The following is a 230,686-nucleotide window of genomic DNA, read 5'->3' on the forward strand; positions in this document are numbered from 1 at the left end:
TGCCTGTTTAACTTCTTCAATCAGGCTGTAGATAACGCTGTAGTAGCGTAGGTCTAGGTTCTCAGCTTCAATCACTTTACGTGCAGATGCATCAGCACGTACGTTAAAGCCCACAACGATTGCATTAGACGCTGCTGCAAGTGTTGCATCAGTTTCAGTGATACCACCTACGCCTGAACCAACAATCTTCACTTTCACTTCATCAGTAGAAAGTTTAGTTAATGAATCAGAAATTGCTTCGATTGAACCTTGTACGTCAGCTTTAAGTACCACGTTTACTTCAGATACATCGCCTTCAGTCATGTTAGCAAACATGTTTTCAAGCTTCGCTTTCTGTTGACGCGCTAGTTTCACTTCACGGAATTTACCTTGACGGTAAAGTGCAACTTCACGTGCTTTACGCTCGTCACGAACAACGGTAGCTTCATCACCCGCCGCTGGGATACCAGAAAGACCTAGAATCTCAACTGGGATTGATGGACCCGCAGACTTGATGTCTTGACCGTTCTCATCTTTCATCGCACGAACGCGGCCGTATTCTAGACCACACAGTACGATATCGCCTTGGTTAAGCGTACCTGATTGAACAAGGATAGAGGCAACTGGACCACGGCCTTTATCTAGGCGCGATTCAATAACAACACCGGCTGCCATACCTTCAGTCGGAGCAGTAAGCTCAAGGATTTCAGCCTGCATTAGTACTGCTTCAAGAAGGTCATCAATACCCAAACCTGTTTTCGCAGAGATGTGTACGAATTGCGTGTCACCACCCCATTCTTCAGGAATAACGTCTAACTGAGCTAGCTCGTTCTTAACACGATCTGGGTCGATACCCTCTTTATCCATCTTGTTGACAGCGATGATTAAAGGTACGCCTGCAGCACGCGCGTGCTGAACCGCTTCTTTAGTTTGTGGCATTACACCATCATCCGCAGCAACAACTAGGATTACGATATCCGTTGCTTTCGCACCACGAGCACGCATTGAAGTAAACGCTGCGTGTCCAGGAGTATCAAGGAAAGTAATCATGTGACCGTTTGTTTCAACGTGGTATGCACCGATATGCTGCGTAATACCACCAGCCTCACCAGAGGCAACCTTCGCTGAACGAATGTAGTCAAGTGTTGATGTTTTACCGTGGTCTACGTGACCCATAACAGTAACAACTGGCGCACGAGGAACGGCTGTCCCTTCTTCGTTACGGTCGCTTAGTACTTTCTCTTCTAGTTCGTTTTCACGAACAACAACCACTTTGTGACCCATTTCTTCAGCAACGAGTTGTGCTGTTTCTTGGTCAATTACTTGGTTGATGGTAACCATGTCGCCCATTTTCATCATGGTCTTAACGACTTCGGCACCTTTAACAGCCATACGAGAAGCGAGTTCAGCAACGGTGATAGTCTCACCGATACGTACTTCTGCTTTCTTATCCGCTACTGGTTTTTGGAACCCGTGCTGTAAAGAGGTAGGCGCTTTTAGCTTACCTTTTTTGCCTTTACCCATTTTCATAGGTGCTTCAGCTTCTTTGCCTTTGGGCTTTTTCTTTTTACGACGCGCGCTTTTCTCTTCACGTGCATCTGACTCGTCTTCTGCTTCACGAGCATAAGTAGAAGTAGTTAGGTGGTGATCAGCCGTTTCTTCACGGCGTTTACGCTCCTCTTCTTCTTGCTTCCAGCGTGCTTCGTTTTCTTCCGCTAGGCGACGAGCTTCTTCTGCTTGACGTTGTGCTTCTTCTTCAGCTTTTTTCAATGCTGCCTCTTCTGCTTCTTTCTGTAAGCGCTCAGCTTCTTCACGTTCTTTCTGAGTTTGCGCCTCATCCTTTGCAGAATCTTTACTTTCTTTGCGCTGTGCTTCGGCTTTACGCTTCGCTTCTTCTTTGGCTTTACGATCAGCTTCTTCTTTAGCTTTACGATCTGCCTCTTCTTTTGCCTTACGTTCAGCGTCTTCTTTCGCTTTACGCTCAGCTTCTAACTTTTGAGCTTCAAGACGCGCTTGCTCTTCAGCTTCTAAACGCGCTTGCTCTTGCTGCTCCTCTAAGGCACTTTTCTTCACGTAGGTGCGCTTTTTGCGCACTTCTACTTGAACGGCCTTAGCTTTGCCTGTTGAGCCTGTCACGCTTAGCGTACTTTTCTTTTTACGCTGCAGTGTCATACGCTCTGGACCTGATGCGCCAGAGCCGCCATGTTGCTTTGACAAATGGTCAAGCAACTGTGCTTTTTCTGACTCGTTTACCTGGTCATCAGCTTGCTTTGAAATACCAGCACTGTCCAATTGCTGGAGCAATTTATCAACAGTTGTACCAATGTCCTCGGCTAGTTTTGCTACACTTACTTCTGCCATGTTGTTTGTTACCTCCGTTAATAAATTACTCTTCACCGAACCAGCAGATGTTACGTGCAGCCATAATTAGGTCGCCCGCTTCCTGCTCAGAAAGCTCTGTAATTTCTACTAGTTCGTCAATACCTTGCTCAGCTAGATCTTCAAGAGTGATAACACCTTTACTTGCCATTACGTAAGCTAGGTGGCAATCTAAACCTTCAAGGCTTAATAGGTCTTCAGCCGGCTCTGCGCCTTCAAGACTTTCTTCGTCTTTCAACGCCTTTGTTGTTAGAGCGTCTTTAGCGCGGTTACGAAGCTCTTCGACGGTGTCTTCATCAAGACCGTCGATTTCTAGGAATTCGCTTGTTGGTACGTATGCCACTTCTTCTAGTGTTGAGAAGCCTTCACCAATTAATAGCTCAGCGAAGTCATCGTCGATGTCCAAGCCTTCTGTGAACAGTGAGATCAGTTTGTCTGATTCAGCTTGGTTCTTCGATTGCATGTCTTCAACCGTCATTACGTTTAGCTCCCAGCCAGTTAATTGGCTAGCTAGACGTACGTTTTGACCGTTACGGCCAATCGCTTGTGCTAGGTTGTCTGCTTCAACAGCGATATCCATTGAACGTGAATCTTCGTCCATTACGATAGAAGCTACTTCCGCTGGTGCCATCGCATTGATAACGAATTGCGCTGGGTTGTCATCATAAAGCACGATATCAACACGCTCACCACCTAGCTCTGAAGAAACAGCCTGTACACGTGCACCACGCATACCTACGCACGCACCCACAGGGTCGATACGCTTGTCGTTTGACTTAACGGCGATTTTCGCACGTGAACCTGGATCGCGTGCCGCTGAACGAAGTTCAATCATCTCTTCGCCAATTTCAGGCACTTCAATGCGGAATAATTCCATCAACATTTCAGGCTTAGAGCGTGTTACGAACAATTGCGCACCACGCGCTTCTGGGCGCACGGCGTACAATAAACCACGTACACGGTCACCCGGACGGAAGTTTTCACGCGGAAGCATGTCATCACGGTAGATTACCGCTTCGGCATTGTTACCTAAATCAAGGATGATGGCTTCACGGCTTGCTTTTTTAACAACGCCCGTTACCAACTCACCTTCTTGATCTTTATAAGCTTCAACCACAAGTGCACGCTCAGCTTCACGTACTTTTTGTACGATAACTTGCTTAGCCATCTGCGTAGTAATACGGTCAAACTTGATTGACTCGATTTGCTCTTCCACGAAGTCACCCAATTGCTTCTCTGGTTCTTCAACCTGAGCTGCTTCAAGGGTAATTTCGCGATATGGATTTTCTAAGCTGCCATCTTCTTGCGCTTCAACGATTTGCCAACGACGGAACGTGTCGTAATCACCAGTTTTACGGTCGATTGATACACGTACATCAATGTCACCATCGTGTTTTTTCTTTGTTGCGGTCGCTAGTGCGAACTCTAATGCTTCAAAAATTTTCTCTTTGGGGACCGCTTTTTCATTGGAAACGGCTTCCGCCACCAATAGGATTTCTTTTGCCATAGGTATTGCCTCGCTTGCCCTATTCCTTCGCACTGAAATTAAAGTTTGGCGATGATATTTGCACGCTCAATGTTGCTGATCATGAGCATAAACTCTTCATTATCAACATTGATTGTGATCATATCAGCGTTAACTGCTACTAGGTCGCCTTTAAAATTACGGCGACCATCTTGTGGAAGCTTGGTTCTCAACCTGACTTCTTCACCCACTGCATTTTGGTAATGTTCTGGTTTGAACAGTGGACGATCTACGCCAGGTGATGACACTTCCAAATCGTATTCATTAGTAATTGGATCTTCTACATCGAGGATCGCACCAACTTGTCGAGAGACATCAGCACAGTTATCCACCGTGATACCATCTGGATGGTCGATATACACACGCAGTGTGGAATGGCGACCCGCTTGAATGAACTCAAGCCCCAGAAGCTCAAAGCCAATTGCTTCGACCGCCGGTGTTAACATTTCAGTTAATGTTTGTTCGAGCTTTGTCACGAAACTTCTCCATAGAAACAAAAAAAGGGCTAAAGCCCCATTTTCAATACAGATACAATAACGCCCCGAACCAAGCGGGGCGTCACACTGGAAATATCTTCTCGAAAGTAGATACTTCCTGATTTTCTGTGCGGCCTAGGGCCAAGCTTGGCTGCGGGCTATATCTGTACGATAAACCGCTGCGACGACTTAGCAAAATCTCTTCTGCTAAACGCAAAACGCGCATTTCAGAGAATGCGCGAACTTCAATCAACAACTAAAGAACTTGTCTTTCGCTGTTTAAAAATCTGCTGCATGAAGCGAAAGAAAGTACTGCGCTTCATTCATGGCACCTATTATAGTGCCGTGGTTATCAATAAGCAACCATCGATAACGCTTAAAGCCTGATTTAACAAGGCCTTTACATAAAAAAACCAAGCTATTCGCTTGGTCTCTTTATATGGTGCCGTGAGCGGGACTTGAACCCGCACGAGCTATGCTCACCACCCCCTCAAGATGGCGTGTCTACCAATTCCACCACCACGGCTTAATCTTTCTTAGTTAGGAACGTCAGTGTTTGTGCTCTTAGGTTCCTCAACTGGGATATCACTCGCTGCATCGTTTACAGTTTCAACTGCAGGTGCTGCTTCTAGATTTTCCCATTGGTCTGTTTTCTTGATTTGGCCTGCTGTTAGGTTACCTAACACAATGCTCAACACAAAGAATACAGTTGCTAACACTGTTGTTGTCTTTGTCATAAAGTTACCAGCGCCCGACGAACCGAATACGGTTGCAGAAGCACCAGCACCGAATGACGAACCCATGTCAGCGCCTTTACCTTGCTGAATTAGCACAAAACCAATAAGTGCAATTGCAACAATCAAATAAACTACTAAAAGAATCTCGTACATTTAATTCTATCCTTTTGCACTTTTACAGATACTAATGAAGGCATCGGTCTTAAGACTTGCTCCGCCAATTAGGCCACCATCAATATCTTGTTGTGCAAATAATTCACTGCTGTTTTTTTCGTTTACGCTGCCACCATAAAGGATAAGCAAACGCTGTGCTATTTCACTGTCTAACGACGCGATCTTCGCACGAATAAATTGGTGTACTTGTTGAGCTTGTTCCGGCGAAGCAGTTTTACCTGTGCCGATAGCCCAAACCGGCTCGTATGCTATCACAGATTGTTCCAGCCCAGCCACACCTAATTTTTTAACCACTGCGTCTATTTGCGCACTGATTACAGATTCGGTTTCATTTTGCTCTCGTTGTTGCTCAGTTTCGCCAACACACAACACTGGAATTAAGCCGTGTTGTTGCGCTTTTACGAATTTGTCAGCAACCACCTCATCACTTTCACCAAAAATATGACGACGCTCTGAGTGACCCACAAGTGCGTATTGCGCACCAAGGTCTTTCGCTAAACCTGCTTGGGTTTCACCTGTGTATGCACCAGAGTCGAACTCTGACACTGTTTGCACACCCGTATTGACACCTAACTTGGCACATTCGCCAACAAGTAAAGCAGGAACAAAAAGAGCTACATCAACGTCTTGCCCTGAAACAGCCTTAATTTCATTTGCCATTTCATTGAGTAGTTCAAGTGAACCGTTTAATTTCCAGTTACCTGCCACAAAAGGCTTACGTGACGCCATGTCTTACTCCATGTTCGAAAGCGGGCGAGATACTATCGTGACTCGCCCGAAGTTACAAGATAATATTTTTGCAAAAGCGTTTAACTGCTCACACTTTCAACAACTTGGGCGATTTTCTGACTAAAATCGAGCACTTGTTTCTCTTGCTCAGCTTCGACCATGACGCGCACAACCGGTTCAGTACCTGATTTGCGCAACAGCACACGCCCCTTTCCAGCAAGTAATTGCTCAACCTCAGCAACCGCTGCCTTTAACTTCTGGTGCAATGGTTGGGTCTGTGCCTGCTTGATAGCGTACATTGATCATATTCATTGGGTATTTGACAAAACCTTGACCTAAATCGCGCAATGTTTTGTTTGTTGTTACCATAGCTGCCAACACTTGTAGGCTTGAGATAATGCCATCACCAGTACTGATCAAATCTAGGTTAAGTACGTGACCGGAACTTTCACCACCGATTTTCCAACCCTTTTCTTTTAGCAACGCCATGACATAACGGTCGCCCACTTTTGAGCGAGCAAACTCTATTCCTTTTGCTTTAAGTGCATTTTCAAGACCCATGTTAGACATCACAGTGCCCACGACACCACCACCCAATTCTCCCTGTTCATGGAGTAAGCTTGCGATGATATAAACAATGTCATCACCATCGAAGACATGCCCTTTGTGATCAACCATCATTACACGGTCGCCATCGCCATCGTAGGCAATACCAACATCAGCCCCTTCTTCAAGCACTTTACGCTTGAGCGCAGCGACATCGGTCGCACCGCATTTTGCATTAATATTTAACCCATTTGGTTCACAGGCAAAGGTAATAACTTCTGCACCCAACTCCTGCATTACCGCTGGGGCAATGTGATATGTTGCACCGTTTGCGCAGTCAAGAACAATTTTGAGTCCTTCGAGTGACTTACCTTGTGGGAACTGGCTTTTACAGAACTCGATGTAACGACCATCCGCACTCACTAGACGACGAGCTTTACCCAATTTTTCAGACGGTACGCATTCCATCTTTTGGTCCATCATGGCTTCTATTTCAAGTTCTACCTCATCTGGTAGCTTTAAGCCTTCACTCGAAAAGAACTTAATTCCATTGTCGTGATAAGGGTTGTGCGATGCACTAATAACAATCCCGGCTTCCGCACGGAATGTTTGCGTTAAATAAGCAACGGCTGGTGTTGGCATCGGACCAAGTAAAACGACGTCGATGCCTGCAGCAATCAGGCCTGATTCCAAAGACGTTTCCAGTAAATAGCCTGAGATCCGCGTATCTTTGCCGATAATAACTTTACGAGTACCTATTTTTGACAGCACCTTACCTGCTGCCCAGCCAAGCTTGAGGGCAAATTCTGGCGTAATAGGATACTCACCCACTAGGCCTCGTACGCCGTCGGTACCAAAATATTTTCTGTTGCTCATTAGTTCATTCCTACGCGTTATACTGCTGGTTGCGCTTGCAGAGGGTTCATTGTTGCGTTGTGCACACGAACCACATCCACTGTTTCTTTTACATCATGCACTCGGACAATTGCTGCGCCTTTTTGCATACAAATTAAAGCACCTGCTAGGCTAGCGCTCAATCGCTCATCCGCGCCTCTATTTAGTAATTGTCCAAACATGGATTTTCTTGAGAGACCCGTCAGTATGGGGTAGCCCAAGCTTTTAAGTTGTTCTAGTTCTTTGAGTAACTGATAGTTATGCTGCAGAGATTTACCAAAACCGAATCCAGGGTCAATGATTATGTTTTTGGCATTGATACCTGCATCCAAGCAGCACTGTGCCCTTTTTGCAAGATAGTCTGCGACTTCGAGTGTGACATTTTCGTAATCTGGTGCGGTTTGCATGGAACGCGGCTGCCCTTTCATGTGCATAATGCACACTGGTACATTGACCTTCGCGGCAACGGCTAGCGCTCCTGGCTCTTCAAGGGCACGCACATCATTGATGATATCAGCACCAGAGTGAACCGCTGCTTGCATAACTGCTGCTTTGCTTGTGTCTATTGATATCACGCAATCACTGCGTTCACGAATCGCTTGAATAACCGGAACCACACGATCTAATTCTTCTTGTTCGAGTACATCGGCTGCACCTGGGCGCGTTGATTCACCACCAATATCAATAATGGTGGCGCCTTGGGCAAGCATTTCCATCGCACGATTGACAGCGCTGTCGATGTTATTGTGCTGACCGCCGTCAGAAAAAGAATCTGGAGTTACGTTGAGGATCCCCATTACCTGTGGGGTTGTGAGGTCGAGTTCACGGCCTCGAGGTAGAAGTAACATTGTTATTATTTTCTCTATACAGAGCCTTCTTAAACTATCCCTTTAAGCTGCTTGCTCGAGATGAGTGGAAAAGTTTAAGAAGGAAAAGCCCCAATGAGTATGGGGCTTTGGGTTTACTTGTCGTCTTGTGTGCTAGGCTTATCGTCAGCGCTTGGTGCAGGTTCTTCTTCCTTTACCGCTTCTGATTTAGCCTTGGATTTTTCTTGATGCTTAAGGTCGTGTGCATCACTCGGTGGACGAACGTCACGACGGGCCATTAGATCATCAATCTGTTTCGCATCAATGGTTTCGTACTTCATTAGTGCATCTTTCATGGTATGCAAGATATCCATGTTATCACGCAGAATTTGCTCAGCACGCTGGTAGTTACGATCAGAAAGTTCGCGTACTTCCACGTCGATTGCTTTTGCAGTCTCATCCGACATACTCATGCTACGCGAAGAGCCGCGGCCCATAAACACTTCACCCTCTTCTTCCGCGTAAAGAAGTGGTCCCATTTTGGCGCTCAAACCCCACTGTGTCACCATCTTACGAGCGATTTGTGTCGCACGTTCGATGTCATTACTTGCACCCGTAGTGACTTTGTCATCACCGTAAATCAAGGCTTCAGCAATACGGCCACCGTACAAGCTTGAGATCATCGACTCGAGGTGTTCTTTTGAATGACTTACACGGTCTTGCTCCGGCAAGTACATAGTCACACCTAGCGCGCGACCACGCGGAATAATTGATACTTTGTATACAGGGTCATGCTCAGGGACCATGCGTCCAACAATTGCGTGACCTGCTTCATGGTATGCCGTCATTTCTTTTTCTTGCTCAGACATCACCATTGATTTGCGCTCAGCGCCCATCATGATTTTGTCTTTCGCAGCATCGAATTCTGCCATGCTAACAACGCGCTTGTTACCGCGAGCAGCGAATAATGCCGCTTCGTTCACAAGGTTGGCGAGATCAGCACCAGAGAAACCTGGTGTACCACGCGCGATAACTGATGCTTCTACATCGTCAGCTAAAGGCACTTTGCGCATGTGTACTTTAAGAATCTGCTCACGACCACGAATATCAGGTAGACCAACCACTACTTGTCGGTCAAAGCGACCTGGACGAAGTAAGGCTGGGTCTAGTACGTCTGGACGGTTGGTCGCAGCAATAACGATAATACCTTCGTTACCTTCAAAACCATCCATTTCAACAAGCATTTGGTTGAGTGTTTGCTCACGCTCATCATGACCGCCACCCATACCGGCACCACGTTGGCGACCAACGGCATCAATTTCGTCGATAAAGATGATACAAGGAGCCGCTTTCTTCGCTTGTTCGAACATATCACGAACACGTGATGCACCCACGCCCACGAACATTTCCACGAAGTCAGAACCTGAGATAGTGAAAAATGGTACTTTCGCTTCTCCAGCTACGGCTTTTGCCAGTAGCGTCTTACCTGTACCTGGAGGACCGACCATCAGCACACCTTTAGGAATACTGCCGCCTAGTTTTTGAAACTTAGATGGGTCTCGAAGGAAATCTACAAGTTCAGTGACATCTTCTTTAGCTTCGTCACAACCAGCAACATCAGCAAATGTCGTTTTAACTTGATCTTCACTCATCAGGCGCGCTTTACTCTTACCGAAAGACATCGCGCCCTTGCCGCCACCGCCTTGCATTTGACGCATGAAGAAAATCCATACACCAATAAGCAGCAACATTGGGAACCAAGAAACGAAGATGGTCGCTAAGAAAGACTGCTCTTCTGGAAGAACACCTTTGACGTTGACATCATTTTTCAATAGATCATTGATAAGGTCTTCATCGTACATTGGCATGACTGTTTGGAAACGATCGCCATTGGTTTTAACCCCGGTGATCATGCCTGTGCCGCGGTCCATTACTACTTCACGTAATTGTTGATTACGTACGTCCTTCACAAATTGTGTATAACTGGTTTGTCTATCAAGATTATCTGAGCCATTAAAGCCCTGAAAAACCGACATTAAAACCACGGCAATAACTAGCCAGAGTATTAAATTCTTTGCCATATCACTCAAGGTGTTAACCTCTTGTATCTAAATTAATTAAATTCAACTTTTCCCGACAACTGTACTACAGTTTGTAGCCCGTCGCTACTACATATACCTCGCGAGAACGCGGTCTCGACGCATCGGGCTTACGGATTTTTACTGTTTTGAAACAGTCTCGAACGTCTTTCACAAACTGGTCGAAGCCCTCTCCTTGGAAAACTTTAACCGCAAAAGCACCATTCTTTTTCAACACTTGGTGACACATATCCAGAGCTAACTCAACCAGATACATACTACCTGCTTGGTCTGTGCTCATGTTGCCACTCATGTTTGGTGCCATGTCTGAGAACACAACATCTACGTTCTTACCATTGATACGTTCGAGCAACGCGTTAAGCACAGCTTCTTCCCGAAAATCACCTTGAAGGAAGTCTACACCAGCCAACGAATCCATCGGCAGAATATCACACGCTACAACTTGCCCGTTGTCGCCGACTTGCTGAGCAAGATACTGTGACCAACTTCCAGGAGCGGCACCCAAGTCGACAACGGTCATACCGTCGCGCAGTAACTTGTCTTTTTGCTGTATTTCTTCAAGCTTAAATACAGCTCGTGAACGCCACCCTTGTTTTTGTGCTTCATGCACATAGTGGTCATCAAAATGCTCCTTGAGCCAACGCTTCGAGCTCGCAGAGTGTTTTTTATTCGTCATAAATTACACGTAACTTAATAGTATTATCTGCTAGATGGCGTTAGAATACCGATAATTCAAGCTCGAATCAGCAAAATTTAGAAAATCTATGAAACTATCGAATAAACAAAAGCAGTATCTAAAAGGCCTTGCGCACCCTCTCAAGCCAGTTGTTTTGCTTGGTGCAAACGGCTTAACCGAAGGTGTTATTGCGGAAATAGACAGTGCTTTGAATATTCACGAGTTGATTAAAGTGCGCGTTCCAACTAACGACCGCGAGACCAAAGCACTCATTTTTGAAGCGATTGTCCGTGAGACAGGTGCACATAAAGTGCAAGCCATCGGTCACATCATCGCACTCTATCGACAAAGTGAAGACCGCAAGATTCAATTGCCTCGCAATTAATAATCTGCACATAAAAAAGGTCAGCATCGCTGACCTTTTTTGTATCCTAATTCCACAGCTGTAGTTACGCTTTTCTCTCCATCGCCAACAGTTGATCTATAAACTGCGTTGTTAGCTCATTGATCAACCCTGTTTCGGCATTAAGCAGCAAGCTAAAGCCAACATTGAGTCTCGGAATGACGACGATATCGGTTCGATACCCTTGCACCCATCCACTGTGATAGTAAATTGTTTCATTGTCATACTGATAAATACGCCAACCCAAACCGTAATGGGCTTGCTTTACATGTTTTTTCCATATACGACGACGCTTTTCTTTAGTCGTAAGCGTATAAGGTTGCACTTGAGTTTGCAGTGCGTCTAACGATAACACGCTTGGGTACATACCCAACTGAGCTTTGAGCCACTGCACCATATCCGCTGCACTGGCATTAACTCCAGCAGCTGGAAGTACTTTGTAGTAGTTCTTTTTCAAGCGTGCAGTGTGCCAGCTCTTTCTGCCTCTGACATGTGGGTATGCATAATTATCGTCTGCGACCATCCCTTCATAACCGACGCTGGCATGACGCATTCGCAGGGGCCTGAAAATAAATTCATGCATCCAGGTTTCATAATCCATGCCGCTGGCGCGCTCTATCACATCACCCACGAGTGAAAACATCACATTTTGATAACCATAGCATTGTCCAGGCTGACAGATTGGTTCTACTTGAAGCAAGCGTTCAACGATGTCTGGGTAGGACATGCGAGATTCGATAAGGTTATCGTAAGCATTGGGAACCAAACCACTTGCATGACTTAACAGGTGAGAAACTTTTAGCGTATTTTGATATTGCGTTTGTTTAAGTTCGGGAATGTACTTGTCGACGGGAGATTCTAGGTCAATCACTCCTTGGGCGTCCAGTTTAGCAGCCAAAGAGCCCGCGAACGTTTTTGATACAGAGGCAAGGCGAAAGCGAGTATTGACGTCAACCTGTCGACCTTTTTTTAATTTTGTTTTACCAAATCCCAAGGCGACCGAAGGGTGGTTACCATGAACAATCGAAAGCGCTGCCCCGGGTATCTTTTTTTGTTCAAGCTGACGCTCAAGATCGGAAACATAGGAGTCAACAAAGTCATGCCATTGATTGGCATCGGCCGCAGGTTTACTTGCTTGAGAAGACATAGGAGCCAAAAACATCAAGGCAAATAAACAAAGTAAGGAAGTTAATCGCTTCTTTCTCATTATTTTTATTTTTGTTCAGTAAGACGTTTATTGACGTAAATAATACCATGAAGTTTAGGTTAAACTCACGTACAATACAGCGTTTGTATGTGTGGGCTGACATTTTTAATGATGAAAAGCCACCTCAGAATCTACAAAAGTAACCATACGTCTTGGATTTTGTACTTGTTAAACAAAGTGTGAAATATAACTAACTTCGAGCCCCTATATGCAACTGAGTGTTTTTAAAACCATGACTAACAATATAGTAAAAAGCGGTTTAGTTTTTACGACCCTTGTGCTTGCGGGCTGCAGCAGCTTTAACATGCCAATGCCTATCATGGAATCACAAACTGAACGCGTTGTTATGCCGACCAAACCGACTCTGAGTGAACGCACTTATGTGCTCGAATATCAAATAGACCATCAAATTCCCCGTTTAAAATCCGTGCAATTACCAGCTCACCCAGTTAATCGCGGTCAGACAGTCGTTATTGATAGTCAGCAAGTAGCGCTGACAGATCGATTACGCAATAGACTGATTGCAATCTTTAATGAAAAAGAGTTGATAGTCATTACAGATCCTAAGCAAGCGGATTATATGTTGAGCATCAATCAGCTTGATATCAGTGAAACAGATGATGCTGAGTATACCCTCAGCAATGGCCATATTCTCAGTAAAGAAGACCTACAAGAGCAATTGGCGACTTACAGCTGTAGTAATATCTCTGGCTCAGTGAGTATGAAGTTAACCCACTTGGCTTCCAAAGATGTAGTGTGGTTTGCTAAGTCATCATTGGACACAGCGAGTTTTCAACGCAACCCATTGCGATTCCAATTAACATTAACTGATAGCATTGAAAACCAAAAACAAGTTCAGCAATTTGTACAAACACACAACGCACCTGATGCACTCGCTGAGCGCGGTGACAAACCCGCACCTATTGCTCCGAGTTATCAAGTCGTCACTAAGTCTTCAGAGCTAGATAAAATTGCGGGGGCCTGTACAACCACAGAAGTGAGCGCGTTAGTCCCTGACCTTCACTATTATCTGAGCGGTATTTTACTCGAGAAAATAAGCATTAACTGACGCGAACTCCGTGGTAGCTCGCTTCCTACAATTTCTTACAGTTTGTAGCAGTAACTGTCATTACAATAAAAATAAAAAGTGTGACACCATGCCAATGCGTTCATTATTTATATGTTTTTTAGTTCTGCTTTCGAATGTCAGTTTCGCAAGCAACCGATACTATTCTGATAATCAACTTGAGCCTCAGAAGGGATTCAATTGGGATTGGAGTGTGGGTGCTGGCTATTACATTGAAGATTCCTACCTCGTTGGTTTAGATTCATATGACGATGGCATAGAGCCAGATTTAAACCTCGTTATTACCTACGATAAATTTTATTTAGACGTTGATCACAGCCAACTCAGTGGAGGCCTAGTTATCGGCTATTCATTGATTGATAAGTATGAGTGGGGACTGGACATCGTTGGCACCAACGTTCAATCAGGATTTGATGAAACTGGGTTAAAAATCTACGATCGCGATGTTGTTGACGAGCTCAAAGGCATAGATAGACGGCATTACGATTTTGACGTTGGCCTGCGAATGTCACGCAGATTTGAAGATAGTCAAATCTCGTTTGAAATGCTGCATGATGTGACAGGCACCCACAATGGCTGGGTATTCACCGGCTTCTTGACCAGTATCGAACAGTATCGCAACTGGGAATTCCGCGCGGGTGTAGGCATCAACTACTATTCAAGCGATTTTACAGATTATTATTTTGGTATCGCTCCTCATGAGGCCACACCGGAGCGCCCAATTTACAATGCTTCGTCTTCACAATCGTATGTTCTAGAGCTGCACGCAGAATACCCAATAACACAGAACTGGGTATTCTTAGCCGGCTGGCTCTCAACTTGGTTCTCAGAGGGAATTGCTGACAGCCCAATTATATCTCAGTCGTATCAGCATAAAGCCAAGGTAGGCGTGCGCTATGTCTTTTAAACACTCACTTATCACCCTTGTTTTAGGTGCCCAACCCCTAGTTCATGCACATGCTGCTGACGATCTCAGTGATAACAACTTATTGTCGACTCCCAATACGTGTGTCGCATTGCGACAAGGCCGCACTTGCTACTCTGACATCACGTTTAATTGGCATGTTGGTAGTTCTGATAGGTACTGCATTCGACAAGTTGGTGATAGTCAACCGCTGCACTGTTGGGAGCGTTCACTGAGCGGTGAAGTCAACATCGACTTTGCCAGCGCAACGGCGCAAACCTATGAATTATTTCATGTCACCACGCAGCAAGTGCTTGCTCGCAGCGAAGTAAAAGTACAATGGGTATATACCAGTAAACAAAAGAAACGCAGGTGGAGGTTGTTCTAATGAGTCATGTACCGCATATTTTAGTCGTTGAAGATGACGAGTCACTCAGTGAATGGATGGCTGACTTTTTGACTCAAAATGGATACCAAGTCGGGGTGTGTGACAATGGACTTCAGGTCGAAGAGTATGTCCGCTCACACCAGCCAGACTTAATTTTACTAGACATCATGTTGCCGGGCTTAGATGGGATAAGCGTGTGTACCCGCCTACGCCAGTTTTATCATCACCCCATCATTATGCTGACTGCAAGAGATGACGAGTTGGATGAAGTCATTGGTCTTGAAGTGGGAGCGAGTGATTATATCGCTAAACCGGCACGTCCGAGAGTGTTACTGGCACGCATTAAGGCAAATTTACGAGATGCCAGTGAAGAACAACCTAGTGCTCATGTGCAGACACATATAAACGTCGGCAACTTGCATATCGATATGCAGTCACACAGGGTATCCTTTGCAAAAGAAAACATAGAGTTATCTCATGCGGAATTCTCTTTGCTTGCTTACCTTGCACAACACGCAGGTGAAGTCGTTGACCGCGATTCGGTGTTCAAAGCCGTGAAAGGCAGAGAATACGACGGTTTGGATCGCAGTGTGGATGTGGTTATTTCAGCATTGCGTAAACGATTCAACGACAGTGGCAACCAACCTCAACGTATTAAAACGATATGGGGTAAAGGCTACTTACTGGTTAAAGATGCGTGGTAATAGCTAGTTTCAAGGAAGGCACATGAAAAAGCTCTACGTTTCTTTGCTGTGTACCGCGCTACTTTCTGTGGTGCTGCTGAGCTGGCTCATTGATAGCTTTGCCACTGACAGCTACGAACAGGATGACTTCAGCCAACAAAGAGAAGTCCTCTCAGGCATGGTTTCCTATTTAGAAAGTGTTGAAGCTGATAAGCGACCAAAGACCCTGTCCGAACTCAATAAACACTTTAATCTCGATATGGAGTTTGCTGCTAACGACACATTGGCACTGCCCTCACCTTTGCGACAGCAACTATCTCAACCTAGCGGTTTGGTGCTGGCGGACGATGAAGGGCTTTACTTGGTGCGCTCTACAGCTGGGCTCAGTGGCTATCATTTAGCCATGCGACTACCAAAACCAGAGCAACAAAAGCAAGATTTGTTACTGACCGTGTTATTTTATACTGGCTTCAGCCTCTGTATGTGGCTGCCTTTGATACCACTAACACAACGAATTTCAGTGCTCGCAAATGCAGCAGCCAAATTTGCCAATGGCAAACTTGGCACACGTATCAGTACCAATCGTTTTAGTTACACTAAACAATTAGAACAAAGTTTTAACGCCATGGCAGAGCAAATTAACGCCTTGCTCGAAGAAAATAAGCTCATGGCATCGAGTCTTTCTCACGATATACGCACACCTATCGCATGTCTGCGATTTGGCTTGGACGCAGCTCTGGACACAGAAGACCCCAACGCCCAACATCGTTACCTCAGTCGCATGGAAAAAGATTTGGACACGATGGAGTCTATGCTGAGTAGTTACTTAAATTATGCGGCGTTGCAACAGCAAAGTGCCGAGTTAAATTTTAGCACTGTGCAACTCAACAATTATTTAGAGGAAATAGTCGAGCAACTTAGTTCTCAGTTTAATTCAGTAAATGTGACTGTTTATTGCCCTTCTGGGCTACATATCAACGCAGATTTACATTGGTTAGCACGAGCGATCCAGAACATAATCGGTAACGCCCTTCGCTACGCAAAGTCTCGTATTGATATCCATGTATCAGTTCAGAATCAGTACCTCGATATTTGCATTTCCGATGACGGCCCCGGCATTGCTCAGCAAGAATACGACGCCGTGCTAAAGCCGTTTTATCAAAGTGCCAAACATCGAAACCAGCAAGGGTATGGATTGGGGTTGGCCATCTGCAATAAGGTGCTGATGTGGCATAAAGGTACATTGTTGGTTGGGAATTGCCCTAAACTCGGCGGCGCAAAATTTACCTTACGCTTGCCACTGTAACATGGAATTTACAACCATTACTTGGTGTCACACATAGATACAAAACACCGTATTGTGGGTGTTGCAGCCGTTCCACTCAAAAAACCAGTGGGCGGTCGTAATGCGCACTTTACCTTCGCTTAGCATCACTAATTACCGTATTGCGCTTTTTATTTCATGCAAATTACAGTAGATTTAGGGCGCAATTGAGCAATAGAGAAATTATAATAATATGAGTGCGTCGCGTGGGGAGTTTAGCTCCCGTTTTGGTTTTATTATGGCTGCTGCTGGCTCTGCAGTAGGCCTTGGAAATATTTGGGGATTTCCTACCCAAACGGCTACCAATGGTGGAGCCGCTTTCGTTTTAGCTTATCTGGTTCTTGCTTTTTGTTTGGCGTATCCCGCTTTAATGGCCGAGCTTGTTGTTGGCCGCTATGGCCAAGCCAACGCGGTAAGTTCACTAAAAAAAGTATCTAATCACAAATGGCAACACCCTTTGGCTTTTTTAGTCGGCTTTGGCGGTATTATTTGCGCTGGGTTAATTCTGAGTTTCTACGCCATCGTTGCCGGTTGGATGATCAGTTATACAGCGGAGCCTGTCGCTGAGCTTGTCGGAGCACAAGAAGCAGCAACGTGGATGACGAGCCAATCGTTAACCCGAAACCTGCTATTCGCAGGTGGCTTTATGCTGCTTACCGTCATGATTATCAGCAAAGGGGTTGAAAACGGTATTGAGAAGTGGTCAAAACGACTCATGCCAGCACTGTTGGGTATCCTTTTCGCACTTATCGCTTATGTTATGAGCCAAGATGGCGCGTCTGAAGGCCTGCGTAATTATTTGTTACCCGATTTCACTGCTATTTTTGAGCCAACCCTGCTTGTGAGTGCGCTGGGCCAAGCGTTCTTCTCTTTGTCACTGGGTACCAGTGTGATGATCATTTACGGCTCTTACGTTTCAAAAAATGAAAATCTCGTAACGTTAGGCGCGTCAGTCACACTGATTGATGTATTTATCGCTTTTGTAGCAGGCCTATTAATCATTCCTGCCATGTACGTAGCGCAAGCTCAGGGCGTGCAAATCTTCGATGAGGCTGGCAAGTTGTTGTCAGAAGATACGCTTGTTTTCCAAGTGTTGCCGGCATTATTTGACTCTATGGGTAGCGCTGGCTTATTTGTAGGTTTCGCCTTTTTCGCCCTAATGAGTATTGCAGCGCTGACGTCTTCAATCTCGATGTTGGAAGCGCCTGTGTCTTACACCGTAGAGAAGTTTGGTTTAGACAGAAAACCTGCGACGTGGACGATAGGCGCAATTATCGCTGGTATAAGCACCTTAATTTTATTGAACTTCGAACAGTTGTTTGGTTTTGTTATCGCGCTTACAACCCGCTTCGGTCAACCATTACTTGGACTGATGTGTTGTGTGTTCGTCGGTTGGATTTGGCACCGAGCATCACTTCTGAAGGAGATCCAGTCTGGAAATCCTGACGCAGCATCAGGCTGGTTCTGGAAAATCTGGCCTTGGTACATCAAGTTCGTATGCCCGATTTGTATTTCATTGGTATTTATCAATTCCCTGCGATAACGACAGAGCAAGGCACAAAAAAGGAAGCGCAAGCTTCCTTTTTTGTCTAAACACCGAGTTCCTATGCCTCGGACAACACCATATCTTGATGTTCAATGCCATCTTCAAGGTATTTTTCACCTTGAATCTCGAAACCAAATTGCTGATAAAAATCGAGTAAATACGTTTGTGCACTCAGCATAATTTCCCGCTCCGCAAAAGCTCTGTTACAGACGTTCAGCGCCTCTTTCATAAGTGCGTTGGCCAATCCCTTGCCACGTTGAGTTTCAACAACAAGTACCCGCCCAATAGCAACCTTTTCCCCCTTATGTATGCAACGTGCATAAACAGCCAGCGTGTTATCAACATAGCCAAGAATATGCTTTGTATGTTCATCAATGTCCGCATCATCGAGTTCAGGGTATGGGCAGTTTTGCTCAACGACAAACACATCTACGCGAGCACGCATCAGTGAAAACAATTCGGTGGTATTTAATTGTGAAAAGGATTTACAAGACCACTGTATCTGCATGTACAACCTCAATAATGAAAAAGCCCAGAAAACTGGGCTATTAAGTTTATTTTCTGGATAAGCGTATTAGTGAATAAGACGCTCGAGTTGATCGCAAAGCTGCGACAAATTCACATGGTCATGTTCGATTGTAAGGTCAATATAACCGTCCGAGCGAAATGCTCTGTCCAATTCAATGAGAACATGTGTTTGGTGCGTTTCAGGTACGAACGATAGTTCCACTTCTTGAATACCAAACATACCACCGCGATTTGGACGATACTCCAACTCCTGATAGCAACCTGAAGTTGACTGGAAACTCGGTGCACGCAAATATCCTTGCTCAACATCCGCTTTCATCAGTCCAAAACCCAACTTTTCCATTGCAAGCATACACGTTTTAACTGCTTCATTTGGATAAATGTGTAGAATATCACGGTCACTCGCATCAATCGCTAGGTCAATGTTTAAACCGGTTTGGATCCATACTTGAGTCTGATTATACCCAGCATGAAGCTCTGTGATAGGGGTCTCCGAGTGCAAGCGCGCTTCGAATGGAATTCTGCGCTCTTCACCTGGCTGAAGTGTTAACTGTTCACTAATGCGCCACTTTTGAATCACGTGATTACTAAAATATTCACCGTCGTCGGACTCAACTTTAACGCGGGTCATCAACGCTAATTCAAGACCTGAGATATCCTGTTCGACATCACCGCCATAAATGACGATTTCTGCATGAAATTTCTGTCCTGGATGCAAATGCTCAGTTTGCAACACTGTATCTACTTTCGCCGCCCCAATACCCACTGAGGCCAGGATTTTTTTAAACATCACTACTCCTGTTTGAAATATCCTTTTGAGCATCTTAACCACATTTTTATAGCCTTGTCAGTGAAAAGTTTGCTTTGACGCTAAAATGGAAACATTTAACGTATCGACCCCTTTTGGTCGTTGAAGATTCGCGATGTGTATTTTCAATATGAAAGGCATTCGTTACACTGTAACCACCAAGCATATAAAAAGAATTTTATGGAACTCATCTTTTTCGCCGTCGCATTCGTTTGTGGCTTTATCGCCTTTCAAGTCAAATTACCTCCTATGGTTGGCTTTTTACTTGCTGGATTTGTGCTGCATTGGGCTGGATACAAGACCACAGATTTGCTCAATAACATCGCGGATTTAGGGATCACATTGCTGCTGTTTAGCATAGGGCTAAAACTTAAAGTATCTAGCCTAATGAAAGTACAGGTTTGGGCACCTGCCAGTGCGCATATCGTTTTAAGTACTGCGTTGTTTGGTGGCTTGTTGCTTCTGTTGGGTTCGTTAACCTTGCCATTGTTTGAAGAGCTTAACTGGCAGACAGCACTTTTACTTGGATTTGCATTTAGTTTCTCCAGCACTGTGTTCGCAGTAAAAGTACTTGAAGAGCGAGGTGAGATGGCCAGCTTACATGGCAAAATCTCTATTGGTATTTTGGTTATGCAAGATATCTTTGCCGTTCTATTTTTAGTTGCCAGCACTGGTAAGCTCCCTAATTATTGGGCGCTGGCCTTACTCGTTTTACTTCCTCTTATGCGCCCCGTGATGTTCTGGATTCTGAATCGCTCTAAACACGGTGAATTGCTGCCTTTGTTTGGTTTCTTTTTTGCCCTTGTAGCTGGTTACCAAGCGTTCGAGTTTGCTGGTATCAAAGGTGATTTAGGTGCACTGATTTTGGGAATGCTATTTGCCAGCCACAAAAAGGCTGGTGAGCTTGCCAAGTCACTACTGAACTTTAAAGACATCTTACTTGTCGGCTTTTTCCTAACTATCGGTTTAAATGCAGATTTAACCTTTAACGCCGTCGTAGCGGCACTGCTCATCGTTGCAGTACTGGGTATAAAAGTAGCCTTATATTACGTGCTAACCAATGCCGCTAAATTACGTGCACGGACATCCTTATTGAGCGCGTTTACATTGGCTAACTACAGTGAATTCGGTTTGATTGTTTGTGCCGTAGCAGCAAGTTCTGGTTGGGTTTCACCGCAATGGCTGGCGGTTGTTGCGGCTGCTGTTGCTATTACCTTCGTCATTGCGTCCCCTCTCAATGCTCGCTCGAACGAATTGTATGTAAAAATGGAAAACTGGTTACTGCGCTTCGAAAGTGATACCCGATTGGCTGAAGAATTACCTGTCAATCTTCACAGCACACGCATCGTCATTTTTGGTATGGGCCGTATTGGCACGGGTGCTTACGAAACTATCGCTGCAAGCTTTCCTGATGCCGTTGCAGGTATCGATATCAAACCTGAAGTGGTAGAAAAGCATGTGAAAAGAGGACGCCGAGCGTTAACAGCAGACGCCACCGACCCAGATTTTTGGCAACGCTTGAATCATTCAGATGTAGAAATGGTCATGCTAGCAATGCCCAAACACAACCAGAATATTTTTGCGTTGCAGCAGTTAAAGGCCTCGGGTTATACGGGGCAAGTAACCGCTATCGCAAATTACCCTGACCAACAAAAAGAACTGAAAGATCTTGGTGTTAGTTCTACTTATAACTTCTATCTAGAAGCCGGTAGTGGTTTTGCCGAACACGTCAAAGAAAAGATTTCTCCCGTTCAACCCTAGCCTTTCCTCCTTCGTGATAGCGTCAATGGCGGCGCTATCTCTTACTTTCTAAATTCGCATCAATGCGCACAGCTGTACCCAATTTTGTATCACCTTATTTACAAAGCTTTACACGGTTGTTAGTAATAACCCAGAAAAAAGGAGTAAACTTATTTCGTAGTCTGATGTAAGTCTCTATTTTTAACACAAAATTTGTGGGTAAATCGTTCAGTTACATTAGTTAAATTTTGAGCAGTAAAGTAGGTAGGAGTAAGTATGTCGCTAACGAAGAAATCGCCGACAATGCAAGACCTAGATCCGCAGCAAATGCACGATGTTAAGCAGCAGCTAGAAAGCATCCAAGACGCGGGGGTGACTCCACAATATTTACGATATGTGCTCTTTCAGAAGATGCTAGACGTGTATCAAGTCCCAAAAGACCACATGATGCGCTCGAACGGCACACCTGAAAGATTAGACGACCCAAGTCTTATCAATAAATTACATAAGATGGGCTTTTCAAAGCAAAAGACCTATCACTAGAACCTTTTTTTGAGGGCCTACTCCCTCATTTAAATAGGCTGACACTGCCCGTCGTCAGCCTATTTTTCCTTCTTCATTTGCACCGATGTCCCTATTGCACTTCCTCTGCCTACAAGTGACTTAACCGAGTCAACAACAGGTTTAGTGTAAATATCCCAAATGGTATTGTGGCCTGCATCATATTGACCTACTCCTATGGATATTTTGCCCACCTCGTCGGCACGGATTAAGGTTCCGAACACCCTATCCCACACGGCTAATGCTGATCCTAAGTTGGTGTCAAAATGGCGAGGATTATCACTGTGATGAATTTGGTGTTGTGCTGGGCTAATAAACCATTTCTCAATATGTTTTCCCCAGCTCAGCCAAACATGAGAATGTCGCAAATTTGAGCCCATAGCATTAAACATAAACACAAACACATTGGCGCCAAGGATGTCATACATAGACAATTGCGTACCAAACCAATAGAAACATAACCCTACAATAAAGCCTTGCGATAAGGCCATACGACACGCGTACAAATAGCTTTCTACAGGATGCGAGCGATAGATAGTGAAAGGTGTCAGTACTTTCGCTGAATGGTGGACTTTGTGGTAGTGCCACAAAAATGGAATTTTATGCAGCGCGTAATGAAGAATGAACCGCGTAAAATCATCAGCAATAAACAAAAGGGTTGTGAAGATTGCAATCACTGACAACTCACTCACCTCATAGGGTGAATGCGCACCAAACAAAGCCTCAAGAGCCTCTGTCGTACCTAAGGCAATGGGGACCATTGTTAGTACAATGGGTGCGAACAGTATTGCTTTGAGCAAACGGTTGTATATCCACAACTGATAATCTTGGCGAGCGCTTGGCGCCCACCAGATTTTCTTTGCAAACACGTAACGCAAAAAGCCGCGTAGCGAACGTTTGGATTTGCGCGACGCGTAAACCACCAGAGCAAGGAATAAGGCCGTGACGATGTAGCCAACAAATATACGTTTGTTGGCATCTATAAGATAATTAGGCGTCTGTAATATACTCTGCCAAATCGTCTCTATCACAACCTCTACCTCAATTAGAATTGGTACTTATAGCCAATAGACAAGGTGCGTGGTTTACCAGGTCTTGCGCCATACGGTCGGCGGCTCACCATGTTGTCTTGGTCAAACATATTATCCACTTTGGCATAAACGCGACCATATTTGCCTAGCTCATAATGCGCGGCTAGATCCACGACGGTTGTTGCTGGCACTTCTTTTCCAGCCAATGGCATGTCAAAGTTTTCGTAGCCTACCCCCGCCGTTTCAGGCATTTCACTCACATACTTCACTAACATATCAACAGCCCAATCTTGGTGTGCAAGCCCGATGCTAAACGTAGCTTGATGGGTTGGTAAATATGGAAGTCTGTCCCCTGGGCGAATATGTCCCCATTGCACAAATTCCGAGTATAGTTCTTCTTGGAATTCACTTTGCGTATAGGTATAGGTCAGGCTCATGGGCACATCGAGGTGAATGTTTAGTGGGTAAGTTTGCGCGAATTGAGATTCAACACCCCACACATCCACTTCGCCACCACTGAATTCAGTGTCTAGCTGTACTTGTGTACCACAGTTTGATTGACCACAACTCTCGATGAGGTTTGAATAGTCATTGTAGAAGCCAACAACTTCAAATTGAGTAACACCATCGTTGAAGCGACCACCAAACTCATAGTTCACACTCTTTTCGAACTCATCATCACCACCGCGTGCTGGCGATGAAGGACTAGATGGCACAAACCCTTGGTGAACCCCGAATAATAAGCCACTGTTTTCATTAAGTTGATAAAAGCCGCTTACACCAGGAAGCCAAATACGCGTGGTTTTGTTCTGGTAGTCATCCGTTGAATCTGGTTTATCGTTTTGATACGCCATATCCATCAACTCACCACGCACACCTACGCCTAGTGTCAATTTATCGATTGTTACTTGGTCTTCTAAGTATACTGACCATGCATCCGTTGACTCTGTGTCTTCTGTAGTGAATGTTTTGGTGCCCTCAACGCGGGTGTTAATACCATCAATCATTGAATAGGTATCTTCAAAGTGATTACGTTCAATTTCGTCCTGATGGAAACGTACACCGAATGACACATTGTGCGTTAGTCCAAACACAGGAACTCGCCAATCGCCATCTAACTGAATGCCTTGCGAGAAGTATTCACGATCATTGGTGCCCATAATCAAAAAGTGTGTTGTTTCGCCAGCAACCACAGAGTTGCGAGCCCCACGGATCACGTCATATTGAGCATCATACAGCTCTGGACTAGCGAGAATATCTGACAAACTCGCACTCGAATTACCAACGCTGTTTAACTTTAACCATGCACGCTCGTAGTCATTACGATAAATACGGGTCGTTAAATCAACATGTTGGCTGGTAAGCTGATGGGTAAACATCACTTGCGTATGTTTGGTGTCCATCTGCGCAGGCTGCGACGCTGCATAGCGACGATAAGGGTTTTGGGCAAAATCACTGTCTGTTAAGCCCAGATACGTTTCGTCAGAAAGCTCATCGGCATATGACAATTTAACTTCAAAACGTTGGTCAAATTGCTGGCCATCAAGCTTATAGTCTGCCTTGATAAGGAAATCATCTTTTTTAAAGCCAGTGTCGCCACCGCCATCAAGTTCTTTAAAGCCATCACTTTCAAGATGCACACCTTCAACTAAAAAGCCGATGTTGTTCTGACGATTGCCATAATAACCGTGCGCTTTAGCGTAACCATCACTGCCTGTCGCTAAGTCTAAGCCACCCATTGCGTAATCTGGTACTTGACGCGTGACCAAGTTCAAGGTTCCAGCAACGGTTTGTGGGCCGTATTTAATGGCCGCAGGCCCTTTAAATACTTCCACTGCTGTCATGCGAGTGGTAACAGGGAAATAGTACGCAGCAGGCGCTGAATAAGGCGCAGGTCCAATCAGCACTCCATCTTCAAGGATGGTAATCTTTTTACTACGCTCAGGGGTCACACCGCGAAAGCCAATATTTGGACGCAAACCAAAACCATCTTCCTCACGAATATTTACGCCAGGAACTTGCGATAAAATACGATGAATGTCGTCAAATTCAAACTCTTCTAACTGCTCTTCACTAATAAGCGTGGCCGAGCCTGCCTCAGTGCGCAGTTTGTCGTGGTGGCTAATAATTTGAATGTGCTCAAGGTTCTTATCTTCGGCCAAAGCGTTAAAGCCAACAGCTGCCACACTTACGGCCAAGGCTAATTTACTGAATTTCATGGTTATCCTTAATCGTTGTCACCAGCAGATGTGGTCGGCAGTTCAAGTGCAAGGTCATTAATAAAATCGTTTTTAAGCTCATCCGTGATAGTTTTTACCTTGGTATGAACATCTCTCACCTGCTCTTCGTTTTCAATTAATGCGGTACCCAGATCCGACTCGATTGCAGCAATTGCCGCTTTTGTCTCTGCTATCGCTGCGAGCATCCGCTCTTTGGTTGCACTCGCTTGCTCTTCATCAAGGTAATCATCAAACCCTAACAGGGCTTCTTCACCGTCAGCGTTACCAATTAGCAAGGCCTCAAAAGCAGAAAGGTTTGCTTGAATGTTGGCCAACGAGCTTTTGGCATCAACACTTTCAACATCTTCAGGACACGCTGAAGTACCACACGTATTCGGCAGTATTCCAATTGGTTCGGCCAATTTCTTATCCTTCACCATTTCTGTCAGATAGAACATGGCGTCAGTAATATGATTTAAAGCCACATGAGCACTTTCAAATTGTGAACTTGGCTCGCCAGCTGTTTTTAGTTGCACAGCAAAACCAGTGTCACCTTGCCATTTATCAAGTAACTCTTGCGCCGACACAATAACGTCATCAGCTGCTGTCAGTGCATACTCACAACGCGCGACTTTTCTATCTAATACAGTGCGACTGTTCCAATCTGCCAGCGCTTCATTGGCGACGCTACAATGGTGATCATATTGCTCGTTGAATAACGCGTGTTGCAATGCAAATAGACCTCGACGAGTTGCAGTGCGTGCGCTGATATCATAAGGACGCGTATCGTCTTTGTTGATCACGCCATCTTGGTGATACACCACATCTTGGTCAACACCACAGCGGCTGATTGCTGGCCATGAATAAATACGGTTGCGAAGCTCGGCATTGTTGTCCAACAAAGGACCCATTTGCATGACTTCGATGTGCTGCCAAGCGCTCATTGCATCTAACCATGCATTTTGTGCATCCGTCATCGCCGCTAATGCTGCTTCTGAGCTCGACTCGATGCTCTGTTGTTCTAACACGCAGTAAGCTTCTATAGCAGAGCGCTGACTCACCGCTTGAGTGTAGAAAAGGTTGTATGCTGGGGTAATGACATTATCCACAAGACTGGCCACTAATTGCGCTTCATCGAACGTAGTAGGGTCAATCACTACCCCCTGATCGCCACCATTATTGAAACCATCACCTTGAGAGCTAGATGTACTCTCTCCACAACCTGTTAAGGCAAGTACCAGAGCTAGACTAACAGCTCCGACGCGAAAATTCGCAGTGTTCATACTCAATCCTATGTTTGCTCAAATTCTAAATTTGTAGTCGGATAAAACGACAAAAAGGTCAGCTCTGAATTGACTCAAAGCTAACCTTTTAATTAATTATGTTGGCGCAGTGCCTGCGTTCATTACTTACCAGTTTTCAACGTTCTGGGCATCGAATCCATATACTTCTTGAAGTAAGTCACGCGCTTCTAGAAGCTTCGCTTGGTAATCTGCGATTGCACTTGCATCAGTCACTACTGGCGCATCGGCGAGTAATGTGTGTAATGTTGCAAACTTACCTTCGTTTGCCGCAGTGTTGAAAGGTGAGAATGGGCTGAACTGGAAGTTCAAAGCAAAGCCTTTCATCTCAGAGAAGTGCTTAGCTAAGTCTGCAAAAGTATTTGCATCAAACTCACCTGTGCTAATAGCAGTTAAATCAGCGTGTGTGTCATTAATGTAGTGAACTACAGTTGCTGCAATGGCCATTTCCCAGTTGGCTACAGCGATGTCACGCTGCACTTTTAGGGCATCCATCTGCTCAGAAGTCAGTTCAGCACCCACATTGTCACTGATGATCTTACGTCCTGCGATAAACGCATTCATTGCTGCTGCTGAAAAATCTGTCGTTACCGTTGCACCACGGTCACGTTTTGCAGCGTTAGTTGAGTTGCCCCAGTTGTACTCAGACGCCAAGTCAATCATGCCGTCGCCTGAATAGTCATTGTAACTGCCAGAAAATGCTTCTCGGCCACCTGCAGCTGCTATTTCATCATCGCTATACTCAAGGTAGTTACGTGCAGCACCAAAGTAACCAAAACCTTCGTCGAAATGGTGTTCAAGCGTTGTGTATACATCACCGTTAACGTTATCCACTGGATCCGCGTTAGAGCCAATGCTTTCCTCTAAGTAATCATCCGTTCCTTGCGAGAACATCAACGCACCCAACGTATGCTTTTGAATAAGCTGGTTTAAGTCTAAACCTGTTTGAGTAAGATACAGCTTTGTGATTGGGTTGCCCGCTGGGTCCATCATCACTTCACCGTCGTTGTGCTTATCAATGTTTGCTGCGAGCAAGTCAAAGTAATGGAAAATCAAACCTTCTGGTGTGTGTGCCTGAGAACCAAAGTCTGTCCAACCAGAAAATACACCCGCTATTTCCCACGTTTTATGCATCTTAGATGGGTCATTACCTGCTACTTTTGCACTTAACTCTTTACCTGAGTTCGAGATTTCAGCAAACGAATTTTGCTTAGTTGTCATGTCACCAATGAAACTGAGGCTACCATCTTTTACAGTTTCATAATCGCCCCATAGAGCCATTAACTGCGCTTTAACAGCATCGCCTGTAAGGCTGTTAGTCGTTACGTAATCACCAGTAAGCTTACCAATGTAGCTTTTAATTTCAGCTGATAAAGCATGACGTGCAATTTGGCCTGTGTAAGAAACAGATGAACCGGCGCCCAGTTTTGATGCAAATTCATAAACGTTTACACCGTCTTGAGCTTCAATATCAGATACTGAGACTGTTAGTTCTTTTTCGAAGCTAAGACCACCAGCATCCGTCACTTTCACAGTCACAGTCGCTTGAGTTTGCTGTTCAAAGTTAAGCGCGATGCCTTCTTTTAATTTCAGTGTGGTGCCATCAATGATTTCGAATAACGCGTCGTCTTCAGCCAGAGTGAAACTCAAACCAGATGTACTATCATCACTTGCGCTTAGCGTACCCACTACTGAACCTACTGCGTCGTCATTTACAGATGTAGCTGAAAGTGAAATGTCAGTTGGTGCTGTGTTAGCCGGTGGAGGTGTTACTGTGCCACCGTTGTTATCAGAGCCAGAACCACCGCCACATGCAGTAAGACCTAAAGTAGCTGCTAGTACAGCAGTAGTAATAAGAGATTTGCGCAAGTTCATTGTGTTATCCCAAGTTAGATAATAATCATTCTTGTTTGTAATTGCGGCTCATTATAGCGACATGTAAATAACAATCAATATCATTTATTAGATTATTTAAATTTTGTTGTAAGTTTTATTAAACACTTAGTAGAAATGACTTACAAAGAAGAGGTTGCCTTAGTAAAAGGAAGCGACATGATGAACTTGGCTCCACCAAGAACACTGTCTTCAACGGTGATTTTACCATGATGCCACTGCACAATTTTTGCGGTGATAGCTAACCCAAGTCCGTAACCACCTGTGCTTTTATCGCGACTTTGGTCAAGGCGAATAAAGGGCTTAAAGATATCGGCGCGCTTGTGCGGCGCTATACCATCACCATCATCTTCGATTGTGATACGGCACACATCTTCATCTGCAACTAACGTGACTTGAATATGATGTTGGGCATGTTTGAGGGCATTGCCTAGCAAGTTTTGAATTGCTCTGGCGAGAAAGTGTGGGTCGCAACGCAGTAAATTTGGCTGCTCATGAATAATATCGATCGTCACTTCGCTGTCAAAATGAAGCTTTTCAACCAAGTTATCCACCAGTTCATTGAGGTCAACGAGTTCCATCGCCAAGGTAGGACTTTGTGCATCTAAACGGGCATAGTGCAGCATTTCACTGACTAAGTTTTCCAACTCAGTGACGTCTGAGGTCATCGAGCGTAAGTATTTCTTCTGTCGCTCATCGCCGCCCTCTTCCATCATGGCCAGGGCAAACTTCAAGCGCGCAAGCGGTGTTCTAAATTCGTGAGACACGGAAGATGTTAATTCACGTTGGGCACTAAGCAGACTATTGATGCGCCTTTGCATGACTTGCAGAGCGTCTGTGATAGGTAATAGAAAAGAACGTCCCATATTACTCATGTTAATGTCCATACGCCCATCAACCTGTGCACATGTTTCACTTAGCTTGTTGAAGTCACGCCAGAGCATCAAACTCCATAAACCTACGGGCGCACCTACAACCAAGAGCAATAATAGATAGGGGCCAACGAAACTTTCTTTTTGTTGTTTAGGGAGCTCAACTGGGCCCACTTGCAATAAATTTCCGTCTTCGGTGGGCACATACCAAATGAGTCGGTCACGTGCATCGTAGACATGCACAGATTCATTTTGTTCAAGACGTTGTTGGAGGCTCGCAGGCAGTACAATAGCATCCTTATCTATGTACTGCGTGATATATTGGCTTTGAATATACATGCGCCCAAGCTTACTTTGAGCAAGGGCTTTAAAGTTGTTACCTAACTCTAAAGCAAGAGGTGTGGATTGTTCAGCTGCGGGCCAGATCCTTTCTATTGCACCGGTTACAATCACCAAAGAAACAATAATGTATAAATACAGGCTTACAAACAGCTTTCCCAACTTAGTTAATCACTCCACGCATCACTAACGAATAAGTAACCTTGGCCCCAGACAGTTTTGATTTTGTATGGTTTATCGCTGTTATCTCCAAGCTTTTTACGCAATCGAGAAATACGCACATCCACTGTTCTGTCGAGACCATCGTATTGGCGACCAATCATTTGCTCGTGAACATATTCACGGCTCAAAACGTCGCCTGCACTACTTGCTAGCAGCCATAATAACTCAAATTCGTGGGAAGTGAGGGTAATTTCCTCATTTTTTAATGTCACGATACGGCTATTTTTATCAATTTTTAACTCACCAAAAGCCACACTTTGGACATTTTTTTCTTGTTCTTGTGAGCGACGCAATAAGGCAGTAATGCGTGCAAGCAGCACACGAGGCTCCGCAGGCTTAATAACATAATCGTCGGCACCGAGCTCTAAACCAATGACTTGGTCGAAGTCTTCACCTTTGGCAGTCAACATCAAAATTGGTAACGAGTATTTATCTCGCACTTCACGGCACACACTGAAACCATCTTTCCCTGGTAACATGACATCTAGGATCATCAAATCAATTTGATGTTTATTTAGATATTCCATCACCTCATCACCACGAGATAATACGGCAACTGACAAGTTGTTCTGTTCTAAATAATCTCGGGTTAACTCTTGAAGCGCTAAATCGTCTTCAACTAAGAGTATATTTGCCATTTGCCAACTCCTGAATTAAAAAAAGCTCCAAACTGAACGTAACCGTCTGCGTGAACTGCGAGACGTTTGAAGTTCAAGTTGAGTATCTACCACTAATTCGCCTGTATGCGCGTGAGTTATGGAGTATATGGTTGGTAACTGAACCTTTGCTTTATACCGCCAAGTCCCTGTTTTACTCGCATCCCAGCAAGACAGTAATCGTTGATTTTCCTTCAAGCATACCGGCGTTTCATCGGGCAATACCCAAGATACTGTGATTTGTGTATCACACGGATTTTCCTTTTGCTCAACGACACAATATTGCGGTGTGAGTTTTATTTGTGCTTTTTCAACAGATGGAAGTGCCACTTGCAAAGCGTGGGAACTCGCCATTAACATCGCCGCCACACTTATCATAATCAGAATATGTATTTCACACCGACAAACGCCGTGACAGAGTAGGATTCATCAAACAGCGGACTATCTGAAGACAACGTACTGAAATCTATGTAGTTAATATGCATCCGCAACGCACTGCGCTCAGTTAAAATGTAGGACGCGTCGATTCTAGCATAGGGATGAACACTGCTTCCAAGGGATACGGCGCTGAAATTCCCTACTTCGTCGTCACTTAGTCCATAAAAGTAGGTATTAAGTTCATTGTTACTGTATTGCACACCTACACTGGGTTCGAATACCCAATTTTCAAACCTATAGCCCTGCGACCAAGCCACCTCGCCTCTAAATCCTCGATATACATCAGTAATATCAGCAACGAACTTCATTGAAAATTTACCGATAGGGCTAAAGTAGTGATACTCCATGCCACTGTCGAGTGCCCATCGGCGCTCTTTAATTTCATCAATGTAAATTGCCTTGGGTCCTTCGGTTTCTGCTGGCAAAACCATACTCGATTGCAGTGCGAATAAATTAGCGGGGTGCCAATCGACAAAAAAACGCGTGTGAGGATTAAATTCTGCAATCGCACTTACAACATGTTCAGACTCGTTAATGAAGGTATAACCGACTTGCGTGTTGTCCAAATACCAAGTGTCTGTGTAATAGGCAATATCTGGAACCACATAGAGATTAAGATCATCACCACCGTTAAGTGGGTTACTCATCACGCCATAACCCAGGTTGACTCCGATCAGCCATTGACCTGTAGGAATTTCATCTGTACGTGACTCAGAAGCAATAGTAGCATTGCTCAGCAAAACGGTAAGAGTTAACCAAAGCCTCAACACACTGGCTTTCCTTATAAATTACATCGACGCTATCCTAGCAACAGTTGTTGCTCAATACAGCATTGAATAACAACTGTTAACAAAATGCATCCTTTTAATCACTCTTGGCTTGTCTAGATTTGCGCAGCTACATTCCATACAGCATCGAGTACAGGTTCTGATAAGCGTCGTTGTAATGCGACTAAACCAATCTCAAACGGAGGCGGTGCGTCATCCACTTGCAGGATTTGCACCTTGTCATTGAACGGGCTGTTTTCTAACACCACTTGCGGTATAAGTGCCACTCCCAAACCTAAACTGACCATAGATACCAAGGCTTCGTGACCACTCACTTGCGCATAAATAGGCGGCTGTATGTGCCTTGCTCGCCACCAGCTAGTCAGACGGGTTCTATTTTCTCCTTGCTCCGGCACAATAAAGGGTAATTGCTGCCAAGGGATCTGAGCTGACGAAACCAAGCTGTTCACCTCACAGGCAATCGTTGGCGCGATAAAAACTAACTCAGACCAGCCCAAGCGGCGAAACGCCAGTTGTTGTGGCAGCTTTGCAGGTTTAGCAGCAATAGCGACATCCTCATGATGATCTAACACCCGCTCCAACGCATAGGCAGGATCCCCCGTGTGTAACTTCATTTCTATTTGTGCATAGCGCGCGCGCAATGAACTAAGCAAAGGGTTGAGAAAACTATAAGCAGCACTGACAGAGCAATAGATACTCAGCTCCCCCTGCACTTCCTGCGCATCATTTAGACTGGCTTTGAACTGGTGCCAATGTAACAAGGTGGATTTCGCATAGCTGCAAAATGCTTCGCCTGCACCGGTGAGTTGAACCTGCCGGTTGTCACGGATAAAAAGCTCACACCCTACTTGCTCTTCGAGCTGTTTTATATTGCGGCTTAGCGTCGGTGCGCTAATAAAACAGCGACTGCTAGCGCGACCGAAATGCAGTGTTTCAGCTAAAGCCAAAAAATATTCGAGTTGTTTGTGTTGCATGGCTTACCCACATTTCAAAATATGAAACATAAAGATTTAAATATATCATTTTACGAAACATTAAAGTTTACCTAGAGTCATTGCAATACCTTTTTGCAGTAAACATTTTTAAGGAACAGCAATGGCAAACTATTTCAACTCGCTTTCTCTTCGCGAACAATTGGCACAACTAGGCCAGTGTGATTTTATGGACCGCAGTGAATTCAGCGACGGTGTAAATGTACTTCTGGGCAAGAAACTTGTCATTGTTGGTTGTGGTGCTCAAGGTCTAAACCAAGGTCTTAACTTACGTGACTCAGGTTTAAATGTAAGCTACGCACTGCGTGAGTCAGCGATTGCTGAACAACGTCAATCTTTCCTAAACGCATCTGAAAACGGCTTTATTGTTGGTACATATGATGAACTTATCCCCGATGCCGATTTGGTACTTAACCTAACCCCAGATAAACAGCACAGCGCTGTAGTGGATGCGGTTATGCCATTGATGAAACAAGGTGCAACATTGGCTTATTCGCATGGCTTCAACATTGTTGAAGAAGGTAAAAAGATTCGCGATGACATTACTGTCATCATGGTGGCACCTAAATGCCCTGGCTCTGAAGTACGCGAGGAATACAAGCGTGGCTTTGGTGTACCCACACTCATTGCCGTACACCCAGAAAACGACCCACAAGGTAAAGGCCTAGCGCAAGCTAAGGCGTATGCAGCAGGTACCGGTGGTGACCGCGCAGGCGTGCTCTTGTCGTCTTTCGTGGCAGAGGTAAAGTCAGACTTAATGGGTGAGCAAACAATTCTTTGCGGCATGCTGCAAACTGGCTCATTGCTGTGCTTCGATAAGATGGTAGAAAAAGGTATCGACGCAGGTTATGCGTCAAAACTGATTCAATATGGTTGGGAAGTGATCACCGAAGCGCTTAAACACGGTGGTGTTACCAATATGCTTGACCGTTTGAGCAACCCTGCAAAGTTAAAAGCATTCACGCTAAGCGAAGAGCTTAAGACCATCATGCGTCCTTTGTACAACAAACATATGGACGACATCATCAGTGGTGATTTTTCATCAGGTATGATGGCTGACTGGGCCGAAGATGATGCTAAATTATTGGGTTGGCGCGCACAAACAGCTGAAACAGCGTTTGAGCAACAACAAAACAGTGACGTAAATATTAGTGAACAAGAATTCTTCGACAATGGCATCTTGATGGTGGCGATGGTGAAAGCGGGTGTTGAACTGGCATTCGAAACCATGACTGCGGCGGGTATTAAAGAAGAATCAGCGTACTATGAGTCTCTGCACGAAACGCCACTAATTGCCAACACCATTGCGCGTAAAAAGCTATACGAAATGAACCGCACAATTTCAGACACAGCTGAATATGGGTGTTATCTCTACAACCACGCTTGTTTACCCCTGTTACAGCCGTTTATGGAAAATATCGAGACCGATGTAATTGGCCGTGGCCTTGAACAAGCAGACAACGGCGTGGATAACCAAGCGTTAATCCAAGTAAATGACGCATTACGCAACCACCCAGTTGAAAAAATTGGTACAACGCTGCGTAGCTACATGTCTGCAATGAAGAAGATAGTTTAAAGAAGTACCCTTTCGCTTGTTAGAACCCAAGCCTAGTCGCTTTGCGCTGGGCTTTTTTCATTATAATTCATTGACGATACACGCTTTGTAACAATTCACTTAATCCTCTAGCGCTGACCTTTGGCTATACTCAAACTAGATTGCGTTCATTATGCATACATATTTCGTGCAAAATTGTGCCTGAGTTGTGGAGGTCAGCATGCGAGTTATAGCTACGTTAATTTGTTCACTTTTTTTGTTATCTGGTTGTCAGAGTACAGAAACACAGGTGTCTGCCCCCCAGTAAACCTAGTGAATGTGCAACAATTCGAAATCCAACCTGTCGAGACAATGGATGAGATTTTCGAACTTGATGAGCGAATGAAAACGCAGCTCGATAACGCCTTTGCCTCTCGTTTTGGTGATTTAAGCTCGACCAGACGCCTGATGATGTTTCTTCTCAACAATGGTGACAAAAGCGTACGCTATCAATCGGGTGCAACACTCACTGCATCGCAAACCTACAATCAACTCAATGCCAACTGTCTATCCTTGTCGATTTTGGCCTTTAGTATGGCTGAACACCTTGGCCTGAAAGGTCAATTTCAGCGCGTCCACATTCCTGAGTACTGGGCGCTGAATAGGGGTTATAACCTATTAACTGGACATATCAACTTGCGCCTCAATATGCCTCGCCAACAGCGAGGGGATTTTGTTGAGGTATACAATGATCGCAGACAAGTATTAGTCGATTTTGCTCCCGATATTTCGGGTAGCAAATTTAAAACGACCGACATAACAAAAGAACGAGTTGCCGCGATGTTTTATAACAACAAAGGAGCTGCTGCGTTGGTTGAAAATGATTTCGAACAGGCATACAGCTACTTCATCGCAGCTACCAATATTGACCCATATTACAGCGGTGGCTGGGGGAACTTAGGGGTCTTATTCCGTACTGTAAACGACTTTGAGCGAGCAGAAATTGCCTATGAATATGCAATTGAAGTGGACCGCAAAAATAACACCGCACTTGGCAATCTGGCGATTCTATATCGACTTACCGAAAGAGACGATTTAGCACTTAATATCGAGAATCGCCTTGCCGAAATCCGCAAAGAAAATCCTTACTATCAAATCGCTTTGGGGAATGAACGCCTACTACAACAAGAGTTCGGCCAAGCGCTCAAGCATTTTAGACAAGCCAAGGAATTAGATGAGCGTATACATGAAAGCTATTTTGGTATGGCTCACACCTATTACTTGATGGGAGACATCAAAGCTGCGAAGAAATTTATGAAGATGGCCCAACAAAGAGCGCAGTTCGATTATGACAAATTACGCTATCAAGGTAAGCTGGCAACATTAAACCTATTTGCACAGAACTAATGTCCCAGTTATTCACTGCTTTCATTCTGTTGCTGCTGAGCGGATTTTTATCCAGCATAGCGACAGCGAGACAAGTTAATACCGAGCCCGCATGGTATAGCGATATCGCAGCCCTAACCAGCAACAGCATGGCAGGCCGCCAAGCGGGTACTGCGTCGGCCAAAGAAGCGGCACATTACATTCAAGACCGCTTACGCCAGCTTGGTTACCGCACCCAATTACAAGAATTTGAATTTAAGAAAGGTTTTTTTTCAAAAGCGCTGGGATACAACGTTGTAAGCACCCACTGCCAGCAAAACTGCTTAGTGATCAGCGCACATTACGATCACCTTGGTACAAAAGGCAATAAAATCTATGCTGGTGCCAATGACAATGCCTCGGGTGTTGCGGCGATGTTGTATCTCGCACAGCAACTTGCACCTTTCAAAGATAAAATAACATTTGTTGCCTTTGATGCAGAAGAACCTGGACTTTATGGCGCACATCATTTTGTAAAACACGCAGCGCCAAGACAACTAGCCATGAACATTAATTTGGACATGTTAAAGTTACCCAAAGCCAATAGTCGTCTATATTTTTTAACCAAAGATGATATGTGTTCCAACGCGCTAGAGGAGTTAGACAACACAAGTGTAAAAACGCAGTTAGCTCGCTCTAATCAGGCCATTAATCGGCGAGTGAAAGACGACAGAATTGATTGGCTGCGAGCAAGCGACCATTGGGCGTTCGCTAAACAAAAAATTCCCTTCGTTTTTATAACGGGGGCTGAAGATCCTGAGTATCACAGTCCTACAGATACGCTGAGCAATTTTGATAATGAGCGTTATCAGCAAACGTTATATCTATTGCACGGCTTTACTCAACAACTGCTGTCAGCGAATTGCAGTGATTCTCTTGCTCTTGGATAAACTGTTCTTTTTTCTTACGGGTCAGCTTCTTTACCTGCGCTTCTAACTTGCAGGCATCGCTACGAGAACCGACAGGCGTCGCAAAAATTAATGTCAAAGGCCCCTTTCCTTTAAGGTTTTTTGCTCCTTTGCCTTGTTGGTGCGCGTCAAAGCGTTTAACCACGTCGTTACTGACTCCTGTATACCAATGCCCAAACCGAGTTTGTACAATATATAACCACCAAGAGTCGGAATTTTGTAAACTCATTAAACTAATTACCTCAGATACGGTCTGATTTACGATTTCGCGCTTTACCTTCAGTGTCGAATGGGTATCATGCTAACAACAATAAATAAGGACTGATAATCGAACATGCAGTGGTTTAAACAGTTTTCGCTGGTAGCAGCCATCGTTATTGTATGCAGTAGTTTAAGTGCATGCTCTAGTTGGGTCTACCGCATCAACATTCCTCAGGGTAACTTTTTAGAACAATCAGACGTCGACAAACTTCGTGTTGAGATGACAACAGAGCAGGTATTGTATGTTCTGGGCAAACCCGTAGCACAAGATTCTTTTGATAAAGATACATGGTACTACATGTATGTTTTCAATCTGGGCCGTGGAAGCGAACAAAAAAAGCAATTAAAGCTACAGTTCGAAAATGACAGACTGGTCACTATCATCTCCGAAGATTACGAGCGTCCAGAAGAATTCGATACGCCTTTGGAACAGTAAGATATTAAAAAACGCGGTTTCAGCCGCGTTTTTTTATTGCTCAGAATTCTGGTAACTTCTTATATTCGTATATTCACGCTTCATCACTGCCTGTTCATGGGCAAGCAAATGCGAATATTCACCCAAGGTCACAGGCACTTTCGCGCCATAATAAATTCGTTGAACATCATCAAACAACGCATCAAATATAACTGCGACACGAGCAAGGTGAAAACCCGAGGTGACGATGTGCAAAATATTCACGGTAGCGAGGTCTAACCGTTGACGCGCCAAGGTCGCATCTTCGAACGTAAAGCGACTAGGAATGCCCGCCAACAAGTCTCCTTTATCAACCCCAAGTGATAGCAGATGATTTTGTTGTAATTGCCAATGAGGGAATGTAGAACGATTGAAATGCTCCCCTTTACCACCGGTACATAATACCTTGCACGAATGCTTCGCTTTTAATTGCTGGTAAATACGCGCGGCGAACTTGCCGCGCTCGGTCGCTATAGGGCTTAGGGTACCGTCATCTTCGTTAGGCGCACCTAAAACGATAATGACAGCGAGGTCATTCATTCTCGTCGCTTTTAACTTTTGCGCCGGTAATTTTGTTTGCGCGCCCTTCTTCTTTGGCCTTATCCGCACGGCGGCGACGCGCCTCTTTAGGATCGGCAATTAAGGGGCGATAAATCTCAACGCGGTCACCTTCTTTGAGTTCAGTATCGAGTTTGCAAGTGCGATTCCACACCCCTAAGGTCAAGCTTTTCATATCAATCTCGGGGCACTTATCAACGATGCCCGATTTTAATACCGCTTCTTCAGCTGTGCTGCCTTTAGGCACTTCCACACGCATCACAGTGGCCTTATCAGGCAATGCAAATACCACTTCAACGTTAATCATCAGCGTTCTCCATAAACCACTTTTGCGCGTTGTGTGAACGCTTGCACCATGTTTTTGGCCACTTCGTTAAATACTTTACCAAAAGCCATCTCCACCAGTTTGCTGGCAAATTCAAATTCGAGTTTGAGGCTCACTTTACATGCATGTTCATCAAGAGCCATAAATTGCCAACGTCCATGAAGATGCTTAAAGGGACCATCGACTAGCTCAAGTGCGATGCTGTGATTGCTTTTATCGAGTTTATTATGGGTTGTGAACCACTTTTTTAGACCCGCTTTTGAAATCTCTAATCCAGCGCGCATCTCATCGACTTGCGAAGAAAATATTTTAGCATCACTACAATGCGGCAAAAATTCTGGATACGAATCAACATCATTAACTAGGTCGAACATCTCTTGACTGCTGTACATTACCAGCGCTGATTTTTCTATTTGTGGCATAACCTCTCCTCACAACCACGCAATTCTAGCAAGCTTTGAGGAATGCCCCAAGAGACATTAAACGGTCTCATTGGATTAACTGGCTAAGACGCTAAAAATCGTCAATACATGACAATAAAAAACTGGTGTAAATCCTTAGACAATCAGTATAATGGAGCCACTATGGCAAAGAAAAAATCAGCAAAATCGACCTCTAATACCATCGCGCTAAACAAAAAAGCGCGTCATGAGTATTTTTTACACGATAAATTCGAAGCTGGCCTTGAACTTCAAGGCTGGGAAGTAAAGAGTATTCGCGAAGGTAAGGTTAATATCTCAGAAACCTATATTCACTTAAAAAATGGCGAAGCCTTTTTATTGGGCAGTCAAATTCAGCCATTGAACAGTGCATCAACGCACGTTATTTGTGATCCACTTCGTTACCGTAAATTGCTATTGAACAAGCGCGAAATCGACCGCCTTGTCGGCGCAACAGAGCGTGACGGTTTCTCCCTTATCGCGACCGCGATGTATTGGAAGAAGTGTTGGGTAAAACTCGAGTTCCATTTAGCAAAAGGTAAGAAAATGCACGATAAACGTGCTGATACCAAAGAAAAAGATTGGGCTCGTGAAAAAGAACGCACAATGAAACATACCGTACGATAAAGCGAGCCAAGGCTCGCTTTTTTTATCCCTAAGAAACACGTAACAAGATGTGTTATCACTTTCAAATAATTTCCCCGCAAAGCCTTGAAAATACTCGCTTGCCATCCTTCTAAAGCTCCTGATACCTATAAACTTTTTTACAGAACCGTCCTAAAAGCGCATTGCCAGACATGTAGTAATAATGTTAATCCTATGTAGCTGTAAATGTCCGTCAAATTTTTTGACCGGATTTTACATTATGACAACACACCCCTTCGGGGACACGAGAACAAGGATTTCAGGATGACAAAGTTTACTCCGTGCACTTTGCGTGCAGCACTTGCCATAGCTTTGGGCTCTAGCGCATTAACCGTTTCTTCCGTTGCAGTGGCTGACGAAGAAGGCGCAGACAAAGTCGAACGAATTGAAGTAACGGGCTCGCGCATTAAGCGAACCGATATGGAAGGCCCTTCTCCCGTTCAAAGTATCGGTAAAGAAGACATCGCCAATATGGGTTATGACAACCTACAACAACTTCTAGAACGTATGCCAGTCGCTGGTAATGGTACCTTCTCCACCCGCGGTAATAACCAAGACTCAACAGCCAATGGTGGCGCGGCAGTCAGTTTACGTGGTTTAGGCCCGGATGCGACCTTAGTACTGATTAACGGTCGTCGCGTTGCTATCAGTGCATTCGCCGAAAGCATTACCAATTCATTTGTTGATATTAACTCTATTCCTGTTTCAGCTATTGAACGTATCGATATCCTCAAAGATGGCGCATCAGCTATCTATGGTTCTGACGCGGTAGCAGGCGTGGTAAACGTTATTCTTAAAAAAGACATCGATGGCATTGAAGTGAACTTAGGCTATGGCGCAACTACTGGCCCGAGTCACGAAGAAACAACTGCCAGCCTTGTTTGGGGTACCACAAGCAAAAAAGCAGCGCTTCACTGATCCTCGACTATTTCAAAAACACCGGCCTTGAGTCTGATGAAATGGGCCGCCTTGGTACTGCCAACCAAGAACCTTATGGTGGTATGGATTTCCGCTCATCTCGCGGCTTCCCAGGTTACTTCTATGTCGATGGTGTAAAAACGATTGACCCGAGTTGCCCGCCTGAGAATGCAACCGCCAGTGGCAGCTGTTTGTTTGACTACGGCCCCTATGGCTTTATCACACCACCTGCTGAACGTGTTGGTGCCATTGCCCAGTTCGATTATAAATTCAATAGCGATGTCAGTGCATTCCTAGAAATCGCCGCGCAGCACAACACCTCTGAAGCAGGCGGTGCGCCTACTCCGCTGGATGAAGATGCAGGCTTAACAGTGCCAGGTAATCACCCGTTCAACCCATTTGGTCAAGATATTGATATTGGTCGTTATCGTACCGTTGACGCTGGCCCCCGCCGTTGGGATATTGAATCTGATACCTTACGTCTGGTTGCTGGCCTACGAGGTGAGATTAACGATTGGGGATGGGAAGTTGCTGCGCAAAAAGGTCGCAGTAAGTCAGAACAAACAGGTGATCGCTCAATGGGTTGGGTGCGCGTTGACTTCTTGCAGCAAGAAATTGATGCAGGCAACTACAATCCATTTGGCGGCGTACAAAACTCGCCTGAAGTTATCGACCGTATTACCACGAGCTTAGTCCGTCGCGGCGAATCACACATGACCTCATTTGATGCCAGCATCACAGGTGATGTATTTGAATTTAACAACAATACAGTGATGATGGCTGCGGGCCTTGAGTACCGCGAAGAAGACGTGAGCGACGTGCCAGATGACCAGTTCCAGCGCGGTCTTATCTTTGGTACTGAGTCAGTGTCTGCAGCTGCAGAGCGCGACCAATGGGCGGCGTATGTGGAATTTTCAATCCCACTGAACGACGAGTTTGAGCTACAACTGGCTGGTCGCCACGATGATTACAGCGACTTGGTTCAACGACTAACCCAAAAGTTGCGTTCAAATGGGCACCAAACCGTGAATTCTCACTGCGTGGTTCATGGGCACAAGGTTTCCGTGCACCATCACTTGCGCAGATTGGGTTAGGTCCATCGGAAGAAAGCCAGTTCTTCATCGATACCTATCGTTGCCAAGCAACAGGCCAAGATTGTGACCTACTCGATTACAACATTGAGTTCGCAGGTAACCCAGATTTGGATGCAGAAGAGTCAGAATCATGGAACTTAGGTGCGATTTGGGCGCCAACAACACAATTTGGTATCTCGGTTGATGTGTGGAGCATCGAGCAAGACAACAAGATTGATGAGCAAGACTTCGGCTCGGTCTATAACACCCATTGTAATGACCAAAACAGCACAGTGTGTGTTCGCTTACCCGCTGTTAACGGCGACGCGCTGGGCGTAATCCAAACAGTGAACAGCACATTTGAAAATGTGAGCTCACAAGAAGCTTCAGGTGTCGACTTATCGACAAACTACAACCTGGACCTGAACGATATGGGTCTTCTTAAGTTCAATCTTGAGTGGTCGTATATGCATGAATTTACCCGTGATGACCGCGAATACATTGGTGAATACGAGTATCCTCGTCACCGTGGTTTATTCGCCACTAACTGGGAATTCGATAAATTTAATGTCAACATGAACATCAGTTACATTGGTTCGTTTGAAGATACGCCAGATGCTGACTTTGATGGCGCATTAGATTTCGACATGGTTAAAACTCGTGATGTTGACTCACAAACCTTGGTTGATATTCAAGGTGCATACAACATGAATGACGCTGTACGTATCTCAGTAGGTATGAACAACGTGTTTGATGAAGAGCCACCGTTTGCTATCGGTGATGGTGATTCAGATTTGTATGGTTATGCAGGCTCTGTACACAACCCGCGTGGACGTTACGTTTACACTAACCTAACGTGGCGCTTTAACTAAGTTAAACGCATCAAAAAGGCCGCTCTAGCGGCCTTTTTTGTAGTTTTACCCGTAAGTGTAAGACGCTTGAATACCCAGAGGGATGCCTAAGCCCCAATACGCTAGCAGGAATAAGCTCCAGCCAATCAAGAACGCAATTGAATAAGGCAACATCATCGCGATAAGTGTACCTATACCCGTGTTCTTCACATATTTCTGGCAATACACCACAACCAGTGGGAAGTAAGGCATCAAAGGAGTAATGATGTTTGAGCTTGAATCACCCACACGATATGCCGCTTGGGTTAAATCTGGAGAGATATTGAGCTGCATTAACATAGGCACAAAGATTGGCCCCAACAACGCCCATTTCGCTGAGCTTGAACCAACGAACAAGTTTACAAAGGCAGTTAAGAAGATAATGCCAACAATGGTAACGCCACTAGGTAATGACATTGCCTTGAGTACTGCTGCCCCTTCAATTGCCAATAAAGCACCTAAATTTGACTGCGCAAACGCCGAGATAAACAGTGCACAGAAGAACGCCATAACAATGTAGTATGCCATTCCTTCCATGGCTTTAGTCATCGCCATGATCATGTCTTTCGAACTAGTGAATGTGCCCGCTACAAAACCATACACCGCACCGGGAACCCAGAACAATAAGAAAATAAGCGGCACAATAGATTGCATAATAGGCGCGCTAAAATCCGCTAATTTGCCATTTTCTGCACGCAGCGGCGAATTTTCGATGCCAGCAACATAGGCGAGTAAGCCCAAACCGGCAATCATCACTAACGTCGCAATGGCGAATGCTTTCTTTTCTTTACTCGTTGCCTGCTCAAACGCTGGTAGTTCATCTGTATTGCCATCAACTTCTGAGTTTTTTAGGCGCGGTTCAATAATTTTATCGGTGATGTACCAACCTACAAGGATGATAAAGACACTTGAGATGGACGTGAAGTAGTAGTTGTTAAGCGGGTTCACTTCCATCGTTGGGTTGATTATCTGTGCCGCACTTTGAGTAAAGCTTTGCAGTAATGGGTCTATGCCTGAGGGGATAAAGTTGGCACTGAAACCACCACTGACCCCAGCAAATGCTGCGGCGATACCTGCTAGTGGATGACGGCCCATAGCATAGAAGATAACACCGGCAAGCGGAATGACCAGCACGTAGCCTGCATCTGTAGCAGTGTGTGAAACAATCCCCACTAAAATAACCATAGGGGTCAGTAACATCTGCGGCGTGCGCTTAAGCATTAATTTAATGCCCGTATTAATAAAGCCTGAGTGCTCCGCAACGCCTACACCCAACATAGCCACAAGTACAACACCCAGTGGTGCGAAGCCTGTGAATGTTTTCACCATGGAGGCTAAAAAGCCAGCGAGAGAATCGCCTGTCAGCAGATTATTTACGACGATAGGCGCATTGGTACGCGGGTCGATAACATCAAAGGTCACCCCGGAAAAGGCCCACGATAATGCCCAAATAAGCAGCATAGCGAATAAGAATATCATGGCCGGATCTGGCAACTTATTCCCTACGTGTTCAATAGTATTTAAAAAGCGCGCGATGGCGCCACTTGGTGCAGCTCCTTGCTGGTCACCGTTATTATTATTCATTGTGACTCCTTAGATAATTCATTTACATGTCTGCTGGACGAGAAGTGGCAGTGTTTAGCGCACATCATACCGTCAGGGATGTAATTTTTTCACAAGCAGCCTACTTGAAAATTAACACAAAGGCTACAAATGCAAGATGACAAGGCGTGTCGAGGTGTAAAGTCACAAGGAGGGAATGTAAAGGGCAAGCGCAAGATTGAGCTTACCCACAAAGGGTGAAGTTAGCTTGCGAGCGCTTTTACTTGCTCCCAAATTACCACCACATGATCGCGGTCTTCATCCGTCAACTCACCATTATGATAGGCTTTCACAAGGCTTTTTTCGATGTTGTCATTAAGCTCATCAGCACTGAGAGCCAAGTTTTCAACCTGTGCATAGCCCACAGCTAAATCAAAGTGACCGCGTAAGTAGCCACCTGCAAACAATTGATCGTCATCAGCATGATCAACTAAATCATCAAAAAACTGTTGTGCTGCGTCTACGTATTCTAAAAAAGCCATTACTGCTCCTCACTGTGACCAACGGCATACAGCACGTGGTCATTAAAACCTGTGGTCACTTGAATGTAACCCGATAATTCATCATCTAACTCACTGTTGCCCGTATCACTAATGAGTGGTCGACCATTCAGTGCTTGGAGTTTGCTCTTAGTTGCAACAACAATGATATTTTCTTTACCAATCATACGGATAAGCTCTGGGCTTAACTGCTGATTACCGCGACCGAATAGGTGGCCTTGACCACCAATCAAGGTGATCACCAACTTAGTTGCTTTGCCCTGACACGCCGCCAATAAATCTGCCGCCGTCATGTCTTGCCCTATCAGCACTTGGTCTTGCACTAAATCAACACCGAGCAAGGTATTTTCAAGACCCATTTCGTCCATCACCGCCGCAACGGTTGAACCTGAGCCCATAATGTACTGCCAGTCTTCATCCATTTCGCTAACAACGTACGCAGCAATGTCAGCAAGCACTAACTCATCAACTTCCTTGCCACCACCGTTTTTGACTGCCTGTACATAACGCAGCTCACTGGGCACGCGCATCTCACCATAGCGCTTTGCGCGCACGGTACCCGCGCGGAACGCCTCTTCATCAATATCCATGACATCACTTTCAGCGAGCGTAACCAGCTCACCTTTAACCAGCATTTCCACGACCCGGCCAGCCGCTTTAGGGGTAATAGCGTAAACACCCGAATGAATTTTACAGCCAGCAGGAATACCCAACACAGGCGCTTCGTCGCCAATGGCATGACACACATTTCGCGCGGTGCCATCACCGCCAGCAAACAGAATTAAATCAACCCCCTGCTCCACCAATGCCTGCGCTGCGCGCTCTGTGTCATCTGGGGTAGTCAGCTCATTGCTTTGGTACACCACCTCAACATTAAAGCCGAGCTCTTTGGCGATGTTCTCCCCCATTGCACCATTAACGGTAAAGACGGTTAACTCTGTTCTATAAGGTAACAACTGTTCAAGCGCAGCTTTGGCACGCAGGTGTGATTTTGGCTGGGCACCCAAAGCCACTGCTTTTGCTGCGGTGTCTTTACCATCACTGCCTTTTAGCGCAACGCTGCCACCGAGTCCCGCAACAGGGTTGATAATAAAGCCCAATTTAAACTGCATAATCAAATTCCTCTGGCGGCTGCCACGTTAGGTGATGCGCTTCAAGTGGATAAGGTTGTTGGTAATGCTCGGCCAAGGCCTGCATAAGCATTTGCGTGCGTTCATTAAAGCCAGTGGCTATCAAACTTTGTAGTTTGGCATACACTTTTTGTTGAAAGCTAAATCGGCATGTTTGCTCACCACCGAGATTATCCGCCGACACATTAAAGGCAAACCCAGCACTGATACACAATGCCCACTCAATCGCTTGGGGGTGCACTTCAACGCTCTCGAACTCTTTCTGCTGCTCTTTAGTGCGGCCATCTGGACAATACCAATAACCGTAATCTTCACGTAATCGACGCTGCTCGCCCGCGACTAACCAATGCGCTATTTCATGTAATGCACTGGCATAGAAACCATGAGCAAAAATGATGCGGTGGTACTCGCACTCATCATTCGCAGGCAAATAGATGGGCTCATCAGTGCCGAGCACTAATCGAGTGCGAAAGCGAGCAAAAAATGTGCGCTCAAAAAGAGCGATGAGTTCGTCAACTTGATGCATAACAACACGGGGATTTAAAACTAGGCGCGATTGTACGTACTTTAGCGCGGTTTGTAAAAATACGCCGATGAAAAAACGCACCCTTTGGTGCGCTTTTGCTTATGATCTTTGTCCTGGAATTGGACCGTGTGGTAATTGCACATTGGGGTTTTGACCCCGTTGACGCAACAGGTGGTCCATCAAGGTGATGGCCATCATCGCTTCCGCTATGGGGATTGCACGAATGCCCACGCACGGATCGTGGCGGCCTTTAGTTATCATCTCAACCGACTCATTGCTGGTATTGATACTCTGCCCTGGCACTGTGATGCTCGACGTGGGTTTGAGTGCAATACTGGCGATAATATCTTGGCCAGTAGAAATGCCCGCCAGAACGCCACCAGCGTGATTGGATGTGAAGCCTTGTGGCGTTAATTCATCGCGATGCTGTGAGCCCTTTTGCTCGACCACATCAAAACCATCGCCAATTTCAACGCCTTTAACTGCATTGATGCTCATTAAAGAGTGCGCAATTTCCGCGTCTAAACGATCGAAAACCGGCTCGCCAAGACCGACCGGTACATTCGAGGCAACAACTTTGACTTTAGCGCCGATGGAGTCACCTTCTTTTTTTAGATCACGCATGTACTGATCGAGCGCATCCAGTTTATTTACGTCGGGGAAGAAAAACGGATTTTGTTCGACTTCACTCCAGTCGTATTGCTCAGCTTTTATAGGGCCAAGTTGCGACAGACAGGCTTTAACTTCAACGCCATGGAATTGTTTTAGGTATTTTTTAGCAATCGCACCAGCAGCGACACGAATGGCCGTCTCGCGAGCGGATGAACGACCACCACCGCGGTAGTCACGAATCCCGTATTTATGCCAATAGGTGTAATCACCATGGCCTGGACGAAAAACATCTTTAATTTTACCGTAGTCTTTGGAGCGCTGATCGGTGTTCTCAATCAACAAGCCGATACTGGTGCCCGTTGTTTGGCCTTCAAACACGCCAGAAAGAATCTTCACTTGATCTTCTTCTCGACGCGCTGTGGTATATCTGCTTTGCCCAGGCTTACGACGGTCTAAGTCAATCTGTAAATCTGCTTCTTCGAGTTCAAGACCCGCTGGGCAACCATCTACTACACCGCCTAATGCGAGTCCGTGGCTCTCTCCAAATGTGGACACTTTAAACATCTGTCCAATACTATTACCTGCCATACTTCATCCTCATTCCAAATGGCGCGAAACTCAGCTAAGCGTAATGATTACTCACCAAAGTAGGCATCAAGCTCAGCTTTAGAAATCATAAATACCCCAAGACCACCGTGTTCAAACTCAAGCCACGTAAATGGTGCATCTGGGTATAGAGCATCCATATGTACCATAGAGTTACCTACTTCAACAAATAACAAACCGTTATCGGTTAGATGTGACGATGCTTTGGCAAGCAGCTCACGAGTAACATCTAAGCCATCTTCGCCTGAGGCCAGCCCCAGTTCAGGCTCATGGTGGAATTCTTCGGGTAAATCTGCCATATCTTCGGCATCTACATACGGTGGGTTGGCGACGATTAAATCGTATTTTTCATCACCCACACCCGAGAAGACGTCTGAAAGTATGGGCATCACTCTGTCTTCAAGGTTGTAGCTGTGAATATTAAAATCAGCGACGACCAATGCATCGGGTGAAATGTCCACTGCATCAACCAAGGCATTTTCAAAGGTTTGCGCGAGGGCAATCGCAATACAACCTGACCCTGTACACATATCCAGTACCCGAGTTACTTGCTCAGGGTCATTCACCCAAGGCGCAAACTGTTTGTTGATAAGCTCCCCAAATGGGGAACGCGGCACCAGTACGCGCTCATCTACGTAAAAAGGCATGCCGGCAAAAAATGCTTGGTTAGTCAGATAAGCAACCGGCGTACGTTGGTTGATACGGCGTTCGATTAATTCGCAAATATGCACTTTTTCACTGCTCGTAAGACGCGCGGCTAACAGCTCTTGAGGTGCGTCCATGGGCAAATGCAATGCAGGTAGAATAAGGGCTACTGCCTCATCCCATGCGTTGTCTGTACCATGTCCAAAGAAGATGCCATGGGCACTAAATTGGCTCGTAGCCCAACGTAACCAATCACTAATACTTTGCATTTCCTGCTGTGCTTCGAGGAGCTCAGCTTCGCTGATAAGAATTTCGTTCATATTTTTTGCAATATCTGCTCACTAATAATGCCCACATTGTAGCGTGTTTAGCGCTAGGTTTTTACGCTTTTTTTGGCTAAACTCTCGGCCATGAAAAAAGAACACTCTTCCCACATTGATGACAGCGATTTGTCCCAAGATGACATTGACTTGTTTCGTCAATCTATCGGTAGCACAAAGCGCGTTACCAGTGACACCGTGCGCCTAAATGCACAAAAGAAAAAACATATTGGCGAGCGACAACAAGTACAGCGCCAAAGTAAAACTGAATTCTACTTTTCCGACGAATACATTCCAGACATCGATACCAGTGGCACTATCAGCTACGTCAAAGAAGGTGAAGATAGGTACTTGGCAAAACAATTGCGCCGAGGTGATTATTCTCCAGAGCTCATTCTCGATTGCCATGGAATGAGCAAGGACACAGTAAAGTTAGAGCTAGCTGCGCTGATCAGCGCATGTAAGAAACAGCACGTGCAATGTGCCTGTGTGGTTCATGGAATTGGTGAGCGTATTTTGAAACACAAAGTGCCACAGTATCTTGTGCAGCATCCTGACATCATCGCTATGCATCAGGCACCGCTTGAATACGGTGGTCGTGGAGCTGTGGTGATATTAATTGACCTACCCGTGGATGTAAGCCCGCTGTTATAAGTAATACCTGTGCACTCGCACAGGTATTCTAATTGTTGCGTTAATGCACTACTTCCCTACCATAGCCAAACCAGCAAAGTATTCCGGAAGCTTCAAGACGTCCTCTTCAGTCAATGGCTTACTAAAATAGTAACCCTGAACGACGAAGCAATTGTTGGCTTTTAGAAATTCCATTTGCTCTTTCGTTTCCACACCTTCAGCGACGACATTCAAATTCAGCTTTTGCGCCATCGCGATAATCGCCGCGGTGATCTCCATGTCATTAGGATCATCTGGAATATCTTGCACAAACGAGCGGTCCACTTTGAGCACATCCACTGGGAAGCGCTTTAGGTAACTCAATGAAGAGTAGCCCGTGCCGAAATCATCAATTGAAATTGAGACTCCTAAGCGTTTAATTTCATGTAATTGACCTATTGCCGTATCCACATCACCCATCAACATACTTTCCGTTAATTCCAGATGCAGATTACGTGGTGCCACATTGGTTTCTTTTAAAATGCTGGCAAGTGTAGGAATCAATGTCGCATCTTGGAATTGACGCACAGATAAGTTCACAGAAATATTCGCTTCTAATCCCGCTTTAACACGTCGTGACGAGAAATAACATGCCTCACGCAACACCCATTCCCCTAACTCAACGATGAGTCCTGTTGCTTCAGCAATTGGAATGAATTTAACCGGTGAAATAACGCCACGAGTAGGATGAGTCCATCGGATCAGTGCTTCAAAGCCAAGCACTTTACCGGTACGACTATCAACCTGAGGTTGATAGTTCAGGTGGAATTGGCTGTCTCTTATTGCATGGCGTAGCTCGTTTTCAATGTACAAACGCTCATTTGCAGCAGCATTGAGCTCACGCGAATAGAAATGATGGGTGTTTTTACCTTTCGCTTTCGCTTCATACATCGCCAAATCAGCATGTTTAAGAAGCTGATCTTCTTCACTGCTGTCATCGGGTGCCATGGTAATACCGATACTGGCACTGACAATGATTTCATTGTTCCCAAGTTGAATGGGTTGATTCAAGGTGCGCTGAATGGTGTTAGCCACTTCTGCTGCCCGTTCCTGATTTTCAATGCCACTGAGCAGCACCGCAAATTCATCGCCACCTAAGCGCGCAATGGTATCTTCAGTCCGTAAGCGATTTTTCAGTCTATTAGCGACTTCAACTAGGAGTTGGTCACCAATGTCATGACCAAGCGTATCGTTAATCCGTTTAAATTCATCTAAATCAAAATAAAACAACGCAAACGCATAATGACCGCGCTCCGCTAATGCCATTGATTTGCGCAACTGCATTCTGAAGAAGGTGCGGTTCGCAAGGCCGGTTAAGGTATCGAAATACGCCAGCTGTTCCATTTTACGCTGACTTTCTTTAACGAAAGAAATATCCTGTGCGGACACCACATAGCTGTTGACCCCACCGTCTTCATCGCGAATTGGCGAGACGCTCAGCGACACCCACAAGGCATTGCCATCGGCACGCTCAAGCATAGTATCACCACGCCAATAGTTACGGGTGCGCAGGTCGTATTCAATATCGTCATTGAATATCGCCATTTCTTTGGCAATCACAGTGAGCAACTTTGCATCACTGAAATGTTCTTCTTCGAAGCCCGTCATTTCCAGCATTTTGGGGTTAACGTATTCAATATTCAGCTGGTAATTGGTGATCAACACTCCCGTACCAGAGTGGGCAACCGCTTTCGATAGACGATTAGCCGCCTGTTCAGCGATTTCCTTTTCTTTAATACGCTGATTTAGGCCAGAAATGGTGTTATTGAGTTCCACACTCATGTCTTTGAATGAGCCATTGAGTACGCCAATTTCATCGGTGCTCTCCGGTGGAAACTCTGTATCCATTTTACCCTTACCAAAGCTTGATACCGCATCAACCAAGAGATAAATACGACGTAAAACGAGCTGGTACAATGCTTGGTGTAATAACAGCGCAACTAATATTGCATAGAGAATAAACAGGCCTAGAAACTTCAGTTGCAACGTTTCCAACGCTTCCAATGCATTTGACTGCTTGCGATACATACCCACATACCAATCCAGCCCTTCTACTTTGCGAATAGTAGTTAAGTAGGTTTCACCCTCATAATCAAACTCATCAGTCACCGTTGGTAATCGTGTGCGCATAGCATCAGTCACTAGCTCCACTAAATTGGAGTTCACGAAGTCTGACATACGTAGGCGTTTACCCGCGCGACCGTATTGTTGATACGTAGCGTGGTCAATATTAGGGTGAGCCAACAGCTGGCCTTTGGAGTCCACCACAAACAGTTGTTGATGGGTGTCTTCGATTGGTAAGAAACTTAATAAACTCGACAGTTCGATGTCCGCACCAGTTAAGGCAACATGCTGATTTTCGCGGTAAATGGGGGTCACAATGCTTACAACCCACTTACCGAGTACTTGATCATAATAAACAGGTGTCCAGATAGCGGTGCGCTTGGGATTACTCATTGGGCCTACACGGTCGAACTTTACGGCATTGTGGGCGCGATAATCAGCTGGCACATCCAGTGCCCAATTCGGAGGCGAAACACGCACGAAATCATCTTGCGTGAGCAGGTAAAAGTTAAAGAATTCTTGGGTCAGTGTGGGTGAAATAACCTGCCATAAGGCCTCTGAACGCGCGAATAAATTTTCGTAGTAACCATTGAAATTGGCTTTTGGTAGGACTGCACCTGACAATCCATCTTGAGATACGCTTCGTAAAGTGAGTTCATCGGTAGCCAAAAATTGAGCTGGCGCAGCATTGAACTGCACATCGTCAGCAAACAACGCTCGACTCACTACTGCATTTGCTTGTTCGGCGATATTGGTCTTGGTGTCAATAAGCTGGTCAAACTGACCAATGAACCGGGCACTATACTGCTCTAATTGCTCATGTTCTTCGTACATAAGCTGCTTTTGCTCAGACTTGAGCATAAAAACGGCGGCAAAAATACCCGCAATCAAACAAATGGCAGAGATCAATGCCGAAAGCTTGATGCTTAACGAGTGGATGCCAAATCGTGATGGTGGACGCCTATAAACCACAGCCGATCCTTTTTTAAGTATCTGGTTTTTATTATTTTAGCCAGCTAGCAAATATAACAGCCACAGCGCACATGTATATACTTTTTGACGCAAATATACTTCTATTTTGTTACCGACTAATACAAAAGAACTAACTTAACTATCAATATAGCTGTATTAGGAACAAAAACGCAATAATTTCTTAGCCTTAGCTATTAAATTTTGTACCCCCAACAAAAACACTATTCTATTTTCCATTTACTCTCGCAATGGCTATTGACTTTTAGGCAGGCAAGCCAGTAGATTGGACGTATGAACATTATGTCTTACGTATTTTTTCGCTTTTTTATTTTCCACCCTTGCTAGGGAGGCGCAAGCGAGTACGTGAGATTCACACATATTCTAAAGCCTCCCAAACGGGAGGCTTTTTTCGTTATGGGAATGAGGAAACCTAACAATGACCAATGATACGCTGCATGCATTGCGCCGAGATATCAATGAAATAGACTCTGAGCTATTGATTTTACTCGCTAAACGCCGCCGAATTAGCCACTCAGTAGTGGAATATAAAATTGCCAATAATAAGCCAATACGCGATGAGGCGAGAGAACAAGAGCTGCTTGAAAAACTCATCAGCTATGGGAAGTCTTTAGGCTTAGATGCTTACTATATTAACAATGTATTTCAGCGCGTATTAGAAGACTCAGTTTTGCACCAACAAGCCATGTTGCAGCAAAACCTCAACCCGGAAGCGCTTGGCGAAACAAATCGTGTTGCTTATCTCGGTGGTCAAGGCTCCTACTCCCAGTTGGCCGTGCATAAATATTTCAGTCGCAGACCGGGTAAATTAGTGGAAATGGGATGCTCACAGTTTGATGAAATCACCGGCGCTGTTGAAAAAGGACAAGCCGATTTCGGCATACTGCCTATCGAAAACACCAGTTCTGGTAGTATCAATGAAGTGTTCGATTTATTGCAACACGCGCAAGTATCTATTGTTGGCGAAGTGACTCACAGTGTAGAGCATTGTGTGTTGGTGAAACCGGGTACAGAGCTTGCTGATATCACCAAGTTGTTCGGTCACCCTCAGCCATTTGCTCAATGCAGTCGCTTCATTCAGGGTTTAAACGATGTACAACTTGAAAACTGTGACTCAACCACAAGCGCTATGAGAGCTGCGCTAGAATGTGACAACAGCGCAGCTATTGGCTCAGCTGAAGCAGGCAAACATTTAGGTCTTGAAGTTCTCAAAACGGGCATTGCCAATCAAAGCGAAAACCACAGCCGCTTTATCGTTGTTGCACGTAAAGCCATGCAAGTGTCCACGCAAATCCCAACAAAAACCACATTAATCATGGCGACTGAGCAACACGTAGGCTCTCTGGCCGATGCATTGATGGTCTTCAAAGAGCACGGCATCAATATGGTGAAGTTGGAATCGCGTCCAGTTCCTGGAAACCCATGGGAAGAAGTGTTTTATGTTGACCTTATTGCGAACTTAGCCGAACCCAAGGTACAAGGGGCGCTCGAAGCACTGAAAGACCATACCCAATTCGTTCGTATTTTAGGTTGTTATCAAAGCGAATCGCTGCAAGCAGTGCAAGTGAAATAAGTAAAAAGAAAAGAGCCAGAAGAAGTAGGCTTCTGGCTCTGTTGTGTTGATGATTCAAACAACACAATGGGGGCAGGTTAATTCGCTAAGCCAATTAACTCGATTTCCGCAATTTGCACCAAGCCATCATTATTGGCGTTTTTACTGATACTCACACGGTAGCTGCTGTACGCAAAACCGTTATTGAAACTAAAGCTTCTGCGTTGCAAACGTTCATCCCAGCTTTCGCCAACCCAAGACGCCACTTCTGTCCACGTTGCCCCGCCATCATTCGAACCCAACAGGGTAAAGTTTTCAGGGTCACGTTCCGGCGCGTCATTGGCACTGGTAATCGCTACCTCACTGACAATTTGTGCATCACTGAAATCAGCTTGAATCCAAGATGGGTCTTCGTCAGTCGGCGCACCCTGCCAGTCATTATGGTCCAGCCATTTCGTGGCAATATCGTTATCGAAGGCTTTGTCTTGATTTTCACCATCACCGATGCTGTTACGCGCACTGAACACAGTACCAGCAAGCTCGGTTAAATCCTGCAATTGATATTGTGGCCCAATGAACCCGACCTCAGCTATTTGTACTAAACCATCATTGTTAGCATTTGCACTGATAGATAGGCGATAATGGGTATAGGCTAACCCATTGTTTAAAGTGAAATTGCGCTGTTGGAAACGTTCGCTGAACTCTTCACCCACCCAATTCGCAAGTGCCAACCAGTTTTGACCGTCATTAGACGCCAATAACTCAAAAGTAGCAGGGTCACGTTCTGGTGCATCATTCGCACTGGTGATCATCAGCTCGTTCACCGTTTGTGCTTCAGCTAATTGCACTTGAATCCATGCAGGATTTTCTTCACTCGGTGCACCTTGCCATTCGTTATGATCCAGCCATTTAGTCGCAACGTCTCGATCAAACGCCTGTGCGGCACCTTCTGAGTCACTGATACTAAAGCGGGCACTGTAACTTGCACCATTGCTCAACGAATGATCTGCGCCTGCTAAATCAGGGCCAATGAGTTCTACTTCAGCAAGTTGTAACAAACCATCGTTATTTTTGTTCTTAGTGATTTCTAAGCGATAGCTCGAGTAAGCAAGTTGATTTGCCACGCTAAAGCTACGTCGCTCGGCACGCTCATCAAATGACTCCCCTACCCAACTGGCCAAATTAACCCACGTTTCGCCACCGTCATTCGACGCCAATAAGTTGAAGTTTTCTGGGTCGCGTTCAGGCGCATCGTTAGCACTGGTAATAGCTAATTCATTCACAGCTTTCGCTGCGCTTAAATCTAGCTGGATCCATGATGGGTCTTCCTCAGTCGGCGCACCTTGCCAATCATTGTGGTCGAGCCATTTGGTTGTTGCATCGTTATCAAAGGCTTTGTCTTGGTTTTCAGCATCACCGATACTATTGCGGGCGCTAGCAATTACTTGCGTATCATCGCTGTGATCAACACTGGCAAAGACAGGACCGACGAATTCAATTTCACCGAGCTGCATCAAACCGTCATTGCCTTGATTTTTGGTAATGCTGACTCGGTAAGTGCTATAGCTTTGAGCGTTAGCGAAAGCAAATTCTTGGCGCTCAAAGCGCTCATCAAATGCTGCACCAACAACACTGCCCAGTAACAACCAGGTTTCACCGCCGTCGTTTGACGCGAATAAATCGAAGTTTTCAGGGTCACGGGCCGGTGCATCATTTGCGCTGGTAATAAATACGCTGCTGATTGCTTGTGGCTGCGCAAAATCAACTTGAATCCAAGATGGGTCTTCAACACTCGGAGCACCTAACCAATCATTGTGATCCAACCATTTGGTACTTGGGTCTTTATCGAAGGCTTTGTCGGCGCTTTCGGCATCGCTGATGGCGTTACGCGCGGTAATGGTCGCATCTGCTAGAATCTCTGCGGTGCTAATTTCTTGGCGAGGTCCTGAGTTTGACGTTTCGTCATAAAGTGACAAACCAAGATCAACAATCGTTGCTGCACTGAGCCCAAGTTCAGCTGTGAGTGGATGCGCATCGATAGCATCATATATCCCTTGGCGTAACCGCGCTAATGCATCAGCATCATCAGCCAACGCTGCGGCTAAGTCTGTTTGCGCAGCACTCATATTGGCAGCAAGTGTTTCACCACTGCTCATATATGCAAACGCCGCATTGATAAGCGATAACTTGATAGTCGCTTCATCAACAAGTGGCGTTTGGCATTGCTGCTCACCCGCGTCGTCAGTCTCACACTGTTGCTCACCCATGAAGTTCTCCATCATGTGCGCGCTGACTACAGGCATGCTAAAGACATTAGTATTATTGGTGCGCCAACCCAAGGCTCTTAATAACAGCGATGACATATCGGCTTGTGCCAACGCCATTAATTCTGAGCTTGAGACATTACGACCGTTAGCAATTTCTTGCTCCACTAAAAACGTAGCTAACGTCGTCAATGCATTCACTTGCATATTGGCATCTGCAACACCATCGGTGCTATTGGCAAACGGCACACTAACGTGAGCGAGTGTGTTTAACTGCGCCCCGACAATAGCATCGCCAGTTACATCTTGACCAAATTGCGCGTCACCACACATTAACGCATCACAGACCATGGCGGATTGTGCGTCGGTCGTTGCCGTTACTTTTACGGTAGTATTAATACCAAAACCAGGCGCGCCAGTAAGTGTAACAAACACACCTGCATCAACATCGCTGACAGCGTTAGCATTGAGGTTCAGCACGGTACCATTCATGCTTGCCACACTTATTTGTGCGCCACTTAAACTTCCTTTGACAACTGAGCCTGAAAGCTCAGCAGAGGTACTCGCTGGGGTCACTGGAATATCTTGCGGATCAGGATCATCGCTGCCGCCACCACACGCACTGAGTAAACTACACAGCACTAAAGATACCGGGGTAGCCTTCATAAAATTAGACTTTTTCATAGTGTTACCTTGTTCTTTTGGTCGCACACAAAGGTGATAACTGGTTATTGTTAATCGTGTTATTCCAGCTAGTGTGTTTCTGTGTGCGATTCACCTAAGATGTTGATTAAAAACGGTACGTTAAGCCGGCGTAATAACGCTGACCCGTGTAGCTACTGCTGCGCAGTCGCGCCGTAGAGTCCTGACCATAGAAAGTTCGTGGCTCTTCTTTAGTCAAGTTGATGACTGATGCGGTCAACGACAGGTTGTCCATCAAGCTATATGACGCATTTAAATCAACTTGCTGATACGGCTCTTGATACACAGTTAGGCCGTCCGCCAAACCCAGCGCGGTTTCGCCGCGGCGGTTGTAGGAGGCACGTACGCTGTAGGTGTCATTCTCAAAATACACAGAGAAGTTAAATTGATTGTCGGCACTGCCTACGAGGGCTGATTCCCCTACCTTTTCGCCGTCAACACTGACATCTGCTTGGTTAGTGTCGTTCAGCGTGTAGTTGGCATTGATACCAAAACCATTGTCGAACGCATGCTGGGCAAATAATTCGATACCTCGTGAGGTTGCGTTAGTTCCGTTGGCTGTGGTGGTAAATGGTGTCACCGTGATATCCCCCGCTGGAACAATCACTTCACCGGTATTTGGGTTGGTGAATCCTTCGAATGGGCGCACAGAAGTGATGATCAAAGGCACGATAAAGTTATCGACATCTTTGTTAAATAGGGCAATACCAACCGCTGAACCTTCGCCATAATAGTATTCCGCACTCAGATCGGTTTGCACCGACTCATATGGTTTGAGGTCCTTGTTACCTCCTGAACCTTGCCAACCTTGATCGACGGGGTTACCACGGAATTCTAGGCGGTCATCGGCCCACTCTTGGGAAATAAAAGTCAGTTGTTCAGGTGCCCCTAAATCATTGTATGGTGCACGTGACATGGTCTTCGCTGCAGCGGCACGAATAACCAGGTTGTCTGTTGCATCCCACACCAAGTTTAAGCTTGGCAAAAACTGATGATCCGTTGATGTACGGCCGTTGGTTGTCTCCACATCGATTAAACGACGGTCGCCTAGGATATCTTCTTCAGTGACGTCATCGATATCATCAAGGAAGTAGTTGATTTTATCCGACGACATAATGCTGGTTTGCGTCTTCACATAACGCACCCCCACATTGCCGCGCAGACTTTCATAGGAGAAATCAGCTTGCACATACGCAGCAGTGATTTTCTCTTCGATATCAAACACGAAATCAGGTTCTTTGCGCGTGAGTTTTACATATTCGCTGGTCACTACATCGCGGTATTTATCCCAATCAATTGTTGGCATTACATTAACGCTGAAACCACCTGGGATATTGCCTTCTGATTGCTGGTTAAGCACATCTTCGAGACGCGGCATACCACCAATCCACTGATAAGATACCTCGTCAATTGCACCTTGGCTAAACGGGTCTAGCTCACCACTTTCGACTTGTTGTGCGCCCTCTGGGGTAATAAAGAAGGTGTTATTGGTTTCACGGTGAAGCGTTGTTTTTCGATGCTTTACACCAAATCGCAGTGTGTCTACCCAACCAGAGCCTAGATGATAATTAAAATCTAATTGCCCGTAGTCTTCTTCAAGATCGCTGACAATGTAGCTCGATCCAGTCGAACCGGGATCGGGGTCGCCCGCGATGCCGGAAAGTAAATTAGTTAACAGTGCAGGGTCGGTGTAAAGCGATACACAATCTCCTAATCGCCAACCGGCATAGGCTGCAGCGTTTTCTACTAGACCTGAATCACTTCGACCTGCTGGCTGTCCACTTTTATACGCAGCGCGCCAAGATTCAGAAGGACCACCACTGGCTTCAGTACGGCCCAATTTACCCGATACTTCAAAAACGTCGCCGGCATATTCGAAGCCGAAATCATACGTATCTGATGTATCTTCTTCGAGGGTGTAGCTACCAATGATCCACGGGAACTCCATGTTACCCTCTGTACCACCAGCACCCGTGGTGAAATCCATCCCAGTTACAATCGTGCCGCTGTCATCAAGTTCAACGCCGACCAAGTGATTTGGGTTATATTTCCATTCTGGGATCCACATTTGCGATGTGGTTCTGTCTTGGCCTAGCTGGAAGTGAAAATAGTTTGCTGTCAGCTCAAGATTTTCCGAAGGAAGCCACTGCAAAGTAGCTTGAACACCTTGGCGTTCACGCTTTTCTTCGGTCACGCCGACACCGGCAACCTGAGGTGCCCACACACCGTCATACACATTGCCATAAGCGTCTTCGAGCGCGGCAAAACGACGTGTACTGTCGGTAATTTCATTGCCCTGAGTATCAACAGCTGGAAATTCAGAGCTGGTTGCCCAGCGCCAACCACCACCGCCACTCATATCGCCGCCTAACGAGCGATTTGTTCGGTCTTGGCGAGAATAACCAACAAGCATACCAAAGTCTTCGTCGTCGTTTTTCCACGAATACACGCCACTAAAGTTTGGTTCGTATTTCTCAGTCACATCAGCATAGGTGTATTCCAAGTTGAATGCACCTGAGTTCGCTTCCATATCAAGAGGTTTGCGACTGTTGATAATCACCGTACCACCTACACCACCCTCATCGAGGCGCGCTTCTGATGATTTAAATACCTCGACAGATTGCACCATGGTTGAGGGCAACAATGAATAGCTGAACGAACGCGACGGTGAACCCGGAGATGAAGCAATGAAGTTGCCATTTAGCTGCGTGAAAGTAAGGTCGGAAGACAAACCGCGGATACTGACATTTTCGCCTTCACCGCCACTGCGGGATATCACCACGCCGGGAACACGCTGAAGCGAGTCAGCCACGTTTTTATCAGGAAACTTACCGATGTCTTCAGCAGTAATTGCATCGACAATAGCGTTCGACAGGCGTTTAATCGCCATATTTTCCGCCATTGAAGCACGAATACCACGCACTTCAATCGTTTCTATTTCCTTCTCTTCTTGCTCTTGTGTTTCTTCAGCAAACACGTAACTAGCGTTGCAGGCTGCCACGAGTGCTAAAAATAATGCAGACTTTTTAAACCCTGAGGTGGGCAAAGCACCTCGTCGGCTTTTATTATTGTTGGCCATTTTAGTCTCCAGGTTCTCTCATGTGTGTAACTCGCCGCACATTAGCGTTATGTACATGCGAGGAATTTCGCTTACTTGCTATTCCTGAATCACTTCTCAAGGTTAATAGGTTGTAAAACTTAAAATCAGCATAGGGTCATGCAACACAATGGGGATAATATAAATTCGGTGAGCACTAGAACAAAATCGGCGTTTAGCTCAAAAAAAGATCCAATTACTTGGTACCTAGTTTATAGTTCCACGCATCGTATAAGCGCTTACATGCAGACAAAGATTAACAGCTATTGCATTGATATTATTGAATTAAATAATATTAAAAAGAGATGAAAACGATAAGTTAACTTTATCGATTAGCGACACACAGAAAAGAAGTGGCCATGGGCAATAGTAAAATTCTTGAAATTTGTATCAATGCAGACAACCTTGTTGCATTGCAACACAATGTATCGACTGCGTGTGAAAACGGCGCTAAACGAATCGAGTTGTGCGCCAATATGCATCTCGGTGGCACCACTGCTGATTGCCAACTTATTGCTAAAGTGATTGAACTCAAGTCCTGTAAAACAGAGCTTCTCGTTATGATACGTCCCCATGCCCGCTCTTTTGTCATGAGTGATACAGACATAGCGACTATGGCTAAACAAATTAAATCAGCCGCTGAGCTTGGCTCAACAGGGGTTGTTTTCGGGGCGCTCACAACAAATCACACTGTCGATACCCAGGCACTGTCTCATCTGATTGAAATCGCTCGCGCTCACAATCAAAAAGTGACCTTTCATCGTGCTTTTGATGCCACAAATGATCCGTTTAGTGCTCTCGATACCTTGATTGAATTTGGCGTAGATCGCGTTCTCACCAGTGGCACTCCATGGCAAAGTAAATTAGATGCATGTTGTGGTGCCGAGAATATCAAAACATGGATGAAACATGCACAAGGTAATATTGAATTTGTCATTGGCGGCGGGGTCACTCCGACCAATGCCTCGCAATTATGGCAAGGGTTAGTGCACAGTGCACTGCCGATGTCATTACACAGTTACAGCGGCGTGATGGATCAACACGGTCAAATACAAAAATCAGCAATAAGGGCCCTCTTAGATGCATAGTCACCAGCGCAGCTTGACCAATGAAGCCCTCTATCTCGGTATCGATGGTGGAGGCAGTAAATGCAAAGTGCGCCTCGAAGATAGCAGCGGTTTGGTACTTGCTGAAGCCACTTCGGGACCTGCAAATATTGCGACATCTGCTGAACAAGCGCAGCAGTCAATATACGACGCCGCAGTATGTGCATTGATGTACGCAGATATCCCTATCAGTAAATTGAGCTCCATCCATGCTTATGCTGGATTGGCTGGTGCCAATGTGCCCTCAGCGCTGAGTAAAATACGCCAGTGGCAACACCCGTTTGCGACACTTGAAATCACAACAGATATGCACATTGCTTGCGCGGGGGCTCATCAGGGCAAACAGGGTGCTGTAATCATCATCGGCACCGGATTTTGTGCTGGGGCAATCAAAGATGACAAGGTCTGTGAATTCGGTGGGCACGGCTTGTTACTGAGCGATGGCGCAAGTGGTGCTTGGCTAGGCCTCAACTTGGTCCGACACACCTTAGAGGTGCTCGATGGCCTAGCCGAGCCCTGCGCCCTAAGCGATGCCTTGTTGCATTACACACAATGTCAATCGAGTGCTGAGTTGACGGCCAAATGCCTAGACGCAAAACCAAGATACTTTGCACAATTTGCACCGTTACTCTTTAGCCATGCGCATTCTCCTACAGGCTCACGTTTGTTAGCCAGTGCTGCGCAATATGTCGCGAAGTATGTTTGTTACTTGCAGCAATTGGGTTACACCGATGTATGTTTAATGGGCGGTATAGCAAGTGCTTTAACACCTTGGCTAGATAACCATGCTCGCCAATGTTTAGTCGATGTTAAAGGTTCACCAGAAGAAGGTGCCATGTACCTTTTGCATCGACTCAGCGAGCGAGGTTAGTCGTCGATAGTCTCTCGTAACTTCGATGGAATATCACCAAAGAGTCGTTTGAATTGTTTACTAAAATAGCTCGGCTCAGAGAACCCGCATTGATAGGCGATTTGCGACACCGGCAACTGAGTTTCAACCAATAACTTACGGGCATTTTCTAGGCGCATTTCATTGATGTATTGGTTGGGTGTTTTGGCTAAATGTTTTTTAAAGCGCCGCTCCAATGCACTCACTGATAAATGCGCCAGTTCTGCCAACTCTTCAATGCCAATGTGCCTGTGATAATGACTACGTATGAATTCAACAGGTGCTTCAATTGCTTTAACGTGCAAAAGCGCCTTAGACGTCTTCTGTAAGTGCCGAGTGACTCCGTAGGTACCAATGATCTCGCCTTGCTCATCTTTGAGCACATGCTTAGAAGTTGAAAACCACCCGAGTTCACCGTTGTCGGTATAATTCAACTCCAATCGATCGGTCACACCAAAGCCCTGAAGGACGCGTTTATCATCATTCACGTACTGAAAAGCCAAGTGCTTTGGTGAAAAATCAAAGTCGGTTTTAAATAGAATTTGGTCCAGCGATTTAAATCCTTGATGTTCAATAAAGTGTTGATTGCCATGTAGGATTCTACTGTTGGTATCTTTCACCCAAAAGAGTATATCTGGAATTAAATCAAACGCCGTAATCAGTTGATTTACGCCAACTTTATGCAAAAACTCACACCGTTCCATAGGCTATTACACACGCTAACTAAAGGCTTAGTACTTATATTGTAAACGCCGATTTTGTTGCATTGTCAACCGAATTTTTATTATCGCCACACCCTCGCTCTTCCCTATTATCGATAACAATATGTTAACTAAACTCAGAACAACCACGTTTTATAACAATGTTCGAAGGAGTGTTGGATGAGTAATAATCGAGTTCGTATGGCGATGGTAGGCGGCGGTGAAGGCGCGTTCATTGGTGCAGTGCATCGTATCGCTGCGCGCTTAGATGGTCGCATTGACCTCGTTGCTGGAGCCTTTAGTTCAGACTCAGAGCGTAGCTTAGCAACTGGGGCGCAATTAGGTTTGGATCCACAACGCTGTTACCCAGATTATCAGACCCTATTGCAAAAAGAAGCGCAACTCCCTGCGGAAATCCGTGCTGACTTTATTGCCATTGTCACCCCTAATCACTTGCACTTTCCCATTGCAAAAATGGCAATCGAGCAAGGTTTTCATGTGCTATCAGACAAACCAGCAACATTGTCATTGAGTGAGGCCAAAGAACTCGAAGCAGTATTAAGCCAGCACTCGAGCCTCTACGGCTTAACCCACACTTACACCGGCTACCCCATGGTTAAGGAGGCGAAGCATCGCGTCGCCACAGGCCAGCTCGGTCACATACGCAAAGTCGTGGTTGAATATTCTCAAGGCTGGCTCTCGCAAACCTCCGACGAGAAAGGCAAGCAAGCCAAGTGGCGTTTAGATTCGAGTAAATCGGGAATTAGCTGCTGTATGGGTGACATCGGTGTTCACGCTGCCAACTTGGCGGAGTACGTCAGTGGGTTAGCCATTACTGAGCTTTGCGCAGATTTAAATCATGTGTTGCCGGGGCGCGCACTTGATGATGATGGCACTGTACTGTTGCGTTTCAACAATGCGGCCAAAGGGGTGTTAATGGCGAGCCAAATAGCGGTCGGTGAAGAGAATAATTTGCGCTTGCGAATCTATGGCGACAAAGCAAGCCTCGATTGGTCGCAAATGGAGCCAAACAGTTTATGGCTGCGCCCACATAATGCACCAGCGTCCTTACTGCGTGCTGGCGTAGGTGAACTTTGTGATGCAGCAATGAATGCCTTACGCACACCTGCAGGGCACCCAGAAGGATACCTAGAAGCATTCGCCAATATTTACTCCAACTTCGCAGCGCAAATTAGCGCATTTAAATCAGGTCAAGTCGCGACCAATGCAGCGTTTGACGTCCCCGGCATTGACGAAGCACTTCGCGGTATGGCGTTTATCACTAAAGCAGTCGCAGCGTCAGAACACGACACCAAGTGGCACCCTTTCAACATGGACCAATAACATATGAAACAAATTAAAGGACCTGCTATTTTTCTCGCGCAATTCGTCAGTGATGAAGCGCCATTTAATACTTTGCCGAACATCTGTGAATGGGCAGCGAGCTTAGGTTACAAAGGTATACAGCTGCCCAGCGGTGACAAACGCCTTTTCGATCTTGAACAAGCGGCAAATTCACAGGAATATTGCGATTCAATTCTAGCCGTTGTGCACGGTGCTGGACTGGCTATCACTGAATTATCAACGCATTTGCAAGGTCAACTCGTGGCTGTGCACCCGGCATACGATGAAATGTTTGACAATTTTGCGCCAGATGAAGTTAAAGGTCAGCCACAAGCAAGGCAACAATGGGCAACTGAACAATTAAAAATGGCGGCAAAAGCGAGTCAGCGTTTAGGTCTAAAAAGCCATGCGACTTTCTCGGGCGCCCTGCTTTGGCACACAATGTATCCATGGCCGCAACGACCTCAAGGGTTGGTTGAGCAAGGTTTTGAAGAATTAGCCAAACGTTGGATACCGATACTCGATGCTTTCGATGAAGCAGGGGTTGATGTGTGTTATGAGCTCCACCCGGGTGAAGATTTACACGATGGTGTCACCTTTGAGCGCTTTCTTGAAGCAACCAATCATCACCCGCGCGCGCACATCCTCTACGATCCCAGTCACTTCGTCTTACAACAGTTGGACTATCTGAAATTTATTGATATTTATCACCAACGCATAAAAGCCTTCCATGTGAAGGATGCTGAGTTCAACGCCAATGGCCGCTCGGGTGTTTATGGCGGTTACCAAGATTGGCTTTCTCGTCCAGGTCGTTTTCGCTCACTCGGCGATGGCCAAGTCGATTTTAAAGCCATTTTTAGCAAATTAACCCAATATGGCTTTGATGGTTGGGCAGTGCTGGAATGGGAATGCTGTTTAAAACACCCCGAATCGGGTGCTCAAGAAGGTGCCACGTTTATCGCTGAGCATCTAATCAGGCCGACAGATAAAGCGTTTGATGATTTTGCCGGTGCAAGCGCCGATAGCGAACGCAACAAGCGTATCTTGGGCCTCAACTAACGTAGGACACACACTATGGAAAATAATCATAACAACCGCCTTGTGTTCCGACTTTGCTGTATTGCACTGGTCGTGACCTCCATGACCTTTGCAATTCGTGCTGGCATTCTTGGCCAGCTGGGTGAACAGTTTGCATTGAGCGATACTGAACTTGGCTGGGTCAATGCCATGGCATTCTTGGGCTTTCCTATAGCCACTATGGTTGGCGGTGCTATTTACAACGCCATTGGCGCGAAAAAATTAGTGGCCCTCGCCTTCGTGTGTCACTTCGCAGGTTTGGTGATGACGATTTACGCCGATGGCTTTTGGGCGCTACTGCTATCAACCTTCTTAATTGGCTTTGCTAACGGTTCGGTTGAAGCGGGATGTAACCCGCTAATTGCAGAAATGTATCCGAAGAATAAAACCACCATGCTTAATCGTTTCCACGTGTGGTTCCCAGGGGGCATCGTCATAGGCGCGTTGGCGTCAAGTGCAATGACATCAAGCGGCTTTAACTGGCAGTGGCAAGTGGGTCTTATCATCATCCCTACCATCATTTATGGTTTGATGATGTTCAAAGCGCAATTCCCACAGTTCGACACCCGCACACACTCAACGTTGAGTAACTTGAAGAACTTGTTTTCACCGGTATACCTCTTTTTAGTGGTGTGTATGACACTCACAGCAACCACTGAGCTTGGCACACAACAATGGATCGAGCGCATTTTAGGTGCTTCTGGTGCGTCACCAATGATGATTCTGGCGTTGATCACAGGTCTGATGGCGATTGGCCGCTTTTTTGCCGGTCCTATTGTGCATAAATTTAACCCAACGGGTGTGCTACTGGGCTCTGCGGTATGTGCAACGGCCGGAATTTTCGTGATGAGCCAAGCCACCGCCAGTATGGTTTATGTGGCTGCAGTGTTATTCGCCATTGGCGTAACCTACTTTTGGCCAACCATGCTTGGATGTGTAGCAGAGTACACACCAAAAACTGGGGCATTGGGCATGTCGCTCATCGGCGGTGCCGGTATGTTTGCAGTGAGTATGTGGAATCCCGTTATCGGCAGCTGGATTGACTCTGCGCGCACTCAGGCGCAGGCCGCTAACTTAGACGCACAGCAGGCTGAATTACTGGCGGGTCAAGCTGTACTTGGCAACATACTGCTGTTCCCAGCCATTCTTATCTTCGCCTTCTTAGGCTTCTATTTTTATATCAAAAACAATAAGGGCGCACTTTCACACGCCCATGTAGCAACAAGTAAAGAGTAACAAGGGTTTCACACTATGAAAAATGCAATTAAAGCCCTACCGTTGGTGTTCGCTCTAAGTTCCACGGCCTGTGCGTGGGCGCAGGAAAACCAATTATCAGAGCAAGAGCAACAAGCCGGTTGGCAGCTGTTATTTGACGGCAAAGATATGTCGCAGTGGCGCAACTTCAAAGGCGAGGGCCTCAACAGTCAATGGCAAATTGAAGGCGATACGATGACGCTCACCGCTGGGGGCGGCGGTGATATTCTCACCAAGAAAAGTTACCAAAATTTCGAGCTGCAGCTGCAGTGGAAAATCGCCAAAAAAGGCAACAGTGGCATTTTCGTTCTTGTGGATGAAAAAGGCAGCGCCATTTATTCACATGCGCCTGAAATTCAGATTCTTGATAATAAAGAGCACCCAGATAACAAAATTGACTCGCACCTAGCAGGCTCAATTTATGACTTATTCGCCGCGCCAAGTTCAGCACACAAAGCAGCTGAGCAATGGAATGATGTGCGTATTCGCCTAAACAACAGTCACCTAGAAGTGTGGCAAAACGGTGTGAGCACCACCAGCATCGTTATTGGTAGTACAACATGGGATGCGCTGGTGGAAAACAGCAAGTTCGCAACGTGGCAAGGCTTCGCTGAGGGTCAACATGGCCACATCGGCTTGCAAGACCATGGCGATCGCGTGTGGTTCAAGAATATTAAAATCAAGGAGCTGTAGTAATGGCTAAATTTGATCACAAAGTACTGGTTGTAGGTTCAGGGGCGGGTGGCGCGATGGCGGCGTATACGCTTGCGAAACTTGGCCATAAGGTACTGATGCTTGAAGCGGGTCGTAACTACAACCCTAAAACTGAAACGCCGATGTTCAAGCGCAACAGTGAAGCGCCGTTAATGGGCGCAGGCAACAAAGATAAGAACTTTGGTTTTTATGATGCAACGGTCGACGGTGGCTGGCAAGTCCCTGATGAACCTTACACTGAAGCTGAAGGTACAGACTTCTATTGGTGGCGAGCGCGTATGCTTGGCGGTCGTACAAACCACTGGGGACGTTACTCATTACGTTTCTCAGAGCATGACTTTAAGGCAAAAAGCCGCGACGGTCATGGTGCTGATTGGCCATTCGAATACGAAGACATCGCGCCTTGGTACGATAAAACTGAGGCGATCGTGGGTGTGTGTGGCACCAATACTGGTTTAGATGATATGCCTCCTTCTTCTGAAGGCATTTTGCAGCCACCTCCGAAACCACGTGTACCAGAGCTGCTTGTCGCGGCCGCCGCCAAGAAATTAGGTATTCCTGCAGCGCCGATGCACCGTGCTGTGCTCACCCGCCCTATCGATGATCGCATGGCGTGTTTTTATGCGACGCCATGTGGTCACGGTTGCTCGATTGGCGCCGCGTTCCAAACGACAACATCCTTGATCCCGCTAGCGAAAGCGACAGGTAATTTGGAAGTGATCACCGACGCTATGGTGAAGTCAGTGAATGTAAATGACGAGGGCAAGGTAACAGGTGTTACCTATGTCGACAAAAACACCATCAGTGAACAAGCAATCAGTGCCGACGTTGTTATATTGGCTGCCAGTGCCTGTGAATCAGCGCGTATTATGTTGAACTCTAAATCGGCATCCCACCCTAACGGCGTTGCCAACTCAAGTGGCCAAATCGGTAAAAACTTGATGGACTCGACGGGTGCATGGCTCGGAGCACAAATACCGGCACTCAAAGGGCGCCCGCGTTATAACGAAGACGGTCATACCGCAAACCACTTGTTCATTCCTTGGTGGGGTCACAAGGCACAAGGCAAGGGTGAGCTAGACTTCCCTCGAGGTTATCACTTTGAAATCAGCAGTGGCTTTGGTCAACCTGGATCAGGTGTATCGGGTGACAAGCAAGGGTATGGGCCAGAACTTAAGCAACAAATCAGGGATGCATACGGCTCGTATGTTGGTTTTGCTTTGCGTGGAGAGATGCTACCAAACAAAGACACCTACATGGAAATCGACCCTGAAGTAAAAGACAAATGGGGTATTCCTGTATCGAAGTTTCATTTCAAATGGTCAGACAGAGAACTTAAGCAAATCGAGCATGGTCTTAAAACGGCAAAACAAATCCTTGAAACCATGGGTGCAAAAGTGGGTGAACTGCCACCTGCCGAAAAAGCGATTTCCAAAGGCGGTGAAATTATTCACGAAGTGGGCACGACTCGAATGGGGAGTTCGCCAACAGAGTCGGTGACGAACCAATGGGGCCAAACTTGGGACTGCGAAAACCTATTTGTTATGGATGCCGGTGTATTTGCATCAAACCCTCATAAGAACTGCACGCTGACTATCATGACGTTAGCGATGCGCAACTCTACTTGGCTCAGCGAACAAATCGGCAAAGGAGCGTTATAATGCATCATCAAGACAGAGACAACGCCTACCAATATCGTTCAGGTATGACTCGCCGCGAGTCACTCAAATGGCTTGGCTTATTAGCTGCAGGTTCTGCCGTGACTGTAACGGCTGGTTGCTCCAAAGCACTTGATGTGACTGAAGCGAGCAATGCAGGCCACTGGCCTGACTTAGATCTTAAGCCAATAACAGCTCCTGGTTATGGCACCGATCCAAACTTAGTGATCCCGCCACAATCACCTTGGCCGCTTACTTTAAGTGCTGCTCAGCTCACACTTGTTGCGACGTTAGCTGATTGGATAGTGCCACGTGAAGGTAACATTCCATCTGCTTCAGAATTAGAAGTCCCATCAGTCATAGATGAGTGGGTCAGCGCACCTTATGAAGGACAGCAACGCGACCGAGTAAAAATTTTGAATGCACTCGCTTGGATTGACGATGAAGCCAATTTGCGTTTTAAAGCACAATTTGTGGCACTGAACAAAGTACAACAGCAAGCTATTATTGATGACATAGCTTATTACTCAGACAAAACCCCTGAGCAATTTAAGCGTATTGGCAAAGCCTTTTTACGCTTTAAAGAGTTAGTCTTGGGTGCATTCTTTTGCTCACCAGAAGGGTGCAAAGACATTGGCTACCTCGGAAATGTGCCTATTGCTGGCGACTATCCAGGGCCAAACGATGAGGCCAAAGCGCACTTGGCTTTGGTGCTCGACGAACTTGGGCTCAGTGAATACGCCTACCAAGATTAACAACTCGTTTTGTGAGCCCCCTGCGGGCTCACTTTTTTTGGATACACCATGTTTAGACATCAAATTTACGCCCTATTTGTAATCTGCTCACTTGCTTACCCAAGTTGGATTAATGCACACACAAAAGACAATTTGCCATTCCCAGTGAGTGTGCAACTTTGGTCTGTGAAAGAAGCGCTTAAAAAGGACTTTCATGGCACTCTCAATGCTCTTGCTGATATGGGGTTTGATGGTGTCGAATTTGCGGGGGATTACGGCCCGTATGCAAACAATCCAAGTGAGTTAAAACAGGTGCTTGAACATTTAGGATTAGAAGCGAGTAGCGCTCACATTGGCTTTGACGCGCTTGACGACAATAATTTAGCTAACACTTTGTTATTCTTTAAGACTCTGGAAGTAAAAACTCTTTACATTCCTTGGGATGAGCGAGCGTGGGATGGCAAACAGATAAAGCAATTCACCGAGCAGCTCAACCATGCACACCAACAGGCACAACGCTTTGATATGGAGATCGGTTTTCATAACCATGAACGTGAGTTTGAGCCATATAAGGGTAAAACATTCTGGGATTACATTGCATTAAACACATCCGAATCTTTACCGCTACAACTCGATATTGGTTGGGTGCACTATGCCAAAAAAGATGCAATTTCACTGGTGAGCGCCTACCCACATCGCACTCGCTCAACACATATCAAAGTGGTTGCAAAAGACAATGGATTAAATGCAATACTCGGCCAGAATGACTTTGCCTGGGGTGATATTATCAACGCCTTAAGTCGCGACGGAAGGGTCGAGTGGCTGGTCGTAGAGCAAGAGCAATACCCACAAGGGATGACGCCATTGGAAAGTGTTGCTGCATCTAAAAAGGCGTTGGATGACATTATGAATAAGAGTAATTAGCAAAAAACCTGACACTAATCACAATAAAAGCAGCGATAAAGCTGCTTTTATTGTGTTTTATACTACGGACAACAACTTACTGGGTTGCCTCGCCAATCACTCTCAATTGAATTTCATCCCCAGGATTTATTGCTAAACCTAACTTCTTACAATCAATGACTGGTTCGCTTGTACTTTTTCTAACTCTTTGTTTTGTTGTATTGTTTCTGCATTCAACCACGTTAGGGGTTAAGCCAACTGCACTGGCTCCTACAGGCGGAACAACATTAAATTCGACCTTGCCCTTCAATGCAGCTGCAGCGCCTTCACAATGTTGCTCAAAGGAGATGTTGAGCCCTTTTACGCTACCGTCCGACTCATAAACAACTTCAAATACTTCAAAGCTTCCAGTCAGAGAATTGCAACCACGGCCTTGCCCAGTGAATGACAAGCCAGGTTTGTCAATGTCTTGAAATGGAAAGCGCTGCGCACCTAAATACTGACCTAAATCAATTTCGTCATTTCCAGGTGCCGCTATATCTAGGGTCCACCAAAACGATGTGTCACCCGGCAAACTAGATATTCTAACAGTGATTCCGTTATCGTAATTTCGAGAATAGGTAATCGAAGCATTCGTGTCATCATAGCTATACATTTGACCTTGGCCGATGTAATCGCCAGGGTCACTTACAATCTGTATCTTTGATTCAGCTGAAACTGTCGCAGAGAACATCATCAATGCGCACATAGATGGAATAACTATTTTCATCAAAATTTCCTTTTTGTTTAACGTAAAATCCTTTTGTACCTATCTAACAACAATTTTTTATTACATGCAATCTGCGAAACAAGTCACCTCCTAATCACTACACATTGAAGTAGTGAACGTTTGTGCATATGTGCTTATTTACTATTTGCAATTAAACAATAATAACACTCGCAATTTGTGCACAATTTAACCACTTAACTATAATCAACTAAGCTATTGGAGTAGTTACATGAAGCATAAACGTGCCTATTACCGCGTTCACGACAAAGTGATATATATGTCATTCAAGCGCACGTGGGCAGCTCCAAGTTCAATAGAAGAATCCACTATTCCTGTGCACAAAAACTCTGCAAAAATCATCCCACTCGCCCTTTTTCAAAAGCGACACCACCCTATAAGTACCTGATATTAAAACGCGAATTTACAACTAGTAACGTTCCACCCCCTTAATTATTGCAAATTACCGAACTATAATTTAACGACGCTCTCTTACACTTTGTCCTAAAAGTAAGCACATCGTGAGCGCTTAAGTTCGCTTACCCCTAGGGCGAAGGAGGTCAATATCATGAATAAGGTCACCTCTTCTGTGGTTGGGATTGTATGTTATCTCGTGGGGTTAGGCGGTTTAAGTGCGTTTATGTTGTTCATGGGTGGCTGGAGTTTCCTTGTGGTTCACATAAACTCTCGCCCGATAGCAGACAACACTACCACCGCAGTCACGATCAACTTAATCATTCTTTTGTTATTTGCTCTGCACCACAGCATCGCTGCGCGAAGCAGGTTTAAAGACAAACTCGCTGAATATATCTCACCAGCCCTTGAGCGCAGTCTATATGTATTGGTTTCGGGATTATTTATGTTCGCTTTTTGCTTATTCTGGCAACCACTATCTGGGGTTGTGTGGAGCACCAACAACGAAGTACTCGCGATTGCCTTGCGCGCATTGCATGTGTTTGGATGGCTCTTTTTAGTCGCGGCGACATTCGAAATCGACCACTTTCATCTGATGGGGCTGAAACAAAGTATTTCGATGAACCCTAATGAAGGGAACCAATTTAAAGAAGTGTTTTTATATAAAATTGTTCGCCACCCAATTCAAACTGGAATTCTACTCGGAATGTGGGCCACTCCCTACATGAGCATGACACAATTTATGCTATCACTTGGGTTCACGATTTACATTTTTATTGGCTTGTATTTCGAAGAGAAATCACTCATACACCGCTTTGGTGACGTATATATGGATTACAAAAGAAGAGTACCTGCGGTGATACCATTTTTAAAAGTGCCCTAACTTATTGGTGTGCGCTGTTTGAGCACACCTTTTGCTCAAATAGTGCGTACCGCCAATGGGTAGCGCGGCTTAAATAATAGTTCAGCGGTATGATAAAAATAATAAGCCATTGAACATGGGCATAACCCCAATCAATCACTGCAAATATCGTTAACGATAAATCGAACGCCTCGAGTTGTGGTATCAAGAATATACTCAGAACAATCACTGGTAATAGTATGATAACAACGAGAAGTTGTATTAGGGTTGAAAAGCCAAGCACAGCGGCATAAAACAAAAAAATGTTATCAACTTTCTTTACCTTGGCGTAAATAAAGGGGATGGCGAAGGCGAATAGTGGTGACACTAGCGCTATGAAATCCATCATTGCGGCTTTAGCTCCTTTAATATCCGGCAAATTAAGCGCACAGCCCAACAAGATAATGTAAATAGACCACCACCGATAAACGCCATTGTCGCAACTGCGGACAAAGGCATTGAAATACACAAGGCTAAGATGGCGTAAAACAGCGCACCATAGAAGAAAAATCGAAGATAAATCATTGGCATTATCCTTTCACTAATAATCAGATTAGTTAAGTGCTCGCGTCCAGCAATTTGATCACGCCTTGTTGAAGTAGATCACCTGAATCGAATCTCGATAAAACGCCCTTGATTATCGAATTCGAAAATTACATTGTTATGTTGCAGCCGATGGCTATCAAATTTGTGCAATAAACCAAACGCAGACAATGCTTCTTTTATGTCTTGGTAGCTGTATAACTGAGAGAAGGCTTCCACCAATTTCTTTTCACTGCGTATCGCGCTTCCGTTATGCAATAACGCGTAGTGTGCACCTTCTACCTGGATTGTCTTGTCACGTTGGTCGGTCCGTTTGCCCAATGAATATACGCCAAACCCTAGTTCGTTGAGCAGGACAATCGCCTTCTCGAGATGGCCACTGGCCATTTGATACACCAAAACATCGACCAAGGGATCAAAAATAACGATGTTGAATCATTTTGGAGTAATACGTTTTCTGATCATTGAGATCGTAGGATGTAAAATAACGGGTTCTAGAGAGCGCCTTTTTTTCTACCGCGGCATGCCCTAGTACTTCGCTAATGCCTATTTCACCACGGACAACTTGCTGCAAAGAACCAAGCGACACTTTGCCCTGCCCTTGATAGCCGAAGCTCAACAACAAGCAGCCAATAACAATCGAGAAAGTAGAATAGGTAGATTTCAATGTCGTAATTGTCGGTCCGATATTACTTATCCCTGTAGAAAAATCTAACGCGTTGATTTTTATTATTGAATAATTAGTAAACAAATTCAAAAAATGCAATTCGATGGGCCTTCAGGATAGAACTGTCAGCCGATATACCAGTTGGCTGACAGCGTAAAGTTTCAGACTTACTTCAAACCTTAATCCAACACCTTTGCATCATTGGCTTTATTCAACAGTGCCCTACTTTGACGTAAAAATTGGTCGCTCGCATCACTGAAGAAATGTTTAGCGTGGTTGAATGCGTCTATCAAAGCATCTTTATCACGATCTCTGAGCATACTAAGCGTTTGCTCATAGGTATTTTGATACGCTTCTAACAAAGGCTCTACTCGGTCAAATTGAGCGAGCATAATGTCGCTGTATAACTCAGGGCTTTGGGCGAATAAACGCCCTACCATCATCAATTCGAGCTGGTAAATAGGCGACGAGCAATCGCGGATTTCTTGTAAACTATGTTCTTGGCGGGCAAGGAATTGGCCGTACACAAAGGTGGTTAAGTGGCGCATGACCTGAATGATCTGCATCGCCTCATCGTGTTTGCGTGCACTCATTTCAACTAGCTGACAGCCCCACACCTTTAATTGTGCGATCAGTGTGTCTGCTGCAGCGCTCGGACGGCCGGGACACACCACTACGGTTTGTTTCACCCAGTGACTGATATCTGGCCCAAACATTGGGTGTAAGCCCAGCACAGGGCCTCTGTGCTTGCGTTTAAGCGCTGCAAGGGGCTTTTCTTTAACCGAGGTGATGTCGACCAATAAAGCATCGTCGTCGAGCTCAGGGAGTGCTGCAACAACTTCATTAACTGCATTGATAGGCACACTGACAATCACGCACTTGGCGCCTTGAATAAGTTGCTCAGCAAGACCTTGCTGTTGTTCCTCTTTATCAAGAATACGCACTTCAACGCCACTGCGTGTCAGTTGCTTTGCGAACAATTGCCCCATGGATCCTCGGCCACCGACGATTACAACCGGACTTAGCTCAGGGCAAACGCACGCTAATTCACTCTGTTGATTTTGGTAAGCCTCGCGCATCATGCGGCGCAATATATCTTCAACCAAATCAGGATTGACGCCCTGCTCTTTAGCTTGCTCGCGCCTTGCTGCGATTAATTTAGCTTCTCTATCTGGCGCGTGAAGTGGCTCACCATAACGCTGTTTTACTTTACCGACTTGTTCGGTAATTCGATTTCGTTGTGCTAAAAGACGCACTAATTCACTGTCGCAGGCATCTATTTCACTGCGTAATTGGGCTAACTGCTGCTCGGCTGACATTGTGTAAACTTAAAATTACATAGGGTAAATTATTAATTACACCGATACTAACATATTAAAGCCGGAATTGAAGGGGGAACTGGTTGGCTATGTTGATTAATCGAACGGTTATACGCGCACACCCACCGTAACATAGAGTGGATATCAACGCTGCTTAAAACCAAAACGGGCCAGCTATTGCTAGCTGACCCGTTTTCTCACGTTTTCGTAAAACGCGCGTATTAATTAAGTTTTTCTTTAATACGTGCAGATTTACCAGAACGCTCACGCAAGTAGTAAAGCTTAGCGCGACGAACCGCACCACGGCGTTTAACTGCAATGCTGCTAACAAGAGGGCTGTGCGTTTGGAATACACGCTCAACGCCTTCACCGCTCGAGATTTTACGAACTGTGAATGCTGAGTGTAGGCCACGGTTACGCTTAGCGATTACAACACCTTCAAAGGCCTGTAGACGCTCTTTTTCACCTTCTTTTACACGTACCTGTACAACTACTGTGTCACCAGCGCCGAACGCAGGTATGTCTTGCTTAAGCTGTTCAGCTTCAAGCTCTTTAATAATATTTTGGTTTACTTTTGCCATTTTATTTCTCACTTTCCTAGGTGTAACTGTCTTCTAGCCACAAGCTATTCGGTTTCTTGCTGATATTCAGCAAGTAAACTTGCTTGCTCCTCAGTCAGAGCTAGGTTTTGCAACAAGTCTGGACGCCTTTTCCAAGTCCTTCCGAGTGACTGCTTAAGCCGCCATTTCGCAATTTCTTGGTGGTTACCGCTCAGTAAAACTGGTGGAACCGATTTACCATCCAATATTTCTGGCCGAGTATAGTGTGGACAATCAAGCAAGCCATCCGAAAATGAGTCTTGCTCAGCCGATTGGTTATGACCTAACACCCCTGGCACTAATCGCGCTACTGCGTCAATTAATGTCATGGCCGGTAGTTCACCACCGCTGAGGATAAAATCCCCAATCGACCATTCTTCATCGATATAGGACTCGATGATCCGTTCATCTATACCTTCGTAACGACCAGCTACTAAAATCAGTTTGTCGCTAAGAGCAAGCTCTTGCGCGCCTTGCTGATTTAGCTTTCGCCCTTGAGGCGACATATAAATTACTTTGGCTCCCTCGCCCGCTGCGGCTTTAGCATCGAGTATGGCTTGCTTCAATGGTTCGACCATCATTAACATGCCTGGACCACCGCCATAAGGGCGATCATCCACTGTACGATGCTTATCCGTTGCGTAATCGCGTGGGTTCCAACAGTGAAAGTCGATTAAACCGCGCTTCACTGCTCGGCCTGTAACGCCTTGTTCAGTAATAGCTGAAAACATCTCGGGAAAAGAGTAATCACCCCAACCCATAAAGGTGCTTGCGCCATTAAAAACCTGGGTCCCAGTCCACAGTAATTTGGCGAGCTTCATGGTCCACAATCTGAATAACCGAATCGGTTAAGAATGGGATTAAACGCTCACCCTTGCCAAACGCATCTTTGCTATTTGCTTTCACAACTAGCACATCGTTTGAGCCTGTCTCCATCAAGTCATCGACCTGACCTAAGTCATAACCTTTATCGGTTACAACGGCCATGCCGATGAGATCTCGCCAATAGAACTCGCCATCAGGCAGTTCTGGAAGTTGCGCTGCATACACTGAGATTTCCACATTGGTGAAAGCCATTGCTTGGTCTCTGTCGTTTACTTGCGCGAACTTAGCGATAAAGCCTTTGTTGTGACGACGCCAGTCACTCACTTCAAAGGTTTGCCATTTACCTTGTTGCCCTATCAACCATGGGCTGAAATCGAAGATCCCTTCGGGATCATCAGTAAATGAATGTACCTTAAGCCAACCCTTAATCCCATACGGGGCTCCGAGTTTGCCAACGACGATTGTAGAGGCTTGCTCTTGTTGACTCATGGTTACACTTACGCCTATTAAGCCGCTTTACGAGCGTCTTTAACTAACTTAGCTACGCGATCTGTAAGAGATGCGCCTTGACCTACCCAGTGATCAACACGAGATAAATCTAAACGTACTTTTTCTTCCTGACCTGCAGCGATTGGGTTAAAGAAACCAACTTTCTCGATGAAGCGACCGTCACGCGAGAAACGGCTATCCGCAACCACAATTTGATAGAAAGGACGCTTCTTAGCGCCACCACGTTGCAAACGAATAGTTACCATACCGTCCTCTAAATAGATTGACTGTTTTCATTAATAAGTTTACTTCCCCATAGAGGGAAGCTGGGGAATTGTACGAATTTTTTGCCACAATGCAAGTAAGAACTGCATTTAATGCATGGTTTATGTCAGTTAAATACTGATTCTTCTGGGAGATTTTCCGTAGATAGTGTGATTATTCATCTGCTTGCCTGTTTAAAATTAATGCAAACAGATAGGCATCGAAAAATTGCTGATTTTTACAAATCGCGTCTGTTAAACGCCCTTCTTCCACGAATCCACTTTTTTGTAGCACATTAACGGAAGCCTGATTGCCTTCAAAAACCAAAGCGAACAAGCGTACCCATTGGCTACTTTTTTTGATTTCATCAATGAGTAACGTCAATGCTTTGTGGGCAAAACCTTGACCCCAATGCGCTTTGCCAAACCAATAGCCTACTTCTGCGCTATATTGGTATTCATGCACACCACCGAGCGCGCCAATGCAGCCAACCAACTCGCCATTGACTTCTACAGCGCGAGTAATTCCTGCACGTGAACCCTCCTCCACCCACCAAGTTGCATCTTCATGGGTATAAGGAAATGGTATCTTCGGTGACAAAAAGCGTTGCACATCACCGTCATTGAGCAGAATGACAAGCGATTCAATATCAGACTCAACAAAGGGACGAAGCGTCATGGTGAGTTCGTTATTTAGCATAACCACTACCAATTGCTGAAAAAGGCATTTCCAATTCTAGCTCAGGCACTTGTAATCCAATCCATGCAGGAAAAGTATTACTATTCGGGCCCGGAAATAATGTGTATTCATCAGCCCAGGGATAACGCTTTGCAGCCTCAGCTATTTTTGGAATAAGTTCCTGTGCTCGTGCTCCGGTAATAGACAAGAACTTTTCTGGTTTTGCTCCGTACCAAAATCTATCAGGTGTATCCGTCTTGTAAATTCGTAGCGCCTTGCGTCCTTTATCAACACCCCAACCCACTACTTCATACACTGTATACTGCTGAGCACCTTCTTCTTTAATCGCAAACCAAGTATGTACTGCGAACCAACCACGCCAACTAAATGCATCAGCGGCGTAAAACTCAATAGCAGCCTCTGTCTGAGTGAGAGGCATTGCAATACCTGCAGGTTCACGACTGGCTGTACGCCAATCACTTTTGGCACATCCTGATACAAACGACAATAAAAGCAATACGATGACAATACGGAGCATACAAGATTCAACTAGAGCAAATTCACCTACACTATTTCACGTGCTACAACACTTTGCAAACCGACAAAAAAAGCGCGATTGATACCGCGCTTTTTTAACTCACTCACACTTTAGAATTTCGGGCCGCCTGGTCCACCCATCATACCTGGTGGTAACATGCCTTTCATGCCGCGCATCATTTTCATCATGCCGCCTTTGCCTTTCATCTTCTTCATCATTTTCTGCATTTGCGTGAATTGCTTCAATAGCTTGTTGATTTCTTGTACTTGCGTACCCGAGCCAGCAGCGATACGTTTTTTGCGAGAGCCCTTGATGATTTCTGGACGAGCACGTTCCTTTGGTGTCATAGAATTGATAATGGCTTCCATTTGCACAAAGGTTTTATCGCTCATTTGGCCTTTCACTGCATCTGGCAAATTATTCATACCTGGCAGTTTATCCAGCATGGACATCATGCCGCCCATATTCTTCATTTGGCGCAACTGATCTGCAAAATCTTCTAAGGTAAAGCCGTCGCCTTTAAATACTTTGTCAGCAACCTTGGCGGCTTTTTCCTTATCAACCTTCATCTCCACTTCTTCGATAAGCGACAACACGTCACCCATACCAAGAATACGAGAAGCTACGCGATCGGGATGGAAAGGCTCTAACGCATCTGTGCGCTCACCCACACCGATAAATTTAATGGGCTTACCCGTGATGTGTCGAATCGATAATGCAGCACCACCGCGCGCATCACCGTCCGTTTTGGTCAGAATCACACCTGACAATGGCAATGCTTCATCAAATGCCTTAGCCGTGTTTGCGGCATCCTGACCCGTCATTGAGTCAACAACAAACAACGTCTCAATCGGATTGATAGCAGCATGGAGCTCTTTAATTTCATCCATCATGTCGCTATCGACATGCAAACGACCTGCTGTATCCACAAGTACGACGTCGATGAATTTTTTCTTCGCATGGCTAATTGCGCCAGTCGCAATGTCGACTGGTTTTTGACTGATGTCACTTGGGAAGAATTCTACATCTACTTCAGCAGCAAGTGTTTCTAGCTGTTTAATCGCAGCAGGACGGTAAACGTCAGCACTCACAACTAGCACAGATTTCTTTTTACGTTCTTTTAAGAATTTGGCAAGCTTACCAACACTGGTGGTTTTACCCGCACCTTGAAGACCCGCCATCATGACAACGGCTGGCGGCTGGGCATTAAGGTTCAGCTCTTCATTTGCCTCACCCATTGCTTTTTCAAGCTCTTCTCGGACGATTTTAATGAAAACCTGGCCAGGGCTTAAGCTTTTAGTGACTTCCGTGCCCACTGCACGCTCTTTTACCTGCTTTACGAATTCACGTACAACAGGCAGCGCTACATCGGCCTCAAGCAACGCCATACGTACTTCACGCAGCGTTTCTTTAATATTGTCTTCGGTAAGACGGCCGCGGCCACTGATATTTTTTAGGGTTTTTCCTAATCGTTCCTGAAGGTTTTCAAACATCGCTAAGGAGTCCGTTGCTACTTACATTTTTGCCGATTATAACTGAAAGCGAGGGGCAAATCCCAGAGGCAAGTGCAATGGATTCACATAATTAAGCACAGGTCCCGATATAAGCTTTAAAAAAACAATATCGACGTACTTGGGATTTTCGGTATCCAAAGTGAATCTTTCCCAAAATTGAGATAGGTAGACGCGTTAATCCCCGTATAAAAGGCATAATCAATGTATAACATGCTATTGAAGCATCATTAAGCACGCTGACAGATCCGACACTGAGGGTAATTAGATCTAGGCAAGCGTGTGCGCTTTACATACAATGTCCTTTTAAAGCATTCATTTAATCCCTGATAAAGGTCATCATGCTGATTACAGTTTTGACAATACTGAGTTGTATTTTTTACGGTGCGGCAACCGCACACGTTTTGTCTCGCTTATTTCATGCCCAAGGACCTTCCCAAAAGGTAACCGTCATTCTGAGCACTCTTGCTATTTTGACGCACATGGTATTGCTCGTGAATTCAGTATTCACCAGTGCAGGGCAAGATGTTAGTTTCGTAAATGTTTCCTTATTAACCTGTTGGGTTATCGTGCTTAGCGTTACCGCAGTATCTTTGAAATTCCCTGCAACCCTACTTTTACCTGTGGTATATGGCTTTGCTGCAATACTGTTATTCGCCAGTTTGTTTATGCCGCATCACATGATAGTGCAAAACATTCAGCTTGAAGTTGAATTAGTCGCGCACATCTCATTATCACTGTTAGCGTATTGCGTGTTGATAATAGCAACATTGTACGCAGTGCAATTTTATTTCATCGACAAACGTCTCAAGCGCAAAGACTTGGCTATCGTGTACAGCCACCTACCACCGTTAATGGTAGTAGAGCGCCAGCTTTATCAGCTCGTCACCGTCGGCACAGTTCTACTCACTATTGCTATTGCATCAGGGTTTATTTTTGTAGATTCGATGATCAGCAAAGAATACGCTCATAAGACAGTGCTTTCTATTATTGCCTGGGCAGTCTTTTTAGCCGTCGTAATCGGTCGACGAGCTCGCGGTTGGCGAGGAAAATCATCTGTGCTCACCATCATGGTAGGTGCGGCATTATTGACGCTTGCCTACTTCGGAAGTCGCTTTGTACAAGAAGTGATTTTGCATCGTTTTTAATCATTTAGTTGTAACGAGCAGCGACTAGACTTGACTCTGAACGTTGAGTACCGCTTAATATACCCTGGTTTTTAACAAAAGGATCCCTCTTTGGACGACATATCGACGAGTACGTTATTTATAACCCTAATAGTGTTAATAGTACTCTCCGCTTATTTCTCAAGCTCAGAAACGGGTATGCTTTCGATCAACAAATATCGATTGCGTCACTTAGAAAAACACAATCACTCTGGTGCAAAACGTGTAAGTTCATTACTTAAACGTCCAGATCGTTTGATTGGTCTTATTCTGATCGGTAACAACCTCGTTAATATTGCAGCTTCATCGATCGCAACCATTATTGGTATCCGCTTGTTTGGTGATGTCGTCGGCCTTGCCGTAGCGACTTTTGGCCTGACCTTTATCTTGCTTGTTTTTGCAGAGGTTACACCAAAAACGATTGCCGCTTTATACCCTGAGAAAATTGCCTTCCCAAGTTCGTTTGTCCTTAAGTATTTGCTTAAGTTAACACTTCCCTTTGTTGTGGCTTTAAATTGGATCACCAACGGCCTATTACGTTTGTTAGGTTTTAGCCCAGAGCAAGTCGAAGAACACAGCTTGAGTAAAGAAGAGTTGAAAACGGTGGTTAGCGAAGCGGGTGCTATGCTCCCTGCGGAGCACAAAAGCATGTTGACCTCCATTTTAGATTTGGAACAAGTCACGGTTGAAGACATCATGATCCCGCGTAACGAGATTAACGCGATTGATATCAATGACGACTGGAAAGTGATCAGTAAACAACTAACACAAATACAACACACCCGTGTACTTCTATATCGTGACCAAATTGATGATGCTGTAGGCTTTATTCATTCGCGCGATGCATTGCGCTTACTTTCAAAAGAGCAATTCAACAAAGCATCTCTACTGCGTGCTGTGCGTGAAATTTACTTCATTCCAGAAGGCACATCACTGAATACCCAGTTACACAAATTCCAGCAAGTTAAAGAACGTATCGGCCTTGTAGTGGATGAATACGGTGATATTCAAGGTCTCGTTACTCTTGAGGATATTCTGGAAGAAGTTGTTGGTGATTTCACTACAACGACCTCACGCCCGCCAAGTGAAGAAGCTGATGTTCAAGCTGATGGCTCAGTCATCGTAGAAGGCAGTGCCAACATTCGCGAATTAAACAAAGAGATGGGTTGGAAGCTTCCCATTGATGGTCCTAAGACACTGAGCGGCTTGATTGTTGAGTACCTCGAGGACATTCCTGATGCAAACTTAGGGATGAAAATTGCGGGTTACCCAATCGAAGTGCTGGAAGTGAAAGAGAATATGATCAAACTCGTTCGCGTTATACCGCCTAAAAAACGAAAAAAGTCTTAGATTTAAACGCTTATCTTCTGTTATCTGTGCTTTAATAACCTTTAGTCTCTAAAAAAGGAAAGCACAGATGACAGATATATCCCTCGAAAGTATCTACAACACCGCCATTGAAATGCTAATGCAATATGGCCCTAAGTTTATTTTAGCCTTAATTGTTCTCGTTGTTGGTTGGTGGTCTATTGGCCGCGTAGCTAGCATGTGCGAGAGTTCAATGAACAAGATGAAGGTCGAGCCAGGGCTCACCCACTTCTTAGTGTCCTTTATCGGTGCCATCTTAAAGATTCTTTTACTCATCTCTGTAGCATCGATGATTGGTGTCGAAACAACCTCCTTCATTGCCATGCTGGGTGCAGCTGGTTTGGCAGTAGGTATGGCGCTACAAGGTAGCCTGGCCAACTTTGCAGGCGGTGTGCTCATACTATTCTTCAAACCATTCAAAGTGGGTGACGTTATTGAAGCACAAGGTCACATGGGTAAGGTGGTCGAGATTCAGATTTTTGTGACTGTGTTACTGACCTACGACAATCAAAAAATAATTATTCCTAATGGTGCGCTCTCCAATGGCACTGTGAAGAACCTGTTTGCCGAAGAAAATCGCCGCGTCGATATCGAGTTTGGTATCAGTTATGGCGATGACGTTCATAAAGCCCGTGACGTGCTTATGTCAGTGCTTAAAGACTACGACATGGTACTTGAGGACCCTGAGCCAGTTGTACACGTCAGCCAGCACGGAGACAGTCATATAGGCATGCTAGTATGGGCATGGGTAAAATCTGAAAACTACTGGCCTGTGTATTTTGGTCTGTATGAGCGTGTGAAAATCGCCTTTGATGAGGCGGATATCACAATCCCATTCCCACAACGCGATGTGTATATTCATACTTTCCCGACTCAGGCTCAATAGCAAGCAAATACAAAAAACGGCGCACAAGCGCCGTTTTTTCTTTCTTATTATCCGTTACGAAAACAGTCGTTGAAGCCAGTTTTTATCAAGCTCCGCTTCACAACGTTTCAGTTGTGCGCTGTAACGACTGGCGCGAGTCTTTACTTTGTTGGCGACAGACATCAACCACTTTTTGTTTTTGTAGGTCCCACGTTTGTAGCCGCCCCAGCCTTCGTGATAATTAAGATACTGTGCGTACGCATCCCATTTTGAGACGCCATTCATTTGGTGAGTTTTCCATACGAACCACGCCATAAAATCTATGGCGTCGTCAAAATCATCACGATCAGCACCACCATTGCCTGTTTCTCGGATATAGTCATCCCATGTCATGGTTTTAGCTTGCGAGTAACCATACGCATCGCTGGCACGTCCTACGGGGATAAAACCAAGGAAATATTCCATCGGAGGTGCAGCATCATGCTTAAATGAACTTTCTTGGTACATCATCGCCATCAGCACATGTTTAGGGGAGCCCCATTTTTCTTGCGCGTCTTTCGCGTCGAAATACCAATCTTCTTTTTCTTCAAAAATCTTACAAATATCATCAGGTTGCTTAGGTGGAGCGGTAGCGCAACCTGTCATTAAGGTAGTGATTAAGATGAGTAGAGAAATTTTTTTCATTTTTTTTGAACTTACTCAATTTGCTCAGGTCTGAGTATATGAATGCAGCAGTTTAGCATTGTTTCATCCCTGTAGAATAATTTGCGCGGCCACCTAAGCCGCGCTTTTTTTATGCATGAAAATAACTATCTAAAAACGCTTCAAAGCTCTCGCTGTCTGCTTTCTCTAACTCTGTTTGAGCTATTAACGATTGTTGCGCTTTTGCACTTAAGTGAGCCTCATCAAAACTATGGTATTGCCACTGTTGATGTGTGTTCAGATACTCTTTTGCTAAACTCAGCGCAAATGTGCCGTTGTCTGAATTCGTCTCGAGCAGCTTAGCCATATAACGCCCTGATGTTGTTTTCTCAGGTGCAGAAATCCACGTAGCCATGTCGCCTATCGTATCACTGTAGTGATTACCACCATAAGCTTCATCCATATACTGAGCGACCTGTTCCAGTTCAATAAAGATATCATTCGCCCATCGGCGTAAGCTGACTTGCTGATCGCCTCGTAGCAAGCTCAATTCTGGATTTCGTCCTTCATTGACCACGCGATCTAAGTTTAATTGGGTCTGCTTCTGTTCATCCCAGCTCATAGGTGAAGATGCTTTCAATAGACAATAAGTTAAAAACACATCCAAGAACCTAATTTGCGCAATATCGATTCCCGTATCGGCAAATGGATTTACATCCAAGGCGCGAATTTCGATATATTCAATGCCGCCTCGAAGCAATGCCTCTGTTGGTTTTTCACCCGATTGCGCATTACGTTTTGGCCTAATTGGTGAGTAAAATTCGTTTTCGATTTGCAGAATATTCTTGTTCAGTTGCTGCGGCTTTACAGCATGATAGTCGTCAAGATTTTGATATAAGTCTGATGGCAGACTAATCGCCTTTTTAAGACCATCAACATATTCTTCAAGTGAGTTGTACATCACACGTAAACTTGATTGTGCGCTATTGGTATAACCTAAATCGCCCAATCGTAACGCGGTACCGTGTTCAAGGTATAGTGAACCTTTGCCCAGCGATTTAAACGGTAAATCTGTTTTGCGTCCTTCCAAGAACGAACTACACAATGCAGGCGATGCGCCGAATAGATAACTAATAAGCCACAGCTCTCGTTTAAAGTTTCGAATTAAGCCTAAATAGCCGTCAGAAATAAAGGTTTGTAAGTCACCAGCATCACCCGCTTGGCGCTGCAGGCTTTGCCATAAACTTTCAGGGAACGAAATGTTAAAGTGCACTCCAGCAATCGCTTGCATCATGCTGCCATAGCGATTTTTTAGCCCTTCTCGATAGAGCGTTTTCATGCGCCCAATGTTGGAGCTGCCAAATTGTGCTAACGGAATTTCGTCCTGACTTTGGATATAACAAGGCATACTGACAGGCCACAACAATTCATTGTCTAAGTTCTCTAGAGTGAACTTTTGCAAATCACGAAGCTGTGCCAAGGTTTCATTCGCGTCGGTACTAACCGGCGTGATGAACTCCAACAAAGACTCAGAAAAGTCTGTCGTAATCATTGAATTCGTGAGTGCACTGCCCACACTTTCTGGATGGGGACGTGCCGATAAACCGCCGCTGTAATTTGTGCGCAACGCTTCACGCTCAACACCACGTTGAATGCCAACGATAGCTCCTAGTTCTTCTGGTGTGCTAAGAGTACTAAGTCGTTGCTTTAATTGTGTACAAGTCAAAAATTCTACCTCTAGCCAATAGGCCCAATTGTGTTGTTATGGGGTGCACAAATAAATACTCAAGACCAAGGCAATAAAATAACTTTCTCTTTGCTGTTATTTTGCTCAATCTGCTGATGTGCGAACCCTGCAGCACTCAAGGGCATTGTTTTATGGGCTAAAACCAATTTCCCCTGTTGGTACCACGAATAAATTCTTTGTAGTTGCGCGTTATTTTTAACAACAAGCACGCCTTTGCCATTTGCGCCTTGCAAGTTAGCAGCCGCAATGATTTGTGCTTGTGATAAAGTTGGAATAGTAACAACACGGCTTTGCGCCGATAACCCCTGCAAACAACGCATTCCAACCTCTAAACCGACAACATCGATTAAATATCGCTTGCTTGGGTTACTCACGAATTCGTCGTAATCCATTTGCGCAAACTTCCCCGCCAACCCTGCAGGCAAATCACTGCGTGTAATAGCAATGACCTGATAGCCCATATTGGCTGCAATCTGGATAGTCAAAGAACCCACGGTGCCATTTGCACCGTTGACAAACAATGGCTGATTTTTAGGGCAATCTAACGCTGAAATCGCTTGAAACGCTGTTAGCCCCGCCAAACAAAGACCGGACAAAACAGATTCTGCATTCGAATTTTCTACTCGAATCAGTTCATTTGGACGTGCTTTAACATATTGCGCATACGTGCCAGGCTGAGTGGCAAAACCAATCATACCTATCACTCGATCACCTTGCTTAAATTCCTTAACATCTGTGCCGCATTGCGCCACTTCACCGAATAAATCGTAGCCGAGCACCAAGGGTAAGTTGCCCTTGTTTTGCTCTGCCGCAAAACCAATACCAGAGCGCGTTTTTACATCAATGGGATTAATAGCTGTACTGAGCACTTTTACAAGCACTTCATTGTGTTGCGGCTGTGGCATAGGGAGGGATACAGGCTTAAGCACACCCGGCTCACCAAAAGCATGAATTGCCATGGCTTGATAGTCACTTTGCATAACTAACACTTTTCGTAAGGTTCCTTTGCCTTATATTGACATTACCACAGCGCACAGACAATAAAAAAGGCGGCAAAAATGCCGCCTTTTCGTTATTTCTTATCAGCTTATTTACTATTAAAAGTGAAACCATTCTCATCTGCGTCAATGCAAATGATATTCCCCGCGGTTAACTCCCCAGCCAATAGCTTATGTGCTAGAGGGTTTTCAATTGCCTGCTGGATCGCGCGCTTGAGTGGACGAGCGCCAAACACAGGGTCAAAGCCGCTTTGCGCCAGCTTAGCCAACGCTGCGTCAGTAACTTCAAGAATATAACCTTTTTCAGTGAGGCGTTCATACAGCTTCGCCAATTGAATGTCTGCGATTTGCTTTATGTGTTCACTCGCTAGTGGATGGAACACCACAGTTTCATCAATCCGGTTAATGAACTCTGGGCGGAACTGTTGGGCTAATACAGCCATCACTTTTTCTTTCAGTAAGGCGTAGTCATTATTGCCTGCTTGTTCCTGAATCACATCAGAGCCCAAGTTAGAGGTCATAATGATTACGGTATTCTTAAAGTCAACCGTTCGCCCTTGACCATCCGTTAAACGGCCGTCATCCAACACTTGCAGCAGTATGTTAAACACATCCGGATGCGCTTTTTCTACTTCATCAAGTAATACCACTGAATAGGGTCTACGACGAACAGCCTCGGTGAGGTAGCCACCTTCTTCATAGCCGACATAACCCGGAGGAGCCCCGACTAAACGAGCTACCGAGTGCTTTTCCATAAACTCAGACATATCAATACGCACCATGGCGTCTTCGGTGTCGAACATCAATTGCGCCAATGCCTTTGTAAGTTCTGTTTTACCTACACCTGTCGGCCCCAAAAACAAAAAAGAGCCAATTGGACGATTTGGATCTGCAAGCCCTGCGCGTGAACGACGTATTGCATTAGCTACTGCGGTAACCGCCTCATCTTGACCAATCACACGATGGTGCAATTCCTCTTCCATTTGCAGTAACTTTTCACGTTCACCTTGGAGCATTTTTGCCACAGGAATACCGGTCCAACGCGATAGGATCTCGGCAATTTCATCCTCTCCTACTTTATTGCGCAGCAAACTCATGTCTTGCATTTCCACTTGAGATGCCAGGTCGAGCTTGCGTTCTAGCTCGGGAATACGGCCATACTGCAATTCAGACATACGTTGTAAGTCACCCGCTCGGCGCGCGACTTCTAAGTCTAATCTTGCTTGCTCTAGTTCAGCTTTAATGACTTGGGTGCCTTGCAATGAGGCTTTCTCTGCATTCCAAACCTCATCTAGCTCTGCATACTCAGATTCAAGTTCTTTAATAAGCTCTTGCATCTCTTCTCGGCGCTTTTGAGACGCCTCGTCTTTCTCTTTCGCTAATGCATTGTCTTCAAGCTTGAGCTGAATAATGCGACGCTCGAGGCGGTCTAATTGCTCTGGCTTGGAATCAATTTGCAAACGAATTGACGAACCCGCCTCGTCGATTAAATCAATGGCTTTGTCCGGTAGTTGTCGGTCACTGATGTATCTGTGTGACAAATTGGCAGCCGCTACGATTGCAGGGTCGGTAATTTCAACCGAGTGGTGTAGCTCATAGCGTTCTTTGAGGCCACGCAAAATTGCAATGGTGTCTTCTACACTGGGTTCTTGCACAAGCACCTTTTGAAAACGGCGCTCTAGTGCCGCATCTTTTTCTATGTACTGGCGGTACTCGTCTAGCGTTGTCGCACCCACACAGTGTAATTCACCGCGCGCCAAAGCCGGCTTGAGCATATTACCGGCATCCATCGCGCCATCTGTTTTACCCGCGCCCACCATAGTGTGAATTTCATCGATGAAGAGGATCACTTGGCCTTCTTCCTTTGCAAGCTCGTTGAGAACCGACTTTAATCGCTCTTCGAATTCACCACGGTACTTCGCACCGGCAACAAGGGCACCTAAATCCAGCGATAACACGCGTTTGTTTTTTAGGCCTTCAGGCACTTCACCGTTGACAATACGTTGCGCGAGCCCTTCCACGATAGCCGTTTTACCGACACCAGGCTCACCGATAAGCACCGGGTTGTTTTTAGTACGGCGCTGTAATACTTGCACGGTTCTGCGGATTTCTTCATCACGGCCAATAACAGGGTCAAGTTTCCCCTGCTCTGCACGCTCGGTTAAATCTATGGTAAATTTTTCCAATGCTTGACGCGTTTCTTCCGCATTCGGATCATCTACTTTTTGACCGCCACGGATTGCATCAATCGCCTTTTCTACTTTGCTGTTAGTAATGTTTAAAGCGCGGAAAATATCGCCCAAGGGTCCTTTGTCATCACATGCAGCAAGGACAAACAACTCACTAGAAATGAATTTGTCTTTGCGTTTCTGTGCGTATTTATCGCACAGGTTCAACAAAGAAACCATGTTGTGTGAGAGCTGCACGTCTCCACCGACGCCTTCGACTTTGAATAGCTTCTCTATTTCTTGGGATAACTTGGTATTTAGCTCATCAGCACTCACACCAGCTTGCACCAACAGAGCGCGAATACTCGAACCGCTTTGTTGTAGCAGCGCATACATTAGGTGTACGGGTTCTATGAATTGATGATCGCGCCCGAGCGCCAAGGATTGTGCATCGGAAAGCGCTTGCTGAAATTTACTCGTAAATCTATCTAAACGCATGTGTCTGTTTCCACTAAAAAGTTCTATTACTTATTTAATGGGTGCTAGCACAGAATTGTTCAAGTTTAGATTTTAAAAAACGGTTTAAAATTTGCGCCAGATCACAGATGCCATACGACCCGTTTCTCCATCGCGGCGATAAGAGAAATACTTTTCTTTGAGTGTGTAGGTACATTCATTTTGATGACTAACAGTACGCACACCCAAGCGGGTAAGCTTTTGAGTTGCAATAAACCCCAAATCAGCAAGGTATTTATTGTTGTATTCAGTAAACGCCGCCTCATGCTCTGCATTTTCAGCAACAAATTGTGCTTTGACCTCGGCGCCGACTTCGAAAGCATTGGGGCCAATTGCTGGGCCTAACCAAGCGGTGATGGATGAAGGAAAGGATTGAAATAGAGGTAACGCTTTTTCGATAATGCCACCGACCAAAGAACGCCAACCACAATGCAGCGCTGCAACCTCTCTTCCATCAGCACTGGCTAACAGCACCGGCAAACAATCCGCTGTCATAATAGCCAATGGCAATCCTGTTTGGCGGGTAAATAAACCATCGGCTTTAATGATATCAGTTGGCGAGGTGTCAGTGACAATATGAATATCAGTGCCGTGGACCTGCTCCACATAAAAGGCTGGGTGTGGCAAGAATGAGTCTAGGTGGGCCCGATTTTTAGTGACATTTAGTGGGTCATCACCAACATGTTGCCCGAGGTTAAAGCTGTTGTAAGGAGCAAGACTTGCTCCTTGACAACGAGTAGTTTGACAAGCACCTACATTCGCAGGCAACGGCCAATTTGCTACCAATACCGATGAACTGCTAGAACTCTTCATAACCATTTAGTGCTGTATCAGCACGTAAGGCTTCAGTTAAATCTATCATGTCTTGTGGTACTGGCGCCTGCCAACGCATTTGCTCACCTGTAATCGGGTGCGCAAGTTGCAATTTGATCGCATGCAACGCTTGGCGTTTAAAGCCACGAAGTGTAGTTAAAAACTCTTCTGATGCATTTTTAGGTGGGCGCGGACGACCACCATAAAACTGATCACCCACAAGTGGATGGCTAATATGCGCCATATGCACACGGATTTGGTGCGTACGACCTGACTCGAGGCGAAGACGAAGACGCGTGTGCGCTCGGAACTTTTCAGCAACACGGAAATGCGTTACCGCTGGCTTACCAAACTGCGTAACAGCCATGTGAGTACGCTTGGTTGCGTGGCGTCCAATCGGTGCATCTACCATCCCGCCTGCAGTCATGGTCCCATAACAGATAGCTTCATACTCACGAGTAAAGTTTTCGCGTTTTTGTAGCGCAGCCACTAGATGAGTTTGTGCTGGAATCGTTTTAGCTACAACCATTAAGCCCGTCGTATCTTTATCTAGACGATGCACGATACCAGCTCGAGGTACATTCTCGATTTCAGGACAGTGATGCAATAACGCGTTGAGTACAGTGCCATCAGGGTTACCTGCACCAGGGTGCACGACAAAGCCCGCAGGTTTATTAATCACTAAAATATCGTCATCTTCATAGACAATATTAAGGTCGATATCTTGTGCCTCATACTCACGCGGTGCCTCAACCTGCGCCTCAATACTGACCTGTTCACCACCTAACAATTTTTCCCTAGGGGTGTTTACGACAGCACCATTTACATGCACCATGTCGTCTAAAATCCACGTTTTTATACGCGAGCGCGAATAATCCGGGAACAATTGCGCCAGAATTTGGTCTAGACGTTTACCGCCTAGCTCTACAGGAACCTCTGCACTGAGGAAAATTTGTTCTGCCATAAGCAAGTTTTACCTAATTTACCAGTGCAAGGTCTGCTTGACTGGGTTAGAATCGCATAATTCGCATAGTTTACTCGGTTTTACCTACTTGGCCTAGCCAAAGACAACTAAGGTACCTAATTAATGATAAATAAAATAAGTAAACGGGCACTAGCAGTCGTATTTACGGCCTCCTTACTTAGCGCATGTTCGTCAGCACCAGAGCAAGAAGAAATAGAAAAAGTGCCTAACAAGTCAGCGCAAGCACTCTATGAAGAAGCGCGTGAGACATTAGACTCTGCATTATATGCTCGTGCTATTGAGCTTCTATCGGCCATTGATGCACGTTACCCATTTGGCCCATTTTCAAAGCAAGTACAAATGGATTTGGTGTATGCCTACTTCCAAACTGGTAATACAGAACAAGCTCTTGCAACAATCAATCGTTTTATTCGCCTGAATCCCAATCACAAAGACCTAGACTACATGTACTACATGCGTGGTTTAGTTAATATCAAAGCAGATAAGAACGCTTTTCAGGAATACTTTGGTGTAGATCGTGCTGACCGTGATGCCCAACGCACCCGTGTAGCGTTTAAAGATTTATCAACATTGGTGAATAACTACCCTGACAGTAAATATGCACCTGAAGCAAAACGCAGACTTGTATGGTTACTCAACAAAATGGCCCGCAATGAGCTTAAAGTTGCTGAGTATTACTATGAGCGTGAAGCATATTTAGCTGCAGCTAATCGCGGTAAATATGTGTTAGAACATTTTTCTCAAAGTAGCTATTTAGAGCCTGCGCTTGAAATGATGGTAAAAAGTTATGAGAAACTTGGGCTCACAGACATGGCGGATCATGCTCGCCAAACTTTAGCGGTAAATAAGACTAACCGCTAGTTAGCCACTTAGGCAGCCAATCAAAAACCCGATGTCAGCATCGGGTTTTTGATTGGTTTAATGTAAGTCGCAATTAAATCGCGTCTTCGTCTTCTTCTTGTGTACGGATACGAACTACGCGTTCGACCTCTGTCACGAAAATCTTACCGTCACCGATTTTACCTGTTTGCGCTGTTTTGATTATGACTTCAATGGCACGGTCAACGTCTTCGTCTGCAAGTACAATATCCAACTTAACTTTAGGTAAGAAATCAACCATGTACTCTGCACCGCGGTAGAGTTCAGTGTGGCCTTTTTGTCGCCCGAATCCTTTTACTTCACAAACAGTCATACCTGTAATACCCACTTCTGAAAGGGCTTCACGTACGTCGTCTAATTTAAATGGCTTGATGATGGCTTCTATCTTTTTCATTGTCTTTATTTTGCTCTGGCAGATGCGCCGATTTTAGTCAATTGTTCGCCATGACGCAAACCTCAAAAAGGGTGACTAATGCGTTAATGGTGTTAAAATTAATATAATGACACTAACAGGACGATGTTATGAAAACCTGTCAACAATCAAAGAATAAGGGATTTACCCTTCTGGAGTTGATGATCACCCTAGCTATTGCATCAATTCTTATAGGGATAGCTCTGTTCAATACAACAGAGCTTACCACGCGTGAAAAAGCGAATAACTTCGCTGCAGAGTTCAAACGTCACACTAAGTTTGCTCGCTCAAAAGCAATTACCACAGGAGATCCTGTGATCATGTGTGCGATGTCTAACCCTGGCGCCACTGGCGCATGCCAGAACAGTTGGCAAACAGGCACTATCGTGATTTTCTCGGACGTGAACAATAATCAGAGCTTTGACTCCAGCGAAGACATTCTGTTACGCAGCGTTTCAAACCTAGTTACAGGCAGTGAATTAGTGCATAACGGTGGAGCAACAAATATTCGGTTCGACCAGCAAGGTCGTGTCACCGCCGGTCAAGATGGGTTATTTATTTTTTGCCCCAAGGGGGATAATAGCTTCAACGTGGCTGTAGAAATTCTTGATTCTGGTACTGTTCGTTCACGAGGGAAAACTGATTTAGCTTGCGGATAATCCGTTTTGGTCTAAGCTTTAAGAACCCAAAAAAGGAACAGAGCTTCATGGATGAAGATATGTCACCCTCGCATACATTACGGTCACTATGGCTTTACAATCGTTGAGTTAGTTACAGCGGTAACTATACTGGGTATTTTAACCTTAGTTGGTTTGTACTACCTCCAAGATTTAGGGCCGCAAAATCGTCGCTCTAATTATATAACAAGACTAAATACCAATCTTTTTTCTGCAAGAGCCTACGCTATATATAACAATCACAATATCACGGTTTGCCCATCCGTTAACGAGCAGTGTGTAACTAACTGGCAAAACGACATCATGGTGTTTATTGACCTAGATAATAATCAAAATAGAAGTATTGATGAGCAGATTTTGAGAATATTAGAGATGCCGAGTGCGGGTGATACTATTTCATACCCCAGAAACGCTCTTACATTTCGCCCAACAGGAGCGTTAGCAGGCTTTCAAAGTGGAAGTTTTATTTATTGTTCAGTAGATACAAAGCTTAACAAGCCTGCCAAACGAATTGTAGTAAGCCAGGCAGGCCGATTAAGAGTGAAACTCGATAGCAATAAATGCTAACGCAGTTTAATTTTGTCTAACTCCTGTGCTTCGATGTTAATGAATTGTTCCGTCCGAGGGACACACTCCTTCACTTCCAGCACACTCTTGTTCTTTTGCTGTGGATACTTGTGACCTTCAAGAATAGCCGCCTCACGAGCTGCTTCTAGACTGTTAGGCTTAACTTCAACATCAATCACAGCATGCTTGTTATCTTCCAACAAAGCATAACACTTAAAAGCGTTTAGCTTGCCAGCATTTACTGCACAGCTCATGCCGGCGAGAAAAATAACTGCTAACCCGTTAATATATAAATATTTCATAATCTACCTCTTCCAGCATGTATCTGTATCAGCGCTACCGGTAGAGCCTTTAACACCGGCTTCATTAATGGTAAATGACGTGCACTTACCATCTTGAAGAGCAATACCGCCAGCAGCTGTGGCAGTGATTACAAAGCTCTGACCATTCACTGCAGCTGCTAACGTATACAAACCCGATTCTGTTGTAGTGGTCACTCCAATATCAGCTAAAGAAGTTGTGTACTGACGATTGTCAGCAAAATACTGTTCTTCTTTATTTGCAGCGTTAAGGACCGCAGTCATCGCCTCTGAACGTGCACTACTAATTACAAATTCCGTATAACTTGGGTAGGCAATCGCCGCCAGAACGCCGACGATTGCCACTACTACCATCAACTCAATCAGTGTAAAGCCCTTATTATTATTCATTAATTAATTGCCTCTAATCTGTAAATATAAGTCCTGTGAGTCTTGAAGCCAAAAGGATCTGGATCGCAATCTGCCATACCACATTCACCCGGACGACCGTCCTCATTGATTGATTTAGCTTTGATGGTACCCGTGCCATCTTCACCACCACCAACACCAATTAACAAGAACTGGCTCTCATCTTCCTCTTCAGTGGTCGTTGGATCGTCAACTTTATCGAAAAATAACTGCGGTGTATCCGGCACCCGATTACCAACATTAAACGTCAGGCTATCGTAAACCTTAGCGCCATAGTGCAAGTGAAATGCATATAACAGACCCGCTCCACCGGTTAGCTTACAGTTTTCTAAGTCGTTGTCTGCCCCTGGGGTAAAGGTTGAAAAATACGCTACACCACCAACCACTGTTGCTGATGACAGAGCCTTCTCAGTAGGCCCAAGTGTATAACGCCACCCTTTGAAGTTTGAAAAATCTTTTTCAAGTTCTAAAAATGCATCGGCATTATCAAGCGCAGCACTGAAAGGATCTGCAGATATGTCCTTCAAATCACCAATGTTGATCACGTCCGGAGTATTTTCAACAGTAAATGATTGTGTAATGGTATTTTCATCTCGGATCATGAAGAGATAATCCTGCTCGGTATCATCAAGAGGGTGAGCTCGGTTACCGCTACCTACGACTACAGCTTCATATGGGCGATTTTCTCTCACTACTTGAGATGAAGACTGGCCATCTATATCGGTTGTAATTTCAGTCACCTGACTAAAGAAGGTTCTTGCAACCGCAGGTTCATAAAAGAATTTCCTGTCACGATTTAAACCACCTAGATCAGCAAGTTCAAATACAGTCCATGGCTCAGAACCAGTTGGGTCTGAACTAGGCATGTCGAAGCGCCAAATATGGCCACCTGTATCTGCCGCATACATACGATCTGTAAAACCGTCGTAATTCGAATCCAATAACTCAATTGATCCAGGAATACTGTCTTGACCAGGGAAAGGTGTATTAGAGCCACCACCAGCTGACTCAGTAAATGCCCAAACTAAATCACCGGTTTCCGCATCAAGGATATACACTCCTCGACCTACACCGTCAGCTGATGCACTGCTGTCTTTGTTGGTATCGTACCCTGCACCGACCACTAACACAGGTTTGTTGCCATGTTTTCTAATGAATGTCACTTTTGGCTGAGACCACGTCTGCCCTAATTCGCCCAATCCAGGACTTTGGCTATTTTTATGCCATAGTAAACGTGGTGTAGAGGGAGAACTTAAATCAAATGCATAGTAAGAATCACCACCACGGCGCATACCGATGAACACCCACACACGGTCTGTTGAATCAACTACACCGTTTTGGTTCTTATCATCAAAATACATGCTCGCCGAACCATCGATTCCATATACTTTTGAACCAGGAGTATTGTCTCTTAATGTCGATAAATTTCCATAGAGTTCGTATGGAATGAAGCTCCACTCTTCCGTCAACGTGTCATTGTAGTCTTTAAACACATGGAAAAATCCTCCATTTGTTCCAAACATCACACGTACAGACCCATCAGCATAGGTAACAGCTAACGGACGTGAATGAAGAGGGTCACCAAGAATGTCTTTACGGTTCTCAGAGGTATTGCCGTCATTATCATCATCGTCGACATCAATACCACGAGCCCATTTAATCATCTCATCAACTTCATCTTCGCTGACACCCAGCTTTCCTGCGAGTGCGCCTTTACTTCCTGCACGGCTAACAGCATTACCAACACTGAAGTTAGCGAGACCACCATTAGAGCCAACGTCTGAATAGACAGTCCTGCTCGATTGGCCAGACAGAACATAACCTGCGCCACCACTCAATACATCATTACCATCTTGCAAACCGGCTGGGCTCCAGAACGTAGTTGCAGTGTCTTTGATGTTTCCGTTTCCTTCCTCACTACTATCGATTGCAAGAGCACCCGTTGCGTCGACTATTTCACTGCCTACAACCTTAAGTTTCTTCAAGTTACCGCCCCAACGAGCTCCCTCTGTAGGCAAAAACATTGCGTAATAAACAGAATTGAGCGTTTGGGTTCTATCGAAGTTGTTACTAGCAACTGAAGGTGCTGTAAACGAGCTTGAAGTCTCCAATATAGAGACGAGAGATTCTCTGATAGCATCAGCTAGAGATATACCATCCCCTGCAAACTGGAAGGAACCACCACCTACTTCTGCCGCAGTTTCAAGTAGTTCTACAGGCGCGCCTTCGCCAAAACCAATCGTATAAAGTTCTACGTGTTGATCGCCGTCGACACTTGTGTTGACGTCGTTGTTGTACATCCATTGAGATAGAACGGGCAAATAACTACCGTCTTTTACCAGAGATACATCTGCATTTGGCAAGGACGCTATCTTTTCATCAGCGCTACTATCAACCGTAGGCACACCATCAGTAATATAGATCACGCTCGAGTTTGCTGCGCAATCACTCGCTTTGAATGGCGTTTTATAGGTGTTTCCTTGCCCATCAATCGTTGTATTGGCTTCATCAAATGGTGGGGTGTTACCCTGATAATAAAATTCGAATCCACAATAATTGTCGCCAAATAATGAACAGTCGACATCATCATCACCATACAATACTGAGTTACCAGCGTAGAAGTTATAGGCTTCAAACAACGTTTCACACAAAGGTGTATTGGTTTCACCTTCGATTGCATCTACGATGCTTACAATATTCTCATCGCTTTGACCAAAACCAGCAACAATACGGCCACCGTCGCGCTTTCCTTCTTCCGGAAAGTTGAGGTTGAACAGCATGAGAGCGAAATCCACACCTTCTGTCGCACCTAAAGTTTGACGAATAGCTTCTTTTGCAACTTCTATTTTTTTCTCTTTGACGAGGTTAGAACTTTTATCGATATACCAACGAATATAGTTTGGTGAAAATAACGTTACGACTGTCGCATCAGAGAACTTCGCAATAAGAGAATTATATTCATCAGATGTTAGGTCGCCTTTAGACTTATTGGAGTAACCAAAATAAGGACGAGTGTTGTTATCATTTGAAAGCGATGGTAAACCCTTAAGTTGAGAATCGCTTGCAGAAGTATAAGTACGACCATTGGTCGAGACTTGCAAATAACTAACAGTACTATCTTTCTTAGTAAACTGATTGTTAGCGTCATCGTTTAAGATATCATCTAAACAGTCTACGGCGCTGTTCATATTTGCACCGTTATCGTTTTTTATCTTGGTCCATTCACCGCTTTTACCCTTACCGGTGAACTCAAGCATTTTACCAGTGTAAAAACCAAACTCTTCTATTGCGGCTTTAGCTGCATCACAACCATTTAGAAAGTCATTGAAGCGCTTAGCGTCACTTCGATTTTCCAAATCGCTTAATAGAATTTGGTCGATTGGTTGGCCCACTGTATAAAAGATAAAGCCATCGCCAAAACCATTACCTGCTCCAACGCCATCGTAGTACTCATCAGGTTTATACCCTTCAGGGGTCTCAATACTCTCGTTCATACTCCCTGAGTTATCGAGAATAATCAGCACTTGTGGTTTTTTGGGACCACTGACAAAGTTTTTACCAACGTAAAGCTCTATGTCTTCACCGTATGAATTGGTCGTTGCAAATACCATTGCTGCAACAGCCAAGCTTTTAAAAAATTTCATAATTTCACCTATATCTGCCTAGCCGTTCTACTGCCCAGTCATACTGGCCATTTCTTGCGCAATACCAGAAACAACTGTCACGTTATGTCTATCAGACTTTCCATAATCAACACTACTTTGAATATTCAACATGTTGCATTTAATTCCAGGCGTAGGATTAGCTCTTGGTGGACAATCCAAATCCTGAGGCCCATCATTTTCGTGGGACATTGTCAAAGTTGCTTCAGCTCCGGGAACGACCAATGCGATAACATCCCCACCGCCAGCGTTAAATTGTCCTTTGCTAAAATACAAAGCACTATTCGTTGCAGCCTTTTGCTTCTCAGAAAAAACAGCTCTGTCTGAGTCTGCAGATGCTCGCTCGCTCGCTTCATCATAATCTTGCGCCGCATTGACAACTTTCATATCAACGCTACTTGCACTCATCAGCGTTACGGCTATTCCTGAAACAACTAACACCATGACTATCGCAGCCACCAAGACAACGCCTTGCTGCCTGTGTCGAAGAGTTACCATGTCTCCACCTCCGAGTTTTTCACCTTTATGGTTGATACAAATAATAAACGCCTAAAATTATCAGCAAAAGTTATTGTTCTACTCGTTCCACCATCTCCCCCTAGTGTGAACGTCTTATTTGTGCGATTTAAATCAGCATCTTCTTCAACAGCTCTCACTAAGACAAATAACTGTGCAGTAAGAATTTTAGATGTAACTTGCTCCCACTCATTTACTGTCATTTGCCCTGCCGTTAGGTAAGTATCAACATTGCGATCACCGTCGTTATCGATTCCATAAAGTAGCCTTATATTCTCGACTCCTTCTAAAACAGATTCCGTTGTCATCCCTCCAGCAGGCGTGAGTCTTTTACGCATCAAAACAGGCACAGAAACTGTTCGGTTACCCATCTGATATTGCTGCTCATTAACATAATAAACATGGTGCATGTAACGCCACACTGTGCCATTGGCATTGGCCGCATTTACCAAGTTACCATCACCAGCAAACATACGACCTTCTGCGATATCAGCTTCTAAATAATAACTATTCGCACTCGTAGCTTGACCATTTATATTTTGACCACTCACTCTTTTAATTTGAATAATGTCACTTTGACCGACAGCATCTGTGATACAACCCATATTCGCGCCATCAACGGCCTCTAAGCCAAAAATGTATTTAAAGCTACTTGGACTATTTTGAGGGAAGCTGCCATTGTTCAAGCCCACACTACAATCATTGCCGGGATTCGCAACGGTAGTCACATCAATAGTTGTTGATTCTAAGGAGAGTCCATTGAATGACCCCCAAAAGCCTGCCATTTCTAAGTCTTTGCCAATAATATCCAGTGCCATGCGACCCGTTTCTTGCAGCTCTCCCATTTCAATCGTATCACTGGTGGTGGTTTTCATACTTAAATAGGTGAACATAACGCCACCTAATAGAAATACGCCAACAACAGTCGCGACGATAAGCTCAATGAGAGTAAAGCCCGATTGAGAGCTTTTAAAACTATTAACGTACATACGCATATGACTCCATTGCTAACATTCTTCTAGTGTTGGTATTGCCTCCACACCCTTGCTTGCTTGTACCCGCATCAGCACTGCTGCCCAATTCCTGTCTCGAAGCCCATGTAATGGTCACATCAATATTGAGTTGCTCTGCTGCCAATACAGCCTCGACACAAACAGTTGCATCCGCAAGTGCACCAGTATTTTCCTGACCGCGTATTGCTCTGCGCCATTGTTCAGCATCATATGCAGCCAATCCACCAGGATCGCAATCCACATTAATGCAAGAGGCAAATCCAGAGCCAACACCATCATTGCTACTGATGGTTAAGTTATATGCCCCAGCCTGTGCCCCCAAAGGGTTAGCTTTGATTCTTTCAACAATATCCTGAGCGACACCTAAAGCAGCAGCGCGTTGCATAGAGTCGTAAGTCGCTTGTTTAGCACGGGCTTGAAGTGCAACAGCACCTAATAAACCAAACACTAAAACGATAAACGCTATGAGTGTTTCTAAAAGTGTGAAACCCTGTTGTTTACGCATAAAAAACCATAGTTCAATAGTAATAGTTAACAGTCTAGTTACTTCTATTTAAAGCTCAATGGACAAAGGATTAAACGGCAGATTTTAAGGATTAAACGGTAAAGAGAGTTTTAAATTGGTAAAAAAGTCTTATTTTACTTATAGATGAGATACTAGTTGTGACACTGTTCAATGTCATAGTAGTGACTTGACCAGCTTCAATGCTCGTCTTGAAACAGGCAGAACGACGTCTGAGTTTTTCAAACGTACGAAGTGCCCGTGAATGCTTTGTTCTAACGCCGAAATTTCATCGCAATTGACCAAACTGTGCCGATGAATACGGATGAACGCACTCCCTAAACGTGACTCTAAATCTTTTAATGACTCATCAACAAGGCCTTCACTCCCATGTATGGTCACCAACCCTGTGTACTTGCCATCAGCATGAAAATAGCAAACTTCTTTAGTATTTATACGCAGCAATTTGTTGCCTAGTTGATAGCTAATGTCGGCATCTTTTGGCGCACGGTGACTAGCTTGTATGCGATTAACTTTAGCCAGTTTGCCAAGAATATCAGCCAAATCAGCAGTCTCTATAGGCTTGAGTAGATACCCTACAGCCTGAAGATTCACGGCGGTGATTGCATATTCACTGTATGCCGTAGTGAAAATAATAGCGGGCGGCACATCCATTTTCGCAAGAGACTTGGCGACATCAATTCCGGACACATCCTGCATTTCAATGTCCAGAAATACCACATCAAAGCTACCCTTCGCTATCTTAGTCAGTGCTTCGGAGCCATCATCGGCTTCTCCGGTGACTGAAATGAAATCTGAATGACTTTCGAGTAGGCGTTTTAGACGCGCTCTTGCTAAAGGTTCATCATCAACAACGAGTGCTTGAATCATATCGTTCGCCCCTTCGGAATCACGAGCTTCACCCTGAATTCGTTACCCAGCTTGCGCGTATGCAACTGCGCCGCCGCACCAAATTTAAGCTGCAGACGCTGGGCGATGTTTCCCAATGCAATACCGTTACCTTGCTTAGCATCGATAGACATCTCATTGATATGATTTTGTACAACGACAGTAACCGTCTTCTGCGTTTCAACAAGTTGAACGTTTATCGTCGAACTCCCCTTTTCTCCTTGCATACTATAGTAGACGGCATTTTCTAGTAGTGGCTGCAAAGTTAAACAAGGCATGGATGTGTGAGGAATAGTCTCTGGTAGTTGCCAGTCGAGTTTCAAACGCTCACCGAAGCGCCATTGCTCTAATGAAATATAACGCTTCGCCAACGCCACTTCCTGTTCGAGAGTACTATCTTCACCTGCATGCAGCGCCGCTCGCGACAAAGACGCTAACGCCAGTGCAGCATCCTCCGCGGCATTCGCGTCATGATGCGCAAGCTCAGCAACTGTGTTGAGCGTATTGAATAAAAAGTGCGGTTTAATTCGTGCTTGAAGCGCATCTAGCTGAGCTTTTGCAAACGCAGAGTGGGCATTCGCATGTTCGTTATAAATAGCCATAAACTGGGCGAACAAAGCAGCCACCACTAAGCTTATTGCACAACTTTTTACTACAAACCAAATACCGTAGCTTGTGCCAAAATCACTTAAATAGGCAGTGTAAGTAGTAATAATAAAAGTATTGAAAACGAGGACAAATACGACACAACACAGTTGAGTAAGATTCGAAAGATTAGGCTTGAGTCGACTCAGTAAGTAGAGCATGGCAATACTTAAAGAAGTGATAAATTGTGAAAGTAAACTCACTTGACCAAGTGTTAACCAAAACTCACTTAAATCATCAAGAGCGAAGCTAATAATGAGAGCGAGCGACTGCGCAACAATTAACGCACTGAGAATGCCTCGCCCCTGACACAAGGTAATGAGCAAAGAATAGGAGTGCGAATGGGTCGGCATTGAAGTACGCATCCAACACTCCTTATTATTTATCTCAGTTCTGCTGGCACCGCGAAGACGATATCTTCCTCACGGCCAGGGTTTTCCACCGCATCCTCACCACCGAGTGATTTTAAGTGGCTCACAACTTGTTGAACTAGCACCTCAGGCGCCGAAGCCCCTGCGGTAACACCGACCGACTGAATACCGTTCAACCAACTTTCTTCAATGGAACTTGCATCGTCGATAAGATAAGCAGCAGTCCCCATTTTGTTCGCAAGTTCGCGCAGTCGATTCGAGTTAGAGCTGTTTTTAGCACCGACTACCAACAATACATCGACCTTATCAGCCAAATCACGCACAGCATCTTGGCGATTTTGCGTTGCGTAACAAATATCATCTTTACGCGGCCCATCAATTTCAGGGAAACGCGCACGCAAAGCGTCAATCACATCCGCCGTATCGTCTACAGACAAGGTTGTTTGGCTGCAATAAAACAAATTAGACGCGTCTTTCACTTCAAGCTTAGCAACGTCCTCTGGGGTTTCAACAAGGTAGATACCACCTTCAGCATTGTCGTATTGACCCATCGTGCCTTCCACTTCAGGGTGACCTTGGTGGCCAATCAACACACATTCGGTGCCGCGGCGTGAAGCACGAGTGACTTCCATATGTACTTTGGTCACTAAAGGACACGTCGCATCAAACACCTTCAGCTCTCGGCGCTTTGCTTCACTGCGCACAGCTTGCGATACGCCGTGGGCACTAAATATTACGATGCTGTCATCTGGGACTTGATCAAGCTCTTCAACAAACACAGCGCCGCGGTCTTTGAGGCCATTAACAACATATTTGTTGTGTACCACTTCATGACGAACATAGATAGGCGCCTCGAAAATATCCAATGCGCGCTCTACGATGCTAATCGCACGATCAACACCTGCACAAAAGCCACGAGGGTTTGCTAGCATGATTTTCATCAGTTAATCACCTCTAAGATTCTCAACTTCAAACGTGAGTTTTTGTCCCGCTAATGGGTGGTTGAAATCAATTGTCACGGATTGTCCTTGAACTTCACGCACCACACCAGGTAATTCGGTGCCGTCAGGTTGAGTAAAAGCGATGATTGCGCCCACTTGAGCTGGCGCTTGCTCACTAAACTTACTGCGGTCAACGTGGTAAATGTTATCTGGGTTTGGCTGCCCAAACGCATCTTCTGGCTCTAACTCAAAGCTTTTCTCTTCACCGGCTGACAGGCCAAGTAAACATTTTTCGAAGTTAGCGGTTAAGCTACCGTCGCCCATCACCAACTTGGCTGGCTTGTTATGCACCTTTGTCGAATCAGCGGCTGAACCATCTGATAACTTGATAGAAAAGTGAAATACGACCTCAGAGTTAGCGCCTATTACTGCTTCACTCATTCACTGACTCCTTTTTACTGCTCGATTTAAAGGCATCGATTAACAACAGCGCTGCGCCAATACAAATAGCGCAATCAGCAATATTAAATTTTGGATAGTGCCAATCTTGATAGTACACATGAATAAAATCTATAACATGGCCGTACACAACACGATCATACAAGTTACCCAGCGCGCCAGCTAACACCAGCGAGTAGGCACTGCCCAGTAACTTATTTGACGCAGGCAGACGTTTCAGCCACCAGACTAACAATACCGAAATAACCACAGCGATAGCGCTTAAAAACCATCGCTGCCAGCCACCTGCTTCACTTAAAAAGCTAAACGCCGCACCTGGGTTATGTACATAGGTAATGTTAAAAACTGGCAGAATATCAATGCTCTGACCGATCGTCATTGAATTAACAACATAAGTTTTGGTGGCCCAGTCGACCACCAAAATCACTGCTGTTAGCACCAACCAGATTAATCCATTTCGTTTTGCTAACACGACAACTCCTAAATGCACAAATTAAGCAAATTGACGTGTTTCACCATCGCCATCAACGTTAGTCACACAGCGACCGCACAACTCTGGGTGTGCTTCAACGCTGCCCACGTCTTCACAGTAGTGCCAACAACGCTCACATTTCTGCGCACTTGTTGCTGCAACAGCCACAGCTAAACCTTCTAATTCTGAAGAAACTACGTCTTCTGGCTTGTCTGCGCTTGCAAGCACAGTGACTTTCGACGTAAGCAGTACAAAGCGTAGTTCGTCACAAAGTGCATCTAGAGTCGCTTTGAGTTCGTCATTTGCATACAAGGTCACTTCTGCTTGTAATGTTGCACCAATCACGTCTTCTTTACGTGCGTTCTCTAGTACACGGTTTACCGCATCACGCACGTTGAGGACTGTCTGCCACTGCTCGTCAGAGAATTTACCTGCAACAGATGATAAGCCTTCATACCAAGTGTCAGTGAACACAAATTCACTGCGCTCGCCCGGTAGCACTTGCCAGATTTCCTGCGCTGTGAAGCTCAAAATTGGTGCCATCCAGCGCGTCATTGCTTCTGCAATATGATAAAGCGCACTTTGACATGAACGACGAGCGTGAGAATCCGCCTTCGCTGTGTACTGACGGTCTTTGATAACGTCTAGATAGAATGAGCCAAGCTCTCCAGTACAGAAGTTCATCAGCTTTTGCGTCACTACCAGAAGTGAGTACTCATCATACGCGTTGATGATTTCTTCTTGTAGCTGCGCAGCACGCGACACTATCCAGCGATCCAACTCAACCATATCAGCAATATCAACCAAGTCCGTTGCTGGGTTGAAACCACTGAGGTTAGCCAACAAGTAACGGCTGGTGTTACGGATACGACGATAACGGTCCGCTGCACGCTTGAAGATTTCATCTGACACCGTCATTTCTGCAGTAAAGTCTGTAGATGCAACCCATAGACGAAGGATGTCTGCGCCCATTTTGTTCATCACGTCTTGCGGAGAAATAACGTTACCTAGAGATTTCGACATCTTGCGGCCGTTTTCATCAACGGTGAAGCCGTGAGTCATTACTTGGCGGTATGGTGCGCGACCATGGATGGCAACGCTTGTCATCAATGACGACATAAACCAACCACGGTGTTGGTCAGAACCTTCAAGGTATAAATCTGCCGGAGAAGATAAATCATCACGGGCATCTAAAACACACGCGTGAGTTACACCTGAGTCGAACCACACGTCTAATGTATCTTGTACTTTTACATAACGTTCCGCATCTGCACCAAGCAGTGTTTCAGGGTCAAGGTCGTACCACGCTTGAATACCACCCTTTTCCACCAACTGTGCTGCTTTTTCAATTAGCTCATTTGTATTTGGGTGTAGATCGCCAGTGTCCTTATCAACGAACAACGCGATTGGCACGCCCCACGTACGTTGGCGAGAGATACACCAATCAGGACGACCTTCTACCATGTTTTCAATACGGCTTTCGCCCCAACTTGGTAGCCACTCAGTTTTCTTGATTTCGGCGATTGAATCTTGGCGCAAACCTGCTTTGTCCATCGAGATGAACCATTGCGGTGTCGCACGGAAAATAATTGGCGTCTTATGGCGCCAGCAATGCGGGTAGCTGTGCTGCAGCGCATGGTGATGCATTAATGCACCTTTCTCTTGCAGCAATTCGATTACCGCTGGATTTGCTTTAAATACGTGCTGACCAGCAAAAATTGGCGTATCAGGTAAATAAACACCGTTTGCACCTACTGGGTTTGCAACTTCTAAACCATACGCAAGACCAGCCGCGTAGTCTTCTTGACCGTGGCCAGGTGCAGTATGCACGATACCCGTACCAGAATCAGTGGTAACGTGGTCACCCAAAATGACAGGTACATTGAATTCTAAAAACGGGTGAGCCGCTTGCAAGTTTTCAAGCGCAGCACCTTTTACATAGCCAAGGGTGTGGAAATGCTTAAAGCCGAAGCGATCCATACAGTCTTTAACAAGCTCAGAACCCAGTACCAAACGCTGTTGATGACCTTCGTCTTCAATTTGCACTAAGGCATATTCAAGGTTAGCGTGCACCGCTACAGCGCGGTTCGCAGGCAATGTCCAAGGCGTTGTTGTCCAAATCACAGTACCAATGCTGCCAGCACCTTTGTGATCAGCATTCAGGGCAAATGCCGCTTCAACCGCTTGCTCATCTGTAAACACAAATTTCACGTCGATAGCTGGTGATTGCTTATCTTGGTATTCCACTTCCGCTTCAGCAAGTGCTGAACCACAGTCCGTACACCAGTGCACTGGTTTAGCGCCCTTGTGAAGGTGACCTTTATCTATGATGCGGCCAAGCGTGCGAATTGCATTCGCTTCAAAGTCGAAGTTCATTGTTAGGTATGGGTTATCCCAATCACCAAATACGCCCAAGCGCTTAAAATCAGCTTTTTGGCCGTCAACTTGCTTTGCCGCATACTCTCGACATTTTTGTCTAAATTCAGCAGCCGTTACTTTGTTGCCTGGTTTGCCTACTTTCTTCTCAACCATCAGTTCGATTGGCAGACCATGACAGTCCCAACCTGGCACATAAGGCGCATCAAAGTCAGAGAGTGTCTTCGATTTAATAATAACGTCTTTAAGGATTTTGTTTACTGAGTGACCAAGGTGAATGTTACCGTTTGCATAAGGAGGTCCATCATGCAAGATGAAAGACTTCTTACCTTTTTTCGCAGCGCGAATTTGACCGTACAAGTCTTGCTCGTACCATTTTTTCAACATTTGCGGTTCGCGTTGGGCAAGGTTGCCACGCATTGGAAACTCAGTTTCCGGTAAGTTTAAGGTATGTTTATAGTCGCTCATTAATCCTACTTTCCGTATCGGCTACAGACTTTCGCTATGTTCAGCGTTTGTCGATAAAGTAAAAAACTGCTTTGCCGCAATGGCGTCGCGCTGAATTTGCTGCACGAGTTCATCAAGGCCATTAAATTTTTGTTCGTCGCGAAGCTTATGCATTAGCTTCACTTCAATAAATTGTCCGTATATCGACTCTTCAAAGTCGAATAAGTGTACTTCTAACAAGGCGCGAGTACCATTAAATGTGGGTTTATTACCCACATTTGCAACGCCATTAACAAGACGCCCAGCAATGTTTACTTGCACAGCAAATACACCACCTAATGGACAAACTTGTCTTTTTAGTGCCACATTTGCGGTTGGGAAACCAAGCTCGCGGCCTTTTTTCCAACCGTGAATTACACGCCCACTAATGGTGTAATTGTGGCCTAACATTTCTTTTGCAAGGCGCAAGTCGCCCTCTTTTAACGCATTTCGAATTGCAGTACTGCTTACACGGGCATTGGCTTTTTTAAAGCTTTCAGTGCTCTTAACCGCCATATTGGCTTGCTCACCAATCGCTCGCAGCAAAGAAAAGTCCCCTTCTCGGCCGCGGCCAAAGCGGAAATCATCACCTATAGTCAACGCCTTTACGCCGAGTTTACTAACCAAAACTTGGCGTACAAATTCTTCTGCGCCGTAATTCGCAAACTTGGCATTAAAGCTCACGCAAATCACTCGCTCAACGCCTAACTTTGCCAACAGGGCCAATTTATCGCGTAATCGAGTGAGTCGCGCAGGTGCTTGATCTTTGCGAAAGAACTCTTGAGGTTGCGGCTCGAAAATCATCACGGTACTTGGTAATTGCAAGGCTTGTGCATCTCGCAACAAGCCCTTAATCACCTCTCGGTGACCCAGATGGACACCATCGAAATTACCAATAGTGAGTACACACCCATGATGTTTGTCGCGTATGTTGTGGATTCCGCGTATAAGCTCCATCGCTCAAATGCCTTATATTTGCACACTACTGCTGACGAAAGTGCTCGATTATAATCTTTTTTTTACTGTGATTCAGTAGTTGCCACACTTTTTATCGTACTTAGACGCACGCCAGATAAAAATAGCACAACAAAGTAGACCACAGCCGCACTCACTACGAGTGCAGCAAGTAAAACAATTTGCTCCAGCAGCGCCCATTCCTGCCATACAAATTGGGCTTGAATTAAGTACACTAGCCCCCCCATAACGGCACTTGCTACTAGACATTTAATGGTAAATGCGAGGCTAAATCCTGAGAAATGATACACCCCCTCTTTCACCAAGGCGCGATATAGCATCAATGCGTTACACGTTGCAGAAAGCGCTGTTGCTAGCGCCAGCCCTAAATAGCCAATAAACGGCGCTAACATAAGATTGAATATCATGTTGAGTGCCATCGCGATGATACCAATTCGTACGGGTGTTCGCGTATCTTGGCGAGCATAAAAACCCGGTGCCAATACCTTGATAAGCATAAAGCTCACTAAACCGACCGCGTATGCTGCAACACCCATTGCCACTGCTGTAACGTGATCATGTTCTGAGCTAGAAAAAGCACCATGGTCGAACAAGACGGTAATAATTAGCGGACTAATGAGCATCAAACCCACCATCGCAGGGAGCCCCAAGAAAATGACGAAACGTACCCCCCAATCTAAGGTCACCTGAAAATCCGAACCTTTATCGCCTGCATGTAGTTTGGATAATGTCGGCAAAATTACGGTGGCAATGCCAATGCCAAAAAGTCCCAGCGGGAACTCGATTAAGCGATCGGAGTAATACAACCAAGCAATTGAGCCTGTAGCAAGAAAAGATGCGATAACTGTGTCTAAAAATAAATTTATTTGTGACACTGACACGCCAAATAATGCAGGGATCATTAACGTTCGTACTTTCTTGACCCCTTCATCATGCCAACCCCAACGTGGGCGGACCAACATTTTAGCGCGATATAAAAACGGAATTTGAAAAACCAGTTGCACCACCCCACCGACAAACACGCCAATTGCGAGTGCATATGCACCTACATCAAATTGCTGATGCAGAAAAATAGCGCAACCGATTATAGAGATATTCAGTAGTACAGGTGTAAATGCAGCCACAGCAAAGCGATTGTACACATTGAGGATGGCACCGCTGAGCGCAACCAGTGATACAAAGAAAAGATAAGGGAAGGTCCATTTAAGTAGACTCGATGCGAGTACAAACTTCTCACCTTCGCCAGTGCCGTGATACCAATCAATAAACCAACCGGCACCAAAAAGTGCCGCAATAATGGGTGAGCCGATGACGCCCAATAAGGTAACGATAATCAGGATAGTGCCTAAGGTTCCCGCAGCCCGAGCAACAAACAAACGTACAGCATCATCGCCTTGCTGCTCTTTTATTTCACTCAAAACAGGCACGAATGCTTGCGCAAATGCGCCTTCAGCAAATAATCGACGTAAAAAATTAGGGATACGATTAGCAAATAAAAATACGTCAGCACTGGCGTTCGCACCCAATAGATTTGCTACAACGGCATCTCGAACAAGCCCCAAAATACGGGAAATCATGGTCATTGCACTGACTATCATTCCGGAGCGAAATAAACTGTTAGCCACGCTTCCTCTCTTGGGCTGACATTAGTTGCAGCATTATGCCAATAAAATACAAGTGAATACAGCGCTGGTCTGCGACAAATTGCTTTGCTATAATCCGCCGCGGTCACAGGCCTTAAAAACTGCAATAACAGATCAACTTTTATTGGGTATACAGTGCATTAACCCAATTTTCGCACTGTATATATGTGTCTCCCGGTAGTCATTGGCGACTCGTTACTCCTGCAGTTGGCTTTGCCACAACACTAAATTTGATTGACAAATTTAAAAAAAACGGGCATAGTCCACGGCCTTTAAATATAAGCTTTATTTAAGATTGTTAGGAGCAAACCTTGGCTAACATCAAGTCTGCAAAGAAACGCGCTGTAACGAGCGAAAAACGCCGTCAGCACAACGCAAGCCGTCGTTCAATGATGCGCACGTACACTAAAAAAGTAATCGCTGCCATCCAAGCTGGCGACAAAGAAGCTGCACAAGCTGCTTTCGCTGTAGCGACACCAATCCTAGACCGTTACGCAACTAAGGGTCTAATCCACAAAAACAAGGCAGCTCGCCATAAGAGCCGTCTTGCAGCTAAGATCAAAGCGCTTTAATTAGCACTTAGTCTTACAAAAAAAACCGGCCTTGGCCGGTTTTTTTATATCTTTAATTCATCATTAAGCAAATTCGATAGAGGGATAAAACTTTTTCAACATTGCCGCTATCTTTTTAGGTGAGAAAGGTTTCACAACAAACCCTTTGGCGCCTTTATCAATTGCATCTTTGACATTATCGATAGTTGAATGTGCGCTCACCATCACCACATTAGCTTGGGGCAGTACATTATTGATATCTGCAATCATGGCCTTACCATCACCATCAGGTAACTCGATATCAAGAAAAATAATGTTATAGTCTTTCTTTGCACACGCTGACATACATTGTGCTGCGTTTGCAGCCTCATCAACGTTGTCTATCCCTAAGTGCATCAAAGTTTGGTTCAAAAAGCTCCTAACAGTGCCAACATCATCCACTATTAAAATCGCTATATCGTCGTCCATTGAAACGTTCCTAAATAATCCCAGAAGCAGTGGTATTTAACTAACCTATGTTAATTGACCACGCTATACTAAAAACGATTATATTATAGAGCCCAGTCAAGATAAGGCCAAGCACATCATCAGTTTGCATTATGGTAAAGAAAAAAACGCCGACCACCCTTTTGACCAAAGCACCAGTGCGCAAGCGCCCTGCACAGCCTTCATCAACTGCGGTTACCCAACAAAATAAAAAAAACGTCAACAGTGACAACAGTGCCCAGCGCACGCAAAGTACTGAAGCGAAAAATGCAAAATCTGCATCAGGCAAACTTATCTTTTATAGCTTAGCCATCGCAGTTATTGCATTTATATTTACGCCCAAACCACAACTGATCACATATCAAAAATTGGGAATGGTCACATCCAGCGTATATTTACCCCCTGTTCTAGGAGGCCCGTCTTTAGTGGACTCTAGCCTGGTTATACAATCTGAACCAGAAAATAACAGCCTCTATTTGTGCCATAATTTAGCCCAAGCAAGTAGTTGTCAGAAGTACCAGATAGTCAAAAGAGAGGGTGTTTTTGCAGTAATTATGCATCTTCTTTCAGATTAAAAAAACTTATCCGATTCAGATATATTTTCTCGCTTGTTCAGTGCCAATTTGACTCGCATAATAGCGCTCCTTTTTTAACCTATTATTACTTTGGAGTGGAGTAAATTGGACATAAACCTTGGAATTCAACTAATGCTTGGAGCTCTTGCTATTGGTGCATTCTTTATTAGTCACGGCACATTGTTGCGTATCGCAGCAAGTCTTGCCATTGGATTGTTGTTTTTTGTCCATGCACAACAGCTTGTTACTCCTAATGGGTTAACTAACATTACTCTGGTTTTAATAAATACATTTTATTTGTTTAAAGTGTATACCAGTCGTGTAGGCCGCCCCTTACTGTAGGTTTACTGCAGTATAAAAAGCGAGCACTTGATACCACAGCAACACAATGCTGTGGTACACATCTAAAAAAATAAGCTAACATGAAGCCTAGCTGCATTATTCTTTGGCGAGGCGATTATGAACTCTTCATCTGAAGCACACGACAGCGATCTTTTTGCTGAATTCATGGGTGACGTCACACCGTTAGCTAAAGCTGACACGATTAATCATTTCGGGCGTGCCGCGCAACCTACCCTAGCTCAACAAGAAAAACGTAAAGCTGCAGAGCAAGCAATCATACTTGATGATAATCTTCTTGCGAGTGAACACGTAGAGTTACTCGACCCACATGATTTCTTGTCGTTTTAAAAAATCAGGCGTACAAGAAGGGGTATTCAAAAACCTTCGTCTCGGAAAATATGACGTTGACGCAACACTGGACCTGCACGGTCAAACCTTGATTCAAGCACGTAAGGCGCTCTATGAAAGTATTAAAGATAGCCATGAACGTAATATTCGGGTTGTGCTTATTCGTCACGGGATTGGAGAGAAAAGCCAACCCCACAAAGGCATTTTAAAAAGTTACGTATTCCACTGGTTACAGCAACTTGAATGTGTGTTGGCCTTCCATAGCGCCTTAAAGTGCCACGGAGGTTTAGGCTCGACCTACGTGTTATTGAAAAAAAGCGCACTAAAGAAATTGGAAAACCGAGAGTTACACGCAAAAAGGTAGATAAAAAAATGCCGAGCTCTGCTCGGCATTTTTATGCTTTGGAATGTTAGTACTTGAACTAAGTTCGAAAAGGAACCTACAGAGGCATTGCACTTGCTTGGTTAAACCACGCTGCCAACCCTAAAAGAGCGACCCAGACGAGGACATAACTAAGTTTTGCACCACCTTGATTGTGTTTCATTGCGCTTCCCATTTGGTTTTAGCTTAAAACAGCTCGTTTATTATTTTTGTTATACATCAAGTATGTAACTCGATTACTATAAGCAAGCACTTTGCATTTAACAAGCTGTTTACTTAAACAGTGGTTTTAAGGTACCAATTGAACGCAATGCAAACAATTTAGTACCTTAATACTGCTTATCTCTGTCTATCGTATGTAACAATGGTTTGTGCGTACAAAGTCTGTGATAATTTTCAACAACCTGGTCCACAACAGCGTCTATTTGACTCAAAGCACTGCAATGCGGAGTAACGATTAGATTTGGCTCATGCCAAAACGGATGCTCACTGGGCAGCGGCTCTTGTGCGAACACATCCAAAGAGGCACCCGCTATCTCTTCATTTCTGAGCGCAGTAGCAAGCGCGTTTTCATCGATATGTTGTCCGCGACCAACATTTATCACCACACTGTGGTTTGGCAGCTGCGCCAACAGCTCTTTATTTATAATTTTGTTAGTTTGCTCGGTCAGCGGCAGCACATTAACCAGGTAGTCACTTTGTGCCAGCATAGCTTGCAAGCCTACTTCACCACTGTAGTGCTCTACACCATCAGTATTTTCTTTGCTGCTATTTGACCAAGCACACACGGCAAAGTCATTCGCAACTAGACGCTTAGCGATGGCTCTGCCGAGTTGGCCAAATCCAAGTAAACCAACTTTAACGTATGGTTTCACACGTTTAGGACGCCATTGCTGTTGTTGCTGTTGACTCACATACCTAGGCATATTCAATTTGTGGAACAACACTTGGCCTAGTACGTACTCTGCCATATCGCTCGCGAGGCCTGAATCCACAATACGCGCAACAGGTAGGTGCGCAGGAATAGCATTTAAATTCAGGCCATCGACACCGGCTCCAAATGAAGAGACGGCTTTTACATTAGGTACCTGTTGCCACAGTTCTGAGGGCACCTGCCAGCCTAACACCATGGTAACGGCCTGTGCATCACTCATATTAGGCCATTGCTGAACATGCTCGGGGCCAAGCTGCTCACGAAGTTTAGCAATCAACTTGTCAATATTACGATTAGGTATGGCCACCAATAAACTCATCGTCTTATTCCTAGCTTAAAAATAGAAGTATCCCATAGCTGAGATGACGCGTCATTAGAGCAATTGACCCGATATCAAGTCTTAAAACTGTCACCAATTTTACACCTTAGTGTCATGGACAATTTTTAATCTAGCGCTAGTTTCGTTGCGAATAGGTTTTACTATGATCAGCATTGATAAGGTTGTGGAAGATAATCTTCCAAGTTTGGCCAATTCTCCAAAAGTGAAAGGCCTCGTTAAAAAAGGCCTAGGCTACTTACTACACGAACAAGAATTTGTAGCATTTGGCGATAACTACCCTCATTTACAAGGTTTAGAATTCATAGAGCAAGTCTTAGAGGAGTTAGATTTCAGTGCACGATTCAACACTGCTCAACTTGATAACATTCCCAGTGACGGCCGTTTGGTCATTGTCGCCAATCATCCTATTGGATCATTGGATGCACTGGCACTTATCAGCGTACTCGCGAAGGTACGCCCAGATATAAAAGTGGTCGCAAATCGTCTGCTCATGAGTGTCACGCCATTGCACTCTTTATTGCTTCCTGTTGACAATATGTCAGGCAACAGCCGCAAAAAAGAGCTCAGTGCTATTAATCAACACCTCAAAGACGAAGGTGCGCTGCTTATTTTTCCTGCAGGTGAAGTATCACGTTTACGACCCACAGGTGTTAAAGACTGCACATGGAATCATGGCTTTCTGCGCATTGCGAAAAAGGCTAACGCCCCTATATTGCCCATCCTCGTAAAAGCAAAAAACAGCCCTCTTTTCTATGGCACCTCAATGATTTACAAGCCACTGGCAAGTTTGTTGTTGGTCAAAGAAATGTTCAAGCAAAGACAAAAGTCACTGGAGTTCGAAATCGGTGCATCTATCGTTCCTAAGTCTTACTTACTGGATAACTTAAACGACAAAGAGATCAGTCGCTTAATTAGAAAGCAATTATACCGACTCGGGACCAAAAAGCCTGAGCTTCTAAAAACACAAACCCCCATTGCGCATGCCGAGTGTCGTAAAGCATTAGTCAGTGCCCTCAATGGCTGTGAGCGTTTGGGCGAAACTCAAGATGGCATGCATATTTACCTGTATCAATATCAAGGTAGCTCAGCGCTTTTCAGAGAGCTTGGGCGACTTCGTGAAATTGCATTTAGAGCTGTAGGCGAAGGCAGCGGAAAACGCCGTGATATTGATAAATACGATATGGATTATCATCACCTATTGTTGTGGGATCCAAAACAACTCGAGTTAGTGGGTGCTTACCGACTTGCTTGTGCCAACGAAATAATCGAAAAACAGGGCCAAAAGGGCTTATACACTGACAGCCTATTTAATTATGAATCGTCAATGCAACCTTACTTTGATCAAGGTATAGAGCTCGGGCGCAGCTTTGTGCAACCGAAGTATTGGGGCAAAAAGAGTTTAGATTACTTGTGGTTTGGTATTGGTGCCTTTATTAGCCGCTACCCACAATACCGTTACCTGTTTGGCGCGGTGAGCCTCTCCAATGCCATCGCACAAAATGCCAAAGAGTTGTTGGTATACCACTATCAGCATTACTACGCGCAAAAAGAACCCTTAGCCACACCAAAACATGAATTCAAAATACAAGAATCCGTGCTCAACCAAGCTAAAAGCCTATTTTGCGACAATGATGCCAAAGCTGACTTCACTGAACTCAAACATATCTTGGCAAATATGGGCGCTCAAGTGCCGACACTTTTCAAACAATACACCGAGCTGTGTCAACCGGGGGGTGTTTCGTTTTTAAGTTTTAGTGTGGACCCTGACTTTAACAATTGTATAGACGGATTAGTGTTAGTTGACATGACTAAACTCAAAGAGAAGAAAGCAAAACGCTATCTGACTAACGAAACACTGTTGGCAAATATTCAAAAATAAGACGTTAGAACAACCCAATTCCAACCAATAAAAAGCCGGCTTACCCCGGCTTTTTTATCTTTATGCGAACACTTTTTGTAGAGTAGCCGTATATATATCAGTGATCTTTATCAAATCGCTCACCGGCACACGCTCATTATCTTGGTGAATGGTGTGATTGCGCACACCGCATTCAATCACTTGAGTATGTGCATTGGCAAAAAACCGGCCATCTGAAGTGCCGCCGCTGGTACTCAGTTTGGGATAGCTGTGAGTACAGTGGAAAATCGCGCTTTCAACCAGTGTGATAAAATCAAAGTGATTATTTCCCGCCGTATAATAGGGTTCACACGGACGCTCCCACGATATATTTATGTGTTCTTGCCAGCGCGATAGGGCCGCGAAAATCTGCGATTGAATATCGTGACTCCTGTAGCCATGACTGTATCGTACATTGAAATTAATTTGGCACTGCGCTGGTACCAGATTATCGAGGCTATTGGGTACTTGAAGCCCTGTTACCTGCAAGCTCGTCCTAGAACCTTCGATATCTTTGCACCACGCAATTTCCTGCAGCGCAATGGCAATCTGCGCACCGAGATGCGCTGCGTTTATGGTGTGATCTGGATAAGCCACATGCCCTGCTTTGCCAGTTACTTTTAATTTAGCTGAGAGCGCACCGCGACGACCATTCTTTATAGTGTCACCCACCCTTTGCTCAGAGGTGGGCTCTCCAACTAAACACGCGTCCAAAACAACCCCCTGCTGAGCAAGGTAATCCGCTATCAGTGCACTGCCGTGCTCAGCTTCACCTTCCTCATCCGAGGTAATGAGCCAGTAGAATGTGCCTTTCGAAGGCCGCTCAAGCAATAACCTATCTGTTGCTTCGAGCATGGCAGCGACGCCTCCTTTCATATCAGCAGCACCGCGGCCGACTATTTCGCCATTGATAATGTCGCCTGTAAATGGGTCACACAGCCATCTACTTGCAACGGCTGGCACCACATCGATATGGCCACAAAACGCGACCTTAGGACCCGCCCCAAATTCAATCTGAGCGATAAGATTTGTCACTCCCTCAACAGTAAAACGGTGACAACTAAATCCTCTGTGCTCCAGTTGCGCACTTAACCAACCAATCGCACCTGCCTCGTCGGGTGTCACTGACGCAAAGCGGATAAGTTGTTGCAGGTAACGGACTTCATTGGCCAGCTCAGATACGGTATCTGTAATCGGTGCAGCATGTAACATGGACAGCTCCAAAATAAATAGTCTTGTCCATTACAACGGCTATTTATTACACCCTGATGTCAAAATCAGCGGTCCAAAACACAGCAAAGTTTAATCTAAATCAAAGTTCCCACCAGATGGCTGCGAAACTACTGCCAAAGCTTAATCTAGAACAGTTTTTCTTTTTTCACTGCGCTGATAATAGCCGCAACAGCACAACGAATTAGATATTTCTACTAGGAAGATGACGATGAAAAAATTAGTTAGCGCAGCTTTGGTTGGTCTTTTACTGGGTACCTCATCTCTTGCTCATGCAAACTTGAGCATCAACGTAGGTGCTATCAACGTTAACCCTGACAGCAGCACATCAAAAATAAATGAAGCGCCATCGCTTGGTCTTAATGCCGATGACGACACACAACTTGGCTTAACATTTGATTATGCGTTAAACGACAATTGGGTAGTTGAACTTGTTGCAGCAACGCCTTTTAGCCACGATGTTAACGGCCAAGCAGGCCTAGCAGGTGCCTCAATTGGCAAAATTAAGCACCTACCACCTACACTGTTAGGCCAATATCACTTTGGGCAAGCGGGTGATAAGTTCCGTCCATTTATCGGCGCTGGTGTAAACTACACAATTTTCTTTGAAGAAGAAGCAAGCCAAGACTTAAAAACAACACTAGGCACTCAAAATGTTGAGCTTGAGCTAGATGACTCATTTGGCTTAGCTGCACAAGCGGGCTTCAACTACTCATTTGACAAGCATTGGGGTCTACATGCAATGGTCAGTTACATTGACATCGACAGCGATGCAACTGTATACGCTGATGGTGTAAAAGCGCTAACAGTTGACGTTAAAGTCGACCCTATTGTAGCTATGGTTGGTGTTCGTTATAGCTTCTAATTGACAGTTTCACAGAAACCACTTGCTAATGTAAGCGACTAACGTTTGTTAGTCGCTTTTTTTGCTCTAGCATTTCTTTCCAATGAACGATTTCAGGCGGTAAAATTGGCATCTCACCTTCATAACCGCTCAATGCCACGATATCTGTCACATCGACAACACCTTTGCGACTGCGAAAGACACCACGCACATAAGCAATCGCATGCAAGCCGCGATGAGAAGAAAACTTTTGTTCGATGTAAAAGTATTTATGGTCCCAACCAACTAAACGAGTCGATACAGTGAATTTTTGCCAAGGCTTTATATCGCGAATGTAGGTAATCGCTGTGGCATTAACGATAGGAAACCAACGGCGCTTCATTACTGCCCCCAATAAACCGAGGCGTTCAGTCATCCATGTGCGGGCAATATCCATAAGCGCCAGATAACGTGAATTGGTCACATGCATATTGATATCACAATCCAACGGCCAAGCGCGAAACTCAATATCCACGGTGTCTAACAAGCTTTGATGCGCTTTGTTCCGCTTAATTTTAAAAAATAACCACAATAATCTAAAATACAAATTCACCGTGAGCTCCTTGGTTCATGCTCTTTTGAAAACAGGTAAGACCAGAATAGTATCACCGCTTTATATAAAGCTCACGTTATTCCAATAAGTTGCAACACTTAGCTGACTACTCTATGTTAGTAACGATATAAAGTTGTTGGGTAATCTTATGAATAAGTATGTTTTTCTTGCGTGTGCATCAATAATAAGCAGTCCATGTTTTGCTGATTTTGATTTTGTCGGTAAAGGAACTACACAAAGTGCAACGGGTGAACAATCAGCATTTTCTTTTGGTTTTGGGTGGCAAGCAGACAAAGGCAAGCTTCGCATCGGCAAAAAGACGTATGACATGGACTCACTACCAGAGTCATATTCGTTAGCAATGGTACTCAGTAAAGACGAACAACAAGTGTGGTTGCAAGAGTTTCATAAAGGCTGGTTCGAGAGCTTTTATTGGGAGTTGGGCGATCATGTGATTCGTTTGGATAAGCGAGAATTTGATCAGAAAGTGAAAGGCAACTACGAGTTAAAAATTGACGATCGCAGCTTCTTCTTGATGAATAACAATGTGGCAATCACGCTTAATTTCGATGAAGATGGCATCGAAAGTATTACCGCAACGGGTGTCACTAAAAATATGGGCACCAAGGAGTAGCACTCGCAGCGCTACTCCTCGTCTAAGGCTCAGACTTTAACAGTCTTCCTGTTAATGCCATATTGGCGTAGCTTGTTGGCAACTGCGGTGTGGCTCAAGCCCAAGCGTTTTGCCAGTTGGCGCGAGCTCGGATAAGCAGGATAAAGCTTTCTCAATAACGTTGCTTCAAAGCGCTTCACCGCCTGATCTAAACTACCTTCGAAATCTGATTCCAAGTAACCCAAATCATTGGTGAATGTTGGCAATTGCAAATGCTCCGTGGTCAATTCAGCATCATCAAGGAGTGACACCGCACGGTAAATGGCATTTTCTAGCTGACGCACGTTGCCTGGCCATGGATAGGCTTGCAAATACTCAATTGTTTCTTCACTTAAGGTTGGGATCGGCGCACCATTTTGCTGAGCGTACTTTTGCACAAAATGCTCCGCCAAAGGGCCAATGTCAGCCTTTCTGTCGCGAAGAGGCGCTATTTCAAGCGTTAACACATTAATTCGGTAGTACAAGTCTTCACGGAACTTTCCTTCTTGCACCATCGCAGGCAAATCTTTTTGCGTAGCAGCAATAATACGCACATTAACCTTTACTTCATTTTCATCGCCAACTTTACGGAATGTACCGTCTTGCAAGAAACGCAGAAGTTTGGTTTGTAGTTGAGTCGACATTTCCCCAACTTCATCAAGGAATACCGTGCCGCCATCGGCCTGCTCCAACACGCCGCGCTTTGGCGCAGCATTATCTTCGTAGCCCGCGTAACCAAACAGTTCAGATTCGGCCACATCATCGGGAAGCGAAGCACAAGAAAGTGCTATAAAGGGCTTAATCGAACGATTAGACGCATAGTGACATGCACGTGCCAAAAGCTCTTTACCCGTTCCGGTTTCACCCGTGATCAGAATCGGCGCTTCAAGCTGCGCCATCTTGCGCGCTTCACGTACGGTACGGCGCATAGCCGTTGAATAGTTATGAATGGTCGCAAAGCTTTCTTGGCCGTAACGGCGAAATGCACTGACTTGCTGACCTAAACGGCTTTGTGATTTGATATTAATCACTGCACCAGCAAGCGCGTTCTGGTCATCGCCTTGAGGAACTGATATCGGCAAGATATCGGCAATGAAATCTTCACCGCCGACTTCAACACGCGTTGTTTGACCGAGCACTTCTTTGCCTTCTAACCAACGTGTAAAGTTAAAGCCTTTGAGAAGATTATTAATGTTGGCACCGACCGCTTCGTGTTCGGTCATTTGTAAATCACGACACGCTGCAGAATTACATAGACGCACCCAGCCTTTGTTATCGATGGAAATAACGCCATCCGGCAAAGCACTTAATAAGGTATTGAGCTCGTTGTGTTCACGCTCGGACGGCAAAAATGCCGTTGTGCGTACATCTTCTACTCCATCAATCAAACGGATTGACGGCATAATCTTTTGAAATTGCTCAAACTCTATGGGTGGGAAACTAACATACATACGGCAGTTTTTGGCATCTACTTCAATGCCTTTTAAATCTACCTGATAGTTAACCAGAATATTTAGCACCTCTTGGGCGATACCAATTCGGTCCTGACAGTATATTTCAAGACGCATTTGTTCCTCAGTCGCACTTCACCTGTATATAGCTGGCGCAATCATACGCTAAATTGACCACCATTGGGTAGCAAATTGTAAAGATTATTGCACGAATTAAGCAAATGGGTGATTCAGCCGCCGCGTACCTGGTAGGATACAAATGCTCACCGCGGTTCTCACTGGCTGTACCTATGATTCACCTATGGTTAAGCCTAAATGCTTCCCCTTACGTTAGCTGGTATGTATACTGTCGCGCGTTTGTCGCTAGGATAAAGCAGCGCCCGCTGCGCCAATCTAGGTAGTTAGCCGCTCTTTTATCCTGCCGATAACAGGCCACTTTTGACGTAAGTCATCACTTAATAAAAGCTATAAATTCCGGCCATAAAATTAACAGTGATGTAAAACATCACGATAAAACAATTATTTAAGTTAGGAAGTATTTTTAATGAGTTCATTACCTAAAGCGGGTGACTTTCTAGGTCACCCTAAAGGGCTCTTCCTGCTGTTCTTCACTGAAATGTGGGAACGCATGAGCTACTACGGCATGCGCGGTATTTTCGTGCTTTATCTTTCTACCGTAGCAACCGCTGCCGCAATGGGCTGGGATATGGCCTACTTCGGTATCGACCCGATGTCAGCAGCCGCTGATGAAGAATATCAAAAAGCGCTAAACTCAAACGCACTAAGCATTCTTGGTTTTTACGCTTTCCTCGTTTATGTGACACCCGTTTTAGGTGGTTGGTTTGCGGACAACGTATCTGGCCAACGTAAAGCTATCATCACAGGTGGTATCATCATGGCATTGGGCCAATTCGCGTTAGGTACACCTCACGCAATGGTTCCTGGCCTTGAACTTGAATTCATGTACCTAGGCCTTGGCTTACTTATCATCGGTAATGGTTTCTTTAAACCTAATATCTCTACCATGGTAGGCGACCTTTACTCTGAAGGTGATAAGCGTCGTGACGGTGCATTCACTATCTTCTATATGGGCATCAACCTAGGTTCAATCCTTGGCTACTTCGTTGTTGGCTCTATCGGTGAAAAGTTCGACTATCAATACGGCTTCTTAACTGCCGGTGTTGGTATGCTTTTAGGTGTAATCCTACAGCTTTCTCTTGCTAACAAATACCTTGGTAACATTGGTAAAGTACCTTCAGCTAAACAAACTGGCGACAACGACCAAGTTGCGTCAAACAAACCACTTACTGCTGAAGAGCGTGACCGTATCAAAGTAATTTTGATCATGAGTTTCTTCACTATCGTATTCTGGGCTGGCTTCGAACAAGCTGCGGGCTCAATGAACTTATTCGCTAAATACAAAACTGACCTTGTATTCTTCGGCTGGGAAATGCCTGCAAGCTGGTTACAAGCAGTGAACCCAATCTTCATCATTCTTCTTGCGCCAATCTTTGCAAGTTTCTGGATCCGCATGGGTGACCGCGAACCTGATTCTCCGCGTAAGTTTGCCTTGGGTATGTTCTTCCTCGGTCTTGGCTTCGTGTCAATGGTGGGTGCCGCACTGCAAATCGGTGATGATGCAAATACCAAAGCACATGTTATCTGGTTAGTCATGGCGTACGTTTTCCACACGATGGGTGAGCTATGTTTATCACCAATCGGCCTATCTATGGTGTCTAAACTTGCTCCGCTGAAGTACACATCTCTACTTATGGGTATGTGGTTCTTCTTCTCTGGTGTAGGTAACTACGCTGCTGCGGAAATTGGTAAGCTAGTTGGCGACGCTGGTCCATTGAGCACATTCGGTGGCGTTGCAATCATGGCCTTCCTTGCTGGTATTTGCTTATGGCTATTAGCAGACAAGCTAGTAGACTGGATGCACGGTGCAGAAGGTACACATGACCAAGAACAGCTACTAGAAGAAGAATTAGAAATCTCTGGTGAGAAACAATAATTCTTAGTAGATGCAGAAAAGGCGCCTTTTGGCGCCTTTTTTAATGCAAAAAAAGGTGAAGTGAATTTAACGAAAACCTTACACTTACCCATTTTTGTCCACAATAATTTACAGTTATCCCCTCTTCTAATTCCCCCTCAAAGCTTCCGCTTTCGAACATTTTCTCCGATTATGCGCTCAAACAATTATGGCTTGGTGCCGATGCGGCGCTTTATTCAAATGTTCGACATTTACCGCGAGCACCGAGCAGATAACAGCAAGTGGAGCACAATTATGAGCGAAGTAAATAATCCATTGGGCCTTATGGGCATCGAGTTTACCGAGTACGCAACGCCAGATGCGGACTACATGGACAAGATCTTTACCGACTTTGGTTTTTCAAAGCTAAAGACGTTTAAAGATAAGGACATCGTTTACTACAACCAAAACGACATTCACTTCCTTTTGAACAATGAGCGTGGTGGCTTCTCTGCTGAATTCGCAAAAAGCCATGGTCCAGCGATCTGCTCTATGGGTTGGCGTGTAGAAAATGCACAAAAAGCATTTGATACAGCGGTAGCTCGAGGTGCAAAACCTGCGACTGATTCAACACACAAAGACATGCCTTACCCTGCCATCTACGGTATTGGTGATAGCCTTATTTATTTCATCGAGCAGTTCGGTGACAAAGGCAGCATCTACGACACAGACTTCGTAGACCTAGAAGAGCAAAATGTTGTGCAAAGCAAAGGCTTCTTGCGCATCGACCACCTTACTAACAATGTTTACAAAGGCACGATGGAAACATGGGCTAACTTCTATAAAGACGTATTCGGCTTTACTGAAGTTCGTTACTTCGACATCAAAGGTCAAAAAACAGCGCTATTGTCTTACGCACTTAAATCTCCGTGCGGCACTTTCTCGATTCCAATCAACGAAGGTAAAGACAATAACAACAACCAAATTGATGAGTACCTAAACGAGTACAATGGTCCAGGTGTACAACACCTTGCGTTTTTGACTGACGACTTAGTTGCATCACTTGACCAACTTGATCAAAGCAACATTGCAACGTTAGACATCGTTGATCATTATTACGACACTATCTTCGACCGTGTTCCTTGGGTCAAAGAAGATAAGGAAAAGATCAAAGCGCACCAAATCCTTGTAGATAGCCAAAGCGAAGATTGTTACTTACTACAAATCTTCACTAAGAACCTATTTGGCCCTATCTTCATCGAGATGATTCAACGTGTTGATGACGGTGGCTTTGGTGAAGGTAACTTCCAGGCATTGTTCGAGTCTATCGAGCGTGACCAAGAGCGCCGTGGCGTAATCTAAACGCACTTTTATCTAGCGTTAAAGGCAGAGCCCACTTAATGTGGGCGCTGCTTTTTTAAGTTCCGAGCCCTTGTTTTTTATATTGTTCGGCTCAATAACACAGAAAAGCTTTAGCAAAAGGAATAACTCATGCAACTCAATGAAACGCACGATATTAATCTGACCAGCTGGGTCAGCTCTGCGAATGATGGCAGCACAGATTTCCCTATCCAAAATTTACCCTTTGCCACTTTCCGTCGCGCAGGTAGCGAGGAAGCATTTCGTGGTGGTGTTGCCATTGGCGATCAGGTACTTGATTTAGCAGCTGTTGCTAAACTCGCGATTTTCAACGGCCTTGCTCAAGAAGCGGTTGAGGCAACTACACAACCTACCCTAAACGCATTTATGGGCATGGGCCAAGCGCACTGGTCTGCACTTCGTCTAGCACTGTCACACGCATTGCGCACGGGTAGCGAGCATGAGCAAGCCCTAAGCACAGCGTTGATTTCACAAACAGAAGTAGAGTATGACCTGCCGTGTCATATTGGTGACTACACCGACTTTTACACGTCAATCTACCACGCAACTGCAGTAGGCAGCTTGTTCCGTCCTGATAACCCTCTTCTACCTAACTACAAATGGGTGCCAATCGGTTATCACGGTCGTGCGTCAAGCATCGGTGTGAGCGGACAAACGTTCCCTCGCCCTAAAGGTCAAACTAAAGCGCCAGACGCAGAGGCACCGTCTTTCGGTCCTTGTAAGCGATTAGATTACGAACTAGAGCTAGGTATTTACCTTGGTAAAGGTAATGAGCTTGGTGACTCCATTGCCCTTGATAATACCGACGAACATGTATTCGGCTTTTGTTTATTCAATGACTGGTCAGCACGTGATTTACAAGCGTGGGAATACCAGCCACTAGGCCCATTCCTAGCGAAGAACTTTGCCTCAACGGTGTCTCCTTGGATTGTTACTAACGAAGCGCTCGCTCCTTTCCGTATGGCTTGGACTCGTGATGAGAATGATCCACAACCGCTTGAGTACCTTGAATCAGCGAAAAACCGTGAACAAGGCGCGCTAGATATCCAAATGGATGTGTCTGTAGAAACACAGAAAATGCGTGCTGAAGGTACCCCTGCGGCAAAGCTTTCACAATCAAGCTTCAAGCACTCTTACTGGACAGTGGCGCAAATGGTTGCCCACCACACAGTGAATGGTTGTAACTTCAATGCCGGTGACATGCTAGGCTCGGGTACGCAATCTGGTCCAGAGCACGAAGAAGCAGGTTCATTACTCGAACTTTCTCGAGGCGGTAAAGAATCGTTGGATTTAGGTAATGGCGAGAGCCGTACTTTCTTAGAAGATGGCGACTGTGTGATCATGCGTGGCTGGTGTGAAAAGCAAGGTTTTGCCCGCATCGGCTTTGGTGAATGTCGCTCTACGGTATTACCAGCTAAGTAATACCAAATAATGATCTAATTAATGCAGTTTATTGCGGTTGTTCCTGCGATAAACTGCATTTTTTTTGAGTTCAGTTACAATTTTTTGCTGGCTTTTTAATCTCACCTTGATATCTTACTTTGGTTTTGGTCAGAAGTTTGTATTTATGAAACGAGTAAAGTCATACTTTATAACTAAGTTATTTCCCCCTAGACAGTTGCTAATTCGTCAATCAGGCGAAGTAAAAGTGGTTGAACTTACCACTCAAAAGCAATGCACTGTTGCGGCTGGTGCTTTGTTATGCGTTGCCTCTCTCGCGACCTTCGGTGCGTATAACTTCTGGCAGCAAAGCCAACTGCAAGTAAGCAGTGGTGATGTTGTTGCTGAAAACCAAGCTTTGCGTCTGCAATTGGTTCAAGCGCAGCAAAAACAAGAACAATTTATTGCGCAGCTCGCAAAACTCGAGCAGCGTCAGCAACTCACTCAAAACGTGCTTGCTTCACTTCCACCCTCTTTATTGCCATCGCAGGGTGTGCCTTTTGAAGCAATTGATACGCAATCAGATACTATTTTAGACGAGCGCTTAGTCGGTCTAGAACAACGCCAACAAGATACCTTCTTTTTACTTGATCAAGCGATTGCAAAGCGTGAGCAAATGCTCGCAGAAGCTATTTCACGAGCCGGTTTACCTGAAACGGTGATGGCTGAACTTGTTGCAAAGAGCGAAGAACAGGTCGCACAAGGTGGGCCACTTGAGCCACTGGATGCGGATGAATTAGATACAGAGACCATGTCTGTTGTTGATAAACTGCTCACCTTAAACCAGCTTGAAAGTATGCTTGCGCAAGTACCCCATATGCTACCTGCCGCAGATTATTATATCTCGAGTAGTTTTGGCATCCGTAAGGACCCAATCAACGGCAGCAGGGCGATGCACAAAGGCGTAGACCTTGCTGCATGGCGTAATACTGAAATTTTCGCACCAGCGGATGGCACCGTTGTACGTGCGGGGCGTAATGGTGGTTATGGTCGCTTTATTGAAATAGAGCACGCCAATGGGTTTACCACGCGCTTTGGCCATTTAAATAAAATAAACGTAAAGCGTGGCGATGTCGTCTCCAAAGGAGAAGTCATTGCGTTAATGGGAAGCACTGGGCGAAGTACCGCGACTCACCTACACTATGAGGTGTTGCACAATAATAAGCATATTAATCCGGTAAAAATCACCAAGGCATTAACCGATGTTTTCAAAGAGCAAAGATACACAGAAGAGTAGCCCAGTGTTGAATAATAATAAAAGCAATCAAGCCCCTTCCCTTATTTCAGCGGACGTTCGCCTGACAGGCTCATTAGTCAGTCAAGGCGAAGTACAATTAGATGGCCGCATTGATGGTGACATCAAAGCAGACGTGTTACTGATTGGCAATCAAGGCCAAGTTGATGGCAGCGTGCAAGCCAATGAAGTAACTATTCATGGACGTGTGAGCGGTTCTATAAGCGCCAACAAAGTGGCCATTGAAAGTTCGGCTCAAGTCCATGGTGACGTGTATCACAATACCTTGAGTATTGCTGCGGGCGCGCAGATGGAAGGACAAATCAAGCAGCTTGCACAACAAGAGAGCCTCTCTGTTGTGCAAACTGATGAAGAAGATCTCGCTCTCGAGTCTTAAGCTTTCTTTCGCGCAGTAATGTACATTGTCACTGCTGCGCGAAACGCCAACTCCCCTTTCTCATTAGTTATTTCCACTGGCACCATTAAGTCTTCTTTATCCCCAAACTCATGCGGCATTGGAATGTGCGCTGTGGCCTGCATATCCGTTTCTACCTTGTTAAGATATTCCACCGTCATCCCTTTTGGGATCCAACGATGTGTTTTCGGTGGCACTGTTGCATCCGTCATCACACCCGCAACAAGTTCTGCTAAATTACACTGCGCAATTGCGTGAATCGTGCCGATATGATTATGAACCGCACGACGGTTTTTAACCTTGGCGACACACTTTCCCGGTTCCAAAGACAGAATCTGAGGCTTGATAGAACCAAAATAAGGCGCCTTTAAACACACTGCTTTAGAAAATAGCCAATGACCAGCAGGCCATTTAGTCAGCTTTTGGTACGTTTTTAATAATCCTGGAGTCGACATTCTCATTCTCTTTCTTTAACTCGTCGTACCAGTAGATATCAGTTCGTTGATAAATGCAACTTCCAGCGAAAACCTGAACCACATAAACATGTGTTAAAAGTTAGCAGCAAGTTCGTTCTCCTGCTTCGCAACCAAGAAACATTATGATAAAGATTAGTGCGCTAGGGTACTTAGCGTTACTATGGCGTACAGCAAGTGGTTGCTTGAGAAGTGACATTCTGAAACGTAGTTAACCGTAATCACCGTGGCACAATTAGCCCAAATTGAATTTACAAGGAGTGTTCAATTGCCTATTCATATTTCAGATACACTTTGTTTGGCCCCACTGACTAAGGCTGACGCCGAGATTATTCATGAATTGGTTAATAGAAATCGCGTTCAACTGCGAGAATTTCTTTATTGGGTTGATGAGGTTATCTGTGTTCAATCAGCGCGCGCTTATATAACGCAAAGAGTGGACAGTGGATTACCCAATGCACATTGGTTCAAAGTGCACTTCAACAACAAGGTATGCGGAGTTTTCGCTATTAAATCGGTGTGCGAGGAAACCTACACCGCCGAGTTAGGGTATTGGTTATGTAGCTCGGTGCATGGCAATGGGCTGATCAATAAAATCATAGAGCACCTAGTCTTGTTAGTGCCTAGCTTGCAGGTAGAAGTGATTGAATTTCGTTGCCTTGAACTGAATCATGCTAGCATCAGCGTCGCTTTAAAGTCGGGGGCGCATTTTGTTCAGAGTATCCCCAACTACATGGTGGCAAATAATGTCACACAAAGCCTCAATATATACCGGTTAGAGTTGTAAGCCCCCGAATCAGCGACGCAGCTCTGCCAACTCAGCCATTAACCCTTTGGCCGTTGCGATTTACTCAGGTAATTCATTAAAACAGGGAATGGCACAAAGATTATTGGCCCATGTTGGGAAACTGCTTACAAAAATTTTCGCCGTAGGTTCTATTGGAACTGGACTATCCAAGCTTCCGGCTGGAATAACCACGCAATTGAATTCTTTCATCCATATCGGCAAAGGCGAGCCGCAATTCAAACAAAAGCTTCTCCTATGCAAAGAATTGGCGTGGGTGTAGGAAGACACACAGTCTTCACCCTGCAACCACCTGAGCGCACTGTCTTGTGCAAACAGATTAGCCCCGTGCAATGAGCCGGTACCTTTTTGACAGCGAGTGCAATGACACAAATAAAAAGACTGGAAATCACCTGTTAGCTCATACATTATGTGACCGCATAAGCAGGAACCTGAATGTCGGTTGCTCACGAAACCTCCTTATTTACTTTTTGCAACATACATCCATCTTAAACAATTGCATCACGTTAATACACTTGCGGTTTCTCCCCGCTCTTTTGGCCTGCTCAACTAAGCCCGCAGAGCATTAGGGGGTATCAATGTTAAACATTATCCATGTTATGAATGAAACGCTAAGCCTGTAGCGCCTTCATCACTCACAGACCACACCATCATTGTTTCTGTCACTCATAAAACTGTATGCCGCATGGTCGCGACTGACCGGCGTAATACCATGCGCTCGCGCCTCTGCACAAGAAATGCGACCATTGCGATTGTCATCGTATTTATCGAGCGCGGTTATCAATATAGGTTCAGATGTGGTGCTGTCCTCAGAGCGCTGACGCGGGTAATACACAAGCTCTGTACTTTCACAGTTTGCCAACACTGTCTCTAGCGTTTGTGCTTCAGCAGCATCCACGCTTAGCCCATATTTTGTCTTAATTTGCACAACCCGATTGGCAAACCAACATTGATTCTTCGCTGGCATCCACTCATTGGCATCAAGTCCGCACTTGCCTTGTGCGCCGCAACGATTAATCTCAGGTGCCGCCAAGGTGAGATTGAGCAAATCAGTCGCAAATTGCTCTCGAGTTTTCGCTGAAGCGGCACACAAGCCACTGTCGTGCCCCTCAGAAGCGGCCACTATGTGTTCAATATCAGTTTGTCTATCGGATTCGAAATAACGTCCTGTGTATGGGCCATATACCAAGCCCCCCATACTGGCTACCACACGGTCTTCAACACTCTGGGGATACGGATACTGAGAAGATTTATCGTAGGGAGAACAACGATTTTCAGGCTCAACCACAAGCCCTCGCCAAGTTTCTTGAGCATTTGCATACAAACTAGCAAGCAAGCCCAAACAACATAAAACTGTAAAACGCAAAGCAACAACCTTTTTATTTTTTAGTACCTTAAAACTATTTAATGATGATTAACAGCTCCTTATGAATAAATGATGAAGAAATGCTTACCCTGAACAAATAAAAGAAAATAAATAATTCATCTTGGCATTTTTTACTGTGTTTTAAAATTAATTAACTTCTTGATAAGTTGAATGAGAAATACGAGCAATGCCTTCTTATTGTGCAATCTGTGACATCAGTTATTAATCACTTAATTTAAAGGATTACGCAGCAACGCTTTCCAATAACGGTATTCGTATCTCAATCTGATGCTCAACAGTGTACCCGTTACAATTTAGCTGTATTTTCCGACTGGCTACCACGGCGTGAAATCAATATAATGCGTCCTTGAATAATCACAGTATTGAACATAGTGACTCCAACTTCTCAACGTTCTAACAATCACAGTAAATCACTAATGGCAGTGCTAATGCTGCTCGTTGTTTTTTGTCCTCTCGCCATTGATATCTATCTCCCCGCTTTTGTGGTGATGGCGCAACAACTCGAAGTCTCTCAACAGAACCTTCAACAGACTGTCGCCATATTTATGCTCACGGTTGGACTTGGGCAACTAATTGCTGGGCCGCTCGCTGATAAGATCGGGCGCAAGCCAGTTGCGCTGCTAGGTATAGCCCTTTACGCCATCGCTGCGGCTGCAGGCGCTATTGCAACCAGCTTTGAATGGCTATTAGTTGCTCGTGCGCTACAAGGATTAGGTGCATGCGCCACCTTCGTTGCAGCCTTTGCAATAGTTCGGGATGTTTTCGGGCCAAGTCGCAGCGGCCAAATACTCACTTATCTCAATGGCGTTGTTTGCTTTATTCCTGCACTCGCCCCGATTTTAGGCGCATGGTTAACTGTGTCGTTCTCGTGGCAAAGTAACTTCGTGTTTATGGTGCTTTGGGCATTCATCGGTGCCTGTGCAACCTACTTTTTCTATAAAGAAACACGCCCTGAAGACAGCCAATATCAAGGTCATTTATTCGATATTAGGCGCTTTGTGCCCATTGTTCGTAACCCTGTTTTTATGTTCAATGCCTCAATATCGATGTTAACTATGGGCTCGATTTTGATGTTTGTAACTACGGCGCCGGGGTGGATCATTGAACACTTAGGCCTTGGCATAGAATCTTTTACTATGTGGTTTACTATTAATGGCGTAATCAGCGTAGTCGCCTGTTTTGTGGCACCGCAATTAATAAAGCGCTCAAGCCGAATCGCGCTGTTTTTAGGCCTAACTTTAATGATGCTATGCGCACTTGCTCTTGTGCTCGGTCGCGACAATCCCTCTGCAGGGGCACTCATGTTTCCAATGTTTGTAGGTGCATTGGGTTACTCACTGATACTTGGCAGTGCTGCCGGTGCAGCCCTTGCACCGTTTGCTAAGCAAGCAGGCACTGCTTCAGCATTAATCGGGGTAATGCAGATGAGTGGCGCTGGCGTATTGGTGCTTATGACGCAGAGTCTGCCTTTGTCGTCGCCTGAATTAATCGCCCTACACATCGCTATGCTCATCCCATTTTGGTTATTGCTACTCACTCCCAAAGGGCAGCTTTTGCATAACTAACATCAAAAAAAGACAAAAAATGCGCGCTTTGCGCATTTTTTATACTTTTAAATATCCTATTTTAGCTTCCCCATACACCACCTCTCAATAAATACCCAATTTGAACACTAAATATTCAGTTTATTTAAATAAAAAACCCAAAATAGGTATTGCGCTTTGTCACAAAAATGGTAAGAATGTTAATGAATGTTAAACATGAGTTAACAAACATCCACTGTTACATCCTGAGGTTTCTATGAAAAAAACAATAATTCGCAGCGCAGTTGCACTCGCTCTTTTAGGTGGCGCAACGCAGTCATTTGCTGCTGATGACCGTTATATCATCCAAGTAGACAACGATAAAAAAGGCGTCGTGAAAGCGCTCGCTAAAAAGCTTGGTGCTGATGTAAACATGGACGGAAATGGTTTCTTTGCCGCTACTTTCTCTGGTAAAGACCTAGCAACAGTAAAAGGATTACTAAACAACCCGCATGTTAAACTTGTTGAAGCAGATCAACGCCGTTATGCGATGAGTGCTTACAACGACGACTTAGGTAATCCAGCTCTTGAGCAGCTGACTCCTTATGCGGTATACCAATCACAGGCTGACCAAGTTGTATTCAATGCTAACGCTGGCATGAAAGTATGTGTTATCGACTCAGGTCTTGACCAATCTAACCCTGATTTCATTTGGGGTAATATCACTGGTGACAATGATTCAGGCACAGGTAACTGGTACGAAAATGGCGGCCCACACGGTACGCACGTTGCGGGTACTATTGGTGCAGCAGACAACAACGTAGGTGTTGTTGGTATGGCTCCTGGCGTAGATATGCACATCATTAAAGTATTCAACGCAGCAGGCTGGGGTTACTCTTCAGACTTAGCTCACGCGGCAAATCTATGTTCACAAGCTGGCGCAAACATCATCAACATGAGTTTGGGTGGCGGCGGCTCTAACAGCACTGAATCAAATGCATTCGCAAACTTCTCAGCTGCGGGTGGCTTAGTTGTAGCGGCAGCCGGTAACGACGGTAACAACGTTCGTTCATACCCTGCTGGTTACCCTTCAGTGATGATGATTGGTGCAAACGATGCAGACAATAACATTGCAGACTTTTCTCAGTTCCCAAGCTGTACATCAGGTCGTGGTAAAAACGTAACTGAAGACGAAACAATCTGTGTAGAAGTGACGGCAGGTGGCGTAGATACATTGTCGACTTACCCAGCAGGCATGGCGGCATTTGCTTCTGCTTCTGTTGACGGTGCGGGCATTGAAGTATCAGCAATGGAAAACACAGGCTCTGCAACAGGTGACCTTTATTTCATGGGCACAGCCGAAACAACTGATAACGGTGCATCTGGCAAAGTATGTTTGATTGACCGTGGTAATATCTCTTTCCACGATAAAGTAGCAAACTGTGAAGCATCTGGCGGTGTAGGTGCAATCGTTGTAAACAACGAAGCTGGAATGCTGTACGGTACACTAGGCGACACTAACACAACCTCTATCCCAGCAGTAGGCACAGCACTTGAAGATCGTGCTGCATTAATGGCCGCAACATCAGCAACAATCGCGATTGATGCGGGTGACTACGGTTACATGAGCGGTACATCTATGGCTACTCCTGCTGTAGCAGGTCTAGCAGCACTAGTGTGGTCAAATCACCCTGAGTGTTCAGGCCAAGACATTCGTGCAGCATTCAAAGCGACAGCAGCAGATGCGGGTGCGACAGGTAAAGATGTGTACTTCGGCTATGGTATCGTAAAAGCAGCTGACGCCGATGCTTACCTAACAGCAAACGGCTGTGGTGGTGACAGTGGTAACGGTGGCAACACAGGTGGCGATGCAGTATCACTCGAAGTCAGTGGCTACAAATCGCGTGGCAACGCGTACGCAGACCTATCATGGTCAGGTGCGGCAACGTCAAACGTTGATATTTACCGCAACGGCGCGAAAATCGCGACTGTCGCAAACAACAATGCGTATTCAGACAGCCTAGGTAAAACTTCTGGCAGCTTCGGTTACGAAGTGTGTGAAGCAAACAGCACTGTGTGTTCAGCAACTGTGACGGTTAGCTTCTAAGCGATACGGTCATTAGGCAAAAGCGGGCTCTTTGCCCGCTTTTTCATTGCTAATGCCCACCTTTATTGTTCAATCACAAGGTGCTACTCTGTGCGCCAAATTTGATAGCCAACCCAAGTCTCCATGCTCAACCCTGAATTACTCCTTTCATTCCTCGGCGCTAGCTTTTTAATCGCCGTGGGGCCGGGCCCTTCGAACGCATTTTTGATGGCGCAAACATTCGCTAATGGACGAAAAGCAGGTCTTCATTGTGCGATTGGCTTCGCATTGGGCGGGGTTGTGCATACTATTTTTGCAGTGGTTGGATTATCGGCACTGCTGAAAACCTCTCCTACCGCCTATGCCATTGTGCAATACCTAGGTGCTATCTATCTTGCTTATTTGGGCGTCATGACCCTATGGCAAACGTGGCAACAAGCCAACGCCCAGGAATGTGATGACAAACCTCATGTTTCGCTCAAAAAGCAAAGCCCCTTGTTTCAAGCCATGATGACTGAAGTACTCAATCCCAAAGTTGCGTTATTTTTCATCGCCTTTATCCCCCAATTCGTTGATCCAACACTGAGCACTTCGACAACAATGCAGCTCGCTATTTTTGGTCTTCTTTATCCTATTTTGGCGTTCCCGATTGACTGCACCTATATCTATTTTGGCGACAAAATTGCTAATTACTTTAAACGACACCCGAGCGCACAATTGTGGATTGACCGTCTCACAGGCGCTATTTTTATTGCGTTGGCCATCAACCTATTGTTATAAGTAATACAAAAGAGATAACAGAAACAGGATTATGGAACACAAAGACCAACCTTTGCCAGCGCATAAAACTATCGCCTTGGTAGCACATGATGGCAAGAAGCAAGCACTGATCGATTGGTGTAACAGACACAAAGCCTGTTTGGCACAGCACACGCTCTATGGCACAGGTACAACGGGTCTTCGCATCGAAAGAGATACCGGCCTTGAGGTTATAAAGCTACTCAGCGGTCCAATGGGAGGCGATCAACAACTTGGGGCAAAAATTGCTGAGCACCAAATACACATGCTGGTTTTTTTCTGGGATCCGCTATCGTCTCAACCCCACGACCCAGATGTTAAAGCCCTGCTTCGCCTTGCTGCCGTATGGAATATTCCGGTGGCCTGTAATGAAGCAACCGCAGACATGTTACTCGCTTCGAGCTATATGGAAGCAGAGCTGCCGAGAAATTTACCGGACTACGACAAGTACCTAGCCGAGCGCAGCATTAATCTTTAGGGTCTTGGGTTTCCGCACCCCGAACGTGCATAAATGAGGCAAATCGGGGTAAGCCCTTGCGGGTATATCCATGGTAGGAATAAGTAATAGTACTGCCAATCGCAGGGGGATTTTCCCGCTGTGCATCACTAAAACCTGTGCCGATTTTAAACCGCCTCCCCTGCTCATTCACTACTATAAGTGCGCCCATTTTCCCTAAATACTTACCTTTGCCTGGTTGATAACCCTCTACCACCGCCTCTGCGTCCATAAACGGCTTTAATTTAATTAGGTTGTTATCACTGCCGCCAGTAAAACTGGCATCAGCGAGATGCAACATCAGCCCTTCGCCACCATGTGCAACAACGTCATCTAACCAAGCGGTCAAATCGGCTTGAGTTTGGAGTTGGCGCTGTTCAACCGCGAACAAATACGGTGAGTCGCAATCAGCGATGATGCCTTTATAGTGCCTGTAACGCTCACGAAATGGTTGTGATGAAGGCGCATCAAATACCATGAAACGTATTTTACGCCACATAGATTCATCAGGTTCGTTATCAAGCACAGTAGAGGTGACTATGTTGAACTGTCCGCGTCCAGCAAACAGCTCTCCGTCTAGTCGCTCTTGCGGCCAATGCAAAGTAAACCACGATGGTGGCTTAATCTCTTTGCCCCCGCGGGTGATAAGACGACCTTGCAACCATGTAGCACGAACGCCATCGAGCTTTTCTGATACGAGATAGAGACTAAGATTCACATCTCCTTCAAGCACTGTGGCCCGCTCAATGTCCGGCACGTTGGCAAGGGTAAAGGTACTCAAAAATAGCAGATAGATAACTGTTGGTAAGCGCATCGACACATCCTTATGTTTAAGCTCTTACCTACAGTTTAGTTCCTGATTTAGGTTTTTGTGAGCTGTGTGTACATTTGCAGCAAATCATCATATTTTTCATCAACATGGGCAAAGTCTTGCGCCAGAGTGTATTTATTCGGAATAGCATAAACACATAACCCAGCATCTTTGGCAGAACGAGAGCCTGTACTGGTATCTTCCAATGCAACGCCATGACGCGCATCCACACCCAAGCGACTGAGTGCCAACAGATAGGGTTCAGGATGCGGCTTGGGGTTGACCACATCATCTTTGCACACCACAGTCTCAAACAAGTCGGTAAAGCCATAGCCCTCAAGAATAGGGGTTACCTCATCCCTTGTGCTGCCAGTGACTAACGCCAGTGTAAATCCAGCTGCTTTTGCTGCATACAGTACATCTTTGGCATGCGGCATCAGTGGTGGTAATTCATCTTTTACCACCTTAGCGAACAAGGCATTTTTTTGCTGCGCCAATGTCTCGGGGTTGGCATTCAAATTGTGCTTCGCGACTACATCATACGCGGATGCCAATGTCGGCTTTCCCGAGTAGAGCTGGCAAAACCGTTCTTCATCAAAAAAGACGCCAAAAGGCGTCAAAACTTCCTGCCAACAACGAAAGTGAATGACTTCCGAGTCGACTAAAGTGCCATCAAAATCAAATAGCAGCGTTTTTTTAATCATCCTCATTCCCCTACAAAAAAAGCGCCACAATGGGCGCCTTTTATTTACTATTGAGCAGCTGTTGGTGGCTCAGCAGTTGCTGGTTCGCCCGTGTCAATCTCGACTAATTCATAGCCTCTCGCTTGACGTTCAACTTTAAGCACTGGCTTATCAAAGGCACTTTTTAGACGCTCTGCATCTGCTTGTAGCTCTTCTAGATTACGACCAAAAGGTGCTGCACCTGTTTCTGACCAGTTGCTTACGCGGCCATTGGCTGTGTATTCAACTTCATGAATTTGATAAAGCGGCTCTTTGCCCTGCTCTTCCGCTAAAATTACGCGGTAATTCCAAAATCCTGACATGCTTGTGCTCTCGCAAAATAACAAAGTGGTACTTTATCAGCTCGACACGCTGATATAAATGAAAAAACCCGCCACATGGGCGGGTTTTTAGTGTCTATATTCGACTTAGAAGAAGTTCACTTTGAACTCTGCGCCGAAGAAACGAGGTTCGTTTACGATTGCAGTATTGTTACTGAAATCTACACCACCGATGAATACACGCTCATCTGTGATGTTACGAGCAAATGCTGCTACTTCAAACTCGTTGCCGCCTTGGTACCATTTATAACCAGTACGTAGACCGCCTTCAAACAACGCTTCACCTTCAAACTCAACTGACTCATATAGGAAGAAGTCAATTTCGCTACGGTATGACCAATCAGTGTAAGCATAGAACTCACCGTCACCTAGCTCTGCTGTGTAACGAAGAGTGAAGTTAGCAATCCACTCTGGTGCGTGTGGAAGGCTGTTACCGTCTAGGCTGTAACCCTTTTCAGTAAGAGGGTCAGTCACTGTACATGCAAAACAACCAGGAGAGAACAAGGTATCGTCTTGTAGTTCTGTGTTGTTGTAGCTGAAGTTAAACATTGCATCGATATTGTCAGTCAATACCCATTCAGTGTCTACTTCTAGGCCGTAACCTACTGTTTTATCAGCATTAAGAAGTCGTGCGAAGTTACCTGAATCACCACCTACAGCGGTAAGTTGTTGGTCATCCATTTGGTAGTAGAAAACAGTTGCGTTAATACGACCGCGGCCGTCAAGAACGTCTGATTTAATACCCGCTTCGATTGAGTTGATAGTTTCTGAATCAGCAACAGTTACTTCATCACCGAATAGGATACGACCTTGAACACTTGGAGCACGGAAACCGTTCGCTGCACGAGCAAATAGGTTAATATCATCGCTGTATTTATAAGCAAGCGCTAGGTCCCAAGAAACGTGGCTATCATCTGGAGATACAGACTTAGTCAAGTTAGCGACTGTGTCGCCTTTGTTCGCATAGCGAGATGCCGTGAAATCACGCTCATCGTTTGAGTAACGAAGACCAGCAGAAAGCTCAAGCTTGTCAGTTAGTTGGTACTCACCTGACGCGAAAACAGCCCACGCTGTTGTGTCTTGATCTTGGCGAACATAACCGATTGGGAATTCAAAACCTAGGCCATCCCAACCGTATGTTTCAATTACTTGCTCTTCGCTGTAATAGAAAGCACCTACTTGGTAGTTGAAGTCGCTTGCAAAGTTACTTGCTAAACGAATTTCTTGAGTGATCTGGTCGTGCTCAGGCAATGCATCTGCAGTTTCAGACGCAAGGAAAATGAAGCCAGGGCCCATCTCGTCTGTAGGACATCCAGGAACAAAATCGTTACCACAACCGAAACCACCGTCTACGTCCGCACGAGAGAAGATCTCAGCGCTTTCCCAGCCAGTGATTGACGTTAATGTGTGGTTCTCAAGGTCAAACTCTAATGTCAGACTTGCACCTTGGCTCTCTACATTTTGAGTAGAGAATTGAATTGTGTCGTGGTAAGTCACTTCAGGATCAAAACCCGGACGAGCGTTGTTTGTTCCTGTTTCAATCGCGTTCGCGTGGAATACGATTGGCTTACCATTTAGGTCACGTGTGTGATAGTTGAATAATGCACTGAATGCGTCTTTCTCATACAAGAACTGAACGCGAGCCGCAGTTTCTTGGTAACCACCAGTTGCATCATCAATGAAATTATTTGGTGCACGGTTATCGATGTAATTATCGCGTTGTTGGCGAAGTACAGAAACACGTGCAGAAAGGTCGTCTGTAAGACCTGTACTTACAGCACCTTCAAAATCGATTGAGTTGAACGAACCGTAAGAAGCAGCTGCATAGCCCTCTAGCTCTTGAGTAGGACGAGCTGAGTCAATTTTTACAAGACCCGCAGGGGTGTTACGACCAAATAGCGTGCCTTGCGGGCCACGTAATACTTCGATGCGAGCAACATCGAATACTGGGAAGCCTTTAAGAATTGGGCTTTCCTGTACAATGTCGTCTACTACGAGTGAAACAGGTTGAGATGCGTTCAAATCAAAATCAGCGTTACCTAGGCCACGTACGTAAAAACGTGGGAAAGTACGACCGAATGAAGATTCTACAGTCAAGCTTGGAATTTTCGCGTTTAAGAAACGGATGTCCATACCAGCTGAGCTGTATGCTTCTAGGTTGTCGCCCTGTACAGCTGAAGCCGCAACAGGAACTTCCTGTGCGTTTTCAACGCGTTTACGAGCTGTGATTTGAATTACTTCTAGAGAGTTGTCTTTTGCAGCTGGACCTTGTTGTTCAGCAGCAGTAGATGTGAATGCAGTACCTGCAGCAGCAGAGAACAGCGTTGCTTTGATTAGGTTAGCAATCGCAGTACGTTTCATCGCTTTCATGTCGAATTTGACCCTTAAATTGTACTCTTTTGTTCAACGGTAGATATGTAGCGCCCTATCACCTGGCACAATGTTCAATTTTTCGCGCTTCCACGCGGACCTTAAATCGGAGAGTACAAACACAAATAAAAGGCTGAACATTACGGTTGCGAAGTATAGCAGTTAAAAAGGCTTTTACTTCATTTTTATTTCATTTTTTTGCAACATTTAACCGCAATTCTCTGCACATTTGAGAATTTTAATGCATTTTATTAGCAAATAAGGACATTTGTCCTTTCGCATAAAAAATAAGCATAGCTTATTTATATTATTTCGCGATACGCCAATAACAAAAAAACATAAAGGGTAACCTATTGACCCTCTATGGTTTTGTTCACCAAAAATAAGAATGCATCTATCCCGTTACACGTGTTCTGGGGGTGCCAATTTTACGCCCAATTGTTGCATTAAACTCAATGCTTTTAAATTTAACTCGTCACTGCGTGCAACATAAGTGGCAAAATCCGTCGTTTCCAAATAGGCCAACACTTCTATTTGCAGGCCACGAGGCACGAACCCGACAAATCGAACACGACATGGTGCACTCGAGATATCGTCTTGATCGTTGAGTAATTGCAAAAATTGGACTTTAAAGGATTCCACTTGCTGACTATCGGTTTGACCATCGAGAACAAACTCAGGACGATACGCTATGCGTTCTCGCTCCGAGATATTTTCAAGCTCCATGTCTACAAAATGGGCATTAGGTACATGGATTACCGAGCGGTTAAGTGTACGAATACGTGTCGCCCTTAAACCTATTTCTTCGACTGTGCCAACATCATTACCAAATCGACATAACTGTCCCACTTTTACGGGTGCAGACGTATACAAGGTAATGGCACCGATAATATTTTCCACCGACTTTTGCGCTGCTAACGCAATGGCAATACCGCCTATACCAAGGCCGGCCACAAGTGTTGTGACGCTAAAACCTAAATTATCGAGCCACATAAACAAAGCCAGGACAACCAGCGTAATTTTTAAAACATTGCCCAGCGGGCGAAGTAAATACACAGCTTGGTCGTTGCCGCGCTGCTGCAAACGCAGCCCGTATCGATATCGAGCAACATCGATTACACGAACAAAGAACCAAGTCCACGCAACAATGAGTAGTGTTGCACCATCAAACACCGCTTTGGTGGCCAGAGTCGAGTTCGCGTCTGAGGCAAAGTTACGAGCCAATGCAACCGCCAATAAGAAACATAGAGGTCCGGTGATTAAACCTTTTGCTTCATCACTGGCGACTGGGTTGATCTTAACCAAAAGCCAACGAAGCAATTGGGTGATCACTAATGCGATGAGTAAATAAAGAAGGAAGTTAATACTGTAATATACCCACTGCCATAACTTCACGCCCAAAAACGAGTTATGTGGCAAGTTCTTATACAACCAAGTTCCAAACTCTGAATAGCCGTATTCTTCTTTTAATAAAGGAATATGCGCCACTGTGGCATTGGAAATCTTCCATATGTATGAACCGCTCTGCTGAGCAGGCACACGTTGCATTAAGATTTGTACTGGCCCTTGGCTCGTTTTAATCTCACCTACAAAGTCTCGGTAGCTGGGCAGGAAATCTTCCTTCTTACCTTTTGGGTGTGCACTGAGGGTTTCAACTTCTACCCACAATGTTCTGTCCAGCACAAGGTAAAATATTTCTGCCAACTGAGGTTTGCCAAACGCTAGGACCTCATCGCTCACATTGCGAAAGTCTAGGTAATTGCTCGCCATTTCATAATCCTCTTTGCGTGCAGCATTGAGGTAAGCTTGCATTGAGCTTCTTGGCGTACCGCGATTGAACTCATCCATTGGCATGGCGTCATCTAAATCTTGGGAGCGAGCAACCACGGTATGTGTAACTCGTTCTTGAGGCGTTGCTTGTGCTTCTCGTTGGGTTTCTTCCTGAGATTGCTCCTGCTGCAGTAACTCCTTCACGGTGACTTTAGGTTGAGCGCAAATGCTTAATGAACAAACTAAGCAAAAAATAACAAAGGTAATGCGGGTGATCATTTTTGACTCATTATTATTGGGAACAATTCCTAGCATAGCCAGCTAGCGCAAAAAGCTCACGCTTTATCGTTTAAAATTGCCACAAAAGCAGTCACTTGCTAGATTGAATCTCTCACTAATAAAACAGAGAATCTTATGTTTAAGCCTGCTTATACGCTGATCAGCTGCGCACTTTTAGCGCTTATGAACCCTGCTCACAGCGCGACCTATGTAAAAGCCGACAAGATGCTGGATGTATCATCCGGAAAAATTGTTAAAGATGTGGTTGTTAGTATCAATGATGGTGTCATCACCAGTATAGATAAGCGTCTGCCAGCTACACTCAATACAGACGATGAGGTCATTGATTTAGGCGATAAGACCTTGCTTCCTGGTTTAATGGATATGCACGTGCATCTCACTTCAGACCCTCGCGTTCCGCGTTCTGAGCGTTTTACCCAATCCGCACCTCGCAAAGCAATTAAAGCAGCTTACTTTGCCAACCAAACGTTACTTGCTGGTTTCACCACTTTGAGAAATGTGGGCGCGACAGGTTACAGCGTTATTGCCTTGCGTGATGGTATTAACGCGGGTGATGTCCCTGGGCCGCGTATTTGGGCTGCGGGACCATCACTTGGCGTAACCGGTGGTCACTGTGATAACAACCGAGTACCACCTGAACTTGATTACCGTGCAGAAGGCGTGGCCGATGGCCCATGGGCTGTGCGTGCAAAAGTGCGTGAGAACATCAAGTACGGTGCCAACGTGATAAAGTTCTGTGCTACGGGCGGGGTGTTTTCAAAAGGCACCAAAGTTGGCGTGCAACAGTATTCGCAAGAAGAAATGAATGCCCTCGTTGACGAAGCACATATGCGTGGATTAACGGTCGCAGCTCATGCTCACGGTACGAGTGGCATTAAAGCAGCTATCGTAGCAGGCGTAGACAGTGTTGAGCATGTTTCTTTCATCGACGATGAAGGCATCAAGCTAGCGAAAAAACACGGCACATGGCTCTCCATGGATATCTACAACACTGAATACACACTTGCGTTTGGTGAACAAAATGGTGTTGCAGAAGAAAACCTCAACAAAGAGCGACAGGTATCTAAGCGTCAACGTGAAAGTTTTAGCCGCGCTGTAGATGCGGGCTTGAATATGGTGTTCGGTACAGACGCGGCGATATACCCACACGGTGATAACGCTAAGCAGTTTTCACGCATGGTTGAATATGGCATGACGCCACTACAAGCAATCCAAAGTGCGACTATTAATGCGGCACAGTTATTAAAAGCACAAGATACCCTTGGTCAAGTTAAGCCAAACTACGCAGCCGATATTATTGCCGTGGATGGTGACCCACTTGATGATGTCAGTGTGTTGGAAAACGTTGACTTTGTCATGAAAGCGGGACAAGTTTATAAGAACGTTAAATAACCTTGATTAAATAAGGAAGCATGGAATGGCGATTAACACTTCGATACCAAGCCAATGGCCGGTATTTATGATGCAGGGCATCATCGCAATCATCTTTGCAGCGGTTGCTTGGTTTTTACCCGAAGCAACCATAGGTGCGTTAATATTCGTGTTTGCGGCCTTCTTTTTTGTTTGATGGTATCTCACGTATTTGGTTAGCGTTCAAACAAAAGTCGACGTCAAAATATTGGTACACCACACTGATTGCCGGAGCCTTGGGTGTCATTGCGGCGATAATCACCGTCACAATGCCGCAGCTTACCGCCTTGGTCATGCTTTACTTGATTGCCTTTTGGGCTATCGCCATTGGCGTTATGGAAGTGATAGCCGCGATTCAGCTTTCGAAACATATTCAAGGGTCGATGCTTATCTTAATCAGCGGTGTTTTATCGGTGATTTTTGGTGTGTATCTCATGGTGAACCCAGGACAAGGTATCATCGCCATGCTTTGGTTGGTCGCACTGTATGCGCTGATCTTTGGATTGATTCTGTGTTGGCTTGGTTTCAAGCTGCGTGGTTTAGCCAAAGCCCATCAGCTTTAAGCGAAAAAAGGGGAAGCTAATCGGCTTCCCCTTTTTTTACATTAACTAGTGCAATGCCGCGCGATTTGGCAACGATGCGCAAATTTGCGCTTCACGTCTAATCACCTCTGCTAAACGTGCATCCACTTCGTCTTTGTCGAAATACTCGTAAGCAAGCTCTACAAACAAGTTCTTATGCTTTTCTTCCGACTTCGTAATGGCTGTATAAAACTCTTTATCTTTCCCTGTCGGTAACGCCTCTGCGATAAGAGCAAAACGCTCGTGACCACGCGCTTCGATAACGGCAGCGACAAGTAATCGGTCCATCATGAACACCTCTTTGCCGTGGCGGAACATACCACGCAACTGGTTCACATACGGGTCTTTTTTGTCATCCCCTAAATTTACGTCACGTTCGCTAAGCAATTTTACCACCTGCTTAAAGTGAATCATCTCTTCAAGGGCTAGATCTGTCATCGCCTTCACCAGTTTGCGTTTATCTGGGTAATGAGACAGCATCGACAAAGCCATGCCTGACGCTTTCTTTTCTGCTGCGGCATGATCCTGTAAAAAAGTATCGAAGTCGGCTAATACCGCTTCAGTCCATTCATTTGGAGTTGCAAATTCTAATTCAAACATGGGATTCAATAAGTGCTGAAATTGGCGCTATTGTACTGGGGCAAGCACTTTGATGCCAGTCTGTGTAACATTTCGCTGTAAACCAACATGTTTCGGGAAGCATGCCCTATTCTATCCACCAGCTATCAAGGTTATCGACCTTACCATTGCGCGTAGAGGAAACTTTTAGTGGGCTTTGCACTTCACGCCATGCCATCACTTTGTTGCCTTTATTGAGGTGGGCGAAACCATCGGCGTTGGCTTTAATATTTAAGAAAGCGCAAAATCGTTGGTAATCTGCAGGGTTGCTCACATCAATCGTCAATAAGCGCTGTGGCTCATTAGCGAAAAGCGCCATAACTGCCTGCTGATGTTTGTCATAACAAGCACTCAAATGCCGCGAGTCTAATATAGATTGCTCATTGAGAGGTGCAAAAATGTCGCCATAGCTTTGCTTTAATAAAGGGCTAAAGCCGCCCTGTTCGCACAGCAAGTTCTTTTGCATGCGCAGCAACAACTGTTGCACAGAAGCAAGCCAAGACTGCTTATCTCTTTGCAATAAAATGAAACGGCTGTCAGCAAATCGCTTTGCCAAGTGTGGGTAGTGACTAAAACAGGGAGTGTCAGCAATAAACTGTGCTTGTTCAAAGCATTGCTGTGTATAGGCGGTATGTGCTGTAGGAATGCCCGCATTAATAGCGGCAACACACACACTTGTTGTTCCAGTGCGTGGTAACCCCACGACAAATACTTTACTATCTAAACTCATAATTGCCCACTTTGTGAATGAGTGGGCAATTATACGTGGACAGCTCAGCGGTTGCGACTAATAGTGTTTGCCACCACCTTTTGGATCGTCGAATAATTCGCGCATGCTTTGGGCGAATGTTTTCAACTTTTCTTTGAGTGTGCGCTTCACGCTAATCTCCACGCTACCAAGCACAATACGACCATGGATAATAATTTTGGGGCGTTGCACATCATTAGTGCGTGGTCCTAATGCAACGCGCTTGTTTTCAATTGAGCCGATAATATTGGTGACTTGTGTAATCACATCGACATTTTGCGGCACGTAAATCTCATGACTGGCTAAATAGCAATTTACATGAATGTGCACTTCCGGGTGGGTAAAAATAGCATTGCTGAAATCCAGCTCCATACTGCCTAATACGTTAGTAAGATTAATGTGTTTTGGTACCACCCAATCACCGCTGCGTTGGTCTGAACTCAAAATAGTGGTGATTTTTAAATCTGCCTCAGCTTGGTCGCTGTGGGTGTATTGAGGACGAAAGCGCGCCGCTTTTTCACTTTGATAACGCGGATCCGATTGCAGGGGTAAATCTGCCACTAGTGCTACGAGTTGCTCTTGATCTTTACACTCATAGGCGTTGTCTAATCGGCGCTCAAACGCATCGGCCGATAATTCGCCATGACTATAATTTAAAATAAGTTGATCGATAACCTCTTCTTTCACCACCTCAAGAGGTCTATCCTTCGCTGCCACTGTCATAATTATTCTCCTTAATAAATCCATCACTATTAAAGCAATGTCCAGACCAAGATTTAATATTAAATATAATCAATAGGTTACAACAAATTCAAATATGCACCTCTGTAAAAAACGCTAAACTTACGTTTTTATCACCAACTATTATCAATTTTCACACTTTGGTTCAATTGCACATCCCCCATGCTGAGCTAGACTAGGGCTAGTTAATTAACTATTGCGGCTTTATGATTCATCTTCCAACCCTGATTGGCATATCCACCCTGTTGAATCTCTTTATTGGGTGTTTCTTGTTATCGATTTATTCGCAGCGACGACAGCGAAGCTTTCTCTACTGGGGCTTATCGTGTTTAGTGTTTGCGCTCGCAGAGGTCGTTGCTAGTCTGCGTGTAGTGGTTGATTGGACATTGCTCACTCACACTTTTGCCGATGTCTTAATCGTTGGCGCACCCATACTCGCGCTCAGTGGTGTACTGTGGCACTTATCTCCTGAGCAACGTTACCCACATCTTAAATATTTGTTTGCAGGCAGCTGTGTGCTGCTGGTGTCACTGTCGCCATTTCTGACTTTATCTCAGTTGGTGACCAGTACTCTGGTCGCAGGCTTGTTTGCACAAACGAGCTACCACCTTTTAAAGCCTAGAACGTTAAAAAACCACTATATATTGACCTTGGCAGCGTTATTCGCAGTACACAGCGCACTCATGCTCGCTCAAGCAGGATACTTACTGTCGATATTGAACCAAGAAGCGACTCCACAAAGCAGTCAAATTCTCGAGGTTATTCTGGTGATTCATTTAGTCCTCGCTACGTGCACTGCACTTGTGTTTCCCATGCTTTATTTCACTCGCTCAGAAGCTCATTTAATAAATCTTGCCAATTTCGATGCCCTAACCAATTTATATAATCGCCGTGCTTTCTTTACCTTTGGTGAGCAATCTATCAACCAATGTATTGAAAAGCAGCAGCCGATTGCGGTGATGATGATAGATGTCGATTACTTTAAGCGCGTAAACGACAACTTTGGCCATGAAGCTGGAGATGCGGCGCTAAAATGGGTGAGTAAAAAAATTGGTGATCATGTGCGTAGCTCAGACATTGCTGCACGTATAGGCGGTGAGGAATTTGCGGTGATCCTCACTAACACAGATCACGAAACAGCTATTAAGGTAGGTCAGCGTTTACGTGCCAGTGTTTTTGAGAGCAACTTCCGTTGGCAAGACAGTGTTATTCCGCTAAGCATCAGTATTGGCGTAAACTGCCAACCGCAAGCATGCAAAGATATCAAACACATGTTGATGCAAGCAGACAAAGGCTTGTACATTGCTAAAAACAGCGGTAGAAACCAACTTGTTGAGAATGACGATACCCTCGTTAGCGCCGCTGTGAATTAATGAAATAACCACCACAAGCCAACCACAACAATGCTTATTCCCACCATGGCTTTTACTTTGTGTTTTCTGATGAGTTGTTCCGCACGATTACCCACAAAATAAACAAGCACCGCCAACCCAAAATAACGGATAGCACGTGCAATGGCTGTTGCCAGAATAAAGAGAGTGAGCGAATAATGCGTGGCACCGGCTGCCAACATAGCTATTTGAAATGGTATGGGGACAATGCCTAGGGTGAGCACAAACCAAAATCCCTTTTCCTGCATTTGCAGTTTTATCTCTTGAAACTGCTCTGGGCTTGAGAATGAGTTAATTATCCACTCACCCAACATATCAAAAAGATAATAACCCAGCGCATAGCCAAATAGCGCGCCGAGCATACAACCGAGTGTGGCAAAGAGCGCAATAGACCAAATTTTTTCTCGTCTAGCCTGCATTAAAGGCACTAATAACGCTTCTAATGGCACAGGCACTATAGTTGACTCTAAGAACGACGCGAACGTGATGCTTTTAAGCATATGTTTAGAATGAATCCACTGCTTTGTTTTTTGCGCTAAGCGCTGTTTAACAGACATTCGTATCCTTACTATTTGTGCAGCATTAAGGTCAAAGTACCGAAAATATATATTATCACCCCAAATAGCATGAAAAAATGACCATTTTCGCTTATAACTCTATGTATCGACCTAACTTATTGAAATCTACGAGGCATTATGAAGTTGAGCGATATAATGAGTTCACCTGTGGTGACATGTTCACCTGATGAGACTTTGCGTGTCGTCGGTGACATTTTTAAACGCACTCAATTTCATCATATTTTAGTCACTGAACAAGGCGTATTAACGGGTGTTGTGTCCGACAGAGACTTTCTCAAAGCAATCAGCCCCAATGTTGGCAAGGCGTCAGCAACGCCCGCTGATCGCGCTACGCTTAATAAGCGCGTAAGCCAAGTGATGAGTCACTCACCTATCGCGTTACCAAGCAGTGCAAAGCTTATCGATGTAGTCGCGTTATTCAACCAACACCGAATCTCCTGTGTGCCTATCATCAATGACCAACGCGCACCTGTAGGCATCATCACATGGCGCGATATTATGCGCGTGTTACTGGAAAAGTACCAAACTAAACAAAGCGGCACTCAATAATTGAATGAACATGTCGACACACACTGATGCAAGGGCTTTGCCTTTATCGTGTGTAAGTAATGCTGATAACAATGCGGATTGTAGTTATCAGACAAAGCATTCATAAACCCATGTAACCCCGATGCTCTGTGGCAATTCACCCTCTCTTTCACCGACAATGACGACATCAGCTCTAGCACATCAAAATGTTGTTCTTCATGTGCAAACACTAAGGTTGTAGGGCAACTTGGTTGCAGCTGAGTGCGTGTGCGAATTTGCCCACCATAGAACAGTAGCGCGCCACTGACATGCTCTTGTTGATGCGTTCCAATCATCTCCCATATCGCGGCAGCGCCGACGCTGAAACCAATTAGCGTGATAGGTTCTTGATAATGGGAAATGGCTTCTTTCACAATGGCGCCGTAATCATCAACACTGCTGTGACGAGTAAAGTGGGCATAGGCGTGTTGCTCATTTTCAAACCCCAAATCACTCCCCGCATAAGGGTCTATCACCTTGTGCGCATCCAGATCGTATGCCAATGCTTCTAGGGCTTTGGTTCTGCCGAAAATATCGCTGACAATAACTCGTTTCATTACACCTTTCCTTGCCCTTGTGGCAGCAACATAACTATGCGGTTTTTTACCTTCACTGGAAGCTTGTTAACCACCAGCAAATATGAGTTATCTATAAATCGTTGCAGTTCACCTTGGGGCACACTGCCATCTAAAATTACCGTGTTCCAGTGACGTTTGTCCATATGGTAACCGGGAATTACTGCTGAAAAAATGTCTCGAAGAATAAGTGCTTCGTGGGGATCGCATTTTAGGTTCATTTGCCAGCATAACTGCCCATCTGGCGCGGCTCGTTCAACAAGCGTTGCGAACATTTTGCCCTGCACTTTAAACACATCTACTTCAGGACCAAATGGTTAATCTACAATGGCGTCAGGTTTATCCAAAAGATACCGACGCACAGCCCCTACTTGCATATTTTGCTACTCCGAAAATAACTCTGTACCTATAACGGTTAATTAAAGCATACTTTGGTTACTTTAGTTTATCGGCTAAATATTGCACTTGGTCGAGTTCAACTTGAACACAAGCCAGTGCCTACTTAGGATGAATCTTTCGCTCATTAAGAAGAAAAAGCTATGACCAAACTTAGTTTCGTTTTGCTAGGCACGTCAATTATGGCCGCCACATGCGCTCACGCTTCAACAAGTAACTTGTTGCAGTCAGAAGATATATTCGCATTGGAGTATGTCAAAGATCCACAAATCAGTCCTGACGGTGACAAAGTCGTATATGTTCGTAGCAGCTACGACATCATGACCGACAAAGGCAAACAATCATTGTGGTTGTATGATGTAAAAACAGACATGCATACGCCATTGTTTGCCGACGAGCATACGTATTCCTCAGCTCGCTGGTCTCCCGATGGGACGCGCATCGCATTTAGCAGCAATCGCAGTGGTTCCTCACAGTTACACATGTATTGGCTCGAGCAAAATAAAACCGCATTGCTCACACAGTTACCGAAATCTGTCAGCAATCTAAGTTGGTCACCGGATGGTAAGCACCTCGCCTTCACCATGAGCCTTCCTGAAGGAAAATCAGATTTCGTAAAGTCGGTAAAACTGCCAACAAAACCAAAAGGGGCTAAGTGGTCAGAGCCCGTTACCGTGATTGATAAAGCGCGCTACCAAGCGGATGGACGCGGATTTTTAGAACCCAGTTTCAACCACGTATTTGTTCTTCCAGCCGATGGCGGCTCTGCTCGCCAGCTCACCCTGGGCGATTTTCAACACACAGGTCCACTTAGCTGGAAGCCAGATGGCTCAGAACTTGTTTATTCGAGTGACCAACATCCTGAGTGGGAATACCGCACCACAGAATCAGACCTTTACGCGATCAATGTGAATACGGGAATACAAACCCAATTAACTGACCTACCAGGCAGAGAGTATCAGGCGACCTATTCGAACGACGGCAAGCGCCTTGCGTTCATCTCACGTGACAATGACACCGTGCCTTACGTCAACTCACAATTAGCTATGCTCGAGTTGGACTCAGGTAATGTGAATCAACTGAGCAACAATTTTGACCGCTCTGTGGCTGATTATGCATGGGCAGGAAAAGGCGATTTCGTCATTCAATATGATGACCATGGCAAGCGCAAACTAGCAAAAATGACCACCAAAGGTAAGGTTTCAGACATTACCGATGCGCTCTCTGGTACAACCCTAGGGCGCCCATACATCAGTGGTGAATTCAGCATGGCTAACAACGGTGTGCTTGCTTATACCCATGGTAGCAGTCAACGTCCCGCCGATTTAGGCATTGTCCGCAAGGGTAAGAGCGAGGTTGTCAGTGCCATCAATGAAGATATTTTGGGGCATAAGCAACTTGGCAAAGTCCATGAATTAACGGTGAAGTCGCAATTCGATGGGCAAGAAATTCAAGGCTGGTACATTACCCCACCTAATTTCGATGAAAGCAAAAAGTACCCACTTATTCTGGAGATTCACGGCGGCCCACATTTAGCTTATGGCCCACACTTCGCGGCTGAACTGCAACGCTACGCAGCAGAAGGTTATGTGGTGGTGTATGTGAATTACCGCGGTTCAACCAGCTATGGCAAAGACTTTGCCTTGCTACTAGACGGTAAATACTCATCTGAAGAGGATTTTGCTGATCACAACACTGCTGTAGATGCACTCATCGCAAAAGGCTTTATCGACGCCAACAATCAGTTTATTGCAGGAGGCTCAGCAGGCGGCATTGCCACGGCGTATGCCATTGGTCTAACAAATCGCTTTAACGCTGCGGCCATCACCAAACCCGTTATTAACTGGGTCAGTAAAGTGCTGACTGCAGATAGCTACCTTGGCCAGATTCGCAACCAGTTCCCGGGCATGCCTTGGGATAACCTTGAGCATTACTGGAAGCGCTCGCCACTGTCATTGGTAGGGAATGTCACAACCCCGGCGATGATCATGACAGGTGAGCAAGACCGTCGTACGCCAATCTCAGAGTCAGAGCAGTTCTACCAAGCACTGAAATTGCAAAAGGTAGATACCGTACTGATTCGTGTACCTGGGTCGCCGCACGGCATTGCCGGTCGTCCATCACGGATGATTTCAAAAATCGAGCACACACTTGCATGGTTCGAACGCTACAAAAAATAACTCTAGGGCCTTTTGAGGCCCTTTTTGTATACCCACACCACGCTCGACTATGGTCGCATTTTGCCCAATAGAAAAAGCACCTACATTCTATATGGTCTCTCACATTTTGCATTAGGAGCCGTGTATGTCAGGCCAATACCAACAAGAATATCGTGCTTTCAGTGACAATCCAGAACAATTCTGGATGCAGCAAAGCAAGCGCATCCCATGGTTTAGCTCACCGCAAAAAGCCTATCACCAAGATGAAAATGGCTTTTATCACTGGTTCGCCGATGCTGAACTAAACACCTGCTACCTTGCGCTGGACCAGCACGTTGACAGTGGTCATGGCGAGCAAACAGCATTGATTTATGACTCACCGGTTACCAACACCAAACGCACATACAGCTACCAACAATTACTCGATGAAGTCGAAAAGTTCGCTGGCGTTATGCAAGGCCTTGGCGTCACCAAAGGCGATCGCGTTGTGATTTACATGCCGATGATCCCTGAGGCCGTCATTGGCATGTTGGCCTGCGCCCGGCTCGGCGCGATTCACTCCGTAGTATTTGGCGGCTTTGCGGCTCACGAATTAGCGGTACGCATTGATGATGCCACGCCAAAATTAGTGCTCAGCGCCTCGTGCGGTATCGAAATTGACCGCGTGATTGAATACAAGCCTTTGCTTGATGAGGCCCTTAACCAAGCAAAGCACAAAGTTGATCACTGCGTGGTATATCAGCGTGAACAAGCGCCGGCAGAAATTCACGCACCACGCGATGTGGATTGGCACAGCGCCATGCAACGTGCCCAAGCTGTGGGGGCAACGCCTGTGTCTGGCGACGATCCGCTCTATATCTTGTACACCTCAGGCACCACAGGCACACCCAAAGGTGTGGTGCGCGAAAACGGTGGTCATGCAGTCGCAATGCACTACAGCATGGAAACAGTGTATGGCATGAAGCCCGGCGAAGTCTTTTGGGCGGCCTCCGACATAGGTTGGGTAGTTGGCCATTCGTATATTGTGTACGCACCGCTAATCTTCGGTTGTACGACCGTGTTGTATGAAGGCAAACCGGTAAGAACGCCAGATGCCAGCGCATTTTGGCGTGTGGTCGAAGAATATAAAGTCACGGCGTTGTTCAGTGCGCCCACAGCCTTTCGCGCCATTAAAAAAGAAGACCCACATGCGCAAGGCTTCAACCACTATGACACTGCTAGCCTGAAACGCTTATTCCTTGCAGGTGAACGCCTCGACCCACCGACCTATGAATGGCTCAAAGAAAAAACGGGGTTGCCGGTACTCGATCATTGGTGGCAAACCGAAACAGGCTGGGCGATTGCCTGTAACCCGATAGGCATTGAGTCACTGCCAACCAAAGCGGGCAGCGCCACTGTGCCAACTCCAGGGTTCGATGTACAAATTCTGGATGTGCACGGGGAGCAATGTGAGGCCAGTGAGCAAGGCGCAGTGGTGATCAAACTGCCATTACCACCCGGTTGCTTACCGACGGTGTGGCAAAATGATACGCGCTTCAAAGCCGGTTACCTCAATCAATATCCGGGGTATTACCTCACAGGTGACGGAGGCTACCTAGATGAAGACGGCTACCTATTCATTATGGGGCGCACCGATGATGTGATTAACGTGGCAGGACACCGACTCTCTACAGGAGAAATGGAAGAAATCGTGGCGGGCCACCCAGCCGTTGCCGAATGTGCGGTGTTTGCCATTCACGATGCCCTCAAAGGCCAAGTGCCGATGGCTATGGTGGTGCTCAAAGATGATTACCAGGGTGATTGTGCCACCGTAGAGCAAGAGCTTAAAGCCACGGTTCGCGGTAAAATTGGCGCCATCGCCTGTTTAAAAGACATCGTTTGCGTGCCACGCTTGCCAAAAACACGCTCGGGGAAAATACTGCGTAAAAACCTGCGCCAACTTATTGATGGTGAAGAGTTACAAATCCCTTCAACCATTGATGATGCGAGTATTTTCGATGAAATCAGTGAGTGTTTGCAAACCAGCTAATGAGTGTGTTAGTGGGTGAAATGACAAGAACAAGAGCAACTCATTGGGTTGCTCTGCTTTTAATGACAAACCCTATGCGTCTTGCTGTTGACTCATGAAGTCTTCCATACGCTTCATCAGCTCCTCTTCGCTTAAATCTTCCTTGTGTGTAGCAACGGTCCACACATGACCAAATGGGTCTTCAAGCGTGCCCGCTCTGTCACCGTAGAATTGGTCGTGCACCGCTTTGACTTCTTTGGCACCTGCTTTGATGGCGTTGGCAAACACCTGATCAACATCTTCAACGTACAGCAATAAGCTAACGGGTGTGCCACCGAGTTTGTGCGGACTTTGAAAATGCACTTCGGGGCACATATCTGAGAGCATCAAATGCGAGTCACCAATTTTAATTTCAGCATGGGCAACGCCACCATCAGGCATCGGCATTTGCATCACCAATTGGGCGTCAAACACTTCCTGATAAAAAGCGATAGCCCGCGTGGCCCCATCAATAATCAGATATGGGGTAATAGCATGAAATCCGGCTGGAATGGCTGATGTAGGCATATGCTTATCTCTTTCGTGGGTAGTGAGTTACTAAGCGTAGTCATGTAAGGTCAATAAATAAACGTAAGAATGACTTGTGAACGCTCAGCCAAAGAGCCGCTAATAGACACATTAGAATCCGTTCTAGTCGTGGCTAGTGGTGTAATAAATGACACTTTTAGCGAGTTTATAGCCGTTATGGCTTTAGAACAGTTCGCAGATATAGTAGCCTCATAATCAATTTGAGTAGATTATAGTGCTCGGCTCTTTCGAGCGAGAGTCACCTTTAGCAGTTACAGCGCTTCTATTTAGATACAGTAGATATGTTACCCCCTACTTTATCGGTCGCTCCGTTCCACAAGGAAGTTTGATGTATAAATTAATTTTATTAATACTTTTATTTTTCTCATTTAATACAATTGCTAATGACGTAACTACACAAGAAGAGTTAACGGCTACGTTAGAAAGTATTCGAGTAGAAAATGATATCCCATCTATGTCTGTGGCAATAATCACAGCAGGTAAACTAACTTACATTAAAGGTTTTGGTTTTGTTGATGATGAACGCAAGGTGCCTACTGATTCAGAATCACTGTATCGCGTTGCTTCTATTTCTAAACTATTTACAGCTCAAGCAATAATGCAATTAGTTGACGAAGACAAAATAGAATTAAATGAAAAAATAGGCCGATATATACCCAGTTTTAAAGGGAACAACATTACAATTAAAGAGCTTCTTACTCACTCTTCCGGGTTAAGTGACTTAATAGAACCTGTAAGCTTTGAGGAGCAAAGACCGATAAATGCCTACCTAGATAGCGTCATAAAATCTCTACCAACATGCATCGAAAATAAAAGTTTTGAATACAGTGACACTAATTTTAATATTTTAGGTGTGCTGATTAGTACCGTGTCCGGTGTCAATTATGAACAGTACTTACATACACATATTTTGAAGCCAGCCAATATGAGAAGAAGTGGTTACTTCAATCGTGAAACAGCCTATTTTTCAGACACCAAGCCCACGTATAAAGGTAAAGAAATAAAGATAACTGCTCAAAGGCCATATGACTTATCGTTTAACCCAAGTGAAGGGTTAATTTCTAATGCAGATGATTTAAGTAAATGGCTTATACTCACTCTCGAAAACAATCCATCCCTTTTAGAGAGAAACACCTTCAAAAGTATGTTGGAGCCCCAAGTGAAAACTTCATGGGGAGAAATATTTATTGGTTTAGGGTGGCAAGTATACCGTGACTCACAGGAAAATATTGCTCGGCACCCGGGCAGTATTAGGGGTTATAAGTCACTCATTCTTACTTATCCTGACAGCAAGCATGCAATAATATTACTTAGTAATTCTAGCGATACTCCGAGATGGGCAATTGCACAATCCATTACGAACATTTTAAAACGAAATGAACAATGGTAGCGGAGCTGAATAACTCATTTGTTCTGGAAGAAAGCTGGCTTTTTCTTCTTCCCTGCTCATTGTTGCCAACTCTTTCATTGCCTTTTAGAGAGGCGTTGGCCTCACTGACTCGACGTTAACTATCTTTTGGCAAGTGAGGGACAGTGCGAAGACGTGCACAATAAAGAAATAACGGCCTCCATATGTAAAGCAGCTTCCTCTATCGCCAGTGTCGATAATACTTTTCTATTTGCAACAGGCAGGTGGTTCCATACTATACGCTCACTCTTAAGCTTAGAATCCACCATTAGCCATGCTGTGTAACTCTTATTTATCATCGGTGAAGTGAGTGTCTCGCAAGCTAGTAGTTTGCTTTACCATTCACACAACGCTCCAAGGGTGTCGGCAAAGACCCTTTAGACATTATAGGCACCCCAGTATATCTGGAGATAATTGACTCTACTTCCCCACTTTGCTTGAGGTTATCCAACGCATTTTGAAGTTTTGCAGCAACAAGCGGTGCGCTTTGTTTGTTTAAAGCGAGGTAGTTACCAACCAACGAATCATCATTCAATTCAAACACAGGAACCACGTCTTCTGGCTTCAGCCCCACAGCAAATAATTGCGATTCCAGAGTCAGTGATAATCCTATTAACAAGTCTAACTTTCCTTGTTTGAACATGTTGCTTTCGCCCTGCTTTTTTGAGTAAGTGAGGTAGTTTTTTCCTTTTTGAAGGCCAATACCCTGTAAAACACTCTCGTATATATCCCCTCTTGTGATACCCACGGTGTAGTTCTTCAACGATTGTTCATTTACAACCGTTATATCCGTTCTCTCTTTTAGGCGGTAAAAACATGAGTTGCTTGAAACCAAGGGGCCTACCCAAATAAAGCCTTGCTCACGTTGCGCTGTTCTTGAGGTAGAAAAAACCCCGCTATTTATTGTCGATTGTGCCTCTTTAAATGCCCTATGCCACGGAAGAAGACTAAACGTACACTTTACCTCTGCCAGTGTGCATGCTCGCGAAAGGATATCGCTGTTAATGCCAACAACGTCATTTTTTTCAGAAAAGTTGTAAGGGGGAAAAGCCTCAGTGAACAACGCTAGTTCAGAAGCATGTGCAGACAAGCAAACCATTAACAATAACGAAGCACACAGTTTTTTCATAATACCTAGAATAGTATCTCGTTGATAAATCAATTATATATCAATAGTTCCTCCTTTACCTCTTATGGAAAAAACAAACCTTTCACAAAGAGATGAAATGGGATAGCGATTCTTTTTGAGTAATGATGAATTTAATCTTACAAAAATGATAAGCCAACCTTGGAGACATTAACCAAATGTGTGCAGTAAATTTTTATCATCACTATCAAACAGGCGGATCAACTTTTCAGCCCTCTCTTTGGGAATCCCTAGAGCTTCAAATGCACAACGTCCAATTCTTAGTGGGCTGTCAAATGTCTCGCGAATTATGTCGCGACAAGCACAAGGTTGATAGACATTGTGGCGGTCTACAGCTCTCGCTATAACATTCAAATTTGGATAATTATGAAGAGCATAGCGCACAAGCTTTGAAAATTGTTCAGTATCATTAAGCGCTACCGCCAGCAAATTTGCCTCACTAATCCCTGCGGCACTTAAGAGATTTGGCCTCGTTGCATCACCAAAATAGTCATGGGCTCCTACACGTTGAAGTGCTTCTAGTTGTTTATCGTTGTGATCAATTACTGTTGTCTTAAAACCTGCTGATTGAATTATCCGACCAACCAAGCAGCCAACACGTCCAGAACCTACAATAATGATTGTATTATCCTGAGGGAAAGCTTCTTCACGTGTGTCTTCAGGTTTTTGAATCAACGGCGAAACCCAGCACAGACCCCAGAGAGAGCTTGGGGGCAAAAGGAACAGCGATGACTCAAGCGACTAAAAACACGAAAGATATTCGTAGAAAGTCTGTCATCGCTATTCCCCTGTATTACTCTTAATTGAGCGCATTAGTTTCTTTAGCTCAGCTTATCTCATCAGTTATACTGTTGCGTGAACATAGTCAAACATAGGTGGTTGCAACATAAGTTGTCCCGCTCCGTCTACGTGACCGACGATGTGCTCACTCTGAAATAGTTGATAAGTATAAGTAGCCAACACTGATGCAGGTGTATATTGTGAGCGGTCAGTTGATGCGTCTGACTCCAAACCTGAATTGGTGTAAGCTTGATTAAAAAAGTCAGTCGCAGTAGCCGCTGGCGCTAATACCTTCGCTCTCATTGGCTTTTGACCAGCCCGTAGATCTTCAGCTATACCTTCAGTAAATGCAGAAACAAAGAATTTTGTTGCACAATAAGTGACTGCGGTAGGAAACATTTTATAGCCGCCTATCGATGACACATTGATTAATGTTGCAGCTTTGTCTCGATAGTCTCTAACATAATTGAGTGACAATGCGGTTAATGCTTTGATGTTTAAGTCTAGCATTTGCTCTGCTTTATCTAAGCTCATATCCCATACGTTGCTAAAATCACCGAAACCTGCATTATTAACCAGAACTTCAATCTGATATTCTGCACATTGATCGTAAAGTTGTTGTGCAGCGCCTAAAGTTGAGAGGTCAACCACTTTTACAATCACGTCGATGTGAAATTGCGATTCAAGTTCAGATTTCAATGTATTTAATTTGTCCTCGCTGCGTGCCACAATAATAAGATTGTGCCCCTTGCTAGCAAACTTGTGACACATGGCTAAACCAATACCAGAGCTGGCACCTGTTATGAGTACATATTTCATATCAATGCCCCTTATGCTAAAGCTGGTTGAATATAGTGATCTAAGTGCGCTTCTAAGCGAACAAAGTCGTCTTCAATAGTTGGATTTTTCATCACGTCATAACAAATAAAGCTAGGCAATGACTCCATGCCAAGGAAACGGTAATTCACGTGCATATGTAGCATGAGGTCTTCGACACTTTTACCCTGCATTAAAAACTCATCAGTATTATCAAACGCTTCCTTCGGTGCGTTAAATGTCATTGATAGCATGAGTTTCTTGCCCGTAAGGGTGCCTCCAGTACCATAATTCTCTTTTGGTTTTTCGATAACTCGTCCATCGGTATTGCAAACTCGACCATCTAGACCTGCTGTATAAACATCGTCCATATATTTCTTCATAGGCCAAGGAATACTAAACCAGTTCAAAGGAGCCTGAATAACAATTAGATCTGCCCAGCGATGCTTTTCAAGTTCCTGCTCTATATCGTATTCTGAAGATGATGCACTGTGTCGGACGACGCAGCCTTTTTCGGTCAGGTTGTGTTCAATACGCTTGATGATTTCAGCATTGAGCTTACCTTCCGAAAACAGGTAAGGGTGATGTGCGTTAATGATTAATATATTTTTCATAGAAACTCCGTCGCTAACTGAGTGGATTACGTACAGCACTAAGGTTACGCGGAGGGAATCTAGAAAATATAATTATCATTTGTCATCGCACCAATAACAATTTGTTATTGGTGCAATGATGTCTTGCTACTAGTAATTTTCGGTTCGAAAAAGCTTAGCGCGCTCTAAAAGATAATCCATCACGTATTGATATCTCGGATGCAGGGGCCACTTTTTCTTATAAATAAATCGGATTTCATCCGATGGTATATCGACAGAGTTAACGATACGGAGTTTATTGTATTCAGAGCTAAGACGAACCATAAATTCATCTAAGACCGTATATCCAATACCAGCACTAACATGATGACAAATTTTAGGTGCTGAGTTGGTGTAAGCAGAAATAGATAATGAATTGACCCCGCTAAACTCCTCGGGATACAACACAGGCAACACTTTCGCCGCCATTTTTTTGCCATCAGGATGATCAACAAAGCCCAACTTTTGAAGCTCAGTAAATCCCTCTGAGGTGCTATTCATGGGTAGCACTAACCAAAGCTTTTCATGTAAAAAAGCCTGACTGCTAAAAACTTCAGTATCGGGATTATGTGTAACAAGTCCTATGTCACATTCGTTGTTTCGAACCAACTCATCAACAATTTTTGTAGGATTAAATTGAATATGAATTTTAAGTTTAGGTAGTTTAACTTGTAAGTCTATGAGCCACGGATACACCAAATTTCCCACACCTCCGGGCATAGAGATCCGGCAAGTACCAGAGAAAGGGTCAACGTCGCCAAGTTTTTCTTTTAAAAGCGTCTCGTTTCGCAACAGATCTTGAGCGTATTTCAGCACCTCAATCCCATGAGGTGTTAACTCAAAACTTTTCCCTTCTCGTATTATGAGGGTTTTATTCAGATATTGTTCCAATTTGAATATATGCTGACTAACGCCCGGCTGTGTCATATGAAGCAAACTGGCCGTTTTAGTGAAATTTTGTGTTTCTGCCAACGCACAGAATGTTCTTAGCCAATCAGAATTAATCAAGTCATGCCTCATAAAAATAAGAAATTAAAATTTGGTTCTAAACTCCTCCAAACCAGTTCATTGTGTCATCTAGTTACACCAAGTCAAAATACTTTGGGCTTTAAAGAAAAAACACAATAGAAAACAAAATTTTATTTAAAAAAGCCCATTCATTCTAACTCATAATTGTCAAGAGACGAGTTACGCATCAAGGTCCGCTACTGGCATTGAGCTGACCCTTAGGTCAGCTCCACGAACTGACTAAGGCAGCAGCTCAAAGTTAATATCTGGCGCGACTTCGTGGGGTAAGCGTGTCAGCACAGTGTTGTAGGTTGTGTGCTCAGAGAAAAAGCCCGTATTCTTCAAGTAGAACCCCGCATCATTCACGCCGCCTTGATAATCAAGCCGTGCTTCTTTTCGTGCGGTGGCATCGTAGGTAAAACGCGCTGACGTTACTTCCTGCCAAGGGCCCTGCGCGGTTTTCACCCATTGATTGTCATACTGAGCGAAACGTTCAAACTGCCCAGCCCCCGTCATGAAGTTTTCCAAGAAAGAATACGCACCCGCTAAATAAGTAGTTGTTTTTGGGCGTCTAAAGCTGGCGATAAGTTGCCACTGCTGCTCATTCGGGTCAAAGAAATAGGCGGTGAAGTCGGTTTTATCGGTGCCTTCCACCGGGGTAATTTTGGTTAAGAAGCCATACGTGACGCCCGCTTCCCAGTTATATCGCATAAAGCTTTGGCCACCGGAGCCCTCGTTGCCAAACTCACCAACGTGCACATTCTCACCCTTTTTCAGCAGCTCCACACGGTACTCAGGTGGGATCGCTTGTGGGTTATCTGTGGTGTACGGGCTCCAAATAGAGAACAACACGCGGCGCTCAGTGTCAGAATTCACTTGAATACCAAAGTAACCACCATCGAAGCCATTGGCCATGTAATAAGAGCCGAGAGTGTCTTGCCCTTCGGGCACGGTTACTTCATTGTAAAACCACTCATAATTTTGTGTTTCATCAGGCATTTGATATTGCAAATGCACTGAAGGACCGCGTCGTCCCCAATAAAAATCATCTTTTACGTAATACGTCTCACCCGCGGTTACCTCGCCACCAATAAGTAAATTACTGATGATTGGCATTGCGTGACTGTTGTTACTTGGGCTTGAAATGATCACTTTCTGATAGCCTGGAGTTTGCACCTCAAATTTACCCACTGGTACTTGTACCATCTGGGTATTGCTCACTTCAATGCGGCGATTTTGTTTGCCTAAAGTGACATCAATTGTAACCGGCTTATCGGTAACGCGCGCCAACATACCTAAATCGAGAGAACCGACTTCGGAGACATAAAAATAGGTCGCTAAGGCACCGTGCTCACTGCGCCACTCGTTCACACCATTGTCGCTCACTAAAGTCTCAGACAACGCAATTTCGCCATCGACCCACGTGTTGCCACCCACAGGGACTTGCATCGTGTAGTGTAATTCAGGCGCTTGCTCTGACTTGGTATTACACCCTGATAAAAGGGTGAAGGCTGCGCCCACCAGCGCAAAGGATAATGTGTTTAAAAAGGATAAAGAATTCACTGTCTGTGCTTCACTCATGAAAAAGACGCTATTCACTTCACAGCCAATAGCGCCTGATGGGTTACTAATTATGGATTAACGCGCACTGCAAACTCAGCGGCCGATGCCCACGCACCTCCGCCTTGCTCTTCCAATGCAACAAACTTCACAAAGCGCCCTGATGTCGGTGTAAAAATCGCACTTTTCACATCGCCGTTACCTGGCCAATCACCGCTGGATACCGCTTCACCAAAGTTTGTGTCGCTATCGCTTACGTACACTTCGTATTTCACCACGGTGCCGTTTCCACCACCTGGGCGCGGTGTGTAATCAAACTGAGACACATTGTGGCTTGCGCCTAAATCAATGGTCACTTCATGTGGGTATACGACGCTCGCGTCGCTCCAAGTAGTATGCCAATGAGTATCTACGTCTGAGTCAAAAGCGAATTCTAATTCATGTCCAGCTTCTGCTGCAGAGCTTGACGTTGCAGACACACTGCTCATGTCCACTGCCGTACTCAGGTTTACCCCCACATTAAATTCACCAGCTGAAGCCCACGGGTTTCCGCCTCGCTCCGCCAGAGCAACAAACTTAACAAAGCGGCCTGCTTTTTCCGTAAATGTTGCTGTTTTAGTGTCGCCGTTGTCTGCCCAACTCCCTGCAGAAACAGCTTCTGCAAAGTTGTCTTGGTCATTACTGACGTACACTTCATATTCAACCACCGTGCCGTTACCCCCGCCTTCACGTGGAGAATAATCGAAGCGATTGACTTGATATTCTTCACCTAAATCGATGATGACTTCATGTGGGTACACCACGTTCGAATCACTCCAGGACGTGTGCCAATGACTCACTGTATCGCCATCAAAAGCAAACGTAAGCTCATGCCCATCCTGCGCGGGCGATGTAGACGAGGCAACAAACGTGGCGTTGTCTAACAAGGTCGAGTTAACCACAAGTGTATTGCTCTCAGGCTCTGGCGTGGGTGTGCCGCCGTCTCCGCCTTCGCCGCCATCACCGTCACCACCTCCTGTGCCATCAATGGGTTCGTAAACGTTACCGTCATCAATACCCACTCGCAGCTCAGCAGCAGATGCCCATGCGCCACCGTTGCGCTCTTCCAATGCAACAAACTTTACAAATCGGCCTGTTACTGGGCCAAACACTTCAAGCTTCATATTGGTGTTGTCTACCCAGGTGCCCGCGTGGACAACTTCGCCGTAGTCAACTGAACTTTCAGAAACATAGATTTGATAGCTGACGATTGTGCCGTTACGGCCACCGTCTTGACGCGGAGTGTATTCAAAGCGGTTTACGTCTACCGTTTCACCTAAATCAATGACCACTTCGTGCGGGTATTCCTGCATATCATCGCCCCACGATGTATGCCACATGGTTGAAGCATCGCCATCAAAGGCATATTTAAGATCATTACCCGGCTGAGCAGGCGTGCTGCCAGTGACAATGAAGTTACCACTGTTAAGCATGCCGTTTTCTTCACCATCATGGGTTGCACTGAGCGTCACATTGCTTGCATCGGTGCGTGCGACAACCAAAATGTAATAAGGCGTTTCACTGCGCACGTTGATTGGCAGATAGCAGGTTTCTAAGCTTGCTCCACCGTAGCCAACGCAGTCATAGTCCTGTGGCGTTGCAGGTTCTTCGGCTTTGACATAAATATCCACGTCGCCATTGTTACCCGCGAGCTCTACCTTAAGCCTATTTGCAGAATCAATCGCCATGATTTCAAATAAGCGTGACTCCCCCTTAGATAACGCCTCGATGGTCATTGGCTCACCACTGACTAACGCATCTGCCTCAGCGTCTACCGTGATGGTGTCATCACTTGCCAATTGGCCCTGTGCTACCGTGGCTTTGAGCACGGTGGTCTTGCCTAAAATACTTTCTAAATGCACTTCAATTTGCGCATCCACCGCGATGGCATCAAATGTTGCTTGTGTTGCACTGGGGTTTTCACCCATTGCGACCACTTCACCATCAACAAGCACAGTGTATTTAAACAATGGCGTAGACGTATTATTGAGAGTCCAGCTTACGCCTTGGGCACTGACCGTTGTCAGTGTTGCTGCAACAGGTTCCTGCACCGGTGAGATACTTGAATATGGGCGAGAGAAGGTATCGACTGGCTCAACCTCATCGGGAGTAATGCTGCCTCCGGTACTCATTCGGTAGTAATCCGCCGTTGAGGTCGCATCGTAATTCTCATTGTATGCGGCCGTCGCCTCTTCTTGAATGACACTGAATTCTGCTTTTGTAAAGCCTAACCAAGAGCCATCAAGTTGGCGCTTGTGACCTTCACGGAAAAGACCTGTACGCGTTTGATCACCCGTTCCTAGCCAATCTTCTACAAATGAACCAGTGGGTGAATTGAAGTACACATTTTCAACGGGGTAATCCATCGTAACTAGGTGCGTCCACACGCCAGTTTCGGTGTCCATCGCCCAATAACCAAACTGGGTGTGACCGTCTTTTTGCCACACTTTAGCGACCAAGGTATACCACTTGTCTGTGTCCCAACCGAGTTCGAAGTTCCATGATTTTAAGCCTGTCCCTTCACCACCAAAGTTCTCCACTTTTGTACCCGGCCCTTGGTGAGGAGCGGTAATGGTTTCGCCGTTTGACGGATCCCAAATTGAGAAAATGAAATTACGTCCATCCGGGTGATCTTGAATACCCGCGTAGCCGCCCCCTTCCATACCGGCGTTCCAGTTTAGTACTGAATAATAGGTGTAGGGTGTTAGGCCTTTTTCTGGGATATACACATCTTGCATGATGATATCACCCGCTTTGGCATCGTTATAACGAAACCAAATTGACGGCGCTCTATCTACAGACCCCGGAGGAGAAACCACTTGCGCACCGGTATCACCTACCGATCCTTTTGGCTCTTCGGTGCCACAACCGACCAAAGATGCCGCTGCAACAGCTAATGACAGCACTGATAACTTATGTTTGTATTTCATAATGTTACTCACTTTTCTTTATTCTTTTTAAGCAGCACATGGCGAATCATTTCACGCATGTGCCGCTGTTATTTTTATGTGCTTAAAATCGTACGTTGACGCCCACAGTGAACAAGCGTCCAGAGCGGTCTAAACGGTGAATTTGATCTGAGCGTGAGATGTAGTGCCAACCGCGTTCGTTAGTTAAGTTGGTACCCGACACATTGATATTCACCATCTCAGTCACGTCATAGCTGGCGCTGAAATCAAGCTGGCCATAATCCGCCACCCACTGAACACCACCCCACGCGTTAGGGTTAACAACGTACTCGTCGCGCCAGTTATAGGCGAAGCGAACTTGCAGGTCGTCAGTTTCGTAGTACGCAACTGCATTGAATGAATGTTCCGACATCCCTTGATAAGGCAGACCTAAACTACGAAATGCATATTCAGGGTGATCTTCTGGTACATCGTCATAGCCCGAATCCACATAGGTGTAGTTAAGTTGCACACCTAGGTTGTTGAATGGCTCAGGGAGTAAGTCAGTGAACGCATGCTGGTATGCAACTTCGTAACCTTCGATTTCACCGCCACCATCACCGTTGATTGATGACTGCACTTTGAACGTTTCGCCAAAAATTTCCTGCGTGCCGTTTTCACCGTTGATCACGAATGACTCGATGTCTTTGTAGAAAAACACCCCAGTCAATGCGCCATTTTCAGAGAAGTACCACTCCAGTGCCATGTCCGCTTGGTTAGCACGAAGAGGTTCTAGACCTGGGTTTGAAGCGTAGTATTCCATTTTGGAGAAGTTGATATAGCTCCACGCTTTGAGTGATTGAATACTAGGGCGAGTAATCGCTTTTGATGCTGTTGTTCTAAAGACCAAGGTGTCTGTAAGGTTGAGCTTGAAGTTCATGCTTGGCAGCACATCCTTGTATGTATCTTCAAACACAACGACGTCCTGATACTCTTCAACTTTACCTTCATAGGAAGGGTTGCCGTTGCGGTCTGGAACAAACACCACTTTATCTAGATTCAGTGAATAACCCTCACTGCCTACAGTGGTTTCTATTGCGCGAACGCCTAAATTGAGGCTGTAAGGAAGGTTGAGTAACGTATCTTCGATATTCAGTGACGCATAAATCGCATTGGTGCGCTCATTCACTTCGTACGAGTCTTTTGGACGAGCGGTCGCTTTGATCAGCTCGTGAGCTGCTTCTGGACTGATGCTTTCATAATACGCAAACAATGCATCATAATCGAATCGCGGCCATGGATTGGGGTGCATACCCGGCTCGCCTTTGAGGAAGTTTTCAAAATCACCATCCATCAGTACTTCGCGCGGTAGTCTAAACAACTCGAAGCCGTTGATGTCTTCCACCGTTGAATAATCGACCGTGTAATGATCATAACGCTCAGAGTCTAACTGGGCGCCACCACTACTAAACGCACTTGGGTTTTCAGATGAATTTGCATTGGTAGTTTTTGTTTGTTCACCTAGGTTGATACCGAAATCCACTGACTTGATCCAGTCAATGTCTGGCATCCACTGCGCATCAATTCTGAACTCATTGACCACATCTTTGATGCCGGTGCCGCTGTTATAACTGTAGTGCGCACCAAAAGGCGAGTCCGCCGTTAAATCTGGGCTAATGGTCACGTCAGGGAGCAAGTTATCACCTGACTGATCAAGGGTGATTTCATCAACAAAACCACGCGCTACGATATAACGGTTGTGGCCATTGTTTTTGTTCTCAGCCTGAGAATGCGCAAGGTCGAATGCAACACTCAACTGATCATGTAATTGCCACTTTGCATTGAGGCCTAGCTGGTACGTTTCAGTGACCCGCGGACGCGATACATTCAGGATCTCTGCCATGGCACCTGAACCGAAAAGGGTCAGTTTATTAACCAGCCCCTCGTCATTAAAGCCAACATCTTTTACGCCTGGGATCCCCTCGGTCCAACTTTCATCATACGTTACGAAGGAAATTTGCGACTCAGTCGCATTGGTTTCGTAAGAAGAGTATATGCTGTCGAAGTTAACTTCAAGGTCATCATTTGGCGTCCATTGCAGCGCTAAACTGCCGCCAATACGTTCACGCGTATCTTCTTGGTTCCCATAACGCATGTAACCGGGAATAATTGAGCCCCATTCGTTATCAACAAGCGGGTCAAATGCCCCATCACCATTGACGTCTTGGCGTACGGTGATCCAATCTTCATCGCTTTCATTCCAAAAGCCTTCACCTTCATAGCTGTCGATACGCAGCGTTCGCTCTGAATACACAGCGGTAAACAAGGCACCAAAGGTATCGTCGAAGAACGTATCGCTGACTAGGAATGAAGCTTGAGGTGTGAAGTCTTGAGTTCGGTCTTCATAAATCCCTTTAGCAGAGGCTGAGGCAGTAAAGCCGTCAAAATCGAGTGGGCGACGGGTTTTAATGTTGATAACAGAACCAATCCCCCCTTCCTGAGTGTGTGCAACCGGCGATTTATACACCTCAACACCACCAAGTAGTTCAGCGGCGATAAGGTCATAGTTAAAATCACGGCTGTTGTGTTCCGACGCCATTCTGCGGCCATTCACTGTGGTGATATTGTAGTCACCACCTAAACCACGAACCACGACATTCTGACCTTCACCCGCATTTCGGGTGATAGTGATCCCCGAGATACGTTGCAAGGCTTCAGCAACGTTTTGATCCGGAAACTTACCGATGTCTTCGGCAACAATTGCATCCACAACTTGCACTGAATTTTGCTTTATAAATAAAGACTCTTTTATTGAGTTTCGAATTCCCCGTACTTCGATAACTTCAACTGCTTCATCTTCAGCTTCTGCTTGCGGCTTTGTTTCCTCAGCAGCCAATGCAGTCATTGAAGATGCTGACAATACAGAGCCTATAAGCAAACTCAGATAGTTCTTTTTATAGTCCACCATTCCAGTCCTCCGCCCTTTTTCTAATTATTGAAAGGATATAATTTGACCAACCTTATGAAATATACACCCTGCGAAAGAAAAAAATCAACACAAAATTAAACGAAACTTTCATTAAATTACATTAAATAAACCTATATCAATCCAGCTCAACAAAAAATGTAATAAAAACAAGGTTGAAAGCCAACCTCATGTTAACTCCTTGTAACAGTGGAAATATACAAGTTTTCGAAACAAGGGACGAAATTTCAACTCGAAAGACCTAAAAATGAAAGTTGCATGGGGAGTAGCAGCAAAGCAAATGCGATTCGGTAAATCGGGACTTTCGTTATCCACGCCTCACAAAAACAAAACCAATAAACACATATAAAATAGGTACTTAATAAATTCAGCTTGATTGATTTTGACATCAGAGCGTGAGTGGAGACAAATGAGGCTCAGGCAGAGCAGATGCATGAAATTTATACTTTTAAACAATTCGAAAGGCTGTTATTTTTAATTTGAAACAAAACGAAACAAAATAAAACAACATTACTGTTTGTGGAGAACGTTGAAATGGAATGGCCTTTTGACACCTATTACGTTAAACGAAAAAGTAAGGCACTTATGCTCTGTGTACTTGCTCAGTTATGGTTTACTGTGGCCGCGACTGCCAGCACTCCCGATTGGGAAAACCCTCACGTCATTGGCATAAATAAGCTGCCAGCACACGCGAGTTTCTTTCCTTTTACAGATGAAAGCGTGATTGAACGTGAGAGGGCATCTAATTTCATAAATCTTAATGGCCAGTGGCGATTTAAACTTTCAAACAATTACGCGACACACTTTGCAGCGTTTTCTAAAGCAGGCTTTAATGACAGTGAATGGGACCTGATCACGGTTCCTGGCAATTGGGAGCTACAAGGTTACGACACGCCAATCTATGTTAACCACCCTTATGAGTTTGCAAAGAACCCGCCGTTTATCCAAGCGCATTACAATCCAATCGGCCATTACAGACGCCATTTTAAAATAGCTGAAGATTGGCTTGGGCAACGCACTGTTGTTCATTTTGCAGCGGTAAAATCAGCATTTTATCTGTGGGTTAATGGCCAGAAAGTGGGCTATAGCCAAGGCAGTAAAACAGCTGCTGAGTTTGATATTTCCCCCTTTATTCAAGCTGGAGACAACACCATCGCTGTGCAAGTATTCAGGTGGAGTGATGGCAGCTATTTAGAAGCACAAGATTTTTGGCGCATGTCTGGGATAGAACGTGATGTATACATTTATTCGACTCCCAAAGCGCACATTCAAGACTTTTTCGTGCAGGCAAGCCTTGTTAATAATTACCAAGATGGGGATTTTAAGCTCACCGCTGATCTCTCTGAACTATCAAGCTCACACGAAATACAGATGACATTAGCTACGCCATCTGGCGAGATTATCGCCGCACAAACGACGCCAATTTCACCCTCTGGAGCTTCTCAACAAGTCCGTTTCAATGCTGCTATAAAGCAGGTCGCAGCGTGGTCAGCTGAAATACCGAACCTTTATAATCTCACCTTGAAGTTAAAAGACAATGATGGAGTAACCAAGCAAGTAATTAGACAGTACGTAGGATTTCGTACTTCAGAAATCATTGATGGGCGCCTATTCGTAAACGGCCAACCTATTTTAATTAAAGGCGTCAATCGCCATGAGCATGACCCAGATACAGGTCACGCGATTTCTCGTAAAAGCATGGAGCAAGACATCAAACTGTTTAAACAGTTTAATATCAACGCGGTACGCTTAGCTCACTACCCCAACGATCCCTATTTCTATGAGTTATGTGATAAATATGGCATTTACGTGGTCGATGAAGCCAACATCGAGTCCCATGGTATGTATTACAATCTCGCCAAAGGCCAGACTCTGGGAAACAACCCGCTTTGGAAAGACGCCCATTTGGGAAGAATTACTGCAATGGTTGAGCGCAGTAAGAATCATCCTTCGGTCATTACTTGGTCATTGGGTAATGAAGCCGGAAATGGATACAATTTTTATCAAGGTTATGACTGGGTAAGAGCCCGCGATCCATCGCGCCCAATTCAGTATGAGCGTGCTGTATTGGAATGGAATACCGATTTGTATGTACCCCAGTATCCGTCACCGTCTTATTTGAAAGACTACGCGCTATCACAGCCTGAGCGAAGTATGATCATGAGTGAATACGCGCATGCAATGGGTAACAGTGTGGGTAACTTTGCCGATTTTTGGCGCTATATTCGTCAATACGACAAGCTACAAGGTGGCTTTATCTGGGACTGGGTTGACCAAGGACTTCGAAAAGTGACCGAGCAAGGCAAAACAATTTACGCCTATGGCGGCGATTTTGGCGCTCCGGGAACTCCTTCTGACGGTAACTTCTTGCTCAATGGCATCGTGTTACCTGACCGCACACCCCAACCCGCCTTGTATGAAATAAAGAAGGTGCATCAGAACGTACAATTTACGTTACTCGATGCCAACAAAGGCAAGCTTGCGCTGTTCAATGAGTACTTTTTTAAGAGCCTATCGGATTATTCACTGCAATGGCAACTGATGAGCAATGGCGAAGTATTAGACTCGGGTATTATCAAGGAGTTGGATATTGGCGCGCAGCAAAGACAGACGTTTACCCTTGGCTACCAACTGCCGCGCAAACACGATAACGAAGTCTTTCTTGATCTTAGTGTCGTTACCACGACTCAAAGCCCACTCCTCACGCAAGGTTTTGAGGTCGCAAAAGAGCAATTTTTAGTGCGTGAACAGCGCAGTGCGCACAATGAACAAACGCAGCCTAAAGAGCAAACGCTTAACGTTTATCGCACGGTGACTGATACTGAAATTGTCGGCGACAACTTCGTGGTGAGGTTCAATCACGCACGAGGTCAACTCAGTGGTTACAGATACCACAATGAAGAACTCATAAAATCAGCCCCTATGCCAAACTTTTGGCGAGCGCCAACAGATAATGATATAGGTGCAAAACTGCACGATAAATTGCGGATGTGGAAGTATGCTTCACAGCGCCAGCAAGTCACCCATTTTACTCTCAAAGAAGAACACAATCGCGTTGTTGTCACATCGCAATTGAGTTTAGAGGACGTAAAAGGTGTGGTTGACTTAACCTACACCATCACGGGTGATGGCGTCGTCGATATTGACTATCGATTCTCTTCCACCATGACCGAGCTGCCAATCATACCCAGAGTGGGAATAAATCTAGAGTTATATGCCAACCTAGATAACCTCACCTATTTCGGACGTGGCCCCCACGAGAACTATAGAGACCGTAACACCGCAGCGCATGTTGGCTTATATCAATCCACCGTTGCTCAGCAATACCATCCATATATACGCCCGCAGGAGAGCGGCTACAAAACACAAGTTCGCTGGGCGAAATTCAAAAATAACAAGGGCATAGGTCTTCTTGTTAGCGGTGCGCCTTATTTTGGCATGAGTGCACTGCATTATCGTATACATGATCTTGAACAGCACATACGGGATACACAGCGCCATTCAGGTGAATTAGTGCCACGCCCTGTGGTATCGCTCAATATTGACTATGGCCAGATGGGGGTGGGCGGCGTAAACAGCTGGGCAACATCTGCCCTACCCCAGTACCAATTGAGCGAAAGCAATTATCACTATAAGTTCACTCTCTCTGGTTTTAAAGATAACTAACGTGCGCGCAAAGCTGCTTGCAATGTGAGCAGCTTTGCGACGTGATCGCCGCCTCAATAATCAGAGTGACCCACGCCCATTTATTCCATTGTGTGCCCGGTTATAACAATTCCCACAATCCACATAGAATTTCCCTATTGCGTAGCGCCAAATCTCGCTGATTGGCTGTGAGTAACACGCACAAAATGTGACAAAAATGCACACATTGATATTTTTTGTTAACTTTAAAATCAGAAAAATAAAACCATAACAACCTGAAAATATTAAATAAGCTATTCAACCAACCTATCCGAGAAACATAATTTACAATTTTTTCGTTTCATTTTTTTAACACATGTGTTTTCATTAGCGGGCCTAAGCGGAGCACCCGTGCAATAGTTAGTGCCCGCCGACAAACGTCAATACCACTGTGCGTCTTGCACAGCGACAACATAATAATTAATTACAGGTATTAACTATGAAGTCTAAAATCTCTCTCGTAACCTCAGCAACACTACTTGCCCTTGGCCTTGGTTCAAGCGTTGCTCACGCAAACTCACTGCAACCAAACTTCGACGCTCATGGTGCTAAAGAAGTAAAAGCAAACGGTGCAGCGAAAGAACGTGTTATCGTAAAATTCACGCGTGGTAACTCAGCATCAGTTAAAGCGCTTGCTAAAAAGTTAGGCGGTGAGATCAAGGTTGATTCTTGCTAAACATGACGCTTTTGCGATGGAAATTCCTGCTGCGGCGTTAAAAGGTTTACGCAACAACCCGAATGTAGAATTCGTAGAAACTGACGTTAAGCGTCACCTTTTGGCAACAAATTTAAATACCACTGAAGTTGAGCCTTGGGGCATTAGCCGCGTAGAAGCAGATCTTGTTTCAGACAGTCTAGCTGGCAACCGTACTTTATGTATTATCGACTCTGGTTACGATATCCGTCACTCTGATTTAGCGGCGAACATGGTATCCGGTACGAATGACTCTGGCACGGGCCAATGGTCAACGCCGGGTGGTTCTCACGGTACGCACGTTGCTGGCACAATCGCTGGTATCACAAACGGCTCAGGCGTTGTGGGTGTAATGCCAAACGGCAACATCAACCTACACATTATCAAAGTATTCAATGAAGCGGGTTGGGGTTACTCGTCAAGCCTAGTTGCTGCGGTAGATGACTGTGTAGCTGCGGGCTCAGATGTTATCAGCATGAGTTTAGGTGGTAGTGGCAGCAGCCGCACAGAAGGTAATGCATTTGCAAACTACTACAGCCAAGGCGTACTTAGTATTGCTGCTGCAGGTAATGACGGCAACACAGCGCATTCATACCCAGCGTCTTATGACGACGTAGTGTCTGTTGCAGCGGTTGACTCAGGCAACATGCATGCAAACTTCTCACAGCGTACTAACCAAGTAGAACTTGCAGGTCCTGGTGAAGCGGTACTTTCAAGCGTTGGCTTAGGTGATGGTCAGCTAGCTCAGCTGAGCGTTGGCGGCACTGATTACTTCGCAAATGGCGTTGTACCTCACCTTTTCTACAACAGCAGTTTGTCATTCGACCCAAGCGGTAACAATGGTTCTGCAAGCGGCGCTCTAGGTGTGTGTACAACCACAGGTACTTCGTATTCATGTGGCGATATGACAGGCAAAATTTGTTTAGTTGAGCGTGGTGAAAACCAAGGTGACAGCTCGACGTCTACTGAAAATGCTTACCCTGAGTACCGCGGCGCAAACGCATGTGCAGACGCGGGTGCAGAGGGTATCATCGTATACAGTAATGCAGCTCGCCCAGGCCTACAAGCACCATTCATGGTGGACTTCAATGGTAAGATTCAAGGTATTCCTACTGCGTCTATAGACCGTGCAACTGGTCTAGAACTCGCTGCGAAAGCGGGTCAAACAGCAAGCTTGTCTAAAGTAGATGGTCAAGATTGGGATTACTATAACGGTACATCAATGGCGACTCCACACGTGAGTGCGGTTGCAGCCTTAGTATGGTCACACCATACTTCATGCTCGGCGTCAGAAGTACGTAACGCACTTGCGGTAACAGCTGAAGATTTAGATGCGGCTGGTCGTGACGTGAAAACAGGTTATGGTCTAGTTAAAGCGCAAGCGGCAATTGACTACCTAGCAAACTCAAGCTGTGGTGGCGGTTCATCGGATTCTGCACCTACTGCTGATTTCAGCTACTCATGTTCAGCGCTAGCGTGTGATTTCACCGACGGCAGCTCAGATGACAACGGCGTAGCAAGCTACTCTTGGAACTTTGGCGATGGCAACACTAGCTCAGCGCAAAACCCAAGCCACACGTTTGCGGCGGATGGCTCATACACAGTAACGCTAACAGTAACAGACACTGTGGGCCAAACTGACAGCTCAAGCCAAACTGTGAGTGTAAGCAGCGGCAGCACAGGCGGTAACATCGACCTATCTGCAAATGGCTACAAAGTGAAAGGTCGTCATCGTGTAGACCTTACATGGAACGGCGCAAGCACTGCCAATGTTGATATCTACCGTAACGGTTCAGTAGTTGCTACGACAGCAAACGATGGCGCATACACTGACGCTATCAATGCTAAAGGTGGCGCAACTTACTCTTACTCTATCTGCGAAGCAGGTACATCTAACTGCTCATCAAGTGTGACTGTTATCTTCTAATTTGGAAGGTCACACACTTGACACCAAAATGCCGGTCCCTACTGACCGGCATTTTTATGTTCACTCAAACATAATTCCTGAAGCGCTTACCTAACGATTTTTGAGCCTTCAAATTTCTTCGCTTCATACATCTTGTTATCTGCTTCTTTAATCATTAAGTCGATATCTGGGTTATTGTCTTTCGTTACTTCAACAATCCCCACGCTGAGTGACAGATCTTTATACGTTTGCGTAAACTTGCTGATAATGCGCTCGCATATTTTTTCAGCGTTATCTAAGTCACAATCAGGCAGGATGATACAAAACTCATCGCCGCCATAACGGCACGGCACATCGATTTCTCGCAACGACGCCATCATAATCTGCGACAAATACTTAAGCACTTCATCGCCTTTTATGTGGCCTTGTTTGTCATTCACTTCTTTGAAATTATCCACATCAAAATAAATCAGTGACAAACTGCTGTTATTGCGTTTGAGCATGGCCACTTCACGTTTGAGCACATCTCGCATCGCCCGCTGGTTGTATAAGCCGGTGATGGGGTCTTGTTTTGCCAGCTCTTCAAGTTGCTTGGTACGCTCAGCCACTTTTTGTTCCAAACTTTCCGCGTAGGCTTCGGTTTTCTTCTTCGCGGTTTCGATTTCACCCACCAAGCTGCCAATGTAGGTGTCAAAGACCAAAGTGGTATCAAAATAAAACAGATTATCAAGGGCTTTGAGAGTCTCTGTTAAGGTCACTTCTTGGCTAATATTCTCTCTGAGCACTTCCACAATCAGCTCTTTAAGTGAGCGCACCGCAGATAAATAAAGTTTGGGCTCCACGCCGATACGTTTATGCACCATGCCGATACGCAAGCGGTTATTTACGTATTCACTGTCGTAATTACCTGCAAATAAATCAACGATGTACTTACGCTGTGCATTACGAAGTCGAGTTAAGGTATCGGCATCACCAATCAAAAGTGAGATTTCGTCTATCTCGGTTTGTCGCAGATAGAACTCATCTACCACTTCATCGACTTTTTCTTCGATTAAAAAACGTTGATTTGCAAGCAGCCTAAAACAATCTTCACTTAGGCCCAAAAGCTCTTTGCGATTGACAATATCAACGTCACTGATCTGCATCTGCTCGAGCAAAGTGGTATCGGTTCTTCTCATATTAGCCCTTCTGACACACTGACACGTTCCTTGCATTATCGTGAACGTTACTGAGGATTAACGTGCACTCCATTCATTTAAATTTAGGTCAAAAGTGCGGTTGTGCAATATGGCAAAGTGCGAATCGTTTGTTAAAGATCAAAAAATATAAGCTTTTTCTTATATATGTTACCTTGCTAGGAACAAAGTACCCCTTTAATGGACTTTCAATGACTTATGTTATTGGTGAAGCGCAAACTCGGCGTATGCACTCGCCATTTTTTCATCATAACGATTGTTAGCATAACCTGGGCCGTTATAAGCGCGCGCAAAAGCCGCCCAGTTTTTTGTAACTAAATAACGCACGATATTATTGTGTGTAATAAAGCCAACAAAGGCGTTCAAGTGCTCCCGCTCCGAACTAAACATGGCCTTCACAAACTGCTTCACCGTGCCGTACCCACATAGCTGACTGTTGAAACCCATAATTTGAAAGCGCCCCCATGATGCAGAACGAAGCGCCGCTTCAGGGTTTAACGTCATCGCCGCTGCAAGGCGTTGATACTCTCGTTCACCACCAAGATACAAAGACTTATCCCATGTAGGACTCGATATCTGTGGAAATTGAGTATCGTATTGGTGATTGGTTTGCCGAGAAAATATGTGGGCTTCGAACAAGATTTTCGGGCGCCAATCGGCGAAAAAAGCCTTGCCTGCACTTTCAACGCTGGCTACCGCTTTGATAGCAGCAACTTCACACCCTAAGTGGGACGCTATCTGCTGATAGTCTTGATCAGAAACTAATGCGCTCGGGTGTGGGATGGGCAATACATAGCTACTCGCCCCTTCTAACTGGGACAGCTTTAGATTGATCATTTGCTGTGTACGCCCGCCTACATCAATACGGCCATCAGGTTTGGTCATACCCACAACGTCGCGCTGGAATAATTGGATAGCCGCAACCGTATTTGAGCTTGCCGGCGTTTGCCCAGCAAGCCATCAACGGCCAGCTTGTTCATGGATGGAAGTGAGTCACAAAGCGCGTTGAGTGCAGTTTGCACCGCGATAACGTCGTCTCGATTGTTGACACCACCGATGCCAACACTGTGAGTAATGTTCATGAGCTTTCCTTGATGATGTAAGTACCGAATCGAATTTGAATATCATCGACTGGTAACCGAAGCACGCGACTAGCGAACATCCGTGGCTCATGGTTTCAATACTTGACCCTACCCAGGGAAAAATCAAGATTGCTGCTCTCTAGAGTACCTTTATCGGCTTTGATAAAACTCATCCAACTCACAATTCGCTGAGCACCTCAATCAGGTTGTTACTATTTTCAAATAATTCCTCGAACGCTCCTGACAGCCGCCCTAACTTTATCAAACCATCGGCATAGCCAAAGTCCTTATAGAAAATGGCAAGGTTCCCCCATGGCGCATAATAGGTGATATCACCATATTTTGCGCCACTGCCTGTTGGGGCTCCGTCTCGATTCAATGGTGCAGGTAAGTCAGCCACTTTCTCCGCATTGGCATAACCACTGAAGTTCAGAGTCAAAGGTAGCAGTGAATAAAATGATCGTCCTGATGGAGTGTCCATCAAATGACCTTCGACCACTGTGCTATTTACACGAAAATATATCTTCAAGGTGCAGTCCTATTATGACGAAGTTAAGGCTTATATTGAGAGTCGCTGACAGCTTCCATCCAAGTAACAACTTTGCCATTTTGTGATTCTTGAATCGCTAAATGAACCATCGCTGTGCTATCGGTTGCACCGTGCCAATGTTTCACATTCGCGGGAATATGAACTACATCCCCAGGAGCGATAACAAGACGCCGCCCATGCCACTGTTGCACCCACCCCTTTCCATATGTCACCACTAAAGTTTGTCCTACAGGGTGTGTGTGCCAATTTGTGCGACTGCCTGGCTCGAATGTTACTGTGGCACCCGCAGCTCGCGCTTCTCCTTTTGCTTGAAATAGTGGCTCTACTCGCACGGGCCCAGTAAAAAAAGGTTCCAACCCTTGCATAGGCAGTTGAGTACCGTTGACTTGGATACTAATACTCGCTTTATCTGCGCCTTCTGCCAATGCATGGCTCGCCAAAAACGTAATGGAAAATAAAAGGGGTATATGTAAAAACTTTTTCATTGCGGCCTCCGCCAATAACTTGATTTATGTGTCTGTTACATTCTTGCGAAATTACCTCGAACTAAATAGTAAACAACTGCGAAATGATTGCCTATTCGTCCGTTCCAGTGGAAATATAGATAGGCGAAACCGAAACAAGTACCGTACACTAGGGGAATGAAAATCTCCCCGACATCGATATTATGCAAGACGCTAAACAACGCATTGAAGCCATCAACTGTGAACTCGCACATAAAATAGATCAGCTCACTGGTTCGTTGTCTATGAAAACAACGGCAATAAATGGGCTGGAATTTTATCGTCAGAATGAGCCCGCAGATTCATGTTCATTATGTGTCGTAGAACCCAGTATAGCTCTGGTGGTCCAGGGTAAAAAAAGCATGACGTTAGGTGACGAGGTTTTTCAATATGATCCTTATCGGTTTCTGATCACCTCATTAGATTTGCCTGCGCGAATGCAAGTACTAGAAGCCCAAGGAGATCAGCCATACCTCGGTTTAGTGCTCAAGTTTGATTTGAGTGTTTTGAGTGAACTTATTTTACAAGCTCCATTGACTAAAGAGACCTCATTACAAAACGATAAAGGTATGGCGCTGGGGGAGACGACACCTGAGTTGCTTGATGCGTGCCTAAGGCTTGTTTCATTATTGGACGACCCTCAATCCCTGCCCGTTTTAGCACCATTAATTAAACGCGAAATATTCTGGCGCGTGTTAATCAGCGAACAGGGCGCAAGGCTCCGCCAAATAGTTTCTGCCGGCAGCCAAGGGCTGCGGGTGTCACGTGCTATCGAATGGTTAAAGGCTAATTATAACACCCCGCTAAGTGTCGAAGCTTTGGCTGAGATGGCACAGATGAGTAAGTCGACCTTCCATCATCACTTTCGTCAACTTACAGCGATGAGTCCTTTGCAGTATCAAAAGCGTCTACGTTTACTTGAAGCGAGACGCCTAATGCTCGGTGAGGATTGTGATGCATCAACTGCTGCTTACAAAGTGGGTTATGAGAGTCCATCGCAATTTTCACGGGAATATTCCCGTTTATTTGGCGCCTCTCCTAAACGAGACATAGAGCAGCAGCTGGCGCAATTAAAGGGCTAGATATTTATTTTTCCAGCTCACCCAAGTACACGTCATCTGTTACTGGCTCAAACCAATCAACGGCTTTACCATCTAACGTTTCTTGGACCGCAACATGTTGCATTGCCTGTTGCGGTGTTGCGCCATGCCAGTGACGACGACCACAATTGCACCAAATAATATCACCAGGGTAAATCTCTTTTTTTGGTCCGCCTTCGCATTGGGTCCACCCCACTCCTTGAGTAACAACCAACACCTGCCCTAGTGGATGTGAATGCCAGTGAGTGCGAGCGCCAGGAGAAAAGTTTACTATGGCTGCACCGACTCGAGCAGGGCTTGGTGCGTTAAACATATTGCTAATTTGTACATCGCCAGTGAACCATTGTTCTGGACCTTGAACCGGCTCAGCATCTGCTACGCGTGCTATTTTCATATCCTCTGATTGCGACATGCAACCTCCTCACTTTGAACATTTAAGGGGCAACTTTACATCACTTCACCAATTCAAAATTTAGTACCGAATGAAGTAGCTAGTGAAGTAGCTAGTGAAGTACCTAGTGAAGTACCTAATGAAGTTCCAATACATTAAGCCGAGTTATCACGGATTAACATGCCTGAAAATACGTAAGCCTTGCCTAATTACACAAGGTTAATTACTGGCAAACATGTAAAAAGCGGCGCATCGGCGCCGCTTTTTAGTTACTTTCTACTTCAATATGGGCTGAACCAACAACCGTAATCGATATTCCTGTTGTTTATTTGGCAGCAATCGGTATTCATCGTACGGCGTCGCTCCCCAGCTGTTGTCACCACCCACACCGCGCTGGCGTAAATCAAAAACTAACTCTGTTAATGGGCGGGGCTGAATGTCTGAGATATGACGGTTAGCACCAATTTTTGGATAATCAAAGTCGGCAATCGTATTGTGATGTGCTGTAAAATCAAACTTTGGTTCGCCAATGACGCGTAGGCCTTCCCCTTGGTCGTTTCTAATCTCCAACCAACGCGTATCGCTACGGTTGCCGTTTTCTTGAGGGCGAATATAAGGGAAGTACAAATCTGCCACTGATGCACTGTAAACCCCTAGGTTAGCTGCAAATTTCCTATCCTGATAATTCTCCCATGGACCACGCCCGTACCATTGCACTTGCTCAAAGCCCTCTGGCATTTGCATCTTCAAGCCAAAGCGAGGCATTTCTGGCAGACCTTTTTCAAGGGTTGCTTGGTAGTCCACCAACACATCTCCGCCGCGACCTACCGTGTATTCGATGCTCGCATTGCTATTGAGTGTGGGCAAATGAACAGCAAAACGTATCACTGCGATGCCATCTTGACGCTTCAGTTGCACATCCATAATTTGCGCTTTTTGTGGGGCATCTTTATAGAATGCACCTGCTTTTTCCCAAAGCCTGTTACCATTATCTTTATCAGTCATCGCTCGCCAGAAGTTGGGGAATAACCCTTCCTTGACCATTTCCGTTCCACTGACTTTATAACTTGTTAAGCGTGCTCGCTGTTTATCAAATAGCATCTCGGTATCACCCGTCGAGATGGCTATAAACTCTTTATTATCTTTAACTCGTAATCTCTTAGCGGGCTCAACATCAAGCTCAGATTGCTTGGCTACATTGATAAATTGGGCACTTGCAACTGAATGCCCTTTGGGTACCATGCCTTGAGTCTGTTTTTGCACAAAATCAAGATTCACGACATACTCCGCACCAGATTGCTGCACATAAGACGAGATTTCATTAACCTCAACTGTACTAATCCCTTGAGGAGCTGTGTCTAATTCCTCTAATTGACCTTCAGCGACGACCTTGCCATTTTCAAGCAATTGCCAATGACCTTCTACGTAGCTTAAATCTCTGAAGAAATTACGATTGATAATAGCAAAGGTAGCTGCGCCTTTTTGCTGTACATCAATGTCTTGATACAGCTTTTTCACTTCGTACAGCACGGGATGTGGCACTCTGCCAGCACCGATCAAACCATTTGCAAGATAGTTACTGGCATTGCGCACGCCCTCGGGTTCAAAATCACCGCCGTAAGCAAGTACACGGTTACCATCAAGACCCGCTTTATACAGTCCTTGGTCAACCCAATCCCAAATACTGCCACCTTGTACTTGTGGATGCTGATACACAAAATCCCACAACTCTTTGAGGTTGCCGCCACTATTACCCATGGTATGTGCGTATTCCACCCAAATAAATGGGGTATCCGGATAGTTTCCTAGGTAGTTTTTCTCTATTTCCTCACGATTGGCATACATCCAGCCAATTACATCGGTCATTTTTTCTTTGTGCCAGTTTGCACGCGTCTCGTATTGCACGATACGATTATCATCCATACTTTTGGCAAGTTCATAAGCCTCAGAAATACTTGGGCCTGGGCCAATTTCATTTCCCAAAGACCACGCGATAATTGATGGGTGGTTTTTATCACGCTCAATCATGCCACTGACACGGTTCAAAATTGCGTCTTTAAATTGTGGATCATTTCCTAGACTTCCGTCTTCCTCGAAGCCATAGCCATGGGATTCAACATTTGCTTCATCTATCACGTACAAACCATACTCGTCACATAGTTGGTACCAATATGGGTCATTCGGGTAATGGGATGCACGAACTGTATTAATATTGAACTGCTTCATAAGCTCAATATCTTTTCGCATACTCTCACGACTCACCACCTGTCCAGTAGTCGGTTCATGTTCATGACGATTAACACCTTTTATTACAATAGGCTTACCGTTAACGAGCAGTTGCCCTGATTCAACCTTCACATTTTTAAAGCCAATCGCCTGACGGATGACTTGTGATGTTTTTCCTTCTTGCTCTAATGTCAAAACCAGATCGTAAAGCTTAGGCACTTCAGCCGACCAAGGGGTGACCCCTTTAATGGTGTGCTTAAGGTCGATGCCATAACGTTGCTGTGCTTTAACGTGTGTGAGCTTCTGTTGTTGCCATATACGGGTGTCACCATCAAACAATTCAGCAGTAAGCGCTATGTCTTTATCACTTTGCTGAGTGTTCTCTAACTCTACATTAAGCTGCAATAAGCCATCTTGATAGTTATTGGTCAGTGACGTATCGGCATGAAAATCCCACACTTGGGTTTTTGGAGCGAGTTGTAAAAATACATCGCGTTGTACACCACTGACTCGCCACATATCTTGGTCTTCAAGATAACTGCCATCACTCCAGCGGAATACTTCGATCGCAATGGTATTTTTGCCCGATTTTAGACGCGAGGTGATATCGAACTCTGAGGGTAATTTGCTGTCTTGGCTGTAGCCAACTTTTTCTCCATTTACCCATACGTAAAAGGCTGATCGCACACCGCCAAAATGCAAAATAACGCGTTCATCTAGCCACTTTTGTGGGACATTAAAATCACGGCGATATGAGCCAACAGGATTATATTTTGGTGCAAGCGGTTTGTTTTTAGGAAAGCCATAGCCGTGATTGACGTAAATGGGGTAATCATACCCCTGTAGCTGCCAATGTGACGGCACTGGAGTCAAAGGCCAATCAGAGACATCATAGTCAGGTTTAAAAAAGTCTCTTGGACGCTGCTGAGGATGTTCGACAAAGTTAAAATACCATTGGCCGTTCAACGAATAGTAGTCACTCGAATTACGTTCATCACCAATTTTGGCTTCTTCTTGCGTCGAATATGACGCAAAGAATGCTCTATCTGGTAACGCGCCTATTTGATATATCGCAGGGTTTTCCCAGTCATTAGCGGATACCTTGTTATTGTTCTCATTTGCATAAACAGCGCTGATTGAGCTACTCATAACGAGACAAGATGCATAGCCAACTACTGGCAACCTCATAGCTAATCTATTCTTTATCTTCCCCAGAATCATGTTCATCCTTATATAAGTGTGTTGTTATCTATTGGTGCATATTGATGTTACGCCCTCAATTAGTAATACAATAATATATTTCCACAACAGATCAATATGAAATGCGGTAGTTGAACAAATGAGACCTAAAACTGTGCCAATCAAACCAGCACTATTTGATTCACCCTGGAGGAAACAATAAAGAAGATTGTACAAATAATCTGATGAACGACTCGATATAAACAAAGTGTAAGTTTTATTGATAACTCTTCTTACTCATACTTTTAGGCAATAACGTAACAGTTTTGTGTCTTCGAAAGAAAACCCTCAAGCAGCATAATGACAGCCATACATCGCAGTAGGTTTAGTTACTCGTAATTTAGAAAGCTCCTGCGATTATGCCTACTGATACAAATCAGATATTAGGCTCATTTGCACAATTGGAGGATTTTATGAAAAAGTCGACTAAGTCACTTTCGTTGAACGCACTGTTGATGTCAGCAACCCTTATGTCTGCAGGTGCAATCGCACAGCCTGTAAATTCGTCATACCAGCCTGATCTCAGTCAGGGTGCCAATAACTTCTTTAAAAGCGAGCGCGTCACTATGCAAAAAGTCTCATTTCAAAACCTATATAAAATGAAGGTCACGGGTAATTTGTACCTACCTGCTGACATGAAAGCGAACGAGCAGGCACCTGCTATCATCGTCGGTCACCCTATGGGCGCGGTGAAAGAACAAAGTGCCGTGCTGTATGCACAAAAGCTGGCTGAAATGGGTTTTGTTACCCTTGCAATCGACTTGTCGTTTTGGGGTGAAAGCGAAGGCCAGCCACGTAATGCTGTACTACCAGATATGTATGCTGAAGACTTTAGTGCTGCTGTGGATTACTTGGGAAGCCGCGACTTTGTCGCCAAAGAGCGCATTGGCGTGTTAGGAGTGTGTGGCAGTGGTGGTTTTGCCATTAGTGCTGCCAAGATTGACCCGCGCATGAAAGCAATAGCAACGGTAAGCATGTACGACATGGGTGCATTTTCTCGCGACCTATACGGCAAAGTACAAACCATGGAACAACGTAAACAGGTTATTGCCGAAGCTGCGGCACAACGTGATGTAGAATTTGCCGGCGGTGAGACAAAATATACAGGCGGCACACCTCACGAAATCAATGAAGATTCTCATCCGATTGCGAAAGAGTTTTATGACTTTTACCGTACACCAAGAGGAGAGTTTACACCTGAAGGTTCATCACCGCAGTTAACAACTCATCCAACACTCAGCAGCAATACCAAGTTTATGAATTTCTACCCATTCAACGATATTGATTCAATTTCACCGCGACCACTGCTGTTTATTTCTGGCGACCAAGCCCACTCAATAGAGTTTAGCCAAGACGCCTATGAGCGTGCTGCACAGCCAAAAGAGCTATTCCTCGTAAAAGACGCGGGCCATGTCGATTTATACGACCGAGTTGACTTAATTCCTTTCGATAAACTCGCCCAGTTTTTCAACAACAATCTATAATTTGAACCACTTGGGGCAGCACTACGCTGCCTAAATCTACTGGAGGCAACATGAAAACAATAGGATATGCCGCGCAATCAGCGCAAAGCCCTTTGACTCCCTACGAATACGAATGCCGTGCGTTGCGTGATAACGACGTAGCGATTGAGATACTCTATAGCGGCGTATGCCACAGCGACTTGCATACAGCCCGCAACGATTGGGGATGGACCGTATACCCAACCGTTCCGGGGCATGAAATTGTAGGCCGCGTTATTGATGTAGGCGCTAAAGTAAACAGTTACAAAAAAGGTGATCATGTTGCTGTGGGTTGCATGGTGGACAGCTGTCAGCAATGTACCCATTGCCACAGTGGTGAGGAACAATTCTGTGAAGAAGGTTTTACGCAAACGTATAACAGCCCTGATAGGCACACCCAAGAGCTGACCAAAGGCGGTTATGCAAAAAACGTGATTGTGCGTGAAGAGTTCGTTTTACGTGTGCCTGAATCACTTGATTTAGCCAAAGCGGCACCGCTACTTTGCGCCGGAATCACCACCTATTCACCACTGCGTACTTGGGATGTGGGCCCAGGCAGCACGGTTGCCGTTGTAGGTATGGGTGGCCTTGGTCATATGGCTATCAAGCTGGCTGTAGCTATGGGTGCACATGTGACTGTATTGAGTCGCTCACAGAGTAAAAAAGCCGACGCGATGGAGCTAGGTGCGGATGCATTCTTATTGTCAAATGATGAGCAGAGTATGGAACAGGCTGCCAGTACGTTTAACCTTATTATCGATACCGTGCCAGTAAAACATGACCTCACACCCTACATTCCACTGCTCAAAGTGGATGGTACCCTCACGCTCGTTGGCCAAGTAGGTCCGATGGCTGAGTTCAACACCGTGCCCATGGTCATGGGTCGTCGCCGGATCGCCGCGTCACTGATTGGTGGCATTGCTGAAACACAAGAAATGCTCGATTTCTGCGCCCGCTTTAACATTTTGCCAGAGGTGGAAATGATCACCATGGAACAAATTAATGAAGCGTTTGAGCGCCTAGAGCGCGCTGATGTGCATTATCGCTTTGTTATTGATATGCAAAAATCATCGTTTTAAACCTAATGAGATACGAGCCAAACGCTCGTATCTCCTTCAATTGTACTCTCTACTTACCCTGCAATGCTTGGTGCATCATCGCCTGGCCTTCGGTTTCCACGTATTCCAAAAACACCTGTGCTATGGGTGAGAGTGTTTGCCCTTTGAGCCATGAAAACGACCATTTTGTCTTAATCGGCAGTGACTCAACATTCACTACTTTCACGCCATAAATTTCGCCAAATGCGAGTGTATGGGCTGATAAAATAGAGACCCCGAGCCCTGATAAAACCGAGTGAATGATGGCCTCATTACTGGCGATGGTCATTTTGATATTGGGTTGAATATCATGCTCTTTAAAGAATGTTTCTGTCGCGAAGCGCGTGCCAGAACCTTGCTCACGAATTAAAAATCCGGCTTGGCAAAACTCCTCTAATGACACCTTCTTTTGCTTTGTCAGTGGGTGCGCTGCAGGTGCAATAGCAACGAGATCGTTGGGCATAAACTCTCGCACTTCAATAGCCAACCCTTGTGGTAAATGGCTGAACACATAAAAGTCATCTAACCCTTGCTCAAAACGTTCAATCACTTGCTGGCGGTTGGCAACGGTAAACTGAATATCAATCCCCGGATAGCGCTCACAAAAGGGCCCAAGTAGATGTGGAATGAAGTATTTTGCGGTAGTTGCGCAAGCCAAGCGCAGCGTACCCGATGTTAACCCGCGTAAGTTAGAGAGTCGCATATCCAGCTCTTCACAACTTTGCAGTACTTGCCGTGCGGTTTGCACTGTGGCAATACCCGCATCAGTGAATTTAAGCTTACGACCCACTTGCTGATAAAGCGGAAATCCAATTGCTTCACTGAGTTTCTTCAACTGCATAGACACCGTCGGCTGAGTGAGAAACAGGGTTTCCGCAGCGGCTTTCACACTGCCACCCTCGTAGAGCGCCAACAAGATTTCCAATTGCCTAAATGTACCAATATGGGCATGTAAACGTGATGCCATTGCCACCTCAATAAAATAGATTTTTATCTATATTAAATGTAATTAATATCTATTTTTATCTATCAATCATGAAATGTAAACTTCTCCAAAATCTTAAGGAGAAAAACATGACTAACCGTGAATTAGTATTTTCTATAGTGACCAGTTTGGGATTACTCGGCGTAAGCCTTATAGGCCAACAAATTGGCTATGATTCTCTTGGATTTGCACTAATTGCAGCAGCGCTATTAGCATTCACCATGGGTAATAAAGCTAAAAGCAAATTCTCCAGCAAACAACTCAACCACGCCAATGTGCGTCTTCACGACCCTGTAGGAGAGAAGTAATCATGGTCATAGACGCTGTTGTCGCCTTTTTCATTCTCGGTGTTGTTGCCCAAATTTTAGGGGCCAAACTGCCCTTCCCGGACGGCTTATACAAGTCTCTGAGCATGTTCTTAATGATAGCTATTGGCCTTAAAGGGGGCCTAGCACTGCAAGAACACATTGACCCTGCATTAGTTGGTATGTCGGTAGCAGTGGTCGCGTTTGGTCTGTTACTACCGTTAATTGCTTTTCCAATCCTTCGTTACTTTGGTCAACTAGACAAAATAAACGCTGGTGCTATCGCTGCGCACTATGGTTCGGTGAGTGTCGCCACCTATGCGGTTGCAGTAGCCTTGTTAGAGGCCAGTAATATCAGCTACGAAGCTTACTTCCCGCTGTTTGTCGTGTTATTGGAAATGCCTGCAATCTTGGTGGGGTTAGTGCTCGCCCGCGGTAGTCTGAAACAAATTGATGGGCATTTTATTAAAAAAGAACTCATTGCTAACCAAAGCATCTTACTGATGCTAGGTAGTCTAATAATTGGTTACTTTGGCGGCCCGAGTGTGACTAAACTCGCCCCCTTCTTTATCGAATTATTCTCTGGTATTTTGGCGCTATTCCTATTGAAGATGGGCCTTGTCGCCGGTGAACAGCTGGCTACACTCAAGCGCAATAGCCTGTTTTTAATCAGCTTTGGTATTCTTATGCCGATAATAGGCGGCCTTGCTGGCACAGGCTTGGGTATAGCGATGGAATTAAGCGTAGGTGGTACCGCACTGATGGCGGTACTCGGTGCGAGTTGCTCTTACATTGCTGTGCCCGCAGCGATGAAAGAAAGCTTACCTGAGGCGAATGCGGGCATGTCTATCACCGCCTCGTTAGGGATAACCTTCCCGTTTAATGTGTTGTTTGCGGTGCCATTTTTTATTGCACTTGCACAACATGTTGCCTAACCCTGCATCTTAGAGGCCCTGAACTGGGCTTCAAATTCCCATCACTTGTGGGCGCATCGGTGCGAGCATTTTTAACAGGCGGTTTTGGGTGGGATAATCCACATCGTTTTCTTCTAGGGCGATAATAAGCAACTCGACCACACGATTGAAATCTGCCTCGTTGATGTTCATGCCCGTATGGATGTCGACCATGCTATCGCCTTTGTATTCACAAGGCCCGCCCGTAGCAGCGCATAGGTGGGTAATAAAGCCTTGGCGAAAATGACTGACACTGGCTTTGGCAAAATAGGGGAAAATGGCTTCGTCTTTGGCTATTTGTTTTATAAAAGAATCGGTGATCGATTCAATCCCTTGCTTTTCACCCAAGGCTTGATAAACGCTTACCTGTTGTTTAGACGCGCATCCCAAAAGCGCCATCACACTTAAGACCATCAATAGATATTGGTTGATTGCTCGCATTAGTAATACCCCACTACTGATAAATACCAGCCCTGCTGATCCGGCACAGCAGCAATGGCACCCAGTTGCACATAGGCAGCGGTGACACTGATATGCTTATTGGGAAACCAAGCAATAAACACATCTCGCCAGTCATCTTCCCCTAAGCCAAGGTTGTTTGGCTTTTGGCGATACTCAACCCCCACAGCGAGATGCTGATTTAACAATACCGCAGCAGAGAGCTCAGTTTGAATTGCGCCGTTACCTTGGGCACCACCAAATCCAAGTAACCCCATTTCATTGGCTTCGGTATATCGCAACGTAGCATTCCACAAGAAGTTGTACCCAGCAACCATGCCTAAATGCAGTTTGCTGGCAGCCAAATAAACATCAGTACCTGAATCGTCTTTGGCACCGACTGCAAACGCAATGTCTGCGGTATCTAATCGTTTATGTTGTGCCCCTAAGGATATTTGTGGCCAGGTGCTGTACACCACATCGCCATACAAGCGGACCTTAACCCCGGTGATCGACTGCTTGAGTGTAAGGTTTAGTGGGTCGACATCGAATCGTTGCTCTGCATAAGATAACTCGACGCGGTCAAATAAGTTGCCCTGTACACCGCAGCTATCAAGCTGAAAATCATCAACTGATGCACGAGAGCAATAACCAGATAGTGCCCACTCATCCTCGGTTGCGTAACCGACGAGTTGCGCCCAAGGGACGAGTCCGCCACCGGCAGAGCCTTCCACTTGGGAAACACCGGGGGTGGCCAATATCTTGCCATTGGCGTAGCTCCAAAATGGCATCAAGAGAATGCAGGCTGCACTAATTAGTCTTTTCATAGTCACAGTACCATTGAATAAGTTGGTCCGGCTTTAACGGCCGAGATAAGTAATACCCTTGGGCATAATCGCACTTATACGATTTTAGCAGTGCGAGGCTTCGCTCAGTCTCCACCCCTTCAGCAACAACGCGCAGGCCCAGTTTATGGCCAAGCTCAACTGTAGAAGAAACAATGTCTTGATCCTCTGCACAGGTGTCTAAATTGAGGATAAAGCACTTATCAATTTTAAGCTCATCAACTGGCAGAGTTTTCAGCTTTGCGAGTGATGATTGGCCAATGCCGTAATCATCAACAGAGACTTCAAACCCAAGCGATTTCAGGTGCGATAACCGTGAAATTATCAAGGCTTCATTGTCAGCAATATCCCGCTCGGTCAGCTCTAAAATGATCTGTTTCGCAGAAACTGAAAATTCGCCCACAGTATCAAGCAAGTAGCCCACAAATCCTGTTGCCTGAATATCTTGAGCCGACAAGTTAATCGACACATTAAAGTGATAACCCTGCTCATTCCATTGCGCTACCTGCATGATCACGCGGCGAATAACCCATTGCGTGAGGGCTACAATCAAACCCGATTTTTCTGCCAAGCCAACAAACATTTCTGGGTTAACAAACTCACCTTCTTTATTGACCCAACGGATTAGCGCTTCTAATTTATCAACTTCACCTGTTTGCAAATTCAACTTAGGTTGATAGTTCAAAAATAAAGGGCTTTCACGTGCTTCAAGCGCCTGCTTTAACTCTTCAATCAAACGCAACTTGAACAAGTAAGCTTCATCTTCACCCTGTTTGTAATGACGCACCACTAACTGTTCTTTGACTGCCATAGAAGCCGCCATCGACACACGGCGCACCAATTTTTCTGCGTCAGTACCGTCTTCTTGGGAGTTCGCGATACCGTAGTAAAAGCTCAGCAACAGGTTGATCTCTTCCAGCCAAAATGGCCGTTCAAGCTCTGCACGCAATAACGAGCAAAGTACGGATAAGTGGTCGAGGCTAGCGATCGGAATCGCCAGTAAAAAATCATCACCACCGGTCCGCGATGTTAAAATAGGTTGCTTCACATCAGCCTTGTCACAAAACACGCTCAATCGCGATGCAATTTCAACCAGTAGCTTGTCACCGTTTGCCACACCTATGGTGTCATTCAGACCTTTAAAGCCCTTTACATTCACATTAACCAGCGCGATATACAAGTTGTCTTTTAGGTAATATTCCAGCTCTTGCAAGAACTTGGGGCGGTTAAACAAGCCTGTTAGCAAGTCACGTTCGGCTTGATATTTAATTTTAGATTCACGGCTTTCAATGGCGTGGCCCATAGTAGAAAAGCCACTGTAGAGAGCTTTAAATTCTCTTGGCAACGCTTGCCTAGGTTCGGGCACTTGCAAGTTACCCTCGGTGATATCTTCGGTTAACCCCAATAGCGTTTTTAATGGCATAGTAATGCTGCGTGACAACCACCCTGATAACCCTACCGCAATGAGCAGCACCACAAGGGCACCTAAAAATGTCGCATAAATCAACTGATTAAAATCACGGTGAATGTCGCTTAGCGGCGCAGAGAGTATGGCAACAACCTCGTTAGAGCTTGCAAACGGTTCACGTTGATGAAAAAACTCATCATTAGATAACAGTAAACCCAACGTACTCGCACTGGTATTGGAAGTTAACAACATATCTGCGCTGGGGTTAGCAAAACTAGACTCTACTATCTGGTCATCGTTCACTAAGGTTACATCCACGGACGAGACTTCCTTGAGTTGTTCTAGGGCACGCTTATCGAACATAAAGCCAATGTATGCGTAAGCAATGATACGTGGTGCTTTCACCGGCACCACAATCACCTGATACACATCGTTCTCAATGCTCAGGATTTGGGCGTAACCCGCGCGCAACGGTAGCTGGCCAATATAGGGTGTGAGGTCCTCAGGGAGCTCACGACCATTGGTGCTAATGGATACCGACTCGCCATCCAAGTCTGTAAGCATGATCAAAATCGGCATTGATGCGTTTACCGTGATTGAGCAGTGCACTTTCTATGGTGCCTTGGTCACGTGTAGCAACAGCTTGTTTAAAACCAAAATCGGCTGCGAGTACGCTTGCAGAGGTACTGAGCACCTGCTCTTGTTGCAATATAGTTTGTTGTAATACATTACCAGCGACCTGCATTTGCTTTTGCATTTGCTGTTCAATGTAGTGTGCTGTTTTAAAAAAGTAATTGGCAGTAAGCACCACGATGGTGAGCAAAATTAACCCTGTGGCCAACCATGTTATCTGTGCTTTGAAACTGAGCTTATTGAGCATTAGTAAATACGTCTTCGAAACTGTCTCTTGCTTGGGCGCTCTGCACGTCTATTACTGCTTGATACCCTTTTTCCGTTTTTGAAAGTGAAGAAACAGCCACGACTTGACGTTTTTCTACTCCCGCTTTCGCTCTAGGGTGCCATAGCCACACAGCAGCTCCTAAGGCGGTGTCATCGTCAATCCAAACTTGCCCCTGTGAATCCGTTTTGTAAGCTGGGTGCTCGTGAACATAGATATATCCAACCATGGCATCGTGAATATTGCAGCCCAATACCACTACGCCATTAGTTTCGAAGCGAACGGTCTTTCGGCTGACCCGCATACAGCTTTAATTCAAAAGGCTTTGCTTGCGAGAAAGAATAAACGTGATGACGAATATCATCGCTATTGGGAAACTGTACCAAAGAACTTTTACCCACCAGCAGCACATGCGGGGCAAATGATTTATCGACTTGGTCCATCACTAAGGGTGAAGAATCGGGCTGAGCTGGGACAACAGTCTCGCTCTGCAGCTCGATAATCGCATCTGCTAAAGGTTGCCCTTGTTGATCTACAACGGTAATCAAGGTTTTTGCTTCACTACCCAAAGGTAATAATAAGGACAGCGTAGCGACAAATATTATTATTTTTTTCATTATGTTAGTTGTGTTTCATCGGCAAGCAAATAACTCATCTAAGCATAGCCATACTCTGTAGGACTGTCTAATGAAGTGAGACGTAGGAACAGTAAAAAGCGAACAATGGCTATATAAATTGAGGAGCTTTGTCCCTTCACATTGAGTCACTGCTGTTTTGCCACCATAAGTGACACAGGAACACCCAAGCCGGGGAGTTCAGCTTGGTAAAGTCAAAAACTTTGCAATTAAATGAGGATCCACAAAAATATTGATTCGCGAAAATTCCGTTATATAAGGCTCCACAGCCTGAGCAAGTGCCCTATAAGCATGGTATAATCGCTTTTTCGATTTATAAGATGATTGCTACTGTGACTCTACCTGCCTTTTCAACAACGTCCCTTTCACCGTCATTACTCGATAACCTCGAGTCTTTGGGTTATCACACAATGACTGAAATCCAAGCGCAGACTTTACCGCTCATTTTGGCGGGCAAAGATGTGATTGGTCAGGGCAAAACGGGGTCAGGTAAGACAGCTGCATTTGCATTAGGCCTGTTACACAACCTCAATGTAAAGCGCTTCCGCGTGCAAGCTTTGGTGGTGTGCCCTACACGTGAATTGGCAGACCAGGTAGCGGTAGAAATACGTAACCTCGCACGTGCCATTCACAACATTAAAGTGCTCACCCTGTGTGGGGGTGCGCCTATGGGGCCGCAAATCGGCTCGCTTGAACATGGTGCGCACATCGTTGTCGGTACGCCTGGTCGCATAGAAGAGCATTTACGTAAAGGGCGCTTGTCGTTGGACGAAGTAAATACCTTCGTGCTTGATGAAGCGGATCGCATGCTGGAGATGGGCTTTGAAGAGCCATTGCAATACATCATTGATCACTGCCCAACAACGAGGCAAAACTTGCTGTTCAGTGCTACTTACCCGCCAAAAATTGAGCAACTTGCTGAGCACGTGATGCAAGCACCACATAAGGTAACGGTGGAATCGAAGCACGACAGCAGCTCAATAGAACAATACTTTTATGAAGTAGACGATAATGACATGCGCCTAAATGGCACACAAAAGTTGTTACTGCACTTCAGACCAAACTCCGCGGTGATTTTCTGTAACACCAAAGCACAATGCCAAGAAGTGTGTGACGCCTTAGCTCAATGCGGATTCGATGCAGCATCTTTGCATGGCGATTTAGAACAAAAAGACCGTGACCGTACCCTTGTTCGCTTTGCTAACCAAAGCTTGAGTGTACTGGTAGCGACGGATGTCGCAGCGCGCGGTATTGACGTTGACCATGTTGATATGGTGATTAACTATCATATTGCCCATGACCCTGAAGTGCATGTACACCGCATTGGCCGCACGGGCCGTGCAGGTAAAAAAGGCGTAGCGTGCTCATTGATGAGCTACAAAGAGTCGCACAAGGTCAATAGCCTTGAGGATTACTTAGACATCACGGTGGAGCCGACCGACTTACCGAACGACAACGTATTCGCGAATCCTATTAGTCGCGCGCCTATGGTCACCATTCAAATCGACGGGGGCAAAAAGTCTAAGCTTCGCCCTGGTGATATCTTAGGTGCGCTAACCGCCAACAATGCGTTGAAGGGTGACCAAATTGGTAAAATCAAAGTCACGGCTATCAGCTCCTATGTCGCAGTTGAACGCAAGCTGGCAAACACTGCACTGAAAACCATCAGTGAAGGCAAGATGAAAGGCCGAAACTTCCGCGCCCGCAAACTTACCCGCTAATCAAAAAAAGGCGTAGCCTAGAGCTACGCCTTTACATTCCACTACTTACGAAATTATTGCTGAGCGAACATCGCCTCACTCATGTATTGACCAATCTGCGTATGGTGCAACATAGTTGAGAAACGCTTAGTCACGCCTGCAGGGCCGAAAGTATACACAGGCACAGGTGTCGCCGTGTGCGTACCGTTACCCCAAGTTACACTCTGCTCAGAACTAATTGCGCGCGCAATCAATGCCCCTTGGTCTTCATAGGCATACACATAAAAATCACTGAAATCATTGATTGCAGGCACTTGCGTGGCACTTAAATACGAGTGATCTGCATGGTAGTTTTCATTTGGTTTTACCGCTGCTATGGCTTGTGAATCCGCATAATCAATTTGGAAGTCTGGGTGAACCACTGCATTGACGGCTTCTAACCATTGTTCAGGTGTTGACTCGCTGAAATCCCAATCACCATTTACTTGGTCATAAATACCGTAGAAGGATGTTTTTTGCGCGTAGATTTTATCCAGTGTTGATAGTGAACCAAAATTATAGTTTGGTTTGTAGTTTTCACCTTTCATACCATCACCCGGTAACGTTGTTGCCTCTGGAATGTTATGTGCTGAATAACTAAAGCCAAAACCACCCGTTTCATGGTCAGCGGTGATTACCACCAGCGTATCCTCACGGTCGCTTACCCATTCGTATACCGCATCAACCGCTTCATCAAATTTCAGCATCTCGTGTAATAACCAACCTGTGTCATTAACGTGTGCGGCCCAGTCAATTTGACCACCTTCAATCATTAAGAAGAAGCCATCTTCATCCTGTGACAAGATATCCAGTGCTTTGAGTGTCATCTCACGTAATGAAGGTTCATGGTTACATTGTGTGCTGTCTTGCTTACAGGCACTGTATTCAATACCGTCGTTCATTGCTGAGTCGTCAAACAAGCCCAGTAACTTTAGATTTTCTGCGCTGGCTAACTGCTCTTTATCAAATGCGAGGGTATAACCTGCATCACGCGCTTCTTGTAGCAAATTGCGGTCGTCTTTACGCTTTGATTTCTTAATAACACTAGTGTTACCACCTAGAGCAGCTGCTAGCTCGTCTTTTCTGTCTGCTGTGTCTTGTGGTAACCAATGACGGGCACCACCGCCTAGCATCACGTCGACTTGGTTGGTGAGTAAGTCTTCAGCGATTTCATTTTCAAATGAACGATGTGGTTGGTGCGCTGCAAAGGCTGCTGGTGTTGCGTGAGTAATACGTGTATCAGTCACCAACCCTGTCGCTTTACCCGCTGCTTTCGCTTTTTCAAGAATGGTTTCAACCACGTTTCCTTGTACATCCAAACCAATGACTTCAGAGGCTGCAGCAACACCGGTTGCTAGCTGCGTTGCAGAACACGCTGAGTCAACCACCAAACTGCCCGTTGCGCCACCCGGTGCATTTAATGACAAACCAATTTGTCCCGCGTCTGCAAACTTTTGCATCGCTGTTGTGGTACTCGGTAGCACACTGTTTGGTGCACGACGAGCATATTCTTCAAGCAAGCCAATTTGCTGTGGACCCATGCCGTCGCCAATCATGAGAATTACGTTTTTAACTGTTGTTACTTCCTCTTTTTCAACAGGCACCTCAACTATCTTTTCCACCTCAACAATTTTTTCTACTTCCACGGTTTTTGTATCCGAGTCACAACCCATGAGTAGAGCACTGGTAATTGCAGCTGATAGCAGAGTTTTGTTTATTTTCATTTTTATTCTCCTTGTTTTAAAAACGTAAGTTCATCGTGTTAAAGGCCAAGGATCATGGAGATGAAATGTTAAAAATAAATGAACGTTTTATAAAAGTTTAAATTTTTCATACATTTATATACCCAAAAAAGGCACGGGAATTAAGCAGTGAAAAATAATATCGCGATAATTTATACACCTTTATCGAGAACAACCCTGTTCCTGTATCGTTATTGAGTAAGCGAAATTAACGCGGAGATCGGCGCTGTCGGCGACTCAATAATTCTGGTTTTTCATTGTCTTGAATCATGAGCTAGGGTTAATACATATCTGCAAACCCATTTGTACCCAATTAAGGTTTGTGTTAAAGGTAGATACGGCGCCAGCGCCTAGCTAAATAACAACAATAATGAAGCCAAAAAACTGGCAGTGAGGAGCACACGATGAGTAACATCCAAAATGAAGCACTGGAAGAGTGTGAATGCAGTGAACCCTGTGACACCATCAAAATGGTGTTACAGCCCAGAGACAAAGATCTCGGAGGTTTTTCGGTACGTCGCTCCTTACCAACGCACCAAGCTAAGATGATTGGCCCATGGATCTTTTTTGATCATATGGGGCCTGCGCATTTTGAACCTGGTGATGGTATCAATGTACGTCCGCATCCACACATAGGCATTGCTACCGTCACGTATCTATTCGAAGGGGAAATTTTGCATCGAGATTCGCTTGGCAGTGTGCAAGCCATTCGCCCAGGTGACATCAATCTTATGGTGGCGGGCAAAGGGATTGTTCATTCCGAGCGCGAAAATGAAAAGCGCAAAGCCTTTGCAAGAACGCTCAATGCCTTGCAACTTTGGATAGCCTTGCCCACTGAACACGAAGAAATTTCACCTGCTTTTTATCATTATCCGGGAGATGAAATACCCACAGCTGAAATTAACGGCGTGTCAGTACGTGTGATGATGGGTGATGCTTATGACTTGCACTCACCGGTAATGACCTTTTCAAAAACCCTGTATGCAGAAGCGCAATTGCAACCAGGGCAAACGTTAGAGTTACCCAACGCGCAAGAGCTAGGTGTCTATGTGGTTGAAGGGTCTTTGCAGGCTAAAGCTACTGAATTACCCACGCACTCCATGGCCATACTCGACAACCCAAAAGGGGTGGTAGTTGAAGCAAAAGAGCCAACGCGTATCGCTATTATTGGTGGTAACGCGCTAGGTAAGCGTTATATAGATTGGAACTTTGTATCAAGCGACAAAGAACGTATTGAACTGGCAAAATTAGACTGGAAAAAGGGTCATTTCCCCAAAGTACCGGGTGATAATGAGTTTATCCCACTTCCTGAATAGATAAATTCGCAGGGCGCTCAATTCGCGCGTCACTGCGCCTAGTTCACAGCAAATAACGCTGTCAAAACAGCAAGATGAGTTTTATGCACTAGACATGTCCCCTACAACACTGACATTATCAAATTAAACATAACAAGAAATATACAGGGATCACTCGGTGCAACACTCGCTTTTAGATTCACTCACCCAATGGTTTGCGCTGCTTGTAGATTTCAAGCTGTACGAAGCCATCGTTATCCCTATAAATTCGTTGTTCTGGAACTACTATTTCCTTCTCACCTTATTGAGCGCATGCGGCGTGTGGTTTACGTGGAAACTCAAGTTCGTTCAACTGCGTTACTTCACCCATATGTTTGCAGTAATGCGCGGTAGCACCCATGGCAACAAATCAGGTATTAGCTCATTCGGTGCACTGTGTACCAGCTTGTCGGCGCGAGTAGGCACGGGGAACCTCGCGGGCGTGGCTATCGCCATCACTATGGGTGGCCCAGGCGCTGTATTTTGGATGTGGGTGATTGCCTTTGTAGGTATGGCTATTGGATTTGCTGAAAGCGCCCTAGGGCAGCTCTACAAGGTGCGAGATGATAAGGGGGAGTTCCGTGGTGGCCCCGCCTACTACATTCAACAGGGTTTAAATAAACGCTGGCTGGCTGTTGCCTTTTCCATGGCGCTATTCTTTGGTTATGGCTTCATATTTAACTCGGTGCAAGCCAACTCTATTACCGATGCGCTCAATCATGCCTATGGTTTTGAGCCGCTCTACGTGGGTATTGTCATTTGTATTCTCGCTGCGCTCATCGTGGTTGGTGGGCTGCGCAGCATTGCTCGCTTCTCACAGATGATTGTGCCATTTATGGCCGTTGGCTATGTACTGGTGGCAGTAGGGATTACGCTTTGGAATATCGAACTGGTACCAACCATGATATATCACATTATTAGCTCCGCCTTTGGTTTTGACCAAGTCGCAGGGGGCACCTTCGCAGCGGCTATTCAACACGGGATTAACCGTGGCTTATATTCTAATGAAGCTGGCGCCGGTAGCGTACCCCATGCAGCGGCAAGTGCAGCACCGGTACCCAACCACCCTGCTACGCAAGGCTTTGTGCAAATGCTCGGGGTGTTCGTAGACACTATGATTCTGTGTACCTGCACCGCTATCATCGTGCTGCTAGCAGGCGGTGAGCAAACCGGAGAAATGGAAGGCATACGCCTCACACAAGATGCGATGACCTTCCACCTAGGCGCAGGTGGGGAAGATTTTGTCGCGGCTGCAATCGCGCTGTTTTCATTTACCTCGGTTGTGGCTAACTATGCCTACGGTGAGTCCAACCTACACATGTTTAAACTCGATAATAAAATCGGCAGAACGATATACACCGCAGGTTACTTAAGTGTAATCATTTGGGGTTCGGCAGCCGCACTGCCAAAGGTGTGGGCCATGGCGGATATGGCACTTGGACTGATGACGGTGATTAACGTGATTGCCATTATTTTGATGACGCCGACTGTGGTTAACATTACCAAGGATTACATCGACCAACGTAAAGCGAATAAAGTGCCTGAGTACAAAACAGGTAATTGTGAGATTCAAGGCCAATCTGAAAGAGGGGTGTGGGATTGACATTGTGATGTTTCTAGAACCTGTTAGCTATTGAAACTGATTGTTCAATATCACAGGAACTAGAAACATGACCTAATGTTGGTTATTTAACGCCTTTTCCATCACAACCATGATTCATTAAGTGATCATAAGCCGCTTTAGCTTGTACAAGGCCGTTACCATATTTGTAATCGTAACCAGAGTCACCTAAATCCATTGCTGATGCGCTTAATGCATTGCGTATCTCATAGTTGTTACACTGCGGGAAATTACTCCACACTAATGCCGCAACACCAGAAACATGCGGTGTGGCCATTGATGTACCCGACATAATAGCGTACAAATTTCCAGGGTATGTTGAAATAACATCAACGCCAGGCGCTGCTATTTCAACTTGCGATGTTCTTTGTGAGAAATCAGCGTGGTTCATCTGCTCATCAACGGCAGCAACAGACACAACGGAGTCGTACGAAGCTGGGTAGCTATGTGTGGCGTTACCATCATTACCCGCAGCGGCAATTGCTAGCACGCCTGCACGTTCCAAACGAGCAAATGCTCTTTGTTCCACTTTTGTAGAAAACGCACCACCTAGGCTCATGCTAACCACTTTCGCACCCGCATCTGCACAATCACTTACTGCGCCGGCTAAATCTGACGCGTAAACGAACCCACCGCCGTCATTGAAAACACGAACAATGTGTAGATCTGCCATACCAGACCCTAGTACGCCGGTGAGGCCGTCGTTACCATCGATACCCGCGATAGTTCCAGCAACATGCGTACCATGACCATGGCCATCCATATACCAAGGACCCGCCCCCTCATCATCCCCTGTTACACTCGATGAGGGTAAATCCATGTGCCCTAAATCATAGCCCGTATCGACAATACACACTTTGATCCCACCCTGATAACTTAGCTCCCCTGCTTGCACCATATCTATGCCATATGGCACATAGTCTTGAAAATTTGCCGGTGTGGCCGCTTCAGGGCCCAGATTACGAATCGGATCCAGCTCCAGTGACTTTATCGCTTTATTACCTTTCACCGAATTGTAAACATCCAAATTGATAACAGCAGCAATTGCATTGTCATTATCCAACTCCTGCATGACCTGACCACCTGCAGCTTCTATCGCAGAAATGAGATCGTTCTTGTTCCCTTTGTGATATTCAAAAATAATACGCGTACTTTTACTTTCTAATTTAGTTGCATCATCCACCAGCTCTGCTTGTGCTGAAAAAGCAGTGGCAACCATTATGGGTAATAGACTTTTCTTAAACATCTGCTTTCTCCTTATTCAGCGTCAGATTTATCTGAGCAAGTATGTTGTTGAATATTTCCATTAACGGTACCGACATTGGAATAACCATCAAATGGGCCATCGATTAAGTTAAAAGCGGTGATGGCACCATGAAAATTCCCCTTGCCTTCACCGGTATCGAAAAAGCACACAAACCCCGTACCATCTCCGGGTGCCGCTGGGTTTTTGGATGAATAGCTAAATTGCGCTTCGTACTGATCTTCACAGTTACACTCCTGTACACCTGAATCGATGCCCTCATCAGTTAATGTACAAAAGCCAAAGTTATCGACTTCAGCATTGAGGCTTACCCCCCCGATGGACTCAAAATCAATTGCACTGTGATCGATATAATTTACACGGCCCTTTACTTCTTCGCCCCCGCAGTTTTGGGCATTAAAGGTAAATACAGCATTTTTATCGCCACCAGCAGAGGCCATCGAACCGCCGCCAGTAAACTTGTGTTCTCCGACAAAAGTACATCCTGTTGACAGCATTCCAGCCACGAGTGCGGCAGTGATTAGTTTGAGCTTTGATTGGACCATTACGTCCTCCCGTTATAATTGTGTTCAACTTACTTAACGACTTTTTCATTGAATGACGCGTTGCAGTTTCGTCGAAGTCATCCATTTTGGAGTTCAAACAGTTGTTAGCGCTACCCGCAGATAGCAATACACCTTCAGCTGTTGTGAAGTTTTAGTGTAAAAGGTTAAAACTAAGTAAAATATTGAGCGGATTAACTAAAATGGATAAGCATTTGACCTAGAGCACTTAGCAAATGACCTAGGACAAATGATGTATTAACCAGACGTGTGGACTCTGCGAACACAGCGGGATCAAATCGTAGATGCCATTTCGTTGCTACCATAGAAATGATTAATTGAGTGACGAGTTGATACTTTTTTTATATTCAATCGCGGCTTGAGTTCTGTTGGTTACATTGAGGTGTCTGTAGATTGCGCTTGCGTGCACGCGAATTGTCTTCTCAGACACATTCAACTGCCTTGCGATAGCCTTATTACTGTACCCTTCAGAAATAAAGTGCAGCACTTTATTTTGACTGGGTGTTAAATGAGTCAAAAACTTAGGTGTTTCAGGCACTATACTCGAAGCAGCACTGCTCTTATCGACACTTATGTATTTCGAGACAACAGATAGAAAGACGGTGTCTAATTCAGCCTTGGAAATGAATTCTGTTGCTCCTGCTTCCAGACATTGTGTACAGCTCTCAAAGTCATCATTGCCGCTTATAACGACCAAAGGAATATGAGGGTAATGTTCTCGAAGATACTCGATTCCTTGAAGCCCAACACAACCGGGCATCACCAAGTCCGTAATAATGAGATCAATACTGTCGGTAAACTGTTCCATCAGCCTAAATAGTTGGTGATAACAATATGCTGATTCAATCTGAGTGTGTTGTCTCAGTGACTTTATTTTGTGGGTCACAGCATACACAATAAGAGGATGATCGTCCGCTACTACAATTCTCATATTTCGCCCTCCTGGCTTTGGATATCTTTGAATGGTTGGACTTTAAATAAACATAGTCACAACCTAAAAAAGGTACAAGTTGAACACTATTCCATTAGCCGCTTCTTGCGTAACTCGTACTATATTGTGCACGGGCACATTACTTATTGATTAATGAACAAATTAGCACTTAATCATCAATCCAGCTTTCCCAACGTTCCTATTTTATTTAAATTCTATTGGAATTTAGTATTTCTCTTGCTACCCTACCTTGTAACAATTTTATAACACATTTGGCAAACCATTCGAAAGGGTGGGACGCAAAGTCACCGGTCTAAGGGGCACAGCCCTATGATAGCGGGATTGCTAGTACAGTAACGTCGATTCGTGCTGTCTATCTTTGCGTTCCAAATGGCCAATATTGTATTTGGAGCAACACCATGAAATTTCCCTCTGCTTTTAAAGTCAGTGCTGTGGTTACCGCGCTAAGCCTCGCTATGGGTGGCCATGCCATAGCCAACGCTGGTAACACCAATCAGGTGCAATTACCGTATCAAGCACTTGATCATTTACCCGATAATCGATTAAAAACAAGCCTGAATAAGCTCCCTTCACATGTACAAAACAAGGTGCTGAGCAAGCTCAGTACGTTGGGGATCCCCGTCATTGATACTCAATACTTAGAGGCTGACGCGTCAGGTGAGCTGTTTTACATTGAAGAGGGATTAACGACTTCTTCTGCTGAGCTTACAGCTACAACAACGGATTCTGCCCTGCCTAGCGTTGATGTGTTTAAACTACACAGCAAACCCAATGCAGCGAACACAGTGTATTTGGACTTTGATGGTGGCATCGTCAGTGGTAAAGCATGGGGCGGTGGTAAAACCTATGACACACTTCCCTATGATCTTGACGGCGATCCAAGCACATTTAATGATACGGAACGTAGCCGAATCCATTTAATTTGGGCACGTATGGCTGATGACTTCGCAGCGTTCGACATCAATGTAACCACCGAGGCGCCAGCGAGCTTTGGGCCCAAAGTCGGTTGGGTGTTATTTACTAAAGACAGTGATGCCACTGATGTTGCTTTGCCATCACAAGGAGCCGGCGGTGTGGCCTACGTAAATGTGTGGGGGGGAAGTAACTACACCAATTATCAACCTGCGTTCGTATATTACAACCGCCTCGCTGGGGGCGCGGCAACAACCATGTCTGAAGCGGGTTCACATGAACTCGGGCACAACCTTGGCCTTAGTCATGATGGCACCTCTACCACTTCTTACTATGGCGGTTTAGGCGAAACCAACGATCTAAATAGTTGGGCGCCAATCATGGGTAACTCGTACAGTAAAAATATTACTCAATGGAGTAAGGGCGAATACCCTGACGCCAACCAGTTTCAAGATGACATTGTCATCATGACGACCAAATTAGGTGCGTCAATTGACTTAGAGGGCGATGAGCAATCACCAACGACACTAGTTGTGGACCAAGCGGGTCAATTTTCTGCAACGAATCGCGAAGCCGACCCAGGCAACGTTGAAGCAGCTAACAAGGGTACTATCGAGCAAGGTGACAGCGATTGGTTCCAATTTAGCGCAGGCACTGGCGCCGCTCAGTTCACAGCAACGCCAGCATGGGATGCGTTTACACGCACCAATCGCCGCGGTTCAAATTTAGATGTTGGCTTACGACTGTACGACGCACAAGGCAATTTGTTGGCAACGGCAGAGCCACAAACAGACACCAACGCCAATATACAAATTGATCTGGCGGCAGGCATTCACTTACTTGAAGTGTATGGCACAGCAGGCCCTTATGTGAGTGATTACGCAAGCCAAGGTCATTACTACCTAAACGGCTTTGTGCCGCCAGCAGCACCTGACACCACAGCACCTGATCCTAACCCGATGAGCTTTGCGGCAGCGCCAGCTGCAATTAGTGATAGTGCAGTCACAATGCAAGCAACCACTGCCATTGATGATAACGGCGGAACTGTAAGCTACTTGTTTAATTGCAACCAAAGCGGCAATGATTGCTCAACGGGCGTATGGCAAAACAGTACGTCATTCACAGCTACGGGCTTGGCACCGAATACTCAGTATTGTTTTAGCGTGCAGGCGAAAGATTTAGCGAACAACGTCACCTTAGCGTCAGCAACTTTGTGTGCAACCACATCGGAGAAATTACTGCCTCCAAACGCACCAATATCGCTAAGCACAACGAACGGCCAAGATGGCACCGCATCCTTGAGTTGGGCTGACAACAGTGACAACGAAGACGGCTTTGATATTCAACGTGAAAAACAACACAAGAACGGCCAATGGCGTGCAACCACTACAGTTGCACAAACAGCAGCAGACACCACCAGCTATGTTGACGCCAGCGACGCCGGTACGTTCCGCTACCGCGTTCGCGCAACCAACGGCGCAGGCGCTTCGAATTGGAGCAACTGGAGTTCGGTGACGGTGACCACCTCTGGAAGTGGCGGAGGCGGCGATGACAAACCGTGCCGCGGTAAAAAATGTGTAAAGTAGGGATAGCAGTAAAAACAGCGCAAGGACGCGTTCCAACAACACAATGTGTTAGCTATTTTTAATCAATTGATTCCCCTGAAATTGAGCCCAAAGCAGCCTAATGGCTGCTTTTTTTGTGCGTGTTGTTGGCATAAAGCACTCATCTATCAATACACTAATGCTCATAACGCAAGCTTATATCACTGTCACTGCAGCATATTCGCGAGCCACGAAATAAAAACTTTGTGCGCACGATTGGTGTTCTTAGCGCGATCACTCAGGTAATAACAAAACTCTGAATTTACCTCCTTGCCCACCGCCACCAGCATACCTGCTTCAATATATCGCTGGACCAATGTGCCAGAGCAAAACACCAACTTATTACTAAACAATGCTTCTTGAATACCGAAAAGCTCTTGATCAAACCTCTGTATTTTCACCGTTTTATCACTGTAGCCATTTAAAGCGAGCCAGTCCGACAATGGTGGACTCGGTAAATGTTTATTCTTCCAAGTAGTAGATACGAAATTTAACTCCCCTGAGGGAGGCCACGAAACAGCCGGGTTTGCATAAACGTTGAAACGCTCCCTTTTTATTATCTCGTCCGAGGCAACATGACCACTTTGACCAAAACGGATCGGCAGTACAAAAGCGTGCTTATCAATAGCTTCGCCAGTTGATATTTCAACCGATATCTGGGGATGTTGTTGATAGAAGTCTTGCAGTGCAGGGATCAGCACCAAGGCCGCGAAAGAGGAAGTTGTAGTCACGCGGATGTGATTGCCAGACGCATGTATCTCTTGAACAGCACGCTCTATTCGATTGAACCCTTCGCTGGTAGCTTGGGCTAGATATTTACCCACTTCCGTTAGCTCTATTTGTCGTGGTTTGCGAATAAACAAATCCACGCTCAAACGACTTTCAAGATTACTAATGTGGTGTGAAATGGCTGTCGGCGTTAACGACAATTCCTCAGCCGCCAATTTAAAGCTTCCTCGACGAGCAGAAGCGTCAAAGGCCTTTAGCGCCTGCAAAGATACATTCATATAAGCCTGCTTAAGAACAACTATTGATACACATAGATGATTTTAACTCATTCATAGCTGTTTTCTACTCGTTTGTTAACCTCACTGTTAGCTATTAAATTGGGCCTTACCAACTCAGATAGGATTAAAAACATGACGTCTATACTTCACATTGACTCAAGCGTACGCGCCGCATCAAACGACAACCCCGACTACAACTCTATCTCTAAAAACATTGCTATCGAGTTTATAAAATCATGGCAAGAGCAACATGAAATTGACCATTATGTGCACCGAGATGTAGGCATAAATCCGCCCGCCTTTATCACCCAAGACTGGATCGGGGCAGTATTTACGCCCCAAGAGAAGCGCACTGCATATCAGCATCAACTGTTAGCGCAATCAGACGAGCTAATAGAGGAAGTGCGCCAAGCCAACCTTATTATTATTTCAACGCCCATGTACAACTACGGTATGCCGGCGCAATTAAAAGCCTGGTTCGATCAAGTCGTGCGTATCAACAAAACATTCGACTTCGACCTCAATCGCGGCGACTTTCCCTTGCAGCCGCTCATGTCTGGGAAAATTTTAGTCATCGTAACGTCAAGTGGAGAATTTGGCTTTGAAAAAGGAGGCATTCGCGAAAGCTACAGTCATCTTTCCCCCATTTGAGAACGCTAAGCCGCTATTTAGGTGTGGATGTGATCTATGAAATAAATTCAGAATATCAGGAATTTGCCGATGAGCGCCATGCTGAATCGTTGCGAAAAGCAAAGCGAAGAGCGAAAGCACTCGCTAAGCAACTTTCGCTGCAAGCACAGACACGCAGAGTATCATTGCCGACGCCACAAACAAGCTAAGATCAGTGTCATCGAAGCGTCTTTGTAGCAATAAGGACAACAGGAGCATAACCAAAGTTGGCAAAGCGCTTGCCAAGGTTAAATAACTCTTCTTGATACAGTTAACCTTCCCCACTACGCGCGTCAAGTAAAATTGAATACTTAGCTGATAACCACGGTGCAACAGCAGTTCGTTGACTATCGCCTTCAGTGGCGCCATACCAGAGCCTGCGTCAATGACGACGGCTTGGCATGGCTTGGTGCCGCGATTTTGCCGACCTTATGCGGCGCGCCCTTCCCACCTTACCCAAAACTCACGGGCATTGGCAGTTCCCTACAAGGGTGTTAAAAACCAGTAAACAACTTGTTGTATATACCGCACAACTCATGTATAAAAAAGGAGCGGTATATACAGCAAGGAATGACTTTGTATTGTTTTACACGCCCATAAAAACAGGATTCAGAAGCAAAAATACAAACAATATCAAAAAGATAGGAGTTCAAATGAAACTATCACCTATAGCTAGCGTGTTGTGCATGACTTTTCTTGCATCCGGTGCAGCCAGCGCACAAGATGATAATTTAGATCAAGTAAACGAAGCAGACATCGAAAAAATTCAAATAACAGGTAGTCGTATAAAACGCACCGACATGGAAGCGGCAAGCCCTGTAAGTGTAATTACATCAGATCAAATTCTCGCCACGGGTATTTCCAACGTCGAAAATCTATTACAAGAAATGTCTTTCTCTGCTGGCGTTGCAGGTAACCAAACGAACGCGTATTGGACCAGTGGTGGCTATGGCACGGCACAAGTAAACTTACGCGGTATGGGTATAAAACGGACGCTGGTATTGCTTAATGGCCGACGCATCGTGTCGGGAGGTACAGGCGCGAACAGTTCCGTTGATTTAAATATGATCCCAACATCCATCATTAGTCGAATTGAGGTGCTAAAAGATGGCGCGTCCGCAGTATACGGCGCTGATGCGGTTGCTGGTGTTGTCAACATCATCACAAAATCGGATTTTGATGGCGCTGAACTCGATGTAAAGGCAGGCATGGCAGATGACGGTGATGGCGAGAGTCAAGATGTAAGCTTTAGCTTAGGCGGTGACTTCGAAAAAGGTAACTTCTTTGTCAATGCTACCTATAGCAACAGTGAAGCGGTACGCCAATCTGATCGCATCGATTGTCCAGTGTACGGTGATGAGAATGGCAACCTCATATGTTTTGGTAGTGGCACAACCGAAGGGGGCCGTGCCTTGTTACCAGACGGCACCTCAGTGCAGTTTAACCAAAATCCAGATACCGCAACTTACGGTGATGATTTTGGGCCATACAACAGTGAAGAGCATGGCTTTGACTGGTTACCGTATTTGAATGCAGTGAGCCCACTAGAGCGTATTAGTATCGCCAATTTTGCCAACTATCGCGTGAGTGACGACACCAAGTTATTCTATGAGGCCATGTATACAAAACGCCGAGCGCAACAAATCGTTACGCCGCGTAATGGCTTTGGCGGGATCGCCGTCGATGCTGATTTCCGATACAACCCAACGGGACAAGACGTAGAATTTCAACGTCGCCGTAACACAGAATTAGGCGCGCCTTTCTTCTTCCAAGAAACGGATACTATCAGGATTGTATTGGGTTTAGACGGTGAATTTAGCAACGGTTGGTATTGGGATGTCGCGTTCAACTACGGCCGCAATACAGGTAGGGATGGTTGGACCTTTGATATTGATCCAGCAAAAGCACAGCAAACATTGGATGACAGTATTTGTACCTACGACAACAGCAATGGTATTCCATGTGGTGACTGGTTCGGTGTAAATGAACTAAACCAAGATGTTATTGACTATGTGAAGTACCGCCGTGAAGGAACCGGGGGCAATGAAATGCGTACATGGACCGCGAACGTCTCTGGTGACTTATTCTCGTTACCCCATGGACAGTTAGCGGTGGCCATTGGTGCTGAAAAGCGTTGGGAAAGTGGTTGGCGAGACCCTGATTCGACCGTTCTCGCTAACGGACTTGAAGATAGAATTGCAGGTAATTTCAGCGTTACCGAAGCCTATTTCGAGCTATCAGCGCCATTACTCGCCGACATGACATTTGCACAAAAAGTCGATGCCGAATTTGCGATGCGCTATTCGGATTACGACACCCTTGATCCAGAAACAACCTACAAATTGGGTATCACTTGGAAAGTGGATGATAGCCTGATGCTAAGAACAGTAAAATCAACGGCATTCCGCGCACCTGTGATCACCGAACAATTTGGGGGCACTAATGGTGAGAACCTTAGAACAATCGATCCTTGCGAAAATGCGCAAGGAACAGTCGCGCAAAATTGCTTAGCAGACAACGTACCAGCAGATTTTGTTCAAGATGGTACAACCGTACTCACAAACGTAGGCGGTAACCCGAACATTGGCCCAGAGGAAGCAAATACCCTTACTGCAGGGGTTGTTTGGCAACCACAGTTTGTTGAAAACTTGTCCATGACGTTGGACTATTTTGATATCGAAGTGGAAGGTGCAATAACCTCGGTAAACGGCTCTGATATGCTTAAGCTGTGCTACGAAGACCCTGTCGGAAACGCAGATTTTTGTGGTACATTTACGCGACATCCATTAACTCGACAAGTCACAGAAATTAATCAGCGTCCTGTCAACGCGGCGACAGAAAATGTCGCGGGTGTTGATTTTAACATGGAATATTTATTCGATCTTTCTGGACTAAACGCCAAAACAACTTTAGATATAACCCGCTTATTGAAACACGAAAGTACTCCTTTCGCTGGGCAACCGACGATAGATAAAGTAGGCTATATCACTGAAGATCAAGGTAGTTATACCGAATGGCGTGGTAACTTTAACTTTATGTTGATGGCCGATGACTGGTCTGCAGGATTGTCGCTGCGATATATCGGTGCTGCTGACGACGTCAATGGTGGTGACTTTGACCCAGCTGGACGTTCAGTGGATTCACTGTTCTACACAGACATACAGGGCTCATATCGAATCAACGACGCCATTCAGCTATCAGCAGGTATCGACAACATTTTCGATAAAAAGGCACCGTACTTAACATCGTGGAATGACGCCAACACCGATGTCATGACATACAATCTTATAGGACGCCGTGGTTTTATGAGGCTTAACTACAAGTTTTAAGTTGCCCTGCTCATACAACCCTAGGCACTATCAATTGGTAGTGCCTACTTTTTACATAACACGTACAAACTATACAAAGGGATAAATTTGTAAATGACGCAAGTTCCAAAATATAAAGAAATCAGCAATTTTATTATTTCAAATATTAATAATGGAACTTGGCCCGCAAATCATAAACTCCCATCTGAGAATGACCTTGCGGAACTACTAAACAGTAGCCGCATGACTGTGAGAAAATCTTTAGAACAGCTTGTTTCTGACGGCATACTCTTTCGCAGGCCCAGTGTCGGCACCTTTGTTTCTGAGCAAAAAGTACAGAGCTCTTTTTTAGAAATTCGCAATATCGCCGATGAAATACATGAGCGCGGTCACCGTCACTCGAGTACCGTACTTAGCAAAGTACTCATGCGTCCAACCGAAAAGCTTTTAGACTTATTGAAGTTAGACAGCTATGTCGATGTCGTAAGGGTCGTGATATTACACCTAGAAGATAGCAAACCCTTCCAACTGGAAGAGCGCTATGTCAATGCTCAGCTGGTACCAGAGTTCTTTAATCAAGACTTCACTCAAGTCACATGTAATGAATACCTCAATAGCCAATTACCAGTAACCAGTGCCGAAATTTCCATTGAAGCTGTGATGCCGCAACGGATTTTGAGGCATCAGTTAGGCTTAAGCGATGAAGTGCCCTGCCTCAAGCTAACGCGAGTGACGACATCAGGAAACAACACTGTCAGCTATGCCAACCTTTACCATTCAGGTAGTGCATTTAAGCTTACAGGTAAGCTTAAATCAGTGTAAGCGGGTAAATTGGACTCAACTTACTGCTGCATCCCGCCAAAGCATTGTTCTGATCAAGCGTTGCTCACTTCATTAATGATGTTTGGGGTAACTTGATACGTTTTCGCCATTACATGAATAGCAAAACCGAACAGACGTAACCGATATACCCTTCACAGTTAAACACCTTATGTTGAAGCGGCACTCACCAAAATAACGCCAACTACCGCTTCTACACATGCATTCAATTACGCATCACATATCTTAAAGCCAAGATGGTGACGCATATTTTTCACGCCTCCACCTTGGCTCGCTGTTGTTGTCTTAAGCTGGGTGCTAACTAAAGCTATCGAAATGAATGTGCTCGCGATTCACTCCCATGGCCACGAGCGCGACAATAGTTTCATCCATCATCGCTTGCGGCCCGCACATATAATAATGAGCTTCCAACAAATACTCACGACTGACGTTGTTAAACATTACCTGCTGCGCATACCCAGTTGCCCCGAGCCAATCAGAGTCAGCTTGCGAGAGCACAGGAGTATAACCAAAGTTGGCAAAGCGCTGGCTAAGGTTAAAGAACTCTTCTTGGTACAGTAAATCTTCCTCAGTACGCGCACCAAAGTAAAATTGAATACATTGCTTATAGCCACGGTGCAACAACAGTTCGTTAATAATCGCTTTCAGTGGAGCCATACCTGAGCCAGCGCCAATGACAATGATTGGTGCTGTACTCGATGGCTCAACAAAAAACTCTTCGAATGGCCCTAGCGCATCAACCTTGTCACCCACTTTTAGGTTACATAAATAACTTGAACCGTACCCTGCTGGGATTCCAGGTTGTGGTGAGCGATGATATTTAATGGCAAAAGACAATTCGTTATCCAACTCACTCACCGAGCTTAAAGAGTAATTACGTGAACAAGCTTTACCATTAAATAATTCGTTATCTACGTTTTCCCACGTACCTTTATAATCGTCCGGAAGATCGTCTGGCCTTGCTTTAACAGTACCTGCAGGAATGAAGAAGCGCATAAATGCCCCAGCTTTGTAATGCATATCTGGCCCCGCAGCCTTAAAACGAAGCTCTTTAATCTCTGGGGTCACAAATTCACTACTTACAAGCGTCAATACTGTCTTTTGAGCGTCGGTGACATCAAACAGAGTCATGTCTTCAACATCGTTGGAAAAATGCTGACAGGCTAATCTAAACCCCTGATTTAGCTGCGACTCTGAGAAATGCTGTTGATCCGCTGAGGTTGCTTGTGGTGCTGGATTTATCAGCACCTTGCAGCGGCCACAGGTACCGCCACCGCCGCAAGTTGATGGCAAAGCAATGCGCTTTTCACCAAGGCCATCGAGCAAATTAGTTGCCGTTGACAATTCAACCTGACCTAACAACTGCTGCTGATGGTCAAATATTTTAATGGTGCTTCTTTTCGATAAAAACGCAACCTTATATTGCCCTCGCTTAATGAGATCTAACGTCCAAATCAATCCGGTTAATGACAGCCAAAGTGTCACAAAAGCAAAAAGAATGATTTGAATATTGTTAAAGCTCCCCTCGTTGCCATAATCCATAAAGTGCAACATAAAAAAGATATCGGCAAAACGCTTATGAGCGTCACTGTGTCCGACTACGCGCCCAGTAAAGTCTTCAATGTAAACGCTGGTATCAATGTCATCACTGAAGTTTACGCGCCATGTCGCATTTTTCTGCTTGGGAAAGTCCTCCAGAGGTGGTTGCAACAAGGTCACCTCGCGGATGCTACCTGGTCCATTGTAGGATTGTTTAGCAAGACGGATAGCAAACGCCTCATCAATACGCGCTTCAGTGCCCTTGTAGGCATCAAAAAGGCTATACTCATTTTCAAAGTAAGCATACAGACCTTGTTTGTGCGTCAACAGATAGTATGGATGCCCAAGCAATTCAATTTGCTTGAGCGAAACAACAGCATCAGCGCGAGCGAGTACCTCTTGAGGCTCAACCAACGCCGATGTATTTATCTGTGCCACTTGATGATCATGGGCACGATAGGTGTGCCCGCCCACTTTGTGATGGTCCATCAAATTGAAGTAGATACCACTTAGTAGCCACAGCATAAACTGGATACCGACAACAATTGACGCCCATTTGTGTATCTTTCTAACCCACAGCATTAGATACCACCTCTTTGCATATTATTGTTTTTATCTAGCTCTTGAGCGAGCGAGTGTTCTGGCTCATCCTTTTTAAAAACTCTGAAATAAGCCAAAACCATTCCTGCAAGGGCCGAAAAGATACCGAATAAAGTAAACCAAAACAGCAACTTATTATCTATCTCACTGTCCTCGTAATCCATCACATGAAACCTGAACATCCAGTCAAACAGACGCCACCACTCATGACGCTTCGCTAATACCTCGCCCGAACGAGCTGAAATATACAAAGAAGGACTGCCCAAATTATCAAAGTTCACTCGCCATGCAGGTAACGCATTATGCACTCGGCGACTTAGCTCGAAAGGTGGATTAGAGTCGATATATTCAACACTTTCGACGGCACCATCACCAGTATATTCATGGCGAGCAACTCGAATAGCTTCCTCTTTACGGAGCGGCGAAAGTAGCTCCCCTGAATTGGCATCAACCATGTAATGCACATCTTCTTGCTCGAAGCGATAAACCGGTTTATCAATATGCATACCTACAGTGAACTTTTCTAATTGCGAATATTTTGCTCTAAGCGAACTCATCGGGTAGTTCAACTGCTGCACTGGCACTTTGGTTTGGTGGTTTTTCACTAGGGTATCGCCATGGATATAGTCGATATCAAAAAACACCATGTAGGCCCCCGTGACCGACCAAATCACAAACTGAGAACCCACAAACAACATGAGCCATTTGTGATATTTGCGACTCGTTTTTAGTGCGCTAAAAGGCGGTGTGTTGTCAGCTTCGATGCTGCGGGCGCGCCAAATGAAATACACCGCAGGCAGCACTAAGAGTGTCAATAACACCGCGCTGAGCATACCACCCACCATAGGTGCGGCAATGCGACTCATGACCTCAGAGCCCGTGCCCGAGCCATAAAGAATCGGCATCAAACCGATAATAATCGTTGCCACCGTCATCATAACAGGGCGAATACGCATTCCCGCCCCTTCCATAATGGCCTGTGTAAGCGCAGCTCTGTCAAAGGCAATACCCTGTTCCTTACAACGATTAAGCGCTTCTTTGGTAAGACTGGTTTAAGTACACCAGCATAATCACGCCGATTTCTACCGCGACCCCAGCGAGGGCAATAAAGCCTACCCCCACAGCAACGGAGAAATTAAAGCCTTCAAGATACATTAACCATAAGCCACCAATCATCGCCATCGGTAAGGTGGTGATGATGATTGCCACTTCAACCAACGAACGGAAGTTGAGGTAAAGCAAGATCACGATAATAGCGAGGGTCAGCGGCAGCACGTAAGTCAGCTTTTCTTTCGCGCGTTCCATGTATTCATACTGGCCAGCCCAGTTGATTGAATAGCCAGCTGGCAAGTCTAAGTTCGCTGCCAAATACGCCTTTGCATTTTCAACGTAGGTGCCCACATCAACATCCGCAATATCAATGAAGGTCCAGCCGTTAATGCGGGCATTTTCACTTTTGATCCCCGGCGGGCCAATTTCAATACGAATATCGGCCACATCACCTAGGGCAATACGCTGACCATTTGGCGTCACCACTGGCAAACGCGACAGTTGCTCTGGTGAGTCACGGTAATCTTGTGGATAGCGCAGGTTAACTGGGTAACGTTCTTGCCCCTCAATAGTTTGCGTCACATTCATGCCGCCAATCGCCGTGGACACAACCTGTTGTACATCCTCGATATTCAAGCCAAAGCGGCTAGCCTTTTCGCGAGAAATATCCACTTTAATGTAACGACCACCCGCTACGCGCTCTGAGTACACAGAAGCAGTGCCTTGTACGTTAGGTAGCAACTGCTCGATTTGCTCACCAATATCTTGAATGACATCCAATTTTGGACCAGCAACCTTGATGCCCACAGGCGTTTTTATGCCCGTTGCGAGCATGTCGATACGGGTCTTAATAGGCATCACCCACGCATTTGTCAGACCTGGGAATTTAACCAACTTATCAAACTCAGCTTTCAAGCTTTCAGTTGTCACTCCTTCGCGCCATTGATCGCGAGGTTTAAGCTGAATAAAGGTTTCAATCATGGTGAGTGGTGCAGGATCGGTCGCCGTTTCCGCTCGACCCACTTTACCGAACACGGTTTCCACCTCTGGCACAGTGCGAATGAGCTTATCGGTTTGCTGCAATAACTCTCGGGCTTTACCAATAGATATGCCCGGATAGGTTGTTGGCATGTACATCAGGTCCCCTTCATCGAGAGGTGGGATGAATTCACTGCCAATTTTATCGACCGGATAGAAGCCAACCACAGTCAAAACAATCGCTAACACCACGGTGATCTTCGGGAATTTCATCACCACATTCAGCGCTGGCTTATAAATGGCAATCAACAAGCGATTGAGGGGGTTTTTCTTCTCTGAAATGACCTTACCGCGAATAAAGTAACCCATCAGCACAGGCACGAGAGTGATTGCCAAGCCCGCAGACGCTGCCATGGCATATGTTTTGGTGTAAGCCAACGGTGCGAACATGCGCCCTTCTTGCGCTTCAAGAATAAACACAGGCAAGAAAGAAACCGTGATAATCAACAAACTGAAGAACAACGCCGGCCCCACTTCGGATGCGGCTTTGGCAACAATTTCCCAGCGGTTGTCATCGGTGAGCGGGGTTTTCTCCATGTGCTTATGCATGTTTTCTATCATGACGATGGCACCGTCTGTCATCGCGCCAATGGCGATAGCAATACCGCCTAGCGACATGATATTGGCGTTGATCCCCTGCATGTGCATGATAATAAACGACACCAAAATACCCAGAGGCAGTGTTACCACCGCAACAATGGAAGAACGCAGGTGGAATAAGAATGCCACACACACTAACGCGACTATGAAGAGCTCTTCTGCAAGTTTGCTCCACAAGTTATCGACCGCACTTTCTATCAGTTTTGAGCGGTCATACACAGTGACGATTTCAACGCCTTCAGGCAGCGATGATTCCAACGACTTAAGCTTTTCTTTGACGCCATTAATGGTTTGCTGAGCGTTTTCACCAAAGCGCATTACCACAACGCCGCCAACCACTTCGCCCTCACCGTTTAATTCCGCGATACCTCGGCGCATTTGTGGCCCTAAGCTCACGTTGGCAACGTCACCAATTCGCAGCGGCGTGCCCTGCTCGTTCAACCCCAACGGGATCTTCTCGATATCTTTGACCGAAGTGATGTAACCGGTTGCGGTCACCATGTATTCCGCTTCGGCCATCTCTACAACCGAGGCACCGGTTTCTTTGTTGCCACGCTGCAGAGCAACTTGAATTTGGGCCAGTGGTACGTTGTAAGCACGCAATTTATCGGGATCAACTTGCACCTGATACTGTTTGACCATGCCCCCTACTGCCGCCACTTCGGATACACCAGGAACGGTTTGCAGCTCGTACTTCAAGAACCAATCTTGGATACTGCGCAATTGGCTTAAGTCATGGTTGCCGGTTTTATCCTCAAGTGCGTAAATGTACACCCAACCCACACCTGTAGCATCAGGACCAAGCTGAGGTTTAGCGGTGTCTGGCAAGCTTGAAGCGACCTGACTTAAATATTCAAGCACCCGCGAGCGTGCCCAATACAAATCGGTGTCATCATCAAAGATGATGTACACATACGAGTCGCCGAAGAATGAAAAGCCACGCACTGTTTGTGCACCCGGTACTGATAACATCGCCGTCGTCAGTGGGAAAGTCACTTGGTCTTGGACCACCTGCGGTGCCTGCCCGGGGTAACTCGTTTTAATGATGACTTGTACATCAGACAAATCAGGAATTGCATCAACAGGGGTATTTTTCAATGAATACAGACCACCGAAGGCAATGATTAAGGTGATCAGTAAAACAAAAAAGCGATTGCCTACGGACCAGCGAATTATTGATTCAATCATGTTTATTCCCTCTCATTAATGCATAGAGTGGTCAACAGCGTTTTCTTGCTGCTCACCCTCTAATAGAGAGATTTCAGTAATAACGAAGTCATCGCGCACTTCAAAGGTAAAGGTCACCGAAGCCCCGATTTCCAATGCCGACACATCAACACCGTCTGCCACTGCAAAGTCCAAAGTTGCAGCTGGCCTACCCCATTTTTCAATAGGGCCTCGGCTAATGTTCAGCACACGACTTTGTTCGTCAATCGCGTTGACAACGCCATCAACGGTAGCACTAGAAACCTCAGGTTGTGTCATGATATGAATGCCTGTGAGTTCATAACCGCCATCCGCTGTTTTCGTCACTTCAAAATGCAGTGTTTGCCCTGATTTCAAGTCATTGATGTCCACCGTATCTGCCACGGTGAAATCCATGGTCATTTCTGGCCAATCCCATTCTTTGGCAGGACCATGGGTGATGTTCACCATGTTGTGCGATGGCATCACACTATTAATCTCACCTTCCATCCACACGGAATTGGGCTGTTCATCAACCGCCATACGCTTAAAGTCAGAGTTTTTGCTTGATTCTGAGTCAATCAAGAATTGCGCAGAGGTGACAATCACATCCCCTTCATTTAGGCCATCAAGAATCTCAATGTCATCTTCGCCTACACGACCAAGTGTCACTGCAATTGACTTAAATTGACCATCACCAAAATCCACCACAACGCGGTCTTGTTTACCGGTGCGGATCACCGCTTCTTTAGGCACAACCAACCTATTAGCGCTAGGCTCAGCCATAATTGCGACTTGCGCGAACATATTCGGCTTTAATTCATAACCCGGATTATCAAAGCTCAAACGCACCCGTAACGTGCGAGTTTGGCTATTAAGCGCGGGATACACATAATCAACCACACCATCCCATTCTTTGCTTGGTAAATAATCTAGAGTCATGGTAACTGGCAACCCTTCTTTAATGAGTGCCGCGTCACGCTCGAAAACTTCTGCTTCAACCCACACTTCATCCAATTTAGCGATGCTCATTAAGGTCGTGCCTGGGCTAACATAGAAACCTTCGCGAATTTGCAGGCCATCTATCACCCCTTTTTGCGGCGAATAGAAAGTGACGTTTTGCTCTACATGCTTGGTTTTTCTGAGCTTGGCGATGAATGCATCACTTAACTGCAAGGATTGCAAACGTGCGGTGGCTGCTTCAATCAACGAGTTGGTATTACGGCTAAGTGCAATTAAAAACTCTTCTTGTGCGTTTACTAGCTGTGGCGAATACAGAGTATAAAGTGCTTGGCCCTTCTCCACGGGATCGCCCGCCGCCTTTACGTAAAGCTTCTCAACCCAGCCATCGACTCGCGGATGAATATGGATAAGCTTGTCTTCATCATATTGCACATAACCCACCGTTGAGATGGCGGTATCTATAGCCTTCATTTCTACACTCGCTGTGCGCACACCTAAATTGTGCACAACGTTTGGTGCTATTTTTACCGCGCCAGGACCGATGTCATCGCCGCCAGTGTCTTCTTCATAAACGGGGACTAAATCCATCCCCATCGGTGACTTACCCGGTTTATCGCGACGATAATTTGAGTCCATAGGCGCAACCCAGTAAAGCGGCTTCTTTTCACCTGATTCGGCACTTTGCCCCTCAACAGCAGGATGTTCACCTTGGAAAAGCGTCATCGCGCCTGCTCCGAGCAATGCGCCAACAATTACAGCGATAATAGTTTTGTTAGTAGCAGGCATTATTGTTCTCCAATGTGGTGTTCATGTTCAGACATTATTTTGCTGTTGTCTGAGTGCTCGAAGCGAGATAAAAAGTAATTGATGCGCGCCACTGTTTTTAGCACATCAACATCAATTTTAAGTGCGGCAATACGTGCATTTAGCTCTGCGATGCGCGCCCGTACAACCTCTGCGAAGTCGCCATCATCATGGGTATAAGCGGTCAGTGCAGCTTGCGCTTGGTCATGGGATTGTTTGATTAACTTTTGCGTGTAAATGTCTTTGCGCTGCGATAAACGCGTGAGCTGCTTGAGCTCTTTTTCAACAGCGCTGACCATCTGCTTAGTTAGAAGCAGCTTTTCAGTTTTTACCGCTTCGGTTTGCGCCACTGACGCAGCAACTTGCTGGTCTTGGCGTTTTTCCGTAAACAAAGGTAAGTCGAAAGTGACCCCCACGGAGAAGAAATCGGCACGACTATCGCCAGAAGGCATGTCGTCGCGGTAACCATAACTGGCATTCACACCCCACTGCGGTTTGTAACTTTGCTCCGCTATTTCAATGCCTTTAGCGAATGCCTGCTCTTTTGCATCAATCGCCAACAATGCAGGATGTGCAGCCAATGCTTGGGCGAGGCGATTGCGCGAGTAAGTATCCGCAGAAAGGAGTTCATGGTTGCTCAATCTCAGTGTTGGCAACTCGTTAACCACCGCATTGATATAGTTGCTGTGGTCATAGTTAAACGCCAATTCTGGCTGGCTTTGGTCATACACATGCAGCCATTCATTGAGCTGCGCAAGGCTGGTTTCCAGCTTTTGCTTTTCAACCGTTAACCTGTCTTCCAATTGCACCATTTCCAGTTGCGCACGAATGACATCTTGTTGACGAGTTTTACCCACAGCACTGGCGTAACTCGCTTCAGCGATTTCGGCAATTTGCTCAAACAACACGCGATCTGACTCAATAAGGGCAATGGTGCGCTGCGCTAAATACACATCCAGCCATAATTGCGACACGTTACTGCGCAACTGGGCCTTACGGTTTTCACGCAACAGCGGATATTGGCCTGCTTGTAAGAGCAATTGGCTAGCTTTGAGTTGCAAACTATCGCCGCGGGGAAACATTTGGCTTACACCCACTTTAAGCTGGGTCATGCCCTCTTGCTCAAAATCCCACGTATCCACAGGCAGATTCATCAATCCCACTGATACTTGCGGGTCCGCCAAGGTACTCGAGGCAATACTTTGGCTCTCAAGCGCTTGCTGCTGCAGACGATTCCCTTGTAGCCACGGATCGTTTTGCTGTGCTAATGACACTGCTTGTTCTAGCGAAATTGATGTTGCCTCATAGCTATAAAGTGCATTGCTGCTCAGACTCAACCCCAATAAGAGCATGGCTGAGTGTTTCATATTGAATGACATTAGAACTGCTCCTCGTAGGTATTCACCTTGGCATAGGGCTTACTCGTACCATCTTTAAAAAGTAGTAATACTTGGTAGGGCATGAACTTGTCTTCTACTTCCATGCCGGGCGAGCCAATCGGCATGGCCGGAACCGAAAGACCAATCGCGTTCTCATGTTTTTCTGAGAGAAACTGGCGAATAAACTTCGCTGGAACATGGCCTTCAAATGCGTAACCTTCGTGTGAAAGTGCAGTGTGGCAAGAGCGATAATTGGGGGCGATACCTAACTGAGATTTAATCGGATTGATATCGTAAAAGTCTTTGCCCTCGGCTTTAAAACCTTGGTCAACAAGATGATTTATCCACTTTTTGCAACAGCCGCAGCTTGGCGTTTTGGCCACAATAAGCTCTATCACATCGCGCTGAGTATTTACTGGCTTACGCTGCTCATTTGCGTCAGCAAGCAATGGAAACATCAACAAAAAAGTGACTAATTTAAAATAGATTTTCATTATTCTCGTCCTGACTTAACGTCGTTTTTAGCGCATAAAATAGCGCATTTACTGGCGTAAAAATCGAATGTGCGTGAAATTTGGGCGCACTAACCCTGCTTAAGCAAAAATGGGCGGACGAAATAAAGAAGTAGAAATGGCGTTTGGTTGGGCTGCGCGATTGCCTATTACGGCTTCGCTAAATTTGACGACACCCGTTGCTGCGGTGTCCGTGTTAACTAAGGTAACCGAAGTACATGCATTGGTAGGACAAAAACAAGTTACTTCACAGCAATCATCTGCTGAGTCATCACTGCGTGTCATGTCATCGTGCATCATACCATCATGACCCATTGCAGAATGGTCCATCATCGTATTCATGTTCATATGAGATGGGTGTGCATTACTAGCCATTTCACACGACATCGCGCTCGCAGCAAATGCTTGCCCTACTAGGGAAACTAGCATCACTGTGATGATCAGTGCGTTTGAAAAAAGCTTAGACATATCAATCTCAAATTAAATGACCCAAACAGGGTAAGTCAATTTGAGAAAAATGTAAATGCTTCAAAATCCTCCATAGGCGGCCCAACAAATCTATCTGTTGACTAAGTTAATAGCCTTTCAACTCCCACAATTGAAATCTTTTGTGACATCTTTGCACTGCAATTTGCCCTTTGTTCGCTTACATTATCCTAAGCAAATCATGATTTTGGATTGAAGCTTTGGCAAACTACATTGAGGTAAAGCCACCTGCGTGGCTTTCCCCTATATAGAGGCATTCTGGTTACGAAAAATAAGCGGCACGGCGTCTTTGTTCCCACAAGGCGTCTTCGATTTACTGGTGCATACAGCACCGTTGTCATTTTCCAATTGTAACAGTCACAGCAAATCACTAGACACTGGAATAAGTGTGTTAGGACAGCAACTGTATGCTTATCAAATTACGAGCAAGCACCCACAATGGGTGTTAGCCGCAAGAATAAAACCATTTGCGTTTTTTCAGCAGTCGCATATCAGTGCGTATGAAATTAAAAATACCTGTGAAAGCACCAATGAACTATTTGCCCACTCCTTTAATTTTGAGCCTCTGTATCCTTGGCTTCAATCCTTAGGCAATGAAGTGAGCTTGGATGAAATGAGTAAAGGAGTGTGCATGCTCATGCCTTGGCTAAAGGCACAGTTTTATAACGACCGATACACACTTAGCCCAATACTGCGCGCACAAACTAATTCAATTCTTGATACCCGCGGCGATATTCTTATAGGTGAGATTTGTCAGCGCTTTGACACTAGCAAGGTTACTTTACGTAATCACTTTATGTCGCACATTGGTCTGTTACCCAAGGAGCTGTGTAAGGTATGGCGTATAAATCACTTTCTTTTACAGGCCGCAGACCCAAGTATTAGCCTGACTGAAGCCGCGCTCGATGCTGGCTATTTCAATCAAGCCCATCTTAATCGGGAATTTAAATCCATGTTCGCGCAAACTCCTAAAGCCTATCTAAAAAGCCATGCGGTAGGTTTGCCACACATCAACAACCACGCGATTCAAAGTCGATTTAGTGGCCAATACGACCCCTTTTAGGTGCACTTTACTTTTTTACAATTTTTTGCCGTTGAGTTGCGCTTTACTGAGTATAAATAGTCCTTTTACTTAGGGAATAAGTGGATGAAAACAGTAAAGAGAACCGCACTTTCGCTGGCTATGTTGTTGAGTTTTATGAATCCGACAGCGTTTGCTCAACCCATTGATAAACAACAAAAACAAACCACAATAGCGCAAATTTCAGCGCTCATGAAAGAGCACTATGTATTTCCCGAGACGGCCAAGGTAACAGGTGAGAAGTTAACCGCTGCACTCACACAGGGCGAGTTCGATCAATATCAAGATAGTGAGGCATTCGCCGAAGCCGTGTCCACTTGGCTGCAAGAACATGCCGAAGACCGTCATTTGCGTGTAAGAGCAAACCCAGTGAAAAAGACAGTCACTGGCGCTGAATCCCAACTAAGAAAAAAGCTCGTGAGCCAACCTCGATATGGCTCGCTCACTAAAGGTGTGGTAGCTGCACAAGTGCTTGAAGGCAATATAGGCTACTTGGACTTACGCGGCTTTGCACACTTACCTGAGAGTAAAGAGTATCTGGATTCAGCTATGAAGTTACTGTCTAGCAGCGAAGCGGTAATTATCGACTTACGTAAAAATGGCGGCGGCTCACCTGAAACGGTGCAATATTTGTGTAGCTATTTCTTCGATGAACCACTGCTTCTCAATAGCTTGTACTTCCGCGAAGACGATGAAACCCGCGACTTTTATGTGCTTGATGAGGTCAACGGCAAAAAGATGCCTGACGTTCCATTGTTTGTGCTCACCAGCGACCGTACCTTCTCCGGCGCAGAGGAATTTAGCTACAACATGCAAACCCGTAACCGCGCAACCCTCGTGGGGCAAACAACAGGCGGTGGCGCAAACCCCGGCGGCATGTTCACTATCAATGACGACTTCCGTATGTTTATCGCCACTGGCACAGCAATCAACCCTGTAACAAAAACAAACTGGGAAACCGTGGGGGTAAAGCCTGATGTGGAGGTAAACGCGGATGATGCTCTGGACAAAGCCATCGCCTTAGCTACGGAACAACTCGGTGGGGACTGGCAAAAACTTAAAGCTCAGCGCGAAGTAGGTGCCGATAAACTGTTTTCATTATTGGCTAATGTAAAAGCAAGCGATGAGAGCCTAAACAGTATAAACAAGGCTTATCACAGCGAAGTAACTAAGCTCATCACTTCGTTAGCTATATCAGACCGTGATCTGGCCTATTTAGCACATGAAAGTTGGGAGCAACATCCTAAATATGCTGCTTTTTTACTTGAAATCGCGGTGGGCATAAATGACAAAGAAACCTTCCTATATGAGTATTGGGCACGCTCATTAGCAAAGTTAAACAACCCTGAGAAAGCCAAGCAGATTATTGATCTAGGGCTCACAAAAGTTGAAGGCGAAGAGCACGTAGCCATGCTAAAAGAGGCGCTTGCTGAAATCACGGCCGAAACAAAAAAGCTTTAAACGTCTAACTGCAACCAAAGCCAGTTAAATGAACACATTTAGCTGGCTTTTTTAATTGTCGTGCAAATCCCCTAAATATAAAAAAGGCCAGCACTGCTGACCTGTTCAATCTACTCGTGTAAACAATAGCACTGAAGATTAATGCTTCTTCGGCGCGCCATCTTGAATCATTTCTTTACCATTTTCATAAACAAAGGCACTCACCCAACGCCCATAAAGCAGTTGGTGATTTTGGTCTAAAACAGCCACAAATGGACGACCATCTGCATTGTTGGTTGCTAGCGCAATGCCGGTTGCGTTTTCAAGGCCTAAACTGCCACTCTCAACTAAACGTAAGAAAGCCTCTAACTCGTCCAATGTTTCAATGATATCGTTATCGCTAATCATCATCTTTACTCAATTACTACTTAATGAGCCTAGAGTACCAGTTTCGCGCAAATGGATAAATAATGCCTTTACGACTTAGGTTTGTATTCCCTAATAAAACGTAACTCAAAGTCACCATCAGGCAACTCTTCACACAGATGCGCAAAGCCATAATGCATCACGGTATTTATGTCAGATTCAATCGGCACCTCATTAACCAAACGCTGCATGCCACTGAGTAACTGTTTTGCGCGCTTATCCTCACCAGTGCAGCCGTACTGCACAACGGAATAAAATTTAGCATACTGGTCACCGCCATCAATGGCGGTTTGCAGCATGTCACTGGCCTTTTGCCCCTCATTCACTCTGGCCAAAATAAAGGCGGCACGCGGTTCTTGGCGATAATTCACCAGATAGTTAAGTATCGTTTTCGCCTTGAAGGTTGATAGTGGGTACTCACCTTTGTATCGACCATACGCATCAAAATGACGGCCAGTGTAGTAACTGTAGGCGTAAAATAACGCTTCCTTCGTGGTCAAGGTGTTTAGGTGTCACATCAATATTCTCCGCTTCATGACGCTGCACACTTTTTTGATAATCTTGTGCCCAAGCCTGCTGTTGGTTCACACTATGGAACACATGTATTGCAAACGCAGTCACCGCATTAGTGAAAGCAGCGCCCACTAGCACCAAGGGTAAAGCCAAATACCAACGGTTTTTTGCAAGCCCCCCGCTACCGTGACTGTGCTGCTCAGTTAATACATAAAACGCATTGTTCTCGGTCATTGGAATGCCTTTTCGAGCAAAAAATGCCGACGCCCATGCACCCGAAAGAAACAGCCCAAGCAAGATGACTCCCCAAATCGTGCCCGTGATCACAATGCCAATATTCACAGCCACGACCACCAACACCACGTACGCAACCAGCGCAATCATTGCGAAGCGACGAAGATACCCCTGACCATGAGCACGCACCGCAAACCCGAGTCCCACCCCAGCTAAAAACAACATCATCGGCGAAAAATCCGGTGCAAAATAATAGACCCCATACCAAGTCAACAGCAGTGGAATACACCATATCGCGGCACCGATTGCGGCTTTGAGAGCGTGCTGGTTATTGAGTTTTGCGTTAACGCGTTCGAGTTGAGCTTCATCTACGTGCATAGTGTTATCTTATTGTTTTTATGTCTATTTCTTAAATTAATTAGGTTTACTTTAGCCTAGATGAGCCATGCGTTCATTCACTTGGCGTAGGTGCTCTCGGTAATCCTCTTTTGTCGTTTGCTGCTGCCTTAGAGACAGTAACACATTGATTTGTGTCAGTTGCTCAGCGCTAAACCTTTCAATTTGGAAATTAAGAATGTAGCGGATCATGTCACTCAGCATCACAACATTAGCTGGCATGGGTGTCTTAAACGTTGCTTTGTCGTTAAAAACTACCAGAGATTCGATACCACTTTGCAACGCCAGATATGCTATTACGGCTTTGCAGTGCTTATAATTCTGTCGAAGGGGATTCATAAAGGGCGTTTTAGAGCGCACCGTGCTTTGTGTCCACTTCGCTTGATGCTCGCTACCAAATATCCACCCCTGATAATTCTTACTTTCAATGACGAATATGCCATACGGTGTAACCAATAAATGATCCACTTCTGTCCATTCACCGTTTTCAGCCCTAAACAACATGTTCTTGTATAGGGTAAAGCCAATTTCTTTAGTCATTACTTCGAGCAGCCGATTCACCTGCCACTCACCGATTGCTCCCGCTTTTACAGTGACCGTGACTCTAACTACTGCTATTAATGCTATGGTCAGTAAAAACCATAAGCCGTACAGGAACAGTTGTTTAAATATTGACTCAAAGGCATTAACGGGCTGTGTTGGATGAGCCGTCTGAGGTATACGGACACTATTGGCAGTCCTATCTTTTACTGCCACAGGCTGGCGAACTTCGCCGCTCATCGCTTTCTTCTCAGGTATATTTGTCAGGTACATCGCACTATTGGAGCGTGCAACCACTCTCGGTTTAATACAGTGTTTATCTAGTTTTTGTTTTGCACTGCGGTACTGCGGTGACAATTTATTATGGCTAAAATCAGTTGCTTGATGTTGCAGTAGGATGCACTCAGATTCAGTGTATTGCTCGTTGGCGAAAAGAAAATTAGAAAGTAGCGACAACGCTACAAAGAGAATCCATTTCATTGATATTTAAGTAACCACGTCCAGTGTGAAGTATTAAGACTAAGCGCCCTGACGCTTATTTTCAATCACAAAAAAAGCAGGCATAGGTGCCTGCTTTTATAATCAATATGAATGCTTACGATTCGCGGTAGAAAACTTCCACTGTGCCTTTGCTCTTCATTAGTAAAGGTTGGCCGCGACGGTCAAGTGCTTTTGGTGAGGCAACTTTAATCCAACCTTCGCTGATGCAGTACTCTTCTACGTCAAAACGTTCTTTACCGTTAAAACGAACGCCGATTTCATGCTTTAGGATTTCTTCGTTGTAGAACTTGCTACGCGGGTTGATTGAAAGCATATCTGGAATTGCTGGCTTTGCACTTGAATCTGTCATTGTGATGTTTCTTTATAGATAAATGTGTGCGCTATTGTAGGTAATCGCGAAGCGTTGCTCAATCTTGTTTCACACTTTTGTTCACCTCGCCACGAGCGCCACCTCAATTTGTTGCGCTCTTCTTGCTTAAGTAGGATAGTAAGGTTTGTACCCGCAATAATAAAAACACTGTATAGGAAACGCATGACTAAATTACTTCTTGCCTCCAGCCTAATTCTATCTTCTTTCTCTGGCCTCGGTGCAGACCTAACAGTGGAAGAACAACGCATTGAAAAAGCCACACAAGCCATGCCTCAAGTCATGGCTGCATTTAACGATGACATAAAAGCTTTTGAAAAGAACTGGAAGAAAGCCAGCAGCTACCAACAAGCCAAAGAATTGGTACTCGATTATTCGAATCAGTTATGGCGCGACGCGAAAAAACGCATCACGACGACCAACAACTTTGATGACCGTGAACTGTATTGGGCGCGCCTGCTCTCGAGTAAAGTAATGCGCTCAAGCACACCTAAATTTGCTATCAGTGATGCACAGCGCTCTGCGTTACTAGCCTTATTAGAAAATGGCAGTCGTGGTCGCACGGATTTAGAGTACACCCACGGCACAAACAAAAAGATTCTATTAACTGGCTTTGACCCCTTCTTGCTCGACAGAAACATCAATCAAAGCAATCCATCCGGCGTTGCAGCATTACTACTCGATGGCCAAGTAATTAGTTATGAGGGCATTGATGCTGAGATAAACACGGTGATGATCCCCGTGCGCTATGAAGATTTCGACAACGGCATGATTGAAGAAGTGCTTGCGCCCTACTATGCCCTTAATAATGTCGATATGGTGGTCACAGTGAGCATGGGTCGCACCGACTTTGACTTAGAACGTTTCCCCGGCAAGCGCCGCAGTGTGACTGCTCCTGATAATGCCAATATTGTTTATGGTGGCACGCAAACAGCGCCGAAGATTTCAAGCCTCAATGGCCGCCCTCTGCCTGGCAATGAGTTTGTCGAATTCAGTTTACCCGTGGCTTATATGCAAAAGGCACAAGGGCCATACAAAATTAATGACAATCACGAAGTCACAACCTTAGAACAAACCTTTCGTCCTGGCAGTTTAAGTGCACTGAAATCCGCGATTGCCGTTAATGGTGGTGGCGGTGGTTACCTTTCAAATGAAATCTCTTATCGCAGTATTCGTTTACGTAATGAGCTCAATTCAAGCATTCCCACTGGGCATATTCATACGCCACGAATCGCCCAGTTTGAACCTGAAACAGAAGAGAAAATAATTAAGCAAATCAAAGCAATGCTGGAGCAAAGTTTACCGGCATTGTAAAAGCTACTGGTATAAAAAAAGCCGCCAATCTGGGCGGCTTTTTCGTAGCTCAAAATTGATCAATACAATTCGAATAGTGGTCTTCCACCGTCATCAAATTTCACTTCCATAACGCGGGCATGACGGTTGGGATCGTAAAGTGGATCTTTTTTGATTTCTTCGAGCGAACGCGTGTCTGTTTTTGGCACCACACTGGGCTCACCCACCGCATGTTCATAATCTCGAGCATGATAAACACACAGTGGCGTTTCATTATCTTCAGCCACCGTGAAGCAGTTATGACCTGGGCCAAAAATCTGCTTGTCGTAATCTGTTTTCAACACAGGCATGCGTGTTTTGGTCCACGAGTTACGGTCTAACAAGTCTGCATTTTCATCTGCTTCCATGTAGCCCATGCAGTAGCATGCACCAGTTGCACTCGCTGAGAATGCGATGAAAATTTTGCCATCATTTTTGAGTACAGCGGGCCCTTCATTAACCCAAAAGTCCACACGCTCCCAATCGTAATCAGGTGTTGTGAGCATAAACTGAGGCGTTTTCAGCTTAATCGGCGACGCCATCTCGGCAAGATACAGGTTCGAAGCGGCAAATTGGCCACCGGTTTTCTCAGCCCAGCAAAAATAGCGTTTACCATTGTGCTCGAACACCGTGCCATCGAGAGAAAAATCAGTGAATGACTTTTCATCACCTTCGGCAGCCTGCATCATGCCCAACTCAACCCATTCGTCGTTAAGCGGGTCTTGGCCTTGGCACTCCAACACATATGGTCGCAACGCCCAAATATCGTCTTCTTCACTAGCCGCAAAGTAGACATACCATTTACCATCAAGATAATGAATTTCAGGTGCCCAAATATGACGGCTCATCGGCCCGCTTTCATGTTTGAACCACACATCAAATGTTTGCGCGTCTGCCAAACCTTCAAGCGTTTCTGAACGTCTCAACTCGATGCGATCATAAGTAGGCACAGAGCCGGTGAAATAGTAGAAACCATCTGAGTGCTTATAAACAAAAGGATCTGCGCGTTGTTCAACCAATGGGCTGTTTGTATTAATTGCCATCTTTCAACCTGATTGCGAATACGGAACTTAATTTAATATTATATTACTTATTATTGATAACCGACACAAACCCTATTTGTGTTAATGGCATTAAGTGCCGTTGCCGCCCATGCTTTTTGGCATCAGCGCGGATGTTCAACGGGCAAATGCCCCACTTTTACTAGAATCACGGTTTGCTCATCCACGTATGGGGTATGTTCACTCATATGGGGGCTACGCAACCATGTGCCTTGCGGGTAGCTGCCGTGTTCGTCAATAAACTCACCACTGAGGACTAAAATCTCTTCACCACCGAAGTGCCTATGCGGTACAAACTGCTCCCCTGGCGGCCATTTTACCAAAGCCGTATGTTCATGCTCGTAGCTGTGCAATGGCATAACTTGTAAGCCTCCTTGGCCTGGCTGCCACGATGTTTCATTGGTATTGATTCGCACAGTGACCGCGTCATGCTCATCAAATTGATTAAGCTTCACGAAAATCACGCAGCCTTGCTCGCTAAAAGGAGCGTGCACACTGTTGGGGGGATTACGAATATACGTGCCTGCGGGGTAATCACCGTGCTCATCAGAGAACACACCTTCGAGTACAAAAATTTCCTCACCTAACGGGTGGGGGTGTGGTTTAAAACGCGAGCCTGCCTCGTACTTCACAATGCTGGTTGTGTGGCCTGATTCCTTCTCTTCACGTTCAAGTGGCTTACGCCATACTCCTTTCGCAGGGCTCGCAAGCCAAGGTTGTTCTGCCGTTTTGATCGCAAGTTTTTCGGCAAAATCCATATTTAACATGGTGACTCCTAGCTAATTCGCGTTTACGCGATTTTATGGGCTTTGATATTAGGAAAGATACTACATGAGCGCTGAGTTGGTTCACTTGCACAAGAAATTTAGCGTTAAAAAAGAGCATATCTCACAAGCACAATCTAGGTTGAATAAAGTCTAAAAATGCGCTGATACGTGATGATATCGCACTGTTTCGATAATAAACGGCCTGCACTGCTTCGCGCCTGTTGGGGGATTGCACCGCATGTGGCAACACCTCAAGCAAACGGCCATTTTTTAAATCATCGTGAATCATGAAATGAGACAACAAGGCAATACCTTGCCCCGCTATGCACAGATGTCGCACAGTCTCTCCACTGCTCGCAGTAATCGCAAAACTAAGCGACAGCGATTCTACTAGCGGCCATTTATTCAATGAGGGTGCATCAGTGAAGCCGATTAACCGATGTGATAAGAGTTGCGCATTGTGCGTAATGGGCTGATTGCTCGCCAGATATTCTGGCGATGCCACCATTTTAAGTTCGCTGCGCCCTAACAACCGCGCATGCAAGTTCGAATCTTTCAAATCACCAATGCGAATAGCAACATCCGTTTTGTGTTCTAGAAGGTCGATGATGCTGTCATGGCTGGTGATATCTAAACGGATATCGGGATAGGCACAAATGAAATCATTCACTAACGGCGCGATTTGATGAAAGATAAACGGACTCGCCGCATCAATGCGTAGTTTCCCTGATGGCTTACCACGTAATTGCCGAAGCGCCTCTTCCCCCTGCTCTAGCGTATTTAGTCCAGCGCGAGCAAATTCTATAAACAAGGCTCCTTCTTCGCTTAACTCAATGCGCCGTGTAGTGCGATTAAGCAACGTGCAGTTTAAATGAGATTCTAATCGCGACACCGCGCGAGACACTTTCGCGACTTGTTGATTCAACAGCGTGGCCGCCGCCGAGAAACTCCCGCTGTCTACAACCGCTAAAAAAGCTTCCAAATCTTCTGTTTTCGCTTGTACTGGCATAAGTAAACTTTCTCATTTTCCACAAAAGTATTTTGTCACTACCGCTATTTTTTGCAATTAAAAAGTTCGTCATTCTATGCCTCTAATTTTTGATGAGGATAAATCCATGCCTTTAGCTCTAATTGCACTGACGCTCAGTGCTTTCGCAATCGGCACCACTGAATTCGTGATTGTGGGACTGGTACCCACGATTGCTACTGATTTAGGTGTCTCTCTCCCTTCTGCCGGTTTATTGGTTAGTCTGTACGCCATGGGAGTCGCCGTTGGTGCGCCGGTATTAACCGCCCTGACGGGGAAGTGGAATCGTAAATACGTGTTACTCGCTTTGATGAGTTTGTTCGTGTTGGGTAATCTACTCGCTTGGCAAGCGCCTAGTTACGAAACGCTCATCTTGGCGCGCATTTTGACGGGACTCGCTCACGGTGTGTTTTTCTCTATCGGTTCGACCATCGCCACAGGCCTAGTCGCCAAAGACAAAGAAGCCAGTGCTATTGCCATCATGTTTACGGGTCTCACAGTAGCCTTAGTTACCGGCGTCCCTTTGGGCACATGGATTGGCCAGAGTTTTGGTTGGCGAGCCACCTTTTTAGTTGTATCTATGCTGGGCCTCATAGCACTGATTGGCAGCGCGATATTGGTGCCGAATAACTTGAAACAAGCTAAATCTGCAAAGCTATCTGAACAACTCAACGTGTTGACTCAACCGCGTTTGTTACTTGTTTATCTAATGACAGCACTGGGCTATGGCGGCACATTCACCGCGTTTACTTACCTCGCCCCTATCTTAGAATTAGAAGCTGGATTCAGTGCATCCATGGTGGGTATCATCATGTTAGTGTACGGCGTCTCAGTTGCCATTGGTAATATTTGGGGCGGTAAGTTGGCAGATAGAAAAGGCCCTACAACCGCGCTCACGCTCATTTTCAGTGGTCTTGCAATCACGCTATTGATTCTGACTTTTACCATGTCGTCCCAGCTCCTAGCAGTGCTGACCGTGTTGGTCTGGGGTGCGTTTGCTTTTGGGAATGTTCCAGCTTTACAAGTGTATGTTGTACAACTTGCTGAAAAATACACACCCAATGCTGTGGACGTGGCATCAGGACTTAATATTGCAGCGTTTAATGTGGGGATTGCTATCGGTTCAGTTGTGGGTGGACTCGTTGTCCAAAGCATGCGCCTTCAAGATACCGCATGGATTGGCGCCATCATCTGTTTAGTTGCACTGGCAGCAACCAGATTAAGTGCTGCGATGGACAAACCCGCATTGAACTGAAGACCGATTCAATGGTGCTGTGTAAAGCATCCTAACTTTTTTCAGGATTATGCGGTGGCCAATAAGGCTCACCGCATCTTTAAATGATCAATACCCTTGCGGCTCATCTTTGGACGTTGAAGAGGTATCATCTAAATGGTGTTCATTGCTCTTTTCGTCTTTTGAACCATTTGATACATCAGAATCGGTGCGAACTGAGTCTCCAATTGCAACCGTAGTATGCCCCGCTTCAATTGCCCAGTTCTGCAACGCGCCTTCTAGCGTCTTATAATATAACTCTTTGGCTTCATCTTTTGATAATTGATAGTTCGATGAAAACTCACAGGCTCTAAAGAAAAGCTCACGTGTCATCAGCACAGCCGGAGTACGACCCGCTAATTCAACTTCTTCCGTACTATCATCCATGCCCGCATCTTCACTGCGACTACTGATGATGGATACATCAACATTGCCACCGTCGGCCTGATCAAAAGCGGCATCTGGGTGAGGCAACGAACAGAGATAATGTGAGCTGTTCCGAGACAATATATAAATCTGCCCTTGTCCAGCAGTCGTTGTCAGTACATGGCTATTGGTAAGGCTAGACTGGGTAGGATCTGGGTATTCGATGGAACTGCAACCAGCCAAAATAACCACTGCGCCAGCAATTAATAAACGCATAAAAAGAGTACCTCTTATTTTATAAACTGGCCTCACAAGAAGTGAGGCCCTAGTTTTATTAGTTCATTGCAGCGCCAAGCCACTGTGGTGCTTCTGTTGGATAAGGGTTGTCTTTTGGAAAGGCAATGCGGGTAGGCGCCATTTTGTTGTTCAAACCCCAGCCACGCAACTTGTCTGCGAACCACGTTTTTAGTGCAATAATGGCATCTGGGTGCTTGCCTACATAACGATTAGCAAGCGTACTTTGCTCAACGCCCAGCTCAGTTGCCTTTTTCAGCGCATGAGTCAGTAATTCTTGGTCGCCGTTGGCTGCGATGATATCTACCCAACTTAATACTTGGCCTTCGATATCACCTAATAAATCTGGGTACTTTGAAATGGAGTTAAGGTTACGAACATAACGCGCTAAGTCTTCACCTTTGACCATCAACATATGGTAGTCGTTGTTGAACGGTCCAGGGTTGCTATCCCATTTTCTAACAGAAAATGCCCATAGGTCATTTTTCTTGGCTTGCTGTATGTCTGTCGATTTCCACGGAGTACTGTGATAAACATCAACACCCGCTATCGCATCTCCTACACTCGTTACTTCTTGAGGCAGAATATTTGGGTAATTTCTACAGCTCACTGTAGAGCGGTCTTGCTTAGTCGCATCTCGGTTCGTTCCCAAACGACCATCACTGGTAATCCATGGCGTCTCTGGGTATTTATAAATACAGCCTTGTTGACCAGGGGCTGTTTCGTAAAAATCTTCATAGAAGAAGTTCGCTAAATCGCTCAAGCTATCAAAAGCCGCATTTGCGATCACCGTGTTTTCGCCTGCAATCATTGACGCCAACTCTTCAGCTGTTTTTGTGCCTGCCTCAACCTCTGCTTCGGCAAGTATTTTCACATTACGGCGGCGCTCTGACAGAAACGCGATACGGACCGTAGAAGCTGTTACATAGGTTTTGATCAGCGGCACGAAGTTATTGTGGCTCATGTGGGTTTTCACATTGCTTTGAATACTCGATGCTTCGGTATATAGGTCATGAATAGCCTGAGAGTTCGTTGTTGCATAATCCAACTGCCAGTTGTAGTTAACAATCGAGCTCATGACTGCGCCCAATTGCGTGTCTATCTCGTTCATTGCCGCTTTGTTGAAGCCTTCGTTAACAATATTCTGCACTTCTTGAGGTGTAGCCGCTGGATCCGCACCACCAAAAATCGATGAAAAGACTTCTCCAAGAACAAGTGTTGCTACTTTTTCTGCGATTTTTGTGCCTACATCTGTTGCAGGAGTCGCGTGAGCAGTAGACGGAAACTGAGACGCTACAATGACGGCAGCCGTTACTGCAGACAGCGCGAATTTCTTTAACATGATTATTTCCCTAATCTTTATAATAGTTGCACGAGCACGATAATTATTCGTAGGGAAATATAGCGTATATTATTGAAAAGTCTAAACTTTACCCATTTAAGGTAAATTAGTCTTATATCGTCGATATATGAATAATTACTCTATTTTTATCAACACGTTACTGCCAACGATTTTCCCCATATTTGTCACAGCACCAAAGTACTATGTTCAGCGCTGTTCAACTTTTATACGTTGTAAATGAAACGTTAAAAGGAGAACACACAATGATACGTTTATTGACGATAATTGCGCTATGCGCAGGTATGATCACAACCGCATTTGCGGCGTGCAGAGATAACGTTGTTTTGGTACATGGCAATACGGCATCGCCATCAAGCTGGAACAACACGATTAACGAATTACTCAGCAAGGGTTATTCAAGTAGCGAAATTTTTACCCCTAACTGGGGCTCCAAATCTTGCGCAAGTTGCAATGATCATAATGGCAGCGAAGAAACGCCTGTGCGCAATGCCATTCTTTCGGCTATCAACCAATCATGCACTGGTAAGATTGATGTTATCGGCCATTCAATGGGCGTGACCCTTGCTGCACAACAAATCTATAAGCTGGGGATGGCATCAGATGTCGATACCTTTGTAGGTGTAGCGGGCGCTGCTCGTGGTTTGCTCAGTTGCGGTGTTTACCCATACAACGTGTGGAACAGTACCTGCGGCTACTATGGATTATCCGTTGGCAGCCCATTCCTCAAT

Annotated in this window: 203 protein-coding genes, 1 tRNA gene, 7 pseudogenes and 1 riboswitch (2 of these 212 only partly in view); of the genes and pseudogenes, 78 read left to right on the plus strand and 133 right to left on the minus strand. The window is 45.3% G+C overall.

Annotated features, from left to right (window positions below):
- The 10 genes and pseudogenes from infB to rlmE all read right to left on the minus strand — a co-directional run.
- Nucleotides 1-2,340 carry the 5' portion of a translation initiation factor IF-2 gene (gene infB / locus ACH19P_RS11605; RefSeq protein WP_462158689.1) on the minus strand. The gene continues 327 nt to the left of window position 1, outside the view, so the window shows 2,340 of its 2,667 coding nt (coding positions 1-2,340); the start codon lies at nt 2,338-2,340; the stop codon falls past the left edge of the window.
- A gap of 25 nt (nt 2,341-2,365) precedes the next feature.
- Entirely contained in the window at nt 2,366-3,865 is a 1,500-nt protein-coding gene (nusA, locus tag ACH19P_RS11610) for a transcription termination factor NusA (RefSeq protein ID WP_462158690.1), read from the minus strand.
- A 38-nt stretch (nt 3,866-3,903) separates the two neighbouring features.
- Nucleotides 3,904-4,359, minus strand: coding sequence for a ribosome maturation factor RimP (gene rimP / locus ACH19P_RS11615; RefSeq protein ID WP_462158691.1), 456 nt, complete (start codon nt 4,357-4,359; stop codon nt 3,904-3,906).
- Nucleotides 4,360-4,799: 440 nt separating this feature from the next.
- A tRNA-Leu gene (locus ACH19P_RS11620) sits at nt 4,800-4,885 on the minus strand.
- 10 nt (nt 4,886-4,895) lie between these two features.
- Nucleotides 4,896-5,249, minus strand: a complete 354-nt coding sequence (gene secG / locus ACH19P_RS11625) for a preprotein translocase subunit SecG (RefSeq protein WP_462158692.1) — start codon at nt 5,247-5,249, stop codon at nt 4,896-4,898.
- Between the two features lie 6 nt (nt 5,250-5,255).
- Nucleotides 5,256-5,999, minus strand: a complete 744-nt coding sequence (gene tpiA / locus ACH19P_RS11630; RefSeq protein ID WP_462158693.1) for a triose-phosphate isomerase — start codon at nt 5,997-5,999, stop codon at nt 5,256-5,258.
- Nucleotides 6,000-6,079: 80 nt separating this feature from the next.
- Nucleotides 6,080-7,421 (minus strand): annotated as a pseudogene (gene glmM, locus ACH19P_RS11635) (phosphoglucosamine mutase).
- A gap of 17 nt (nt 7,422-7,438) precedes the next feature.
- A complete protein-coding gene (gene folP / locus ACH19P_RS11640; protein ID WP_462158694.1) occupies nt 7,439-8,287 on the minus strand; it encodes a dihydropteroate synthase in 849 nt (282 codons plus the stop codon).
- A gap of 113 nt (nt 8,288-8,400) precedes the next feature.
- Nucleotides 8,401-10,326: an ATP-dependent zinc metalloprotease FtsH gene (gene ftsH, locus ACH19P_RS11645; protein ID WP_462158695.1), complete on the minus strand. Its 1,926-nt coding sequence runs from the start codon at nt 10,324-10,326 to the stop codon at nt 8,401-8,403.
- Between the two features lie 64 nt (nt 10,327-10,390).
- A complete protein-coding gene (rlmE, locus tag ACH19P_RS11650) occupies nt 10,391-11,020 on the minus strand; it encodes a 23S rRNA (uridine(2552)-2'-O)-methyltransferase RlmE (RefSeq protein ID WP_462158696.1) in 630 nt (209 codons plus the stop codon).
- 88 nt (nt 11,021-11,108) lie between these two features.
- Here rlmE and yhbY point away from each other — a divergent pair, with 88 nt between their 5' ends.
- On the plus strand, nt 11,109-11,405 hold the full coding sequence (gene yhbY / locus ACH19P_RS11655; RefSeq protein WP_462158697.1) for a ribosome assembly RNA-binding protein YhbY: 297 nt from the start codon (nt 11,109-11,111) through the stop codon (nt 11,403-11,405).
- Between the two features lie 64 nt (nt 11,406-11,469).
- Here the strand turns inward: yhbY and ACH19P_RS11660 are convergent, their stop codons facing one another.
- A complete protein-coding gene (locus ACH19P_RS11660) occupies nt 11,470-12,630 on the minus strand; it encodes a serine hydrolase domain-containing protein (protein ID WP_462158698.1) in 1,161 nt (386 codons plus the stop codon).
- Between the two features lie 232 nt (nt 12,631-12,862).
- Between ACH19P_RS11660 and ACH19P_RS11665 the strand changes: the two genes are divergently transcribed.
- From ACH19P_RS11665 to ACH19P_RS11690, 6 genes are all read left to right on the plus strand, one after another.
- Nucleotides 12,863-13,699 carry a hypothetical protein gene (locus ACH19P_RS11665; protein WP_462158699.1) on the plus strand — a complete coding sequence of 279 codons (837 nt, stop codon included), beginning with the start codon at nt 12,863-12,865 and terminating at the stop codon, nt 13,697-13,699.
- Nucleotides 13,700-13,787: 88 nt separating this feature from the next.
- On the plus strand, nt 13,788-14,624 hold the full coding sequence (locus ACH19P_RS11670; RefSeq protein WP_462158700.1) for a MipA/OmpV family protein: 837 nt from the start codon (nt 13,788-13,790) through the stop codon (nt 14,622-14,624).
- On the plus strand, nt 14,614-15,009 hold the full coding sequence (locus ACH19P_RS11675; protein ID WP_462158701.1) for a DUF3019 domain-containing protein: 396 nt from the start codon (nt 14,614-14,616) through the stop codon (nt 15,007-15,009). Before ACH19P_RS11670 ends, ACH19P_RS11675 begins: the two co-directional genes overlap by 11 nt.
- Nucleotides 15,009-15,713 (plus strand): response regulator, encoded by a 705-nt coding sequence (locus ACH19P_RS11680; RefSeq protein WP_462158702.1) that lies wholly within the window; start codon nt 15,009-15,011, stop codon nt 15,711-15,713. The genes ACH19P_RS11675 and ACH19P_RS11680 overlap by 1 nt, the downstream gene beginning before the upstream one ends.
- A 22-nt stretch (nt 15,714-15,735) precedes the next feature.
- On the plus strand, nt 15,736-16,998 hold the full coding sequence (locus ACH19P_RS11685; RefSeq protein ID WP_462158703.1) for an ATP-binding protein: 1,263 nt from the start codon (nt 15,736-15,738) through the stop codon (nt 16,996-16,998).
- Nucleotides 16,999-17,209: 211 nt separating this feature from the next.
- Complete coding sequence (locus ACH19P_RS11690; protein ID WP_462158704.1) at nt 17,210-18,559, plus strand: sodium-dependent transporter; 1,350 nt, start codon at nt 17,210-17,212, stop codon at nt 18,557-18,559.
- A gap of 61 nt (nt 18,560-18,620) precedes the next feature.
- Here the strand turns inward: ACH19P_RS11690 and ACH19P_RS11695 are convergent, their stop codons facing one another.
- Together ACH19P_RS11695 and ACH19P_RS11700 are read right to left on the minus strand one after the other, a co-directional pair.
- A complete protein-coding gene (locus tag ACH19P_RS11695) occupies nt 18,621-19,064 on the minus strand; it encodes a GNAT family N-acetyltransferase (protein WP_462159348.1) in 444 nt (147 codons plus the stop codon).
- Between the two features lie 72 nt (nt 19,065-19,136).
- Entirely contained in the window at nt 19,137-19,880 is a 744-nt protein-coding gene (locus ACH19P_RS11700; protein ID WP_462158705.1) for a sporulation protein, read from the minus strand.
- 198 nt (nt 19,881-20,078) lie between these two features.
- On the opposite strand from ACH19P_RS11700, the gene ACH19P_RS11705 reads away from it, so the two are divergent.
- A complete protein-coding gene (locus ACH19P_RS11705; RefSeq protein ID WP_462158706.1) occupies nt 20,079-21,659 on the plus strand; it encodes a cation:proton antiporter domain-containing protein in 1,581 nt (526 codons plus the stop codon).
- Nucleotides 21,660-21,914: 255 nt separating this feature from the next.
- Entirely contained in the window at nt 21,915-22,181 is a 267-nt protein-coding gene (locus tag ACH19P_RS11710; RefSeq protein WP_462158707.1) for a hypothetical protein, read from the plus strand.
- Nucleotides 22,182-22,240: 59 nt separating this feature from the next.
- Here the strand turns inward: ACH19P_RS11710 and ACH19P_RS11715 are convergent, their stop codons facing one another.
- From ACH19P_RS11715 to ilvY, 9 genes are all read right to left on the minus strand, one after another.
- Nucleotides 22,241-23,230, minus strand: a complete 990-nt coding sequence (locus ACH19P_RS11715; RefSeq protein ID WP_462158708.1) for a sterol desaturase family protein — start codon at nt 23,228-23,230, stop codon at nt 22,241-22,243.
- A gap of 14 nt (nt 23,231-23,244) precedes the next feature.
- Nucleotides 23,245-25,449 carry a TonB-dependent receptor family protein gene (locus ACH19P_RS11720; protein WP_462158709.1) on the minus strand — a complete coding sequence of 735 codons (2,205 nt, stop codon included), beginning with the start codon at nt 25,447-25,449 and terminating at the stop codon, nt 23,245-23,247.
- Between the two features lie 8 nt (nt 25,450-25,457).
- Entirely contained in the window at nt 25,458-26,732 is a 1,275-nt protein-coding gene (locus ACH19P_RS11725) for an imelysin family protein (RefSeq protein ID WP_462158710.1), read from the minus strand.
- A 126-nt stretch (nt 26,733-26,858) separates the two neighbouring features.
- Complete coding sequence (locus ACH19P_RS11730) at nt 26,859-28,625, minus strand: DUF4856 domain-containing protein (RefSeq protein ID WP_462158711.1); 1,767 nt, start codon at nt 28,623-28,625, stop codon at nt 26,859-26,861.
- A 140-nt stretch (nt 28,626-28,765) separates the two neighbouring features.
- On the minus strand, nt 28,766-30,016 hold the full coding sequence (locus tag ACH19P_RS11735; RefSeq protein WP_462158712.1) for an ATP-binding protein: 1,251 nt from the start codon (nt 30,014-30,016) through the stop codon (nt 28,766-28,768).
- 5 nt (nt 30,017-30,021) lie between these two features.
- Nucleotides 30,022-30,714: a response regulator gene (locus tag ACH19P_RS11740; RefSeq protein WP_462158713.1), complete on the minus strand. Its 693-nt coding sequence runs from the start codon at nt 30,712-30,714 to the stop codon at nt 30,022-30,024.
- Between the two features lie 15 nt (nt 30,715-30,729).
- A complete protein-coding gene (locus ACH19P_RS11745; RefSeq protein ID WP_462158714.1) occupies nt 30,730-31,086 on the minus strand; it encodes a DUF3019 domain-containing protein in 357 nt (118 codons plus the stop codon).
- 26 nt (nt 31,087-31,112) lie between these two features.
- Nucleotides 31,113-31,940, minus strand: a complete 828-nt coding sequence (locus ACH19P_RS11750) for a MipA/OmpV family protein (protein WP_462158715.1) — start codon at nt 31,938-31,940, stop codon at nt 31,113-31,115.
- A gap of 113 nt (nt 31,941-32,053) precedes the next feature.
- A complete protein-coding gene (gene ilvY / locus ACH19P_RS11755) occupies nt 32,054-32,932 on the minus strand; it encodes an HTH-type transcriptional activator IlvY (RefSeq protein WP_462158716.1) in 879 nt (292 codons plus the stop codon).
- A gap of 121 nt (nt 32,933-33,053) precedes the next feature.
- Here ilvY and ilvC point away from each other — a divergent pair, with 121 nt between their 5' ends.
- The 3 genes from ilvC (at nt 33,054) to ACH19P_RS11770 (ending at nt 36,799) form a co-directional block, all read left to right on the plus strand.
- A complete protein-coding gene (gene ilvC / locus ACH19P_RS11760; RefSeq protein WP_462158717.1) occupies nt 33,054-34,526 on the plus strand; it encodes a ketol-acid reductoisomerase in 1,473 nt (490 codons plus the stop codon).
- A gap of 291 nt (nt 34,527-34,817) precedes the next feature.
- Nucleotides 34,818-35,891 carry a tetratricopeptide repeat protein gene (locus ACH19P_RS11765; protein ID WP_462158718.1) on the plus strand — a complete coding sequence of 358 codons (1,074 nt, stop codon included), beginning with the start codon at nt 34,818-34,820 and terminating at the stop codon, nt 35,889-35,891.
- The gene (locus ACH19P_RS11770) at nt 35,891-36,799 is read left to right on the plus strand and encodes a M28 family peptidase (protein WP_462158719.1); all 909 of its coding nucleotides are present in this window, start codon (nt 35,891-35,893) and stop codon (nt 36,797-36,799) included. Before ACH19P_RS11765 ends, ACH19P_RS11770 begins: the two co-directional genes overlap by 1 nt.
- Here ACH19P_RS11770 and ACH19P_RS11775 read toward each other — a convergent pair.
- The gene (locus ACH19P_RS11775; RefSeq protein WP_462158720.1) at nt 36,747-37,046 is read right to left on the minus strand and encodes a GIY-YIG nuclease family protein; all 300 of its coding nucleotides are present in this window, start codon (nt 37,044-37,046) and stop codon (nt 36,747-36,749) included. The genes ACH19P_RS11770 and ACH19P_RS11775 overlap by 53 nt on opposite strands.
- Nucleotides 37,047-37,151: 105 nt before the next feature.
- Between ACH19P_RS11775 and ACH19P_RS11780 the strand changes: the two genes are divergently transcribed.
- On the plus strand, nt 37,152-37,514 hold the full coding sequence (locus ACH19P_RS11780; protein WP_462158721.1) for an outer membrane protein assembly factor BamE: 363 nt from the start codon (nt 37,152-37,154) through the stop codon (nt 37,512-37,514).
- A gap of 33 nt (nt 37,515-37,547) precedes the next feature.
- Here ACH19P_RS11780 and ACH19P_RS11785 read toward each other — a convergent pair whose 3' ends face one another.
- From ACH19P_RS11785 to ACH19P_RS11795, 3 genes are read right to left on the minus strand one after another with little or no spacing between them, the layout of a single operon-like run.
- Nucleotides 37,548-38,072, minus strand: a complete 525-nt coding sequence (locus ACH19P_RS11785) for a YdcF family protein (RefSeq protein ID WP_462158722.1) — start codon at nt 38,070-38,072, stop codon at nt 37,548-37,550.
- On the minus strand, nt 38,065-38,397 hold the full coding sequence (locus ACH19P_RS11790) for an RnfH family protein (RefSeq protein ID WP_462158723.1): 333 nt from the start codon (nt 38,395-38,397) through the stop codon (nt 38,065-38,067). Before ACH19P_RS11790 ends, ACH19P_RS11785 begins: the two co-directional genes overlap by 8 nt.
- Nucleotides 38,397-38,837 (minus strand): type II toxin-antitoxin system RatA family toxin, encoded by a 441-nt coding sequence (locus ACH19P_RS11795; protein ID WP_462158724.1) that lies wholly within the window; start codon nt 38,835-38,837, stop codon nt 38,397-38,399. The genes ACH19P_RS11790 and ACH19P_RS11795 overlap by 1 nt, the downstream gene beginning before the upstream one ends.
- Before the next feature lie 162 nt (nt 38,838-38,999).
- Between ACH19P_RS11795 and smpB the strand changes: the two genes are divergently transcribed.
- Both smpB and ACH19P_RS11805 read left to right on the plus strand, forming a co-directional pair.
- The gene (smpB, locus tag ACH19P_RS11800) at nt 39,000-39,482 is read left to right on the plus strand and encodes an SsrA-binding protein SmpB (protein ID WP_347389017.1); all 483 of its coding nucleotides are present in this window, start codon (nt 39,000-39,002) and stop codon (nt 39,480-39,482) included.
- A gap of 282 nt (nt 39,483-39,764) precedes the next feature.
- Nucleotides 39,765-42,363: pseudogene (locus ACH19P_RS11805) on the plus strand (TonB-dependent receptor).
- Nucleotides 42,364-42,408: 45 nt separating this feature from the next.
- On the opposite strand, the gene ACH19P_RS11810 reads toward ACH19P_RS11805, so the two are convergent.
- The 6 genes from ACH19P_RS11810 to prmB form a co-directional block, all read right to left on the minus strand.
- A complete protein-coding gene (locus ACH19P_RS11810; protein WP_462158725.1) occupies nt 42,409-43,965 on the minus strand; it encodes an AbgT family transporter in 1,557 nt (518 codons plus the stop codon).
- Between the two features lie 221 nt (nt 43,966-44,186).
- On the minus strand, nt 44,187-44,465 hold the full coding sequence (locus tag ACH19P_RS11815; RefSeq protein WP_462158726.1) for a YfcL family protein: 279 nt from the start codon (nt 44,463-44,465) through the stop codon (nt 44,187-44,189).
- A complete protein-coding gene (locus ACH19P_RS11820; RefSeq protein ID WP_462158727.1) occupies nt 44,465-45,595 on the minus strand; it encodes an ATP-NAD kinase family protein in 1,131 nt (376 codons plus the stop codon). The genes ACH19P_RS11815 and ACH19P_RS11820 overlap by 1 nt, the downstream gene beginning before the upstream one ends.
- Complete coding sequence (locus ACH19P_RS11825; protein ID WP_462158728.1) at nt 45,585-46,139, minus strand: elongation factor P hydroxylase; 555 nt, start codon at nt 46,137-46,139, stop codon at nt 45,585-45,587. The genes ACH19P_RS11820 and ACH19P_RS11825 overlap by 11 nt, the downstream gene beginning before the upstream one ends.
- A 99-nt stretch (nt 46,140-46,238) precedes the next feature.
- Complete coding sequence (gene aroC / locus ACH19P_RS11830) at nt 46,239-47,339, minus strand: chorismate synthase (RefSeq protein ID WP_462158729.1); 1,101 nt, start codon at nt 47,337-47,339, stop codon at nt 46,239-46,241.
- A gap of 47 nt (nt 47,340-47,386) precedes the next feature.
- Nucleotides 47,387-48,322, minus strand: coding sequence for a 50S ribosomal protein L3 N(5)-glutamine methyltransferase (gene prmB / locus ACH19P_RS11835; RefSeq protein WP_462158730.1), 936 nt, complete (start codon nt 48,320-48,322; stop codon nt 47,387-47,389).
- A gap of 90 nt (nt 48,323-48,412) precedes the next feature.
- Between prmB and smrB the strand changes: the two genes are divergently transcribed.
- Nucleotides 48,413-48,976, plus strand: a complete 564-nt coding sequence (gene smrB, locus ACH19P_RS11840) for an endonuclease SmrB (RefSeq protein ID WP_462158731.1) — start codon at nt 48,413-48,415, stop codon at nt 48,974-48,976.
- Nucleotides 48,977-49,024: 48 nt separating this feature from the next.
- On the opposite strand, the gene ACH19P_RS11845 is transcribed toward smrB, so the two are convergent.
- Complete coding sequence (locus tag ACH19P_RS11845; protein WP_462158732.1) at nt 49,025-52,030, minus strand: bifunctional diguanylate cyclase/phosphodiesterase; 3,006 nt, start codon at nt 52,028-52,030, stop codon at nt 49,025-49,027.
- 436 nt (nt 52,031-52,466) lie between these two features.
- Between ACH19P_RS11845 and ACH19P_RS11850 the strand changes: the two genes are divergently transcribed.
- Nucleotides 52,467-53,621: a chorismate mutase gene (locus ACH19P_RS11850; RefSeq protein WP_462158733.1), complete on the plus strand. Its 1,155-nt coding sequence runs from the start codon at nt 52,467-52,469 to the stop codon at nt 53,619-53,621.
- Between the two features lie 77 nt (nt 53,622-53,698).
- Here the strand turns inward: ACH19P_RS11850 and ACH19P_RS11855 are convergent, their stop codons facing one another.
- Together ACH19P_RS11855 and ACH19P_RS11860 are read right to left on the minus strand one after the other, a co-directional pair.
- Nucleotides 53,699-56,548 carry a discoidin domain-containing protein gene (locus ACH19P_RS11855; RefSeq protein ID WP_462158734.1) on the minus strand — a complete coding sequence of 950 codons (2,850 nt, stop codon included), beginning with the start codon at nt 56,546-56,548 and terminating at the stop codon, nt 53,699-53,701.
- A 106-nt stretch (nt 56,549-56,654) separates the two neighbouring features.
- Nucleotides 56,655-59,645 carry a TonB-dependent receptor gene (locus tag ACH19P_RS11860; RefSeq protein WP_462158735.1) on the minus strand — a complete coding sequence of 997 codons (2,991 nt, stop codon included), beginning with the start codon at nt 59,643-59,645 and terminating at the stop codon, nt 56,655-56,657.
- A 377-nt stretch (nt 59,646-60,022) separates the two neighbouring features.
- On the opposite strand from ACH19P_RS11860, the gene ACH19P_RS11865 reads away from it, so the two are divergent.
- Together ACH19P_RS11865 and ACH19P_RS11870 are read left to right on the plus strand one after the other, a co-directional pair.
- Nucleotides 60,023-60,751: a copper homeostasis protein CutC gene (locus tag ACH19P_RS11865; RefSeq protein WP_462158736.1), complete on the plus strand. Its 729-nt coding sequence runs from the start codon at nt 60,023-60,025 to the stop codon at nt 60,749-60,751.
- A complete protein-coding gene (locus tag ACH19P_RS11870; protein WP_462158737.1) occupies nt 60,744-61,640 on the plus strand; it encodes a glucosamine kinase nucleotide-binding domain-containing protein in 897 nt (298 codons plus the stop codon). The genes ACH19P_RS11865 and ACH19P_RS11870 overlap by 8 nt, the downstream gene beginning before the upstream one ends.
- On the opposite strand, the gene ACH19P_RS11875 is transcribed toward ACH19P_RS11870, so the two are convergent.
- On the minus strand, nt 61,637-62,362 hold the full coding sequence (locus ACH19P_RS11875) for a helix-turn-helix transcriptional regulator (protein ID WP_462158738.1): 726 nt from the start codon (nt 62,360-62,362) through the stop codon (nt 61,637-61,639). The two genes, ACH19P_RS11870 and ACH19P_RS11875, sit on opposite strands and share 4 nt — an antisense overlap.
- A gap of 177 nt (nt 62,363-62,539) precedes the next feature.
- On the opposite strand from ACH19P_RS11875, the gene ACH19P_RS11880 reads away from it, so the two are divergent.
- Genes ACH19P_RS11880 through ACH19P_RS11910 form a run of 7 tightly spaced genes read left to right on the plus strand, consistent with a single transcriptional unit; the run spans nt 62,540 to nt 70,064 of the window.
- The gene (locus tag ACH19P_RS11880; RefSeq protein ID WP_462158739.1) at nt 62,540-63,703 is read left to right on the plus strand and encodes a Gfo/Idh/MocA family protein; all 1,164 of its coding nucleotides are present in this window, start codon (nt 62,540-62,542) and stop codon (nt 63,701-63,703) included.
- A 3-nt stretch (nt 63,704-63,706) separates the two neighbouring features.
- Entirely contained in the window at nt 63,707-64,762 is a 1,056-nt protein-coding gene (locus tag ACH19P_RS11885; protein WP_462158740.1) for a sugar phosphate isomerase/epimerase family protein, read from the plus strand.
- A gap of 15 nt (nt 64,763-64,777) precedes the next feature.
- Complete coding sequence (locus ACH19P_RS11890) at nt 64,778-66,016, plus strand: MFS transporter (RefSeq protein ID WP_462158741.1); 1,239 nt, start codon at nt 64,778-64,780, stop codon at nt 66,014-66,016.
- A gap of 15 nt (nt 66,017-66,031) precedes the next feature.
- Nucleotides 66,032-66,727, plus strand: coding sequence for a 3-keto-disaccharide hydrolase (locus tag ACH19P_RS11895; RefSeq protein ID WP_462158742.1), 696 nt, complete (start codon nt 66,032-66,034; stop codon nt 66,725-66,727).
- Nucleotides 66,728-66,729: 2 nt separating this feature from the next.
- Entirely contained in the window at nt 66,730-68,409 is a 1,680-nt protein-coding gene (locus ACH19P_RS11900; protein ID WP_462158743.1) for a GMC family oxidoreductase, read from the plus strand.
- Nucleotides 68,409-69,161 (plus strand): gluconate 2-dehydrogenase subunit 3 family protein, encoded by a 753-nt coding sequence (locus ACH19P_RS11905; RefSeq protein ID WP_462158744.1) that lies wholly within the window; start codon nt 68,409-68,411, stop codon nt 69,159-69,161. Before ACH19P_RS11900 ends, ACH19P_RS11905 begins: the two co-directional genes overlap by 1 nt.
- Nucleotides 69,162-69,209: 48 nt before the next feature.
- A complete protein-coding gene (locus tag ACH19P_RS11910; RefSeq protein WP_462158745.1) occupies nt 69,210-70,064 on the plus strand; it encodes a sugar phosphate isomerase/epimerase family protein in 855 nt (284 codons plus the stop codon).
- Between the two features lie 76 nt (nt 70,065-70,140).
- Here ACH19P_RS11910 and ACH19P_RS11915 read toward each other — a convergent pair whose 3' ends face one another.
- Nucleotides 70,141-70,812, minus strand: coding sequence for a hypothetical protein (locus tag ACH19P_RS11915; RefSeq protein WP_462158746.1), 672 nt, complete (start codon nt 70,810-70,812; stop codon nt 70,141-70,143).
- 565 nt (nt 70,813-71,377) lie between these two features.
- On the opposite strand from ACH19P_RS11915, the gene ACH19P_RS11920 reads away from it, so the two are divergent.
- Nucleotides 71,378-72,106: a methyltransferase family protein gene (locus tag ACH19P_RS11920; protein WP_462158747.1), complete on the plus strand. Its 729-nt coding sequence runs from the start codon at nt 71,378-71,380 to the stop codon at nt 72,104-72,106.
- Between the two features lie 363 nt (nt 72,107-72,469).
- Here ACH19P_RS11920 and ACH19P_RS11925 read toward each other — a convergent pair whose 3' ends face one another.
- The 11 genes and pseudogenes from ACH19P_RS11925 to ffh all read right to left on the minus strand — a co-directional run bounded on the left by ACH19P_RS11925 (nt 72,470) and on the right by ffh (nt 79,539).
- Nucleotides 72,470-72,649: a hypothetical protein gene (locus ACH19P_RS11925; RefSeq protein WP_462158748.1), complete on the minus strand. Its 180-nt coding sequence runs from the start codon at nt 72,647-72,649 to the stop codon at nt 72,470-72,472.
- Between the two features lie 78 nt (nt 72,650-72,727).
- Nucleotides 72,728-73,054, minus strand: coding sequence for a hypothetical protein (locus ACH19P_RS11930; protein WP_462158749.1), 327 nt, complete (start codon nt 73,052-73,054; stop codon nt 72,728-72,730).
- A gap of 28 nt (nt 73,055-73,082) precedes the next feature.
- Nucleotides 73,083-73,424 carry a hypothetical protein gene (locus ACH19P_RS11935; protein WP_462158750.1) on the minus strand — a complete coding sequence of 114 codons (342 nt, stop codon included), beginning with the start codon at nt 73,422-73,424 and terminating at the stop codon, nt 73,083-73,085.
- A gap of 89 nt (nt 73,425-73,513) precedes the next feature.
- Nucleotides 73,514-74,653 carry a bifunctional chorismate mutase/prephenate dehydrogenase gene (gene tyrA / locus ACH19P_RS11940; RefSeq protein ID WP_462158751.1) on the minus strand — a complete coding sequence of 380 codons (1,140 nt, stop codon included), beginning with the start codon at nt 74,651-74,653 and terminating at the stop codon, nt 73,514-73,516.
- A 221-nt stretch (nt 74,654-74,874) separates the two neighbouring features.
- Nucleotides 74,875-75,234: a 50S ribosomal protein L19 gene (gene rplS / locus ACH19P_RS11945; RefSeq protein WP_462158752.1), complete on the minus strand. Its 360-nt coding sequence runs from the start codon at nt 75,232-75,234 to the stop codon at nt 74,875-74,877.
- A 33-nt stretch (nt 75,235-75,267) separates the two neighbouring features.
- A pseudogene (trmD, locus tag ACH19P_RS11950) lies at nt 75,268-76,030 on the minus strand (tRNA (guanosine(37)-N1)-methyltransferase TrmD).
- Nucleotides 76,030-76,566, minus strand: a complete 537-nt coding sequence (gene rimM / locus ACH19P_RS11955; protein ID WP_462158753.1) for a ribosome maturation factor RimM — start codon at nt 76,564-76,566, stop codon at nt 76,030-76,032. Before rimM ends, trmD begins: the two are co-directional and overlap by 1 nt.
- A 17-nt stretch (nt 76,567-76,583) precedes the next feature.
- Nucleotides 76,584-76,832, minus strand: coding sequence for a 30S ribosomal protein S16 (gene rpsP, locus ACH19P_RS11960; RefSeq protein ID WP_063700145.1), 249 nt, complete (start codon nt 76,830-76,832; stop codon nt 76,584-76,586).
- A gap of 172 nt (nt 76,833-77,004) precedes the next feature.
- A complete protein-coding gene (locus ACH19P_RS11965) occupies nt 77,005-77,529 on the minus strand; it encodes a GNAT family N-acetyltransferase (protein ID WP_462158754.1) in 525 nt (174 codons plus the stop codon).
- Nucleotides 77,519-78,046, minus strand: coding sequence for a DUF3750 domain-containing protein (locus ACH19P_RS11970; protein WP_462158755.1), 528 nt, complete (start codon nt 78,044-78,046; stop codon nt 77,519-77,521). The genes ACH19P_RS11965 and ACH19P_RS11970 overlap by 11 nt, the downstream gene beginning before the upstream one ends.
- 110 nt (nt 78,047-78,156) lie before the next feature.
- Nucleotides 78,157-79,539 (minus strand): signal recognition particle protein, encoded by a 1,383-nt coding sequence (gene ffh, locus ACH19P_RS11975; RefSeq protein WP_462158756.1) that lies wholly within the window; start codon nt 79,537-79,539, stop codon nt 78,157-78,159.
- 359 nt (nt 79,540-79,898) lie between these two features.
- On the opposite strand from ffh, the gene ACH19P_RS11980 reads away from it, so the two are divergent.
- The 3 genes from ACH19P_RS11980 to ACH19P_RS11990 all read left to right on the plus strand — a co-directional run bounded on the left by ACH19P_RS11980 (nt 79,899) and on the right by ACH19P_RS11990 (nt 82,977).
- Nucleotides 79,899-80,705, plus strand: coding sequence for a cytochrome C assembly family protein (locus ACH19P_RS11980; RefSeq protein ID WP_462158757.1), 807 nt, complete (start codon nt 79,899-79,901; stop codon nt 80,703-80,705).
- Nucleotides 80,706-80,795: 90 nt separating this feature from the next.
- Nucleotides 80,796-82,073: an HlyC/CorC family transporter gene (locus tag ACH19P_RS11985; RefSeq protein WP_462158758.1), complete on the plus strand. Its 1,278-nt coding sequence runs from the start codon at nt 80,796-80,798 to the stop codon at nt 82,071-82,073.
- 67 nt (nt 82,074-82,140) lie between these two features.
- Nucleotides 82,141-82,977 carry a mechanosensitive ion channel family protein gene (locus ACH19P_RS11990; protein WP_462158759.1) on the plus strand — a complete coding sequence of 279 codons (837 nt, stop codon included), beginning with the start codon at nt 82,141-82,143 and terminating at the stop codon, nt 82,975-82,977.
- Between the two features lie 54 nt (nt 82,978-83,031).
- Here ACH19P_RS11990 and ACH19P_RS11995 read toward each other — a convergent pair whose 3' ends face one another.
- From ACH19P_RS11995 to rluD, 6 genes are all read right to left on the minus strand, one after another.
- A complete protein-coding gene (locus tag ACH19P_RS11995; RefSeq protein ID WP_462158760.1) occupies nt 83,032-83,640 on the minus strand; it encodes a transglycosylase SLT domain-containing protein in 609 nt (202 codons plus the stop codon).
- A gap of 109 nt (nt 83,641-83,749) precedes the next feature.
- On the minus strand, nt 83,750-85,324 hold the full coding sequence (gshA, locus tag ACH19P_RS12000) for a glutamate--cysteine ligase (RefSeq protein ID WP_462158761.1): 1,575 nt from the start codon (nt 85,322-85,324) through the stop codon (nt 83,750-83,752).
- Nucleotides 85,325-85,383: 59 nt separating this feature from the next.
- A complete protein-coding gene (locus ACH19P_RS12005; RefSeq protein ID WP_462158762.1) occupies nt 85,384-86,325 on the minus strand; it encodes an NADP-dependent oxidoreductase in 942 nt (313 codons plus the stop codon).
- Between the two features lie 107 nt (nt 86,326-86,432).
- Complete coding sequence (clpB, locus tag ACH19P_RS12010; protein ID WP_462158763.1) at nt 86,433-89,009, minus strand: ATP-dependent chaperone ClpB; 2,577 nt, start codon at nt 89,007-89,009, stop codon at nt 86,433-86,435.
- Between the two features lie 84 nt (nt 89,010-89,093).
- Complete coding sequence (gene pgeF, locus ACH19P_RS12015) at nt 89,094-89,840, minus strand: peptidoglycan editing factor PgeF (RefSeq protein WP_462158764.1); 747 nt, start codon at nt 89,838-89,840, stop codon at nt 89,094-89,096.
- A complete protein-coding gene (rluD, locus tag ACH19P_RS12020; protein WP_462158765.1) occupies nt 89,827-90,804 on the minus strand; it encodes a 23S rRNA pseudouridine(1911/1915/1917) synthase RluD in 978 nt (325 codons plus the stop codon). The genes pgeF and rluD overlap by 14 nt, the downstream gene beginning before the upstream one ends.
- Nucleotides 90,805-90,927: 123 nt before the next feature.
- On the opposite strand from rluD, the gene ACH19P_RS12025 reads away from it, so the two are divergent.
- Nucleotides 90,928-91,686: an outer membrane protein assembly factor BamD gene (locus ACH19P_RS12025; RefSeq protein WP_462158766.1), complete on the plus strand. Its 759-nt coding sequence runs from the start codon at nt 90,928-90,930 to the stop codon at nt 91,684-91,686.
- A 73-nt stretch (nt 91,687-91,759) separates the two neighbouring features.
- Here ACH19P_RS12025 and glnB read toward each other — a convergent pair whose 3' ends face one another.
- Entirely contained in the window at nt 91,760-92,098 is a 339-nt protein-coding gene (gene glnB / locus ACH19P_RS12030; protein ID WP_347388987.1) for a nitrogen regulatory protein P-II, read from the minus strand.
- 128 nt (nt 92,099-92,226) lie between these two features.
- Here glnB and ACH19P_RS12035 point away from each other — a divergent pair, with 128 nt between their 5' ends.
- Both ACH19P_RS12035 and ACH19P_RS12040 read left to right on the plus strand, forming a co-directional pair.
- Nucleotides 92,227-92,775, plus strand: coding sequence for a GspH/FimT family pseudopilin (locus tag ACH19P_RS12035; RefSeq protein WP_462158767.1), 549 nt, complete (start codon nt 92,227-92,229; stop codon nt 92,773-92,775).
- Between the two features lie 51 nt (nt 92,776-92,826).
- A complete protein-coding gene (locus tag ACH19P_RS12040) occupies nt 92,827-93,360 on the plus strand; it encodes a GspH/FimT family pseudopilin (RefSeq protein WP_462158768.1) in 534 nt (177 codons plus the stop codon).
- On the opposite strand, the gene ACH19P_RS12045 is transcribed toward ACH19P_RS12040, so the two are convergent.
- The 14 genes from ACH19P_RS12045 to murJ form a co-directional block, all read right to left on the minus strand.
- Nucleotides 93,357-93,662 carry a hypothetical protein gene (locus tag ACH19P_RS12045; RefSeq protein WP_462158769.1) on the minus strand — a complete coding sequence of 102 codons (306 nt, stop codon included), beginning with the start codon at nt 93,660-93,662 and terminating at the stop codon, nt 93,357-93,359. The genes ACH19P_RS12040 and ACH19P_RS12045 overlap by 4 nt on opposite strands.
- A 3-nt stretch (nt 93,663-93,665) precedes the next feature.
- On the minus strand, nt 93,666-94,070 hold the full coding sequence (locus ACH19P_RS12050) for a type IV pilin protein (RefSeq protein ID WP_462158770.1): 405 nt from the start codon (nt 94,068-94,070) through the stop codon (nt 93,666-93,668).
- Nucleotides 94,070-97,732: a pilus assembly protein gene (locus ACH19P_RS12055; protein ID WP_462158771.1), complete on the minus strand. Its 3,663-nt coding sequence runs from the start codon at nt 97,730-97,732 to the stop codon at nt 94,070-94,072. The genes ACH19P_RS12050 and ACH19P_RS12055 overlap by 1 nt, the downstream gene beginning before the upstream one ends.
- A 27-nt stretch (nt 97,733-97,759) precedes the next feature.
- A complete protein-coding gene (locus tag ACH19P_RS12060) occupies nt 97,760-98,248 on the minus strand; it encodes a pilus assembly PilX family protein (protein WP_462158772.1) in 489 nt (162 codons plus the stop codon).
- Nucleotides 98,242-99,261: a PilW family protein gene (locus ACH19P_RS12065; RefSeq protein ID WP_462158773.1), complete on the minus strand. Its 1,020-nt coding sequence runs from the start codon at nt 99,259-99,261 to the stop codon at nt 98,242-98,244. The genes ACH19P_RS12060 and ACH19P_RS12065 overlap by 7 nt, the downstream gene beginning before the upstream one ends.
- A complete protein-coding gene (gene pilV, locus ACH19P_RS12070; protein WP_462158774.1) occupies nt 99,245-99,784 on the minus strand; it encodes a type IV pilus modification protein PilV in 540 nt (179 codons plus the stop codon). Before pilV ends, ACH19P_RS12065 begins: the two co-directional genes overlap by 17 nt.
- A 174-nt stretch (nt 99,785-99,958) precedes the next feature.
- The gene (locus tag ACH19P_RS12075; RefSeq protein ID WP_462158775.1) at nt 99,959-100,672 is read right to left on the minus strand and encodes a LytR/AlgR family response regulator transcription factor; all 714 of its coding nucleotides are present in this window, start codon (nt 100,670-100,672) and stop codon (nt 99,959-99,961) included.
- A complete protein-coding gene (locus ACH19P_RS12080) occupies nt 100,669-101,700 on the minus strand; it encodes a sensor histidine kinase (protein WP_462158776.1) in 1,032 nt (343 codons plus the stop codon). Before ACH19P_RS12080 ends, ACH19P_RS12075 begins: the two co-directional genes overlap by 4 nt.
- A 17-nt stretch (nt 101,701-101,717) precedes the next feature.
- Complete coding sequence (ispH, locus tag ACH19P_RS12085) at nt 101,718-102,647, minus strand: 4-hydroxy-3-methylbut-2-enyl diphosphate reductase (protein WP_462158777.1); 930 nt, start codon at nt 102,645-102,647, stop codon at nt 101,718-101,720.
- 3 nt (nt 102,648-102,650) lie between these two features.
- Nucleotides 102,651-103,088, minus strand: a complete 438-nt coding sequence (gene fkpB / locus ACH19P_RS12090; RefSeq protein ID WP_462158778.1) for an FKBP-type peptidyl-prolyl cis-trans isomerase — start codon at nt 103,086-103,088, stop codon at nt 102,651-102,653.
- Nucleotides 103,081-103,578, minus strand: coding sequence for a signal peptidase II (gene lspA, locus ACH19P_RS12095; protein ID WP_347392590.1), 498 nt, complete (start codon nt 103,576-103,578; stop codon nt 103,081-103,083). The genes fkpB and lspA overlap by 8 nt, the downstream gene beginning before the upstream one ends.
- Before the next feature lie 21 nt (nt 103,579-103,599).
- A complete protein-coding gene (ileS, locus tag ACH19P_RS12100) occupies nt 103,600-106,422 on the minus strand; it encodes an isoleucine--tRNA ligase (RefSeq protein ID WP_462158779.1) in 2,823 nt (940 codons plus the stop codon).
- Between the two features lie 21 nt (nt 106,423-106,443).
- Nucleotides 106,444-107,397, minus strand: a complete 954-nt coding sequence (gene ribF, locus ACH19P_RS12105; RefSeq protein ID WP_462158780.1) for a bifunctional riboflavin kinase/FAD synthetase — start codon at nt 107,395-107,397, stop codon at nt 106,444-106,446.
- Nucleotides 107,398-107,459: 62 nt separating this feature from the next.
- Nucleotides 107,460-109,040, minus strand: a complete 1,581-nt coding sequence (murJ, locus tag ACH19P_RS12110) for a murein biosynthesis integral membrane protein MurJ (protein WP_462158781.1) — start codon at nt 109,038-109,040, stop codon at nt 107,460-107,462.
- Between the two features lie 329 nt (nt 109,041-109,369).
- Between murJ and rpsT the strand changes: the two genes are divergently transcribed.
- Nucleotides 109,370-109,630: a 30S ribosomal protein S20 gene (gene rpsT, locus ACH19P_RS12115; RefSeq protein WP_105190149.1), complete on the plus strand. Its 261-nt coding sequence runs from the start codon at nt 109,370-109,372 to the stop codon at nt 109,628-109,630.
- A 63-nt stretch (nt 109,631-109,693) separates the two neighbouring features.
- Here rpsT and ACH19P_RS12120 read toward each other — a convergent pair whose 3' ends face one another.
- Nucleotides 109,694-110,077 (minus strand): response regulator, encoded by a 384-nt coding sequence (locus ACH19P_RS12120; RefSeq protein WP_347388970.1) that lies wholly within the window; start codon nt 110,075-110,077, stop codon nt 109,694-109,696.
- Between the two features lie 131 nt (nt 110,078-110,208).
- On the opposite strand from ACH19P_RS12120, the gene ACH19P_RS12125 reads away from it, so the two are divergent.
- The 3 genes and pseudogenes from ACH19P_RS12125 to smrA all read left to right on the plus strand — a co-directional run bounded on the left by ACH19P_RS12125 (nt 110,209) and on the right by smrA (nt 111,724).
- Entirely contained in the window at nt 110,209-110,670 is a 462-nt protein-coding gene (locus ACH19P_RS12125; RefSeq protein WP_462158782.1) for a hypothetical protein, read from the plus strand.
- A gap of 132 nt (nt 110,671-110,802) precedes the next feature.
- Nucleotides 110,803-111,012 (plus strand): hypothetical protein, encoded by a 210-nt coding sequence (locus ACH19P_RS12130; protein WP_462158783.1) that lies wholly within the window; start codon nt 110,803-110,805, stop codon nt 111,010-111,012.
- 117 nt (nt 111,013-111,129) lie between these two features.
- Nucleotides 111,130-111,724, plus strand: a pseudogene (smrA, locus tag ACH19P_RS12135) (DNA endonuclease SmrA).
- A 347-nt stretch (nt 111,725-112,071) separates the two neighbouring features.
- Here smrA and ACH19P_RS12140 read toward each other — a convergent pair.
- Entirely contained in the window at nt 112,072-112,995 is a 924-nt protein-coding gene (locus ACH19P_RS12140; protein ID WP_462158784.1) for a 2-hydroxyacid dehydrogenase, read from the minus strand.
- Between the two features lie 163 nt (nt 112,996-113,158).
- Here ACH19P_RS12140 and olsF point away from each other — a divergent pair, with 163 nt between their 5' ends.
- On the plus strand, nt 113,159-114,895 hold the full coding sequence (olsF, locus tag ACH19P_RS12145) for a bifunctional ornithine lipid synthase OlsF (RefSeq protein WP_462158785.1): 1,737 nt from the start codon (nt 113,159-113,161) through the stop codon (nt 114,893-114,895).
- A 60-nt stretch (nt 114,896-114,955) separates the two neighbouring features.
- Here the strand turns inward: olsF and dapE are convergent, their stop codons facing one another.
- Complete coding sequence (gene dapE, locus ACH19P_RS12150; RefSeq protein WP_462158786.1) at nt 114,956-116,125, minus strand: succinyl-diaminopimelate desuccinylase; 1,170 nt, start codon at nt 116,123-116,125, stop codon at nt 114,956-114,958.
- 229 nt (nt 116,126-116,354) lie between these two features.
- On the opposite strand from dapE, the gene ACH19P_RS12155 reads away from it, so the two are divergent.
- Nucleotides 116,355-117,008, plus strand: coding sequence for an OmpW/AlkL family protein (locus tag ACH19P_RS12155; RefSeq protein WP_462158787.1), 654 nt, complete (start codon nt 116,355-116,357; stop codon nt 117,006-117,008).
- Nucleotides 117,009-117,033: 25 nt separating this feature from the next.
- On the opposite strand, the gene ACH19P_RS12160 is transcribed toward ACH19P_RS12155, so the two are convergent.
- Complete coding sequence (locus ACH19P_RS12160) at nt 117,034-117,579, minus strand: thioesterase family protein (protein WP_462158788.1); 546 nt, start codon at nt 117,577-117,579, stop codon at nt 117,034-117,036.
- Between the two features lie 148 nt (nt 117,580-117,727).
- On the opposite strand from ACH19P_RS12160, the gene ACH19P_RS12165 reads away from it, so the two are divergent.
- On the plus strand, nt 117,728-118,213 hold the full coding sequence (locus ACH19P_RS12165) for a hypothetical protein (RefSeq protein WP_462158789.1): 486 nt from the start codon (nt 117,728-117,730) through the stop codon (nt 118,211-118,213).
- A 29-nt stretch (nt 118,214-118,242) separates the two neighbouring features.
- Here ACH19P_RS12165 and tyrR read toward each other — a convergent pair whose 3' ends face one another.
- Entirely contained in the window at nt 118,243-119,799 is a 1,557-nt protein-coding gene (gene tyrR, locus ACH19P_RS12170) for a transcriptional regulator TyrR (RefSeq protein WP_462158790.1), read from the minus strand.
- A gap of 427 nt (nt 119,800-120,226) precedes the next feature.
- Here tyrR and ACH19P_RS12175 point away from each other — a divergent pair, with 427 nt between their 5' ends.
- The 5 genes from ACH19P_RS12175 (at nt 120,227) to ACH19P_RS12195 (ending at nt 126,105) form a co-directional block, all read left to right on the plus strand.
- A complete protein-coding gene (locus ACH19P_RS12175; protein ID WP_462158791.1) occupies nt 120,227-121,696 on the plus strand; it encodes a peptide MFS transporter in 1,470 nt (489 codons plus the stop codon).
- A gap of 273 nt (nt 121,697-121,969) precedes the next feature.
- The gene (gene hppD, locus ACH19P_RS12180) at nt 121,970-123,016 is read left to right on the plus strand and encodes a 4-hydroxyphenylpyruvate dioxygenase (RefSeq protein ID WP_462158792.1); all 1,047 of its coding nucleotides are present in this window, start codon (nt 121,970-121,972) and stop codon (nt 123,014-123,016) included.
- 129 nt (nt 123,017-123,145) lie between these two features.
- Nucleotides 123,146-124,456, plus strand: coding sequence for a fumarylacetoacetase (gene fahA / locus ACH19P_RS12185; RefSeq protein ID WP_462158793.1), 1,311 nt, complete (start codon nt 123,146-123,148; stop codon nt 124,454-124,456).
- Between the two features lie 145 nt (nt 124,457-124,601).
- The gene (locus ACH19P_RS12190; RefSeq protein WP_462158794.1) at nt 124,602-125,711 is read left to right on the plus strand and encodes a peptidoglycan DD-metalloendopeptidase family protein; all 1,110 of its coding nucleotides are present in this window, start codon (nt 124,602-124,604) and stop codon (nt 125,709-125,711) included.
- A gap of 4 nt (nt 125,712-125,715) precedes the next feature.
- Nucleotides 125,716-126,105 (plus strand): bactofilin family protein, encoded by a 390-nt coding sequence (locus ACH19P_RS12195; RefSeq protein WP_462158795.1) that lies wholly within the window; start codon nt 125,716-125,718, stop codon nt 126,103-126,105.
- Here ACH19P_RS12195 and ACH19P_RS12200 read toward each other — a convergent pair.
- Nucleotides 126,102-126,578 carry a hotdog fold domain-containing protein gene (locus tag ACH19P_RS12200; protein WP_462158796.1) on the minus strand — a complete coding sequence of 159 codons (477 nt, stop codon included), beginning with the start codon at nt 126,576-126,578 and terminating at the stop codon, nt 126,102-126,104. The two genes, ACH19P_RS12195 and ACH19P_RS12200, sit on opposite strands and share 4 nt — an antisense overlap.
- 286 nt (nt 126,579-126,864) lie before the next feature.
- Here ACH19P_RS12200 and ACH19P_RS12205 point away from each other — a divergent pair, with 286 nt between their 5' ends.
- Nucleotides 126,865-127,383, plus strand: a complete 519-nt coding sequence (locus ACH19P_RS12205; protein WP_462158797.1) for a GNAT family N-acetyltransferase — start codon at nt 126,865-126,867, stop codon at nt 127,381-127,383.
- Between the two features lie 60 nt (nt 127,384-127,443).
- On the opposite strand, the gene ACH19P_RS12210 is transcribed toward ACH19P_RS12205, so the two are convergent.
- Entirely contained in the window at nt 127,444-127,851 is a 408-nt protein-coding gene (locus ACH19P_RS12210) for a GFA family protein (protein ID WP_462158798.1), read from the minus strand.
- A gap of 181 nt (nt 127,852-128,032) precedes the next feature.
- Entirely contained in the window at nt 128,033-128,767 is a 735-nt protein-coding gene (locus tag ACH19P_RS12215; RefSeq protein WP_462158799.1) for an excalibur calcium-binding domain-containing protein, read from the minus strand.
- Nucleotides 128,768-129,204: 437 nt separating this feature from the next.
- Here ACH19P_RS12215 and ACH19P_RS12220 point away from each other — a divergent pair, with 437 nt between their 5' ends.
- From ACH19P_RS12220 to ACH19P_RS12235, 4 genes are all read left to right on the plus strand, one after another.
- Nucleotides 129,205-130,353, plus strand: coding sequence for a multidrug effflux MFS transporter (locus ACH19P_RS12220; RefSeq protein ID WP_462158800.1), 1,149 nt, complete (start codon nt 129,205-129,207; stop codon nt 130,351-130,353).
- 235 nt (nt 130,354-130,588) lie between these two features.
- Nucleotides 130,589-132,418, plus strand: coding sequence for a S8 family serine peptidase (locus ACH19P_RS12225; protein WP_462158801.1), 1,830 nt, complete (start codon nt 130,589-130,591; stop codon nt 132,416-132,418).
- 123 nt (nt 132,419-132,541) lie between these two features.
- On the plus strand, nt 132,542-133,177 hold the full coding sequence (locus ACH19P_RS12230) for a LysE family translocator (RefSeq protein ID WP_462158802.1): 636 nt from the start codon (nt 132,542-132,544) through the stop codon (nt 133,175-133,177).
- Nucleotides 133,178-133,208: 31 nt separating this feature from the next.
- Nucleotides 133,209-133,673 (plus strand): methylglyoxal synthase, encoded by a 465-nt coding sequence (locus tag ACH19P_RS12235; RefSeq protein WP_462158803.1) that lies wholly within the window; start codon nt 133,209-133,211, stop codon nt 133,671-133,673.
- Here the strand turns inward: ACH19P_RS12235 and ACH19P_RS12240 are convergent.
- From ACH19P_RS12240 to ACH19P_RS12260, 5 genes are all read right to left on the minus strand, one after another.
- Nucleotides 133,663-134,505, minus strand: coding sequence for a DNA ligase (locus ACH19P_RS12240; protein WP_462158804.1), 843 nt, complete (start codon nt 134,503-134,505; stop codon nt 133,663-133,665). The two genes, ACH19P_RS12235 and ACH19P_RS12240, sit on opposite strands and share 11 nt — an antisense overlap.
- 47 nt (nt 134,506-134,552) lie before the next feature.
- Entirely contained in the window at nt 134,553-135,206 is a 654-nt protein-coding gene (locus tag ACH19P_RS12245; protein ID WP_462158805.1) for an HAD family hydrolase, read from the minus strand.
- 47 nt (nt 135,207-135,253) lie between these two features.
- Entirely contained in the window at nt 135,254-135,547 is a 294-nt protein-coding gene (locus ACH19P_RS12250) for a hypothetical protein (protein WP_347392602.1), read from the minus strand.
- 105 nt (nt 135,548-135,652) lie between these two features.
- A complete protein-coding gene (locus ACH19P_RS12255) occupies nt 135,653-137,935 on the minus strand; it encodes a TonB-dependent receptor (protein WP_462158806.1) in 2,283 nt (760 codons plus the stop codon).
- Between the two features lie 402 nt (nt 137,936-138,337).
- Nucleotides 138,338-139,984 carry a mechanosensitive ion channel family protein gene (locus tag ACH19P_RS12260; protein ID WP_462158807.1) on the minus strand — a complete coding sequence of 549 codons (1,647 nt, stop codon included), beginning with the start codon at nt 139,982-139,984 and terminating at the stop codon, nt 138,338-138,340.
- Nucleotides 139,985-140,119: 135 nt separating this feature from the next.
- Here ACH19P_RS12260 and ACH19P_RS12265 point away from each other — a divergent pair, with 135 nt between their 5' ends.
- From ACH19P_RS12265 to ACH19P_RS12275, 3 genes are read left to right on the plus strand one after another with little or no spacing between them, the layout of a single operon-like run.
- On the plus strand, nt 140,120-141,397 hold the full coding sequence (locus tag ACH19P_RS12265; protein WP_462158808.1) for a Xaa-Pro dipeptidase: 1,278 nt from the start codon (nt 140,120-140,122) through the stop codon (nt 141,395-141,397).
- Nucleotides 141,398-141,422: 25 nt separating this feature from the next.
- A complete protein-coding gene (locus ACH19P_RS12270) occupies nt 141,423-141,572 on the plus strand; it encodes a hypothetical protein (protein WP_462158809.1) in 150 nt (49 codons plus the stop codon).
- Nucleotides 141,550-141,978, plus strand: coding sequence for an HdeD family acid-resistance protein (locus ACH19P_RS12275; RefSeq protein WP_462158810.1), 429 nt, complete (start codon nt 141,550-141,552; stop codon nt 141,976-141,978). Before ACH19P_RS12270 ends, ACH19P_RS12275 begins: the two co-directional genes overlap by 23 nt.
- 45 nt (nt 141,979-142,023) lie before the next feature.
- Here the strand turns inward: ACH19P_RS12275 and ACH19P_RS12280 are convergent, their stop codons facing one another.
- From ACH19P_RS12280 to ACH19P_RS12290, 3 genes are all read right to left on the minus strand, one after another.
- Nucleotides 142,024-142,596 (minus strand): MiaE family protein, encoded by a 573-nt coding sequence (locus tag ACH19P_RS12280; protein WP_462158811.1) that lies wholly within the window; start codon nt 142,594-142,596, stop codon nt 142,024-142,026.
- Nucleotides 142,597-142,702: 106 nt separating this feature from the next.
- Nucleotides 142,703-143,344 (minus strand): sulfotransferase, encoded by a 642-nt coding sequence (locus ACH19P_RS12285; protein ID WP_462158812.1) that lies wholly within the window; start codon nt 143,342-143,344, stop codon nt 142,703-142,705.
- 57 nt (nt 143,345-143,401) lie between these two features.
- Entirely contained in the window at nt 143,402-144,085 is a 684-nt protein-coding gene (locus ACH19P_RS12290) for a DUF1707 SHOCT-like domain-containing protein (RefSeq protein WP_462158813.1), read from the minus strand.
- Nucleotides 144,086-144,435: 350 nt separating this feature from the next.
- On the opposite strand from ACH19P_RS12290, the gene ACH19P_RS12295 reads away from it, so the two are divergent.
- Complete coding sequence (locus ACH19P_RS12295; protein WP_462158814.1) at nt 144,436-145,476, plus strand: GGDEF domain-containing protein; 1,041 nt, start codon at nt 144,436-144,438, stop codon at nt 145,474-145,476.
- Here ACH19P_RS12295 and ACH19P_RS12300 read toward each other — a convergent pair.
- Nucleotides 145,473-146,051, minus strand: a complete 579-nt coding sequence (locus tag ACH19P_RS12300; RefSeq protein WP_462158815.1) for a YqaA family protein — start codon at nt 146,049-146,051, stop codon at nt 145,473-145,475. The two genes, ACH19P_RS12295 and ACH19P_RS12300, sit on opposite strands and share 4 nt — an antisense overlap.
- Before the next feature lie 138 nt (nt 146,052-146,189).
- Between ACH19P_RS12300 and ACH19P_RS12305 the strand changes: the two genes are divergently transcribed.
- Entirely contained in the window at nt 146,190-146,621 is a 432-nt protein-coding gene (locus ACH19P_RS12305) for a CBS domain-containing protein (protein WP_462158816.1), read from the plus strand.
- Here ACH19P_RS12305 and ACH19P_RS12310 read toward each other — a convergent pair.
- Nucleotides 146,615-147,196 carry a dienelactone hydrolase family protein gene (locus ACH19P_RS12310; RefSeq protein WP_462158817.1) on the minus strand — a complete coding sequence of 194 codons (582 nt, stop codon included), beginning with the start codon at nt 147,194-147,196 and terminating at the stop codon, nt 146,615-146,617. The genes ACH19P_RS12305 and ACH19P_RS12310 overlap by 7 nt on opposite strands.
- Nucleotides 147,196-147,591, minus strand: a pseudogene (locus ACH19P_RS12315) (MmcQ/YjbR family DNA-binding protein). Before ACH19P_RS12315 ends, ACH19P_RS12310 begins: the two are co-directional and overlap by 1 nt.
- A gap of 162 nt (nt 147,592-147,753) precedes the next feature.
- Here ACH19P_RS12315 and ACH19P_RS12320 point away from each other — a divergent pair.
- Complete coding sequence (locus ACH19P_RS12320; protein ID WP_462158818.1) at nt 147,754-149,790, plus strand: prolyl oligopeptidase family serine peptidase; 2,037 nt, start codon at nt 147,754-147,756, stop codon at nt 149,788-149,790.
- 124 nt (nt 149,791-149,914) lie between these two features.
- A complete protein-coding gene (locus ACH19P_RS12325) occupies nt 149,915-151,798 on the plus strand; it encodes a propionyl-CoA synthetase (RefSeq protein WP_462158819.1) in 1,884 nt (627 codons plus the stop codon).
- 72 nt (nt 151,799-151,870) lie between these two features.
- Here the strand turns inward: ACH19P_RS12325 and ACH19P_RS12330 are convergent, their stop codons facing one another.
- Nucleotides 151,871-152,344 carry a VOC family protein gene (locus tag ACH19P_RS12330; protein ID WP_462158820.1) on the minus strand — a complete coding sequence of 158 codons (474 nt, stop codon included), beginning with the start codon at nt 152,342-152,344 and terminating at the stop codon, nt 151,871-151,873.
- A gap of 349 nt (nt 152,345-152,693) precedes the next feature.
- Between ACH19P_RS12330 and ACH19P_RS12335 the strand changes: the two genes are divergently transcribed.
- Nucleotides 152,694-153,755 carry a serine hydrolase domain-containing protein gene (locus ACH19P_RS12335; RefSeq protein WP_462158821.1) on the plus strand — a complete coding sequence of 354 codons (1,062 nt, stop codon included), beginning with the start codon at nt 152,694-152,696 and terminating at the stop codon, nt 153,753-153,755.
- 340 nt (nt 153,756-154,095) lie between these two features.
- On the opposite strand, the gene ACH19P_RS12340 is transcribed toward ACH19P_RS12335, so the two are convergent.
- The 8 genes from ACH19P_RS12340 to ACH19P_RS12375 all read right to left on the minus strand — a co-directional run bounded on the left by ACH19P_RS12340 (nt 154,096) and on the right by ACH19P_RS12375 (nt 165,611).
- Nucleotides 154,096-154,902 carry a substrate-binding periplasmic protein gene (locus ACH19P_RS12340; RefSeq protein ID WP_462158822.1) on the minus strand — a complete coding sequence of 269 codons (807 nt, stop codon included), beginning with the start codon at nt 154,900-154,902 and terminating at the stop codon, nt 154,096-154,098.
- A gap of 168 nt (nt 154,903-155,070) precedes the next feature.
- Nucleotides 155,071-155,595, minus strand: coding sequence for an NAD-binding protein (locus ACH19P_RS12345; protein WP_462158823.1), 525 nt, complete (start codon nt 155,593-155,595; stop codon nt 155,071-155,073).
- Between the two features lie 168 nt (nt 155,596-155,763).
- The gene (locus tag ACH19P_RS12350; RefSeq protein WP_462158824.1) at nt 155,764-156,519 is read right to left on the minus strand and encodes an SDR family NAD(P)-dependent oxidoreductase; all 756 of its coding nucleotides are present in this window, start codon (nt 156,517-156,519) and stop codon (nt 155,764-155,766) included.
- 11 nt (nt 156,520-156,530) lie between these two features.
- Nucleotides 156,531-157,130 (minus strand): NAD(P)H-dependent oxidoreductase, encoded by a 600-nt coding sequence (locus ACH19P_RS12355; protein WP_462158825.1) that lies wholly within the window; start codon nt 157,128-157,130, stop codon nt 156,531-156,533.
- Between the two features lie 129 nt (nt 157,131-157,259).
- Complete coding sequence (locus tag ACH19P_RS12360; protein WP_462158826.1) at nt 157,260-158,156, minus strand: LysR family transcriptional regulator; 897 nt, start codon at nt 158,154-158,156, stop codon at nt 157,260-157,262.
- A gap of 240 nt (nt 158,157-158,396) precedes the next feature.
- Nucleotides 158,397-159,737, minus strand: coding sequence for a DUF3472 domain-containing protein (locus ACH19P_RS12365; protein WP_462158827.1), 1,341 nt, complete (start codon nt 159,735-159,737; stop codon nt 158,397-158,399).
- 50 nt (nt 159,738-159,787) lie between these two features.
- A complete protein-coding gene (locus tag ACH19P_RS12370) occupies nt 159,788-162,685 on the minus strand; it encodes a discoidin domain-containing protein (RefSeq protein ID WP_462158828.1) in 2,898 nt (965 codons plus the stop codon).
- An 82-nt stretch (nt 162,686-162,767) separates the two neighbouring features.
- Nucleotides 162,768-165,611, minus strand: coding sequence for a TonB-dependent receptor (locus ACH19P_RS12375; RefSeq protein ID WP_462158829.1), 2,844 nt, complete (start codon nt 165,609-165,611; stop codon nt 162,768-162,770).
- 552 nt (nt 165,612-166,163) lie between these two features.
- Between ACH19P_RS12375 and lacZ (ACH19P_RS12380) the strand changes: the two genes are divergently transcribed.
- The 3 genes from lacZ (ACH19P_RS12380) (at nt 166,164) to ACH19P_RS12390 (ending at nt 171,934) form a co-directional block, all read left to right on the plus strand.
- Entirely contained in the window at nt 166,164-169,295 is a 3,132-nt protein-coding gene (gene lacZ, locus ACH19P_RS12380; protein ID WP_462158830.1) for a beta-galactosidase, LacZ type, read from the plus strand.
- A 457-nt stretch (nt 169,296-169,752) separates the two neighbouring features.
- Entirely contained in the window at nt 169,753-169,989 is a 237-nt protein-coding gene (locus ACH19P_RS12385) for a hypothetical protein (RefSeq protein WP_462158831.1), read from the plus strand.
- Nucleotides 169,964-171,934, plus strand: coding sequence for a S8 family serine peptidase (locus ACH19P_RS12390; RefSeq protein WP_462158832.1), 1,971 nt, complete (start codon nt 169,964-169,966; stop codon nt 171,932-171,934). Before ACH19P_RS12385 ends, ACH19P_RS12390 begins: the two co-directional genes overlap by 26 nt.
- A gap of 86 nt (nt 171,935-172,020) precedes the next feature.
- Here the strand turns inward: ACH19P_RS12390 and ACH19P_RS12395 are convergent, their stop codons facing one another.
- The 5 genes from ACH19P_RS12395 to ACH19P_RS12415 all read right to left on the minus strand — a co-directional run bounded on the left by ACH19P_RS12395 (nt 172,021) and on the right by ACH19P_RS12415 (nt 175,226).
- The gene (locus tag ACH19P_RS12395) at nt 172,021-173,091 is read right to left on the minus strand and encodes a diguanylate cyclase (RefSeq protein WP_462158833.1); all 1,071 of its coding nucleotides are present in this window, start codon (nt 173,089-173,091) and stop codon (nt 172,021-172,023) included.
- A gap of 219 nt (nt 173,092-173,310) precedes the next feature.
- Nucleotides 173,311-173,994 carry an N-acetylmuramidase family protein gene (locus ACH19P_RS12400; RefSeq protein ID WP_462158834.1) on the minus strand — a complete coding sequence of 228 codons (684 nt, stop codon included), beginning with the start codon at nt 173,992-173,994 and terminating at the stop codon, nt 173,311-173,313.
- Entirely contained in the window at nt 173,991-174,191 is a 201-nt protein-coding gene (locus ACH19P_RS12405; protein ID WP_462158835.1) for a hypothetical protein, read from the minus strand. The genes ACH19P_RS12400 and ACH19P_RS12405 overlap by 4 nt, the downstream gene beginning before the upstream one ends.
- A 178-nt stretch (nt 174,192-174,369) precedes the next feature.
- Nucleotides 174,370-174,720 carry a cyclophilin-like fold protein gene (locus ACH19P_RS12410; protein WP_462158836.1) on the minus strand — a complete coding sequence of 117 codons (351 nt, stop codon included), beginning with the start codon at nt 174,718-174,720 and terminating at the stop codon, nt 174,370-174,372.
- Nucleotides 174,721-174,743: 23 nt separating this feature from the next.
- Nucleotides 174,744-175,226: a (R)-mandelonitrile lyase gene (locus ACH19P_RS12415; RefSeq protein WP_462158837.1), complete on the minus strand. Its 483-nt coding sequence runs from the start codon at nt 175,224-175,226 to the stop codon at nt 174,744-174,746.
- 182 nt (nt 175,227-175,408) lie between these two features.
- Between ACH19P_RS12415 and ACH19P_RS12420 the strand changes: the two genes are divergently transcribed.
- Nucleotides 175,409-176,326, plus strand: a complete 918-nt coding sequence (locus ACH19P_RS12420; RefSeq protein ID WP_462158838.1) for an AraC family transcriptional regulator — start codon at nt 175,409-175,411, stop codon at nt 176,324-176,326.
- 4 nt (nt 176,327-176,330) lie between these two features.
- Here the strand turns inward: ACH19P_RS12420 and ACH19P_RS12425 are convergent, their stop codons facing one another.
- Entirely contained in the window at nt 176,331-176,756 is a 426-nt protein-coding gene (locus ACH19P_RS12425; RefSeq protein WP_462158839.1) for a (R)-mandelonitrile lyase, read from the minus strand.
- A gap of 255 nt (nt 176,757-177,011) precedes the next feature.
- Complete coding sequence (gene lacZ, locus ACH19P_RS12430; RefSeq protein ID WP_462158840.1) at nt 177,012-180,149, minus strand: beta-galactosidase, LacZ type; 3,138 nt, start codon at nt 180,147-180,149, stop codon at nt 177,012-177,014.
- 464 nt (nt 180,150-180,613) lie between these two features.
- On the opposite strand from lacZ (ACH19P_RS12430), the gene ACH19P_RS12435 reads away from it, so the two are divergent.
- Nucleotides 180,614-181,684 carry an alpha/beta hydrolase gene (locus tag ACH19P_RS12435; protein WP_462158842.1) on the plus strand — a complete coding sequence of 357 codons (1,071 nt, stop codon included), beginning with the start codon at nt 180,614-180,616 and terminating at the stop codon, nt 181,682-181,684.
- 50 nt (nt 181,685-181,734) lie between these two features.
- Nucleotides 181,735-182,781, plus strand: coding sequence for an NAD(P)-dependent alcohol dehydrogenase (locus tag ACH19P_RS12440; RefSeq protein WP_462158844.1), 1,047 nt, complete (start codon nt 181,735-181,737; stop codon nt 182,779-182,781).
- Between the two features lie 49 nt (nt 182,782-182,830).
- Here the strand turns inward: ACH19P_RS12440 and ACH19P_RS12445 are convergent, their stop codons facing one another.
- Nucleotides 182,831-183,766 (minus strand): LysR family transcriptional regulator, encoded by a 936-nt coding sequence (locus ACH19P_RS12445; RefSeq protein ID WP_347392622.1) that lies wholly within the window; start codon nt 183,764-183,766, stop codon nt 182,831-182,833.
- 107 nt (nt 183,767-183,873) lie between these two features.
- Between ACH19P_RS12445 and ACH19P_RS12450 the strand changes: the two genes are divergently transcribed.
- The gene (locus ACH19P_RS12450; protein WP_462158846.1) at nt 183,874-184,092 is read left to right on the plus strand and encodes a hypothetical protein; all 219 of its coding nucleotides are present in this window, start codon (nt 183,874-183,876) and stop codon (nt 184,090-184,092) included.
- A gap of 2 nt (nt 184,093-184,094) precedes the next feature.
- The gene (locus ACH19P_RS12455; RefSeq protein WP_462158847.1) at nt 184,095-185,024 is read left to right on the plus strand and encodes a sodium-dependent bicarbonate transport family permease; all 930 of its coding nucleotides are present in this window, start codon (nt 184,095-184,097) and stop codon (nt 185,022-185,024) included.
- Between the two features lie 30 nt (nt 185,025-185,054).
- On the opposite strand, the gene ACH19P_RS12460 is transcribed toward ACH19P_RS12455, so the two are convergent.
- Genes ACH19P_RS12460 through ACH19P_RS12485 form a run of 6 tightly spaced genes read right to left on the minus strand, consistent with a single transcriptional unit; the run spans nt 185,055 to nt 189,248 of the window.
- On the minus strand, nt 185,055-185,483 hold the full coding sequence (locus tag ACH19P_RS12460) for a group I truncated hemoglobin (protein WP_462158848.1): 429 nt from the start codon (nt 185,481-185,483) through the stop codon (nt 185,055-185,057).
- Entirely contained in the window at nt 185,483-186,307 is an 825-nt protein-coding gene (locus ACH19P_RS12465; protein ID WP_462158849.1) for a DUF3034 family protein, read from the minus strand. Before ACH19P_RS12465 ends, ACH19P_RS12460 begins: the two co-directional genes overlap by 1 nt.
- Complete coding sequence (locus ACH19P_RS12470; protein ID WP_462158850.1) at nt 186,291-188,312, minus strand: putative bifunctional diguanylate cyclase/phosphodiesterase; 2,022 nt, start codon at nt 188,310-188,312, stop codon at nt 186,291-186,293. Before ACH19P_RS12470 ends, ACH19P_RS12465 begins: the two co-directional genes overlap by 17 nt.
- Complete coding sequence (locus ACH19P_RS12475; protein ID WP_462158851.1) at nt 188,260-188,613, minus strand: hypothetical protein; 354 nt, start codon at nt 188,611-188,613, stop codon at nt 188,260-188,262. Before ACH19P_RS12475 ends, ACH19P_RS12470 begins: the two co-directional genes overlap by 53 nt.
- Entirely contained in the window at nt 188,603-188,935 is a 333-nt protein-coding gene (locus tag ACH19P_RS12480; protein ID WP_462158853.1) for a hypothetical protein, read from the minus strand. Before ACH19P_RS12480 ends, ACH19P_RS12475 begins: the two co-directional genes overlap by 11 nt.
- Nucleotides 188,898-189,248: a cupredoxin domain-containing protein gene (locus ACH19P_RS12485; protein WP_462158854.1), complete on the minus strand. Its 351-nt coding sequence runs from the start codon at nt 189,246-189,248 to the stop codon at nt 188,898-188,900. Before ACH19P_RS12485 ends, ACH19P_RS12480 begins: the two co-directional genes overlap by 38 nt.
- Before the next feature lie 338 nt (nt 189,249-189,586).
- Here ACH19P_RS12485 and dbpA point away from each other — a divergent pair, with 338 nt between their 5' ends.
- Nucleotides 189,587-190,987, plus strand: a complete 1,401-nt coding sequence (gene dbpA, locus ACH19P_RS12490) for an ATP-dependent RNA helicase DbpA (protein ID WP_462158856.1) — start codon at nt 189,587-189,589, stop codon at nt 190,985-190,987.
- A gap of 53 nt (nt 190,988-191,040) precedes the next feature.
- Here dbpA and ACH19P_RS12495 read toward each other — a convergent pair whose 3' ends face one another.
- Nucleotides 191,041-192,729: an alkaline phosphatase gene (locus ACH19P_RS12495; protein WP_462158857.1), complete on the minus strand. Its 1,689-nt coding sequence runs from the start codon at nt 192,727-192,729 to the stop codon at nt 191,041-191,043.
- 422 nt (nt 192,730-193,151) lie between these two features.
- Here ACH19P_RS12495 and ACH19P_RS12500 point away from each other — a divergent pair, with 422 nt between their 5' ends.
- Nucleotides 193,152-194,063 (plus strand): pirin family protein, encoded by a 912-nt coding sequence (locus ACH19P_RS12500; protein ID WP_462158858.1) that lies wholly within the window; start codon nt 193,152-193,154, stop codon nt 194,061-194,063.
- Between the two features lie 217 nt (nt 194,064-194,280).
- Nucleotides 194,281-195,684 carry an alanine/glycine:cation symporter family protein gene (locus ACH19P_RS12505; protein ID WP_462159349.1) on the plus strand — a complete coding sequence of 468 codons (1,404 nt, stop codon included), beginning with the start codon at nt 194,281-194,283 and terminating at the stop codon, nt 195,682-195,684.
- An 82-nt stretch (nt 195,685-195,766) separates the two neighbouring features.
- Here the strand turns inward: ACH19P_RS12505 and ACH19P_RS12510 are convergent, their stop codons facing one another.
- The 3 genes from ACH19P_RS12510 to ACH19P_RS12520 form a co-directional block, all read right to left on the minus strand.
- Entirely contained in the window at nt 195,767-196,948 is a 1,182-nt protein-coding gene (locus ACH19P_RS12510) for a S8 family peptidase (protein WP_462158859.1), read from the minus strand.
- An 11-nt stretch (nt 196,949-196,959) separates the two neighbouring features.
- Complete coding sequence (locus ACH19P_RS12515; protein ID WP_462158860.1) at nt 196,960-197,511, minus strand: hypothetical protein; 552 nt, start codon at nt 197,509-197,511, stop codon at nt 196,960-196,962.
- A gap of 331 nt (nt 197,512-197,842) precedes the next feature.
- Nucleotides 197,843-198,460: a response regulator gene (locus ACH19P_RS12520; RefSeq protein ID WP_462158861.1), complete on the minus strand. Its 618-nt coding sequence runs from the start codon at nt 198,458-198,460 to the stop codon at nt 197,843-197,845.
- A gap of 264 nt (nt 198,461-198,724) precedes the next feature.
- A riboswitch (cyclic di-GMP riboswitch) is annotated at nt 198,725-198,810 on the plus strand.
- 69 nt (nt 198,811-198,879) lie between these two features.
- On the opposite strand from ACH19P_RS12520, the gene ACH19P_RS12525 reads away from it, so the two are divergent.
- The gene (locus tag ACH19P_RS12525) at nt 198,880-200,979 is read left to right on the plus strand and encodes a M12 family metallo-peptidase (RefSeq protein ID WP_462158862.1); all 2,100 of its coding nucleotides are present in this window, start codon (nt 198,880-198,882) and stop codon (nt 200,977-200,979) included.
- Nucleotides 200,980-201,164: 185 nt separating this feature from the next.
- Here ACH19P_RS12525 and ACH19P_RS12530 read toward each other — a convergent pair whose 3' ends face one another.
- Nucleotides 201,165-202,004, minus strand: coding sequence for a LysR family transcriptional regulator (locus tag ACH19P_RS12530; protein WP_462158864.1), 840 nt, complete (start codon nt 202,002-202,004; stop codon nt 201,165-201,167).
- Nucleotides 202,005-202,136: 132 nt separating this feature from the next.
- On the opposite strand from ACH19P_RS12530, the pseudogene ACH19P_RS12535 reads away from it, so the two are divergent.
- The 3 genes and pseudogenes from ACH19P_RS12535 (at nt 202,137) to ACH19P_RS12545 (ending at nt 206,803) form a co-directional block, all read left to right on the plus strand.
- Nucleotides 202,137-202,843, plus strand: a pseudogene (locus ACH19P_RS12535) (FMN-dependent NADH-azoreductase).
- A gap of 483 nt (nt 202,844-203,326) precedes the next feature.
- Entirely contained in the window at nt 203,327-206,002 is a 2,676-nt protein-coding gene (locus tag ACH19P_RS12540; RefSeq protein ID WP_462158865.1) for a TonB-dependent receptor, read from the plus strand.
- Nucleotides 206,003-206,095: 93 nt separating this feature from the next.
- Nucleotides 206,096-206,803, plus strand: coding sequence for a UTRA domain-containing protein (locus ACH19P_RS12545; RefSeq protein ID WP_462158866.1), 708 nt, complete (start codon nt 206,096-206,098; stop codon nt 206,801-206,803).
- A 315-nt stretch (nt 206,804-207,118) separates the two neighbouring features.
- Here the strand turns inward: ACH19P_RS12545 and ACH19P_RS12550 are convergent, their stop codons facing one another.
- The 7 genes and pseudogenes from ACH19P_RS12550 to ACH19P_RS12580 all read right to left on the minus strand — a co-directional run bounded on the left by ACH19P_RS12550 (nt 207,119) and on the right by ACH19P_RS12580 (nt 216,959).
- Nucleotides 207,119-208,942, minus strand: a complete 1,824-nt coding sequence (locus tag ACH19P_RS12550) for a 2Fe-2S iron-sulfur cluster-binding protein (RefSeq protein ID WP_462158867.1) — start codon at nt 208,940-208,942, stop codon at nt 207,119-207,121.
- On the minus strand, nt 208,942-209,658 hold the full coding sequence (locus tag ACH19P_RS12555) for a PepSY domain-containing protein (RefSeq protein ID WP_462159350.1): 717 nt from the start codon (nt 209,656-209,658) through the stop codon (nt 208,942-208,944). The genes ACH19P_RS12550 and ACH19P_RS12555 overlap by 1 nt, the downstream gene beginning before the upstream one ends.
- A 60-nt stretch (nt 209,659-209,718) precedes the next feature.
- Nucleotides 209,719-212,836 (minus strand): annotated as a pseudogene (locus ACH19P_RS12560) (efflux RND transporter permease subunit); the annotation flags it as partial.
- Nucleotides 212,837-212,851: 15 nt separating this feature from the next.
- A complete protein-coding gene (locus ACH19P_RS12565) occupies nt 212,852-214,582 on the minus strand; it encodes an efflux RND transporter periplasmic adaptor subunit (protein ID WP_462158868.1) in 1,731 nt (576 codons plus the stop codon).
- A complete protein-coding gene (locus tag ACH19P_RS12570; RefSeq protein WP_462158869.1) occupies nt 214,582-215,979 on the minus strand; it encodes a TolC family protein in 1,398 nt (465 codons plus the stop codon). Before ACH19P_RS12570 ends, ACH19P_RS12565 begins: the two co-directional genes overlap by 1 nt.
- Nucleotides 215,979-216,476: a DUF411 domain-containing protein gene (locus tag ACH19P_RS12575; protein ID WP_462159351.1), complete on the minus strand. Its 498-nt coding sequence runs from the start codon at nt 216,474-216,476 to the stop codon at nt 215,979-215,981. The genes ACH19P_RS12570 and ACH19P_RS12575 overlap by 1 nt, the downstream gene beginning before the upstream one ends.
- Nucleotides 216,477-216,572: 96 nt before the next feature.
- Nucleotides 216,573-216,959: a hypothetical protein gene (locus tag ACH19P_RS12580; RefSeq protein ID WP_462158870.1), complete on the minus strand. Its 387-nt coding sequence runs from the start codon at nt 216,957-216,959 to the stop codon at nt 216,573-216,575.
- Between the two features lie 250 nt (nt 216,960-217,209).
- Here ACH19P_RS12580 and ACH19P_RS12585 point away from each other — a divergent pair, with 250 nt between their 5' ends.
- Together ACH19P_RS12585 and ACH19P_RS12590 are read left to right on the plus strand one after the other, a co-directional pair.
- Nucleotides 217,210-218,040 carry a helix-turn-helix domain-containing protein gene (locus ACH19P_RS12585; RefSeq protein WP_462158872.1) on the plus strand — a complete coding sequence of 277 codons (831 nt, stop codon included), beginning with the start codon at nt 217,210-217,212 and terminating at the stop codon, nt 218,038-218,040.
- An 84-nt stretch (nt 218,041-218,124) separates the two neighbouring features.
- Nucleotides 218,125-219,519 (plus strand): S41 family peptidase, encoded by a 1,395-nt coding sequence (locus ACH19P_RS12590; RefSeq protein WP_462158873.1) that lies wholly within the window; start codon nt 218,125-218,127, stop codon nt 219,517-219,519.
- A gap of 138 nt (nt 219,520-219,657) precedes the next feature.
- Here ACH19P_RS12590 and ACH19P_RS12595 read toward each other — a convergent pair whose 3' ends face one another.
- The 5 genes from ACH19P_RS12595 to ACH19P_RS12615 form a co-directional block, all read right to left on the minus strand.
- Complete coding sequence (locus ACH19P_RS12595; protein WP_462159352.1) at nt 219,658-219,906, minus strand: hypothetical protein; 249 nt, start codon at nt 219,904-219,906, stop codon at nt 219,658-219,660.
- A gap of 68 nt (nt 219,907-219,974) precedes the next feature.
- A complete protein-coding gene (locus tag ACH19P_RS12600) occupies nt 219,975-220,424 on the minus strand; it encodes a hypothetical protein (RefSeq protein WP_462158874.1) in 450 nt (149 codons plus the stop codon).
- Nucleotides 220,366-221,049, minus strand: a complete 684-nt coding sequence (locus tag ACH19P_RS12605; RefSeq protein ID WP_462158875.1) for a hypothetical protein — start codon at nt 221,047-221,049, stop codon at nt 220,366-220,368. The genes ACH19P_RS12600 and ACH19P_RS12605 overlap by 59 nt, the downstream gene beginning before the upstream one ends.
- Nucleotides 221,050-221,100: 51 nt before the next feature.
- Nucleotides 221,101-222,087, minus strand: a complete 987-nt coding sequence (locus ACH19P_RS12610; protein ID WP_462158876.1) for a nuclease-related domain-containing protein — start codon at nt 222,085-222,087, stop codon at nt 221,101-221,103.
- A 115-nt stretch (nt 222,088-222,202) separates the two neighbouring features.
- Entirely contained in the window at nt 222,203-222,457 is a 255-nt protein-coding gene (locus ACH19P_RS12615) for a DUF3297 family protein (protein ID WP_462158877.1), read from the minus strand.
- A 183-nt stretch (nt 222,458-222,640) separates the two neighbouring features.
- Between ACH19P_RS12615 and ACH19P_RS12620 the strand changes: the two genes are divergently transcribed.
- Nucleotides 222,641-223,789, plus strand: a complete 1,149-nt coding sequence (locus ACH19P_RS12620) for a hypothetical protein (RefSeq protein ID WP_462158878.1) — start codon at nt 222,641-222,643, stop codon at nt 223,787-223,789.
- A 59-nt stretch (nt 223,790-223,848) separates the two neighbouring features.
- Here the strand turns inward: ACH19P_RS12620 and ACH19P_RS12625 are convergent, their stop codons facing one another.
- The 3 genes from ACH19P_RS12625 to ACH19P_RS12635 all read right to left on the minus strand — a co-directional run bounded on the left by ACH19P_RS12625 (nt 223,849) and on the right by ACH19P_RS12635 (nt 226,644).
- On the minus strand, nt 223,849-224,850 hold the full coding sequence (locus ACH19P_RS12625; protein ID WP_462158879.1) for a family 43 glycosylhydrolase: 1,002 nt from the start codon (nt 224,848-224,850) through the stop codon (nt 223,849-223,851).
- A gap of 122 nt (nt 224,851-224,972) precedes the next feature.
- Entirely contained in the window at nt 224,973-225,635 is a 663-nt protein-coding gene (locus ACH19P_RS12630) for a cupin domain-containing protein (RefSeq protein WP_462158880.1), read from the minus strand.
- Between the two features lie 121 nt (nt 225,636-225,756).
- Nucleotides 225,757-226,644, minus strand: a complete 888-nt coding sequence (locus ACH19P_RS12635; protein ID WP_462158881.1) for a LysR substrate-binding domain-containing protein — start codon at nt 226,642-226,644, stop codon at nt 225,757-225,759.
- A gap of 106 nt (nt 226,645-226,750) precedes the next feature.
- On the opposite strand from ACH19P_RS12635, the gene ACH19P_RS12640 reads away from it, so the two are divergent.
- Nucleotides 226,751-227,917, plus strand: coding sequence for an MFS transporter (locus ACH19P_RS12640; RefSeq protein ID WP_462158882.1), 1,167 nt, complete (start codon nt 226,751-226,753; stop codon nt 227,915-227,917).
- Nucleotides 227,918-228,004: 87 nt separating this feature from the next.
- On the opposite strand, the gene ACH19P_RS12645 is transcribed toward ACH19P_RS12640, so the two are convergent.
- Entirely contained in the window at nt 228,005-228,577 is a 573-nt protein-coding gene (locus ACH19P_RS12645) for a hypothetical protein (RefSeq protein WP_462158883.1), read from the minus strand.
- A gap of 58 nt (nt 228,578-228,635) precedes the next feature.
- Nucleotides 228,636-229,937 carry a hypothetical protein gene (locus ACH19P_RS12650; protein ID WP_462158884.1) on the minus strand — a complete coding sequence of 434 codons (1,302 nt, stop codon included), beginning with the start codon at nt 229,935-229,937 and terminating at the stop codon, nt 228,636-228,638.
- 263 nt (nt 229,938-230,200) lie between these two features.
- Here ACH19P_RS12650 and ACH19P_RS12655 point away from each other — a divergent pair, with 263 nt between their 5' ends.
- Nucleotides 230,201-230,686 carry the 5' portion of an alpha/beta fold hydrolase gene (locus tag ACH19P_RS12655; protein ID WP_462158885.1) on the plus strand. The gene runs 204 nt beyond the window's last position, so only the first 486 of its 690 coding nucleotides appear in the window; its start codon is at nt 230,201-230,203; its stop codon lies beyond the right edge, outside the window.

The organism is Pseudoalteromonas sp. GB56 (assembly GCF_054923835.1).

What these genes read in the sequence shown, in the direction of transcription:
- nusA (WP_462158690.1), bottom strand. Translation starts at nt 3,865, where the DNA reads ATGGCAAAAGAAATCCTATTGGTGGCGGAAGCCGTTTCCAATGAAAAA.
- secG (WP_462158692.1), bottom strand. Translation starts at nt 5,249, where the DNA reads ATGTACGAGATTCTTTTAGTAGTTTATTTGATTGTTGCAATTGCACTT.
- tpiA (WP_462158693.1), bottom strand. Translation starts at nt 5,999, where the DNA reads ATGGCGTCACGTAAGCCTTTTGTGGCAGGTAACTGGAAATTAAACGGT.
- folP (WP_462158694.1), bottom strand. Translation starts at nt 8,287, where the DNA reads ATGTTACTTCTACCTCGAGGCCGTGAACTCGACCTCACAACCCCACAG.
- ftsH (WP_462158695.1), bottom strand. Translation starts at nt 10,326, where the DNA reads ATGGCAAAGAATTTAATACTCTGGCTAGTTATTGCCGTGGTTTTAATG.
- rlmE (WP_462158696.1), bottom strand. Translation starts at nt 11,020, where the DNA reads ATGACGAATAAAAAACACTCTGCGAGCTCGAAGCGTTGGCTCAAGGAG.
- yhbY (WP_462158697.1), top strand. Translation starts at nt 11,109, where the DNA reads ATGAAACTATCGAATAAACAAAAGCAGTATCTAAAAGGCCTTGCGCAC.
- ACH19P_RS11660 (WP_462158698.1), bottom strand. Translation starts at nt 12,630, where the DNA reads ATGAGAAAGAAGCGATTAACTTCCTTACTTTGTTTATTTGCCTTGATG.
- ACH19P_RS11665 (WP_462158699.1), top strand. Translation starts at nt 12,863, where the DNA reads ATGACTAACAATATAGTAAAAAGCGGTTTAGTTTTTACGACCCTTGTG.
- ACH19P_RS11670 (WP_462158700.1), top strand. Translation starts at nt 13,788, where the DNA reads ATGCCAATGCGTTCATTATTTATATGTTTTTTAGTTCTGCTTTCGAAT.
- ACH19P_RS11675 (WP_462158701.1), top strand. Translation starts at nt 14,614, where the DNA reads ATGTCTTTTAAACACTCACTTATCACCCTTGTTTTAGGTGCCCAACCC.
- ACH19P_RS11680 (WP_462158702.1), top strand. Translation starts at nt 15,009, where the DNA reads ATGAGTCATGTACCGCATATTTTAGTCGTTGAAGATGACGAGTCACTC.
- ACH19P_RS11685 (WP_462158703.1), top strand. Translation starts at nt 15,736, where the DNA reads ATGAAAAAGCTCTACGTTTCTTTGCTGTGTACCGCGCTACTTTCTGTG.
- ACH19P_RS11690 (WP_462158704.1), top strand. Translation starts at nt 17,210, where the DNA reads ATGAGTGCGTCGCGTGGGGAGTTTAGCTCCCGTTTTGGTTTTATTATG.
- ACH19P_RS11700 (WP_462158705.1), bottom strand. Translation starts at nt 19,880, where the DNA reads ATGTTTAAAAAAATCCTGGCCTCAGTGGGTATTGGGGCGGCGAAAGTA.
- ACH19P_RS11705 (WP_462158706.1), top strand. Translation starts at nt 20,079, where the DNA reads ATGGAACTCATCTTTTTCGCCGTCGCATTCGTTTGTGGCTTTATCGCC.
- ACH19P_RS11710 (WP_462158707.1), top strand. Translation starts at nt 21,915, where the DNA reads ATGTCGCTAACGAAGAAATCGCCGACAATGCAAGACCTAGATCCGCAG.
- ACH19P_RS11720 (WP_462158709.1), bottom strand. Translation starts at nt 25,449, where the DNA reads ATGAAATTCAGTAAATTAGCCTTGGCCGTAAGTGTGGCAGCTGTTGGC.
- ACH19P_RS11725 (WP_462158710.1), bottom strand. Translation starts at nt 26,732, where the DNA reads ATGAACACTGCGAATTTTCGCGTCGGAGCTGTTAGTCTAGCTCTGGTA.
- ACH19P_RS11730 (WP_462158711.1), bottom strand. Translation starts at nt 28,625, where the DNA reads ATGAACTTGCGCAAATCTCTTATTACTACTGCTGTACTAGCAGCTACT.
- ACH19P_RS11740 (WP_462158713.1), bottom strand. Translation starts at nt 30,714, where the DNA reads ATGGCAAATATACTCTTAGTTGAAGACGATTTAGCGCTTCAAGAGTTA.
- ACH19P_RS11745 (WP_462158714.1), bottom strand. Translation starts at nt 31,086, where the DNA reads ATGGCGAGTTCCCACGCTTTGCAAGTGGCACTTCCATCTGTTGAAAAA.
- ilvY (WP_462158716.1), bottom strand. Translation starts at nt 32,932, where the DNA reads ATGCAACACAAACAACTCGAATATTTTTTGGCTTTAGCTGAAACACTG.
- ilvC (WP_462158717.1), top strand. Translation starts at nt 33,054, where the DNA reads ATGGCAAACTATTTCAACTCGCTTTCTCTTCGCGAACAATTGGCACAA.
- ACH19P_RS11770 (WP_462158719.1), top strand. Translation starts at nt 35,891, where the DNA reads ATGTCCCAGTTATTCACTGCTTTCATTCTGTTGCTGCTGAGCGGATTT.
- ACH19P_RS11775 (WP_462158720.1), bottom strand. Translation starts at nt 37,046, where the DNA reads ATGAGTTTACAAAATTCCGACTCTTGGTGGTTATATATTGTACAAACT.
- ACH19P_RS11780 (WP_462158721.1), top strand. Translation starts at nt 37,152, where the DNA reads ATGCAGTGGTTTAAACAGTTTTCGCTGGTAGCAGCCATCGTTATTGTA.
- ACH19P_RS11785 (WP_462158722.1), bottom strand. Translation starts at nt 38,072, where the DNA reads ATGAATGACCTCGCTGTCATTATCGTTTTAGGTGCGCCTAACGAAGAT.
- ACH19P_RS11790 (WP_462158723.1), bottom strand. Translation starts at nt 38,397, where the DNA reads ATGATTAACGTTGAAGTGGTATTTGCATTGCCTGATAAGGCCACTGTG.
- ACH19P_RS11795 (WP_462158724.1), bottom strand. Translation starts at nt 38,837, where the DNA reads ATGCCACAAATAGAAAAATCAGCGCTGGTAATGTACAGCAGTCAAGAG.
- smpB (WP_347389017.1), top strand. Translation starts at nt 39,000, where the DNA reads ATGGCAAAGAAAAAATCAGCAAAATCGACCTCTAATACCATCGCGCTA.
- ACH19P_RS11810 (WP_462158725.1), bottom strand. Translation starts at nt 43,965, where the DNA reads ATGAATAATAATAACGGTGACCAGCAAGGAGCTGCACCAAGTGGCGCC.
- ACH19P_RS11815 (WP_462158726.1), bottom strand. Translation starts at nt 44,465, where the DNA reads ATGGCTTTTTTAGAATACGTAGACGCAGCACAACAGTTTTTTGATGAT.
- ACH19P_RS11820 (WP_462158727.1), bottom strand. Translation starts at nt 45,595, where the DNA reads ATGCAGTTTAAATTGGGCTTTATTATCAACCCTGTTGCGGGACTCGGT.
- ACH19P_RS11825 (WP_462158728.1), bottom strand. Translation starts at nt 46,139, where the DNA reads ATGCATCAAGTTGACGAACTCATCGCTCTTTTTGAGCGCACATTTTTT.
- aroC (WP_462158729.1), bottom strand. Translation starts at nt 47,339, where the DNA reads ATGGCAGGTAATAGTATTGGACAGATGTTTAAAGTGTCCACATTTGGA.
- prmB (WP_462158730.1), bottom strand. Translation starts at nt 48,322, where the DNA reads ATGAACGAAATTCTTATCAGCGAAGCTGAGCTCCTCGAAGCACAGCAG.
- smrB (WP_462158731.1), top strand. Translation starts at nt 48,413, where the DNA reads ATGAAAAAAGAACACTCTTCCCACATTGATGACAGCGATTTGTCCCAA.
- ACH19P_RS11850 (WP_462158733.1), top strand. Translation starts at nt 52,467, where the DNA reads ATGACCAATGATACGCTGCATGCATTGCGCCGAGATATCAATGAAATA.
- ACH19P_RS11855 (WP_462158734.1), bottom strand. Translation starts at nt 56,548, where the DNA reads ATGAAAAAGTCTAATTTTATGAAGGCTACCCCGGTATCTTTAGTGCTG.
- ACH19P_RS11860 (WP_462158735.1), bottom strand. Translation starts at nt 59,645, where the DNA reads ATGGCCAACAATAATAAAAGCCGACGAGGTGCTTTGCCCACCTCAGGG.
- ACH19P_RS11865 (WP_462158736.1), top strand. Translation starts at nt 60,023, where the DNA reads ATGGGCAATAGTAAAATTCTTGAAATTTGTATCAATGCAGACAACCTT.
- ACH19P_RS11870 (WP_462158737.1), top strand. Translation starts at nt 60,744, where the DNA reads ATGCATAGTCACCAGCGCAGCTTGACCAATGAAGCCCTCTATCTCGGT.
- ACH19P_RS11875 (WP_462158738.1), bottom strand. Translation starts at nt 62,362, where the DNA reads ATGGAACGGTGTGAGTTTTTGCATAAAGTTGGCGTAAATCAACTGATT.
- ACH19P_RS11880 (WP_462158739.1), top strand. Translation starts at nt 62,540, where the DNA reads ATGAGTAATAATCGAGTTCGTATGGCGATGGTAGGCGGCGGTGAAGGC.
- ACH19P_RS11885 (WP_462158740.1), top strand. Translation starts at nt 63,707, where the DNA reads ATGAAACAAATTAAAGGACCTGCTATTTTTCTCGCGCAATTCGTCAGT.
- ACH19P_RS11890 (WP_462158741.1), top strand. Translation starts at nt 64,778, where the DNA reads ATGGAAAATAATCATAACAACCGCCTTGTGTTCCGACTTTGCTGTATT.
- ACH19P_RS11895 (WP_462158742.1), top strand. Translation starts at nt 66,032, where the DNA reads ATGAAAAATGCAATTAAAGCCCTACCGTTGGTGTTCGCTCTAAGTTCC.
- ACH19P_RS11900 (WP_462158743.1), top strand. Translation starts at nt 66,730, where the DNA reads ATGGCTAAATTTGATCACAAAGTACTGGTTGTAGGTTCAGGGGCGGGT.
- ACH19P_RS11905 (WP_462158744.1), top strand. Translation starts at nt 68,409, where the DNA reads ATGCATCATCAAGACAGAGACAACGCCTACCAATATCGTTCAGGTATG.
- ACH19P_RS11910 (WP_462158745.1), top strand. Translation starts at nt 69,210, where the DNA reads ATGTTTAGACATCAAATTTACGCCCTATTTGTAATCTGCTCACTTGCT.
- ACH19P_RS11915 (WP_462158746.1), bottom strand. Translation starts at nt 70,812, where the DNA reads ATGAAAATAGTTATTCCATCTATGTGCGCATTGATGATGTTCTCTGCG.
- ACH19P_RS11920 (WP_462158747.1), top strand. Translation starts at nt 71,378, where the DNA reads ATGAATAAGGTCACCTCTTCTGTGGTTGGGATTGTATGTTATCTCGTG.
- ACH19P_RS11925 (WP_462158748.1), bottom strand. Translation starts at nt 72,649, where the DNA reads ATGATTTATCTTCGATTTTTCTTCTATGGTGCGCTGTTTTACGCCATC.
- ACH19P_RS11930 (WP_462158749.1), bottom strand. Translation starts at nt 73,054, where the DNA reads ATGGCCAGTGGCCATCTCGAGAAGGCGATTGTCCTGCTCAACGAACTA.
- tyrA (WP_462158751.1), bottom strand. Translation starts at nt 74,653, where the DNA reads ATGTCAGCCGAGCAGCAGTTAGCCCAATTACGCAGTGAAATAGATGCC.
- rplS (WP_462158752.1), bottom strand. Translation starts at nt 75,234, where the DNA reads ATGGCAAAAGTAAACCAAAATATTATTAAAGAGCTTGAAGCTGAACAG.
- rimM (WP_462158753.1), bottom strand. Translation starts at nt 76,566, where the DNA reads ATGAGTCAACAAGAGCAAGCCTCTACAATCGTCGTTGGCAAACTCGGA.
- rpsP (WP_063700145.1), bottom strand. Translation starts at nt 76,832, where the DNA reads ATGGTAACTATTCGTTTGCAACGTGGTGGCGCTAAGAAGCGTCCTTTC.
- ACH19P_RS11965 (WP_462158754.1), bottom strand. Translation starts at nt 77,529, where the DNA reads ATGCTAAATAACGAACTCACCATGACGCTTCGTCCCTTTGTTGAGTCT.
- ACH19P_RS11970 (WP_462158755.1), bottom strand. Translation starts at nt 78,046, where the DNA reads ATGCTCCGTATTGTCATCGTATTGCTTTTATTGTCGTTTGTATCAGGA.
- ffh (WP_462158756.1), bottom strand. Translation starts at nt 79,539, where the DNA reads ATGTTTGAAAACCTTCAGGAACGATTAGGAAAAACCCTAAAAAATATC.
- ACH19P_RS11980 (WP_462158757.1), top strand. Translation starts at nt 79,899, where the DNA reads ATGCTGATTACAGTTTTGACAATACTGAGTTGTATTTTTTACGGTGCG.
- ACH19P_RS11990 (WP_462158759.1), top strand. Translation starts at nt 82,141, where the DNA reads ATGACAGATATATCCCTCGAAAGTATCTACAACACCGCCATTGAAATG.
- ACH19P_RS11995 (WP_462158760.1), bottom strand. Translation starts at nt 83,640, where the DNA reads ATGAAAAAAATTTCTCTACTCATCTTAATCACTACCTTAATGACAGGT.
- ACH19P_RS12005 (WP_462158762.1), bottom strand. Translation starts at nt 86,325, where the DNA reads ATGCAAAGTGACTATCAAGCCATGGCAATTCATGCTTTTGGTGAGCCG.
- clpB (WP_462158763.1), bottom strand. Translation starts at nt 89,009, where the DNA reads ATGCGTTTAGATAGATTTACGAGTAAATTTCAGCAAGCGCTTTCCGAT.
- pgeF (WP_462158764.1), bottom strand. Translation starts at nt 89,840, where the DNA reads ATGAAGAGTTCTAGCAGTTCATCGGTATTGGTAGCAAATTGGCCGTTG.
- rluD (WP_462158765.1), bottom strand. Translation starts at nt 90,804, where the DNA reads ATGGCAGAACAAATTTTCCTCAGTGCAGAGGTTCCTGTAGAGCTAGGC.
- ACH19P_RS12025 (WP_462158766.1), top strand. Translation starts at nt 90,928, where the DNA reads ATGATAAATAAAATAAGTAAACGGGCACTAGCAGTCGTATTTACGGCC.
- glnB (WP_347388987.1), bottom strand. Translation starts at nt 92,098, where the DNA reads ATGAAAAAGATAGAAGCCATCATCAAGCCATTTAAATTAGACGACGTA.
- ACH19P_RS12035 (WP_462158767.1), top strand. Translation starts at nt 92,227, where the DNA reads ATGAAAACCTGTCAACAATCAAAGAATAAGGGATTTACCCTTCTGGAG.
- ACH19P_RS12040 (WP_462158768.1), top strand. Translation starts at nt 92,827, where the DNA reads ATGAAGATATGTCACCCTCGCATACATTACGGTCACTATGGCTTTACA.
- ACH19P_RS12045 (WP_462158769.1), bottom strand. Translation starts at nt 93,662, where the DNA reads ATGAAATATTTATATATTAACGGGTTAGCAGTTATTTTTCTCGCCGGC.
- ACH19P_RS12050 (WP_462158770.1), bottom strand. Translation starts at nt 94,070, where the DNA reads ATGAATAATAATAAGGGCTTTACACTGATTGAGTTGATGGTAGTAGTG.
- ACH19P_RS12055 (WP_462158771.1), bottom strand. Translation starts at nt 97,732, where the DNA reads ATGAAATTTTTTAAAAGCTTGGCTGTTGCAGCAATGGTATTTGCAACG.
- ACH19P_RS12060 (WP_462158772.1), bottom strand. Translation starts at nt 98,248, where the DNA reads ATGGTAACTCTTCGACACAGGCAGCAAGGCGTTGTCTTGGTGGCTGCG.
- ACH19P_RS12065 (WP_462158773.1), bottom strand. Translation starts at nt 99,261, where the DNA reads ATGCGTATGTACGTTAATAGTTTTAAAAGCTCTCAATCGGGCTTTACT.
- pilV (WP_462158774.1), bottom strand. Translation starts at nt 99,784, where the DNA reads ATGCGTAAACAACAGGGTTTCACACTTTTAGAAACACTCATAGCGTTT.
- ACH19P_RS12075 (WP_462158775.1), bottom strand. Translation starts at nt 100,672, where the DNA reads ATGATTCAAGCACTCGTTGTTGATGATGAACCTTTAGCAAGAGCGCGT.
- ACH19P_RS12080 (WP_462158776.1), bottom strand. Translation starts at nt 101,700, where the DNA reads ATGCGTACTTCAATGCCGACCCATTCGCACTCCTATTCTTTGCTCATT.
- ispH (WP_462158777.1), bottom strand. Translation starts at nt 102,647, where the DNA reads ATGAAAATCATGCTAGCAAACCCTCGTGGCTTTTGTGCAGGTGTTGAT.
- fkpB (WP_462158778.1), bottom strand. Translation starts at nt 103,088, where the DNA reads ATGAGTGAAGCAGTAATAGGCGCTAACTCTGAGGTCGTATTTCACTTT.
- ileS (WP_462158779.1), bottom strand. Translation starts at nt 106,422, where the DNA reads ATGAGCGACTATAAACATACCTTAAACTTACCGGAAACTGAGTTTCCA.
- ribF (WP_462158780.1), bottom strand. Translation starts at nt 107,397, where the DNA reads ATGGAGCTTATACGCGGAATCCACAACATACGCGACAAACATCATGGG.
- ACH19P_RS12120 (WP_347388970.1), bottom strand. Translation starts at nt 110,077, where the DNA reads ATGGACGACGATATAGCGATTTTAATAGTGGATGATGTTGGCACTGTT.
- ACH19P_RS12125 (WP_462158782.1), top strand. Translation starts at nt 110,209, where the DNA reads ATGGTAAAGAAAAAAACGCCGACCACCCTTTTGACCAAAGCACCAGTG.
- ACH19P_RS12130 (WP_462158783.1), top strand. Translation starts at nt 110,803, where the DNA reads ATGCTTGGAGCTCTTGCTATTGGTGCATTCTTTATTAGTCACGGCACA.
- ACH19P_RS12140 (WP_462158784.1), bottom strand. Translation starts at nt 112,995, where the DNA reads ATGAGTTTATTGGTGGCCATACCTAATCGTAATATTGACAAGTTGATT.
- olsF (WP_462158785.1), top strand. Translation starts at nt 113,159, where the DNA reads ATGATCAGCATTGATAAGGTTGTGGAAGATAATCTTCCAAGTTTGGCC.
- dapE (WP_462158786.1), bottom strand. Translation starts at nt 116,125, where the DNA reads ATGTTACATGCTGCACCGATTACAGATACCGTATCTGAGCTGGCCAAT.
- ACH19P_RS12155 (WP_462158787.1), top strand. Translation starts at nt 116,355, where the DNA reads ATGAAAAAATTAGTTAGCGCAGCTTTGGTTGGTCTTTTACTGGGTACC.
- ACH19P_RS12165 (WP_462158789.1), top strand. Translation starts at nt 117,728, where the DNA reads ATGAATAAGTATGTTTTTCTTGCGTGTGCATCAATAATAAGCAGTCCA.
- tyrR (WP_462158790.1), bottom strand. Translation starts at nt 119,799, where the DNA reads ATGCGTCTTGAAATATACTGTCAGGACCGAATTGGTATCGCCCAAGAG.
- ACH19P_RS12175 (WP_462158791.1), top strand. Translation starts at nt 120,227, where the DNA reads ATGAGTTCATTACCTAAAGCGGGTGACTTTCTAGGTCACCCTAAAGGG.
- hppD (WP_462158792.1), top strand. Translation starts at nt 121,970, where the DNA reads ATGAGCGAAGTAAATAATCCATTGGGCCTTATGGGCATCGAGTTTACC.
- fahA (WP_462158793.1), top strand. Translation starts at nt 123,146, where the DNA reads ATGCAACTCAATGAAACGCACGATATTAATCTGACCAGCTGGGTCAGC.
- ACH19P_RS12190 (WP_462158794.1), top strand. Translation starts at nt 124,602, where the DNA reads ATGAAACGAGTAAAGTCATACTTTATAACTAAGTTATTTCCCCCTAGA.
- ACH19P_RS12200 (WP_462158796.1), bottom strand. Translation starts at nt 126,578, where the DNA reads ATGTCGACTCCAGGATTATTAAAAACGTACCAAAAGCTGACTAAATGG.
- ACH19P_RS12220 (WP_462158800.1), top strand. Translation starts at nt 129,205, where the DNA reads ATGGCAGTGCTAATGCTGCTCGTTGTTTTTTGTCCTCTCGCCATTGAT.
- ACH19P_RS12225 (WP_462158801.1), top strand. Translation starts at nt 130,589, where the DNA reads ATGAAAAAAACAATAATTCGCAGCGCAGTTGCACTCGCTCTTTTAGGT.
- ACH19P_RS12230 (WP_462158802.1), top strand. Translation starts at nt 132,542, where the DNA reads ATGCTCAACCCTGAATTACTCCTTTCATTCCTCGGCGCTAGCTTTTTA.
- ACH19P_RS12235 (WP_462158803.1), top strand. Translation starts at nt 133,209, where the DNA reads ATGGAACACAAAGACCAACCTTTGCCAGCGCATAAAACTATCGCCTTG.
- ACH19P_RS12240 (WP_462158804.1), bottom strand. Translation starts at nt 134,505, where the DNA reads ATGCGCTTACCAACAGTTATCTATCTGCTATTTTTGAGTACCTTTACC.
- ACH19P_RS12245 (WP_462158805.1), bottom strand. Translation starts at nt 135,206, where the DNA reads ATGATTAAAAAAACGCTGCTATTTGATTTTGATGGCACTTTAGTCGAC.
- ACH19P_RS12250 (WP_347392602.1), bottom strand. Translation starts at nt 135,547, where the DNA reads ATGTCAGGATTTTGGAATTACCGCGTAATTTTAGCGGAAGAGCAGGGC.
- ACH19P_RS12255 (WP_462158806.1), bottom strand. Translation starts at nt 137,935, where the DNA reads ATGAAAGCGATGAAACGTACTGCGATTGCTAACCTAATCAAAGCAACG.
- ACH19P_RS12260 (WP_462158807.1), bottom strand. Translation starts at nt 139,984, where the DNA reads ATGATCACCCGCATTACCTTTGTTATTTTTTGCTTAGTTTGTTCATTA.
- ACH19P_RS12265 (WP_462158808.1), top strand. Translation starts at nt 140,120, where the DNA reads ATGTTTAAGCCTGCTTATACGCTGATCAGCTGCGCACTTTTAGCGCTT.
- ACH19P_RS12270 (WP_462158809.1), top strand. Translation starts at nt 141,423, where the DNA reads ATGGCGATTAACACTTCGATACCAAGCCAATGGCCGGTATTTATGATG.
- ACH19P_RS12280 (WP_462158811.1), bottom strand. Translation starts at nt 142,596, where the DNA reads ATGTTTGAATTAGAATTTGCAACTCCAAATGAATGGACTGAAGCGGTA.
- ACH19P_RS12285 (WP_462158812.1), bottom strand. Translation starts at nt 143,344, where the DNA reads ATGAGTTTAGATAGTAAAGTATTTGTCGTGGGGTTACCACGCACTGGA.
- ACH19P_RS12290 (WP_462158813.1), bottom strand. Translation starts at nt 144,085, where the DNA reads ATGACAGTGGCAGCGAAGGATAGACCTCTTGAGGTGGTGAAAGAAGAG.
- ACH19P_RS12300 (WP_462158815.1), bottom strand. Translation starts at nt 146,051, where the DNA reads ATGTCTGTTAAACAGCGCTTAGCGCAAAAAACAAAGCAGTGGATTCAT.
- ACH19P_RS12305 (WP_462158816.1), top strand. Translation starts at nt 146,190, where the DNA reads ATGAAGTTGAGCGATATAATGAGTTCACCTGTGGTGACATGTTCACCT.
- ACH19P_RS12310 (WP_462158817.1), bottom strand. Translation starts at nt 147,196, where the DNA reads ATGAAACGAGTTATTGTCAGCGATATTTTCGGCAGAACCAAAGCCCTA.
- ACH19P_RS12320 (WP_462158818.1), top strand. Translation starts at nt 147,754, where the DNA reads ATGACCAAACTTAGTTTCGTTTTGCTAGGCACGTCAATTATGGCCGCC.
- ACH19P_RS12325 (WP_462158819.1), top strand. Translation starts at nt 149,915, where the DNA reads ATGTCAGGCCAATACCAACAAGAATATCGTGCTTTCAGTGACAATCCA.
- ACH19P_RS12330 (WP_462158820.1), bottom strand. Translation starts at nt 152,344, where the DNA reads ATGCCTACATCAGCCATTCCAGCCGGATTTCATGCTATTACCCCATAT.
- ACH19P_RS12335 (WP_462158821.1), top strand. Translation starts at nt 152,694, where the DNA reads ATGTATAAATTAATTTTATTAATACTTTTATTTTTCTCATTTAATACA.
- ACH19P_RS12340 (WP_462158822.1), bottom strand. Translation starts at nt 154,902, where the DNA reads ATGAAAAAACTGTGTGCTTCGTTATTGTTAATGGTTTGCTTGTCTGCA.
- ACH19P_RS12350 (WP_462158824.1), bottom strand. Translation starts at nt 156,519, where the DNA reads ATGAAATATGTACTCATAACAGGTGCCAGCTCTGGTATTGGTTTAGCC.
- ACH19P_RS12355 (WP_462158825.1), bottom strand. Translation starts at nt 157,130, where the DNA reads ATGAAAAATATATTAATCATTAACGCACATCACCCTTACCTGTTTTCG.
- ACH19P_RS12365 (WP_462158827.1), bottom strand. Translation starts at nt 159,737, where the DNA reads ATGAGTGAAGCACAGACAGTGAATTCTTTATCCTTTTTAAACACATTA.
- ACH19P_RS12370 (WP_462158828.1), bottom strand. Translation starts at nt 162,685, where the DNA reads ATGAAATACAAACATAAGTTATCAGTGCTGTCATTAGCTGTTGCAGCG.
- ACH19P_RS12375 (WP_462158829.1), bottom strand. Translation starts at nt 165,611, where the DNA reads ATGGTGGACTATAAAAAGAACTATCTGAGTTTGCTTATAGGCTCTGTA.
- lacZ (WP_462158830.1), top strand. Translation starts at nt 166,164, where the DNA reads ATGGAATGGCCTTTTGACACCTATTACGTTAAACGAAAAAGTAAGGCA.
- ACH19P_RS12385 (WP_462158831.1), top strand. Translation starts at nt 169,753, where the DNA reads ATGAAGTCTAAAATCTCTCTCGTAACCTCAGCAACACTACTTGCCCTT.
- ACH19P_RS12395 (WP_462158833.1), bottom strand. Translation starts at nt 173,091, where the DNA reads ATGAGAAGAACCGATACCACTTTGCTCGAGCAGATGCAGATCAGTGAC.
- ACH19P_RS12400 (WP_462158834.1), bottom strand. Translation starts at nt 173,994, where the DNA reads ATGACCAAACCTGATGGCCGTATTGATGTAGGCGGGCGTACACAGCAA.
- ACH19P_RS12405 (WP_462158835.1), bottom strand. Translation starts at nt 174,191, where the DNA reads ATGAACATTACTCACAGTGTTGGCATCGGTGGTGTCAACAATCGAGAC.
- ACH19P_RS12415 (WP_462158837.1), bottom strand. Translation starts at nt 175,226, where the DNA reads ATGAAAAAGTTTTTACATATACCCCTTTTATTTTCCATTACGTTTTTG.
- ACH19P_RS12420 (WP_462158838.1), top strand. Translation starts at nt 175,409, where the DNA reads ATGCAAGACGCTAAACAACGCATTGAAGCCATCAACTGTGAACTCGCA.
- ACH19P_RS12425 (WP_462158839.1), bottom strand. Translation starts at nt 176,756, where the DNA reads ATGTCGCAATCAGAGGATATGAAAATAGCACGCGTAGCAGATGCTGAG.
- lacZ (WP_462158840.1), bottom strand. Translation starts at nt 180,149, where the DNA reads ATGAGGTTGCCAGTAGTTGGCTATGCATCTTGTCTCGTTATGAGTAGC.
- ACH19P_RS12435 (WP_462158842.1), top strand. Translation starts at nt 180,614, where the DNA reads ATGAAAAAGTCGACTAAGTCACTTTCGTTGAACGCACTGTTGATGTCA.
- ACH19P_RS12440 (WP_462158844.1), top strand. Translation starts at nt 181,735, where the DNA reads ATGAAAACAATAGGATATGCCGCGCAATCAGCGCAAAGCCCTTTGACT.
- ACH19P_RS12445 (WP_347392622.1), bottom strand. Translation starts at nt 183,766, where the DNA reads ATGGCATCACGTTTACATGCCCATATTGGTACATTTAGGCAATTGGAA.
- ACH19P_RS12450 (WP_462158846.1), top strand. Translation starts at nt 183,874, where the DNA reads ATGACTAACCGTGAATTAGTATTTTCTATAGTGACCAGTTTGGGATTA.
- ACH19P_RS12455 (WP_462158847.1), top strand. Translation starts at nt 184,095, where the DNA reads ATGGTCATAGACGCTGTTGTCGCCTTTTTCATTCTCGGTGTTGTTGCC.
- ACH19P_RS12460 (WP_462158848.1), bottom strand. Translation starts at nt 185,483, where the DNA reads ATGCGAGCAATCAACCAATATCTATTGATGGTCTTAAGTGTGATGGCG.
- ACH19P_RS12465 (WP_462158849.1), bottom strand. Translation starts at nt 186,307, where the DNA reads ATGAAAAGACTAATTAGTGCAGCCTGCATTCTCTTGATGCCATTTTGG.
- ACH19P_RS12470 (WP_462158850.1), bottom strand. Translation starts at nt 188,312, where the DNA reads ATGCCGATTTTGATCATGCTTACAGACTTGGATGGCGAGTCGGTATCC.
- ACH19P_RS12475 (WP_462158851.1), bottom strand. Translation starts at nt 188,613, where the DNA reads ATGCTCAATAAGCTCAGTTTCAAAGCACAGATAACATGGTTGGCCACA.
- ACH19P_RS12480 (WP_462158853.1), bottom strand. Translation starts at nt 188,935, where the DNA reads ATGCGGGTCAGCCGAAAGACCGTTCGCTTCGAAACTAATGGCGTAGTG.
- ACH19P_RS12485 (WP_462158854.1), bottom strand. Translation starts at nt 189,248, where the DNA reads ATGAAAAAAATAATAATATTTGTCGCTACGCTGTCCTTATTATTACCT.
- dbpA (WP_462158856.1), top strand. Translation starts at nt 189,587, where the DNA reads ATGATTGCTACTGTGACTCTACCTGCCTTTTCAACAACGTCCCTTTCA.
- ACH19P_RS12495 (WP_462158857.1), bottom strand. Translation starts at nt 192,729, where the DNA reads ATGAAAATAAACAAAACTCTGCTATCAGCTGCAATTACCAGTGCTCTA.
- ACH19P_RS12500 (WP_462158858.1), top strand. Translation starts at nt 193,152, where the DNA reads ATGAGTAACATCCAAAATGAAGCACTGGAAGAGTGTGAATGCAGTGAA.
- ACH19P_RS12510 (WP_462158859.1), bottom strand. Translation starts at nt 196,948, where the DNA reads ATGTTTAAGAAAAGTCTATTACCCATAATGGTTGCCACTGCTTTTTCA.
- ACH19P_RS12515 (WP_462158860.1), bottom strand. Translation starts at nt 197,511, where the DNA reads ATGGTCCAATCAAAGCTCAAACTAATCACTGCCGCACTCGTGGCTGGA.
- ACH19P_RS12520 (WP_462158861.1), bottom strand. Translation starts at nt 198,460, where the DNA reads ATGAGAATTGTAGTAGCGGACGATCATCCTCTTATTGTGTATGCTGTG.
- ACH19P_RS12525 (WP_462158862.1), top strand. Translation starts at nt 198,880, where the DNA reads ATGAAATTTCCCTCTGCTTTTAAAGTCAGTGCTGTGGTTACCGCGCTA.
- ACH19P_RS12530 (WP_462158864.1), bottom strand. Translation starts at nt 202,004, where the DNA reads ATGAATGTATCTTTGCAGGCGCTAAAGGCCTTTGACGCTTCTGCTCGT.
- ACH19P_RS12540 (WP_462158865.1), top strand. Translation starts at nt 203,327, where the DNA reads ATGAAACTATCACCTATAGCTAGCGTGTTGTGCATGACTTTTCTTGCA.
- ACH19P_RS12545 (WP_462158866.1), top strand. Translation starts at nt 206,096, where the DNA reads ATGACGCAAGTTCCAAAATATAAAGAAATCAGCAATTTTATTATTTCA.
- ACH19P_RS12550 (WP_462158867.1), bottom strand. Translation starts at nt 208,942, where the DNA reads ATGCTGTGGGTTAGAAAGATACACAAATGGGCGTCAATTGTTGTCGGT.
- ACH19P_RS12555 (WP_462159350.1), bottom strand. Translation starts at nt 209,658, where the DNA reads ATGTTGTTTGTGGGTTCTCAGTTTGTGATTTGGTCGGTCACGGGGGCC.
- ACH19P_RS12565 (WP_462158868.1), bottom strand. Translation starts at nt 214,582, where the DNA reads ATGCCTGCTACTAACAAAACTATTATCGCTGTAATTGTTGGCGCATTG.
- ACH19P_RS12570 (WP_462158869.1), bottom strand. Translation starts at nt 215,979, where the DNA reads ATGTCATTCAATATGAAACACTCAGCCATGCTCTTATTGGGGTTGAGT.
- ACH19P_RS12580 (WP_462158870.1), bottom strand. Translation starts at nt 216,959, where the DNA reads ATGTCTAAGCTTTTTTCAAACGCACTGATCATCACAGTGATGCTAGTT.
- ACH19P_RS12590 (WP_462158873.1), top strand. Translation starts at nt 218,125, where the DNA reads ATGAAAACAGTAAAGAGAACCGCACTTTCGCTGGCTATGTTGTTGAGT.
- ACH19P_RS12595 (WP_462159352.1), bottom strand. Translation starts at nt 219,906, where the DNA reads ATGATTAGCGATAACGATATCATTGAAACATTGGACGAGTTAGAGGCT.
- ACH19P_RS12605 (WP_462158875.1), bottom strand. Translation starts at nt 221,049, where the DNA reads ATGCACGTAGATGAAGCTCAACTCGAACGCGTTAACGCAAAACTCAAT.
- ACH19P_RS12610 (WP_462158876.1), bottom strand. Translation starts at nt 222,087, where the DNA reads ATGAAATGGATTCTCTTTGTAGCGTTGTCGCTACTTTCTAATTTTCTT.
- ACH19P_RS12615 (WP_462158877.1), bottom strand. Translation starts at nt 222,457, where the DNA reads ATGACAGATTCAAGTGCAAAGCCAGCAATTCCAGATATGCTTTCAATC.
- ACH19P_RS12620 (WP_462158878.1), top strand. Translation starts at nt 222,641, where the DNA reads ATGACTAAATTACTTCTTGCCTCCAGCCTAATTCTATCTTCTTTCTCT.
- ACH19P_RS12625 (WP_462158879.1), bottom strand. Translation starts at nt 224,850, where the DNA reads ATGGCAATTAATACAAACAGCCCATTGGTTGAACAACGCGCAGATCCT.
- ACH19P_RS12630 (WP_462158880.1), bottom strand. Translation starts at nt 225,635, where the DNA reads ATGTTAAATATGGATTTTGCCGAAAAACTTGCGATCAAAACGGCAGAA.
- ACH19P_RS12635 (WP_462158881.1), bottom strand. Translation starts at nt 226,644, where the DNA reads ATGCCAGTACAAGCGAAAACAGAAGATTTGGAAGCTTTTTTAGCGGTT.
- ACH19P_RS12640 (WP_462158882.1), top strand. Translation starts at nt 226,751, where the DNA reads ATGCCTTTAGCTCTAATTGCACTGACGCTCAGTGCTTTCGCAATCGGC.
- ACH19P_RS12645 (WP_462158883.1), bottom strand. Translation starts at nt 228,577, where the DNA reads ATGCGTTTATTAATTGCTGGCGCAGTGGTTATTTTGGCTGGTTGCAGT.
- ACH19P_RS12650 (WP_462158884.1), bottom strand. Translation starts at nt 229,937, where the DNA reads ATGTTAAAGAAATTCGCGCTGTCTGCAGTAACGGCTGCCGTCATTGTA.